This is a genomic window from Peptoniphilus equinus (assembly GCF_027921445.1).
In the GTDB taxonomy this organism is placed as follows: domain Bacteria; phylum Bacillota; class Clostridia; order Tissierellales; family Peptoniphilaceae; genus Peptoniphilus; species Peptoniphilus equinus.
This window is the reverse complement of sequence record NZ_CP115667.1, coordinates 57,672-288,357: the sequence shown is the minus strand read 5'-3', so window position 1 is coordinate 288,357 and position 230,686 is coordinate 57,672. Positions and strand designations below refer to the sequence as shown.

210 protein-coding genes, 19 tRNA genes, 6 rRNA genes, 2 other RNA genes and 4 pseudogenes (1 of these 241 running past the window's edge) are annotated in these 230,686 nt (G+C 47.5%); 85 read left to right on the top strand and 156 right to left on the bottom strand.

The window, feature by feature from the left end:
- The 4 genes from O6R05_RS01500 to O6R05_RS01485 form a co-directional block, all read left to right on the top strand.
- A protein-coding gene (locus O6R05_RS01500; RefSeq protein WP_271191777.1) for an insulinase family protein crosses the window boundary here: on the top strand, nt 1-994 show its 3' end. It extends 1,874 nt beyond the left edge of the window; the window shows 994 of its 2,868 coding nt (coding positions 1,875-2,868); the start codon falls outside the window, past its left edge; its stop codon occupies nt 992-994.
- Nucleotides 995-1,014: 20 nt separating this feature from the next.
- Nucleotides 1,015-1,662 (top strand): YoaK family protein, encoded by a 648-nt coding sequence (locus tag O6R05_RS01495; protein ID WP_271191776.1) that lies wholly within the window; start codon nt 1,015-1,017, stop codon nt 1,660-1,662.
- A gap of 543 nt (nt 1,663-2,205) precedes the next feature.
- Nucleotides 2,206-3,282, top strand: a complete 1,077-nt coding sequence (locus tag O6R05_RS01490; RefSeq protein WP_271191775.1) for a hypothetical protein — start codon at nt 2,206-2,208, stop codon at nt 3,280-3,282.
- Between the two features lie 44 nt (nt 3,283-3,326).
- On the top strand, nt 3,327-4,253 hold the full coding sequence (locus tag O6R05_RS01485; protein WP_271191774.1) for a hypothetical protein: 927 nt from the start codon (nt 3,327-3,329) through the stop codon (nt 4,251-4,253).
- Nucleotides 4,254-4,487: 234 nt separating this feature from the next.
- Here the strand turns inward: O6R05_RS01485 and typA are convergent, their stop codons facing one another.
- Both typA and O6R05_RS01475 read right to left on the bottom strand, forming a co-directional pair.
- Nucleotides 4,488-6,311, bottom strand: a complete 1,824-nt coding sequence (typA, locus tag O6R05_RS01480; protein WP_271191773.1) for a translational GTPase TypA — start codon at nt 6,309-6,311, stop codon at nt 4,488-4,490.
- 97 nt (nt 6,312-6,408) lie between these two features.
- Complete coding sequence (locus O6R05_RS01475) at nt 6,409-6,801, bottom strand: ATP-binding protein (protein WP_271191772.1); 393 nt, start codon at nt 6,799-6,801, stop codon at nt 6,409-6,411.
- 195 nt (nt 6,802-6,996) lie between these two features.
- Between O6R05_RS01475 and rd the strand changes: the two genes are divergently transcribed.
- Nucleotides 6,997-7,161 carry a rubredoxin gene (rd, locus tag O6R05_RS01470; RefSeq protein ID WP_271191770.1) on the top strand — a complete coding sequence of 55 codons (165 nt, stop codon included), beginning with the start codon at nt 6,997-6,999 and terminating at the stop codon, nt 7,159-7,161.
- Between the two features lie 140 nt (nt 7,162-7,301).
- Here the strand turns inward: rd and rpsR are convergent, their stop codons facing one another.
- From rpsR to O6R05_RS01410, 12 genes are all read right to left on the bottom strand, one after another.
- Nucleotides 7,302-7,526, bottom strand: a complete 225-nt coding sequence (gene rpsR / locus O6R05_RS01465) for a 30S ribosomal protein S18 (protein WP_271191769.1) — start codon at nt 7,524-7,526, stop codon at nt 7,302-7,304.
- An 11-nt stretch (nt 7,527-7,537) separates the two neighbouring features.
- Nucleotides 7,538-8,041 (bottom strand): single-stranded DNA-binding protein, encoded by a 504-nt coding sequence (locus O6R05_RS01460; RefSeq protein WP_271191768.1) that lies wholly within the window; start codon nt 8,039-8,041, stop codon nt 7,538-7,540.
- Between the two features lie 9 nt (nt 8,042-8,050).
- Entirely contained in the window at nt 8,051-8,335 is a 285-nt protein-coding gene (rpsF, locus tag O6R05_RS01455; RefSeq protein ID WP_271191767.1) for a 30S ribosomal protein S6, read from the bottom strand.
- Between the two features lie 73 nt (nt 8,336-8,408).
- Nucleotides 8,409-9,041: an epoxyqueuosine reductase QueH gene (locus O6R05_RS01450; RefSeq protein ID WP_271191766.1), complete on the bottom strand. Its 633-nt coding sequence runs from the start codon at nt 9,039-9,041 to the stop codon at nt 8,409-8,411.
- Nucleotides 9,038-9,877, bottom strand: a complete 840-nt coding sequence (locus O6R05_RS01445) for a DnaJ domain-containing protein (RefSeq protein ID WP_271191765.1) — start codon at nt 9,875-9,877, stop codon at nt 9,038-9,040. The genes O6R05_RS01450 and O6R05_RS01445 overlap by 4 nt, the downstream gene beginning before the upstream one ends.
- Nucleotides 9,870-10,235: a hypothetical protein gene (locus O6R05_RS01440; protein WP_271191764.1), complete on the bottom strand. Its 366-nt coding sequence runs from the start codon at nt 10,233-10,235 to the stop codon at nt 9,870-9,872. Before O6R05_RS01440 ends, O6R05_RS01445 begins: the two co-directional genes overlap by 8 nt.
- Nucleotides 10,225-10,896 (bottom strand): hypothetical protein, encoded by a 672-nt coding sequence (locus O6R05_RS01435; protein WP_271191763.1) that lies wholly within the window; start codon nt 10,894-10,896, stop codon nt 10,225-10,227. Before O6R05_RS01435 ends, O6R05_RS01440 begins: the two co-directional genes overlap by 11 nt.
- On the bottom strand, nt 10,893-11,699 hold the full coding sequence (gene ispE, locus O6R05_RS01430) for a 4-(cytidine 5'-diphospho)-2-C-methyl-D-erythritol kinase (protein ID WP_271191762.1): 807 nt from the start codon (nt 11,697-11,699) through the stop codon (nt 10,893-10,895). The genes O6R05_RS01435 and ispE overlap by 4 nt, the downstream gene beginning before the upstream one ends.
- Nucleotides 11,700-11,845: 146 nt before the next feature.
- Nucleotides 11,846-12,124, bottom strand: a complete 279-nt coding sequence (locus O6R05_RS01425; protein WP_271191761.1) for a Veg family protein — start codon at nt 12,122-12,124, stop codon at nt 11,846-11,848.
- Between the two features lie 139 nt (nt 12,125-12,263).
- Nucleotides 12,264-13,103: a DegV family protein gene (locus tag O6R05_RS01420; protein WP_271191760.1), complete on the bottom strand. Its 840-nt coding sequence runs from the start codon at nt 13,101-13,103 to the stop codon at nt 12,264-12,266.
- An 8-nt stretch (nt 13,104-13,111) separates the two neighbouring features.
- Entirely contained in the window at nt 13,112-14,455 is a 1,344-nt protein-coding gene (gene glmM, locus O6R05_RS01415) for a phosphoglucosamine mutase (protein ID WP_271191759.1), read from the bottom strand.
- Nucleotides 14,456-14,457: 2 nt separating this feature from the next.
- A complete protein-coding gene (locus O6R05_RS01410) occupies nt 14,458-15,768 on the bottom strand; it encodes a CCA tRNA nucleotidyltransferase (RefSeq protein ID WP_271191758.1) in 1,311 nt (436 codons plus the stop codon).
- Nucleotides 15,769-15,853: 85 nt separating this feature from the next.
- Here O6R05_RS01410 and O6R05_RS01405 point away from each other — a divergent pair, with 85 nt between their 5' ends.
- The 4 genes from O6R05_RS01405 to O6R05_RS01390 all read left to right on the top strand — a co-directional run bounded on the left by O6R05_RS01405 (nt 15,854) and on the right by O6R05_RS01390 (nt 19,989).
- Nucleotides 15,854-16,477, top strand: coding sequence for a hypothetical protein (locus O6R05_RS01405; protein WP_271191757.1), 624 nt, complete (start codon nt 15,854-15,856; stop codon nt 16,475-16,477).
- A 533-nt stretch (nt 16,478-17,010) separates the two neighbouring features.
- Nucleotides 17,011-17,442, top strand: a complete 432-nt coding sequence (locus O6R05_RS01400) for a MarR family winged helix-turn-helix transcriptional regulator (RefSeq protein ID WP_271191756.1) — start codon at nt 17,011-17,013, stop codon at nt 17,440-17,442.
- Nucleotides 17,432-18,832 (top strand): MATE family efflux transporter, encoded by a 1,401-nt coding sequence (locus O6R05_RS01395; protein WP_271191755.1) that lies wholly within the window; start codon nt 17,432-17,434, stop codon nt 18,830-18,832. Before O6R05_RS01400 ends, O6R05_RS01395 begins: the two co-directional genes overlap by 11 nt.
- Before the next feature lie 305 nt (nt 18,833-19,137).
- Nucleotides 19,138-19,989, top strand: coding sequence for a MerR family transcriptional regulator (locus O6R05_RS01390; protein ID WP_271191754.1), 852 nt, complete (start codon nt 19,138-19,140; stop codon nt 19,987-19,989).
- Nucleotides 19,990-20,574: 585 nt separating this feature from the next.
- On the opposite strand, the gene O6R05_RS01385 is transcribed toward O6R05_RS01390, so the two are convergent.
- Nucleotides 20,575-20,663: transfer RNA gene (locus O6R05_RS01385), tRNA-Ser, on the bottom strand.
- A 115-nt stretch (nt 20,664-20,778) separates the two neighbouring features.
- Between O6R05_RS01385 and O6R05_RS01380 the strand changes: the two genes are divergently transcribed.
- Nucleotides 20,779-21,075, top strand: coding sequence for a hypothetical protein (locus O6R05_RS01380; RefSeq protein ID WP_271191753.1), 297 nt, complete (start codon nt 20,779-20,781; stop codon nt 21,073-21,075).
- Nucleotides 21,076-21,281: 206 nt separating this feature from the next.
- On the opposite strand, the gene O6R05_RS01375 is transcribed toward O6R05_RS01380, so the two are convergent.
- From O6R05_RS01375 to O6R05_RS01265, 23 genes are all read right to left on the bottom strand, one after another.
- Nucleotides 21,282-21,370 (bottom strand) — tRNA-Ser (locus O6R05_RS01375).
- A 5-nt stretch (nt 21,371-21,375) separates the two neighbouring features.
- Nucleotides 21,376-21,451: transfer RNA gene (locus O6R05_RS01370), tRNA-Lys, on the bottom strand.
- A gap of 4 nt (nt 21,452-21,455) precedes the next feature.
- Nucleotides 21,456-21,531: transfer RNA gene (locus O6R05_RS01365), tRNA-Gln, on the bottom strand.
- A gap of 6 nt (nt 21,532-21,537) precedes the next feature.
- Nucleotides 21,538-21,614 (bottom strand) — tRNA-Arg (locus O6R05_RS01360).
- 4 nt (nt 21,615-21,618) lie between these two features.
- Nucleotides 21,619-21,692: transfer RNA gene (locus O6R05_RS01355), tRNA-Gly, on the bottom strand.
- Between the two features lie 46 nt (nt 21,693-21,738).
- A tRNA-Thr gene (locus O6R05_RS01350) sits at nt 21,739-21,814 on the bottom strand.
- 4 nt (nt 21,815-21,818) lie between these two features.
- Nucleotides 21,819-21,904: transfer RNA gene (locus O6R05_RS01345), tRNA-Tyr, on the bottom strand.
- An 18-nt stretch (nt 21,905-21,922) separates the two neighbouring features.
- Nucleotides 21,923-21,999: transfer RNA gene (locus O6R05_RS01340), tRNA-Asp, on the bottom strand.
- 11 nt (nt 22,000-22,010) lie between these two features.
- Nucleotides 22,011-22,086, bottom strand: a tRNA-Val gene (locus O6R05_RS01335).
- Between the two features lie 15 nt (nt 22,087-22,101).
- Nucleotides 22,102-22,176: transfer RNA gene (locus O6R05_RS01330), tRNA-Glu, on the bottom strand.
- 26 nt (nt 22,177-22,202) lie between these two features.
- A tRNA-Met gene (locus tag O6R05_RS01325) sits at nt 22,203-22,279 on the bottom strand.
- Between the two features lie 8 nt (nt 22,280-22,287).
- Nucleotides 22,288-22,376, bottom strand: a tRNA-Leu gene (locus tag O6R05_RS01320).
- Nucleotides 22,377-22,380: 4 nt separating this feature from the next.
- A tRNA-Asn gene (locus O6R05_RS01315) sits at nt 22,381-22,455 on the bottom strand.
- A gap of 11 nt (nt 22,456-22,466) precedes the next feature.
- A 5S ribosomal RNA gene (gene rrf, locus O6R05_RS01310) occupies nt 22,467-22,582 on the bottom strand.
- Nucleotides 22,583-22,602: 20 nt separating this feature from the next.
- A 23S ribosomal RNA gene (locus tag O6R05_RS01305) occupies nt 22,603-25,450 on the bottom strand.
- A 173-nt stretch (nt 25,451-25,623) separates the two neighbouring features.
- A tRNA-Ala gene (locus tag O6R05_RS01300) sits at nt 25,624-25,699 on the bottom strand.
- A 139-nt stretch (nt 25,700-25,838) separates the two neighbouring features.
- A 16S ribosomal RNA gene (locus O6R05_RS01295) occupies nt 25,839-27,364 on the bottom strand.
- The 16S, 23S and 5S rRNA genes sit together here with 14 tRNA genes alongside, the layout of an rRNA operon.
- Nucleotides 27,365-27,672: 308 nt before the next feature.
- Entirely contained in the window at nt 27,673-28,191 is a 519-nt protein-coding gene (locus O6R05_RS01290) for a helix-turn-helix transcriptional regulator (RefSeq protein WP_271191752.1), read from the bottom strand.
- Between the two features lies 1 nt (nt 28,192).
- Entirely contained in the window at nt 28,193-29,200 is a 1,008-nt protein-coding gene (locus O6R05_RS01285; RefSeq protein WP_271191751.1) for a LacI family DNA-binding transcriptional regulator, read from the bottom strand.
- A 475-nt stretch (nt 29,201-29,675) separates the two neighbouring features.
- The gene (locus tag O6R05_RS01280; RefSeq protein WP_271191750.1) at nt 29,676-30,170 is read right to left on the bottom strand and encodes a hypothetical protein; all 495 of its coding nucleotides are present in this window, start codon (nt 30,168-30,170) and stop codon (nt 29,676-29,678) included.
- 13 nt (nt 30,171-30,183) lie between these two features.
- A complete protein-coding gene (locus O6R05_RS01275; protein ID WP_271191749.1) occupies nt 30,184-30,741 on the bottom strand; it encodes a YtxH domain-containing protein in 558 nt (185 codons plus the stop codon).
- A gap of 153 nt (nt 30,742-30,894) precedes the next feature.
- A non-coding RNA gene (gene ssrS, locus O6R05_RS01270) (6S RNA) lies at nt 30,895-31,071 on the bottom strand.
- A gap of 28 nt (nt 31,072-31,099) precedes the next feature.
- Nucleotides 31,100-31,945 (bottom strand): RluA family pseudouridine synthase, encoded by an 846-nt coding sequence (locus tag O6R05_RS01265; protein WP_271191748.1) that lies wholly within the window; start codon nt 31,943-31,945, stop codon nt 31,100-31,102.
- An 82-nt stretch (nt 31,946-32,027) separates the two neighbouring features.
- On the opposite strand from O6R05_RS01265, the gene O6R05_RS01260 reads away from it, so the two are divergent.
- From O6R05_RS01260 to O6R05_RS01250, 3 genes are all read left to right on the top strand, one after another.
- Nucleotides 32,028-32,831 (top strand): NAD(+)/NADH kinase, encoded by an 804-nt coding sequence (locus tag O6R05_RS01260; RefSeq protein WP_271191747.1) that lies wholly within the window; start codon nt 32,028-32,030, stop codon nt 32,829-32,831.
- A gap of 50 nt (nt 32,832-32,881) precedes the next feature.
- A complete protein-coding gene (locus O6R05_RS01255) occupies nt 32,882-34,297 on the top strand; it encodes a helicase HerA-like domain-containing protein (RefSeq protein ID WP_271191746.1) in 1,416 nt (471 codons plus the stop codon).
- Nucleotides 34,298-34,421: 124 nt separating this feature from the next.
- Entirely contained in the window at nt 34,422-34,586 is a 165-nt protein-coding gene (locus tag O6R05_RS01250; protein ID WP_271191745.1) for an IS3 family transposase, read from the top strand.
- A gap of 524 nt (nt 34,587-35,110) precedes the next feature.
- Here O6R05_RS01250 and O6R05_RS01245 read toward each other — a convergent pair.
- From O6R05_RS01245 to O6R05_RS01220, 6 genes are all read right to left on the bottom strand, one after another.
- On the bottom strand, nt 35,111-35,575 hold the full coding sequence (locus O6R05_RS01245) for a tRNA (cytidine(34)-2'-O)-methyltransferase (RefSeq protein ID WP_271191744.1): 465 nt from the start codon (nt 35,573-35,575) through the stop codon (nt 35,111-35,113).
- Nucleotides 35,568-37,106, bottom strand: coding sequence for an NAD(P)/FAD-dependent oxidoreductase (locus O6R05_RS01240; protein WP_271191743.1), 1,539 nt, complete (start codon nt 37,104-37,106; stop codon nt 35,568-35,570). Before O6R05_RS01240 ends, O6R05_RS01245 begins: the two co-directional genes overlap by 8 nt.
- Before the next feature lie 67 nt (nt 37,107-37,173).
- On the bottom strand, nt 37,174-38,346 hold the full coding sequence (locus O6R05_RS01235; protein ID WP_271191742.1) for an iron-containing alcohol dehydrogenase: 1,173 nt from the start codon (nt 38,344-38,346) through the stop codon (nt 37,174-37,176).
- 60 nt (nt 38,347-38,406) lie between these two features.
- Entirely contained in the window at nt 38,407-38,700 is a 294-nt protein-coding gene (locus tag O6R05_RS01230; RefSeq protein WP_271192278.1) for a mannonate dehydratase, read from the bottom strand.
- Nucleotides 38,701-38,805: 105 nt separating this feature from the next.
- Nucleotides 38,806-39,828, bottom strand: coding sequence for a sugar kinase (locus O6R05_RS01225; RefSeq protein ID WP_271191741.1), 1,023 nt, complete (start codon nt 39,826-39,828; stop codon nt 38,806-38,808).
- Entirely contained in the window at nt 39,825-40,448 is a 624-nt protein-coding gene (locus O6R05_RS01220; RefSeq protein ID WP_271191740.1) for a bifunctional 2-keto-4-hydroxyglutarate aldolase/2-keto-3-deoxy-6-phosphogluconate aldolase, read from the bottom strand. The genes O6R05_RS01225 and O6R05_RS01220 overlap by 4 nt, the downstream gene beginning before the upstream one ends.
- A gap of 380 nt (nt 40,449-40,828) precedes the next feature.
- Between O6R05_RS01220 and O6R05_RS01215 the strand changes: the two genes are divergently transcribed.
- Nucleotides 40,829-41,593, top strand: a complete 765-nt coding sequence (locus O6R05_RS01215; RefSeq protein WP_271191739.1) for an IclR family transcriptional regulator — start codon at nt 40,829-40,831, stop codon at nt 41,591-41,593.
- Between the two features lie 6 nt (nt 41,594-41,599).
- Here the strand turns inward: O6R05_RS01215 and O6R05_RS01210 are convergent, their stop codons facing one another.
- From O6R05_RS01210 to O6R05_RS01185, 6 genes are read right to left on the bottom strand one after another with little or no spacing between them, the layout of a single operon-like run.
- On the bottom strand, nt 41,600-42,112 hold the full coding sequence (locus tag O6R05_RS01210; RefSeq protein WP_271191738.1) for an ECF transporter S component: 513 nt from the start codon (nt 42,110-42,112) through the stop codon (nt 41,600-41,602).
- A 10-nt stretch (nt 42,113-42,122) separates the two neighbouring features.
- Nucleotides 42,123-43,121: a tRNA (adenosine(37)-N6)-threonylcarbamoyltransferase complex transferase subunit TsaD gene (tsaD, locus tag O6R05_RS01205; RefSeq protein ID WP_271191737.1), complete on the bottom strand. Its 999-nt coding sequence runs from the start codon at nt 43,119-43,121 to the stop codon at nt 42,123-42,125.
- Entirely contained in the window at nt 43,102-43,521 is a 420-nt protein-coding gene (locus O6R05_RS01200; RefSeq protein WP_271191736.1) for a GNAT family N-acetyltransferase, read from the bottom strand. Before O6R05_RS01200 ends, tsaD begins: the two co-directional genes overlap by 20 nt.
- Complete coding sequence (gene tsaB, locus O6R05_RS01195; RefSeq protein WP_271191735.1) at nt 43,502-44,137, bottom strand: tRNA (adenosine(37)-N6)-threonylcarbamoyltransferase complex dimerization subunit type 1 TsaB; 636 nt, start codon at nt 44,135-44,137, stop codon at nt 43,502-43,504. Before tsaB ends, O6R05_RS01200 begins: the two co-directional genes overlap by 20 nt.
- The gene (gene tsaE, locus O6R05_RS01190) at nt 44,131-44,577 is read right to left on the bottom strand and encodes a tRNA (adenosine(37)-N6)-threonylcarbamoyltransferase complex ATPase subunit type 1 TsaE (RefSeq protein ID WP_271191734.1); all 447 of its coding nucleotides are present in this window, start codon (nt 44,575-44,577) and stop codon (nt 44,131-44,133) included. Before tsaE ends, tsaB begins: the two co-directional genes overlap by 7 nt.
- Entirely contained in the window at nt 44,555-45,076 is a 522-nt protein-coding gene (locus O6R05_RS01185) for a nitroreductase family protein (RefSeq protein WP_271191733.1), read from the bottom strand. Before O6R05_RS01185 ends, tsaE begins: the two co-directional genes overlap by 23 nt.
- Before the next feature lie 99 nt (nt 45,077-45,175).
- Between O6R05_RS01185 and O6R05_RS01180 the strand changes: the two genes are divergently transcribed.
- A complete protein-coding gene (locus O6R05_RS01180) occupies nt 45,176-45,754 on the top strand; it encodes a xanthine phosphoribosyltransferase (RefSeq protein ID WP_271191732.1) in 579 nt (192 codons plus the stop codon).
- 91 nt (nt 45,755-45,845) lie between these two features.
- Here the strand turns inward: O6R05_RS01180 and glmL are convergent, their stop codons facing one another.
- The 5 genes from glmL to hutI all read right to left on the bottom strand — a co-directional run bounded on the left by glmL (nt 45,846) and on the right by hutI (nt 51,860).
- A complete protein-coding gene (glmL, locus tag O6R05_RS01175; RefSeq protein WP_271191731.1) occupies nt 45,846-47,195 on the bottom strand; it encodes a methylaspartate mutase accessory protein GlmL in 1,350 nt (449 codons plus the stop codon).
- A gap of 51 nt (nt 47,196-47,246) precedes the next feature.
- Nucleotides 47,247-47,876 (bottom strand): cyclodeaminase/cyclohydrolase family protein, encoded by a 630-nt coding sequence (locus tag O6R05_RS01170; RefSeq protein WP_271191730.1) that lies wholly within the window; start codon nt 47,874-47,876, stop codon nt 47,247-47,249.
- Between the two features lie 9 nt (nt 47,877-47,885).
- Nucleotides 47,886-49,562 carry a formate--tetrahydrofolate ligase gene (locus O6R05_RS01165; protein ID WP_271191729.1) on the bottom strand — a complete coding sequence of 559 codons (1,677 nt, stop codon included), beginning with the start codon at nt 49,560-49,562 and terminating at the stop codon, nt 47,886-47,888.
- Nucleotides 49,563-49,565: 3 nt separating this feature from the next.
- On the bottom strand, nt 49,566-50,459 hold the full coding sequence (gene ftcD, locus O6R05_RS01160) for a glutamate formimidoyltransferase (RefSeq protein WP_271191728.1): 894 nt from the start codon (nt 50,457-50,459) through the stop codon (nt 49,566-49,568).
- Between the two features lie 132 nt (nt 50,460-50,591).
- Nucleotides 50,592-51,860, bottom strand: coding sequence for an imidazolonepropionase (gene hutI, locus O6R05_RS01155; protein ID WP_271191727.1), 1,269 nt, complete (start codon nt 51,858-51,860; stop codon nt 50,592-50,594).
- A gap of 224 nt (nt 51,861-52,084) precedes the next feature.
- Between hutI and O6R05_RS01150 the strand changes: the two genes are divergently transcribed.
- Nucleotides 52,085-54,178, top strand: coding sequence for a urocanate hydratase (locus O6R05_RS01150; protein ID WP_271191726.1), 2,094 nt, complete (start codon nt 52,085-52,087; stop codon nt 54,176-54,178).
- Between the two features lie 98 nt (nt 54,179-54,276).
- On the opposite strand, the gene gltS (O6R05_RS01145) is transcribed toward O6R05_RS01150, so the two are convergent.
- Together gltS (O6R05_RS01145) and O6R05_RS01140 are read right to left on the bottom strand one after the other, a co-directional pair.
- On the bottom strand, nt 54,277-55,518 hold the full coding sequence (gltS, locus tag O6R05_RS01145) for a sodium/glutamate symporter (protein WP_271191725.1): 1,242 nt from the start codon (nt 55,516-55,518) through the stop codon (nt 54,277-54,279).
- A gap of 152 nt (nt 55,519-55,670) precedes the next feature.
- Nucleotides 55,671-57,266 carry an ABC-F family ATP-binding cassette domain-containing protein gene (locus O6R05_RS01140; RefSeq protein WP_271191724.1) on the bottom strand — a complete coding sequence of 532 codons (1,596 nt, stop codon included), beginning with the start codon at nt 57,264-57,266 and terminating at the stop codon, nt 55,671-55,673.
- 103 nt (nt 57,267-57,369) lie between these two features.
- Here O6R05_RS01140 and O6R05_RS01135 point away from each other — a divergent pair, with 103 nt between their 5' ends.
- Complete coding sequence (locus O6R05_RS01135; protein ID WP_271191723.1) at nt 57,370-59,334, top strand: YcdB/YcdC domain-containing protein; 1,965 nt, start codon at nt 57,370-57,372, stop codon at nt 59,332-59,334.
- A gap of 140 nt (nt 59,335-59,474) precedes the next feature.
- The gene (locus tag O6R05_RS01130) at nt 59,475-60,500 is read left to right on the top strand and encodes a polysaccharide deacetylase family protein (protein ID WP_271191722.1); all 1,026 of its coding nucleotides are present in this window, start codon (nt 59,475-59,477) and stop codon (nt 60,498-60,500) included.
- 230 nt (nt 60,501-60,730) lie between these two features.
- On the opposite strand, the gene O6R05_RS01125 is transcribed toward O6R05_RS01130, so the two are convergent.
- Genes O6R05_RS01125 through O6R05_RS01085 form a run of 9 tightly spaced genes read right to left on the bottom strand, consistent with a single transcriptional unit; the run spans nt 60,731 to nt 68,175 of the window.
- Complete coding sequence (locus O6R05_RS01125) at nt 60,731-60,961, bottom strand: glutaredoxin family protein (RefSeq protein ID WP_271191721.1); 231 nt, start codon at nt 60,959-60,961, stop codon at nt 60,731-60,733.
- Between the two features lie 59 nt (nt 60,962-61,020).
- Entirely contained in the window at nt 61,021-61,344 is a 324-nt protein-coding gene (locus O6R05_RS01120; RefSeq protein WP_271191720.1) for an ArsR/SmtB family transcription factor, read from the bottom strand.
- Entirely contained in the window at nt 61,344-62,186 is an 843-nt protein-coding gene (gene rsmA, locus O6R05_RS01115; RefSeq protein WP_271191719.1) for a 16S rRNA (adenine(1518)-N(6)/adenine(1519)-N(6))-dimethyltransferase RsmA, read from the bottom strand. The genes O6R05_RS01120 and rsmA overlap by 1 nt, the downstream gene beginning before the upstream one ends.
- Nucleotides 62,170-62,721: a ribonuclease M5 gene (gene rnmV, locus O6R05_RS01110; RefSeq protein WP_271191718.1), complete on the bottom strand. Its 552-nt coding sequence runs from the start codon at nt 62,719-62,721 to the stop codon at nt 62,170-62,172. Before rnmV ends, rsmA begins: the two co-directional genes overlap by 17 nt.
- Complete coding sequence (locus tag O6R05_RS01105; RefSeq protein WP_271192277.1) at nt 62,714-63,481, bottom strand: TatD family hydrolase; 768 nt, start codon at nt 63,479-63,481, stop codon at nt 62,714-62,716. The genes rnmV and O6R05_RS01105 overlap by 8 nt, the downstream gene beginning before the upstream one ends.
- 5 nt (nt 63,482-63,486) lie before the next feature.
- Nucleotides 63,487-65,499, bottom strand: a complete 2,013-nt coding sequence (metG, locus tag O6R05_RS01100; protein ID WP_271191717.1) for a methionine--tRNA ligase — start codon at nt 65,497-65,499, stop codon at nt 63,487-63,489.
- Nucleotides 65,500-65,549: 50 nt separating this feature from the next.
- Nucleotides 65,550-66,005 (bottom strand): universal stress protein, encoded by a 456-nt coding sequence (locus O6R05_RS01095; protein WP_271191716.1) that lies wholly within the window; start codon nt 66,003-66,005, stop codon nt 65,550-65,552.
- 41 nt (nt 66,006-66,046) lie between these two features.
- On the bottom strand, nt 66,047-67,513 hold the full coding sequence (gene glpK, locus O6R05_RS01090; protein ID WP_271191715.1) for a glycerol kinase GlpK: 1,467 nt from the start codon (nt 67,511-67,513) through the stop codon (nt 66,047-66,049).
- An 11-nt stretch (nt 67,514-67,524) separates the two neighbouring features.
- Entirely contained in the window at nt 67,525-68,175 is a 651-nt protein-coding gene (locus O6R05_RS01085; RefSeq protein WP_271191714.1) for an MgtC/SapB family protein, read from the bottom strand.
- A gap of 243 nt (nt 68,176-68,418) precedes the next feature.
- On the opposite strand from O6R05_RS01085, the gene O6R05_RS01080 reads away from it, so the two are divergent.
- Nucleotides 68,419-69,336, top strand: a complete 918-nt coding sequence (locus O6R05_RS01080) for a diacylglycerol/lipid kinase family protein (protein WP_271191713.1) — start codon at nt 68,419-68,421, stop codon at nt 69,334-69,336.
- A gap of 154 nt (nt 69,337-69,490) precedes the next feature.
- Here the strand turns inward: O6R05_RS01080 and O6R05_RS01075 are convergent, their stop codons facing one another.
- Nucleotides 69,491-70,381: a YitT family protein gene (locus tag O6R05_RS01075; RefSeq protein ID WP_271191712.1), complete on the bottom strand. Its 891-nt coding sequence runs from the start codon at nt 70,379-70,381 to the stop codon at nt 69,491-69,493.
- 89 nt (nt 70,382-70,470) lie between these two features.
- Between O6R05_RS01075 and thiT the strand changes: the two genes are divergently transcribed.
- From thiT to O6R05_RS01055, 4 genes are all read left to right on the top strand, one after another.
- On the top strand, nt 70,471-70,989 hold the full coding sequence (thiT, locus tag O6R05_RS01070) for an energy-coupled thiamine transporter ThiT (RefSeq protein ID WP_271191711.1): 519 nt from the start codon (nt 70,471-70,473) through the stop codon (nt 70,987-70,989).
- Between the two features lie 10 nt (nt 70,990-70,999).
- On the top strand, nt 71,000-71,587 hold the full coding sequence (locus O6R05_RS01065) for a hypothetical protein (protein WP_271191710.1): 588 nt from the start codon (nt 71,000-71,002) through the stop codon (nt 71,585-71,587).
- Between the two features lie 596 nt (nt 71,588-72,183).
- Nucleotides 72,184-73,611, top strand: a complete 1,428-nt coding sequence (locus tag O6R05_RS01060) for an aminoacyl-histidine dipeptidase (protein WP_271191709.1) — start codon at nt 72,184-72,186, stop codon at nt 73,609-73,611.
- Nucleotides 73,612-73,621: 10 nt separating this feature from the next.
- Nucleotides 73,622-75,559 carry an OPT/YSL family transporter gene (locus tag O6R05_RS01055; protein ID WP_271191708.1) on the top strand — a complete coding sequence of 646 codons (1,938 nt, stop codon included), beginning with the start codon at nt 73,622-73,624 and terminating at the stop codon, nt 75,557-75,559.
- A 63-nt stretch (nt 75,560-75,622) separates the two neighbouring features.
- Here O6R05_RS01055 and O6R05_RS01050 read toward each other — a convergent pair whose 3' ends face one another.
- Together O6R05_RS01050 and O6R05_RS01045 are read right to left on the bottom strand one after the other, a co-directional pair.
- Nucleotides 75,623-75,832 carry a heavy-metal-associated domain-containing protein gene (locus O6R05_RS01050; protein WP_271191707.1) on the bottom strand — a complete coding sequence of 70 codons (210 nt, stop codon included), beginning with the start codon at nt 75,830-75,832 and terminating at the stop codon, nt 75,623-75,625.
- Entirely contained in the window at nt 75,829-78,102 is a 2,274-nt protein-coding gene (locus tag O6R05_RS01045; protein ID WP_271191706.1) for a heavy metal translocating P-type ATPase, read from the bottom strand. The genes O6R05_RS01050 and O6R05_RS01045 overlap by 4 nt, the downstream gene beginning before the upstream one ends.
- A gap of 131 nt (nt 78,103-78,233) precedes the next feature.
- Here O6R05_RS01045 and O6R05_RS08285 point away from each other — a divergent pair.
- Nucleotides 78,234-78,589 (top strand): annotated as a pseudogene (locus O6R05_RS08285) (winged helix-turn-helix transcriptional regulator).
- An 82-nt stretch (nt 78,590-78,671) separates the two neighbouring features.
- Here the strand turns inward: O6R05_RS08285 and O6R05_RS01030 are convergent.
- From O6R05_RS01030 to pta, 8 genes are all read right to left on the bottom strand, one after another.
- Nucleotides 78,672-79,334 (bottom strand): GntR family transcriptional regulator, encoded by a 663-nt coding sequence (locus O6R05_RS01030; RefSeq protein ID WP_271191705.1) that lies wholly within the window; start codon nt 79,332-79,334, stop codon nt 78,672-78,674.
- An 18-nt stretch (nt 79,335-79,352) separates the two neighbouring features.
- Entirely contained in the window at nt 79,353-80,324 is a 972-nt protein-coding gene (locus O6R05_RS01025; RefSeq protein WP_271191704.1) for a C-terminal binding protein, read from the bottom strand.
- Between the two features lies 1 nt (nt 80,325).
- Nucleotides 80,326-81,600: a TRAP transporter large permease gene (locus O6R05_RS01020; RefSeq protein ID WP_271191703.1), complete on the bottom strand. Its 1,275-nt coding sequence runs from the start codon at nt 81,598-81,600 to the stop codon at nt 80,326-80,328.
- Nucleotides 81,597-82,124, bottom strand: a complete 528-nt coding sequence (locus tag O6R05_RS01015) for a TRAP transporter small permease (protein ID WP_271191702.1) — start codon at nt 82,122-82,124, stop codon at nt 81,597-81,599. Before O6R05_RS01015 ends, O6R05_RS01020 begins: the two co-directional genes overlap by 4 nt.
- A 62-nt stretch (nt 82,125-82,186) precedes the next feature.
- Nucleotides 82,187-83,230, bottom strand: a complete 1,044-nt coding sequence (locus O6R05_RS01010) for a TRAP transporter substrate-binding protein (protein WP_271191701.1) — start codon at nt 83,228-83,230, stop codon at nt 82,187-82,189.
- A gap of 10 nt (nt 83,231-83,240) precedes the next feature.
- Entirely contained in the window at nt 83,241-83,648 is a 408-nt protein-coding gene (locus O6R05_RS01005) for an aconitase X swivel domain-containing protein (protein ID WP_271191700.1), read from the bottom strand.
- Complete coding sequence (locus O6R05_RS01000) at nt 83,645-84,850, bottom strand: aconitase X catalytic domain-containing protein (protein ID WP_271191699.1); 1,206 nt, start codon at nt 84,848-84,850, stop codon at nt 83,645-83,647. The genes O6R05_RS01005 and O6R05_RS01000 overlap by 4 nt, the downstream gene beginning before the upstream one ends.
- Before the next feature lie 464 nt (nt 84,851-85,314).
- The gene (gene pta / locus O6R05_RS00995; protein ID WP_313791022.1) at nt 85,315-86,286 is read right to left on the bottom strand and encodes a phosphate acetyltransferase; all 972 of its coding nucleotides are present in this window, start codon (nt 86,284-86,286) and stop codon (nt 85,315-85,317) included.
- A 140-nt stretch (nt 86,287-86,426) separates the two neighbouring features.
- On the opposite strand from pta, the gene O6R05_RS00990 reads away from it, so the two are divergent.
- Nucleotides 86,427-87,725 (top strand): S-layer homology domain-containing protein, encoded by a 1,299-nt coding sequence (locus O6R05_RS00990; protein WP_271191698.1) that lies wholly within the window; start codon nt 86,427-86,429, stop codon nt 87,723-87,725.
- 9 nt (nt 87,726-87,734) lie between these two features.
- Here the strand turns inward: O6R05_RS00990 and O6R05_RS00985 are convergent, their stop codons facing one another.
- The 8 genes from O6R05_RS00985 to O6R05_RS00950 are packed head-to-tail and all read right to left on the bottom strand — an operon-like array spanning nt 87,735 to nt 97,172.
- The gene (locus O6R05_RS00985; RefSeq protein ID WP_271191697.1) at nt 87,735-89,084 is read right to left on the bottom strand and encodes an MATE family efflux transporter; all 1,350 of its coding nucleotides are present in this window, start codon (nt 89,082-89,084) and stop codon (nt 87,735-87,737) included.
- Nucleotides 89,068-89,670: a ribosome biogenesis GTP-binding protein YihA/YsxC gene (yihA, locus tag O6R05_RS00980; RefSeq protein WP_271191696.1), complete on the bottom strand. Its 603-nt coding sequence runs from the start codon at nt 89,668-89,670 to the stop codon at nt 89,068-89,070. The genes O6R05_RS00985 and yihA overlap by 17 nt, the downstream gene beginning before the upstream one ends.
- On the bottom strand, nt 89,657-91,966 hold the full coding sequence (lon, locus tag O6R05_RS00975) for an endopeptidase La (protein WP_271191695.1): 2,310 nt from the start codon (nt 91,964-91,966) through the stop codon (nt 89,657-89,659). Before lon ends, yihA begins: the two co-directional genes overlap by 14 nt.
- A 47-nt stretch (nt 91,967-92,013) precedes the next feature.
- The gene (clpX, locus tag O6R05_RS00970) at nt 92,014-93,231 is read right to left on the bottom strand and encodes an ATP-dependent Clp protease ATP-binding subunit ClpX (RefSeq protein ID WP_271191694.1); all 1,218 of its coding nucleotides are present in this window, start codon (nt 93,229-93,231) and stop codon (nt 92,014-92,016) included.
- Nucleotides 93,232-93,233: 2 nt separating this feature from the next.
- Nucleotides 93,234-93,818 (bottom strand): ATP-dependent Clp endopeptidase proteolytic subunit ClpP, encoded by a 585-nt coding sequence (clpP, locus tag O6R05_RS00965; RefSeq protein WP_271191693.1) that lies wholly within the window; start codon nt 93,816-93,818, stop codon nt 93,234-93,236.
- 24 nt (nt 93,819-93,842) lie between these two features.
- Entirely contained in the window at nt 93,843-95,204 is a 1,362-nt protein-coding gene (gene tig, locus O6R05_RS00960) for a trigger factor (RefSeq protein WP_271191692.1), read from the bottom strand.
- Between the two features lie 53 nt (nt 95,205-95,257).
- On the bottom strand, nt 95,258-95,482 hold the full coding sequence (locus O6R05_RS00955) for a YdbC family protein (RefSeq protein WP_271191691.1): 225 nt from the start codon (nt 95,480-95,482) through the stop codon (nt 95,258-95,260).
- Nucleotides 95,475-97,172: a proline--tRNA ligase gene (locus O6R05_RS00950; RefSeq protein ID WP_271191690.1), complete on the bottom strand. Its 1,698-nt coding sequence runs from the start codon at nt 97,170-97,172 to the stop codon at nt 95,475-95,477. Before O6R05_RS00950 ends, O6R05_RS00955 begins: the two co-directional genes overlap by 8 nt.
- 298 nt (nt 97,173-97,470) lie before the next feature.
- Between O6R05_RS00950 and O6R05_RS00945 the strand changes: the two genes are divergently transcribed.
- The 10 genes and pseudogenes from O6R05_RS00945 to O6R05_RS00900 all read left to right on the top strand — a co-directional run bounded on the left by O6R05_RS00945 (nt 97,471) and on the right by O6R05_RS00900 (nt 104,099).
- Nucleotides 97,471-97,547, top strand: a tRNA-Pro gene (locus O6R05_RS00945).
- A 99-nt stretch (nt 97,548-97,646) separates the two neighbouring features.
- The gene (locus O6R05_RS00940) at nt 97,647-98,294 is read left to right on the top strand and encodes an HAD family hydrolase (RefSeq protein ID WP_271191689.1); all 648 of its coding nucleotides are present in this window, start codon (nt 97,647-97,649) and stop codon (nt 98,292-98,294) included.
- Nucleotides 98,285-98,830: a VanZ family protein gene (locus tag O6R05_RS00935; RefSeq protein ID WP_271191688.1), complete on the top strand. Its 546-nt coding sequence runs from the start codon at nt 98,285-98,287 to the stop codon at nt 98,828-98,830. The genes O6R05_RS00940 and O6R05_RS00935 overlap by 10 nt, the downstream gene beginning before the upstream one ends.
- Before the next feature lie 22 nt (nt 98,831-98,852).
- Nucleotides 98,853-99,196: a transfer-messenger RNA gene (ssrA, locus tag O6R05_RS00930) on the top strand.
- A gap of 541 nt (nt 99,197-99,737) precedes the next feature.
- Nucleotides 99,738-100,322, top strand: a complete 585-nt coding sequence (locus O6R05_RS00925) for a ParA family protein (RefSeq protein WP_271191687.1) — start codon at nt 99,738-99,740, stop codon at nt 100,320-100,322.
- 45 nt (nt 100,323-100,367) lie between these two features.
- Nucleotides 100,368-100,616, top strand: a complete 249-nt coding sequence (locus tag O6R05_RS00920; RefSeq protein ID WP_271191686.1) for a ribbon-helix-helix protein, CopG family — start codon at nt 100,368-100,370, stop codon at nt 100,614-100,616.
- 25 nt (nt 100,617-100,641) lie between these two features.
- Nucleotides 100,642-101,574, top strand: a complete 933-nt coding sequence (locus O6R05_RS00915; RefSeq protein ID WP_271191685.1) for a DNA cytosine methyltransferase — start codon at nt 100,642-100,644, stop codon at nt 101,572-101,574.
- 16 nt (nt 101,575-101,590) lie between these two features.
- Nucleotides 101,591-102,580, top strand: a complete 990-nt coding sequence (locus O6R05_RS00910; protein WP_271191684.1) for a HaeIII family restriction endonuclease — start codon at nt 101,591-101,593, stop codon at nt 102,578-102,580.
- A gap of 68 nt (nt 102,581-102,648) precedes the next feature.
- Nucleotides 102,649-103,029: pseudogene (locus O6R05_RS08280) on the top strand (recombinase family protein); the annotation flags it as partial.
- Nucleotides 103,030-103,091: 62 nt separating this feature from the next.
- Nucleotides 103,092-104,099 carry a recombinase family protein gene (locus O6R05_RS00900; protein WP_271191682.1) on the top strand — a complete coding sequence of 336 codons (1,008 nt, stop codon included), beginning with the start codon at nt 103,092-103,094 and terminating at the stop codon, nt 104,097-104,099.
- A 519-nt stretch (nt 104,100-104,618) separates the two neighbouring features.
- Here O6R05_RS00900 and hpf read toward each other — a convergent pair.
- Nucleotides 104,619-105,152: a ribosome hibernation-promoting factor, HPF/YfiA family gene (hpf, locus tag O6R05_RS00895; protein WP_271191681.1), complete on the bottom strand. Its 534-nt coding sequence runs from the start codon at nt 105,150-105,152 to the stop codon at nt 104,619-104,621.
- 270 nt (nt 105,153-105,422) lie between these two features.
- Here hpf and O6R05_RS00890 point away from each other — a divergent pair, with 270 nt between their 5' ends.
- Nucleotides 105,423-106,301, top strand: a complete 879-nt coding sequence (locus O6R05_RS00890; RefSeq protein WP_271191680.1) for an FUSC family protein — start codon at nt 105,423-105,425, stop codon at nt 106,299-106,301.
- Entirely contained in the window at nt 106,294-107,784 is a 1,491-nt protein-coding gene (locus tag O6R05_RS00885) for a hypothetical protein (RefSeq protein ID WP_271191679.1), read from the top strand. The genes O6R05_RS00890 and O6R05_RS00885 overlap by 8 nt, the downstream gene beginning before the upstream one ends.
- Before the next feature lie 36 nt (nt 107,785-107,820).
- On the opposite strand, the gene O6R05_RS00880 is transcribed toward O6R05_RS00885, so the two are convergent.
- Both O6R05_RS00880 and O6R05_RS00875 read right to left on the bottom strand, forming a co-directional pair.
- Complete coding sequence (locus tag O6R05_RS00880; RefSeq protein ID WP_271191678.1) at nt 107,821-109,011, bottom strand: sensor histidine kinase; 1,191 nt, start codon at nt 109,009-109,011, stop codon at nt 107,821-107,823.
- The gene (locus O6R05_RS00875; protein WP_271191677.1) at nt 109,008-109,703 is read right to left on the bottom strand and encodes a response regulator transcription factor; all 696 of its coding nucleotides are present in this window, start codon (nt 109,701-109,703) and stop codon (nt 109,008-109,010) included. Before O6R05_RS00875 ends, O6R05_RS00880 begins: the two co-directional genes overlap by 4 nt.
- 53 nt (nt 109,704-109,756) lie before the next feature.
- Here O6R05_RS00875 and O6R05_RS00870 point away from each other — a divergent pair, with 53 nt between their 5' ends.
- Nucleotides 109,757-110,710, top strand: coding sequence for a YihY/virulence factor BrkB family protein (locus O6R05_RS00870; RefSeq protein WP_271191676.1), 954 nt, complete (start codon nt 109,757-109,759; stop codon nt 110,708-110,710).
- A gap of 5 nt (nt 110,711-110,715) precedes the next feature.
- Here O6R05_RS00870 and O6R05_RS00865 read toward each other — a convergent pair whose 3' ends face one another.
- The 10 genes from O6R05_RS00865 to O6R05_RS00820 all read right to left on the bottom strand — a co-directional run bounded on the left by O6R05_RS00865 (nt 110,716) and on the right by O6R05_RS00820 (nt 122,219).
- A complete protein-coding gene (locus tag O6R05_RS00865) occupies nt 110,716-111,315 on the bottom strand; it encodes a ComF family protein (RefSeq protein WP_271191675.1) in 600 nt (199 codons plus the stop codon).
- Complete coding sequence (recD2, locus tag O6R05_RS00860) at nt 111,305-113,491, bottom strand: SF1B family DNA helicase RecD2 (protein ID WP_271191674.1); 2,187 nt, start codon at nt 113,489-113,491, stop codon at nt 111,305-111,307. The genes O6R05_RS00865 and recD2 overlap by 11 nt, the downstream gene beginning before the upstream one ends.
- Before the next feature lie 44 nt (nt 113,492-113,535).
- Nucleotides 113,536-114,714, bottom strand: coding sequence for a methionine adenosyltransferase (gene metK, locus O6R05_RS00855; RefSeq protein ID WP_271191673.1), 1,179 nt, complete (start codon nt 114,712-114,714; stop codon nt 113,536-113,538).
- A gap of 35 nt (nt 114,715-114,749) precedes the next feature.
- Nucleotides 114,750-115,688, bottom strand: a complete 939-nt coding sequence (locus O6R05_RS00850) for an AEC family transporter (protein ID WP_271191672.1) — start codon at nt 115,686-115,688, stop codon at nt 114,750-114,752.
- Between the two features lie 116 nt (nt 115,689-115,804).
- Nucleotides 115,805-117,244 (bottom strand): amino acid permease, encoded by a 1,440-nt coding sequence (locus tag O6R05_RS00845; RefSeq protein ID WP_271191671.1) that lies wholly within the window; start codon nt 117,242-117,244, stop codon nt 115,805-115,807.
- Between the two features lie 212 nt (nt 117,245-117,456).
- Nucleotides 117,457-118,287 (bottom strand): MetQ/NlpA family ABC transporter substrate-binding protein, encoded by an 831-nt coding sequence (locus tag O6R05_RS00840; RefSeq protein WP_271191670.1) that lies wholly within the window; start codon nt 118,285-118,287, stop codon nt 117,457-117,459.
- A gap of 50 nt (nt 118,288-118,337) precedes the next feature.
- Nucleotides 118,338-118,997, bottom strand: coding sequence for a methionine ABC transporter permease (locus O6R05_RS00835; RefSeq protein ID WP_271191669.1), 660 nt, complete (start codon nt 118,995-118,997; stop codon nt 118,338-118,340).
- Nucleotides 118,994-119,992 carry a methionine ABC transporter ATP-binding protein gene (locus O6R05_RS00830; protein WP_271191668.1) on the bottom strand — a complete coding sequence of 333 codons (999 nt, stop codon included), beginning with the start codon at nt 119,990-119,992 and terminating at the stop codon, nt 118,994-118,996. The genes O6R05_RS00835 and O6R05_RS00830 overlap by 4 nt, the downstream gene beginning before the upstream one ends.
- 151 nt (nt 119,993-120,143) lie before the next feature.
- Nucleotides 120,144-120,851: a PepSY domain-containing protein gene (locus O6R05_RS00825; protein ID WP_271191667.1), complete on the bottom strand. Its 708-nt coding sequence runs from the start codon at nt 120,849-120,851 to the stop codon at nt 120,144-120,146.
- A 63-nt stretch (nt 120,852-120,914) separates the two neighbouring features.
- Nucleotides 120,915-122,219 (bottom strand): aspartate kinase, encoded by a 1,305-nt coding sequence (locus O6R05_RS00820; RefSeq protein ID WP_271191666.1) that lies wholly within the window; start codon nt 122,217-122,219, stop codon nt 120,915-120,917.
- Nucleotides 122,220-122,342: 123 nt separating this feature from the next.
- On the opposite strand from O6R05_RS00820, the gene O6R05_RS00815 reads away from it, so the two are divergent.
- The gene (locus O6R05_RS00815; RefSeq protein WP_271191665.1) at nt 122,343-122,903 is read left to right on the top strand and encodes a guanylate kinase; all 561 of its coding nucleotides are present in this window, start codon (nt 122,343-122,345) and stop codon (nt 122,901-122,903) included.
- A gap of 7 nt (nt 122,904-122,910) precedes the next feature.
- Here O6R05_RS00815 and O6R05_RS00810 read toward each other — a convergent pair whose 3' ends face one another.
- From O6R05_RS00810 to trkA, 5 genes are read right to left on the bottom strand one after another with little or no spacing between them, the layout of a single operon-like run.
- Entirely contained in the window at nt 122,911-123,663 is a 753-nt protein-coding gene (locus tag O6R05_RS00810) for a prolyl oligopeptidase family serine peptidase (protein WP_271191664.1), read from the bottom strand.
- The gene (locus O6R05_RS00805; protein ID WP_271191663.1) at nt 123,650-124,327 is read right to left on the bottom strand and encodes a uracil-DNA glycosylase; all 678 of its coding nucleotides are present in this window, start codon (nt 124,325-124,327) and stop codon (nt 123,650-123,652) included. Before O6R05_RS00805 ends, O6R05_RS00810 begins: the two co-directional genes overlap by 14 nt.
- Nucleotides 124,324-125,655, bottom strand: a complete 1,332-nt coding sequence (locus O6R05_RS00800; RefSeq protein WP_271191662.1) for a TrkA C-terminal domain-containing protein — start codon at nt 125,653-125,655, stop codon at nt 124,324-124,326. The genes O6R05_RS00805 and O6R05_RS00800 overlap by 4 nt, the downstream gene beginning before the upstream one ends.
- A 1-nt stretch (nt 125,656) precedes the next feature.
- A complete protein-coding gene (locus O6R05_RS00795; RefSeq protein WP_271191661.1) occupies nt 125,657-127,102 on the bottom strand; it encodes a TrkH family potassium uptake protein in 1,446 nt (481 codons plus the stop codon).
- On the bottom strand, nt 127,099-128,460 hold the full coding sequence (gene trkA, locus O6R05_RS00790; protein ID WP_271191660.1) for a Trk system potassium transporter TrkA: 1,362 nt from the start codon (nt 128,458-128,460) through the stop codon (nt 127,099-127,101). The genes O6R05_RS00795 and trkA overlap by 4 nt, the downstream gene beginning before the upstream one ends.
- A 175-nt stretch (nt 128,461-128,635) precedes the next feature.
- Between trkA and O6R05_RS00785 the strand changes: the two genes are divergently transcribed.
- Genes O6R05_RS00785 through O6R05_RS00775 form a run of 3 tightly spaced genes read left to right on the top strand, consistent with a single transcriptional unit; the run spans nt 128,636 to nt 130,962 of the window.
- Nucleotides 128,636-129,154 carry an LURP-one-related/scramblase family protein gene (locus O6R05_RS00785; protein ID WP_271191659.1) on the top strand — a complete coding sequence of 173 codons (519 nt, stop codon included), beginning with the start codon at nt 128,636-128,638 and terminating at the stop codon, nt 129,152-129,154.
- Between the two features lie 36 nt (nt 129,155-129,190).
- On the top strand, nt 129,191-130,456 hold the full coding sequence (locus O6R05_RS00780; RefSeq protein WP_271191658.1) for an AI-2E family transporter: 1,266 nt from the start codon (nt 129,191-129,193) through the stop codon (nt 130,454-130,456).
- Nucleotides 130,457-130,491: 35 nt separating this feature from the next.
- Complete coding sequence (locus O6R05_RS00775) at nt 130,492-130,962, top strand: methylated-DNA--[protein]-cysteine S-methyltransferase (RefSeq protein WP_271191657.1); 471 nt, start codon at nt 130,492-130,494, stop codon at nt 130,960-130,962.
- A 105-nt stretch (nt 130,963-131,067) separates the two neighbouring features.
- Here O6R05_RS00775 and O6R05_RS00770 read toward each other — a convergent pair whose 3' ends face one another.
- Together O6R05_RS00770 and O6R05_RS00765 are read right to left on the bottom strand one after the other, a co-directional pair.
- Nucleotides 131,068-131,946, bottom strand: coding sequence for a DMT family transporter (locus O6R05_RS00770; protein ID WP_271191656.1), 879 nt, complete (start codon nt 131,944-131,946; stop codon nt 131,068-131,070).
- A gap of 2 nt (nt 131,947-131,948) precedes the next feature.
- Entirely contained in the window at nt 131,949-133,358 is a 1,410-nt protein-coding gene (locus O6R05_RS00765; RefSeq protein WP_271191655.1) for a YfcC family protein, read from the bottom strand.
- A gap of 84 nt (nt 133,359-133,442) precedes the next feature.
- On the opposite strand from O6R05_RS00765, the gene O6R05_RS00760 reads away from it, so the two are divergent.
- The 3 genes and pseudogenes from O6R05_RS00760 to tnpA (O6R05_RS00750) all read left to right on the top strand — a co-directional run.
- Nucleotides 133,443-134,096: a TetR/AcrR family transcriptional regulator gene (locus O6R05_RS00760; protein ID WP_271191654.1), complete on the top strand. Its 654-nt coding sequence runs from the start codon at nt 133,443-133,445 to the stop codon at nt 134,094-134,096.
- Between the two features lie 3 nt (nt 134,097-134,099).
- Nucleotides 134,100-135,524: a beta-Ala-His dipeptidase gene (gene pepD / locus O6R05_RS00755; RefSeq protein ID WP_271191653.1), complete on the top strand. Its 1,425-nt coding sequence runs from the start codon at nt 134,100-134,102 to the stop codon at nt 135,522-135,524.
- 188 nt (nt 135,525-135,712) lie between these two features.
- Nucleotides 135,713-136,128, top strand: a pseudogene (gene tnpA, locus O6R05_RS00750) (IS200/IS605 family transposase); the annotation flags it as partial.
- 134 nt (nt 136,129-136,262) lie between these two features.
- On the opposite strand, the gene O6R05_RS00745 reads toward tnpA (O6R05_RS00750), so the two are convergent.
- The 7 genes from O6R05_RS00745 to O6R05_RS00715 form a co-directional block, all read right to left on the bottom strand.
- Nucleotides 136,263-137,642: an aminopeptidase gene (locus O6R05_RS00745; RefSeq protein ID WP_271191652.1), complete on the bottom strand. Its 1,380-nt coding sequence runs from the start codon at nt 137,640-137,642 to the stop codon at nt 136,263-136,265.
- 24 nt (nt 137,643-137,666) lie between these two features.
- Nucleotides 137,667-138,542, bottom strand: coding sequence for a hypothetical protein (locus O6R05_RS00740; RefSeq protein WP_271191651.1), 876 nt, complete (start codon nt 138,540-138,542; stop codon nt 137,667-137,669).
- A 99-nt stretch (nt 138,543-138,641) separates the two neighbouring features.
- Nucleotides 138,642-139,958, bottom strand: a complete 1,317-nt coding sequence (locus O6R05_RS00735) for a D-alanyl-D-alanine carboxypeptidase family protein (RefSeq protein WP_271191650.1) — start codon at nt 139,956-139,958, stop codon at nt 138,642-138,644.
- A 78-nt stretch (nt 139,959-140,036) separates the two neighbouring features.
- Nucleotides 140,037-140,112 (bottom strand) — tRNA-Lys (locus tag O6R05_RS00730).
- 132 nt (nt 140,113-140,244) lie between these two features.
- Complete coding sequence (gene murA / locus O6R05_RS00725; RefSeq protein WP_271191649.1) at nt 140,245-141,501, bottom strand: UDP-N-acetylglucosamine 1-carboxyvinyltransferase; 1,257 nt, start codon at nt 141,499-141,501, stop codon at nt 140,245-140,247.
- 31 nt (nt 141,502-141,532) lie between these two features.
- Nucleotides 141,533-145,546, bottom strand: coding sequence for an FtsX-like permease family protein (locus O6R05_RS00720; protein WP_271191648.1), 4,014 nt, complete (start codon nt 145,544-145,546; stop codon nt 141,533-141,535).
- Nucleotides 145,547-145,569: 23 nt separating this feature from the next.
- A complete protein-coding gene (locus O6R05_RS00715) occupies nt 145,570-146,268 on the bottom strand; it encodes an ABC transporter ATP-binding protein (protein WP_271191647.1) in 699 nt (232 codons plus the stop codon).
- A gap of 172 nt (nt 146,269-146,440) precedes the next feature.
- Here O6R05_RS00715 and O6R05_RS00710 point away from each other — a divergent pair, with 172 nt between their 5' ends.
- From O6R05_RS00710 to O6R05_RS00675, 8 genes are all read left to right on the top strand, one after another.
- Nucleotides 146,441-147,652, top strand: coding sequence for an ABC transporter ATP-binding protein (locus O6R05_RS00710; protein ID WP_271191646.1), 1,212 nt, complete (start codon nt 146,441-146,443; stop codon nt 147,650-147,652).
- On the top strand, nt 147,645-148,280 hold the full coding sequence (locus O6R05_RS00705; RefSeq protein WP_271191645.1) for an ABC transporter permease: 636 nt from the start codon (nt 147,645-147,647) through the stop codon (nt 148,278-148,280). The genes O6R05_RS00710 and O6R05_RS00705 overlap by 8 nt, the downstream gene beginning before the upstream one ends.
- The gene (locus tag O6R05_RS00700) at nt 148,277-149,218 is read left to right on the top strand and encodes an osmoprotectant ABC transporter substrate-binding protein (RefSeq protein ID WP_271191644.1); all 942 of its coding nucleotides are present in this window, start codon (nt 148,277-148,279) and stop codon (nt 149,216-149,218) included. The genes O6R05_RS00705 and O6R05_RS00700 overlap by 4 nt, the downstream gene beginning before the upstream one ends.
- Nucleotides 149,215-149,865, top strand: a complete 651-nt coding sequence (locus tag O6R05_RS00695; protein ID WP_271191643.1) for an ABC transporter permease — start codon at nt 149,215-149,217, stop codon at nt 149,863-149,865. The genes O6R05_RS00700 and O6R05_RS00695 overlap by 4 nt, the downstream gene beginning before the upstream one ends.
- A gap of 74 nt (nt 149,866-149,939) precedes the next feature.
- Nucleotides 149,940-151,064, top strand: a complete 1,125-nt coding sequence (locus O6R05_RS00690; protein ID WP_271191642.1) for a CapA family protein — start codon at nt 149,940-149,942, stop codon at nt 151,062-151,064.
- 99 nt (nt 151,065-151,163) lie between these two features.
- Nucleotides 151,164-151,502 (top strand): encapsulin-associated ferritin-like protein, encoded by a 339-nt coding sequence (locus O6R05_RS00685; RefSeq protein WP_271191641.1) that lies wholly within the window; start codon nt 151,164-151,166, stop codon nt 151,500-151,502.
- A gap of 9 nt (nt 151,503-151,511) precedes the next feature.
- Nucleotides 151,512-152,306, top strand: coding sequence for a family 1 encapsulin nanocompartment shell protein (locus tag O6R05_RS00680; protein ID WP_271191640.1), 795 nt, complete (start codon nt 151,512-151,514; stop codon nt 152,304-152,306).
- Between the two features lie 63 nt (nt 152,307-152,369).
- Nucleotides 152,370-152,549, top strand: a complete 180-nt coding sequence (locus O6R05_RS00675; RefSeq protein ID WP_271191639.1) for a hypothetical protein — start codon at nt 152,370-152,372, stop codon at nt 152,547-152,549.
- Between the two features lie 131 nt (nt 152,550-152,680).
- Here the strand turns inward: O6R05_RS00675 and O6R05_RS00670 are convergent, their stop codons facing one another.
- The 5 genes from O6R05_RS00670 to O6R05_RS00650 all read right to left on the bottom strand — a co-directional run bounded on the left by O6R05_RS00670 (nt 152,681) and on the right by O6R05_RS00650 (nt 157,693).
- Nucleotides 152,681-155,182, bottom strand: coding sequence for an ABC transporter permease (locus O6R05_RS00670; RefSeq protein ID WP_271191638.1), 2,502 nt, complete (start codon nt 155,180-155,182; stop codon nt 152,681-152,683).
- The gene (locus O6R05_RS00665; RefSeq protein ID WP_271191637.1) at nt 155,145-155,822 is read right to left on the bottom strand and encodes an ABC transporter ATP-binding protein; all 678 of its coding nucleotides are present in this window, start codon (nt 155,820-155,822) and stop codon (nt 155,145-155,147) included. Before O6R05_RS00665 ends, O6R05_RS00670 begins: the two co-directional genes overlap by 38 nt.
- An 88-nt stretch (nt 155,823-155,910) precedes the next feature.
- Nucleotides 155,911-156,783 carry a sensor histidine kinase gene (locus tag O6R05_RS00660; RefSeq protein WP_271191636.1) on the bottom strand — a complete coding sequence of 291 codons (873 nt, stop codon included), beginning with the start codon at nt 156,781-156,783 and terminating at the stop codon, nt 155,911-155,913.
- Nucleotides 156,771-157,424 (bottom strand): response regulator transcription factor, encoded by a 654-nt coding sequence (locus O6R05_RS00655; RefSeq protein ID WP_271191635.1) that lies wholly within the window; start codon nt 157,422-157,424, stop codon nt 156,771-156,773. The genes O6R05_RS00660 and O6R05_RS00655 overlap by 13 nt, the downstream gene beginning before the upstream one ends.
- 65 nt (nt 157,425-157,489) lie before the next feature.
- A complete protein-coding gene (locus O6R05_RS00650; protein ID WP_271191634.1) occupies nt 157,490-157,693 on the bottom strand; it encodes a helix-turn-helix domain-containing protein in 204 nt (67 codons plus the stop codon).
- A gap of 550 nt (nt 157,694-158,243) precedes the next feature.
- Between O6R05_RS00650 and O6R05_RS00645 the strand changes: the two genes are divergently transcribed.
- The 5 genes from O6R05_RS00645 to O6R05_RS00625 all read left to right on the top strand — a co-directional run bounded on the left by O6R05_RS00645 (nt 158,244) and on the right by O6R05_RS00625 (nt 164,405).
- Nucleotides 158,244-160,547: a phage/plasmid primase, P4 family gene (locus O6R05_RS00645; RefSeq protein WP_271191633.1), complete on the top strand. Its 2,304-nt coding sequence runs from the start codon at nt 158,244-158,246 to the stop codon at nt 160,545-160,547.
- A gap of 163 nt (nt 160,548-160,710) precedes the next feature.
- The gene (locus O6R05_RS00640) at nt 160,711-161,112 is read left to right on the top strand and encodes a hypothetical protein (RefSeq protein ID WP_271191632.1); all 402 of its coding nucleotides are present in this window, start codon (nt 160,711-160,713) and stop codon (nt 161,110-161,112) included.
- Nucleotides 161,113-161,166: 54 nt separating this feature from the next.
- Nucleotides 161,167-161,436: a hypothetical protein gene (locus tag O6R05_RS00635; RefSeq protein ID WP_271191631.1), complete on the top strand. Its 270-nt coding sequence runs from the start codon at nt 161,167-161,169 to the stop codon at nt 161,434-161,436.
- A 129-nt stretch (nt 161,437-161,565) separates the two neighbouring features.
- The gene (locus O6R05_RS00630) at nt 161,566-162,513 is read left to right on the top strand and encodes a phage major capsid protein (protein WP_271191630.1); all 948 of its coding nucleotides are present in this window, start codon (nt 161,566-161,568) and stop codon (nt 162,511-162,513) included.
- A 254-nt stretch (nt 162,514-162,767) separates the two neighbouring features.
- Nucleotides 162,768-164,405, top strand: coding sequence for a recombinase family protein (locus O6R05_RS00625; protein WP_271191629.1), 1,638 nt, complete (start codon nt 162,768-162,770; stop codon nt 164,403-164,405).
- Nucleotides 164,406-164,791: 386 nt separating this feature from the next.
- Here the strand turns inward: O6R05_RS00625 and O6R05_RS00620 are convergent.
- The 6 genes from O6R05_RS00620 to O6R05_RS00595 form a co-directional block, all read right to left on the bottom strand.
- Nucleotides 164,792-164,867: transfer RNA gene (locus O6R05_RS00620), tRNA-Ala, on the bottom strand.
- Between the two features lie 87 nt (nt 164,868-164,954).
- A tRNA-Leu gene (locus tag O6R05_RS00615) sits at nt 164,955-165,038 on the bottom strand.
- Between the two features lie 101 nt (nt 165,039-165,139).
- Nucleotides 165,140-165,994: a transporter substrate-binding domain-containing protein gene (locus O6R05_RS00610; RefSeq protein ID WP_271191628.1), complete on the bottom strand. Its 855-nt coding sequence runs from the start codon at nt 165,992-165,994 to the stop codon at nt 165,140-165,142.
- Nucleotides 165,995-166,227: 233 nt separating this feature from the next.
- On the bottom strand, nt 166,228-166,950 hold the full coding sequence (locus O6R05_RS00605; RefSeq protein ID WP_271191627.1) for an amino acid ABC transporter ATP-binding protein: 723 nt from the start codon (nt 166,948-166,950) through the stop codon (nt 166,228-166,230).
- Nucleotides 166,943-167,614 carry an amino acid ABC transporter permease gene (locus O6R05_RS00600; RefSeq protein ID WP_271191626.1) on the bottom strand — a complete coding sequence of 224 codons (672 nt, stop codon included), beginning with the start codon at nt 167,612-167,614 and terminating at the stop codon, nt 166,943-166,945. The genes O6R05_RS00605 and O6R05_RS00600 overlap by 8 nt, the downstream gene beginning before the upstream one ends.
- Nucleotide 167,615: 1 nt before the next feature.
- The gene (locus tag O6R05_RS00595) at nt 167,616-168,461 is read right to left on the bottom strand and encodes a transporter substrate-binding domain-containing protein (RefSeq protein WP_271191625.1); all 846 of its coding nucleotides are present in this window, start codon (nt 168,459-168,461) and stop codon (nt 167,616-167,618) included.
- A 209-nt stretch (nt 168,462-168,670) separates the two neighbouring features.
- Between O6R05_RS00595 and O6R05_RS00590 the strand changes: the two genes are divergently transcribed.
- The 3 genes from O6R05_RS00590 to O6R05_RS00580 all read left to right on the top strand — a co-directional run bounded on the left by O6R05_RS00590 (nt 168,671) and on the right by O6R05_RS00580 (nt 172,715).
- Nucleotides 168,671-169,519, top strand: a complete 849-nt coding sequence (locus O6R05_RS00590; protein ID WP_271191624.1) for a diacylglycerol/lipid kinase family protein — start codon at nt 168,671-168,673, stop codon at nt 169,517-169,519.
- Nucleotides 169,506-170,219 (top strand): SDR family NAD(P)-dependent oxidoreductase, encoded by a 714-nt coding sequence (locus O6R05_RS00585; RefSeq protein WP_271191623.1) that lies wholly within the window; start codon nt 169,506-169,508, stop codon nt 170,217-170,219. Before O6R05_RS00590 ends, O6R05_RS00585 begins: the two co-directional genes overlap by 14 nt.
- A gap of 174 nt (nt 170,220-170,393) precedes the next feature.
- Nucleotides 170,394-172,715 carry an S-layer homology domain-containing protein gene (locus tag O6R05_RS00580; protein WP_271191622.1) on the top strand — a complete coding sequence of 774 codons (2,322 nt, stop codon included), beginning with the start codon at nt 170,394-170,396 and terminating at the stop codon, nt 172,713-172,715.
- A 207-nt stretch (nt 172,716-172,922) separates the two neighbouring features.
- Here O6R05_RS00580 and O6R05_RS00575 read toward each other — a convergent pair whose 3' ends face one another.
- Both O6R05_RS00575 and O6R05_RS00570 read right to left on the bottom strand, forming a co-directional pair.
- Nucleotides 172,923-174,179 (bottom strand): M18 family aminopeptidase, encoded by a 1,257-nt coding sequence (locus O6R05_RS00575; protein ID WP_271191621.1) that lies wholly within the window; start codon nt 174,177-174,179, stop codon nt 172,923-172,925.
- Nucleotides 174,166-174,705 (bottom strand): DUF3783 domain-containing protein, encoded by a 540-nt coding sequence (locus O6R05_RS00570; RefSeq protein ID WP_271191620.1) that lies wholly within the window; start codon nt 174,703-174,705, stop codon nt 174,166-174,168. Before O6R05_RS00570 ends, O6R05_RS00575 begins: the two co-directional genes overlap by 14 nt.
- A 53-nt stretch (nt 174,706-174,758) precedes the next feature.
- On the opposite strand from O6R05_RS00570, the gene O6R05_RS00565 reads away from it, so the two are divergent.
- Nucleotides 174,759-175,703 (top strand): DMT family transporter, encoded by a 945-nt coding sequence (locus O6R05_RS00565; protein ID WP_271191619.1) that lies wholly within the window; start codon nt 174,759-174,761, stop codon nt 175,701-175,703.
- A 79-nt stretch (nt 175,704-175,782) separates the two neighbouring features.
- Here the strand turns inward: O6R05_RS00565 and O6R05_RS00560 are convergent, their stop codons facing one another.
- The 4 genes from O6R05_RS00560 to O6R05_RS00545 all read right to left on the bottom strand — a co-directional run bounded on the left by O6R05_RS00560 (nt 175,783) and on the right by O6R05_RS00545 (nt 178,726).
- Nucleotides 175,783-176,784: a 3D domain-containing protein gene (locus O6R05_RS00560; RefSeq protein WP_271191618.1), complete on the bottom strand. Its 1,002-nt coding sequence runs from the start codon at nt 176,782-176,784 to the stop codon at nt 175,783-175,785.
- Nucleotides 176,785-176,922: 138 nt separating this feature from the next.
- Entirely contained in the window at nt 176,923-177,579 is a 657-nt protein-coding gene (locus tag O6R05_RS00555; RefSeq protein ID WP_271191617.1) for an NUDIX hydrolase, read from the bottom strand.
- Between the two features lie 110 nt (nt 177,580-177,689).
- Nucleotides 177,690-178,133, bottom strand: a complete 444-nt coding sequence (locus O6R05_RS00550) for a deoxycytidylate deaminase (protein WP_271191616.1) — start codon at nt 178,131-178,133, stop codon at nt 177,690-177,692.
- Nucleotides 178,130-178,726 carry a ribonuclease H family protein gene (locus O6R05_RS00545; RefSeq protein WP_271191615.1) on the bottom strand — a complete coding sequence of 199 codons (597 nt, stop codon included), beginning with the start codon at nt 178,724-178,726 and terminating at the stop codon, nt 178,130-178,132. Before O6R05_RS00545 ends, O6R05_RS00550 begins: the two co-directional genes overlap by 4 nt.
- A 76-nt stretch (nt 178,727-178,802) precedes the next feature.
- Between O6R05_RS00545 and O6R05_RS00540 the strand changes: the two genes are divergently transcribed.
- Nucleotides 178,803-179,696, top strand: coding sequence for a fructose bisphosphate aldolase (locus tag O6R05_RS00540; protein ID WP_271191614.1), 894 nt, complete (start codon nt 178,803-178,805; stop codon nt 179,694-179,696).
- A gap of 141 nt (nt 179,697-179,837) precedes the next feature.
- The gene (locus tag O6R05_RS00535; RefSeq protein WP_271191613.1) at nt 179,838-180,356 is read left to right on the top strand and encodes a helix-turn-helix domain-containing protein; all 519 of its coding nucleotides are present in this window, start codon (nt 179,838-179,840) and stop codon (nt 180,354-180,356) included.
- A 75-nt stretch (nt 180,357-180,431) separates the two neighbouring features.
- Here the strand turns inward: O6R05_RS00535 and gloB are convergent, their stop codons facing one another.
- Both gloB and O6R05_RS00525 read right to left on the bottom strand, forming a co-directional pair.
- Nucleotides 180,432-181,127 (bottom strand): hydroxyacylglutathione hydrolase, encoded by a 696-nt coding sequence (gloB, locus tag O6R05_RS00530; protein WP_271191612.1) that lies wholly within the window; start codon nt 181,125-181,127, stop codon nt 180,432-180,434.
- Nucleotides 181,124-181,885 (bottom strand): EFR1 family ferrodoxin, encoded by a 762-nt coding sequence (locus tag O6R05_RS00525; protein WP_271191611.1) that lies wholly within the window; start codon nt 181,883-181,885, stop codon nt 181,124-181,126. Before O6R05_RS00525 ends, gloB begins: the two co-directional genes overlap by 4 nt.
- A 108-nt stretch (nt 181,886-181,993) precedes the next feature.
- Here O6R05_RS00525 and O6R05_RS00520 point away from each other — a divergent pair, with 108 nt between their 5' ends.
- Nucleotides 181,994-182,284, top strand: a complete 291-nt coding sequence (locus O6R05_RS00520) for a hypothetical protein (protein ID WP_271191610.1) — start codon at nt 181,994-181,996, stop codon at nt 182,282-182,284.
- A 45-nt stretch (nt 182,285-182,329) separates the two neighbouring features.
- On the opposite strand, the gene O6R05_RS00515 is transcribed toward O6R05_RS00520, so the two are convergent.
- Entirely contained in the window at nt 182,330-182,971 is a 642-nt protein-coding gene (locus tag O6R05_RS00515; protein ID WP_271191609.1) for a YczE/YyaS/YitT family protein, read from the bottom strand.
- 223 nt (nt 182,972-183,194) lie between these two features.
- Here O6R05_RS00515 and O6R05_RS00510 point away from each other — a divergent pair, with 223 nt between their 5' ends.
- The 7 genes from O6R05_RS00510 to O6R05_RS00480 all read left to right on the top strand — a co-directional run bounded on the left by O6R05_RS00510 (nt 183,195) and on the right by O6R05_RS00480 (nt 188,601).
- The gene (locus O6R05_RS00510) at nt 183,195-184,163 is read left to right on the top strand and encodes an RnfABCDGE type electron transport complex subunit D (RefSeq protein WP_271191608.1); all 969 of its coding nucleotides are present in this window, start codon (nt 183,195-183,197) and stop codon (nt 184,161-184,163) included.
- Nucleotides 184,160-184,783, top strand: a complete 624-nt coding sequence (locus O6R05_RS00505; RefSeq protein ID WP_271191607.1) for an FMN-binding protein — start codon at nt 184,160-184,162, stop codon at nt 184,781-184,783. Before O6R05_RS00510 ends, O6R05_RS00505 begins: the two co-directional genes overlap by 4 nt.
- A complete protein-coding gene (locus tag O6R05_RS00500; protein ID WP_271191606.1) occupies nt 184,773-185,408 on the top strand; it encodes an NADH:ubiquinone reductase (Na(+)-transporting) subunit D in 636 nt (211 codons plus the stop codon). The genes O6R05_RS00505 and O6R05_RS00500 overlap by 11 nt, the downstream gene beginning before the upstream one ends.
- Nucleotides 185,408-185,998, top strand: a complete 591-nt coding sequence (locus tag O6R05_RS00495) for an NADH:ubiquinone reductase (Na(+)-transporting) subunit E (protein WP_271191605.1) — start codon at nt 185,408-185,410, stop codon at nt 185,996-185,998. The genes O6R05_RS00500 and O6R05_RS00495 overlap by 1 nt, the downstream gene beginning before the upstream one ends.
- 13 nt (nt 185,999-186,011) lie before the next feature.
- Entirely contained in the window at nt 186,012-187,106 is a 1,095-nt protein-coding gene (locus O6R05_RS00490; RefSeq protein WP_271191604.1) for an NADH:ubiquinone reductase (Na(+)-transporting) subunit F, read from the top strand.
- A 127-nt stretch (nt 187,107-187,233) separates the two neighbouring features.
- Entirely contained in the window at nt 187,234-187,881 is a 648-nt protein-coding gene (locus O6R05_RS00485; RefSeq protein ID WP_271191603.1) for a DUF1361 domain-containing protein, read from the top strand.
- Nucleotides 187,882-187,890: 9 nt separating this feature from the next.
- On the top strand, nt 187,891-188,601 hold the full coding sequence (locus O6R05_RS00480) for a hypothetical protein (RefSeq protein WP_271191602.1): 711 nt from the start codon (nt 187,891-187,893) through the stop codon (nt 188,599-188,601).
- Between the two features lie 37 nt (nt 188,602-188,638).
- Here the strand turns inward: O6R05_RS00480 and O6R05_RS00475 are convergent, their stop codons facing one another.
- The 9 genes from O6R05_RS00475 to O6R05_RS00430 all read right to left on the bottom strand — a co-directional run bounded on the left by O6R05_RS00475 (nt 188,639) and on the right by O6R05_RS00430 (nt 196,376).
- Complete coding sequence (locus O6R05_RS00475) at nt 188,639-189,631, bottom strand: XdhC family protein (RefSeq protein ID WP_271191601.1); 993 nt, start codon at nt 189,629-189,631, stop codon at nt 188,639-188,641.
- A gap of 9 nt (nt 189,632-189,640) precedes the next feature.
- The gene (gene moaC, locus O6R05_RS08265) at nt 189,641-190,546 is read right to left on the bottom strand and encodes a cyclic pyranopterin monophosphate synthase MoaC (protein ID WP_313791021.1); all 906 of its coding nucleotides are present in this window, start codon (nt 190,544-190,546) and stop codon (nt 189,641-189,643) included.
- Nucleotides 190,547-191,494 carry a GTP 3',8-cyclase MoaA gene (moaA, locus tag O6R05_RS00460; protein ID WP_271191600.1) on the bottom strand — a complete coding sequence of 316 codons (948 nt, stop codon included), beginning with the start codon at nt 191,492-191,494 and terminating at the stop codon, nt 190,547-190,549.
- Nucleotides 191,491-192,024, bottom strand: coding sequence for a MogA/MoaB family molybdenum cofactor biosynthesis protein (locus O6R05_RS00455; RefSeq protein WP_271191599.1), 534 nt, complete (start codon nt 192,022-192,024; stop codon nt 191,491-191,493). The genes moaA and O6R05_RS00455 overlap by 4 nt, the downstream gene beginning before the upstream one ends.
- Nucleotides 192,021-192,995 carry a molybdopterin-binding protein gene (locus O6R05_RS00450; protein WP_271191598.1) on the bottom strand — a complete coding sequence of 325 codons (975 nt, stop codon included), beginning with the start codon at nt 192,993-192,995 and terminating at the stop codon, nt 192,021-192,023. Before O6R05_RS00450 ends, O6R05_RS00455 begins: the two co-directional genes overlap by 4 nt.
- Nucleotides 192,992-193,999: a sulfate/molybdate ABC transporter ATP-binding protein gene (locus tag O6R05_RS00445; protein WP_271191597.1), complete on the bottom strand. Its 1,008-nt coding sequence runs from the start codon at nt 193,997-193,999 to the stop codon at nt 192,992-192,994. The genes O6R05_RS00450 and O6R05_RS00445 overlap by 4 nt, the downstream gene beginning before the upstream one ends.
- Nucleotides 193,977-194,651 (bottom strand): molybdate ABC transporter permease subunit, encoded by a 675-nt coding sequence (gene modB / locus O6R05_RS00440; protein ID WP_271191596.1) that lies wholly within the window; start codon nt 194,649-194,651, stop codon nt 193,977-193,979. Before modB ends, O6R05_RS00445 begins: the two co-directional genes overlap by 23 nt.
- A gap of 9 nt (nt 194,652-194,660) precedes the next feature.
- Nucleotides 194,661-195,476, bottom strand: coding sequence for a molybdate ABC transporter substrate-binding protein (gene modA / locus O6R05_RS00435; RefSeq protein ID WP_271191595.1), 816 nt, complete (start codon nt 195,474-195,476; stop codon nt 194,661-194,663).
- A gap of 147 nt (nt 195,477-195,623) precedes the next feature.
- Nucleotides 195,624-196,376, bottom strand: coding sequence for a nitroreductase family protein (locus O6R05_RS00430; protein ID WP_271191594.1), 753 nt, complete (start codon nt 196,374-196,376; stop codon nt 195,624-195,626).
- Nucleotides 196,377-196,525: 149 nt separating this feature from the next.
- On the opposite strand from O6R05_RS00430, the gene O6R05_RS00425 reads away from it, so the two are divergent.
- Nucleotides 196,526-197,821, top strand: coding sequence for an SLC13 family permease (locus O6R05_RS00425; RefSeq protein WP_271191593.1), 1,296 nt, complete (start codon nt 196,526-196,528; stop codon nt 197,819-197,821).
- 538 nt (nt 197,822-198,359) lie between these two features.
- Here the strand turns inward: O6R05_RS00425 and gltS (O6R05_RS00420) are convergent.
- From gltS (O6R05_RS00420) to O6R05_RS00390, 7 genes are all read right to left on the bottom strand, one after another.
- A complete protein-coding gene (gene gltS, locus O6R05_RS00420; protein WP_271191592.1) occupies nt 198,360-199,580 on the bottom strand; it encodes a sodium/glutamate symporter in 1,221 nt (406 codons plus the stop codon).
- A 574-nt stretch (nt 199,581-200,154) separates the two neighbouring features.
- The gene (gene murI, locus O6R05_RS00415) at nt 200,155-200,964 is read right to left on the bottom strand and encodes a glutamate racemase (protein WP_271191591.1); all 810 of its coding nucleotides are present in this window, start codon (nt 200,962-200,964) and stop codon (nt 200,155-200,157) included.
- Nucleotides 200,965-201,125: 161 nt separating this feature from the next.
- Nucleotides 201,126-201,241 (bottom strand): 5S ribosomal RNA (gene rrf / locus O6R05_RS00410).
- 20 nt (nt 201,242-201,261) lie between these two features.
- A 23S ribosomal RNA gene (locus O6R05_RS00405) occupies nt 201,262-204,109 on the bottom strand.
- 288 nt (nt 204,110-204,397) lie between these two features.
- Nucleotides 204,398-205,923, bottom strand: a 16S ribosomal RNA gene (locus tag O6R05_RS00400).
- 372 nt (nt 205,924-206,295) lie between these two features.
- A complete protein-coding gene (locus O6R05_RS00395) occupies nt 206,296-207,054 on the bottom strand; it encodes a heparan-alpha-glucosaminide N-acetyltransferase (protein WP_271191590.1) in 759 nt (252 codons plus the stop codon).
- Nucleotides 207,008-207,835 (bottom strand): deoxyribonuclease IV, encoded by an 828-nt coding sequence (locus O6R05_RS00390; protein WP_271191589.1) that lies wholly within the window; start codon nt 207,833-207,835, stop codon nt 207,008-207,010. Before O6R05_RS00390 ends, O6R05_RS00395 begins: the two co-directional genes overlap by 47 nt.
- A gap of 83 nt (nt 207,836-207,918) precedes the next feature.
- On the opposite strand from O6R05_RS00390, the gene O6R05_RS00385 reads away from it, so the two are divergent.
- The 12 genes and pseudogenes from O6R05_RS00385 (at nt 207,919) to O6R05_RS00330 (ending at nt 221,449) form a co-directional block, all read left to right on the top strand.
- The gene (locus O6R05_RS00385) at nt 207,919-208,599 is read left to right on the top strand and encodes a response regulator (protein ID WP_271191588.1); all 681 of its coding nucleotides are present in this window, start codon (nt 207,919-207,921) and stop codon (nt 208,597-208,599) included.
- A gap of 1 nt (nt 208,600) precedes the next feature.
- Nucleotides 208,601-210,379 (top strand): sensor histidine kinase, encoded by a 1,779-nt coding sequence (locus O6R05_RS00380; protein WP_271191587.1) that lies wholly within the window; start codon nt 208,601-208,603, stop codon nt 210,377-210,379.
- On the top strand, nt 210,366-211,676 hold the full coding sequence (locus O6R05_RS00375; protein ID WP_271191586.1) for a hypothetical protein: 1,311 nt from the start codon (nt 210,366-210,368) through the stop codon (nt 211,674-211,676). The genes O6R05_RS00380 and O6R05_RS00375 overlap by 14 nt, the downstream gene beginning before the upstream one ends.
- 1 nt (nt 211,677) lies before the next feature.
- Nucleotides 211,678-212,517 carry a two-component system regulatory protein YycI gene (locus O6R05_RS00370; RefSeq protein WP_271191585.1) on the top strand — a complete coding sequence of 280 codons (840 nt, stop codon included), beginning with the start codon at nt 211,678-211,680 and terminating at the stop codon, nt 212,515-212,517.
- 285 nt (nt 212,518-212,802) lie between these two features.
- Nucleotides 212,803-214,281 carry an Lsa family ABC-F type ribosomal protection protein gene (locus tag O6R05_RS00365; protein WP_271191584.1) on the top strand — a complete coding sequence of 493 codons (1,479 nt, stop codon included), beginning with the start codon at nt 212,803-212,805 and terminating at the stop codon, nt 214,279-214,281.
- Between the two features lie 264 nt (nt 214,282-214,545).
- Nucleotides 214,546-216,282 (top strand): putative basic amino acid antiporter YfcC, encoded by a 1,737-nt coding sequence (gene yfcC / locus O6R05_RS00360; protein ID WP_271191583.1) that lies wholly within the window; start codon nt 214,546-214,548, stop codon nt 216,280-216,282.
- 19 nt (nt 216,283-216,301) lie between these two features.
- Nucleotides 216,302-217,477, top strand: coding sequence for a beta-aspartyl-peptidase (iadA, locus tag O6R05_RS00355; RefSeq protein WP_271191582.1), 1,176 nt, complete (start codon nt 216,302-216,304; stop codon nt 217,475-217,477).
- A gap of 172 nt (nt 217,478-217,649) precedes the next feature.
- Nucleotides 217,650-218,018: pseudogene (gene tnpA, locus O6R05_RS00350) on the top strand (IS200/IS605 family transposase); the annotation flags it as partial.
- A 276-nt stretch (nt 218,019-218,294) separates the two neighbouring features.
- On the top strand, nt 218,295-218,654 hold the full coding sequence (locus O6R05_RS00345) for a GntR family transcriptional regulator (protein WP_271191581.1): 360 nt from the start codon (nt 218,295-218,297) through the stop codon (nt 218,652-218,654).
- The gene (locus tag O6R05_RS00340) at nt 218,647-219,495 is read left to right on the top strand and encodes an ATP-binding cassette domain-containing protein (RefSeq protein ID WP_271191580.1); all 849 of its coding nucleotides are present in this window, start codon (nt 218,647-218,649) and stop codon (nt 219,493-219,495) included. The genes O6R05_RS00345 and O6R05_RS00340 overlap by 8 nt, the downstream gene beginning before the upstream one ends.
- A complete protein-coding gene (locus O6R05_RS00335; RefSeq protein WP_271191579.1) occupies nt 219,482-220,177 on the top strand; it encodes a hypothetical protein in 696 nt (231 codons plus the stop codon). The genes O6R05_RS00340 and O6R05_RS00335 overlap by 14 nt, the downstream gene beginning before the upstream one ends.
- 6 nt (nt 220,178-220,183) lie before the next feature.
- Complete coding sequence (locus O6R05_RS00330; RefSeq protein ID WP_271191578.1) at nt 220,184-221,449, top strand: erythromycin esterase family protein; 1,266 nt, start codon at nt 220,184-220,186, stop codon at nt 221,447-221,449.
- Nucleotides 221,450-221,691: 242 nt separating this feature from the next.
- Here O6R05_RS00330 and O6R05_RS00325 read toward each other — a convergent pair whose 3' ends face one another.
- From O6R05_RS00325 to O6R05_RS00290, 8 genes are all read right to left on the bottom strand, one after another.
- Entirely contained in the window at nt 221,692-222,627 is a 936-nt protein-coding gene (locus O6R05_RS00325) for a hydroxymethylglutaryl-CoA lyase (RefSeq protein ID WP_271191577.1), read from the bottom strand.
- On the bottom strand, nt 222,611-223,456 hold the full coding sequence (locus tag O6R05_RS00320) for a sugar phosphate isomerase/epimerase family protein (protein WP_271191576.1): 846 nt from the start codon (nt 223,454-223,456) through the stop codon (nt 222,611-222,613). Before O6R05_RS00320 ends, O6R05_RS00325 begins: the two co-directional genes overlap by 17 nt.
- Nucleotides 223,457-223,468: 12 nt before the next feature.
- Nucleotides 223,469-224,353 carry a shikimate dehydrogenase gene (aroE, locus tag O6R05_RS00315; protein ID WP_271191575.1) on the bottom strand — a complete coding sequence of 295 codons (885 nt, stop codon included), beginning with the start codon at nt 224,351-224,353 and terminating at the stop codon, nt 223,469-223,471.
- Between the two features lie 8 nt (nt 224,354-224,361).
- Complete coding sequence (locus O6R05_RS00310) at nt 224,362-225,408, bottom strand: TRAP transporter substrate-binding protein (protein WP_271191574.1); 1,047 nt, start codon at nt 225,406-225,408, stop codon at nt 224,362-224,364.
- A gap of 9 nt (nt 225,409-225,417) precedes the next feature.
- Complete coding sequence (locus O6R05_RS00305; RefSeq protein ID WP_271191573.1) at nt 225,418-226,707, bottom strand: TRAP transporter large permease; 1,290 nt, start codon at nt 226,705-226,707, stop codon at nt 225,418-225,420.
- A 9-nt stretch (nt 226,708-226,716) separates the two neighbouring features.
- The gene (locus O6R05_RS00300; protein WP_271191572.1) at nt 226,717-227,208 is read right to left on the bottom strand and encodes a TRAP transporter small permease; all 492 of its coding nucleotides are present in this window, start codon (nt 227,206-227,208) and stop codon (nt 226,717-226,719) included.
- A 55-nt stretch (nt 227,209-227,263) separates the two neighbouring features.
- On the bottom strand, nt 227,264-229,066 hold the full coding sequence (locus tag O6R05_RS00295; protein ID WP_271191571.1) for a thiamine pyrophosphate-binding protein: 1,803 nt from the start codon (nt 229,064-229,066) through the stop codon (nt 227,264-227,266).
- Between the two features lie 100 nt (nt 229,067-229,166).
- A complete protein-coding gene (locus O6R05_RS00290; RefSeq protein ID WP_271191570.1) occupies nt 229,167-230,603 on the bottom strand; it encodes an aldehyde dehydrogenase family protein in 1,437 nt (478 codons plus the stop codon).
- Nucleotides 230,604-230,686: the final 83 nt, after the last annotated feature.

The window sequence follows — 230,686 nt, the reverse complement described above, 5'->3', positions numbered from 1 at the left end:
GGAAGCTCTGGAAACCACCTTTGAAGTGATCAACGACACCATCTTCTCCGAAAAGACGAAGATTAAAGAGCTGCTCATCTTACAAAAGTCATACTTTGAAGACTCGCTTCTCGGAAGCGGTCATCAGATCGCAGCAAGTCTGGTTAAAAGCTACTACTCTCCGATGAACGCCTACACCCAAGCCGCCGGCGGTCTGGGATACTACGACTATATCGTCAATCTCTTAGACGACTTTGAAAGCAAGTTCACCGCCTTGCAAGCTGGCCTTGAGCATCTGAAAACCGTCCTCTTCAGAGGCGTGGACGTCCATGTCAGCTACACCGCCGACACGCCAAAGGACGCATCCACCATCGCCTCCTATCTGAACGCTCTGGCACAGGATCACTACGAAATCGCACCGATCGACTTCACCCCTGAGGCAAAAAATATCGCCATTGCCGTACCGGCAGAAGTCAACTATGTCTCCAAAGGCTATACCCTGGATGACCTGCAAGGTTACACCGGCTCTATGTCCGTGCTCAGTAACCTCCTTTCCAACACCTATCTGCACACCCAAATCCGGGCGAAAGGCGGCGCATACGGTGCCGGAGTAAATTTCTCAATGCAGAACGACGTCCTCACCTACTCCTACCGCGATCCCCATCTGACACAGACTCTGGAGGTCTATGACGGGATGGGTGCCTACGTGGCAGGCTTGAAGCTCGATGACGCCGCACTGAAAAACTTTATCATCGCCTCAGTGAGCGCCTTTGATCCGCTCCTTGATCCGGCAGGCAAAGGCTCCGCCAACAAGACACGCTTTCTCTCTCATTTGACGGAAGAAGCCATCGCCGCGTACAAAACCGAGGCTCTCGCCACCACCTTGGACACCTTGCACCGCATGGCACCTGCCATTGACCATGCCATGGCTCACAACTATATCGCCGCCATCGGCTCCAAGGCGATGTTGGAATCCTCCGGCCTCTTTAACCGCATTGTAGAAATCCGTCGCTAATATTTCACCAAAGGAGTACCATGCAACCATCTGATTCCTTTACCAACAGCGCACTGCTCGCCTTATCCGGCGGTCTCCAAGATGCCTACACCTACAACATTCGAGGCCACGTTTTTGCCAACGCACAAACCGGCAACGTGGTCCTTATGAGTCAAAGTTTAATGACAGGGGATGTGACAACGGCCCTCCACTTTCTCCTCCCCCTCGTGTCCTTCGGACTGGGCATCCTTGTCGCCGAACAAGTTCAAAATACGTTTCAAACCCACAGAGGGATCCACTGGCGACAGCGGATTCTGGTTTTGGAAATCCTCATCCTCGCCTCGGTAGCCTTTATGCCGTCGAGCTACGATGTCGTGGCCAATGCACTGGTCTCGTTCAGCTGTGCCCTTCAAGTCCAAAGCTTTAGAAAAGTTCACGGCTACGGTTATGCCAGCACCATGTGCATCGGCAACCTCCGAAGCGGCACCGAAGCGTTGTCCATGTATCTGCGAACCAAAGACACGGAAGCCTTAACCCGAACCTTCCACTACTACGGCATTATCGCCATCTTTGCCCTCGGCGCAGGACTCGGCGGTGTGCTGTCTGCGATCTTTGCCGAAAAAACCATTTTACTCTCGCCGATGATCTTATTGATTTCATTTTTCCTGATGCACAATTTCAAACGCTGATCGTCGGCGTATCACTAAAAAGGCTGTGAGCTCATTCACAGCCTTTTTTATATGCAAGCTCCTCCCCCATTAAACCCTCCATCACTCATCGTCTCGCGCCATCACACGCAACCGCCCCCTCGACCTCGATCGAAAACCAAAGCGAGCTTGACTTCTCGGTGAGTCTCTCAAGTCTACTGATGCTATGATACTGTGAGAACGTGTTGACAGCATTTCCCGCCCAGTATACAATGAAACAAAATATACAGACTGTATATTTTGCCATAGCATCGTCGTTCATATCGCCACAAAGACACATAAACCGTTGTTCCTCAGCGTGTTTCAAGCCAGTGACGATATGTCACGGACCATATGACACTTTAAACGCAACTCGATAGTACAACGAAGGCCGGATAAATAGAAAAAAGTGATTTCATGAGAGTACATGGCTCTGTATAGTAAAACTCATGAATCGAACATATAAAACTTTCGTGCAACAACGCTGTGATTTCAACGTGCTCATCTCAACAATGAGCATCCCTAAGAAAAAGAAGGCGCAAAATCATGAAAAAGAATCAATTATTATCAATGCTGGCACTGTTCGGGTTGTTATTGTGCTTCAGCGCTTATCGGGCTTATGCTATAGATATGGCAGACTTTCCGGGCAGCGCCCAAGTATCGGAACAACAGTTGGAGCAAATGAAAAATGTAGGCATTCCGGACGAAGATATTTCATCGTTATACCAACAGATTGAAGTATACCATCTCACACCGCTACAGATAGACAACTACGTGAAAGGTTTAATTGCCAATGCCACGAATCCTACGCCTAAACAGAGATCCAAATCCTATGAACACTTGCCAAATGGCGACACCATCACACCATACGGAATTATTCCTTATCAAGATATCGCTCAAAAGTGGACACACTCTTCCGACTTCTCTTTAAGATCTGTCTCCGGACTGGAAGATCGTGTAAATTCAGCTGATCAATCCGGCGTCTATTATCTTGTAAACAGCACCGCCGGACACAACCAGTTAACATCCTATGTAACCCTGCCAAGTCTCTCCAATGTCAACGACATTGACAGACCGTATCAATTTTTTGGTATAAGTTCCAGCAATGCCGGGCATTCTATGTATGGCGATATCGGATTGGTCTATTTTCCATCCCTGGGTCAATGGAAAGCTTTTTATAACATTGTAGAAGATGGTGATCGAAAACAAGAGTATGAAATTAATTTCACCGGAGGAAACAACGTCTATTTCCATGTGCAGATGTACACTGACAAAGTTGAGTTAATTATCCGAGATAAAGCTTCTTGGGCTGAAGTGGGAAGAGTTGTATATAATTTTAGAACCAACTGTGTGCCATCTAATTTTTCCACGACCAAGTTTTCGAAACAAATTAATCTGGCGCAAACTTTAAATGGTTCACCTCTGAATATTCATACAGGTACGATCATGGTTGCTGCACAATACGACCAAAGTTGGTTGTATACACCTAGTGCCAATTATGCCTTTACCCCTCAATATTGTTCAGAAGCCTATAGACAAGGGCCTACTACGGAAGCTTATACTAAAGTTACAGCTAATTTTTCACCGTGGACTTCCGATACCGTCAACATTTCATTTAATTAAATGGCATGCCTTGAGTCCCCCGAATATAGAAAGGAAGATTTACAATGATAAAAAAATGTATAGCTGTCCTGGTGATGGCCTTGTTGTTCCTGGCGTCGCCTCTCGCCGTGTTTGCCGCAGACGTCAGTGTGAGCGCAACTATCCCCGACTTCCCTGTCAATTTAAACGGCATTGAATTTAAGCCGAATGTACCAACCAACTTTAACGGACTGGAATTTAATCCGGATGAAGATGCGCAATATCCCTTACTAGTCTATAAGGATATCACCTATTTCCCCATGACAACATTTCATTCGACGATTTTAAATGTCAATACTAACTGGACCTCTTCGGACGGACTGGTCATCGACAAGGGTCAGTGGGACGTGCCGAAACAATTTGCCTACGACAAGCCGCGTCCTTCAAAAAATAAAAAGAATCAGCGCGCAAAAATTGTCACCGAAAAAGTCACCGTGAATGGCAAAGTTTTCGACACAGAAAACGAGCCTTACCCGCTGCTCTTTTTCCGAGATATCACCTACTTTCCGCTCACATGGCGTTTTGCCGTCGACGAATTCGGATGGGACTACACCTTTGATGCCAAAAAGGGTTTAAACATTAGAGCGGATAATTATTTTTATACCGCAAAAGGTGATTCCGGCAGAGCGGCAGATGGAGGTTATCTCACCGTGCCGAACGAGACTCACTATATCCACGGCGATTTGGAAATACACCTCGTAAAACAGTTTTCACGCCTTCTCGGGCCGATGTCGAGAAATTTATCCATTGTCAAAGATACTACGGAGATAAAACCTGAAGCTTACTTCGCCTATTACCAAAAAAACGGACCGCTGTTTACCCTGGACGGCAACTTCATCCACACCACCTACTACACGGATCCGGATAAGCGGGATGCGAGACTTTGCAAGGTCAATATCAAGACAGGAGAGATCATTCGTGAGAGTGACGAGATAAGTATGCCGCGCGTATAACGTTGCTATCCTTTCCTGAATTGAGATGGATAGATTCCAAAAATAACCCCTCTATTACTAAAAGGCTGTATCAACCCCTGTGAGTCGATACAGCCTTTTTCTTGGAATTTTATTTTATTGCGACGATACGTACCATCGCCATGTCCTATTCGGTGTGGACAGCCTCGTTACAAGATGTGTCACGCCAAGCCGTTAAGTACTTGGACAGCGTGGCGCCCTTTTCTGTTACAGCGCTTATTTTTTATTTTTCTTGGATTTATAACGGGTTTGTGTATCGAGGATTTGTTTTCGGATTCTAAAGGTGTTCGGTGTCACTTCAATCAGCTCGTCATCTTCAATAAACTCCAACGCCTCTTCCAGCGACATATCCACGATGGGAGAGAGCTTCAGGGCATCGTCGGATCCGGAAGCTCGAATGTTGGTTTGCTTTTTGGTCTTGGTGATGGATACTTCAAGCTCTACGCCCTTCGGTGACGAGCCGACCACCTGACCTTCATACACCGCTTCTCCGGGTTCAATGAACAGGGAGCCTCGGGACTGAGCGTTGTTCAGGCCGTAAGCGGAGGCTGTCCCCGTATCGAAGGACACAATGGATGCGTCGTTGCGGCGAGGGATGTCTCCTTTGTACGGTTCGTAATCCAGGAAGAGGGAGTTCAAGATGCCGTTGCCCTTGGTATCGGACATAAACTCGGAGCGATATCCGATAAGACCCCGCGCCGGCATTTTAAACTCCAGCTTGGCATAGCCGCCGGTTGGCTCCTGCATACTTACAAGTTCCGCCTTCCGTCGCCCTAACTTTTCAATGACACTGCCCACGTGTTCATTGGACACGTCGACAGTGACCTGTTCCATCGGCTCGTAGGTCTTGCCGTCGATCTGTTTAAAGAGTACCACAGGCTTCGACACTTGGAATTCATAGCCTTCACGACGCATAGTTTCAATGAGGACACTTAAGTGGAGCTCCCCGCGTCCGGAGACTTTGAAGGCATCTGTGGACCCGGTGTCTTCTACCCGAAGGCCCACATCCGTTTGGAGTTCGCGCATCAGTCGTCCGCGAATTTGACGCGACGTGACAAACTTGCCGTCTCGCCCTGCAAAGGGTGAATCGTTCACAGAAAAATTCATCGCAAGGGTCGGTTCGGAGATTTTCACAAACTCAAGGGGTGTCGGATCGTCCGTAGAGGTGACGGTATCACCGATATTGATGTCTTCAATGCCGGAGATGGCGACAATTGCCCCTGCCTTAGCTTCCTCGACCGGCACACGGTTGAGTCCTTCAAATTCGTAGATGTTAGTAATCTTGACCGTCTGTTTATAGTCCGGCTTTTGTTTGTTCACAATGATCGCCTGGGAGTTGGCGGCAATCTTCCCACGCTCCACTTTACCGATGCCGATACGTCCTACATACTCATTGTAGTCGATGGTGGAAATTAACACTTGAAACGGTGCGTCCATATCCGCTTGGGGTGCGGGAATATAGTCCAAAATGGTATCAAAGAGCGCCGACATATCCGTGGCCTCATCGTTTAAGTTTAGCTTGGCAATCCCCGCCTTTGCCGAAGTATAGACGTGGGGTGCATCCAGGGCGTCATCACCGGCGCCCAAGTCGATGAACAAATCCAACACCTCGTCCACCACTTCGTCCGGACGGGCACCGGGCCGATCAATCTTGTTAATGTCTACGATCACCGGCAAGTTCAATTCAAAAGCCTTTTTCAACACAAACTTGGTCTGAGGCATCGGACCTTCATAGGCGTCCACCAACAGCACGACGCCGTTGACCATCTTGAGAACCCGTTCCACTTCGCCACCGAAATCTGCGTGCCCCGGTGTGTCGATGATGTTAATCTTCACACCGTTGTGCATGACTGCCGTATTTTTGGATAAAATCGTGATTCCTCGTTCCCGTTCAATGGCGTTGGAATCCATCACACGTTCTTCCACCACTTGGTTGTCCCTAAAGACCCCGGACTGTCTGAGCAGCGCGTCAACCAGCGTCGTCTTGCCGTGGTCGACGTGTGCAATAATTGCAATATTTCTAATATCTTCACGTTGCATCTTTTATCTCACTCCAATCTTACAAATTATATCACAAAGGCTGATGACTACATAGGCGCACATAAAAAAAGAGCACTCTCGTGCTCTGTAACGTCTGCTACAAACTCTTGTATACTGTAATCGTATTTTTATTTAAAATGCACCGATCCGTTAACGCCTCAACCAACATCAACCCTCGACCCGACGGCGTCAGGGAATTATAGAAATAATTTTTTACATCGCAACAAAATCCTTCGCCTTCATCGGCAACGGTAATGGCAATTTCGTTCTCATCCATGGCCACACACAGCTTCACCGACTTGGACGGATCCAGTGCGTTGCCATGTTTCGCACCGTTGACGATAAGCTCGTCCAGAATCAGACGAATGTCAAATATGGTGTCTTCGTCGTCGATGAACCCGGTGAGTCCGTGCAGAACTTCCATCACCATCGGTTTAATGGCGCTGATATCACTTTGTATTGCCCCGCTATATGTATAACGTGTCGTCACGGTCCTCACCTCTTTCTTATCTGTGTCGGTATATTAGTACCCCAAAGCTCCCCGTTCCACACTGCTCTAAAGCAATTCCTATAAAAAACTCCGCCTGTCTTTCATCCCAAAGGACAAGCAAATCTCTAAGGGTGTAGACTTTTAAACGAAAATTGGGTATAACAGAATTAAATCAAAGAAAGGAGAATTCATTCCATGCAAAAATATGAATGCACACTCTGCGGTTACATCTATGACCCGGCAGTAGGTGATCCGGACAGCGATGTACAAGCAGGTACTGCTTTTGATGCACTTCCGGCTGATTGGGTTTGCCCACTTTGTGGCGCTGAAAAATCTGATTTCGAAGTTGTAGAAGGCTAAGAAACTCGGTTTAGGTAGGGATGTCCCCTACCTTTTTTATTGCTACGCTTTATCCTGAGCTGTTGTCTCGTGTATCGCAACGATAAAACAACCCCCTAAGACCGGACGGATCCGATCCCAGGGGGTTGTTGTCGTTAAACTTAGTCTGCGGAATATGGAATTAATGCAATTTGACGTGCGCGCTTAATAGCTGCTGTCATTTGACGTTGGTGTTTTGCATTAAGACCTGTGACGCGACGTGGTAAAATCTTGCCTTTTTCAGAAATATAATTTTTCAGCATGGCAACATCTTTATAGTCAATTTTCTTGGTCTTATCCTTTTCAAACGGATCGACCTTTTTTCTTGGTCTGAATCTTCTATTCATGCCACTCCTCCTCAAAACGGAATATCTTCATTATTGATATGGTAAAATCCCTCGTTGTCTTCTGAGTCGGATCCGAAGTTTCTAAAGCTGCCTTCCCGGCTTGCCTGTGTCTGAGCCTGATCATAGGCGGAGTTCACTGGTGGACGCTGCATAGCGCTTTGCCCCTGGCTGCTGCTGTTTGCCGTTTCTACAAAATCGATGGTTTCCGCAATGACATCGGTAGTATAGACTGTCTTGCCGTCCTTGTCTTCGTAGCGACCGGTTTGAATGCGACCGGTGAGTGCGATACGATCACCTTTGTGAAAGTAGTTGGCAATGAGTTCAGCAGTTTTGTTCCAAGCGGTACAACTAATGAAATCAGCTGTCGGTTGGTTGTTGCGCTCCGCATCTTGACGACGCTCTTTGGAAAGGCGTCGGTCAACAGCTACATTGAAGCGGCACACTGCAGCACCGTTTGGCGTGTAACGGAGTTCCGGATCTCGTGTAAGTCTTCCCATCAAACTAACATTGTTCATAATTTCACCTTAGTCCTCTAATCTTACAACCATGTGTCGCATAACTGGTTCTAAAATACCTGAAACACGATCAAATTCTTTAATGATTTCCGGTTGTGCTTCAAATTCTACTAGGTAATAGTATGCTTCTTTGTAGTATTCGATTTCGTAAGCGAGCTTTCTCATGCCCCAATCGTCGATGTTTTTAACGGAACCGGCGCTGTTGATGATGTTTTGAAGTCTATCAAAAGCTTTCGTGCGCTTTTCTTCCTCTACATCCGGATAGAACATTACGATAACTTCATATTTGTTCATAATTCACCTCCCTGTGGTCTGATGGCCCATTCTGTTGAATGAGCAAGGATTTAACTTGTGTAGTATATGTTATTCAGCGCTGTTTGTCAAGAGATTCAGCGCGTTTTCTTGCCTCTTCTTTAGAAAATTCACAGCCGCAGTAGTCTTGTCGGTAGAGCGCATAGGCCTTGGAGAGCTCCGTGGAGCGCTTGAAGCCGCCTTGTTTTTTGAAGTCGGCATGCAGAAACGGCACGCCGACTTTGTTGCCAATGGCTTCCCCCATGCGATTCAAGACAGCACTGTCTTTGTGAGGACTGATGGTGAGCGTGGTGGTGAAAAAGTCATAGCCGTGAGCTTTGGCGAAGATGGCCGTCTCCATCAAGCGATCGTGATAGCACCGCATACACCGCTTCCCGCCTTCTCGCTCTTCTTCCAGGCCTCGGACACGATTTAAAAAGCGCTCGTGGTCATACTCCTGCTTTTCAATGGTGACGGGCCATCCTGTAGTTGCCGCCAGACGTTCCAGCTCGCCGTAGCGAGTGTGAAACTCACGTTCCGAGTCCAGATTGTCATTGAAAAAATAACACGTGATGTCGCCATAGTCCAAAAGTCTTTCGATAGATGCCGTGCTGCACGGCGCACAACACACGTGCAGCACGATTTTGGGTCGACCTTCAAAGTCCTCCAAGGTGTGAATCATCGTTTCGTTGTAATTCGGTTTTCTCATGCTAAATGCCGATACCTTTCTATTGCCTCGTCACTTAAAAATTCGTAGGCATTATTGATTGCTTTAAATGTCTCCGCCGCTTTGGGATCGTGGTTGAGGTCAGGATGGTACATCTTGGCAAGCTTTCTGTAGGCGAGTTTGATCTCATACTTATCTGCCGAGGTTTTCACCCCAAGGACGTCACAGGCTTTTTCATACTGCGCTTTAAAGCCGCCGCCAAAGGTTGCACCTTGATTTTGGTAGCCCTGATTCTGATAGCTTTGACCTTGATAACCCTGACCGTAACCACTGTTAAAGCCACCGAAGTCAAAGCCGCCGTCTCTGAAGAAATCCTCAAAGGACCCGTAGTAAAAACCGCCGCCGAAACCCTCTTCAAACTTCCGGCGAAATGCGTCTTCCTGAGCCTTACGACGAGCATCTTCCCGCTTCAGTCGCTCCGCTTCCACGTCGGCACGGTACTTGGCGCCATAGTCTTCCATGCGCTTGTAGGCTTCTTTGCGTCCAAGGATGTAATAGTCCGCTTTGTCATAGAAGTACTCCGTCGCCATATAGTGAATGTACTTGAGATAACTCACGGCAATATTGCCTGCAAGCGGGATGATCAGAGACAGCGCCGCAATCCAAAAGAGAGGGCTGCGAAGCAGAGCCACCAGGACAAAGGGATTAAAGATAAAGAGCAAGATCAAACATCCGCTGGCGGACAACAGCACGGCAAACAGCTGCTTAATGGAATCGAAGATGTTCACAAGCAGTGTCACCAAAAATATCACGGCACTGAGCACGCCGTCGATGACTGTGCCCGCACCCTTGTAGAGATAGCCTAAAAATTTATTCATTAAGACTCCTGTTCCTAAATTCTTCCAATTCGTGTATATCTTGGACAGCCAAGTCGTCAGCGCCGCCCAGGTACTCCAGATGGTGGGTGAACTCGTGGTAGAGCGTAGCTTTCATTTCCGCTTTATACAATAGTTCGGGAGCGCCGCCAAGTTTTCCGGTAAATGAGCCGTAGTAGAGACGAATACAGCCGCCGAGAATCGTACGCTCGTACACCCCGAGCACCAACAGATCCGCCGCTTCAGGATGAACTTTCAACTCCTCTTCCACAATAATGCCGCCGTTTAAATCTTGAAAGATGGCCTCCGGCAGATCGTCAACCAGCTCTTCCAATAGGTCTGTAAAACGATCAATGGTCATGATAGGACCTCCATAGTGCCGTCACCCGATGCCACTGTCGGGACAGCGTCTCACCCTCCAATGCCACATGTCGCACATCACCCGTCTGTCCCAGTACACTGCGCATTTGATCCCGAAACTGACGCGGACTGCCGGTGACATAAATCCTCCGGCGCCCTGTTCTCGTCTCACGACACGTCTCGCCGATAAAATCGAAAAGATAGTGAAAGACGGTCTTTGGATATCTCGTTGTAAAATACTCTCTATAGTAATGGAGCACCGAGTCCATAATGTAGACGTGAGACGCCGTAATCAGACTGTCACAGATATTGTTGACAATATAGGGGACACTCTTGCCGTCAAGGACGGTATTGCGAAGCAGCTCTGAAGCCACACCGCCATAAGTTTCGGCAAAGGGCTTCGGTGCGATGACAAGACCGGGTTCTGACGCGTAAGCTCGGTTAAAAGCGTCCAGACCGTTAATGCTGTCGATGTAGCCGCCTAATACGGGATTGGTGACAATCGGCGTCGTGACGGAAAACTCCCCGAGAACTTTCGCCCGATGGGCCGCCGTCACCGGCCTAAGGCTTAGCGGTGCCAATGCCGTATCAATGAGGACGCTATCGTCTCCCTGTGTCCAATTTAAAAATAGAAGTGCCCCAAGGCTATCATCTATAATCATAAAAATTTCACCTTAAATGTACAGACTCGATCCGCAAAGTAACGATAGGCGCCCTCCGCCGCCCCCTCATCGACAAAGAGACCGTAAACGCTGGCCCCCGATCCGCTCATCAAACAGGCGGGCGTAAAACGCCCCATGGTGTCTTTAAGTGCTTTCACCTGCGGATAGCGGGAAAAGACATAAGGCTCCATATCGTTTCGCAAAGCGGTGCTCACGGCGTCCAAGTCGCGCTTTTGAATGACTTCGATAAGTCTTTCCATAGAAAGGGGCTGAGGATTGAGCGACATGTGCTCATACACGTCTTTAGAGCTCACTTCAAATCCGGGATTCACGATAACGCCGATATAATCACCCAAGCTCAACGGACGAACCCGCTCTCCGATCCCCTCGCAGATACCGGCGTGAGATTCCAACATAAAAGGAACATCCGCACCGACCTCCACGGCAATACGCCGCTTCTCTTCCATGGTCATGCCGAGGTGATACAGTGCATCGACAGCGTGAATAAGATCCGCAGCATTGGCCGAACCGCCGGCAAGGCCACTTCCCATGGGAATCACTTTGTTTAACCGAACTGCCACCGGAAGCTGTCCGTAGACGGCTGTGATGGCGTCGTAAGCTTTGGTAAGAGTATTCACCTCAGGCAAGGGCCTGTCACAAAGAATCGTAAAGGTATCTGAAAGCGTGACCGCCATCTCATCGGCCAGATCGACTTTTTGCATCAAACTCTCAATATTATGATAGCCGTCCGGGCGGGGACTTTTCACATGAAGGGATAAGTTGATTTTAGCGTAGGATTTCATAGTCACCTCTTTACAGATTATACCATAGCTCCCGCAGAAGTGGCGGCGCTGTCCCGAGATGTGACTAAGATTTGTCGAAAGCTTTCTTTCCGGACTTCTAAAAATCGGCAACAAAAAAGAGAGCTTCCGCCCTCTTACTTGTCTCTTTACGAAATTTTTTGAGTCCTTTTCGTCACGTCGCTGAATTCCACATCATCTTCTAAAATAGTGACACGGACGGTACCGGTGAGCACATCAGAGTAAGTAAAGGTGGCTGTGGTAATGTCGTTACCATTTTCTACACTTACTGAAAAGAGGCTGGGATAGACGGAGTCCAGACGCCCGCGTCGCGTCACAAATTTCTTGCGCCCCTTATTGGCTCTAATAATAACTTTCTTCCCGAGATTTGCTTGCAGTTCGTTTTTGATGGAATTCATTTGATTCATTGATGACCACCCTTCTAAACACCAGTTATACTATCCACTTTATTATATCAAACAGGCATCAAAAAATCAAATTTTAAATTATACGAAATAATTCTTCCATTGTCAATAATTTTTACAACTTTTTTGCAGGGGATCCCTTTTAGACGCCAATAACAATACCGCCTAAATCTGCATAGCCGGTCGCCAAGGCTTTAGTCCTGACAATAATCACATCTTTAAATTTGGCAACTTCTTCCAACTTTTTCTTTAAGAACTCAGCCTTCTCCAAGCCTTCCGCATGGGCAATGACCACCACCCGATCCTCGACATGATCCACCAACGTACCGAGTTCCTGTCCCAGTTTCAAGAGGGACTTTTTAAACCCTCGGTTAATTTCATGTAAAGCAATTTCTCCGTTGTCATCTTTCATAATCGGACGAATGTTAAGTGCGGAGGCCACCAGACCGGTAGTCTTTTTCATACGGCCGTTTTTAATGAGATTGTCGAAGCTTTCCAGGATGAAAAAGGTGCGTGTGTCCTCCACCGCCTCGCGAATCCGTGCCACATGCTCATCAAAAGTACCTTCTTCGCTCAAAATCGCCTGCATCTTTAAGATGACGGCCAGTTGTCCGGCACTGGCGGCTTTGGAGTCGATAAGGGCAACTTTCTTCTCGGGGTGTGCTCTGAGAAAGGCGTCAATGGCACTGTGTGCCGCGTTGTGAGACCCACTGAGCTTCGAAGAGATCGTCACCACAAAAATTTCCTCTTCCTCGACAGTCTCCAGTACCGATTGATAGTCATAGGGTGACGGACAGGAGGTGACGATGGCGTTGTTGGTCTTTGTCATCGCATCAACAAAGGCGCCCATGTCCAAATCATTGTCGTCGATGTATTCCACACCGTCAATGGTTATTTTAAAGGGTACGTTGATAATCCCGTCCCGTTGTTGCTGTGCTATGGACACATCAGATGAGGTATCCGTAATAATTTTATAGCTCATCGCTCCTCCTAATTCAGTGTGGTTTCTATGAGTTCTTTGAGTTCACGTGCCCGTTGTGTGAGAAGCGTCTCATCTTCACCTTCAATCATGACCCGAACCATGGGCTCGGTGCCTGACGGACGAATGACCACCCGGCCGGTGCCGTTAAACTCCGCTTCAATGGCTTCAATGCGCTCTTTAATCTGAGGAAAATCCATGTAGTTGTGCTTTAAATCCGGTCGCACGTGTGCATTTTCCAACACTTGAGGATAAGAGGTCATCAGCTGATTCAGCTCGCTTAACGTCTTACCTGAGCGGCTTGCGATCTCAAGCAGATGCAGTCCCGTGGCCAGTCCGTCGCCGGTGGTGTTGTAATCCAAAAAGACCACGTGGCCGGATTGCTCCGCCCCCATGATATAGTCGTGAGCTCGCATTTCTTCCAAAATGTACCGATCACCGACCTTGGTCTGTACGAGATTAATCCCGCATTCATCCAAAAAGCGCTTCAAACCGATATTGGACATGATAGTGCCCACGGCAGTATTGTTTTTAAGTTTGCCTTCCTGTTTCAGACTCATGGCGCAAATGGCGAGAATATGATCCCCGTCGATGACCTCGCCGGTTTCGTCTACGGCAATGATACGGTCGGCATCACCGTCGAAGCTCATCCCCATAAAAGCGCCCTTGTCCTTGACCAACTGTTGAATCAATTCGGGGTTGGTGGAGCCGCAGTTGCGATTGATGTTCGTGCCGTCTGGTGTATCATTGATGGCATAGACGGTGGCCCCTAAGGCGCTCAGCACCTTGTCTGCAATGTTGTAGAGCGCACCGTTGCCTACATCGATGGCGATGGTCTTCCCTGAAAGATCCACATCCACAAGACTCGTTAAATAACGCTCATAATCACCTACCAGCTCAGGCCGGTAAACCATCGTGCCCACATCCTCGTGGGTTGCATTTTTATAAATTTTCGTATCATCAAAAATATAGGACTCGATTTGATCCTCCACTTCATCGGGGAGTTTGAATCCGTCATGAGAGAAGAACTTAATGCCGTTGTGTTCAAACGGATTGTGGGACGCACTGATGACGACGCCAGCAAGATAGTCCTGTGTGCGCGTCAGATACGCTACGCCCGGCGTCGGAATCACGCCCACGGTCTCTACATTCAAACCGATCGACATCAGTCCGCTCACCAGCGCCGCTTTTAGAAGCTCGCCGCTTCGTCGGGTATCCTGTCCCACAAGGACGGTGCCTTGTCTGTCTTTTGCCAGCACATAACCCGCAGCACGCCCTACTTTATAGGCCAGACTCGGGGTCAGCTCCAGATTCGCAATGCCGCGAATGCCGTCTGTTCCAAATAGTTTTCCCATATTTACCTCTTAGTATATTTTTTAATGCAATCAATCAACGTGTCCCGCTGATTGAGCTTAGGATTTTCCAAGACCAACTCCTCCATGTGGTGGAGGATGATACCGATTTCTTTTCCTTCTTCATACCCTAAAGCTTTAATATCATCGCCATTAATAGCAAGAAATCTGTCGGATGTGATCGGCTCGTCTTTAAGCTGCTGTATCCGCCTATAGTTCGCCTCGATATCACTGATGTCGGCGTCCCGCGCGGTGGCGAGACGATCGGCCCGAAAGAGGGCATAGAGATCATCAACCCGCCCTATCCCGACACGGCGAATCTGTTTTCTTAACGCCTTATCCGACATTACCGGCTGTAGCTTCATATGCTCGCCGATGAGCACAAGGACGGTCTCCACCGTCTTTTTATCAAAGCCAAAAGCTTTCATCGACTGCTTTGCAATCGCCTGAGAGACCGCTTCATGATGAAAGTAGCGTGCTTTTTCGCCGTCAAAGGTCCATGTAGCCACCTTCCCCGTATCGTGATACAGCGCGGCGAGGCGAAGCGCAAGCCGGCGAGGTACCTGTTCGGTGGCACGTAAGATGTGCTCGAAAAGCGAATACGCATGATGGGCATTCCCCTGATCGTAGCCGACGGTTCGCGCCAATGCCGGCTCAATGTAGCGCAGCAGTCCCGTCTCTTCGAACAGTTCAAACCCGCGCTTTACGCGAGGACTGAGAAGAATCTTCTCAAGCTCCCCGCGAAGCCGCTCCCGAGCTACGTGTTCAATCAGTTCGGCGCATTTTCGGATCGCCGCTATCACCGTGGAATCCAGTATAAAGTCCAATACCGTGGCAAAGCGTACGGCGCGCACCATGCGCAGGGCGTCCTCTTCAAAACGGCGTACGGGATTACCCACTGTGCGAAGGCGTCGTGCTTTGAGATCCTCCTGACCGCCAAACAGATCCACGACAGTGTCCCCGTAGGCCATGGCGTTGATGGTAAAGTCACGACGACTCAAATCCGATTCCAAAGTGTCCGCAAACTGTACGACAGGATGGCGATGATCCGTATAGTCCAGATCCGCTCTAAAGGTGGTAATCTCATAGACCTGTCCCTGAACCACCACGCCGATGGTGCCGTACTGTGCGCCGAGCTCAATGCAGCGGTACTCTGAAAACACAGCCTTGATATCCTCCGGCCGGGCAAGGGTCGTTAAATCGTAATCATGCGGCGTCACTCCAAGGAGATAGTCCCGGACGCACCCGCCTACAAAGTAAGTCGGATAGCCTTGGTTAATCAGTCGTGTACGAAGTTCATTTGCCGCTTGATCCATAGTTTTCACCCTTTCTATTATACCATATCTTAAGGCGTGAACTGATGGCGATATATGGTATAATAAGCTTAACTAAGGAGGCTTTATGAAAAAAAATATTGTTGCATTACTTATGTGCGCCTTACTCCTAAGTGCCTGCGGTAAAGGTGACAAGGCGACAAACGATACGGAAATTAAATCCACCGACTCGTCGAATGTGGAAGTTCTCACCAAAAACGAAGGGAACGCCGCCGCTGCCAATGCCAAGAACAGCGACCGGTCTGACGAAAAAACGACAGCGACCGACGCGGATGAGACAAAGGTGGACGCGGATGAGCTCTCTTCCCTTGCGGAGCACGCCGACTACATCTCCCACGTTCGCATCACAGCCGCTGCCGATGCGCAGGACATCACCTATTTGGAAGACTACAAAGGGGATCTGTCCAATATCGCTATGGAGCTTCCTAAAGGCGTAAAAAGCGACAGAGAATATCTTCTCTTCTATATTGACGGTGCCGATGGTAAAATTCAGCCCGTGGCGGAAGACAGTGCGTTTATTGAACTTGAAGGCAGCGACGATGAGCGTTTAGCTTACATTAAAAAGACCTTTAAGAAAGAGACGCCAAGTGTGGAACGTAAAACGACGACGGACTTGACCGATAACGCCAAAGCCGATGCTACAAAAGACGCCGAAGAATCCACACGAACCCTCACCACAAAATCCAAATAAAGACACGAACCGCACTGACTGTCAGTGCGGTTTTCTTTTGTCACTCACTCCTTCAATGCCTCTTTTTTGTAAACGTCGTAACCTCTCGCTCATCCTTTTCCCGTCATAGTAGACTCAGGTTCTGCCGCAGATGCTGCCACAGCGTCGTCGTCCTCACCGGTATCCCAGCCTGTATGACTGCAGTTCTACAGACATGCCCTGTCAAGTCAGATGTATCGCTGAAACAAGTGAATAAAGACAGCCTGCGTCACTATCCGGCCGCCCCCTAGTATGCCGGGCTTTTGCCTCCTTTCACACGTCACAATCTCGACAATCCGCCGCCTCCTTCACCGAATGTATGAACCACCAAGGTACCGTAGACCGTCCGCCAACAGTGCACAATGCTTATATGTACTGCTTTATGCTTTGCTGTCTGATTCTATCTGTGAGTGTATAAATCGGTGTATTTTATCTGCACTTTTCAACAAATACCTTGCAAAAATAATATGTATACTGTATTGTGTATAACAATGATTATATGTGAGGTGTATTAATTGAATTTTGAACACACGATCAACTATCAGATGAGGGTGCTGCGAGGTCGTTTCTTAGAATCACTCAAAGATGTCTTTGCCCATACCGGCATTACCTACGACAACTACATCACACTGATCCTGATTGAAAAATATCCCGGCCGAACACAGGCAGAACTGGCTGATCTCAACCACAAGGACCGCAACGTCATCGGTCAGACCTTAAACAAATTGGAAGACAAAGGTTTTGCCAAGCGGTGCAAAATACCATCAGATAAGCGCGCCTATGCGCTCTACATCACCGAGGCAGGTACGGCTTTTATCGAGTCGCTGCGCCCTCAAATTTTAGATGCAGATCGTCAGCTGCTCTCGTCATTCACGGACGATGAAGCCGCATTGTTCTTAAAACTGTTGGAAAAAGCTTGTGTAGGAGGTGAGTCCGATGTCAAGTAAGACCAAGGCTCAAAACGCATCCAATGATATCGATATGCGCAACCCTTTAGGGTATGAATCCATTTCTAAACTTCTGGTTTCTCTGGCCATTCCGGCTATCATCGCCAACTTGGTGAACGCCCTTTACAACGTCGTGGACCAAATCTTTATCGGCCACTGGGTTGGCTACATGGGCAACGCCGCAACCAGCGTCGCGTTTCCTCTCACAACGCTCTGCCTTGCCATAGGTCTTACCACCGGCATTGGGGCGGCATCAAACTTCAACCTGGAACTGGGTCGCGGTCATCCTCACGTGGCACGTGAAACCGTCGGTACCGCTGTGACCATGTTACTTGGCGGCGGATTGATTATCACTGTCTTTATCCTGATCTTTTTAGAACCTCTTCTGACGCTTTTCGGTGCCACAGGACAAACCATGACCTATGCATCACAGTATGCCGGCATCACATCCTTCGGCATTCCGTTTCTCATGTTCTCCATCGGCATGAATCCTTTAGTCCGGGCCGACCGCAGTCCCGTCTACTCCATGGCAACCATTGTCACCGGTGCACTGTTAAATACGATCCTAGATCCCATCTTTATCGGTGTCTTCGGTTGGGGCATTGCCGGAGCCGCCATCGCCACCGTCATTGGACAGTGCGTTTCCTCCATCCTCTTGGTGCTTTATCTACCACGATTTAAAAGCATTAAACTGCACCGTGAGGACTTTCGTCCGAAGCTTCACGTGATGACCACAGTATTCTCTCTGGGTTTGACGTCCTTCGTCTTTCAGTTCTCCAACTTGATCATTCAGGTCACCACCAACAATCTTCTCAAAGCCTACGGCGCTATGTCCAAATACGGCAGTGACATCCCTATTGCCGCGGCAGGTATCGGCATGAAGATTAACGTGGTTTATCTGGCCATTCTCTTAGGTCTGGTTCAAGGCTCGCAACCTATCTTCAGTTACAATTACGGCGCCGATCACTTCCATAGGGTCAAGTCCGCCTTAAAGCTCTTGCTCAGCTGTGCCTTTGCGATTTCTTTTGTCGCCTTTCTGGTCTTTCAATTTGCACCGGAAGTGCTTATCAGCATCTTCGGAACCGGTGATCCGCTCTATATTGAATTTGCCACACGATTCCTGCGTATCTTCCTCTTCTTTGTCTTCATCAACGGTTTTCAAATTTCCATTGCCACCTACTTCCCCGGCATTGGTAAGCCAAAATTGGGGGCGATGGCATCTCTTGCAAAGCAAATCATCTATCTTTTGCCTCTACTACTGATACTGCCGCGATTTATGGGCATTGAAGGCATTCTCTATGCCGGTCCTATCGCCGACTTCCTCGCCTTTATCACCTCGGCGGTTTTACTTGCCGTCCATCTAAAGGCGGAAGAAAAAGCAAGATCCTAACACAAAAGCGTGACGTCATTGACATCACGCTTTTTTCACATCCTCACGAATCGAATCCAACAAACCGTCTTCCCTCCGAATCTCAATAAACACCGCCGCCGTTTCCGGATGCAGCACGGTTTCTCAGCACTTTAACCCCACCTTTACAATAGACTAAAGGCAAGAACACCTATCGCCCCGCGTCCTGACAATGATAACGGACGTCGTAACAGCTACCATTGTACTGTAGAAAATAAACGATACACTATCTATTGACCTGTCCGTTGGGGACCGTGCTATCTTGTCATTAAAGGAGGTCATTGACCATGTTGAGACATGAAATTCAGAATAAAACCGGTTTAACCCGAAAAGCTATCGAATACTATGAGCAAAAGGGACTTCTACAGCCTCAAAAATCAGCAAATGGCTATAGGAATTACAGCGAGAAAGATGTGGCCATTTTAACTAAAGTTGCCCTACTTAGAAAAGTTGGACTGAGCGTCACTGAGATAGAAGCCTATCTTTCGTCTGCAAAAAATTCCCTATCGTCCATTTTAAGAACACAACAACATCACTTAGCTATGGAAGAAAAACGACACACCATCCTTAAACTCATCGTACAGGGAGAACGTAAAGCAAGTATTGACGATAAACTCCGGCAGATTGAAGCAGAAGAATCAATTTATGAACGATTGACGCAGTCGTTTCCCGGATATTTCGGACAAATGCTGTTTGCCGCCTATCAGCCGTTTTTAAACGCTCCCTTAGACACAGCAGGAAACGAGGCCTATGAACAATTGGTAACTTATTTAGATAACCTACCGTCGTTTGAATTGACTCAGGAGGAGCAAAATTATCTGGATGCCGTCAGCTCAACCTTTGATATGCCGACACTGCAACAATTGAATAAAGATAAAGTCCAGGCCGTTGAAACTATTGACGACTGGCTAAAAGCAAATAGGAGCAGTCTGTCACAGTATGAGGCCTATAAACATAGCAACGCCTATCAACATAGCACTATGAAACACATTCAAGATAAGCTCCACAAGTTTATGAAAGACAACAACTATTATGCCATTGTAATCCCACTGCTTAGACAATTAAGTCCAAGCTACAACGACTTCTATGAAAAATTGTTACAAGCCAATGAGGTGTATCAGAGCACACGACCTGATTAACAGCTTCCAGCTATAAAAAAGACAGTCATTCTAAGACATGACTGTCTTTTTAAGACCCTAAAAGCAAGACGTCGAGCACTTCCCGAATAGAATCTCCACGGCATCAACAAATTTTAGCACTACCACACCACAAACAACATCTGTTTCTTAGGGGATATAGTCCTGAAAACTCGCCTAATTTTGAAGGATGATCATTAAACATCTTTTGCCCAATGCAGCAGCTGACCAGGTCTTGTATCTATTAACCCTTGCCCCGAATAACCAAGGCACCATCTCTCAAAAATCTAAAAAGCTTAGCGAAACAAAATGAAAAGAAAGGCCAAAGGCTCTATTCTGTTATAAAAAGATTAGCACGCCCCTAGCCTCTAATGAAAAACGGTACTGCTACAAACAAAAAGCCAACGTGAAACTCTATACTGCGCCGCACAACCGGCTCACACAAAACTGATGACTCTGCACAATTCGACTTCCATCCAAGTCATCCAAACACTTTACCAAGCTTAGGATGTAAATAGATAATCTCGACGTCGTGAGAGAAGCCTATTGATTCGCAATAAAAAAACTCCGACCGAAGTCCGAGTTCTTTGGCGGAGAGAGAGGGATTCGAACCCTCGTGGGCTTGCACCCGAACGGTTTTCGAGACCGCCCCGTTATGACCACTTCGGTATCCCTCCAAGTATAGAAGTTATCATATCACAAATAAAAACCTCTGTCACTATCTGAAATTAACCTTCTTCACCGGACTCTCTGAAGCATGTAAAATTGGGTAAAAATAAGCAAGGTGATTGTATGGCTCTTATTTTAACGCAAAAAGCAATAGATTATATTCATTCAAAGAATCAAAGTGAACTCACTATTGCGCCGTCTCTTAACGGATGCGGTTGCAATATTAGCGTCGATACTCCCAAAGTACACTTTGGCCGTCCTACACGAAACGGCCACATCTACAACACGTATCATCAAGCTGACTTGATCTTTTACATACCGGGTTTCTATCACATTGAGACACATGACCTCATAATGGATGCCGAAAAATTTCTGTTCATGACGATATTGACACTGGATACATCACAACTCCCCAATTGATTCACAAGCTGCTCAGCTCATAGGTTTCATGCTAATCAACATCCACCGTTTACTTCGGTGGTTTTTCTTATTTACCTAAACCTCTTTATAGAAGAAATCTTACTCATAACGCACTTTCCTCGGCTTGTCTTCATGAATTCATGACTCGCTTAAACGCCAAAAAAGCATGAAACCATATCAACTATGATTCCATGCTTAAATTCGACTGGCGGAGAAGGTGGGATTCGAACCCACGTGGGCTTGCACCCTAACGGTTTTCAAGACCGCCCCGTTATGACCACTTCGGTACCTCTCCATTTATGGTGACCCATGCGCGACTCGAACGCGCGACACCTTGATTAAAAGTCAAGTGCTCTACCGGCTGAGCTAATGGGTCATATTGGCTGGGGCGGCAGGACTCGAACCTACGCATGTCAGAGTCAAAGTCTGATGCCTTACCGACTTGGCTACGCCCCAATATTTTGGTGCACCCAGGAGGATTCGAACCCCCGGCACACGGATTAGAAGTCCGTTGCTCTATCCAACTGAGCTATGGGTGCATAGTGGAGCGGGTGAAGGGAATCGAACCCTCGCAACCAGCTTGGAAGGCTGGGGCTCTACCACTGAGCTACACCCGCAGATCAGTTACTGATCAATTTCAACCTTAATACTTATGAAAAATAATGGAGCTGGTGAGAGGACTTGAACCCCCAACCTACTGATTACAAGTCAGTTGCTCTACCAATTGAGCTACACCAGCATATTGGTGGAGGAGAGTGGATTTGAACCACTGAAAGCGAAGCTAACGGATTTACAGTCCGTCCCCTTTGGCCAACTCGGGAACTCCTCCATGCTATTAAAAATAAATTGGCGACCTGGATCGGGCTCGAACCGACGACCTCCAGCGTGACAGGCTGGCATTCTAACCAACTGAACTACCAGGCCGCAAAATAATATGGTGGGCACTATAGGGCTCGAACCTATGACCCCCTGCTTGTAAGGCAGATGCTCTCCCAACTGAGCTAAGCGCCCATATCAGTGAAGTAATGGTGACCCTGCCGGGAATCGAACCCGGGATACCACCGTGAAAGGGTGGTGTCTTAACCGCTTGACCACAGGGCCTTAAAGCACCAAATAACTATTTATAATGGTAGCGGGAGCAGGATTCGAACCTACGACCTTCGGGTTATGAGCCCGACGAGCTACCGGACTGCTCCATCCCGCGTCAATATTTGGTGCCGAGGACCGGAATCGAACCGGTACGGTGTGTTACCACCGCAGGATTTTAAGTCCTGTGCGTCTGCCAGTTCCGCCACCCCGGCATTCTGGCTCTCAGGGTGGGACTCGAACCCACAACCTACCGGTTAACAGCCGGTTGCTCCACCTTTGAGCTACCTAAGATTATTAATATAATCCGGCAAAACCTACTCTCCCAGGCCGTCTCCAGCCAAGTACCATCGGCGTATTAAAGCTTAACTTCTGTGTTCGGAATGGGTACAGGTGTGTCCTTCATACTATGGATACCGGATAAACTCACAATCATATGCTTTGGTCAAGTCTTCGACCGATTAGTACTCATTAGCTCCACACATTACTGCGCTTCCACCTTGAGCCTATCTACCTCATTTTCTTCAAGGGGTCTTATCTATGGGGAAATCTCATCTCGAGGGGGGCTTCGTGCTTAGATGCCTTCAGCTCTTATCCCTTCCAAACTTAGCTACTCAGCCGTGCCATTGGCATGACAACTGATGCACCAGCGGTTTGTCCATCCCGGTCCTCTCGTACTAAGGATAGCTCCTCTCAAATTTCCTACGCCCACGACGGATAGGGACCGAACTGTCTCACGACGTTCTGAACCCAGCTCGCGTGCCTCTTTAATGGGCGAACAGCCCAACCCTTGGGACCTACTTCAGCCCCAGGATGAGACGAGCCGACATCGAGGTGCCAAACCTCCCCGTCGATGTGGACTCTTGGGGGAGATAAGCCTGTTATCCCCGGGGTAGCTTTTATCCGTTGAGCGATGGCCCTTCCACGCGGTACCACCGGATCACTAAGTCCTGCTTTTGCACCTGCTCGACTTGTTGGTCTCGCAGTCAAGCTCCCTTTTGCCTTTATACTCTTCGCACGATTTCCGTCCGTGCTGAGGGAACCTTTGAACGCCTCCGTTACTCTTTCGGAGGCGACCGCCCCAGTCAAACTGCCCGACTGACAGTGTCCCTTCCCCTGATTCAAGGGGTTAGGTTAGAATTCTAAGTTTAAAAGAGTGGTATCCCAACGGTGACTCCCTAAACACTGGCGTGCTTAGTTCTCTGTCTCCCACCTATCCTGTACATTCAAACTCAAAATCCAATGTCAACCTACAGTAAAGCTCCACGGGGTCTTTCCGTCCTGTCGTGGGTAAGCGGCATCTTTACCGCTACTACAATTTCACCGGATCCTTTGTTGAGACAGTGCCCAAATCGTTACACCTTTCGTGCGGGTCGGAACTTACCCGACAAGGAATTTCGCTACCTTAGGACCGTTATAGTTACGGCCGCCGTTTACTGGGGCTTCAGTTCTAAGCTTCGCTTGCGCTAACTCTTCCCCTTAACCTTCCAGCACCGGGCAGGTGTCAGCTCCTATACGTCGTCTTTCGACTTGGCAGAAACTTGTGTTTTTGGTAAACAGTCGCTTGGGCCTTTTCACTGCGACCCTATTGCTAGGGCTCCCCTTCTCCCGAAGTTACGGGGTCATTTTGCCGAGTTCCTTAACAAAGGTTCTTCCGCGCGTCTTAGGATTCTCTCCTCACCTACCTGTGTCGGTTTGCGGTACGGGCGATAGGTTACTCGATAGTGGCTTTTCTTGGCAGTGTGGATTCATAGACTTCTCTACTTGTTTTCGATCCGCATCACACTTCAGTGTTACTAGACACGGGATTTGCCTCGTGTCCCACCTTTGTGCTTGCACGCCGCACCAACTGGGCGCTTCTATTATCCTCCTGCGTCCCCACTTACGTGAACGCTTCCTATCGGTACAGGAATCTCAACCTGTTTGCCATCGACTACGCTTTTCAGCCTCGCCTTAGGTCCCGACTTACCCTGAGTGGACGAGCCTTGCTCAGGAATCCTTAGGTTTTCGACGGGTGAGATTCTCACTCACCTCTCGCTACTCATGCCAGCATTCTCTCTTCTGTAAAATCCACAGTGGCTTACGCCTTCTGCTTCGTCTCTTACACATTGCTCCTCTACCATCCTTACGGATCCACAGCTTCGGTATATAGTTTAGCCCCGGTTATCTTCGGCGCAGAGTCACTTGACCAGTGAGCTATTACGCACTCTTTAAATGTATGGCTGCTTCTAAGCCAACATCCTGGTTGTCTGAGTAACTCCACATCCTTTCCCACTTAACTATTATTTTGGGACCTTAGCTGGTGGTCTGGGCTGTTTCCCTTTCGACTATGAAGCTCATCCCACATAGTCTGACTCCTTAGTGCTTGATTTGGTATTCGGAGTTTGATAGGTCGCGGTAAGCTATTGCCCCCTAGACCAGTCAGTGCTCTACCCCCTCATCATTGTTCACTAAAGGCTAGCCCTAAAGCTATTTCGAGGAGAACCAGCTATCTCCGTGTTCGTTTGGCTTTTCACCCCTATCCACAGGTCATCCGATAACTTTTAAACGTTACCCGGTTCGAGCCTCCATCAGATTTTACTCCGACTTCACTCTGCCCATGGATAGATCACACGGTTTCGGGTCTATGACACCAAACTCTCGCCCTATTAAGACTCGGTTTCCCTACGGCTCCGAAGCTTTACTTCTTAACCTTGCTTAGTATCATAACTCGCTGGCCCGTTCTACAAAAAGTACACGATCCTGGCTTGTGCCAGTTTCGCTGCTTGTAAACATTAGGTTTCAGTTTCTATTTCACTCCCCTCTCGGGGTTCTTTTCACCTTTCCCTCACGGTACTGGTTCGCTATCGGTCACCAAGTAGTATTTAGCCTTGGGGGGTGGTCCCCCCGTCTTCCCACCGGGTTTCTCGTGTCCTGTGGTACTCTCTTGTGCTGATAGTGTCCGGTTTTCGCTGACAGGGCTGTTACCTTCTTTGGCTTACCTTCCCAGGTAATTGGACTAACCGTATCTATCGTCTGCACGCTTGGGCTCTATCCCGTTCGCTCGCCGCTACTGAGAATATCGATGTTTCTTTCTTTTCCTCGGGTTACTTAGATGTTTCAGTTCACCCGGTTCGCTTCCTTAAGTTATGGATTCACTTAAGGATACCTCGTACGAGGTGGGTTGCCCCATTCGGACATCTACGGATTGATGGCTATTTGCGCCTCCCCGTAGCTTATCGCAGCTTGTCACGTCCTTCGTCGCCTCTTGGTGCCTAGGCATTCACCTAATGCTCTTTTTTACTTGACCTTTGCTAATCAATTCTGTATTGACTGCATTTTATCCAGTGAAGATTGTCAATTGTTCTTATATTAGAAATTTTGACTTGTCTTCTCTTGTGTTTTCATATGATTGTGTAGTTTTCATGGTTCAATGCTCATAACGAGCTTCCACCGAAGTGGTGTCAAGTCTTAACTTGACAATGGTGGAGATGAGGAGATTCGAACTCCTGACCCCCTGCTTGCAAGGCAGGTGCTCTCCCAACTGAGCTACACCCCCACGGTAGATTGGTTATTTAATTGATAAGTCTCTGCATCAAGATATATAATTTCATAGTGTAGAACGAAAGTCATAAGACTTGATTGTAACCCGAACCTGACGTGTCCTTAGACACATAAGGTTCTTCGGTTTTCCTTAGAAAGGAGGTGATCCAGCCGCACCTTCCGATACGGCTACCTTGTTACGACTTCACCCCAGTCACTTATCCTACCTTCGACGGCTGCTTCTTTCGTTAGCTCACCGGCTTCGGGTATTACAAGCTCCCATGGTGTGACGGGCGGTGTGTACAAGACCCGGGAACGCATTCACCGCAGCATTCTGATCTGCGATTACTAGCAACTCCGACTTCATGTTCTCGAGTTGCAGAGAACAATCCGAACTGAGATCGGCTTTTTGAGATTTGCTTGGCATCACTGACTTGCTCGCTCTTTGTTCCGACCATTGTAGCACGTGTGTAGCCCAGGACATAAAGGGCATGATGATTTGACGTCATCCCCACCTTCCTCCGATTTATCATCGGCAGTCCCTCTAGAGTTCCCATCGTTACATGCTGGCAACTAAAGGTAAGGGTTGCGCTCGTTGCGGGACTTAACCCAACATCTCACGACACGAGCTGACGACAACCATGCACCACCTGTATTAGTGTCTCCGAAGAGAAGGGTGTATCTCTACACCGGTCACTAGTATGTCAAGCCCTGGTAAGGTTCTTCGCGTTGCTTCGAATTAAACCACATGCTCCGCTGCTTGTGCGGGTCCCCGTCAATTCCTTTGAGTTTCATGCTTGCGCACGTACTCCCCAGGCGGAGTGCTTAATGTGTTAACTGCGGCACCGAAATTCTCCGACACCTAGCACTCATCGTTTACGGCATGGACTACCAGGGTATCTAATCCTGTTTGCTACCCATGCTTTCGTTCCTCAGCGTCAGTTTGTGACCAGTAAGTCGCCTTCGCCACCGGTATTCCTCCTAATATCTACGCATTTCACCGCTACACTAGGAATTCCACTTACCTCTTCACTACTCAAGTCATACAGTTTCTAATGCTTACAGAGGTTGAGCCTCTGCCTTTCACATCGGACTTGCATGACCGCCTGCGAACCCTTTACGCCCAGTGATTCCGGACAACGCTCGCCCCCTACGTATTACCGCGGCTGCTGGCACGTAGTTAGCCGGGGCTTCCTCCTATGGTACCGTCATTATCTTCCCATAGGACAGAGCTTTACGAATCGAAATCCTTCTTCGCTCACGCGGCGTCGCTGCATCAGGGTTTCCCCCATTGTGCAATATTCCCCACTGCTGCCTCCCGTAGGAGTTTGGACCGTGTCTCAGTTCCAATGTGACCGTTCACCCTCTCAGGCCGGTTACTGATCGCTATCTTGGTGAGCCGTTACCTCACCAACTAATTAATCAGCCGCGAGCCCATCTTTGACCGCTAGGCACTTTGATCGATTCGACAGGTGTCAATTCGATGTTATCGGGTATTAATCACCGTTTCCGGTGGCTATCCCCGTGTCAAAGGCAGGTTGCTCACGTGTTACTCACCCGTCCGCCGCTAATCCTCGCTCACGTCACCCCGAAGGGTTCTGTGTGTGATTCATCGCTCGACTTGCATGTGTTAGGCGCGCCGCCAGCGTTCGTCCTGAGCCAGGATCAAACTCTCGATAAAAAGTTTTTGTCCTTAGCTTTCAGTTGTTTCACTGACTTTTCCGCTAAGCTTGCTTGCTTATGATTTTTCGTTTTCTACACTATGTAATTATCTTGGTTCAGTGCTACCTCTTTCGAGACAGCTTGTTTATTATATCGCGGCCGTTTCTCTCTGTCAAGAACTTTTTTCATTTCTTTTCAGCTCGATTGCCGCTGCCGTGTCAACACAGCTTTTATATAATAGGTCTTCTGAAGTGGTTTGTCAAGTTGTTTTTTTCTTTTTCTTTTCAAACCGAATCACCAGTTGACTTTTACTATGATATCATCGTGCTATTCATCTGTCAATAAGTTTTTACACTTTTTTATCAGTTCACCGCGGTTTTTTACAGCGAGTTTGCAATAGAGGGCTGTAAGGTTGTTCTTCACTGTTTTCTCGCTGAGATAGAGTGCTTTCGCAATCACTTTGTTGCTGGCACCTTCTCTAATGTAGGTAATAAAAGCGCGTTCTCTGGGACTCAATGTGTATAAAAGCTCTCTCGCCGCTTTCCGGCTCACCTCTTCGTTTCTGATGTCTTCAGCGGTGTATGATGCGCCTTTGACAACAGCGTTTAAAGCAAGTTCAATGTCCGCCTCGCTGCTCATGAGACTGAGTCGAACGGGACTTGGTGAAGTCAAGGCTTCTATAGTATGTGAAAAGACCACCACGGTTTTCGGCCGAGGGGTGGTCTTTGTGGTTATCAATATCGTGGATGGTAAAGGTTGCGCCGCGGCAGTGTGCCCCAACGCTTCAAATATTGCCTCATAACCTCGCTTTACTACAGGCCATGGCAGATCCACATAGTAGTCCATATTATTTTGCCTTACCTGCACTGTCCCGTTTGAGAAGCTGTACAGGGAGCAGGACAGGTTCATGATTGTCGTCACTTTTTTCGATGATCTTCAAGATGCTACGAATGGCAATGGCGCCGATATCATAATATGAAATCTTCACCGTGGTGAGTTTCGGACGGTAGATGGATCCGATGGCCGTGCCCCCGAAGCCTGTGACAGAGACATCTTCCGGAACTTTGATGCCGTGGTCGACCAGATAGTTGATGGTGTGGATGGCAATTTCATCTTGCGTGGTGAAAAATGCGGTGACACCGTCTTTGACGGCCCCGTCGATCTGCAGCGCCACAGCTTCAATATCAGCTTCGCCAATACCTGCAGTATAGATGACACGACTGCTGCCACCGATGTCTTTCATCGCTTTTTCATAGCCGCGAATTTTGTGACGTTCCTGCGTGCGGTCGATGTCTTTTTGAATGGCCACGGCTGCGATCTTCTTGTGTCCTTCTTCAGCCAGGTAATGAATCATCGCTTCGCTGACGGTTTCGTAATCGATTTGAATACCCAGACCTTCGGAGAAGTCGTAGTATTTATTAACGTTGATAAACGGTATGCGTGAATCTTCTAATTTGTAGATGAGTTTTTGATTGTACGTGGTGGAAATCACGATGATCCCTTCCACTTGTTTTTGGGTGAGCAGTTTGACAAATTTCAGTTCTGCTTCAGCGTCACCAAACGAACTGGAAATTAAAAGGTCATAGTTGTACATACGCCCCACTTCTTCAACGCCGCGCAAGATTCGAGATACGTAGGGGGAACCGATGTCATCGACGATGACTCCGATAACGTTGGATTTTTTCGTGACTAAGCTTCGAGCAATCTCATTAGGGCGATAATCCAACACCTCAATGGCGTGAAGTACGCGGCGACGCGCCTCCGGACTAACAGGTTTTGAATCATTTATCACGCGCGATACGGTAGAGATGGATACATCGGCCATTTTGGCTACATCTTTAATGGTTGAAGTCAAAACAATCCTCCTTTAAATTTCATAAACATGGTCTGTGGCATCGAGCTAATAGTTTTCCTTCACATGGTTGGCAGGTTGCGCATCAAATGAAGGTGTGTCGTCAAAGGCGTGTCGTCTTTCGACTACCGGACGTCATTCACACTGCCACAAAGAGGCCGCCTACAAACCGTAACAGTCTCTTGCCGACCATCAACCGACCCCGGTCCACACCTCGTCTGAGGCAAACGGCGGTGACACGTTCCTATGTAAAGCGCTCGCCCCAACCGCAGTCCCCGAGATGTCATTTAACTGCCCTGACGACACAAGTGACTCGAGTTCTAAGCTCTTTTCAGCTTGCTCATCGCCGAATTAAAGATCGGCAACGATAGTTTATACTCTTATTATAACAAGGTTTTCCCTTTTGGGGAAAATTTTTCACACAGACGCAAAAAAAGCGAAACTCTTTTCGAATTTCGCTTTCATGTTTCCGTGCGTCTTAACTTCTAAGGAAGACATCGCGCAGAGCTTCTAAAACTTCTCTGAGGATATAGAAGTAGTCTACGACGTTGTTAGCATTTAAGGACACAACCTTCGCCGTATCGGACACGGAATCCGTCACATTAGAGATCGTGCTGGTGAGTTTTAATGCCGTATGATCTACCGAACGGGAAATGTCGTCCACAGTATTGGTGATGGTGCCTACTGTGCCTACGAGTTTTTCCACTTCCGGACGAGCTACTACGACAAGCTCGGTAGCTTCACCACTGATCAGATTGATGTTGTCAGTGATTTCCACAGCGTTGGTGGTTAGGGATGGAATTTTCTTCATGGTATCGTCGATGACTTCTTGATTGTTTTCTATCGTGTCGTTGATTTTCTTAACGATACCCAGTACATTTTTTAAAACGAGTATGAGGTAGATTAAAACACCAGCTCCCGCCAAATAGAGTACAATTCTGAGTAAATCATGAAGTGTAATGGTCGCTTGCATGTTAACCTCCTAATTACTTATTCTTTTTATCTTCAACTTTCTTTTGTGTCTTGTCGACATCTTTTTTAATTTCTTTAGCGGCGTCTTTGACGTCTTCAGCCACTTTGCTCACACCATATTTCAGGTCGTTCTTCACATCGTTGGCACCGTCTTTAACAACTTCAGCGACATCTTCGTTTTCGTATTTGACTTTTTTCGCATCTTCACGAACGATTTCGCCAATGGCACGGCCTTTTGCCTTTGCTACTTCAATGTCGTCGGCGAGTTCAGCAGACTTTTGTTCTGCTTTTTCTTTCAAGTCACTGTAAGTTTGTTTAATTTTTTCTTGAGCTTGGAAAGCTTTGAATTGGAGTGAATCTGCAGCATCTTGGCCGGCAGCTTCCAAATATTCTTTGGTTTCCATAGCTTTTTCGCCAATTTGTTCACGAGTTTTTTCACCGGATTGCGGTGCAAAGAGAATGCCCAGGATAGCACCTACGGATGCTCCGGCAACGACTTTACCTAAATCTCTGGCTTGGCGTTTCAGTTGTGCTTCACGACGTCTGTCTTCTAAATAATCAAATAAACTCATCTTTATCTCTCCTTTTTTCGATGAAATTCAGTTTCTTTGTTGATCATTATATACCCGAAAAGCAATAGCTCAATCATATTTTTTTCACAGTGTGACTATATTGACATCAAAAAAACACCGGAAGCCTGCCGGTGTCTGTCAAATACTGTATAAAAAAGCTCCACAGGGGCGTGACCCATTAATTCAGACCCGCCCCATCGTTAGGTGGGTGGACTGATAGATGATTGCTAACTTCCTGCCAGGCAGGCCTGTTATCCTCACCTACGCTGTCCCCCGGATCTTCTTTGTCGGTTGAATTAAATGAGCTGAATGCGCTTCCCGTAGAGTATCTTTATTATACCTCACCGCACTGAGATTTTCAATTCTTTAAGAGTGCCCGCATATCGGCCGGTAATGTCGCCTTGACCATCACCCATCCCGAACGAGGTGTCTTGAGCTTCAAACTGAAGGAGTGCAAGGCCTGACGGGGCAATCTGTCGTCTGTGCCGTAAAGTGTATCGCCAAGAATCGGATGGCCCGCATGTGCCATATGCACCCGAATTTGATGTGTACGTCCGGTGTAGAGACGCAGCTGCACCAAGCTGTAATCGTCAAAAGATTTCAATACTTTCACCCCAGTTTGAGACGGCTTGCCGTCAGGATGGACAATGCGCCGCACGCCGTCCTCAGCACGCAATATCGGTGCATCGATGAGACCGTCCTCCGGTGTACCGAGAACCAACGCCAGGTAGTCTTTTTCCACATGCGTACGAAACTGTTTGGCTATCAGACTGTGGGCATAAGGATTTTTCGCCACAATGACCAGTCCTGACGTGTCCCGATCCAAGCGATTGACGAAGCGTGCTTTGCGCTTGAGATGAATACGTTCGAAGTAACCCAACGTCGCATTGAGCAGCGTCCCTTCCAGATCGTCACGGGAGGTGTGCGTCACCATAAACGGCGGTTTATTGATGACCAAGACATCCTGATCTTCATAGACAATGTCAATGGGCACATGCTCGACACTGCCGTTTGGTGCTTCATCTTTGAAGTCCACTCGCAGTTCATCGCCGGGGACAAGTGACACGTTGGTGGTGGTCTGAACACCGTTTTTATAAATCTGTCCGTGTTCAATGGCGCTTTTTAAAAAGCGGGACGAAATATGTGTTTTTAAAAAAGCTTTCTGTTTTGTCTCACGATCCGCAATGAAATATAAGCTGTCCATGATTCCTCTTTCTCTTTATCTTTTATAATTTTTATTATATCATTGTTTTATATGAAATTACGGAAAATACATGGAGGCTACTTTGAGCGAAAAAATTATCAATATTGTTTCCAACTCGAATTATGATTCACGGCGAACCACCTCCAAACTGATTCAGCTGCTTTTGGATGCCGGCTACACACCGACAACCAAGTTTTCCGATGAGGCTGAACTCACGGTGTGCATTGGTGGCGATGGCTCTTTTATCAAGGCCGTCCACAAAAATAATTTTTCAGATATTCCCTTTGTCGGTGTCAATACAGGGCACTTGGGTTTTTTTCAGGAAATCAGCCCGGATCATCTGCCCGAGTTTGTCGACAGCTATAAAAACGGTCATTACGAGGTCGAAGAAATCAAAGCCTTAGGTGCGGAAGTCTTCACTCAGAAAAAAAGTTTCATTTTAAATGCGATTAATGAAGTCGTACTCCGAGCCGACCACTCAAAGATTATTCACTGCAACGTCTTTATCAACCGCGCGCATTTGGAAAAATTTTCCGGCGACGGTCTGTTGGTCTCCACACCCGCAGGCTCCACAGCCTATAACTTTTCCAATAACGGCGCCATCATTCACCCTTCCATCAACGTCCTGGAGCTCACGCCTATCGCACCGGTACACAGCATTGCCTACCGTTCATTGAAGAGTTCGGTGGTCGTGCCGGGTAACTACGTCATCTCATTGGTGCCGGAGCGCCGCTATGCTTCATCAAATCTGCTCCTCGTCGACGGCGAAGAGTTCAGCTTCAAAGGACTGAAACGAGTGAATCTGCGCATGAGCGGTAAGACCATCAAAAAACTCACCTTTGCCAACGAGTCCTATTGGGATAATGTAAAGAGCAAATTTCTTTAAGAAGCCCTCGGCTTCTTTTCTTTTTATCACGACCACATAAGGAGGTTACTATGGAGGCACTGTTTTTCGGCAAAGGCCATGAGCCTGCCACGATAGCACTCAATCAACTGAACAAACACGCACTGATAGCCGGCGCAACAGGCACAGGAAAGACTGTGAGCTTGAAAGTTTTAGCAGAACAGCTCAGTGCCCAAGGCGTCCCTGTGATTCTCTCCGACGTGAAAGGAGATCTCAGCGGACTGACACGCCCCGGCACGACGAACCCCGACATCGACGAACGACTCAAGACCGTCGGCACATCAGACTTTGTCTTTCAAGGTTATCCCACACGATTTTGGGATACAGCCGGCCTCAAAGGTCTCCACTTAAAAGTCACCGTATCAGATATGGGCCCGCTGCTGCTCGGTCAAATTCTGGAGCTGAACGAATCCCAGTTAGCGCACCTGATTACCGTCTTTAACATCGCAGATGACGCTGGACTGTTGCTTTTAGATTTCAAGGACTTAAAAGCCATGCTTCAATTTGTCATCACACACCGCAAGGACTTGGAAGCGAACTACGGCGCGCTGACCACCGCCAGTTTAAACGCCATTGACCGACGCCTGATCGTAGTGGAACACGACGGCGCCGATGCCTTTTTCGGTGAACCGCCAGTAGATATTGGGCACTTTTTTGAAACCCGTGAGGGTTTGGGCACCATCAACATCATCCAAAGTCAAACCCTTATCGCACATCCGACCCTCTATAGTATGTTCATGCTCTATATGTTATCCGAACTTTTTGAACAGCTCCCTGAAGTGGGCAATCCTGACAAGCCGAAGCTCGTCTTTTTCTTTGACGAGGCACACCTGCTTTTTGACAATGCCCCGAAAGCTCTGCTCCAAAAAATCGAACAAGTTGTCCGTCTCATTCGCTCCAAAGGTGTGGGAATTGTCTTTGTGACACAAAACCCTCTCGATGTGCCGGACGCCGTGTCATCACAGCTCGCCACACGGATTATTCACAACCTTCGCGCCTATTCTCCCAAAGAACAGAAAGCGGTGCGTGCCGTGGCAAAAACCTTTCGCCCTCGCGACGGTTTGAACACTGAAGATGCCTTGTCCCGGCTCGGCACCGGCGTCGCCCTCTTCTCCACCCTAGATTCAGACGGCGCACCTAGTCCTGTCGATGTCGTGACCGTAGCGCCGCCTCATTCATCCTTTGAGCCTCTCACCGACACGGCATTGGAACAAACCGTAAAGAATGACCCGCTCTTCCATCACTACGCCGAGAGCGTTGACAGAGAGTCAGCTTACGAATATTTAAAAGCACGTGCACAACGGACCTCCAACTCGGCGAAAAAAACACCACAGCGAGGCGGCGCCTCCATCCTCGACAGTGTGGCCTCCTCCTTTACCCGAAGTATTGCCCGCTCCATCGGCTCATCCCTCGCACGAGGACTTATGGGATCCCTGCGCAAACGCTAAATGGTGATAAACACACCCCGCATGAACTGACCCCCTAAAGTTGGATCAAGAATTCCATCTTTAGGGGGTTTTATATCCTTATCTAAGCCTTGGCATTCAAAATGAAAATAGTCGCAGCGCGTTTTTGAAACTTCTTTGCCATGATGAGACAAGAAATTCCCCTAGCCAAATCGACGACAGCTACGAAAAATTAGAAACAACCGTTACAGACTACATCCGCTCCTACCACAAAGAACGAAGTAAAAAACCCTTGGATAGGTTAAGTCCTGTTGTCCATCATCAGCCGTAAAAAGCCTCAGTCCAGCCCTTAGATAAACAAAAAGAGAGATACGTACCAGTGTACGTATCTCTCTAGGCCGACTGTTTAGTTCCACACTAATGGCTTCATTTTTAGAACCAAAAACTCCACGCAAAGACGTCTTTATGAACGAAGTATCCCCTGCTTCCATTGATAAGAGCGCAGTATAGTACAATAATACTCTTGTCAGGTTTCATGCCCCTGCTGGAGCTGTCGGACTAACGTTCAATGTCTCCGAACTAAAAAACACAGTTTACAGTATTTTTCTTAATTCATTTCGAAAAATTTTTAAAAATGAACGACAAAATAATACTAAACCCAAATAACATCTAAAGAACCGCAGCCACTTTAGCTAAATACATATTTTCATAATATGTTGGATACTATGATTAAAACAGCTCCTATAAGATAAATGATGACACGTAAAGAACGCTAAGAATTTATTATTCATAAAATAAATCTCCTCATCCAACTGAGAACTTTACTATTTTAATTCTAAGCACGGTGTGTTTTCATTATCCCAAGTCAGGAAAATCCAGTTGCCGTAAAGCTTCAAATAAAATAATATTCGCAGCGTTGGCTAAGTTTAAACTCCTGCGAAGCGACGTGACCATCGGGATCTTCACGCAGTGTTCCGGATGGTTAAACAAGATTGATTCCGGAATCCCCCGTGTCTCTGGACCAAACATAATATAGTCACCGTCATGATACGTGACGTCGGTATAGTTGTTGGGCACTTTGGTCGTGGCATAGTAGATGGTTGCATCCTGATTTTGTTCGCAAAAATCGGCGTAGGAATCATAGACGGCGAGATTTAAATACGGCCAGTAATCCAGACCGGATCGCTTGAGATATTTGTCATCAATGGAAAACCCCAGCGGCTTAATTAAATGAAGTTTCGTATCGGTCAGTACACAACTGCGAGCAATAGCTCCGGTATTGTGTGGAATTTCCGGCTCATAGAGCACAATGTTAAGCATGGTTGCCTCCTAAAATAGTTTCAGCTGCTTTGATACCGTCCACCGCTGAGGATACGATGCCCCCGGCGTAGCCGCTTCCCTCTCCACAAACGTAAAGATTGGCTACGCCCACAGCACGTCCGAACCCATCGCGCACCATGCGCACAGGACTTGAGGAGCGTGTCTCCACACCACTTAAGACAGCGTCAGGATCATCAAAGCCGTGTAACTGCCGTCCCATGGCAGTCACACTTTTAATAATCATCTCATCAATAACCGGCGGATAAATACCTCTGAGGTTCGTAGCGACCCATCGTTGTGCCGTAGGCTCTACACCGGCAAAACGTGTCGTCGGAACATTGTCGATAAAATCGCCAAGGCGCTGTACCGGCACTTTGCCGCCCCCAAGGGCGTAAGCCTTTCGCTCCATCTCCCGTTGGAAATCCATTCCGGCCAAAACACCCTCACCAAAAATCTCACTGTCCACCGTGACAATAAGGGCGCTGTTGGCATTGTCGCCGCTGCGCTTGTGATAGCTCATCCCGTTGACACACAGATGTCCGGCCTCACTGGAGCTGTCAATGACATACCCGCCCGGACACATACAAAACGTATAGGCCCCATGATTCAACACCTTATCATTATAAGTTAGGGCGTAGCTTGCCGGAGGCAGAGACCGGCGACTCTCCACGTGATATTGAGCGCGGTCCACCATTGTCTGGCGATGTTCAATGCGAAATCCCACGGCAAAAGGCTTACTCTCCATGGCGATTTTGTCCTTAAGCCAGGCGAATGTCGCCCGAGCGCCATTGCCCAATGCAAGCACTACCTCATGAGCGGGATAGGCCGTATCATTAATCGTGTAACGGGTCACCTGTCCGCTTTCCAGAGTCAAATCCGTAAGCTTAGCGTGATAGTGAATAGCGCCGCCGTGATCACGAATATAGTCTCCCATGGACATAATGATACCTCGCAGAAGATCCGTGCCGATATGGGGTTTCGCCTCATAACTTATAGCTTCCGGCGCCCCGTGTTCCCTGAAAATCTCAAGCACCTCCCGAACCCTCGGATCCTTCGACCGGGCAGTGAGCTTCCCATCGGAAAATGTACCGGCGCCCCCTTCTCCAAAGGCCACATTGGAATCCTCGTTCAGGCCACGGCCTGCCAGGAGTGCGTCCACATCCTTAGTTCGTGTCAAGATGTCGGCACCTTGTTCATAAAGATCCACCGCCACCCCGTAAGTAGTGAGAATATACGCCGCAAAAAGGCCGGCGGGTCCGGCACCGACAACGGCTACATGCTTCGGGCGACGTGTCACATCAATAGTGAAGTCGTCCTCCTCATAGATCTGTATATCTTTATTTTTTAAAAGCGCCGCCGTGGCATCCCGATCCACCACGACAGCGGTGTTGTAGACGATACCTTTTCTGGCATCAAGGCTCTGCCGATAGATGTGAAACGGGACGTGTTGCTCACGCAGCAGCCGATCAACCTTTTTTTGAATGGCCTCCCGAGTGCCTGAAGCCGTTCGAATGTTATTAATTTTAATCACTGTGCTCTCCTGATTTTGAAAAAAATAGTAGCTTCACAGCTACTATTTTTCGATGTCTTATTCTATTTTATAGGCACGCCTTGTAAATCTCAAGCACATCTTCTTCATTCATATCGACAAAGCCGTGAATAGTGCCCTTAGTGTGAACCAGGCACGCTGCCGCCATCGCTTCAAGCTGCGTATCATCAATACCCACATCCTTCAAGTGCATTGGGATCCCGATACTTTCAAAGAAGTGGTAGAGCGCATCGATGGCGGCGTCGGCCGCTTTCATCGTGTCGGATTCAACAAGGCCGAAGACTTGCCGACCCATGCGTGCAATTTTCGGCGCTGTCGTCTCATCCAGGACGTGACGCAACCACCGCGGAGTTAAGATGGCAAGGCCGACACCATGAGTGATGTCATAAAATGCGGACAGCTCGTGTTCCATAGGATGCACACTCCAAGCTGTCGGTTTGCCGGTGTCGATCAGACCGTTAATTGCCCACGTGCCAGCCCACATAATATTGGAACGCGCCTCATAGTTATCCGGCTCCTGTAATGCCACAGGGCCGTAATGCACACAAGTTTTCAAAATGCCTTCAGCAAACGAGTCCTGCATAAATGCATCGTCATAGACAGTAAAGTAGTTTTCCATGGTATGGCTCATAATGTCGGCAAGCCCTGCCGCAGTATGCCACGGATTGACACTATTGGTATAGGCCGGATTTAACAATGAAAATTTCGGTTGCACCAAAGGCGTTCCCCAACCCAATTTTTCTTGGGTATCAGGATTGGTAATCACAGAACCTGAGTCCATTTCAGATCCGGTAGCGGATAACGTCAGAACGGACCCGAGCGGCAGGGCACGTTCCACTTTCGCACCATGTCCCTTTGTGACGATATTCCAGGGATCGCCGTCATAATAGAAACCTGCACAGATAAGCTTGGCACAATCAATCACTGAACCGCCCCCTACAGCAAGGACAAAGTCCACCTGGTTGTCACGCGCAAGACGAATGCCTTCTCTTGCCGATGCCACACGCGGATTCGGCTGTACTCCGGAGAGCTCCGTCACAGTTAAGCCGCCGTCAAGAAGCGCCCCTTTAATGTCATCATACACACCGTTGGTCTTAATACTGCCGCCTCCGTAAACCATAAGCACACTGTCGCCATACGTTTTAATTTCTTCAGCGATACGATGAGCATGATCCGTGCCGAAAAATATTTTCGTGGGATTATGATAGATAAAGTCCTTCATGTTAACCTCCGTAATTCCTTGCACATTGTGCTGTATTGAATAGTCTATTCTTACCCAATCTTATTTCGATTGTCGTTCCAACGCCTCCCAAATACCATTCAAATACGTCAACCCCAACGCTCTATCATATAACCCGTATCCAGGACGACCTGTCTCTGCCCAAATCATACGCCCATGATCGGGCCGAATATAGCCGTCAAATCCGCCATCAAACAAAGCCTTCATGATGGCATACATGTCCAAACTGCCTTCTGAAGTCAAGTGCGCCGATTCATAAAATTTGTGTTCCCCCTCAAATTTAATATTGCGCCCATGTGCACACGCCACACGATCTTTTTTTACAAACTCTGTAATAATGGCAGGTAAATCATTATTCTGATCCGAGCCTAACGACCATCACTCAGATTTTGAAGCCCTTAACGAAGTTGATTATCCAACGATGTTACACTTATCAATTCGCTAACGTTGTACACGTCCGGACGCGTCACCCTGCACTAAATTTTCCACTTCATTTCTAGAGACCAAATTAAAATCACCTTTAATAGTATGCTTCAAAGCCGATGCCGCCACACCAAATTCAAGTGCCTCTTCCGCAGTCTTCCCATCTAACAAGCCGCAAATTAATCCCGCCGCAAAAGAATCGCCGCCGCCAACACGGTCAACAATACGCAAATCATATTTTTTAGATTGATAGAACGTATTACCGTCATAAATGATAGCTGACCATCCATTATCCGATGCACTGTAAGATTCCCGCAAAGAACTTACCACGTGGGTAAAATTAAATTCTTCCCTCATCTGTTTAAAAATAATTTCATACGCCGCACTATCCACTTGCCCTTGCGTCACATCCAGTCCTTGAGGAGTAAAACCTAAACATAGCGAGGCATCTTCTTCATTGCCTATGCATACATCCACATATTCCATTAACTCTCGCATGACTTGCTGGGCTTGTTGCGGCGTCCATAATTTCTTTCGATAGTTAAGATCAATACTGACTGTAGCTCCAGCTTTTTTGGCAGCTACCATTGCAGCTTTAGTAATTTCAGCGCCCTGTTTTGAAATGGCGGGCGTAATGCCTGAGGTATGAAACCAATCCGTTCCTTCAAAAATGTGGTCAAAATCAAAATCTTTGACCTCGGCCATAGCAATGGCACTGTTCGCACGATCATAAATAATTTTTGAAGGCCGCGCTGAAGCACCGGTTTCTGAGAAATAAATGCCAATCCGTTCTCCCCCGCGAATAATCTCGGACGTATTGACGCCATATCGCCGCAATGCGTTGACGGCCGCTTGTCCAATCTCATTCTCAGGCAGCTTGGTGACATAACAAGAATCAAATCCATAATTTGCAAGGGACACCGCCACATTGGCTTCACCTCCGCCATAGATAGCATCAAATTGATCAGCTTGCACAAACCGTTCATAACCTGGGGTGGATAATCTCAACATAATCTCCCCTAATGTGACCACTTTTTTCATTTCCGCACCTCTCTTATAGCTTCAAGATAAGCCTCCGCCTTACCTGCAATGTCCTCTTTGGAACCGCTGACAAGATTAGATCCCACACCTACTGCAAACACCCCTCTTCTGAACCATTCATCAATATTTTCAAGGCTTACTCCTCCGGTGGGCATGAGATTGACGTGAGGCAATGGCCCGTGTACTGCTTTGATATAATCCGGACCTACTGCCGAGCCCGGGAATACTTTAATAACATCCACCCCATATTCCAAGGCCTTCAGTATTTCATTCACCGACAAACACCCCGGCATATACGGAACTTGATAGCGATTACAAAGTTTAGCTACGTCCTCATCAAAGGCCGGTGACACAATAAATTGAGCGCCCGCCATAATAGCCAAACGAGCTGTGACAGCATCCAAAACTGTCCCAGCACCGATAGTGGCCCCTTGTAATGACGATTGTAATGTTTTTAAAACCTCTATAGCATTGGGAATCGTAAATGTAATTTCAATGATATCTATGCCGCCGTCAATACACCCCTCGGCATATTCAAGGGCTTCTTCTGCACTGTTACCTCGAACAACAGCGACAATTCCTAAGTTTTTTATTTTTAACAAAGTATCTAATTTCGACATGATTGACTCCTTAAAATTTAAATTGATACTAAACTTTTAAACACTATCTGTCTTTAACTGCAAGCCTTTCTAATTTCACGACCGTTTCATTTTTACTTATCTTCTCCCAAATCGACTCAAAGCGAAGCAGGCTGATAAAACAGTTTAAAATGGTTTTTATACTAACCCCTTCTTCATAGACTACCTAAACCGAGTCAGTATCATTGAACTTTATTTCATATTTTGAAACTATATATCATTTTCTAAAACTTAGCTTTAGTGTAAATGAAATCCTTTTCTTTGTCAAGAATATTTGATAACTATCTATCGTACTAAATTCACATGGCTGAATCCTATCTCGCTATTGTTTCAATATATGATACAATAGCTGTGGTGATAAAATGGAAGTACAAAATCAATCTATTGAACGTGTTTTTTTAATTTTAGAAGCTTTTCAAAAATTCCCTAACGGCGCAGGTCTCACTGAGCTTTCAAACGCTGTCGGACTGCACAAATCTACGGTACATCGTTTTTTAATGACTCTTGTCAGTCTGGGTTATGTAACCAAAAAAGATAATAAGTATTCTTTGACGTACAAGTTATACACGTTGGCTTCAACGCAGTTTAAAGGTACTGACTTGGTTGAAGTTTCGGAACAGGAAATGAATCGTCTGGCGCTTAAAGTGAATGAAGTGGTTCACTTGGTCATTAGGGACGGTATTTATGGCGTCTATATCAACAAAATTGAAGCTAACAATGCGATAACTATGGGATCACGGATCGGTGCTCGCATGCCACTTTTACGAACCTCAGTAGGCAAAGCAATGTTAGCGTTTGAACCGGATGAGATCATTCAAACGATTTATACTCAGTCTGTAAAAGAAGGGATCATTGACGCCAAGACTAAACCTTATGAAACTATCCTTGCCGACATTGAACGAACTCGTAGGACCGGCGTGGGCATTGACGACGAAGACAATGAGCCGGGGATCTATTGTGTCGGTGCAGCGATTTTAGATTTTAATCATCAGGTCTTAGGTGCCATTTCCATTACCGGACCCAAAAATCGTATGCTTGAAAAAATAAAAAATGACGATCTGAAAGATGATGTCTTTCAGACCGCCAAAATCATTTCTAACAGTCTAGGTTATAATTCCTTTAAGTAATCCTTGCTATCGTCGTGTGCTTAACAGTGCCTGTCGCAACGGTTTTATAATCAAAAGTACAATCACCGACGACACGACGATCTGCACGGCATTGCCCGGAATACTGGCAATAGGTACAAGGAGCGAACCATACATAATAGCTTCTCCAATGTAGTAACCGACGATTTTTATGATCAGAGCAGCCACGCACGCTGCGGTGATGCGCCCTATAGTAGGTTTGTCATGAGCGATATCGGCGATGACATGACCCATGATAAAACTTGTGACGAGGGTTATTGGGGCCCATGCCGCCCAACCGCTGGTCACGTCAAAGAGTCCCATGCCGATGGCGCCGCTCAGTGCGCCAACCCGTTTCCCGTAGACAATGGCCGCGACAAAAAAGGGAATATTACCCAGGTGTATGAGACCGCCTTGTGCACCGATGGGAAGTTGTATCTTCACCATCCAGGTGAAGACATAGACCAGCGCAATCGCAAGAGCGGTGATGACCAGCTCACGTGTCGTTATTTCTTTTTTCATTGCACGCCTCCTACTTCAATCCTAAATTCGGTGTGGCATAGGCTTTGGCGGTACTCTGTCCGCTTTGATAGAGATAATAACCCGCCGAAGCAATCATGGCGGCATTGTCCGTACAGAGCTTCAAATCCGGATAGAATATGCGAATGGACGCTTCGTCACCTCGCTCTTCCAACGCACGGCGAAGATGTGAATTGGCCGCCACACCGCCAGAGAGCACAATAGTGTCCCGACCCCTCTCACGCGCGAGACGAAAAGCCTTTTCTACCAAGACGTCCGTGACGGCATCCTGAAAGGACCGTGCCACATCTTCATGTTTCAGTGTATCACCTCGCTGTTCAGCACTGTGCAAGGTGTTGATGACCGCTGTTTTCAAACCGCTGAACGAGAAGTCATAGCTGTCCTCTTCCAACATGACACGAGGAAAATGGAGATTATCTTCGCCCTCATAGGCCAGCTTGTCGATAATGGGACCGCCCGGATAGCCGATGCCCATCTTGCGTGCGACTTTATCAAAGACTTCCCCGGCTGCATCGTCTCTGGTTTGTCCCACCAGTTCAAAATGAACGAAGTCATCGACATCGATGAGATATGTGTGACCGCCGGATACAATCAGACCGGTAAAAGGCGGCTTCAACTCTGCATGTGAAATGTAGTTCGCCGCCACATGCCCATAAATGTGATTGACGCCAAGAAACGGTTTGTTCAGCGCAAGAGCTGTGGCCTTTGCCGCCGATAAGCCGATGAGCAGCGCCCCTACAAGTCCGGGCCCCATAGTGCCTACCACAAGATCAATGTCCTGAGGCTTAAGATCCGCGTCATTAAAAGCCTGTCTCATGACAGCATTAATTTGCTCCACGTGCATACGTGATGCAATTTCCGGTACGACGCCGCCGAACTTCACATGGGTTGATATTTGTGATGCAATGACATTGGAAAGAACCTCCCGGCCGTCGCGAACGATAGCAACGGAGGTTTCATCACAAGAACTTTCAAAAGCTAATACGTTCATAATTCCTCCATAAGATGTAGGCGTCGTCGCCGTCGCCGTAATAGTTCTTTCGTACACCTTCTCGAGTAAACCCGAAGGCATGGTAAAGCTTCAAAGCCGCTGTGTTGTGGGCACTCACCTCCAGCGTCACCGCCACCTCATCCGGCAGTGCCTGCATCAGCACACTCCCGATGCCGCGTTCTCGCGCAGCTTTAAAAACGGCAATGCGCTCTAAGGTCACATCCCACGTGTAATCCACAAGGATATAGCCGAGGACGCTCCCCTCTTCAGCAACCACGCAGTGCCGCTTGGGATCCCTGATCAAGTCGCGGAGCATCTCGTGAGAGTAGGACTCCGAAAAAGCTTCCGCTTCCAAAGCGGTGAGCTGATCAAGATCTGCTTCAGTTGCCTTTCTTAGCATCAAACTGCACCTCTGCTTGAGACTTGCCAAGGTAGTTGGGTACGACATCCTCAATGGCCATAGCTCCGTCGGCGGCGTAGACATGCTCACCTAAAAGAGCCACTTCCGCCCCTCGAAGATTGCGAAGTTCCGGCGTGCCGAAAATGTCGGTAAAAGGCTCGACGGCCATGACGTGCACATCGCCAAGGCGCTCACGAAGTACCGCTGCATCAATTAACACATCATCCAGCACCACCGTTTTGCCGTAGTCTTCATACACCCCGGCATAGACACGCCCCCTCTTGGCATCCCGAATGGACAATGTACGTGCCGCTTTATAAGCATGGGCCCGCAACGATGAGACACCGACCAGCGGTTTATCCAATAGATCCGCAAGAATCCGTGCCACGGTCACGGCAATGCGCGTTCCGGTAAAGGAACCCGGCCCAATGCCTACCGCGATGAGCTCCACATCCTCCAGATTTTTATTGACATGGGAAAACATCTCCTGAATCATGGCAGTGAGCTCCTCGGAGTTGTGACGTCCGCCGGTGATATCATAAGAGACAATTTCCCGACCGTCACTCAGTCCCACGGTGGTTGTCATCGTTGATGTATCAATTCCTAAAGTTAACATAATCTCTCCACTAAATCGCCATAGTGACCACTGCCCTTTATGGTAAAGGTGTGGTCTCCATCAATCTCAATGTCCAAATAGGCCTCCGGCAAAAAATCGCGAATGGTCTCGGCCCACTCCACGACGCACACGCCATCGCCGTAAAAGTATTCGTCAAATCCCATATATGCCATGGCCTCGACATTGTCCAACCGGTACGTGTCGAAGTGATAGAGCGGCACGTCACCGTCATATTCATTGATTAAACTAAACGTGGCACTGGTGACCACATCGTCAATGCCCATACCTTTAGCTATCGCTTGCGTCAAGGTGGTTTTGCCGGCCCCCAGCTCACCGTTAAGCGCCACGACATCGCCCTTGTTAAGCAGTGCTCCTATCTGCTCGCCCAAAGCACGGGTGTCGGAAAGCTTCGGACACTTAAAAACTTTCGCTATGGACAAAGTCGCTCACCTGTCTTCCTCTTTTCTCCCCGGGTATCTGATTCTTCTCTCCAACAGCAATCACGCACTCGGCGCTGTAGTCATCCGGCACGCCCAGCGTTCGACGCACCGCCGCCTCGGCAGGTGCACCATCTTTATCCTTAAGGCCTCTGAAATTCACCCAGCATGCGCCAAGGTTTAGGTCCTCCGCTTGCAGGAGGATGTAGGTGGCGGCAATAGCTGTGTCCTGTATAAATTGATCCGGTGCCAGCGCCGTATTTCCTAAGACGAGAATGCCAAGATCTGCATCTTTTAAAAAGACGCCGCCTTGCGCTTTGATATCGGCAAGCTCTGCCAGCTTGGCCTTATCCCGAATAGTGATAAGCTCCACGGACGCTCTGTTTTTAGCTGTGGGTGCAAGGAGGGCAGCCTCCACCAACAGTCTCTCTTCCTCGTCCGACACCGGCGTCATGCCGTAGGCGCGAATGGACCGACGCTTTCTAATTAAATCTCTAAACATGCCTACCTCCTTTTAAAATTATTATAACACAGATTACTTCTTTGCTTTAAATTCTCGCCCTCATCTCTTATACTATAAGAAGTACTAACAGGAGGGACTATGAAAGAATTAGAACAACGTATACTCTTAGACGGCCGCGTACTTCCCGGCGAAGTAGTGAAAGTCGACTCATTTTTAAATCATCAGCTGGACGTCGCTTTTCTCTCAAAGATGGGTCAGGCCATCTACGATCGTTTCAAAGATCAGCACGTCACTAAAATTTTAACCATCGAGGCATCAGGCATTGCCATTGCGGTTCTTGCCAGCACTTACTTCGGCAATGTCCCTGTGGTCTTTGCCAAAAAGGGCGCTTCATCCAACATCGGCACGGACTTCTACACCGCACCGGTGCATTCCTATACAAAAAACAAGGACTATAATGTTATCGTCTCCAAACGCTACTTATCCGAAGAGGACCGCGTCCTCATCATCGATGACTTCCTCGCTGAAGGTCAAGCCATGACCGGGATGATGTCACTCTGTGATCAGGCAAACGCCACCATCGTCGGCCTGTCCGTCGCCATCGAAAAGGGATTCCAAAGCGGCGGCAAAAAACTGCGCGAAGCCGGCTACAACTTAGACAGTTTAGCCATCATTGAATCCATCGAGGACGAGGTCATCACCTTCCGCCCTCAATAACAGACCGAAAAAAGACTGCACATTGGATACTCACTCGTTACCGAATAAACCGGTAAGGAGCCACTGATCCGATGGCAGTCTTTTTTTACCCTTATTTCAAAAGGCGTATGTGTGTCTTTAACAAGTTTAAGGCCACATCCGGCACTTCTGTGGCAAGCAGTCCCATTTGAGAGAGAAGGTAATCCCCATCGATGTAGTATGCCGCCGCATCCGGCAGGAGTTCCCCTTCAGGCAACGCTAAAATAAACTTCGGATCCTTCGCGTGGACCAGCACACCGCCGGTGCCGATAACCGCTTTAAACGACGAGAGATCTTTGCCCCGTTGGTACTTGATATTTTGTGAGCCGTCGTGCTCGATTTTAATCGCCCCGACATGGCGTGCCATACTGTGGCGCACGGCAGCTTTAGCCATAGCCACATCCACGTTAAGCTCGTCATCGTTGTGCGGCACGAACCTAATATTGTGAGTTCTATCTAGGGTCGCTCTATCAAAGTTGGCGACGTAGTAGCTGTTAAGTTCCGCATCTCCGACGGTTTCATAGAGACTTCTCGCAGAATAACGCATACCCAGATCGCCTTCCACCGTCCGTTTATCGAAAGGTTCTTTCAGGCCGTAAAATCTAACGCCCCACTTGGGCAAACCATATCCGATGGAATGCACATCCGTCGTCGCACCGCCAATATCCACCACCAAAAGATCCCCCAAGCCGTCTTCCCCTTCGTAGCCTTCTGAGAGGAGTCTCGCCCCTTGCAACGCCGCATCAGGCGTGGCCATGAGGACAGGTCCGACGTCTTTGACGTAGGTTTCAAGACCTTTGGCCAAGGTGATATGCTCCATGAAAATTTTACGAATAATGCGGCGCACCGGATCCGGATTAATTTCATTCACCGCCGGCATGACATTTTCGGTAACATAGGTCGTAAAGTGCGGCGATAAAATGGCATCCACGTCCTTGGCAATGGCCTCATTGCACGCAATTACCACCGGTGCTTTAGCGGTGCAGGTGCTGAGCATCCGCGCATTGTTTAAGGTGTTGAGTTTATCGCCGTTGTTGCTGCCTCCGGAGAAAAGAATGATGTCAGGATTTAAGGCGTCCAGTTCTGCTTTGTGCTTGTCCTTAAACTCCATGGAAAAAGTTTTGAGCACACGAGCTCCCGCCCCGAGGGCCGCACGTTTTGACGCTTCCGCAGTGAGGTTGGGTCCGAGTCCGATAGCCACCATTTTCAGTCCGCCAGCAGCGGAACTGCACGTGAGGACTTTGTCCGGCTTCACTCCGCCCACCTTAGCTTTAAGGGCCGCCAAGGCCTCATGGTATCCATCCATGACCGAAGTGTCAATGGTTGTGATGGCCAGAGATGAGCCTACCACCTTCTGTTGCTCCGTATCCACTAAACTCATTTTGGTATAGGTGGAGCCAATGTCCACCAGTAAAACGTTCATCGTGTCACCTCAACAAAAAAAGAGGAGCCGAAGCTCCTCGAGAGTTAACTGTTATTGAATGGCCTCTTCAACTTTGTCCAGAAGTGGGAGTACCGCTTGATCCACATCGTCAAGAGCTTTCGCCATTGTCTTTTTAGTTTCTTCTACATAAGCTTCATCCTTAATGGATCCAAGGTTGATCTTGACATTATAGAACGCACCGCGCATAGCCAGACGCAAGTTAAGCAGACCTACGCCCACGTCGGTAATGGCATTTTGATTTCCTTTTTCCACAAGTACCTTGGCATACTCCAAGAGCTTCATCGTCTTAAGTCCGACTTGAAGCGGTACATTGGCGGCATTTTTATACTCTTCCTGAATGCGTTCGGAACGAATCTTCTTTTCTTCGTCAGTCTCTTTAGGAAGCTTAAATGCTTTCATGACGCCGTTAAATGAGTTGGAGTCGCGGTCAATATCTTCCACAAAATCCAATTCAATAGCTTTAAGCTCATCGGCATACTTTTGCATTTCTTCGTGTACGTCTTCGTACTTTTTGCTTTTTACGGTGAGATTGGCCACCATACCAAGCAGCGCGGCAGCTTGAGCCGCTGCCAGAGCGGATACAGATCCGCCGCCGGGTGCCGGAGAATCTGAAGAAGTTTCAGCAACAAATTCTGCTACGGTTAAATTTTTAAGTTCCATGCGTCCTCCTTAGAACAGACCTTCCATCTTACCGGATTCATCGACGTCCATCTTGTTGGCGGCAGGTACTTTAGGAAGTCCCGGCATAACCATGATGTCACCGGTTTCGCATACGATAAAGCCTGCACCGGCAGATACTCTTACAGTTTGCACCGTGATGTCAAAATCTGTAGGTGCGCCGACGGCGTTTTTGTCATCGGAGAAGGAGAATTGCGTCTTCGCCATACAAATCGGCATCTTGTCTAGACCAAGGCCTTCCAGAGTCTTGATTTGTTTTTTCGCAGCTGCGGTAAAGACAGCTTGTCGACCGCGGTAAATCTTTTGTACAATGGCGTTGACTTTTTCAGGAATGCTGGCTTCAACGTCGTAGAGGAAGTGGAAGTCGTTAGGTTGTTCACACATTGCTACAACTTTTTGTGCAAGATCGGTCACACCGTCGCCGCCTTTGCCCCAACCTTCGCAGAGGGAGACTTCAACGCCGTATTCTTCACATTTTTCGATAAGTTTTGCAATTTCAGCATCGGTATCTTGTACGAAACGGTTAACCGCTACGACAACAGGCAGACCGAAGCTCTTGATATTTTCAAGGTGACGTCCCAAGTTGGCAAAACCTTTTTCAAGGGCGTCCACATTTTCTTCTTTAAGGTTTTTCTTGTCGACACCGCCGTGCATTTTGAGCGCTTTGATGGTGGCAACGATGACAACGGCATTTGGTTTCAAGCCGCCGAGACGACATTTGATGTCAAAGAATTTTTCAGCCCCGAGGTCCGCACCGAATCCGGCTTCTGTAACGAGGTAATCGGCAAGTTTCAAACCAAGTTTCGTTGCGATGAGTGAGTTACATCCGTGTGCGATGTTGGCAAACGGTCCGCCGTGAATGAGGGCCGGTGTGTGCTCGAGAGTTTGAACAATGTTCGGTTTGATGGCATCTTTAAGAAGCATAGCCATAGCGCCTTGAGCTTCCAGATCGCCTGCAGTAACAGGTTCGCCGTCTAAGTTGTAAGCGACGATCATCTTCGCCAGACGTCCTTTCAGGTCTTCAAGACCGCTTGCAAGACAGAGCGCTGCCATGATTTCCGATGCGACAGTGATCATGAAGTGATCTTCGCGCACGAAGCCGGAAGCTTTGCCGCCGAGGGCAATAACGATATTGCGAAGGGCACGGTCATTCATATCGAGAACGCGCTTCCATGTGATTTGACGTGCGTCAATTCTCAGGGCGTTGCCTTGGTGAATGTGGTTGTCGATAAGCGCTGAGAGCAGGTTGTTCGCTGCAGTCATGGCATGAAGGTCCCCGGTGAAGTGCAGGTTGATGTCTTCCATCGGTACGACTTGGGAATATCCGCCGCCTGCTGCGCCACCTTTAACGCCGAAAACCGGTCCGAGGGATGGTTCACGAAGGGCAACGACAGAGTTCTTGCCGATTTTATTAAGTCCTTGGCTGAGTCCGATGGAGACGGTAGACTTACCTTCCCCTGCTGGAGTTGGGGTGATGGCAGTCACGAGGACAAGCTTGCCGTCGTCGTTGTTGTCGAGTTCTTTAATCCCTTCCAGAGAGATCTTTGCCTTGTAGTTGCCATAGAGTTCGAGAAAATCTTTGTTGAGACCAGCGCGTTCTGCTACCTCAACGATGGGTTCCATCTCTACGGAATCTGCGATTTCAATATCTGTTAAAAATTCTGCCATGGTTTACTCCTCAATTAATAATGTTTCGATAACTTGTTCAGTGCTGAACTCTTCAACTTGCATGTAGTAAGCTAAGGAATCCACAAGCGCTTGCAGCGGTACCATCCCGATAATTTCAGTGCCGTATACGCTCACGCCGTAACGACGCGCTTCAGATTTGACCATTTCAAGAGCTTGGTAAATACGAGTTTTTTCAAAGTTGACAAGGTTCATAGAAACTTGAACTTGTCCGCGTTCCTCAAGTGGCAGACCGATAGCTTTTACAAAGCGAAGACCGCCGCCAATGTGGCGAATTTTCTTAGCAATGGCATCGGCAATTTCAACTTTGTCTGTGTTGAGGTTAACGTTGAAAGCGACAAGGTGGAAACGTGCACCGACTGCAGTAGCCCCGCTCTTTGCGTTCATTTCTTGCGGACCGAAATCAGGTTTCCATTCATCTTCTTTAATTTTTTCGAAGAAGCCTTCGTATTGACCCTTACGTACTTTAGCAAGGTTGGTGCGTGCAGGCGTTGACGCTGCATCTTCATAAAGATATACAGGAATACCCAACTCACCAATAGCCTTACCGACTTCCTTTGCGTATTCCACGCAATCTTCAGTCGTCACTTCACTGATTGGTACAAAAGGTACGACGTCAACTGCACCCATTCTTGGGTGAGCCCCTTCATGCTTGGTCATGTCGATAACTTCTTGAGCAACTTTTACAGATTCGATGACAGCGTTGATAACCGCTTCCGGTTCACCGATGACTTCGACAACCGTTCTGTTGTGATCCTTATCCGGTTGGTAATCAACCAGTTTCACATTTTCTTTGGCTCTGAAGCATTCTACAATTTTGTCGACTTTTTCCAGGTCTCTCCCTTCAGAATAGTTAGGGATACACATAACTCTTTTCATACATTTTACCTCCTCAGGTTATCTTGGGCTCAGTGTAACATTTTCCTATCAAATAAACGTCTAAAGAAAAAGGTAAAAGCAAATTATTTTTGACCGCTTTTACCCTTTTGTCTATCGCCGATTATAGCGACATTATTCAGTTACGATTTGGCGATTTTCTACAATCAACTTGCCGTCTTTATACACGCGGCTTGCCAAATTGGTGGCGAAAAAATACATCGTGTAATCTAAATTTTTGGCATCAAATACCGTGATGTCCGCACGCTTGCCTTCATCAAACGATCCGATGGTCTTGGCGCGGTCCACGGAGTAAGCCGCATTAATGGTCACCGCATTGTAAACTTCCACCGGTGTGAGGCGCATGTACAGACAGCCCAGCTGCATGGCAAACTGAAGGTTTGCCGTCGGGCAGGAACCCGGATTGCTGTCGGTTGTCAACGTAATCGCCATCCCGGCATCAAGCATTTTACGAGCTGGTGCATAGGTGTCTTCAATTAAAGAGAAGGTCGTCGCAGGTAAGAGGTTGCCAATAACGTGAGCTTCGGCAAGGCCTTTAATGTCCTCATCAGTAATCATCATAAGGTGCTCCGCACTGACGGTCCCCACCTCAGCTGCTACTTTGGAACCGCCGATGGATTCGATTTCGTCGGCGTGGATCCGCGTTTTAAAGCCCATATCTTTGGCAGCTCGAAGCAATTTTTCAGATTGTTTTGCGGTAAATACACCTTTTTCACAGAAAATATCGACAAACTCGGCCAGATTCTCTGCTTTGACCTGAGGGAGCATGCCGATAACCTCATCGATAAAGTCGTCCGGATTGTCTTTGTTTTCCTCCGGAATGGCATGCGCCGCCATAAACGTAGAAATCAAATCCACAGGCAGATCCTTGTCCAATGCCTTAACCACTTCCATCTGACGCTTTTCAGTATCCCAGTATAATCCGTAGCCGGATTTGGCTTCCACTGTCGTGACCCCATGAACCATCATGTGTTCCAACAGATTTTTAGTCTTGTCATATAGGGTATCAAAGTCCGCTTCACGCGTCGCCTTTTGCGTTGATAAGATGCCGCCGCCTTCAGCAAGGATATCCAGATAGCTCATGCCGTTGAGTTTCTTAGAAAACTCGTGCTCACGGCTGCCGCCATAGACCAAGTGAGTGTGACAATCAATCAGACCCGGTGTGGCTACCTTACCGGTAAGGTCTTCCATCACGGTATATTCATCAATAAGCTCGGCCGGCACGTCACCCTCTCCGACTTTTAAAATTTTTCCATCTTTAATGGCAATGTAGGCATCTTTCAAAATTGTAGTCTGATTCATTTCTTCCCCGCGAAGCGGACGTCCTTTATCCTTGGGACTGAAAACTTCGTTCAAGTGATACAAAATACGATCTGCTGCCATAAATCCTCCTTTAATATATTTTGTCATCGTGTACCTTCACTTCACTATGCTGTAGTAAGGGTAGTCTATAAAAATCTAATAAGTGTCAAATAAAAAGACTCATACGGTACCTTTATACCCATTGTCCGACGTTTTCCCATTTGCCTTGCGTCTAATCAATGGACACTTAAAAGACGGAAAGCGTTTAAGATGGAGACAAGTTAAATTTATTAAGGAGGCAATCTATGATTGACAATACTGCCGTAAAGAATGCAATGAAAGTTTCATTAGATTTTGATGAACTTCCGGAAATGCCGAAATTTGAAGAAGGCATTCGCCGCGCACCGGACAGAGGATTCCGACTCACTCAAGCGCAAACCGAAACCGCACTGAAAAATGCTCTGCGTTACATCCCTGAAAAATTTCACGAAGAACTCATCCCTGAATTTTTGGAAGAACTTCACACTCGCGGACGTATCTATGCGTATCGTTTCCGCCCACAAGGCAGAATCTACGGACGTCCAATCGATGAGTACAAAGGTAACTGCCTTGAAGGTCAAGCATTCCAAGTCATGATCGACAACAATTTGGACTTCGAAGTGGCCCTCTACCCTTACGAACTGGTCACTTACGGCGAAACCGGATCCGTGTGCCATGACTGGCTGCAATACAACCTCATTAAAAAATACCTGGAAGTCATGACTGATGAACAAACCCTCGTTATGGAATCCGGTCACCCTCTCGGACTTTTCCCTTCCCGCAAAAATTCCCCACGTGTTATCATCACCAACGGTATGCTCGTCGGTCTGTATGACAACCTAAATGACTGGGAAGTTGCTGAAGAAATGGGCGTAACCAACTACGGTCAAATGACCGCTGGCGGTTGGATGTACATCGGACCGCAAGGTATCGTTCACGGTACGTTCAACACCATCTTAAACGCCGGTCGTTTAAAACTCGGTGTGCCTGAGGACGGCAACCTTGCCGGTAAACTGTTTGTCACTTCCGGACTTGGCGGCATGAGCGGCGCTCAAGGTAAAGCAGCTGAAATTGCTCACGCTGTCGGTATCGTTGCCGAAGTCGACATGAGCCGTATTGAAACACGTCTGGAACAAGGCTGGATCTCCAAGGTTGCCGAAACCCCTGAAGAAGCCTGTGCCATTGCCGCGGAATACCTTGAAAAGAAAGAACCGATGAGCATTGCTTTCCACGGCAATATCGTTGATCTTTTGGAATACATGAATGACAATGACATTCACATCGACCTGCTCTCCGACCAAACATCTTGCCACAACGTCTATGACGGCGGTTATTGCCCTGTGGGCATCAGCTTCGAAGAAAGAACTCGCATGCTGGGTGAAGAGCACGAAAAATTCCAAGAAATGGTTGATGAAACCCTGAGAAAACACTACAACGTCATCAAAGCCCTCACCGCAAAAGGCACCTACTTCTTCGACTACGGCAACTCCTTCATGAAAGCCATCTTCGATGCCGGTGTCAAAGAAATTTCCAAGAACGGCAAAGACGATAAAGACGGATTTATCTGGCCATCTTACGTTGAAGATATCATGGGACCTCTTCTGTTCGACTACGGCTACGGTCCATTCCGTTGGGTCTGCCTGAGCGGTAAACATGAAGACCTTATCGCTACCGACAGAGCAGCTATGGAATCCATCGATCCAACCCGTCGTTATCAAGACCGTGATAACTACAACTGGATCCGCGATGCTGAAAAGAATCAATTGGTTGTCGGTACGGAAGCACGTATCCTCTATCAAGATGAAGAAGGCCGTATGAACATTGCCCTTGCCTTCAACAAGTTGGTACGCGAAGGTAAAATCGGTCCTGTTATGATGGGTCGTGACCACCACGACGTATCCGGTACCGACTCACCGTTCCGTGAAACCTCCAACATCAAAGACGGTTCCAACGTCTGTGCCGACATGGCAGTACAATGCTATGCAGGTAATGCAGCTCGCGGCATGAGCCTTATCGCCATCCACAACGGCGGCGGCGTCGGCATCGGTAAATCCATCAACGGCGGTTTCGGCCTTGTGCTGGACGGTTCTGAACGCGTTGACGAAATCATTCGCCTGTCCCTTTCTTGGGACGTTATCGGCGGCGTAGCACGTCGTAACTGGGCACGTAATGAACACGCTATGGAAGTGTCTGTGGAATGGAACAAGAAGCACACGGACGGATGCATCACCATTCCTTACATGGCTGATGAAAACCTGATCAAAAAATCCGTTGCTGAAGTGTTTGAAAAACACAATTTAGCTGCAAAAACCGAAGCTAAACTTGCTGAAATTAAAAACGAACAAGCTAAGAGAAAATAAAGTGTCTTGTCAAAGGCCGGTCGAAAGACCGGCTTTTTTATTGCCAACCTGTAGCGGGCATAAAAAAAGGCCACCCTCAGGTGACCTCATCCTCGCTGTCAGTTCACAGCGCCAACAAAAGTTTTGATAAACCAAATCGTCTGCGGTTGATAGAGAATATCTACCAAAAATGCACCGACAATAGGTACAATCATCATCGCCTTGCGACTCATGCCATACTTATCGTTGACAGCAGTAAGATTGACAATAGCTGTCGGCGTAGCTCCGAGTCCGTGACCCAAAAGCCCTGCACACATCACTGCCGCATCGTAATCCTTGCCCAAGATGCGGAATACCACAAAATAAGCAAAGAGTACCAGAAACGCCACTTGACAGATGAGTACGACCAGCATCGGCCCTGCCAAATCCGCCAGTTCCCACATCTTCAGTGCCATCATAGCCATGGACAAATAGAGTCCCAGCGCCACATCGCCGATCCCGTCGACAAGACGGAAATTAAAGTTATAGAATCGGTGGGAATCGTTCAGGTTTCGAGCAATGACAGCCACGAACATGGCGCCGACATAAGTCGGAAAACTCATGCCGATCAACGATCCGATCCACCCTGCAATAATGGAACCGAAAGCCATGCAGATCAAGATGACAGTAACATTTTTGGTAGCATCCATATTCGTCAGAAGAATGGACGTGTCCGTGGCGTTAATACCGGAGACATCCACCACATCACTTTGATCTTCTCTCGGACGAAGATTGTGCTTTTCAATGAGTCGACGTGCTGTCGGTCCGCCGACAAGCACCGAAGATATCAATCCGAAGGTTGCAGCCGCCGCCCCGACCAACGGTCCTTGGGCATAGCCCATTTCAGCAAAGGTCGTGCCGTACGACAAACCTGCTCCGTGACCGCCAATCATCGTGATGGCACTGGAGAGCAGCGCATAGGCCGGTTCCAGTCCGGTAACTTTAGAGACGACAATCCCGATGGTGTTTTCAATCACAGATACGAAGCCTGCAATCAACCAGTACACAATGAGAAGTTTCCCGCCCTGCTTTAACAGCTCGACGCTGGCGCCCAGACCGACAGTGGTAAAAAAGGCCAACATAAAGAAGTCCTGAAGGACCGTATCAAAAGCCACGGTGAAACTGCCTGTCACATGGCCTGCCCAGGTGATGAGCATAAAAAGAAAACCGCCGATAACCGGCGCCGGGATGCAATACTTTGTCAAAAATTTTGAACGATCTTTAATATAATAGCCGACAATGAGAAGTATTGCAGCAAGTGCCACGGAGATAATCATATCCGCTTGGATGGTAAAGAGACCATCGATAGTTTCAAATTTCATAGGCATCTCCTTTCAATATCCTAGTAATAGCGTTCTAAATTTATTGTATCTTATATAGAGAACGTTCGCAATTTGTTTTCCACTGTTTAAAGCGCTAATTTTCATGTGCCTATGACATAAAAAGACCGAGTTCCCCCGGCCTTGATTTGTCTTTATTTTTGGTCTGCAACGAACTTTTCAATATATTCGTCGTAGGTGAGACTCACGTCACGATAACTGCCGTCATCAAAAATTTCCACAATGCGGTTTGCCACAGAGGATACAAATTGGTGATCCAGTGAGCTGAACAAAATGTTGGACTTGAAATTAATCAGACCGTTATTGACCGCTTCAATAGATTCCAAATCCAAATGGTTTGTCGGTTGATCGAAGATCAGCACGTTGGCAGGGCGAATCATCATGCGACTGAACATCATCCGCACCCGCTCACCCCCGGAGAGGACATTGGCAGATTTTAACACTTCGTCACCGCTAAATAACATCTTCCCGAGAAAGCCTCTCAAATAAATCTCCGACTGCTCTTCAGAATATTGGCGCATCCAGTCAATCAGATTCATCGTCGCGCCCTCAAAGAAAGCAGTGTTGTCCTTTGGAAAATAGGTGTGAGTGATGGTCTGTCCCCAGGTAATATCGCCTTCATAATCCGCTTTGCCTTCAATGGCATCAAAGAATTTGGAGATGGCAAGTTCGTTGCCGATAAAGCCGATCTTGTCCCCTTTGTTCACTCTGAAAGAGAAATCCTTTAAAAGTACCTTGTCCTCCTCTTTCAGTGTGAGCCCTTCCACATTTAGGATTTCATTGCCCACTTCACGAGTGAGGTCGAAGCCGACAAAAGGATAGCGACGGCTGGACGGTTTGATATCATCCAAGGTGATTTTATCCAACAATTTCTTTCGTGACGTCGCCTGACGGGACTTGGACTTGTTCGCCGAGAAACGTTGAATAAATTCCTGCAGTTCTTTAATCTTATCTTCTTTTTTCTTATTCTGTTCCTTGAGCATCCGTTGAGCCAGTTGGGACGCTTCATACCAAAAATCATAGTTGCCCACTGTCACTTGAATGCGCCCGTAGTCGATGTCCACCATATGGGTACAAACGTTGTTTAAGAAATAGCGATCGTGGGAAACGACAATGACAATGCCGTTAAAGTTCATGAGAAAATCTTCCAGCCACATCACCGCACGGATGTCGATACCGTTCGTCGGCTCGTCCAAAAGGAGAATGTCCGGCTGTCCGAAAAGAGCCTGAGCAAGAAGCACCTTCACCTTGTCCGCTTCAATAAGCTCGCTCATCTTCAAGTTGTGCTTGTCCGTGGTGATCCCCAGACCTTGAAGCAGGGTCGCCGCTTCCGACTCCGCTTCATAGCCGCCCATTTCAGCAAACTCCGCTTCCAGTTCCCCTGCGCGAATGCCGTCCTCATCGGTAAAGTCCGGTTTCATATAGATGGCGTCTTTTTCCTTGCCGATATCATAGAGACGGCGATTGCCCATGATTACGGTATCCAAAACCACCTCCTCTTCAAAGGCGTAGTGGTCCTGATTCAATTTACTCATCCGCGCTTCTTTATCCATGGTCACAGACCCGGTAGACGGTTCTTTTTCCCCGGAAAGAATTTTTAAAAAGGTGGATTTGCCGGCGCCGTTGGCCCCGATAATCCCGTAACAATTGCCCGGTGTAAATTGCAGATTGACATCATCAAAAAGTTTTTTGTCAGGAAAAATCACACTGACATTGGTGACAGATAACATGGCACGTCCTCTCTTTATATTCACTTCATCTATTACTACATTAAGCCTTCCGTATTATAGCACATAAGCCGTGAGTGGGTATAGATGGACTGAGGTGATAGCTATGAAAAAAATGCTACTGTTCACATTGCTCGCGGTGCTGTTGTTCCAGGCTGCACCCGACTACGCCGCAAGTAAAGACGCCGACACTTTTGCGCCGCCGGAGTCCCAAATCCTTCGCATCAAAACACTGTTCGATATTAAAAATCCCACAGCCTTTAAAGTGGAGGGCGGTGAAACCAAGTACGCCGATGGTGGCAAACTGGTTTACTACGACTATAGTTGGACCGTAGACGGGAAGGACCTGTACCTGACCACCGACGACCAGGGTAATATTTTTACCTACTCCGCCTATGATGAAAACGTTAACGATCCCGCACCAGTATTAAGCGCCGCCGCCATTGAAAAGATCGCCACCGACTTTTTAAACAAGGTGGATCCGAAACTTGCCACGCAGTACCGCAAGGACAATTTGTCCATTCACACACGGGAAAATTCGGCGGAGCTCACCTACGTCCGCTACGTCAACGACCTGCCCGTCGTGACAGATCTCATCAATCTGTCCGTCAGTTTCGCCAAGTCATCCGTAGTACAGTTCACACGGACCAACTCCTCGGCCCACTATTCGGACAGCGTCTTTCCAAATCCGAAAGATGCCATGGACAAAACGGCTGCCTTTAAACTCCTGACCGAGATCAATCCTTTTGCGCGCCACACTCTTATCCTTAAAAGTGACACACTGACCACCTTGCCGATTTATACGCACATCACCGACAAGACAGCCATCGACGCCACTACAGGACAACTCGTGGACAGCACCAAAATTCTCAATGCCAAGGCGCTGGGCTACGATAGAGGCGGTTCTGACGGCCTCGGTGCCTCAGCTTTAGATCCCGTGGAAGTCGACAATTTAGATGTCGTCAAACAACTAAAATCCAAAAAAGATATTGAAGCTTGGGTCAAACAGCACTTTGATGTGAAAGATATGACCGTCGAGAGCGGCCACTATCGTCAAAATGCGGACAAAAATTATGTCTACGCCATGAGCTGGTCCTCAGACGACCACTATATGTCCATAGACGTGGATGCCAAAGATCTCACCCTCCTCTCACTGTACAACGAGGGCGATACCGACAAGGCGCCACTGTCGGAAGCTGAGGCCATTAAAGCGGCTGAAGCTTTTATGGCACAATTCCCGTCCAAGCTTAACCTGGCAAACCCGTTGGTGGAAACCCAGGACACACACACCATCGTCCGCTATCCTCGCCTTGAAGGCGACGCCTATGTCAAAGACGAAGGCCTGGAGCTTTCCATTCAAAATGCATCGAAGACGGTAAGCGTCTATCGACTGGAAGCCACCCGCACCGCCTTTACTACGCCGACAGCAAAACTGTCTCAGGACGACGCCACGGCAAAGGCCTTGGAACAATGGCATCTCATGTACGCCTATGTGGGCGCCAAACCTGTACTTCTTTACAACTACGACGGCGACTATCTCTTCCACGGCGACACCGGCACGCTCCTTGACAACGCCGGCAATGCGCTCACCGATCGCACCATCGCTTATGACAATCTTGATGCCTCGCCGTACAAAGACGACATTAAAGCACTCAATGACGTATCCATCGGATTTTATTCCATTAGGGATTTAAAACAGATGCTGACAGTCGGTGACTTTTTCGAATTGATACAGACCATCGAAGGCGACCACTCACGTCCTGTCAAATTGGATGATTATAAGTATCGCTTTAACATCCCTGATGTGACCGAAGACTCTCCGCTGACAGAATCGAAAGCCGTGGAACTGTTGATGAACTATCAGGGCTTTAGCGATTTGAAAAATAAAGCCGACGTGTGGCAGTCGTCGACATTCAAAAATGGTACAACGATTCCCAAAGCCGCCGTCCCATACTACTATCTCGCAAAGTCCCAAGGTTATTTGCGATCCGATACCGTCAACCCAACGACAAACCTCACTGCTGAGATGCTCCTCCATCTCACCTACGGCTTTGTCTTTATAGAACAATAAGTACATGAAGACAGCTTCGGCTGTCTTTTTTTATCCACCGCTACGTAATTAAATTGCGATGAATGGGGAGTGGGTCTTGAAAAGAGACAGGAAATACTATATCCTAAAACTAAAGAACCAAAACCTTTTAGGAGGCAACATTGACTGAAACAAATGAACGGAGACAGCGTTTAGCTCGAAGAAAAAAAAGACAAGCCCGTATGCGACGTCGCCGCATCCTTTTTTTTGCCCTGGTGGCCTTGATCTTGTTTGCTTTGATTTCGCTGATCAGCCGAGTAATACATCGCATGAACACCCCTGACGAGCCCGCACCCTTTAACTGGTTTGTGGACAAGGCTTATCGTGATCAAAAAGGTATTGTCCGTACGGTCAAACCCACCTACAGTACCTTCCCCGATTCTCTGAACAGTATCTATGACGACTTAGAATTTATGAAAAAAGAAATTATGCCCGGAGAAAACCACTTGATCCAGGCCAATAGCTACGCCTACGATACCAAAACCATTCGCCAGTACATTCGCGGCGAAGCGGAATACACCGCAGATAAGAAACTCGTCTTTCTCACCTTTGACGACGGCCCGAACACGACCATCACACCTCAAGTCCTGGATATTCTAGCAAAAAATGACGTCCATGCCACCTTCTTTGTCGTGGGCAATCGCATTAAAGATCAGACGACCAATGTACTGCGCCGCACGGTGTACGAGGGCAACGCCATTGCCACTCACTCATTCAGTCACGATTACGAGACACTTTATCCGGAGAAGACTGCCAATGCCGCAAAGCTCAAGGAAGAATCGCTTCTCACCCAAGGGCGTTTGCAAAAAATCTTCGGCGACGACTTCAAGTCCAATGTCATGCGCTACCCCGGCGGTCATATGTCCTGGCAAAACACCCAATCTTCCGATAAAGCTCTTGCTGATGCCGGCATTGAGTGGATCGACTGGAATGCCATCATCGGCGACGCCTCAACGAAAAGCTCACGACCGACAACCACCGAGGGCTTTATAGAGACCTTGGATCGAAGCTTAAATCAAAACCTGCACACCGATATTGCCGTGGTGCTCATGCACGATGCCACGAACAAGCAGCAATCCGTCGATGCGCTGCAAAGTATCATTGACTACTTCAAGTCTCACAACTATGAATTCGGCATTCTAAAATAGCATGCCCATGATACAAAGCCAGAAACTTTAAAGACGTGTTCCGACACGTCTTTTTCTATGCCTGAAAAGCTGCTTTGGTCATCCTCGCCACGTCCCGGTCACTCGGACATCACCGCCTCAGCTCGCCCAATATTTCGGCATATTATGACGCATCTTCGAGAAGTGCTGTTTGCAAAATACGCATAAAAAAAATAAGGGGTTTCCCCCTTATTAACCGACTCACCCGGTTTTTATTTGCCTAATGCACTGTCCAGTTTGTGTTTGTCAAATCCGACGATTTCTTCATCGCCAACCACAATAACCGGTACGCCGGTATAGCCCTTCTCCAAAAGTTCAGAGCGAGCTTCAGCGTCATTTTGAACGTTCTTTTCGACAAATTCCACGCCTCTGTCGTTGAGGTAGTCCTTCGCCATGGTGCAATAAGGGCACGTATTTGAAGTATACACAGTAACTTTATCCATAAATAACCCTCCTTAGGTTGTTCACTTGAATATGCTTTCTTATACCCAATGCCGAGGATTTAAAACGTATGATGCTTGACGTGGGTAATGCCATCTGAAAAAATGCTGCGCACATGATCATCGTCCAAAGAATAGATAGCTTGACGCGCTACCCGCTGCACTTTGATAATGTTGTGGGTGCGCAATATGGCAAGTTGATGAGAAATGGAAGACTGACTCATCCCCAGTGTGTTGGCAATCCCCGTCACATTCATTTCCCCCTGGCTCAGCACATAGAGAATCTTCACCCGAGTGGGATCGCTCATGCTCTTAAACAGCGCCGCTGTCCGTTCCACTAAGTTATCATCAGCTATAAATGTTGCGATGGTATCATTCTTATTCATCAAGTCACCTTCATATTAATTGATAGTACGATATACTCTTCCGGAGTCAAGGTTTCAGCACGCCGCTTCGGATCGATATTGGACGCTTCCAGCGCCTGTTCAATCTCCGCCTTGCTCAGATCAAAACCGTAGGTGGAAAGTGCGTTCAGTAAAGTCTTTCGCCGCTTGGAAAATGCACCGCGAACAATTTTAAACAAGTTCTCCCGATCCACATCGGCCACCCGATCTCGCAATTCAAACTTCACCACGGCGGAGTCGACGTTGGGATTGGGAATAAAAACTGTCTTGGGCACATCAAAGCCGTAGCTGACGTGAGCATAGAACTGGACAAACACCGACAGCGATCCATAATCTTTCGTCGAAGGCTTGGCCGAAAACCGTCGCGCCACTTCCTTTTGCACCATGACCACGATACGCTTCGCCTTGGTCTGCTCGATGACTTTGGTAAGAATCGCCGTGGTGACATAGTAGGGCAAGTTGGACACCACGACGAAAGGTTCCCCGTCAAAGGCCTCGTCAATCAATACGGGATCCATCTTTAAAAAGTCGTCATAGTGCACTCGGAGATTATCATAGGCCAACGTTTCTTCATGTACCGGCTGAAGGCGCTTGTCAATTTCCACTGCGAGTACACGCTTCGCACGAGCGGCTATTTCCTCGGTCAAGGTCCCTAAACCCGGTCCGATTTCCAAGACATTTTCGCCGTCCACTTCCGCCAAATCCACAATTTTTCTTACTATATTGCCATCGATAAGAAAATTTTGCCCCAAACTTTTGGACATATGAAAGCCATAAGCCTTTAAGAGCTCGATGACGCGATGGGGTTTATAAAGTCGTTCCATGGTTATGTGTCACCTTTTCTACAGCCCGATACAGATCCTTCGGATCGATGCCGTAACCGTTCAGTTGATTGAGAAAAGCTTTGGCATTGCCGTAGCCGATAGCGAGTTCCGCCGCCACAGCAAGACGTCGCTCTTTGGATCCGGGACCGGTAAGTCCCAAATCATGAAGGTCCTTTTCCGTAAATGTCGCGCTGAGCGTCTGAAACGAAGGGCGAGCTTTGTCAATGGCCTCAATAATATCTTTGGCCTTGGCGTTTTCAATGCCGATGTTGTCATGCTTCATCGCCTTATCCTGAGCCAAGTAGGCATGCTTCACACCCGGAACCTTGCCCGCAATGTCGGCACGGATTTTTTTGCCCATGTAATCCGGGTCGGTAAAGATGATGAGCCCCCGTTTTTTCTGTACATTTTGAAGCTCCTGAATGAGCTGATAGCCATATCCGAAGCCGTGGGTGGCGATGACATCACACTCCAGAGCGCCTTTTACAGCGGCTATATCGTCTTTACCTTCCACTACAATTACTTCTTTAATCATTGAAAAAGTCCTTTGCATTTTTCGCAGTTATATCGATGAGCTCTGAGGTTTTCATTCCTCGAAGGCCTGCAATCTCACGGGCAGTATGCTTGATAAACATGGGCTCGTTGCGTTTGCCTCGCATAGGTACCGGAGCAAGATATGGCGCATCCGTCTCCAACAGAAGGCGATCCAAGGGTACGATTTTTGCCACTTCCTTAGGATGACGAGCATTTTTAAAAGTCACCGCCCCGCCTAAGGCGATATATGCGCCGAGCTCCACGTAGCGTGCCATCATTTCCACCGGTTGGGTGAAACAGTGAATGAGAAACTTCATCTGCGGGTACGTTGCCACGGCCTCTGCAATAATATCAAACGTCTCCTGCACCGCCTCCCTGGTGTGAATCACAACGGGAAGCTCTACATGGTGAGCCAGCTCAATTTGCCGCTTGAAAACCTCCCGCTGGACGTCTCTGGGCGACAAATCATAATAGTAATCCAGTCCGATTTCACCAATGGCCTTGACATGTTCATCCTCGGCAAGCTCCATCAATCTGGCTTCCACAGCATCGTCATAGGTGGAGGCTTCATGAGGATGCACGCCGATGACGGCGCGAATATTGTCATAAATTTTGGCAAGCTCCACAGACGTCTCAGAACTTGGCAGATCACTGCCCACGTTATAGACTCGGTCCACCCCGTTTGCAGCTAAATTGCAAATGAGCATATCTCTGTCGTAGTCAAATTTCTCATCATCCAAGTGGGCGTGGGAGTCAATAATTCCCATCAGCACACCACACTTCCGTCTGCCATCTCTTCCAGCGTGGATGCGATGGAGATCTTGCCGTTGTCATCTTCAGCGGCAAGGAGCATCCCTTGAGATTCCACCCCACGGAAATTGTGAGGCTGCAAGTTGGTCAGTACCAAAATCTTCTTGCCGGTAAGCTGTTCTTTACTGTACTTGGACTTCAAATTGGTGACAATGGTCCGCTTGGTATCGCCGATCTTCAAACGAAGGACGTAAAGTCGATCCGCATTAGGATGATCTTCCACAGCTTCCACCAGTGCCAACTTAATTTCCATCTTTTCAAAATCTTCTAAGGTGATTGGTGCCTTGCCTTGCGTCGCTTGCTCTTCATCTTGCCCGTCGCCGCTCCACAGTTTCTTTTCAGCTTGACGTGCCGCAATCAGAGCAGCATTGGCCTCTTCCAGACGTTTCAGTTCTTCCTGCACATCGAGACGTGGGAAGAGCACATCCGGCTTCTTGGTCTTTTCTCCCGCAAGTAATAGACCCCAACGTTGTGCTTCATCCCAAGTCGGCGCCGTCTTCAGATTCAAAGCTTTGCGAATGCTCTTCGATGTGTTGACCAAAAACGGTGAAATGAGGACGGATACAATGCGAAGGGACTCAGCCAAGTTGTAGAGGACGGTGTCCAGACGTGCTCTATTGCTGTCGTCTTTGGCAAGAATCCACGGTGTGGTTTCATCCACATATTTATTGGAACGTCGGATGAGGTTCCAAATACTTTCAAGAGCCACGCTGAACTGGAAGTGCTCCATAGCCGCATCCACATCCCGATACGTAGTTGTGGCGAGCTCAATGAGCGAGCTGTCCACCGCCTCATCCACCGTCGGTTCAGGCAAATAGCCGTCGTTGTACTTATCCAACATGGACAGGGTTCGGGAAACCAGATTCCCTAAATCGTTTGCCAAATCAGAATTCAGACGACGCATAAATTTTTCCCTGTTGAATGAACCGTCAGCGCCGAAGCTGAACTCTCTGAGAAGAAAATATTTCAAGGCATCAATGCCGTAAAGATCAATAATCGGTTCCGGATAGATGACGTTGCCCTTGGACTTACTCATCTTGTCGTTGTCAAAGAGAATCCATCCGTGGCCAAAGACTTTCTTAGGCAACGGCAAATCCAATGCCATGAGAATGGCCGGCCAGATAATGGTATGGAAACGGGTGATCTCTTTGCCCACCAAGTGCACATCTGCAGGCCAGTACTTATTGAATTGCGCTTCATCGGTACCGTATCCGACTGCGGACAGATAACAGGAGAGTGCATCAATCCACACATAGATGACGTGTTTGTCATCAAACGGTACTTTGACACCCCAGTCAAAGGTGGAACGAGACACCGAGAGATCTTGGAGCTCATCTTTTAAGAAGTTATTGACCATTTCCCGCTTTCTGGATTCTGGTTCAATAAACTCCGCATGATCTTCATAGTATTTCAGCAGCTTCTCACGATACTTGGACAGTCTGAAAAAATAGGACTCTTCTTTCTGAAGCTGCGTCGGACGACCGCAGTCAGGACAGGTGTGATCGTGTCCCAGTTGGGATTCCGTCCAAAAAGCTTCACATGGTGTGCAATAATAGCCTTCGTATTCGCCTTTATAAATTTCACCCTTGTCATAGAGCTTTTGGAAAATATTTTGTACGTTCTTTTCATGTGCAGGATCGGTGGAACGAATAAAGGCGTCATAGTCAATGTCCAGCTTTTTCCAAAGTTCTTTAATCGACACATTGATCTTATCCACAAATTCCTTTGGTGCAATACCGGCTTCTGTAGCTTTTTCTTCAATTTTTTGACCGTGCTCGTCAGTACCTGTGGTAAAAAAGACATCATAGCCTTGCAGTTCTTTATAGCGTTTGATACTGTCCGCCGCCACTGTGCAATATGTGTGCCCAATGTGCAGGTTGTCCGACGGATAGTAAATTGGCGTAGTTATATAATAATGCTTTTTCGTTTCCAATAATATTGCCCCCTTTGGTTTCCTACTTTTGTTCATTATATTATATCTCAAAAGGTCAAGCAAACGCCGCCATATAAAAAAGGAGCTTATGCTCCCTTTTTGACGTCTTTGCCGTCGCCTTTAACCACTAACACGGATACGTTGGATGAGTTGATCACTTTATTGGAGACCGAACCGAGCAGCGTCCGTGAAAATGCCCCGAGCCCTCGATTGCCCATGACGATGAGGCTGACGTGATGTTCCTCTGCAAACTTGACAATTTGGTGTGCGGGGTTGCCCTTCACGTAGTACGTTGCCACGGGATACGGATAGTCAGACATCGCCGTCTTCACATCCTCCAAGACCTTTTGAGCTCTATCATTATTGGCTCGTTCCAACTCTAAATTATAGGGGAAATTCGTGGGATATTGTTCGAAAACACTGGTTTCAGGCACTACTGTAATCACCGCAATCTCCGCTTCGAATTGACGCCCCACTTCTTTTGCGACATTCACACTGCGCCGAGACGCTTCAGATCCGTCTATAGGTACTAATATTTTCATAGAATCCCTCCTTACTAGCCTTTTACCCGATTCTTAATTTTTTAGTCCGCCCAATGCCCACTTCGTCCGACTGCCTTGTGCCACAGCGCAAGCTTTTCTTGACGTACGTCATTCGCCATCGCAGGCATAAAGGTGCGATCCGGGACCATCTCATGTAACACATCCTCAAGTTCCATCTTCCCCGCGCCAATGGCGGCAAGATAGGCCGCCCCTTTGACCGTTGTCTCCACATCTTTGCCTCGGAGCACAGGTCGGCCGATAATATCCGCTTGGAACTGCATGAGAAAGTTGTTCGCCGATGCGCCCCCGTCAACTTTGAGCTCAGTCAAGCCTCCCAAATCTTCCTCCATGGCGTGGAGCACATCATAGGACAGGTAGGCGACCGATTCCAGTGTCGCCCGAACAAAATGTGCTTTGGTGACACTTCGCGTCAGTCCACAGACTGTGCCCCGTGCACTGCCGTCCCAATACGGTGCGCCAAGACCTGTAAAGGCAGGGACAATGACACAACCCGCCGTATCTGAAACTTTGGCGGCAAGATATTCCGAATCCTCGGCGGAATCAATGAGCTTCATCTCATCCCGCAGCCACTGCACACCCGCCCCTGCGATGAAAATAGAGCCTTCCAACGCATAGGTGACCTCCCCCTTAAGGCGCCATGCCACCGTACTCACCAGCCCGTTTTGGGAACGAACGACCTCGTCGCCGGTGTTCATAAGAAGAAAGGCCCCGGTGCCGTAGGTGTTTTTTGCATCCCCTCGATGCAACGCGCCGCTTCCGAAAAGAGCACTTTGCTGATCGCCGATAGCCGCCGTAATTGGGATGTCCGCGCCGAAGTAGTGAGTTGCCACCGTGCCGAACAGGCCGGCGGAATCTTTCACCTCAGGGAGCATACTGCGAGGCACACCCATAAGGGTTAAAAGCTCGTCATCCCAGTCCATCCTATGAATGTTATAGAGCATCGTGCGCGACGCATTGGAAACATCCGTGACGTGCTCCCCGCTCAGACGCCAGATGACATAGGTGTCCACCGTCCCGAAGGCGAGCTCTCCCGCTTCAGCCCGCAGTCTTGCGCCCGCTACATGATCAAGAATCCATGCAATCTTGGTGGCGGAAAAGTAGGCATCAAGTTCCAACCCCGTTTTGTTGTAGATCATATCCCGATACGGTTTTAACCGCGCCACGGTCTCAACGGTACGGCGACACTGCCACACAATGGCATTGTAGATCACCTCGCCTGTCGCCTTGTCCCAAACCACCGTAGTTTCCCGCTGATTGGTCAGACCGATAGCAGTGATATCCGAGGCCGTAAGTCCCACCTTGGCCATGGCTTCCGTGGCGGTCCCTAACTGCGTGGAAAAAATTTCCGCCGGATCCTCTTCCACCCATCCGGGTTGAGGAAAGTATTGACGGATTTCTTTTTGCGCTTTGGCCACCACATGAAACTTGTCGTCATAAATAAGCGTCCGGGCACTGGTTGTGCCGCAGTCAAATGCCATTATATACATGGTATCCCTCCTCAGTCGATGTAAAAGCCGTCAATGGCAGTGTGACTTTCCAAATAGCTGACCACTGCCACCCACTCATCATCATCCAACGCGGTGTCTTTTAAAAGCACGTCATAGACTTGGTCATTATGTCCGATAGCCACGCCGCGCCAAGTAATCGCTCTCGCTTTTAAAAAATCTTCCACGTCCTGCACCGTGTCCTTTGTCGCCGTGGTGAACTTTAAACTGTAGCTCTCCTTGTCAAAGTGGTGATGTTCCTGTTGAAAAAGATAGGTTTGGATCATAAGAATGATAGCCGTGGCCGCAGTGCCCACCACATACAGCCCCGCACCGAAACACATGGCGATCACCGCCGTCGTCCAAACACCTGCCGCCGTGGTCAGTCCGCTGACTTCATTGTGCCGCACAAAGATCAGTCCGGCGCCGAGAAAGCCGACCCCACTCACCACTTGAGATGCGATACGGGCCGGGTCGTAGGCCTCGGCGCCCGAAAATCCATACTTGGAGAGCAACATCGCCGCGCAGGCTCCAAGGGCCACGATAATATGGGTGCGCAACCCCGCCTTCTTATTTTTATGTTCCCGTTCATAACCGATAATTGCACCTGCACTGCTGGCAAGAAGAATCCGTGCAATGAACATCATCGTCAATTCAAAATCCATCACATCACCTCTGTAAATTCTATTTTACGTTGAAACCGTGTCTATGGCAATGGATAGGATTTGTCATGTGCAGAAAACGAACAGTGGCTTCAATGAATTTAAAGCGTCCCATGACAAGCACGCCGCCTCAACGACAAGCTTCAAGGTGCTCCAACCTCTGAGTGAGTTTTATAAATGAAGTTCTGCGCCGTGGTATTAAAAATGCCTCTCTACTGGGTATACAGGGAAAAAAGGAGTGATTTTATGACAAAAGCTTTGATTGTATATAACCCCAACGCCGGCAAAGAAGAAGGCGAGGCTATAGCAAATCGTTTTAAAGGCACCCTCCAGTCCCATTTCGAGACGGTGGAACTTAAGGGCACACAAAAGGCACATGATGCCACAGACTTTGCCGCCGCAAGTTACGACGACGGTTTTGAGGCAGTCTTTGCCATCGGCGGTGACGGTACCGTCAACGAAGTCGTCCAAGGCTTACTGGAGATTGCGCCGGAGCATCGCCCTACGCTGGGTGTCATCCCGGGCGGCACATTTAATGCCGTCACGCGCGTCCTTGATACTGTCCAGGACACAGACGCTGCCATTGACGCCTATACCTTGGACTTCCCTGAAGCCATGGACATAGGCCGTGCCAATGACAATATCTTCTGCCTTATTTTCAGTATTGGCAACATTCCCGAAGGGATTCATAACTCATCCTCTGAAGAAAAAACCAAGTTTGCTTTCCTTGCCTATGCTAAAAATATCTTGACCAACATGACCAAACAGGACACCTATAACCTGACCATTACCGCCGACGGCAAGGACTATTCCGGGACGTACTCCCACGTCGTAGTGCTTCTCTCCGGCGAATTGGAAAATCAGGAATTCACTAAGGCGAATATTCAAAAGGATGACGGTTACCTTCACATGATGCTCTTAAATCAAGTGTCGTTCCTCGAAGGATTAAACCTCATTCCCGACATCGCCGCCGGTGTCATGGACGACAATGAGAACGTCCACTACATCAAAGCCAAGTCCATCACCATTGACAGTGCCGACGGCACCGAAATTGAAACCGATTTAGACGGTGATAAAGGCGATCATTTGCCTGTAAATCTGTCTGTCGATCCCCTCGCTATTACAGCCTTCACCCAAAAGGCTCATGACGACACTGTCCAATAAACATCCTCCCCCGCTAAGCAGGGGGATTTTTTTGTCGTGAGACACCCTTCACCAAGCGACCCCGTCGCGTCACAAAAAATCTCCCTATCAAAGGAGCAAAATAGCCATAAAAAGACGCTTAAGCTTTAGCTTAAGCGTCTTGCTTCGAATACGTTTAAATTTCAATGGCTTCAAACCCGCGTCCTTGAATTTCCGCAGTGTTACTGACCGCCATAAAAGCATTCGGATCAATGTGGGCAACGATGCTTTTCACCGTAACCACTTGTCTCGGCGTACAAATCATGTAGATGATATTAAAGTTTGCATGGGAATAGGCACCTTCACCTTTGATATACGTCATGCCTCTGCGCATTTGAGAATAGACGGTAGCAACAATCTCTTCGTGCTTCGCGCTGATAATAAAGAGCTGTTTTTGTTGTCCCACGCCAAGGTGAATGCGATCGACCACTTGATAGGAGATAAAGAGCGCCACCAAAGTATAGAGTGCGCGATCAACGGAATAGATAAAGGCTGATGTACCGATGACAAAGGTATTGATCACCATCAGCGCATTCCCGACGGTGATGTTGTACTTGCTTTTTAGAATCGCCCCGACGATATCAAAGCCCCCGGTGGAGCAGCCGTTTCGAAAACAGATTCCCATGCCCATACCGTTTAAGACCCCGCCGAAGATACAGGCAAGAATGGTATCGTGAGTCACCGACCAGGTGCTCGGCATGATCCCGTCCAAGATCCCGGTATATATGGAAAGGACCACGGCAGAAATCATCGTCACCACCATAAACGACCGCTTTAAAAATATAAATCCCAAAATTAAAAGGGGTGCGTTCAGTAAGAAGAGAATCAGTCCCATGTTAATGTGCGTCAGATGATTGAGAATGACGGTAATCCCTGAGACCCCGCCGGAGATCATCTGATTCGGACGCAAAATGAGCACAATGGCCACTGCCACCAAAAAATCGCCCACTAAAAGCGCAATCAATTTGCGGATAAAATTGTGCCACGACAGCCCTATAAGTTGATTAAAGTCTTTTCCTGATTGCATAACTACCTCCCCTTGGATTATATGCCCCACAATCCTATTAGTAAAGACCAAGCGTCAGTGCTATAATAAAAGGCAAGAAAGGAGTCGTTATGAAACCTCGTACACTAGCTTACGCCGGGGTGGCCATTGCCCTTAGTCAAATCCTCAGCTATATAAAATTTTTAGAAATGCCTCAAGGCGGCAGCGTGACCTTGGGTTCTATGGTGCCTTTGACACTCTTTGCCCTGATGGCAACTCCGGGGGAAGCTTTCCTCGCAGGCGGGGTCTACGGTATTTTGCAGCTGGTGCTGAGCGGTGCGCCGCTCTACCATCCCCTCAGTCTGCTTTTGGACTATATTTTACCGTTCGGATCCATTGCCGTGGTCAGTTGCTTTACGACATCCAAATCCAAAGCCGTCATGGGCCTTGTTATCGCTTTTCTCCTTCGTTACCTGTCCCACTTCCTCTCAGGATGGCTGCTCTTCGGATCCTACGCACCGGAAGGTCAGGCCCCTTGGTTGTACTCTGCCGTCTATAACGCTTCCGTCTTAGTTGAAATGCTGCTTACTGTTGTCATTGTCTACATCGTTTACGATCGTGTTGTGCCGCGACTGCGTCGCAACGCCTAGGAGGTACTTTATGAAAAAACTGATCACACTGTCTCTGCTCTGTCTCGCTCTTGCAGGCTGCAACAAAGCCAATGCCCCTGCAAACTCCGACGACGCACCGACCAATGCCCCCGTAACCAATGAGAACGCCAATGCTCCGGCAACTGAGGCTGTGCTCAACAACGAGGCGGACATCATTGCATCCTACTTCGGTTCTTCCGATGCCTTTGAAGTGCGGGAGGTCTACTATCCTGCCACGGAAGCCGACGTGGAAGCCGACACCACCCTGACAGAGACAGAAAAATCGGAACTGTTGGCTACAAAGCCGACAATAAAAGCTGAGCTGTACGTCATCTATACCGGCGAACCTGTGGACTTTCAAGACATCGTGGAAGTCAACTTCGATTACACCGCCGCGCCGCTCTACTCTGCCGGCACCGGCGACTTAAAAAAAGAGGATGTCATCAGAAAGCTTTCCGGCGGCGAACCTCTTATGGTCACTTATTTGCCCGATGACGCAGAGTCTGAACTCAAGGACGTCGGATCGACAACCCTCACTATCAGCTCTGCGGCGTATCCTGTCTTTAACGCCACGATCGAACTCACCAATGCAAAATAACAATACCCGGCGCAGCATCTCGCTGCGCTTTTTTTATGCCCTTGTCCACCACCAAACCGCTGTCATGTACCCAAATGAAAGGACACATTCTCCAAAAGGACTGTCTTTAGATAAAGAGCCACCTAATCAAAGGTGCCGACTCATCATAAAACAGCGTGTCATCACTTAGTTGTGTCTCACCGGTGTTAGTATCACCGCCAGCCGAAATAATCCACATCAGGTATAGTATTGTTTTACCTCTATGAATAAAATAGCTTAATGCCGTGACTTGCGTTGATGCGTCGATTTTCACCTTTTTTTCACATTGTATCACCAATGTTTTAAAGATTTTTGGTGGGATTTTTTAAAACACCACGCTCTCTCAGGTAGTTTTCCTAGATCCCACTCTTCCATTCCATCATGTGAAACCTTGTATTTGCCTTGTTAATCTCTTTTACGTCTCTATTTAAAGTAATAAATCTATATATTTTTGTAAAATTTTTGTCAATTTGGAAAATTTTTATCTATTGACAAGCGTTTTCTTTCTGCCTATACTGTCCCTTGCACCTGAGTTCCAGTATCGTGCTCAGTGAAGACTTATTTGATAGGAGGTTACTATGTCACTTAACATTGAACCGAAAAATGTATTTCACTGGTTCTATGAACTGAACCAAATTCCTCGCTGCTCCGGCAATGAGAAAGCTGTTTCCGACTTTCTCACGGCATTCGCGAAAGAGCGTCATTTAGACGTCACTCAGGATGAGGCTTACAACGTCATCATTCGCAAACCTGCCAGCGCCGGTTACGAGAATGCCACACCCGTGATTCTCCAAGGCCACATGGATATGGTCTGCGTGAAAAATGACGATGTGGATCACAACTTCGATACGGATCCTATCGAGATGATCGTAGAAGGCGACTTTATTCGTGCCAACGGCACGTCTCTCGGTGGTGACAACGGGATTGCCGTAGCCTATGCGATGGCTATTTTAGACGGTGACTATGAACATCCGGCTTTGGAAGTATTAATCACAACCAACGAAGAAACCGGTATGGACGGCGCTGCCGCACTTAAAGAAGGCATGCTCCAAGGCAAGCGCCTCATCAATATGGACTCGGAAGAAGAAGGGGTCTTTTTGGTCAGCTGTGCCGGCGGTGCGACCATTGAAATCCGCTTTGCCAAAGAGACCGAATCGGTCACAGGCTCCGCCCTTACTGTTGCCGTGTCCGGACTCAAAGGCGGTCACTCCGGCCAGGAAATCGGCAAAGGCCGCGGCAACGCCAACAAGATTCTCTTCCGTCTCATTCATGCCGTCCAACAGGCGATGGATGTACAACTGGCCACTGTCAAAGGCGGCATGAAACACAACGCCATTCCTGATGCGGCCACCGCAACGATTGTGGTTGACGACACAGAAAAGGCAGAAAGCCTGATTCAAACGATGGCAGAGCTGATCACGTTGGAATACACCGTGGAAGAACCGGGACTCACCATCACTTGTGAATCCTCCGCTGCTGACACTGCACTGACCAAAGCGGCCACCGAAAACATTGTCGACTTCTTTATCATGGCGCCGAACGGCGTGATCTCTATGTCCAAAGACATTGAAGGTCTGGTTCAAACGTCACTGAATAATGCCGTGGTTACTGATGAAGACAACATGATCGTACTGGAAACGTCCATCCGCTCTTCTTCCGAATCCGAACTGGACAGTGTCATTGAAACCTTAGCGACCGCCGCCAAACGCGTCGGTGCAACTACAGAACTGACTAACCGTTACCCTGCATGGCAATTTGAACAAGACAGTCCCCTTCGCGATATATCCCTTTCCACCTATAAGGCCCTCTTCGGAAAAGAAGCTCGCTACGATGCCATCCATGCCGGCCTGGAATGCGGTTTGTTAAAGAAGGTTCTGCCTGATTGCGACATGATCAGTTACGGACCGGATATGTTCGACATTCACTCCCCAAAAGAACACCTCAGTATTTCCTCATCTCAACGAATGTGGGACTTTACTGTCGCTCTTTTGAAAAATTTAAAGTAAAGGATATTCTATGGAAAAAACTGAAAACAAAGACGTTCAAAAGCTGTCAAAAGACGCTTATGGCGGCGTGGCCGGTAAGGACTATGTCCCTTATGTCAAGAGCGCCAACCGCTCTGGGATGAACCTTGCGGTCATCCTCATCGGCGCTATTATTGCCGCTATCTTCGCAGCCTCTACCGCCTATTCCGGTATGAAAGCCGGTCTGACCGTTGCAGCCGGTATTCCTGGTTCCATCATCGGTTCGGCTCTCGTTCTGACTTTTGCAAAGAGCAAAGGTATTTTAGGTAAAGACTTGGTTCAAGGGATGGCCAGCGGCGGCGAATCGGTAGCCAGCGGTACCATTTTCGTGCTCCCTGCCGTTATTCTTATCGGCGCACAATACAACTATTTGGAAGCTATTATTGTTGGTATCGGCGGCGTCCTTTTCGGTGTCGGCGTCTCCACACTGGTTTATGATTATCTCATCGTGGAAGAACACGGTAACCTGATGTACCCTGAATCCATGGCGATTTCCGAAACCCTGGTTGCATCTGAAGGTAAGGGGGAATCCCTGAAGTTTATGCTTCAAGGCTTCGGCATCGGCGGTCTTATTACCGTCTTCACCGGCTCTTTCCTGAACAAAGTCAACAGCGTCTTTAGCATTGTCGGCGAGAAATTCTATAAGTTCCACTTCACCATGGAAGCCAATCCGCTTCTTATGGGTATCGGCTTTATTGTCGGCACGGAAGTCTCCCTGATGATGTTTGCCGGCTCGGTACTTGCCAACTTCGCTGTCGTGCCTCTCGTCGGTTTCTTCGCTGAAATGGCCACAGACTCCGCTGTCGTGTGGAACGACTCTGCAACCTTTATCAACCAAATGGGTGCTGATGCCATCTCCGGTAACTATGTCAAATACATCGGTGCCGGTATGATGATCTGCGGCGGCATCATCGGTGCTATCCGTCTGATCCCTACCATTATCACCTCACTGAAAGCCACTATGGGCGCAAAAGCCGCCTCCTCTTCTAAAACATCCCGCAGCAACCTGAATATGGTATTGCTCGCTGCCGGCGTTGTATTTGGTGTTGTAGGCGCATTTATGATCTCTTCAAACCCTGTGATGGCTATCCTTGGCATTGTCATTACGCTGCTGCTGTCTGCTGTCTTTGTCATCGTATCTGCAAAGCTCACCGGTACCATCGGGACATCCAACCTCCCTGTATCCGGTATGACCATTGCATCGGTTGTTGTAGCTACCTTGATCTTCGTCATCATGGGCTGGACCGGCAATGCTGACAACCACGCACTGTTGATGTTCTCAACCTTTATCGTTGTCGCTATCGCCATGGCCGGCGGTTACTTCCAATCTCAAAAAGTTGCCTTCGTCATCGGCGGCGACAAAGACGAAATGACCAAGTCATTCTCCCTCTCCGGCGTTATCGGTGTCGTGATCACGATGGGCGTTATCTTACTCTTAAAAGATCAACTTGCCATCACCTCTTCCAACCCGCCGTTCGCCCTTCCGCAAGCTAACTTGATGTCCACATTGACCAGCGGTATCTTCTCCGGAGAAATTCCTTGGATTATGATTATCGTCGGTATCGTCATGGCACTGTTCTTCTTCTTTGCGAACTTGCCAATTATGACCGTAGCCATCGGTTTCTATCTGCCAATCTCAACCACCTCCATCATTCTCATCGGAGCTATTTTGAGATACTTCATTGAAAAAACCACCAAAGATAAAGAACTTGCCGATGCTAAAGTTGCCAACGGCATCAGCCTTTCTTCCGGTCTTGTGGCCGGCGGTTCCATTGTCGGACTCATCGGTATCGTGCTTCAAGTGACCGGTGTGGTGCAACCCGGCGAGATCACAGGCTTTGCCGCAAGCAACGGCGCACCGCTTCTAATGATAGCATTTATGGTGATCGCAACCTACATTGCCATCAGCGCTACGAAAAAGCACAGTTAAACCCCCAATAAAAAAGGACCGTTCACTCCCCTGAGGTGTGAATAGGTCCTCTTTTTTTGTGTCTTAACTTTCCGTCACATCGGTTATGGTGTAGCCTTCGTCTTCTACCGCCGCTTTGGCCGCATTCACATCAAAGTTGCCAACCACCACAGCTTTTTTCTCTTCCAGGCTCACATCCACACCCTCGACGCCGCTCACGCTTTTGATGGCTTCATCTACTGCACGGACGCAGTGTGCGCAACTCATACCTTCAATAGAAAAAACAGTTTTCATAACTCCTCCTTTGTCACTATCCCGTCATTTAATCTCGGTGTAAAAAATTTCAGTCGCAGTGCATTGGTGACCACAGACACGGAACTGAAGCTCATGGCCGTCGCCGCCACCATGGGGTTTAACAGGAGACCGAAGCTGTGATATAAAGCTCCGGCTGCAATGGGAATGCCAATGACATTGTAAATAAACGCCCAAAAGAGATTCTCTTTAATCGTTCTCATGACGGCTTTGGAGAGCTTAATCGCCAGCGGCACATCACTTAGGCGACTTGTCATCAGCACTACATCCGCCGACTCAATCGCCACTTCCGTCCCAGCCCCAATGGCTATGCCCACATCAGCCTGTACGAGAGCCGGTGCATCGTTGATCCCGTCACCGACCATGGCAACCTTGCCCGTCTCGCCAAGCTCCCTCACATAACGGGCTTTGTCCTGTGGGTGGACATCAGCGATAACATGGGTAATGCCTACCTGACTTGCGATAGCATCCGCCGTACGGGCATTATCCCCTGTGATCATCACTACATCTATACCCATGTGCCGCATCGTGGCTACCGCCGCTTTGGAATCCGCTTTGATCACATCCGCCACAGCAATCACACCGAGGACGCCGCGGTCGGAGGCAAAATACATTGGCGTCTTGCCCTCTTCGGTAAAGCGGGCCACCTCAGTCTCGAAGTCCGTCACGGCAAACCCCTGATCCGCCATCAGCTGTCCGTTCCCGGCATAAATCGTCGTGCCGTCCACCACACCGGTGATCCCTCGCCCTTCAAGAAGGGTATAGTCCGTCGCCTCAGGAAGGGTCAGGCCCTGCGCCTCAGCATGGCTTATCATTGCCTCAGCCAAAGGATGCGACGAGAGCTTTTCCACCGCAGCAGCAACGGCAATCAGTCGCTCTTTATCGCACAACACGCTCACCACATCCGTCACGACAGGTTTGCCTTCCGTAATCGTGCCGGTCTTATCCAGAACCACCGTCGTAATCCCATGAAGCACTTCCAAGGACTCCGCCGACTTAATTAACACGCCGTGCTCGGCGCCTTTTCCCGTGCCCACCATAATCGCTGTCGGGGTGGCCAGGCCTAATGCACACGGACACGAAATAACCAGCACCGAAATGCCGATACTGAGGGCAAATTCAAAGTCACCGGTACCTAGCCACCACACCACAAACGCGGCGGCTGCAATAGTCATCACCGTCGGCACAAAAATGCCGCTGATCTTATCGGCAAGCTTCGCAATCGGCGCTTTGGAACTCGTCGCTTCCTCCACCAATTGAATCATTTGTGCCAGGGTGGTGTCACTGCCCACCCGCTCTGCCTCCATCACCAAGTATCCCGTCTTGTTCAAACCCCCGGATGTCACACGGTCTCCCACCGTCTTTTCCACCGGCATACTCTCTCCGGTAATGGCCGATTCGTCCACCGATCCATGGCCGCTCACCACCACACCGTCCACTGGTATGGCGCTGCCTGCTCGAAGGACCACGTGATCGCCCACAACCAGATCTTGGGTTAAAACCTCCACTTCCACACCCTGTCGCAAGACCTTAACCGTCTTCGGTGTGAGATCCATGAGCTTGGTAATGGCTTCCGTCGTTCGCCCCTTGGCTCGGGCTTCAAGATACTTTCCAAAAGTGATCAGCGTCACAATCATCGCGGCAGACTCAAAATACAGATGCATCATAAAGTAGTGCGCCACATCCATGTCTGCGTGCCCCAACGCATAATTGATTCGAAAGAGGGCATAGATCCCATAGAGCACCGCCGCACCGCCGCCCACAGCAATAAGAGAATCCATATTCGGCGCTCGCTGCACCAAATTTTTAAATCCGCGGCTAAAATAGTCCCTTGTCACATAGAGCACGGGAAGCAGGAGCATAAATTGCGTGAGGGCATAGATCCCGGCATTTTCCAAGCCCGTAAGAAAGTGCGGCATGATAAACCCCCACATGTCGCCCATGGCGATGTAAAAAATAGGTAGTGTCAGCGTACCGGCAATCATCAACCGGCGCCGTATCGTCGCCACCTCATCCACTCTCGGCGCCGGTGTCTCGTCCATCTTGTCAGCTTTGATGCTGGCGCCGTAGCCGGCCTTTTCCACCGTGGCAATAATATCCGCTGCTGTGGGGCCGTCATAGTCCACCACCATCGATCCGGTAAGAAGATTGACCCCCACCGTATTGACGCCGTCCATGTTGGAGACCTTCCGCTCTACACGTGCCGAACAGGCGGCACACGTCATCCCGGTTACATTAAATTGCTGTTTCATCGTATCATCCTTCCACTCGCTCATAGCAGCTCGACATTTAATTCCTACCACTATACTATGATATTGGCTTCAAAATATCAAGAACGCACTAAAAAGTATATAAGTTACCAAAAAGGTACTAAGGAGATGCCATGAACGACCTTGTCACACGGTGTCCCGTATCCGCTACCATCGCTTTGATCAGCGGCAAGGATAAACCGTTGATTCTTTGGCACCTGAGCGACAAAACCCTGCGGTTCTCAGACCTCAAAACTGTGGTGGAAGGTGCTACATCAAAAATGCTCACACAACAGCTTAGAGAATTGGAATCCGACGGCCTCGTTCACAGACACGTCTATCCCGTCGTCCCCCAAAAGTTGAATACTCCCTCACACCCCTCGGCAAAAGCCTTTTTCCCATCTTAGACGCCATGTACACCTGGGGTGAAGCCTACATGAAAGAGGACGGACTCAGCCCTCACTGCAGTATGAAACTCTCGCCGCAGTAACTGTCGACCTTAGTATGAATGATTTATACACTTATGTAAAGAGACGCCCTTTATCCCCGGGCGTCTCTTCCTATTTCTTAATTTAATTGACATCAATGCCATACAGTGTTTTAATCAACTGCTTCAACGACCATGCAATGTGCTCCTTCAAGGCGGCCTGTGCCGTCTCCAGGTCGTCATCGATCATGGCGTTTAAAATCGTAATATGCCACGCCGTGGACTCCACAGTGGTATTAGTTATGGCGTTGGCCTTAAATCGATAGCGTTCAACTTGAGAACTGATTTGATTTAACAGTAATTTATAATAATTGTTGGACGACTTTTCCACAATGAGCTCATGTATGACAGAGTCCAGTTTGGAAATGTACTTCAAGGCATTTTTATAACCTTTTTGATACTCGTCAAGATAAGTTTGCAACTGATCGCGAAGCTTAATCAGCTCTTTTTTGTGGATCCGCTCAATGGAGGTCTTAAGTGCATTGACTTCTAAAATACTGCGAATCTCGTAGATGTCCGACAAATCTTTAATGGAGAGACCTTTAACTAAAGTACCGACACCGTCAAAGCTCTTCAAATAATTCTCCGATTCCAGTTGTATAAAGGCCTGACGCACCGGCGTCCGACTCATATTGAGTTCTTCACCAATACTGCTTTCAGTGAGCAGATCACCTTCATCAAATTCACCTTCGATAATTTTAGTCCGAATATAATGGTATGCTTTTTCCGATAAAGTTTGTCGTTTCAAGTCATCCTCCTAGATGGATCAGCAGACAGGATTTCTTGGCTCCTTATTACTTAACATGGCCAAAAGGTTGCCTAAGGCATACTCTTTCAGGGCTCTCATCGATTCATAAGACATATAGGAGACGTGGGGTGTCACTAAAATACCGTCTGTTGAGAGTATGGGGTCATTCTCTGCCGGAGGTTCATTTTTTATCACATCGAGAATAGCTCCGGCAATATCCTTCTGCGTCACGGCATCAATAAGATCCTGTTCTTTAACAATCTTTCCTCGTGCCGTATTGATAAGATAGGCGGAATTTTTCATGAGTTTAAACTCATTGGCACCGATTTTATCGGCATTACTGTCTACACCTCGAAGGTGTATCGACACATAGTCCGCCTCTTTAAAACCTTCTTCCCAAGATACCGGACGTACACCGGCGGCTTTAATGGAAGCACTATCAGTATACTCATCATACGCCATGATTTCAATACCCAATGGTAACAATCGCTTCGCCACTACACGTCCGATGCCTCCAAATCCCACAAGCAGAATTTTTTGATTCTCAATGCGGTGGGTTTGGTAAGCTCCTGCTAAAGCCCCCCACTTCCCAGCTTTAACATTGTCTAAACAGGATTCGGCATAATCGGTGACGTGTTTATTGCCGTGGTAGATAGCTGCTATCACATAATCGGCCAAGTCTTCTGAACAGTAGTCCTGAATGTTTGTGACTTTGATTCCTTTGTCTTTACATGCGTCGATATCAATGCGGTCAAATCCGCCGCCGTATACGGCAATACCCTTGCACTGCTCCAACTGTTCAATCGTCTCACGAGGTATATCAGCATAGACTTGTGCGAGAATCCCGTCGGCTTGATATCCGAAAGCTTTCAAATCCGCTTCATAGTCATAGGTTGAATGCCGAATCTCCACGCCGGGTAACTCTTTTTCTAAAATTTCATGCTCCAAATCATAGTCGGACCACTCTTCATCAATAATCCAAATTAACATATCAACCTCCTAGAAACATCGTTGTGATAGGTTTTATAAACGTAACCATCATAAGGACAACAAGCAGTGCGAAAATAAACTTCAAAATAGCTTGAGAGACCTCTTCCATTTTCAACTTCGATATCGCTGAAGCCACAAATAGATTGATACCGTATGGCGGTGTACAAAATCCTATAGCAAGGTTCATGGTGAGCATAATCCCAAACGTCACAGGACTCATTCCGAACTTCATACAGATTGGCAATAAAATCGGACTGAGAATAATTGTGGCAGGAATATTATCGATGAACATCCCGATAATAATTAAAAAGATATTAATCAGCACGAGGATGACTACCCCATTGTCACTGAGGGATGTAATGGCAAGAGCAATTTTGTTCGGGATTTGCTCCATGGTTAAGAGCGCTGCAAAGGCCGTAGACAATCCAATCATAAAAGTAGTGGCGCCATTGACGACAATGGCATCTCTCACCGAGTTATACGCGCCTTTTAAATCCAATTCTTTATAGACGAAAACGCCCACAATAAAGGAATAGACCACAGATACTACAGCCGCTTCCGTCGGGGTGAAAATCCCCAGATAAATGCCGCCCAAGATAATAACCGGTGAGAGAATGGCAAAGAATGCCGACTTAAACGTACTCCAAATTTCAGACAGTGTTTTTCGATGGGTATTGCCCTTATAACCCTTCTTTTTAGACACAATGTAGCAGACGAGCATCAATGCAACGCCCATAAGAATTCCCGGCAAGAACCCTGCCGTAAACAAATCGGTAATGGACGTCCCGGAGACAACACCATAGATAACAAAAGGCACCGACGGCGGAATGATGACACCGATTGTCCCTGCAGCCGCAGTGAGCGCCACAGAGAAAGATTTGCCGTAGCCGTGCGCCACCATTTGAGGAATCATGAAAGCGCCGACGGCAGACACCGTCGCCACTGCAGAACCGGAAATCGCCGCAAAAAACATACACACCACAACGGTAACCATACCGAGCCCTCCGGTGATGTGTCCGATAAAGGCCTCAAAAAAATCTACCAAACGCTTGGCAATACCGCCACTGCTCATCAGATTGCCCGCTAACATAAAAAACGGAATAGCCATCAACGGAAATGAGTCTACACCGGCCACAGCATTTTGAACAATAAGAACTGGCGGCATAGTGGTATGTAACAATATTGTCGTTAACGTTGCAATTCCAATTGCATAACCTATCGGCATGCTTAAGATCAGAAGTGCAAAAAATACGCCAAATAAGGTTAAGGCATTCATTGTTCCCCTCCCTTCTCCATGTACGTTGCAGTCTTTTCACCTTGTCCTGTGGATGCGGTGCGGTTCATCCCGATCATGTCCAAAAAAATACGCAGTGCCAAGATAACAGAGCTCACAGGCAGCGACGCGTAGACATAAATTAACGGCAGCCTCATTCCTGCAGACAGAGCATGGCGTGCATTCATGGACTGTAAGAGTTTAAAGCCTTCATAAGCAAGAAATAGGTTAAATCCCAGCCAGATAAGCTGAATAATCACATCGATAACTTTTTTAAAGCCCGCAGATTTAAACAGTGTAAAAATCAAATCTACTTTAATATGCTCATGGTAATGAAAAGCAATACTCACACCTAACCACGTCTGCCAGATGAAAAGATAGCGTGCAAGTTCTTCCGACCAAGATACCGAAGCATTGAAGATATAGCGCATGATGATTTGAAATGAAATCAGTACAACACTGAATACCAAACTGAACACCAACAGTTTTTCTTCCAGTTCATCATATAATTTAAAAAACTTTTTCATAGGCTACTCCTTGAATGTAAGGAAAACGAGGTGGCGGAAACCACCTCATTCTTCGGATCCCATCATTGGTTAAAGCTTTCTGCCAAATCAAAGAGTTCTGCACCAAACTGCTCACGATATTTATCGTACATCGGTTTGAGTGCATCTTTAAATGCTTGTTTTTGTTCATCACTTAATACATTCGTCGTTAAATTACCTTCCGTTTTCAGCTTTTCAATGGCTGCATCGTTATCGGCTAATTCCATTTGACGTTGATTTTCTACAAAAGCTTTCACTTCCGTTCTCAACAATTCTTGTTGTTCCGATGTCAGTCCATCAAATTTAGTTTGATTCATCAAAAATGGAAGAAAATTGTGAATATGCTCATCCACGGTGAGGAATTTTTGTACCTCGTAAAATTTATTCGCATAAGTCAGTGACGGCGGATTTTCCTGAGCATCCACGGTGCCTTGTTGCAAGCCGGTGTAGAGCTCAGTAAAACTGATTGGCGTAGGGTTGGCTCCTAAGGTTTTATAAAAGTCAATAAAGATCGGTGACTCCATAACACGCATTTTCACACCTTGAAGATCTGCAGGTCTCTCAATGGCGCCGGTGTTGGTCGTTGTACTGCGAATCCCGTTATAAGCGTATCCCAAGTTAATCAGGCCATTGCCTTCAAGCTTAGCATTAAGTTGTTGACCCAGTTCCCCATCAAGGGCTGTAAAGGCCGATTCAGAATTTTTGAACAGATATGGCATATCCAAGATGCCGAACTCATCCGAGTAGGTTGTCAGAACCGAGGTTGACGGCAGAGCGACATCTAATGTCCCCATGGCCGTAGACTCCGTAAGTTGTACGTCACCGCCCAGAGCTCCGTTAGGATAAATTTCAATGACAAGACTTCCGTTGGATTTTTCTTCAACATTCTTTTTAAATTCAAGCAGAGCTCTATGTGTTGAACGATTTTCCGGCTCAACATGACCGATTTTAATAGTCACGGCGTCCGCTGAAGCTTCTGTTGCGGCAGGTTCATTGCCTTGTGCCGATGAGTCAGCAGCTTGATTGCCACCACATGCGGTAACGAATACCATCATCAGGGCCAGGATTGCAAATAATGATTTTTTCATAGCTTACTCCTTATAAAATAGTAATTTCTTCGTTCACTGCATCTAAACGAATATGATCGCCTTCCTGCACAGTCTCATAAAACGCCGGATCCACTTTGTCCACCATGGGAATTTCAAAGATGATGGCACTGGTGACAAGGACTGTTTCAGCACGTTCTACAATCATCCCCGCAGGCTGATTGTCTTTTTTCATCAATTGAAAGAGCCCGTCAGCCTGAACAACAGAGCTACCCTTACCTGAGGGAAAAGCTAAAATTTTCTTCGCCATAGAGCGTCCTTCCATATCGTGGCCTGTTTCAATCATCACCCCATCTTCAGGACGAATAAGGTAAAACATGATGTCATCTTTGGACAAGGTAATATCCGCTTCCACACATCCCTCGACAATTTTGTGACATTTAAATACTTGAGACATCATTGCACCTCCCCTGTTATGGCCCCTTCAATGCACGTATCCAAATCACGAATGACAAAATCGATGCCGCGACGTTTTGGATAGTAGGCACACTTCGGTGACTCGGTAAGTCCCACTTTATTCTTTAAGAACTTCCATGACGGTTGATCCGGACAGGTTGCAGGTACGATGTGTGCACCCTTGTCTTCCAAAGCTTCATCCAATCCCATAAGCTTAGCTGTGGTCTTAGTATGCTCCGAGGTCAAAATATACATCGGTACTTTCAGTCGTCGCTTTCCTATCTGCTCACGAATGTGAAGGCACTCATCCAACGTGAAATGCGGACAACCAAACATCACAAAGTCGATAGAACGATTTCCCACAATCGAAATCTCATCTCTTGCAGTGAGTAAATCGTCATCTGTGATAATCACCTTCCGTTCAGGCTCCTTACCGCCAAAAGCCACCTCTATAGTTGGCGCTTCCGGTGTCACTCCTACAATATGGTACATGTCATAAGCTCCCGAAGTATTTAATTCGGCACCTAAATTTCTCAAAGCTTCTTTACTGATATGCTTCGGTAATCCTACAAATACCGGAATACCATGTCCGATTTTCTTACCGCACATACCCAGCATATGATACTTATAATCGTTATCCATATGAGCTTGAACTTCGACCAATATCGTACCTTTACGGTTTTCATCCAAAAGCAGACCATATTCCGGTACATAGCCGGTAATTGAAGCAAATAAGGCAGAGTTAGCACCTTCTCGATTCGTCCTTGCACCCCACACTGCATTGGCATATGGCGTAGCGGAAGATTCGGAAAATGCAATGACTTCTCCATAATTCGGCACATTGGTATCTATGTACGGGGTACAATTATAAGTCAGTTTGGCCCCTAAGGCTCTATAAGCATCGTGCGTCGCCTTCATAAAAGCATAGTCCTCATCGTCAACCAAAGCCCTGTCCTTAAACCAGCAGAGACTGAAGCCCGGGTTCACCGTTGGAGGGACTTTGCATTTGGCACCCATAGACACCATTTTTTTTGCCAACCATTGATCAGCATCCTGATTACTTAGTGCAACGTGAGCTCGTGTAATGGGTACGAGGCGCTCGGCATTGAAGGACTCGCCAATGGCAACTTGTACCTTCATAGCAAGCTGCACACCTGGACCCATTCTCCCATCGAGCATATCTTGTTGCTCTTTGTTTAGATTCATCGTTAACTCCTTTCTAAAACCCACCAAGATACAATCTTTCGTATGCCAGAAGTATACACCTACTTAAGTTGCCGTGTCAATAGTTTTTTTTGATACCTTATTAAAACTTTTCCATTTCAGTCTTTTATCTGTTTATTTTACTTGATTTTAATGTATACTTCTTATATTCTTTTGTCAAAGCACTTAGCTTTATATATCTGTATACTTTTATCTGTACATTTTCCCTTTATCATGAACAAACACTAGGCGCCTCTCTTGTCCCGACGGTACCACCCTCGCCAACAGATGTCGAACGACTTATATTGTGATAACTTTTTAATCACCTATCAGTGAAAATGAGGCATAACCGTGTTCCGTCATTATTCCATTGGGTCATACTTCATCTGCATAAGGGTGGTTATCATCCCGGGAGCATTTTCCCTTTCCATTAAAAAAAGAGACCCGAAGGTCTCTTTTGCTACGACTTACATTAAAGATTGTGCAGCTGTGATAATGGCGAGGGAATACACTTCATCTTCCACGCATCCCCGGGACAGATCGTTTACCGGTGCGTTCAGACCCATAAGGATCGGACCTACCGCTTCAAAACCGCCAAAGCGTTGTGCCAATTTATAGCCAATATTACCCGCCTCAAGGGATGGGAAGATAAAGACGTTGGCTTGACCTGCTACGTCGGAGTCCGGTGCTTTTTTCTTTGCAACTTCAGGCACAAAGGCTGCATCAAATTGCAGTTCACCGTCCAGTTTCAGTTCAGGCGCCATGGCTTTAGCAAGTTTGGTCGCTTCTACAACACGGTCTACCGTCTCGTGAGATGCAGAACCTTTCGTAGAGAAAGAGAGCATGGCAATCTTTGGATCCATGTCGAAAGTCTTGGCAGTTTCTCCGGCGAGGACAGCTGTTTCTGCCAAAGATTCCGGTGTGTGCTCGATATTGATGGCACAATCCGCCATCAGGTACATCTCATCGCCTCTGAGCATGATGAAAGCGCCTGCGGTGCGTTTAAATCCTTCTTTGGTCTTAATGATTTGCAGTGCAGGTTTGACCGTTTCCCCGGTGGTATGGACTGCACCGGAGACCAATCCTTCAGCTTTGCCGGTATACACCAGCATGGTTCCGAAGTAGTTGACATCACGAATGAGTTTATCCGCACCGGCTTCATCCAGCTTCCCTTTTCTGCGCTCTAAAAGAGCTGCTTTTAACTCATTCAATGCTTCGGATGTCTCTGGATCGATGAAGTTGAGCTCACTGAGGTCAATGTTCAGATCCTTCGCCGTTTTTTCTACAGCTTCCGTGGCGCCGAGAACGATCGGCTTAATTACCTTGTCGTCTTGAAGACGCTTTACTGCTCCGAGAATACGTGGGTCTTCCCCTTCAGGAAATACAATCGTTGGGCATTTCTCTTGTACTTTGTTTTTTAAGATGTCAATTAAATCCATAATTTCCCCCTTTGATATCCATTCTACTATATCACAAATGCTTGACTGTTGCACATCCGTGACTTTGCCTATTTACGTAAAACTTTGTATAATAGACTTACCGATGTACTTTTACCCTAAACTACGTGACGAGGTACACTATGAAAAAATTTCTTATCTTGATTGCTGCATTGTCTTGTGTCGTAGGTTTCACGTCAAAAACGTTCACCGATACGTCAGAACACTGGGCCAAAGACTACATAGCGGCCATGGCACAAGAGGAATTACTTCTGGGCTATAGCGACGGTTCCTTCCAACCTGACCGTGCCATTTCCATGTCCGAAACGTACTCGATTATCAATCGCATGTTCAACTTCAACAGTTTTCAACCTCAAGATGTGGAAGGCTTCCGTCAATACAAGGATAAGTGGTTCTATAACGATTTGCTTGCGGCGTACACCGCCGGTTATCTTCGTGACGACGAGTTTGCCGATCGCAGCATCACGCGCCTGGAAGTAGCTCGGATTCTTTCCCGACTCTACACCCTTGAAGATGAAGGCGGCGATTTCGTGGAGTCAAGCGAATTGAATACGTCCGATCGCTTGATTTTGCGTCGTCTTGAAGGAGCGAAGATTTTTAACGGGTATGCCGATCATACTTTCAAGCCTCATGCGCCGATTACCCGGGCAGAGTTTTCCAAGGTGATCACCTTGGCGCAACGCACGCTCCAACCCCGCTCCGCAGAGTCGGCCTATGCCGAACTGAAAAGTCTTCTGGAGAATCTCAATACCATTGATGTGAATGGGTTAAGTCCGGAGACTATTGAGCGATTAAACACCATCATCACCCGAACGTACAGCAACGAACTGCCTACAGAATCGGAAATGCGCGGCTGGATCGCCGACTTAAAGATCATTTTTGCAAGTAACACCGCCTCGAGTGATCCCCTATCCCCTGAGGCGCCGCTTGCACCGCCAACCGATGTGGAAGACCCTTCCCCGATCACGCCTGCGCCATCTTCAGCTGAGCACTACTTGCGCATTCTCACAAAAGATACTGCCGGCGTTGCTGTACCTGCCACCATCACGTTAAACCATGCCACCTTTGTCCCTGGTCTCTATCCCGAAGGCAAATACCTGTTAGAAGTGCAGGCGCTGAATAAAAAGCCTTATACCACCTTCATCGACTTAAGCAGTGATACCGAACTGGATATTACTCTTGAAGATATGCCAAAAGCCTATTTGCGTCTGACATTAAATTCCCCTTATCTTCACGCCGCAAGCGGTTTGGAGTACAAGGATGGTGCTCGGGTGACGGTGACGATTGACGTGCCTGAGGGTATGAAAGTGGACCGGCTGATTGTGAACGGTAATACAAAAGGTGTCCTCAGCGACGAGTACAGCTTCATCATCACTGAAGACACCACTATTGATGTAGAATTTACGGCTCAAACATCTTGAGCCGTTTTTTTATGAGTGTTTTTCATACGGCACACCTCGCCGCAAACTGTCGATTAACGGTTTGGTCATCACCACCGCAATAGCTGTGGATAAGAGATCACTCACCGGCTGTGCAATCTGAATGCCTAAGATCCCAAGCTTTGCCGAGAGGAAAAAGACCAGAGGAATGAGAAACCCGCCGGTGCGCATAAAGGATAAAAATGACGATTCTTTAGCCAGACGAATGGTCTGCATCAACATGGTACAGAGCATGAAGAGCGACGAGAAGGCCATGACAGCTGCACTGAAGCGGAGGGTTTTGGCTCCGATCTCAATAACTTGCGGATCATCGATAAAGATGTCGATGACTTGCGGTGAAAAGACGAAGAGGAGCACCGATACCAGCGCAAAATAGACGACGGCTCGTTTGACAATGTACGTAAAGCCCTGGAGCACACGTTGGTAGTTCCCGGCGCCGTAATTATAGCCGCATATCGGCTGAAATGCATGGCCCATACCGATGATAACGGCGTTGGCAAGCAGGGTAATACGCCCCACAATACTCACCGCCGCAATGGCCGCATCCCCATACACACCCGCCGCATGGTTCATGGCAAGGACGCCGACAGCGTTGACCGACTGACGGACGAGCGACGGCAGTCCCCCGCCGACGATTTCATTGAAATTCTCACTGTTCACTTTCAGACGCTTGATCGACAGATGAACATCAAACTTCTTGTGGTTGTGAAAGAGAATCGTGAAACTCACCAACTGGCTGAGAATGGTGGCCAGTGCCGCTCCGGCAATGCCCATATCAAACGTATAGATAAAAAGGGGATCCAAAAAGATGTTAAGCACACCGCCGGTCATAAGCCCCACCATGGCATAAAAGGCTTTGCCTTGAGAGCGTAGCTGATTGTTAAGCACCAAGGTGGCACACTGATACGGCGCGCCGAAAAAGATAATGCTTAAATAAGCTGTGGCATAGGGCAGCACTGTCGGCGTGGATCCGAGGGCATAGGCCAGCTCGGTCACAAAGATATTGCCGAGAAGCAAAATCAGAAGTCCGGAGAAAACCGCCGCAAAAAATCCGAAAGAGGCGATTCTTGATGCCGCTTTCAAATCCCGATGCCCCAGGTGAAGGGAGATGGAGTTAGCCGAACCTTGCCCGAAGAAAAACCCCACCGCCTGCATAATGGCCATGGCGGACATGGCGACCCCGACAGCTGCCGAGGCCTGTGTATTGATAGACCCTATGAAATAGGTGTCCACTGCATTGTAAATGTGTGTGATAAGCATGGCGGGAATGGTTGAGAGTGCAAACTTGTCTATGAGCTTACCAACCGGTTCCGTTTCCAATTCATTATAGTTCGTTGTCATGATAGAACCTTACTATATCTTCCAAAATGGCCCACATGTCCTCCACATTCTGCTTTTCTGAGGTGGAGAAGGTGAGAATATTGGAGCGTTCCTTAACTCCCAGAGTATCCGCAATGACCTTAAGATGCCTTGCCCGCTGTCCCTTGGCTACTTTGTCCGCTTTCGTTGCAATAACCAGACCGCTGTAGCCGGATTGGACAATGTAGTCGTACATGGCGACATCCAGCTCACTCGGCTTGTGGCGGATGTCTACGAGCAAAAGGACTTCCAAGAGGTTCTCCCTCGCTTCCAGGTAGGTATTAATAATCCCCGCCCAACTATTGCGTTCGGATTTCGAAACCTTGGCATAGCCATAGCCCGGTAAATCCACCAGACGCAAATCCGCTACCCGATAGAAGTTGATGGTGCGGGTCTTGCCCGGTGCCGACGACGTCCGTGCCAGGTTCTTTCGTCGAACCATGGCATTAATAAATGAGGATTTCCCCACGTTGGATCTTCCAGCAAAGGCAAATTCCCCACAAGGCTCCGTCGGATAGCCTTTGGGATCCACGGCGACTTTTTCTAAATAGACTTTATCCGTTTTCATGTTGTCCCCACACGGTTTTTAAGGCGTCCTGCGCCCGTTCTATAGGAAGAATGCAGAGATTCGATTTGACCTCAGCTTCAATTTTTTCCAAGTCTCTCAAGTTCTCTTTGGGAATTAGCACCGTTTTTATACCCATACGCTCGGCCGCCAGGAGTTTTTCCTTGAGTCCACCGATAGGAAGGACGCGGCCTGTCAACGTGATCTCGCCTGTCATGGCCACATCTCTTGCAACAGGACGCTCCAACAAAGCGGAGAGCATCGCTGTAAACATGGCCACACCGGCAGACGGACCATCTTTCGGCACGGCGCCTTCCGGCACATGGATGTGCAGATCCGTCGTTTTCATCCGCTCATAATCCACGCCGAATGCGTCAGCCTGAGATGCAATAAAAGAGTGGGCAGTCTTGGCAGACTCTTTCATCACATCGCCGAGGTTGCCGGTGAGTTGGAGCTTGCCTGTGCCTTTCATCCCGCTGCACTCAATTTCCAACGTCTCGCCCCCCACTTCTGTCCAGGCGAGACCGTTCACCACGCCGACGGCATCCGTATCTTTAAGTGTATCGTAGAGGAACTTGTACTCGCCTAAATACTCGGTCAAGTTCTTCGCCGTCACCGAGAGCGACTTTTTGTCCTGTTCCACAATTTTAAGCGCCGCCTTGCGCACACACTTGGCAATTTCCTTTTCCAAGCCTCGGACGCCGGCCTCTTTGGTATAGTAGTTGATCATATCGACCAAAGCCTCATCGGTAAACTTCAGCTGCCGTTTCTTAAGACCTGCCTCGTCAAGCTGCTTTGGCACGAGATAAGTTTTAGCGATGTTAAACTTCTCCCTTGGTGTGTAGCCGGCCAGACGAATGACTTCCATACGGTCGAGCAACGGCCGAGGAATGGTGTCGGTGGTGTTTGCCGTGGCAATAAAGAACACCTTGGATAAATCGAAAGGCAGTTCCAAATAGCGATCGGTAAAACTGTGATTCTGCTCCGGATCCAAGACTTCGAGGAGTGCACTCGCCGGATCGCCGCGAAAGTCGGTCCCGACTTTGTCTACTTCATCAAAAAGAAACACCGGATTATTCTCAGCGGCTTTTTTCATCAGCGTGATGACCCGGCCGGGCAGTGCACCCACGTAGGTCCTGCGGTGCCCTCGAATTTCCGACTCATCCGTCATTCCGCCAAGACTCATATGGACAAACTCTTTGTTCAGCGCATGGGCGATACTTGATGCAATGCTGGTCTTGCCCACGCCAGGAGGGCCGACGAGACAGATAATGGGTCCTTTGCCTTCCGCTCGGAAACTGCGCAGGGCGATAAACTCTAAAATCCGTTCTTTGACATCATTGAGCCCGTAGTGTTCCTTCTCTAATACTGCCCTGGCTTGGGCAAGAGTGCCTTCTTCCTGACTGCTCTCACACCACGGCAGTGCCAAAATCCAATCCAGATAGGTGAGAATGAGAGAGTATTCCGGACTTGCGGAGGTCAGCTTGGACAGACGGCTCACTTCTTTTAAGGCTTTTTCACGCACGTCATCGGGAAGATTTGCCTGTTCAATTTGACTTTCATAGTTTAAGAGCACATCTTCTTCCCGCTCGTCGCCAAGTTCCTTGTGAATGGCTTTCAGCTGCTCTTTAAGGTAATATTCCCGCTGCACCTTGTTCATATTGGTCTTGACTTCTTTGTCAATCTTGCGCTCCAAGGTGAGCAGTTCAATCTCTTCTTTTAGAAGCTCATGAAACTTGATTAGGCGCTCATAAGGATCCAAAACTTCCAGGAGTTCTTGAGATTTGTCGGTATCCATGGCAATGTACGCTGCCGATGTGTCCACCAAGGACTCGGCACTGGCGCCATCCACCACCGATTGCAATAATCCCGGAACCAAATTTTGATCCAACTGCGTGTAGGTTTGAAGATCCTCTTCCACAAGGCGCTTTGCCGCTTGCCACTCCGGTCCGTCGCCGTCGTTCTGAGCGTCAAACACCTCCACTTCCGCCTGAAAGAATTCACCGTCTTCGAGGTTGGTGATCCTGGCCCTTTGATTGCCTTCTATCAACACGCGAACCACACCGTTAGGAAGTTTTAAAATCTGTTTGATGGTACTCAGAGTACCATAGGCATACAAGTCCTCGGCTTTAGGGTCAACAACGCCGATATCTCGCTGGGTCACCAAGAGCACATCACTACCTGTAAGTTCAGCTTGTTCCACAGCAAGCGTGCTTTTAATCCGGGCACAGTCAAAATGGGTTACCATACGTGGAAACACCACCAAGCCTCTCAGTGCTATTACCGGTACTTTTGTCATATCATCACCTTCTATATTAAAAAGGCTCACACGTCGTGAGCCCATAGTTATACAATCATCTTGGGAGCGTTAATCTTATTTACAGCATCCTCAGTGATGACCACTTTCTTGATGTCGTCCCGTGACGGAATTTCATACATGACATCCATCATGGTGCTTTCAATAATGCTGCGCAGCCCCCTCGCCCCGGCCTTTTTCGCCATAGCCTTTTTAGCAATGCACAGAAGTGCGTCATCTTCAAACTCCAACTCCACATTGTCCAATTTTAAAAGCTCGCGATACTGTTTAACCAATGCATTTTTCGGCTGGGTTAAAATTTCCACAAGGGCTTCTTCATCCAGTTCTTCCAGGGTTACGGTAATTGGCAGACGCCCAATAAGCTCAGGAATCAATCCGAACTTGAGGAAGTCTTCCGTCTCCACTTTTTGCAAAATATTAGCTCGGCGCTTAGTCGTATCCATCAGTTCGTTGCCAAAACCCATGGAGGTTGTCTGCGTACGAGACTGGATAATGGATTCCATACCGTCAAAAGCGCCACCCACAATAAAGAGAATGTTGGTAGTGTCCACCTGTATAAACTGTTGGTTCGGATGCTTACGTCCTCCTTCAGGTGGTACGTTGGCCACCGTTCCTTCAATAATTTTCAAAAGCGCCTGCTGTACACCTTCGCCGCTGACATCCCGGGTAATGGAGACATTTTCGCCTTTGCGTGCAATCTTGTCGATTTCATCGATGTAGATGATGCCTTTTTCCGCCCACGCCACGTCATAATCCGCCGCCTGAACGAGTTTTAAGATAATGTTCTCCACATCCTCGCCCACGTAACCGGCCTCGGTTAAGGTCGTGGCATCGGCAATGGCAAAAGGTACGTTAAGCACCCGCGCCAAGGTTTGAGCGAGCAAAGTCTTACCGCTTCCTGTCGGCCCCACCATCAGAATATTGGATTTTTGCAGCTCCACATCCGTCTTTTGTCCGGAGTGAATGCGCTTATAGTGATTGTAGACCGCTACAGCCAGTGACCGCTTAGCCACATCCTGTTTGATGACGTACTGATCCAGAACGCTCTTAATCTCTGCCGGCGTCTTTAATTCAAACTCCTCGGTCTCATTTAAGACCTCTTCCTGAGCTAAAATCTGATCGCACAAATCAATGCACTCGTTACAGATGTAGACATTAGGACCTGCAATGAGCCGTTCCACTTGAGATGCTTTTTTCCCGCAAAACGAACAGCGCTGTTCTTTCTCATCGTGAGTGTCTTTTGTCATGCTCATCCTCGTTTCTCAATCACATCATCAATCAGACCGTAGGCTTTCGCCTCTTCGGCTGTGAGGTAGTAATCCCGATCCGTATCCCGCTCTACTTTTTCAAGAGGTTGACCGGTACGCTCAGCTAAGATGTGGTTAAGCTTTTCACGAACTTTCAAAATCTTTTCTGCATGAATCTTAATATCCGCCGCCTGCCCTTGTGCGCCGCCGAGCGGTTGATGAATCATCACGTCGGCATTGGGCAGTGCATAGCGCTTGCCCTTAGCGCCGGCCGCTAAGAGGAATGCCCCCATAGAGGCCGCCATGCCCATACAAATGGTGCTCACATCACACTTGATATATTGCATGGTATCATAAATGGCAAAGCCCGCACTCACCGAGCCGCCGGGGGAATTGATATAAATTTGAATGTCTTTGGTGTTGTCTTCAGCTTCCAAGAATAATAGTTGCGCCACAATGAGGTCCGCCATTTGGTCATGAATCTCCCCGGTAATAAAAATAATGCGTTCTTTCAACAGCCGGGAATAGATATCATAGGAGCGTTCGCCCCGGTTGGTCTGCTCAACTACCATTGGCACTAATGCCATTATATCACCTTTTTCTTTAGTTCATTAGTTATCTGACGCGTCGTCAGTTTGTTCTTCGTTCTCTTCCGTATCCGTTTCTTTAGGTTCTACAAATGTTGCGTTGTCGTAGAGGAAATCGACAACGGTTTTGTTTTGAAGCTCAGCTTTAATGTTGTCGCGATTGGATTCTTTCATAAAATCCATCATCTTTTGTTTTTGTTCCGCATCATCGGCAAAATATTTATCTGCAATGGATTCAATTTCTTTGTCGACGTCCTCATCAGTTGGCGCAAGACCTTCAAGTTCCCCAATTTTTTCAAGGGCAAGGAAACTCTTGACCTTAAGCAGGGCGTCCCCACGGAGATTTTCAGCAAAGTCTTTTGCATCAATGCCGATCATCTTCAGATATTCGTCCAGACCCATGCCTTGTTGACGAAGGCTTTGATCGAAGTTTTGCATTTGTTGGTTGATTTGAGAATTGACCATACCTTCCGGTACGTCCACTTCAACTAAATCGGCGAGCTTCTTCATGATGGCTTCTTTCTTCTCAGCCATAGCCCGTTCGTTAAACTCGGCGGACTTCTTCTCACGAAGGTCGTTTTTATAGTCTTCCACTGTATCGAAATCAGAGATGTCTTTGATAAATTCATCGTCCAGTTCCGGTTTTTCTTCTACCGTGATGGCGTTGAGTTTAACAGAGAATACAGCGTCCTTGCCTTTGAGCTCCTCTTGGAAGTAGTCTTCAGGGAAGGTGACGTTCACGTCGAATTCATCGCCAATTTCCTTACCTACGATCTGTGCTTCAAAGCCGTCAATAAACGTGCCGGAACCTAATGTCAGGTCTTGATTTTCGCCTTTGCCGCCGTCAAAAGCCACGCCGTCCACTTTGCCTTCAAAGTCAATATTAACCTTGTCGCCATCTTTAGCAGGGCGATCGTCAACGTTGATCACACGGGCATTCATGGAACGTTCACGATCCAATTCACTGTCGAGGAATTCATCGGTGACTTCATACTTAACGTCTTCCACTTCCATGCCTTTGTAATTTTCAATCTTAGCTTCAGGTTTAACATCAACTTTGACTTCTACCGGTACATCTTCGCCGCTGTGTGCATCTTCAATATCGATGTGCGGTTGATCCACCACTTCAAGACCCAGCTCTTCCACACGTTCTTCGTATTTCTCTGGGAGCAGGTTGTTAATGGCGTCTTCTAAGAAGACTTCTTTGCCATAGACGGTTTCAATGATTTTTCTAGGTACTTTACCCTTTCTGAATCCCGGTACTTGGAAGTACTTTCTATTCTTTTTATAGACCTCATCCTCAGCCTTTTTAAGATCTTCAGCTTTCAGTGTTAAAGTAAAAGTTACAGTGTTATTGTCTCGTTGAAATTCGTTTTTATCAGTCATATTTCCTCCATTGTGTCATGAGTATACCATAAAGGTAAAAGAACATCAAATTTTTAAAGTTGGCTCATGCTATTTAATGCGTCTTTTAACGCTGTGATTTCGTCGTCGTTGAGTCCAATGCCTTTGGACATTTTCCCGTGGTCAGGATCCCAATCCCGAATGTCGTACTTTGGCGGACGATCATTCCACGAGACCTTATTCAGCTCTTTGGTCCAGCCGTTTGCCTTTTCTGAAAGGGTGGCAATGTGCTCGGTGATTTCAAATTTAAACTCACTCATCGTAGTGCTCCAGATCCGTTTTGATGCGAGCCATCAGCTCATCGGCGTGAAGCTCGACCGTGTCCATCGCCTTTCGTGTAGAATATTCCACACGATGTTCAGCTGCGCCCTTGCCTACGGTAATCCGAAGGGGAATCCCGATGAGATCACGGTCTTTAAACTTCACGCCGGGACGCTCGGCTCTGTCGTCTAACAACACGTCATACCCGGCATCGAGCAGTTGGTTATAGAGGCTTTCACCCAGCGCCATTTGCGCCTCGTCCTTGTTTTTCACCACCGTGATAATAACGTGGTACGGCGTCACGGATACCGGCCATATGATGCCGTCCTCATCGTGACACTGTTCCACCACGGCGCTGACCGTGCGCGTAATACCCACACCATAGGAGCCCATCCAAATCACTTGAGCTTTACCATTTTCATCCAGCACCGTAGCCTCCAAGGCATCCGAATACTTGGTTCCCAATTGGAAAATATTACCTACTTCAATGCCTCGACGGAATGCATAGGCGATATCGCTGTTCGGTACGGTGTCCCCTTCTTCAACTACCAAAAGATCACCGCCGTCTTCCCCTTCAAAGTCGCGCCCGTAACTTGCACCTTGTAGATGCGTATCTTTCTTGTTGGCTCCGACGATGACATTCTTCATCGCCGTCACGCTGCGATCCACAATAATGCGTGCATCAATGCCCATCGGTCCTGTGAATCCTTCGACAGAGCCCATGGCTTCAATTTGCTCAGTGGTCATAGGCAGGATGTCATGCTCCGGCACACCGAGATAGCCTTCGAGCTTTGCCATGTTCAGTGTGCGGTCGCCCGGAATGAAAACCACAACAGGCTCACCTGCCACCATCAGATCCACAGCTTTCAAACAGTCCTTCGCCGTGACGGATAAAAACGCCGCCAGTTCTTCGATAGTCGTGACCCCCGGCGTCGTGACCTCGGTGAGATCTACCCGGGCTTTGTCCTGAACCGTGTAGGTGACCTCCGCTTTTTCTTCGGTTGCAGCATAGTCGCCGCCAAAAGCTATAACGCCTTCACCGGTGTCGGACAGTGCGATAAATTCGTGGGACATATTGCCGCCCATGGCGCCGTTGTCCCCCTGAACGATGACGTAATCCAAACCGATGCGATTAAAAATCTTTTCATAGGCCTCGTACATGGTATGATAGGACACTTCCATACCCTCGCGGTCCAGGTCAAAGGAGTAACCGTCCTTCATGGTAAATTCCCGTGCACGGTTGATGCCGAAACGAGGACGCTTTTCGTCCCGATATTTCGTTTGTATTTGATAGAGATTGAGAGGAAGTTGTTTATAGGACTTGACCTCGTCTTTGATCAAGGTCGTAAAATACTCTTCGGCTGTAGGGCCAAGGCAAAATTCGCGGTCATGACGATCGGTGAGCTTAAACATCTCCGGCCCGAACCGATCCCATCTTCCGGAAGCTTCCCAGATTTCTTTAGGTTGGATGGCCGACATTAAAATTTCCTGAGCGCCGGCGCGATCCATTTCCTCTCGTACAATTTGTTCAATCTTTCTCACCACGCGGTAGCCGAGGGGTAAATACGTGTAGACCCCGCTGGCCGATTTGCGTATAAATGCCCCCCTTAAGAGAAACTTGTGGGATGCAATTTCTGCATCCTGAGGCGCCTCTCTCAACGTTGGCATATAGAAACGCGAAAGTTTCATAATTTCCTCCAATCATCAAATTATCTTATTCATTATATTATTAAAACCACACCACTTCAAGCTTTTCAAGCGCGGAATGGGGATTTTCTCACGCCTCCCTCCGCCGTGCACCGTGAATCATAACGAGCCGTATCCGTCGTGGTGCCGCCCTTTGTCAATAAAATTTTAAAAACCTCTTGTCAAATACCCTGCCGTCCATTATAATGTGTTTTGTTGTTTTGCAACACTAAAAATGTTCTTTTAAAAAAAGACTTGTAAATTTTTGATAAAGGCATTATAATACATTAGTAATCAACTTCGGGGTGTAGCGCAGTTTGGTAGCGCACGTGGTTTGGGACCATGGGGCCGGGGGTTCAAATCCTCTCACCCCGACCATTAAGTGTAAGGAACTTTCCTTACACTTTTTTTGTTGCCGATGTATTCCGGCACATTTACATCCTATCCCCAATCATAGATAATAGATACGGTGACCTTATGAAAATACATACAATACTGTTTGACCTGGACGGCGTCCTCGTGAACTCCATGCCCATGTGGCGAAATCTCTCTAAAAACTTTTTAGCTCGCCGGCACTTAACCATCACGCCGGATGTCATTGCCCAAATGAATACGATGAGCTTATATACCGCTTGCGGTTTTATTAAAGATACCTTCCGCCTGGAAGAGACGATCGATGCCATTTACGACGATATGCAAGCCACCGTCCTTTACTACTATTTAAACGAAGTCGTGCCGAAGCCCGGCGCTTTCGAAACCGTACATACCTACAAAGATCTCGGTGCAAAAGTCCTTTTGACTACCGCTACCGACGAAGCTTTTGTCGCACCGCTGCTGGAACGCTTTGAGATGAGTCAGGTCTTTGACGGTATTTACACCTCCGAGGGTGTGGGCATTGCCAAAGATCTTGCTGCCTACTATTTGAAAGTTGCGGAGCTTGAGGCCTTTGACCCGAAGGAAGCTCTGGTCTTCGACGACTCGGAGTTTGCTTTAAAAGCGGCTCACTGCGCCGGTATGCACACCTGCTGTGTCAAAGATCCTATGAATTATTCCAACTATGCCGCCGTAGGTGAATTTGTCGATGCGATGATCACAAGCTTCGAGGAGTGGACGCCATGCCGTTGACACTGCTCTATCTTCTGCGAGCTCTGGTGCTCTTTGTGGTGGTGTTCTGTGCCTTTAGCATAATTCGCACTCGCTACTTCCGCCATCTCAAACGCGGTTCCAGTGTGCGGCGGGAAGTGACCATGAGTCTCTTCTACGGTTACTTCATTATGCTGCTTATCTTTCTGTTCATGTCCAACTCCACGTTGGCAGGTCCCAGTGTGATCACTCACGAGCTTCCCATTGCCCAGCGGATGAACTTGGAACCCTTTCACACCATCCGTACCTTTATGGCGTACGGCGACATCGAGTTTGCCCTGATTAATATTCTGGGTAATGTGCTCATCACCATTCCCCTTGGCATCTTACTGCCGATGGTCTACCCCTACTTCAAAAAATTCCATCGCTTTTTTATCACTCTGTGCTTGGGTGTCATTGCCATTGAACTCATTCAGCTCATCATCGGCCGCACACTGGACGTGGACGATGTGATTTTAAACACACTCGGCGGTCTGCTCGGCTACATTGCCTATCAATTGACCCCGCGTCAATTTTAATTTATAATGTGTGTAATCCCACGGGGGCGAAAATGGCTTCGACGGGGGTTTGGAGCACTGAATAGCGAGTCGCTTGAGACAGCGTTAAAGCTCACAAAAAAACAAACGACAAAAACGAAAATTTAGCATTCGCAGCCTAACGGCTCGGATCATCCACACCGGAAGGCCAGCGAGCCGGTCTGGGTGTCAAATTCAGCTGGACACAAAGCTAAGTTAGTTGACATAACTTAGGGGGTAACCATGTCAATAGCTGCCGCAACTTTGACTGTCGAGGTGTTGCAGTGAAATAAAAAGACAGCTCTGCACTCGGAGAAGTTCACTGTAAAGAGCTTTCGGACGCGGGTTCGACTCCCGCCGCCTCCACCAAAAGAGGAAGCGTCGAACTCTTCTTTTACAAGAATGAGTTTGCGCTTGTGTATAGATTTGGGGACGCCTGATGGCGTCCCCTTTTCGTTCCCATTGCTGTGAAACGCCGTATTTTGCGTTTTAAGCCCGTTTTAAGCCCGTTGGGGTACTCGTTACCCCTCGGGCTTTTTTCGTGCCTTAAAACGCCTCTGAAGCGGCCTTAGGGTATTCGAGCGCCCTTGCGCATCTCGCGTTCGCTCGCTGCAAGGGTGGTCGCCCTGCGGGCGGCGGTTGGATGCGGGTGGACGTACGCGCAAGGGGCGGAAAATCGGGGTTTTCGTCGTCCGCTCGTTTATGAGCCGGATTCGGAAAACGCGGCGGAACGGACGGGGCGAGGCGAGGGCGCGAAGCCCGTTTGGAGACCAGCAAAAGCCCTGATGAAGACCCTGCTCTGGTCTGCAAAAGGACGTGCTCCGATAGCTACTGCGTATTGATTTTTATTTATTCAGTAGCTATAATTTAGATATTGAGTATATATATTTGATAGGATGGAGGTGCTGATATGAAGACAATCGCAGTCGTTTGCGAGAAAGGCGGCACCGGTAAGTCGGTGATAGCCAACGAGCTTTACGAGAGCTATGTGCGACAGGGCGTGCCCGCGTCACTCTACTCTCTGGACGGTCAGTATAAGGACGCATCGTCTTCGAAGAAGGTCGAGGATGCCGAGGTTGCCATCGTCGATACGCCGGGCGTGCTGACGGACAATCTGAGCGACCTTGTTTCCGGTGCGGACGTCATCGTCATCCCCGTTCGACCGACGCCGAACGACATCGAGCCGTTCACGCGAACGGTCTCTATCGTGACGAAGAACACGAATGCCCCGCTGGTTATCGTGGTGAACGGGACGAACCGTTTTCGCATGTGCGCGTCGTTCATGGCGTGGCTTGAGAAGAAGCCATGGGCGAAAAACGTCGTCAAGGTTCCGCAGTCCGAGGCAATCGTGCAGGCGCAGGGCATGCAGAAATCCGTCGTGAACGTGGACAGGCACGATGCCGCCGCCGAGGCGGTCCGCGCGATGTGCCGCAAGGTTAGCATTCTGGCGGGCCTGCCGTTCGAGAAGCAGCAGTTGAAAAGGATAGATACTTAATAGATACTGATTATCTAAATAGTATCTATTGCGAGGAGGTAGAGCATGACGAGGAAACAAGATATGGCGGCATTGCTTGATAAGTTCGAAGCAGACGCCGCGAAGGAACACGATAAGAAGGAGGCCAAGGCGAGCGTTTCCGCCGATGCATCGGAGGAGCGCGCCACGTCATTGGTCTCTATGACGAAAAGTGATAAGGCGCGCCTGACGGCGATTGCGAAGGCTCACGGGTTGAGCCTGTCCGCGTTTTTCCGTCTGGCTGCCGACGAGTACATCGCGAATCATGAGTGGTAACAAAATAAGAAAAGGAGATGGCAAAATGAAACAAATGACACAGGCGAGTCTTTTTTGCGGAGCAGGCGGATTGGATATTGGATTCGAGCGTGCCGGTTTCAAGACGGTTTGGGCGAATGATTTTAACAAGGATGCATGCGATACGTTCCGTCGTTGGAGCGATGCAACCGTAGTATGTGGCGATATTGGACAGATTTCTGAGGACGATATTCCCGATACCGATATTATTCTCGGTGGGTTCCCGTGCCAAGGGTTTTCCTTGTCTGGTCCGCGTAAGTTGGACGATAGCCGCAATTCTCTGTACAAGCATTATGTGCGCATTGTCAAGGCGAAGCGTCCGTTGGCTTTTGTCGGAGAAAACGTGAAAGGTCTGCTCACGATGGGCGGCGGACAGATTATCGAGGCGATTGTTGAGGCATTCTCAGACTGCGGTTATGACGTACGGTATAAGTTGCTGAACGCAAAGCATTACGGCGTGCCCGAAGACAGGGAGCGAGTGATTATCGTCGGTCTTCGTAAGGATTTGGGCATTGACGAGTTCGTATATCCTGAATCGAGCGATAACCTTGTTACGCTTCGGGAGGCGTTGAAGAATGTTCCTGCTCCGGGCGATGGGGACGTCTGCATGGCTCCGTACAGCAGTCGGTATATGTCTCGGAATCGCAAACGTGGCTGGGATGAAGTGAGTTACACCATTCCTGCTATGGCAAAGCAGGTGACGCTGTGGCCGGGTTCGCCGGATATGGTTAAGATTGATAAAGATGTTTGGCAATTCGGAGATGGTGAGACTCGTCGTTTGAGCTGGCAGGAAGCAGCTGCGATTCAGACGTTTCCTGCTGATATGAAGTTCTGCGGTGATTTGACCAGCGTATACAAGCAGATTGGTAATGCGGTGCCATGTAACTTGGCGGAAGCGGTTGCTGTGCGTGTACGGGAGACGTTGGAAAAGGTTTATTGAGAAGGGAGGAATGTGCGTGGCTAAGTCAGGTAGCCAGACAAAGCTGGGCAAAGCGTTTGAATATGCCTGCGTTATTGCACTTTATGACAAATACAAAGATACGCAGGATGTAATTGTGGAAGATACTGCGCAGATGCGCACTGCTAAAAATTGTTTCGAAACCGCAGGTGAGAAACAGAATGATTTTATGGATGCGGCGAATGCAGCTGTCAGGGTTATTACCCGTTTGGAGCCTCGTTTGGAATATGCAGATAATGACACGCCGCTTGTGTTGTCCGTTCAGGCAGATGCCTCAGGTATTGCCGGAGATGTTCGAGATGTTTTATGCATCCGTAGGGGTCATCGTTGGGAGATTGGACTTTCCTGCAAGCATAACCATCATGCGGTTAAGCACAGTCGTCTTTCAGATATGATTGATTTTGGTGCTGAATGGTTTGACCATCCGTGTTCGCGAACATATTTCTCGGAAGTGGTTCCGAAATTCACACGACTTAGGCAGTTGCGTGACGATAGTAAAGAATCGGGAACGCCTGCTTTATGGTCGGATTTGCCAGATAAAGCTGGTGACTACTATGAACCGATTTTACAGTCGTTTATGGATGAATTGAGGCGATTGAGTGAGACTTATGACAATGTGCCTGAAAGGCTCATTCGATATTTGATAGGACGTTATGACTTTTACAAAGTCATAACTGATGATGCGCGTAGAACAACTCGTGTTGAAGCTGTCAACGTGACGGGCACGTTGAATGAGGCGTCTGAGGGGCATAAATCAATTACCACAGTGCCTATTTTGAAGGTGCCGACGAGGTTCTATCACATTGGTTTCAAGGAAACTAATGGTGTGAGGTCGCAAAATACAATTCATGTCGTATGTGATAACGGATGGGAAATCTCAATGAGACTACATAACGCAAGTTCAAGGGTTGAACCGTCTTTGAAGTTTGATGTTCAGTTGATTTCTTTCCCATCTACGTTATTTGCGCAGGTTGAACCTTGGGATTAGCGAGATAAACATTGAAATGCCCGCCGTTCCGTGAGGGCGGCGGGCTATCTATCAGAGGAAGAATAGACGTGAAAGCCTATAAGCAGAAAAAACGGGAGGGGGTAAACCTATGGCGTAAGAAGAAATTCGCGCCGAACGACAACAACCTTGCGATAGCGTACTATCGCTTCTCGTCCCACTCGCAAAACGACGCGAGCATCGACCAGCAGCGTGAGCTTGCCCATGAATGGGCGGATGCGCACGGCTTCAAAATCGTGCAGGAGTATGAGGACGCGGCAATATCCGGCACCACGGACGCACGACCGGGGTTCCAGCAGATGCTGTCGGAAGTCGCAAAAATTCGTCCTCATACCCTCATCATGTGGAAGACCGACCGTCTGGGACGCGACAAATACGTTCTGGCGATGGCGAAGAAGAAAATCCGCGACGCGGGATGCGAGATTCACCTGTTGGCCGGGCACATCCCGACGGAGGGACCCGAAGGCGTCCTCATCGAGGGATTGATGAGGCCATGGCGGAGTATTACAGCCGCCAGCTGTCGCAGAACATCCAGCGCGGCATGGACTACAACGCGCAGCACGCCCTGTACAACGGTCACAAGCTGTTCGGCTATGACGTGGACAGGTCCACGAAGAAGTACATCCCAGACCCGAACACGGCGCCGTTCGTGCAGTGGGCGTTCGGGGAATACGCGTCGGGCAAGCCGCTGAAGATCATTGCCGAGGAGATGAACGCGCAGGGCCTGCGCACGCCGAGGAACGCGAAGTTCAGCGTGAACATGCTGAACAAGATGCTCAAGAACCGCGCCTACATCGGCGAGTATCACCACGGCGACATCGTGGTCGAGGGCGGAATGCCCGTCCTTGTCGACAAGGCGACTTTCGACAGGGCGCAAAGGCGGTTCGCCGAGAACAAGCGCAAGGGTTCCCAGCGGGCGCACGGCATGGACGCGAACGACGCTCCGCGCTATTGGCTCACGGGCAAGCTCTATTGCGGTGAGTGCGGGAGCACCATGCAGGGCGTGTCAGGTACGAGCGCGACGGGACGGACGTATTACTACTACTATTGCTCCGCCCAGCGCAGGAAAGAGTGCCACCTGCACAAGGCCCGCAAGCAGGACTTGGAGGACATGGTGCTGTTCGCCTTGCACAACATCGTTGACGACGAGGAGAACGTGACGGCGCTCGCTCTGGATGCGGCGGAGTATTACGAGAAGAACCACGACGACACCGCGTATCTCGAAGCGCAGGGAAGTGGAGAAAAGCCTTGCGAACCTCGTGAAGGTCATCGAGAGGGGCGTGGTCAGCGATACGGTGACGGAACGTCTCACGCAGCTCGAAGAGCAAAAGCGCGCCCTGAACGATGCCATAGGGACGGAAAACGTCCGCGTGTCGTTGTGCGAGGACAAGCACAGCATTCAGGCATACTTCGACAGGTTCCTGCATGCCGACGTGAACGACCCGGAGATTCGAGACCAAGTCTTCGAGTATTTCGTGGACAAGGTCTATCTGTACGATGACAAGCTCGTCGTGAGCATGTGGTTCTCCGAGGACGACAAGCAGGAAATCACGTGGCGGGACTGGTTCTCGCTAGATGAGTATTGGACCGACGAATCCCCTTTTGTTAAAGGGGGAGGCGTTGAGTTCGACTGCTTCCCCGCCGCCTCCACCATTTCTATCATGAGTAACGCTACATATTTGCACTAAATCTTTTTGTTTACTCATTCTTGAAAAACCTATGCATTCATTTTTTAAGTACACACCCGTAAATGGGTGTGTATTTTGTTAAAACCCCGAACGGCCTCCATCAAACTTGGTGATACATCGCTCTTCTCGACATATTCAAAATATTTTTTCTCCTCCATCATATGGTTATAAGTCCCGTCATCAGTCACCCTATGCCTTTCTGAAGCGACAAGCATCCGAGACAAAATGCGACATCATTCTCATTTCCTGCCACGCGTCACCACCGATTGAGACAGCGAGTTACAATTGACGGCACAAAAAAACAGCGGGCGTACCCGCTGTTAAAAATGTATTTAATTTTGAACCTCCACTTCAATCAAGCCCAAGTCGCCATCGTCCCGACGATACATCAGATCAATCTCATTGGTATCAGCATTCAGATAGATAAAGAAGTTGTGGTTGAGTAAGTCCATTTGAAGCACCGCCTCTTCTTCCATCATCGGCCGCAAGGTGAAGTGTTTGCGTTTGACAATCTGAGGTCCGTCATCGTCCTCCTCGTTGCCTGTAATCTGATCGAAGCGAATGGTTTCCGGTCCTTGATAGCGCTTTTTGAGTTTCGTTTTATGTTTGCGTATTTGACGTTCCAACAGATCGATGGCCTCATCGATGGAAGCATACATATCGTCCGAACTATGCTCCGCCCGCAAGATGGTGCCCGGTAAGAACACGGTGAGTTCCACCGTTCTCAGTCCTTTTTTCGAGGACAGCACGCAACGGACTTCCACGTCCTCATCAAAGTATCGATCCAGCTTGGACAGTTTCTTTTCACTTTGTGCTTTTAAGCTGGGAGTTAAATCTAAATTTTTACCTACAAGCTTTAATTTCATAATGTCACTCCTTCGCTGCGTAGTAAGCTTTTAGCTTGTTAAATCTATACCCCATTTTTACCAATCCCTTACTTCAATTATATTTTTGTGGACAAGACCTTGTACATAGTGTGGATAACATTGTTGAAAAGTGAATTTCACAAGCATTGTCCGGGTTTAATCCTGTGGATGAGCAGGGCTCGGTCAATCGTCTTTGACATAAAAAGTCAATTTATCCAAAATTGCTGAATGGGTATACAGATATAAATATAAATTTTGAAGGAGACTGTTATGACCTTGCCTCATGTTTTGGGCATGCGAACGATAAAGACCGCTCTCGCTGTAACGGTGGGGCTATATGTGGCGCAGCTCATCCATTTGCAGACGCCGATATTTCTTGCCATCACTTGCATCACAGGCATGAAGGCCACGTTTGCGGAAAGTTTTAAAGAGATTCGCACCCGAATGATCACCACCTTTTTTGGCGTGGTGCTGGGTTATCTATTGGGCGCTTTGCCCGCACCGCCACTATTCAGACCGCTTCTTGGCGGACTGGGCATTCTCATCGTCATCAGCATCCTGGTCTACCATAAACACAACGACATGGTGATCTTGTCCTGTATTGTCTATGTGGCGTCCTTCGTCTACCCCGCCTCCCGGCTCATCTATGGTGCACAGCGAATTTTCGGGACGCTTCTCGGTCTTGTCATCAGTCTTGTGATCAACTACCTACTTAAGTCTCCCGATGTCCACGAGACGTTCACTGACACTGCTCAGCATACCTATGCCACTGCCCGCCGCCGTATGTGTGAGCATCTTTTTATGACCCATGTGACTACGAACTATGAATCTGCACATACAGCTCAAACAAATGCCTATAAGCTTCTCCTGGAAGAACTTCACACGCCCTTGCCCCCGAACATTGAGCTGAATAAGGCAAAACGGCTGATGGTGCTCTTTGATGATCTCCACCTGCGCTTTCTCCTGCTTAGCTCCATCGAGGCTCAGCCTCATCTAAAGGCAGAGGCTCTCGCCATGGTGGAGGCGGAGTACCGGTGTACGCCGTATATCGCAGGTACGCTCACCGGCGATGTGAACGACTTATTTAACCTTCACGTAAAAAAAATTCTCAGTGATTTAAAAAAAGTGAGTGATTTGCTACATGAATAAAACTACATCGACCCGAAATGTGGCCGTGTTGCTGCAATTTTTTGATGCCTTGCCGGATCTGATTCGCATGGAGGAAGACCATGCCTATCAAGAGCTTTTATCCTACTTTTCAGAGACACTGTTAAAGACTACGGTCGTCTTGGATAATCCAAGCTACCATGACGCTATCCGCCGCTACTTTGAAATCTATCTCCGACGCCAAGGCATCCCTCATGACGATTTGAGTGTCGAGCCTTTACTCCAAAGCAGGCTTCTCCTCGTGGAACAGGAACGCTCAGGTCTTGTGGATATGCTGCGCCACACCCCTGTCGAGCTGGAGCCTGTCGCCATGCACCTCGGCGAATGCGCCCTGGTTAGGGTGATGTCTCAGGACGGTACACTGCATCACTTAGGCACGCCACGGCCGCTCACCTTTATCAACGCCAAGGGACTTGCAGAGGAATTTGTGCGCATTGCACAGCTCGGCAATGTGGCGGCTGAGAACTATCACGCTCACAGTATGGATTTGTTGACGCTCTATCAACTCATTGCCTTTAACAGCAACTTCAATCCCGAGGACACGGAGCTCTTTGACGACGGTGCATTGCTCTCTCTCATGTTCAATCCTCCAGAACTGGATGTGTTTATGGGACAGCACCCCTACCATACAAAGTCCTTCGCTGCCGATGTGGCGCTTCTGGAACAACTCTACTTTCTTTCTGTGTATGCCGAGGACATGAACTTCTCGTCCTATCTTCACTTTGACTACGAAGCACTCTTCGCCTACGCCGTCAAGGAGGGCTTCTTCACCTCGACCGATGCCTTTTTGGAAACTGTCCGCATTCTCTACAACCTCTATGACCGACTGTCTTTGGTGGAGCCTACGGCGAAAAAACCGGCAAAGGAACTCAAACAGGTTGCAGACCGCACCTTTGACTACATGAGTCAACTCACCACCTCCACAGCAGGCTTTTTCCTCGAGCACTTCCCCCACTTAAGCTATGAGCTCTCTGAGATTGCCGATCACTTTCTCCAGGGCGTCACTGCACTGAGTCTTCGTATGAACAGCAGCCGCAGCGCCCTTACGGGAAGTTCCCTTGCTGAGGCAGTAACCTTTTTAGACGTGCCGCGGCTGAATCGCAAGACGTTGCTTCAGTCCCACGTACCGACCCTGGACTTTATTCTCCGTCTCTTTCTCATTAAAGATATTGTCACCTTTGAAGGGGACGGCACCCTCCTCTTTGGCGACAGCTATATGAGATATCGCACTCTGTCTTCAGACGAGAAGAGCCGCTTCTTCCTCACCGCCCTTCACCAACCGTCCGTATTGGCACTGATGTATCCGTCAAAGGACGTCCACAGAATAAATGGATTAAAAGCTCGGTATTTAGACAGCGATCCGACATTAGATCCGGTTTATTGCGACTTCTTTCGTGCCATCGGCCTTCGAGAGACGACTCCGCCAAATCCCATTCTCCACTTAAATGATTTTCGAAAAGCATAATATAAAAACGACCTTAAGACTCGCTCAAGGTCGTTTTTATTCTTCTCGGGGCAAGGTCAGCTTAGCTTCAAATCGGCCGCCGCGAAAGACAATGTGAAATGCACCGCCTAGCAGATCTGCCAAATTTCTCGTAATATACAGTCCCAGCCCGGACCCTTCCGTGTTCCGTGATTTTTCCGACTTCACCAGCTCATTGATAAGATCGTCTTCATTGCCGTCAAAAGCCATGGACGTCTCATTGCTCAACGTAAAGAGAATGTGTGTCTCAAAGGTCGTGACCTTGGCGTGAATGGTGGTATGAGGTGTGGCGTACTTATAGCAGTTGGAAATTAAATTGGAAATAATCCGCGACACAATGCCGGGATCGGTATAGAGATTGATATCGTCATTATCATAGACGAAATCAAAGTCCAGACCCCGCTCATTGAAAAGCTCGTCAAAGTCGCCATAGATTTGACTCACAAGCTCATTAAAATCGATGAAGAGTTTCTCCACCTGAATGGCGCCAGAGCCGGTCTTGGATGCGTAAATCAAATCCACAATAAGCGCCTTCAACCGTTCGCTGTTGCGGCCCAACACGGCAATGTATTCTTTCGCCTCATCGTCCATGACGTCTTTTTTGGATAAAATATCCGAATAGCTGATGATGGAGGTGAGCGGCGTCTTCAAGTCGTGGGAAATATTGGTGATAAGCTCGGTCTTCAGCCGCTCCGTCTCCATGGACTGAACCACCGACTTCTGCACTTCGTCCCGAATGCCGGCAAGCCGCCTCAAGGTCAGCTCCGTCTGTTCACTTGCCAAAGGATCAATGGCAACGTCCTCTTGAAACTCGTACAGTTCTTCGACGGCGCTATGGAGCAAGAAGTTCTGCACATAGAGCTCCTGAAGTTTTAAGACGCTTCGAAACGCAATGAGAGTTAGGTAGGCACTGAAAAAATGGTAGTCGCTGAAAATGACCACGGTAAACATAAAGATATTAACGACACCGAAGACACTGTACATTCGGTTGTCATTTTGCCCCATAAAGAGCTTCGCCGTAAAGAGACTCTCCAAAAGATTCCCTTGAACCAGTTTATAGAGGACAATCCCGACAAAGATCAGCGTCGCAAGACGATACCCATAGATAGAGAGAAACGTCCCAAAGACAATCATCAGATTGAGGAATAGTCCCTCCAAGGCACGATGGTGTTTGATGTAGCTGAGAACCCGTTTCAGTCGCCTTTTCATCCATTGTCCTTAATCTTGTAGCCCATGCCGTAGACCGACTTAATCAGGTCCGGTTTTCTCGGATTGATTTCAATTTTGTCCCGGAGGTGAGAGATGTGCACAGAGATGACTTTTTTCACATCATGCGCCTCTTCTTCCCACACTTCCCTATAGATTTCATCCGACGAAAAGACTCTGGATTTATTCTTCATGAGCAGGAGTAAGATTTTATATTCATACGGCGTGAGGTTCACCTTTTCATTGTCTACATAGACTTCTTTGGAGACATCGTTGACCAGCACACGTCCCACCTGGTAGGTTTCGGATTCAATCGGCGCAGCACCGAGACTCATAAAGCGACGTATGGTGGAGTTGACCCGAGCCACCAGTTCAATGGCGTTAAACGGTTTGGTGATGTAGTCATCCGCACCTACGTTAAAGCCGATAATCTTGTCGGTGATTTCACTTTTTGCCGTGAGAATGATAATGGGTATATTATACTTTTCTCTGATTTTTAAAATGGCGGAGATACCGTCCATCTCCGGCATCATCAGATCCATCAGCACCAGTTGCACATCGTTGTTCTCCAATAGATCCAGTGCCGTCGCACCGTCATGAGCTTTTAGGATGTCATAACCTTCCGCTGAAAGATAGATTTCAATGGCTCGAACGATATCTTTCTCATCATCGCATACGAGAACTTTATAATTCATAAGTCTCCTTTCCAATCCATACTTAAATGGGTATACATTCACAGAGGTGAATTATGGTTTCTAAACTTAAACAGTGGCTCTATGCCCATCGCAATCATCGGTCTCTAACCTTTACCGATAAATTGATCTACCGTCTCGGTGATCACAATCTTGCGGAAATGAGCGGTTCCTTAGTGTATTTTATGCTACTAAGTATATTCCCATTTCTTATCGCCCTACTCAACACATTAAAATTTACTAATGTCTTTAACCCTGAAGTGATTTTGGAATACATCAGCATGCTCCCTGACGAATTGGGTACCATCGTCTATGACTTTGTCTATGATCTGATCAACTCCAGTTCCGGCGGATTACTTATTGTCTCTATTATAGCAGGGCTTTGGACCGCTTCAAACGGTATTAATCAAGTGATCAACAACATCAATCGTGCTTACGGCATTCACGAAAAGCGTTCTTTTCTGATCGCAAAGCTGCTTTCGATCCTTTTCGCTATCGCACTGATTGTACTGATCATCTTATTGGTGGTCAGCCAAGTTTTCGGCCAGTTGATTTTGGATGCCGTCTCCAACTATATTGCCTTGGACGCCGCAGTGGAACTGCTCATTCAAGTGGCACGCTATGCCATTCCGTTCATTTTTATGGTGATTATCTTCACTCTGCTCTATAAATTTGCGCCAAAAAGTGAGGTCCGCGAGCTTCTCACACTAAAACTTATTCTTCCGGGCGCACTCTTTGCCACCATCGGCATCGGCCTGATGACCTTCAGCTTCGGCTTTTATGTATCCAACTTTTCCAACTACTCGGTGACCTACGGTTCCCTTGGAGGGATTATCGTCATGCTCATCTGGATGTACCTTGTGAGCCTGATGCTCTTGCTCGGCGGCGAAATCAATGCGACGCTCTACTCCATGACCTACTTCCCGGATTTGAACAAGTGGCCTAGAAGTGACAGCATCATTAAAAACTTTATCGGCACGTTCACTTCACCGGTGACGACGGACAATTAAATTAACTACACATGAGGGGTGGCCGCCAACAGGGCGGTCACTTTTTTTGTGCCCTGGGCTTTTAAGGTCTTCGCCACTTCTTCAATCGTCGCACCGGTAGTGAGCACATCGTCCACAAGCAGCAGCTTTTTCGGCGGCAGCGCTGCACGAAATGCACCGTGAAGATTGCCTTGTCGCTCTGCGGCGCTCAGGTCCACTTGCGCTTTCGTCGGTACTGCTTTGGTCAGACCGTGATAGAGAGGAAGGCCTGTGAGCTCACTGATCGCCTCGGCTAAAAGCCGGGACTGGTTGTAGCCTCGTTGCCTTTCATCCCGAGCGGTCATCGGTACATAGGTTATCGCCTGCCAATCACGCTTCAATCCGCTTTGAAACAAAGTAAAGACCATTAAATCCGCGAGGGGCTCTTTGTAATACGTCTTGTCCTTAAATTTAAATGCAAGAACCATCTCCTTCAACAGACCCGTATAGGTCCCCATAATCACCACCTCATCAACAAAGTCCATGGTCGAGATAAAGCCGTGGTCATGAGAGATGGCACTGCGGCAAGCCTCACAAAGGCTATCTCGGACAGGTGCGCCGCAGACAACACAACGCTTAGTGCCCATAAGCCGCCTGCACTTTCTCTTTTAAGGTGGAGTAGCGCCGGGCAATCGTATTGTTCCCGATCATTTGCGCCACATACTTATAATTGCCCACGAGAACCACCAACTTCTTAGCACGGGTGATGGCCGTATAGAGAAGATTTCGCGTCAAAAGCATGGGCGGCGCAAAGTGCAGCGGCATAATCACCACATCGAACTCGGAGCCCTGAGACTTATGAATGGTGCAGGCATAAGCTAAGGTGAGCTCTTCCATGTCCCCATAGTCATAGGTGACCTTCTTATAGTCATCAAACGTGACCTCCATCGTCTTGTCGTCATCGTCTATATCAGTAATCACCCCAATGTCGCCATTAAAGACACCTTGACCCGTCTCCGTATAAAACTCCGAGTCCATCCTATACTCCAACTGGTAGTTGTTCCTGGTCTGCATCACCCGGTCCCCTTTTTTGAAATCCACACCCCCTACCGTCAAGTGACTTTGACTGTGGTTAATGGCTTCCTGCAGGGCGGCATTTAAACTATTGACACCGCAAATGCCCTTTTTCATCGGCGCCAGGACCTGAATATTTTTAGACTCAATATTGTAGTAGTCCGGAATGCGCCTGGTCACCAGATCCACAATGGTCTGACGCGTTTCTCGCTCACTTGGCGACGCAATGGTAAAGAAGTCGGCGGAGTTATCTACCGGCGGCACCACGCCGCCGTTAATGAGGTGGGCATTTTTAATAATGTGAGACGCCCCTGCCTGGCGAAAGACCTCATCCAAATTGACCACCGGCATACACTCCGACTCAATCAGGTCTCTCAGGACATTTCCGGCGCCAACGGAAGGCAACTGGTCTTTGTCTCCCACCAGGATAAGCTTTGTTCCCACCTTAAGACTGTGCATCACCGTATCCATAAGCGGCAAGTCCACCATACTCACTTCGTCGATAATAAGCACATCCGCCTCAAGCTCCGTATCCTGCTCATAGCCATAGTGAACTTGCTCGCTGTTGCTCACTCCGATCTCCAGAAGACGATGCAGGGTCTGGGCGAGACGCCCTGTAGCTTCCTGCATCCGTTTTGCCGCACGGCCGGTGGGGGCGGCCAGTGCCACAGACTTATCCATCAGTTCAAAGAGCTCAATAATAACTTTCAGCGTGGTGGTCTTGCCTGTGCCCGGACCTCCGGTGATAATGAGCACATTGTCGTGTAACGCATGAACCACCGCATCTCGTTGTTTCGCTGCAAGCTCAATGTTCAGCCGTGCGCTCACGGTGTCGATACCGCTTTCATCTACCGCCTCCCCATCCTTGGCCACAAGGTCACGAAGCTTGCCGGCAATATAGTTCTCCGCCCGCAAGTACGGTGCAAAGTAACACCGGTCCTGCGCACAGGTGCTTGACGCGCGCTCGATATAGAAGCGTTCGTCCAGGCTCAGGTTCAAAAGATGCGGTCGAATACTGTCTTCCGACATGGATAAAAAGCTCGCCGCTTTGGCAAGCAGTTCGTCCAACGGCAAAAAGCTGTGCCCTTCCATAGCCGCCATGGCCATGCAGTACTTCACCGCCGCCAAAGTTCGCAGGGGGGTACCGTAAAACCCGCCCAGCTCCCTTGCAATGGCATCGGCTTTTTGAAAGCCGATCCCTCGAATATCTTCCGCCAGACGGTAGGGATTCTCTCGAATGATGCGACCTGCGTCCTGGCCATATTCTCTGTAAATCTTCATCCCCAGTGCCGGCGTGATACCCAGTTGAATCAGCTCCACCATGCAGGTTCTGAGCCCTTTGTCCTCCTCCAACTTTGCCATAATTTTTGAAAGCTTGGCACTGCCGATGCCTTCGACTGCAATCAGCCTCTCAGGATGGTGCTCAAGGATCTCCAGCGTCTCATCGCCAAAGGCATCATAGATCCGCTTGGCAAGACGCTCTTTTACATACGGAATGGCGCCGCTGGACAGATAGGCGATAATACCTTTTTTCGAGGTGGGCAAAATTTCTTCAAATGCACTGAAGTGAAACTGCTCCCCATACCTTTTGTGAAAGGTCAGCTCGCCCGTAAGTTCGTACTCCATGCCTTCTCTGAGCAGACCGTTGCCTGTGATCGTGATGTCGTCATCCGAGCTGAATCGAGCCACCACATAGCCGGTATCGGCGCTCGCATATACAATTTTTTCAACAATGCCTCGAATCTCCATATCTCACCTACAAGAAAAGGACTGTTACCAGTCCCTTCTCTTTCTTAGTGCTTTTGATTGACATAACTTTTAAGTGCGTCCACTTTGTCCAACCGCTCCCAAGGCAAATCCAAGTCGTGGCGTCCGAAGTGACCGTAAGCCGCCACTTGCCGATAAATAGGGCGAAGCAGCTCCAAATTCTTAATAATGGCAGCCGGTCTCGGATCGAACGTGTCAAAGATAATCTTTTCGAGTTCGGCGCCGCTAAAGTCCGACGTGCCGAAGGTATCGACATAAATGGAAATCGGCTTCGCCACACCAATGGCATAAGACAGTCCAATTTCACATTTCTTTGCGAGTCCTGCGGCCACAATATTTTTCGCAATATAGCGCGCGTAGTAAGTCGCTGAACGGTCCACCTTCGTCGGATCCTTCCCGGAGAAAGCGCCGCCGCCGTGACGTGCCGCACCGCCATAGGTGTCCACAATGATTTTGCGACCGGTAAGGCCCACATCACCCATCGGACCGCCGATGACAAAGCGCCCGGTAGGGTTGACGAAAATTCGCGTGGCCTCATCCATCATGTCGCCATCTACCACAGCATCAATCACATGCTCCTTCAAACCGGCACGAATGGTCTCAAGATCCACCTCCGGTGCGTGCTGTGTGGAGATGACAATAGTGTCCACACGCTGAGGGATCCCGTCCACATATTCAATGCTCACCTGAGTTTTGCCGTCCGGTCTCAAGTACGGGAGCGTGCCGTCCTTTCTAACTTCCGCAAGACGTCTGGCAAGATGGTGAGCCATTTGAATCGGCATCGGCATGTACTCCGGCGTCTCATCGCAGGCGTAGCCGAACATAATGCCCTGGTCTCCCGCACCGAAAGCATCCAGCTCGTCAGCGCCTTCTTTAAAACGATCCACGCCCATGGCAATGTCCGGACTTTGCTCCTTAATGGCACTTAACACCGAACACGTCTCGGCATCAAACCCGAACTTACCTCTGTCGTAGCCAATTTCTTTTAAGGTTTGGCGCACCACACTGGTAAAATCAACATAAGTTTGTGTGGTAATCTCGCCGGAGATCATCACCATCCCGGTCGTGGCTAAAGTTTCACACGCCACACGCGCCCCGGTATCGTATCGTAAAATTTCATCTAAAATCGCATCGGAAATCTGATCGCACACTTTGTCCGGGTGCCCTTCAGTGACAGACTCCGACGTAAAAATCCATCGTTCCATGTTACCTCCATTGTGTAAGTATATCATGCCATTGATTAGTGGACTATACCAAAATTACTTAAAATCGCAATGCCTAAGGCAAAGGTCACAAGGCTTATCACATAAGAGAGTGTGATAATCTGTGAGGTCATCAGCTCATCGGCGCCAAGTTTTTTACCCATGACAAAGCAGTTGATGGCACACGGTGTGGTGTAGAGCAAGTACGCCACCACAATCTCTGAGTGCGAAAAGCCGAGCATCACCGCAATCGGTGTCAATACAGCCGCACCCACCACATTTTTAAAGACGGCGCTCACCCCCACCGCCAACTTGTCGGTACTGTGCCGCGTGAACGTCAGACTGCCGCCAATCATGACCAGAGACAACGGCGTATTAATCCGAGTAAGCAGCTGTCCGCCATCTAACACCGCACTTGGCAACTGTACTCCGACCAGCTTGAAGACGACGCCGATGGCGATCCCGATAATAAGAGGATTCTTGACAATCTTAAGCATCATCTCCGAAAAGCTCAGGTGATGTTCGGAATAGTAAGTGAGAATAAAAATACCCAAGATATTAAAGAGCGTAATGCCGAAGATCATGGCAATGAGCACCGGTTCCATATCATAATCCGGCATCACCGCCTCTAAAATCGGCAGGCCGATGTAGAGAAAATTTGAACGGTACGCGCAGTGAACAAACGTGGAAAGCTTGCGTTTATCCCTGATAAAACTCTTTCCCACGAGCCAACTGGCAAAAAACATAAAGAGTACGCCTAAGAGCAGATAGATGACATAGGTGACATTAAAATTTCGAATCTGTGCCGTCGACACGTCAATGACCAATTTTATCGGCAACGTCACATAAAAGATAAGATTCGTCGCCTGAGAAATAAAATGGCTGTCAATAATATGAATTTGTCTAAAGAAAAATCCCATCATCAACACAAAAAAGATGGGGAAAATGACATGAAAGCCCAGTAAAAAATGATCCATGAGAACACCTCATATTTATGATACCAGTTTTAAGTCCGGCTGGAAAGCTTCTAACCCTTTAAAACGCCAAAAAGACACGAAAAAAGACCGCCCGAGAGCAGTCTTGGATGTTGTGTTTAAACAATGTCGTTATGCTTACCTTCTTTAGCGGCAAGAGCCGGCATCACGAAGCCAAGTCCCACAAGAATGAGCGGGGTGATGATGTTCATAGCAATTTCAAACGGGTTGCCTTTAAACATCCCCAGCACGCAGCAGAACAGTGTGACGAAGAAGCACCATCCGCCGAAGAATTTCGCGATACCTTGACTTTGCACAAAGACATAGTCGCTTTGGAACTTGCCGAAGTGCTTACGCAGCGCAAGATAAGCGGCAAATACCCAAAGGTAGCGCAGCGGCATACATACCGAGTTCAGCTGTGTGAGAAACCGAAGGAAGCCCGTAACGGAATCAATGCCCAGCATCGGGATGATAATGAGCGGTGTCACAATAGCCACAACCATTTTAATACCGTTGCCGAAAGCACCGTAGCGGTTCTTCACGAGAAGCTTGGACGGTACGAATTGACGTGCGGTATCAGATTCCAAAAGAATTCTAAGCGGTGCGTCAATAGACACAACCAATGTGGAGAACTGACCGACCATATTGCAAATGGCGTAGACAACCAAAAATGTATTGCCAATGCCATAGTATGTGCCGAGCTTTTGGAAGGCCCAGTAGGCCCCGTTGGCCACGTAGGAATCAAAGTTGGCATTCACTTCATCGACATTAAACATCATGCCCATGGCAATCGTACCGAGAATGGCGCAGACGATAACCATCACAGCAAGGGCGATCATACCTTTAGGGAAGCCTTTCGACGGATTTTCCATCTTGTTAACATACGGCGAAATCTTTTCGCATCCGCCCACAGCAAAGACCAGAATCGACAACGACGTGAAGTATTCCATTCTGAAGTTTGGAATCAAATTTTTCAAGCTCCAGTCAATATTGACATAGCCTGCATTAGGATTGAGGGTCGGTGCCGCCATCATGAGGATGATAAAGAGAATACTCATGATAAACATGGACGAGCCTGCCAGCGTGGCAAGAGCCTTGAGCGGATTAATCCCCCGAGAGGCCACCCAGGCAAAGAATATAAAGACGATCAGTGTGATAATCTGAACCAGACGGATATCCAAAGCGTCGTAGAGGCTGGAGTCTTGAAAGATCACCCAACTGAGGGCCTTAAGGCCGCCGGATGCTTTGGACGCTATGTATGGCATATGCACAACCCAATAAGTCCACCCTGCAAAATACGCCAGCTTTGAACCCATGGTTTCCATAACCCACGAGCTGACGCCGCCGCCGGCTTCTTTAAAGGTTGAACCCATTTCCCCTACCATCAGTGAATATGGGACAAAGTAGAGTGCGAACATAAGTATCCAGCTAAAGATAACTTGGACACCATTGAAGTACACAAAGCCGTTGGCTACATTACCAAATCCCCACACTGTAGAGAAGGCCATGAAAGCTAAGTTGTACCACAAGATTTTTTTAGCTTGTTGTTCTTGTGTCATAATTCCTCCTAAGTATATATATTATCCTATAAGATCACTGGTATTATATGTGATTCCCTATTAAATAACAAGATTGGTTTATCTGTTTACAGCAATGTATAGACGAAGAACCGTTGCACTTAGAGGCTTACAGAACTATAGAAAAGAACAATAGTAAGTATTTGCAGACTCAGTCGCGGACATAAAAAACCCGGCTTAAGCCGGGTTTAATTTTAGAACGCAGGGAAGATCGCGCCTTCAAACTGCTCTTCGATCACTTTCTTTGCCGCATCGGAGTTCAGGACTTCCATCAACTTCTTGAATTTTTCCTGACCTTCTTCGCCGGTGCGTACTGCGACGAGGTTAGCATATGGCGAGTCACCGCTTTCAATGATAAGCGCATCGGTTTGAGGGTTGAGGCCTGCGCCGAGAGCGTAGTTGGAATTGATAACTGCAAGAGCGGCATCCTTGTAGGTGTTTGGAATGTTTTGCGCTTCCATAGCTACGACCTTAAGGTTCTTCGGATTTTCCACAATATCCGCTTCCGTCGCAGAGAGGTTGGTCTTGTCATTCAGTTTAATAAGACCGGCTTCTTCCAAGAGGATGAGTGCACGTGCGCCGTTGGTTGCATCGTTTGGAATGATAACATCGCTGCCGTCTTCCACATCTTCAATGGCTTGTACCTTGTCGGAGTAGATGGCCATCGGCTCAATATGGACATTACCGATAGCGGTTAAGTCCAAATTGTTTTCAGCGATAAATTCATCAAAGTACGGTTTGTGTTGGAAGTAATTGGCATCCAAGTCGCCCGCTGCCAATTGCTCATTCGGTTGGATATAGTCATCAAAGATAACCGGCTCAACTTGAATCCCTGCCGCTTCAAACTCACTTTGGAGGGCGTTGATAATTTCGCCGTGAGGCGTTGGGGATACCCCGATTTTAATCACGTTGTTTTCTTCAGCCGCAGGTGTCGCATTGCCGTTTGCCGCCGCGTTGTCTGCAGGTTGTTGTCCGCATCCCACAAGGGCGAAGGCCAAAATCAATAGTGTTGCAAGTTTTTTCATATCTTCCTCCTAAAAATAATAATATTGCTGCAAGTGAAATTATATCAAAGCTACTTTTTATCTACATTTTTTTCCAGACGTGTACCAAGCCACTGCACCAGTTGCACCAGAATGACGATAAGAATCACCGCCACCCATAAAATTTCATAGCGCTTATAGCTGTATCCGTATCTGACCGCAACTTCGCCGAGTCCGCCGCCACCAATGGCTCCTGCCATGGCCGAATAGCCTACCAGATTGATAATCACAAGCGTCACGGCATTGATAATCTGAGGCAGGGCTTCAGGAATGAGTACCCGCCGCACCATCGTCCCAACCGGTGTTCCCATGGCTCGCGCCGCTTCAATAATCCCTCGATCCACATTGTTTAATGCGTTTTCAAGAAGCCGCGCAAAGAAAGGTAACGCCGCCGCTGTGAGGGGAATGATCGTCGCCGCCGTGCCATAAGCCTTGCCGGTCACCAGTCGCATGACCGGAATGAGTATGAGCATAAGAATGATAAACGGCACCGATCGCACAAAGTTGGTCAACGAGTCTAAGAGGGAATAGACCTTCGGATTTTCTTTCAGGCCGCCGGAGCGGGTCAACGTCAGCACCACCCCGACAGGCAGTCCGAGGAGCACCGCAAAGGCCGAAGAGACAAAGACCAGAATCAAGGTCTGACCGATGGCCGGCACCACAATAGGCACAACTTCATTAAGAAAATTCATTGGATCACCTCCACCGCAATATGGTTGTCGCGAAGGTAAGCCACAACAGCATCAAACTGCCCTTTATCGCCAGTGAGTTCAATAGTCAGATAACCCATGGCATCGGAGGTGGCCTTGTTCACATTGGCGGAAATGATGTTAAAATCTACATCAAACCGTTTGATCACACGCCCGAGAATCGGTTCACGCACGGAATGCACATCATAGACCAGACGCAAAATCGTTCCCTTGAAATCCGAAGCCACGATCTCTTCCGGCACACTTAAGTGAGAGATGAACGACCTTGTCAGTGCTGTCTTCGGATTTTTGAAGAGCGTCTCCGTATTGTTCATCTCCACAATCTTGCCTCGATCCATCACGGCAATGCGGTCACAAATGTCCTTTGCGACTTCCATTTGATGGGTGATCATCACCACCGTCATGCCGTAAGTCGCCACAATCTTTTTTAAGAGATCCAGAATCACCTTAGTATTGGCAGGATCCAGTGCCGAAGTCCCCTCATCTGAAAGCAAAATTTTCGGCTGCGTCGCAATGCTTCTCGCAATGGCTACCCGCTGCTTTTGCCCTCCGGAAAGCTCTCTGGGATAGGCTCGTTCTTTGTCTTTGAGATCAATGAAATCCAAAAGCTCCATCACACGATCATGAATGAGCTCCTTGTCCATGCCGGCAAGTTCTAACGGATATGCGATGTTATCATACACCGTCTTTTGATTAAAAAGATTGAAGGCTTGAAAAATCATCCCGATGTCCCGTCGCTCATGTAACAGCTCCGTCTCATTGAGACTCAAAAGGTCCAAGCCATCAATGACCACAGATCCTGAATCGGGTACCTCCAGTCGGTTCAGACAGCGAACCAGTGTACTCTTTCCTGCTCCTGACAATCCGATGATGCCGAATATTTCCCCTTTCTCCACGTGAAAGGATACATCGTCCACAGCCTGAAACGTATCTTTCCCCGTTCCAAAGGACTTGGATAAATTGCAAACGTCAATCATAATTTCTCCTTTACAATGGTATTAGTATAATCAAAAGATTCATAATAAACAATTTGCTATTATATATGTCTAGTGATATATAAAAACTATAGTACCTTTGCGGTACAAAAAAAGAACCCGGGTTTACCGAGTTCTTTGGTACCTATTGCCATTAAGCGTCTTTTTCAAGCAGGTCTCCGGTAGAAGCGTTGTAGCGATATTCCAATTCCGGTACGTTGTGACCGTTCAGTTCCAATTCAAGTTCGTTCATACCGTCATCGTAGGAAAGATCCCAAGACGTGACATAGTAAGTGTCACGACCTGCATCGTCTGCGGCCTTTTGTGCCAGGTCCATAATCTTTGCAACTAAAGCTTCGTCTACAGGTACGTCGTTGTTGTGTTTATCTTGTTCCACTTTGTCGCGGGAGACTTCTCCGGTAACCGGATCAATTTCAACTTCGTATTCTTCGCTGTCAGTATAGCCTTGAACTTCGTAGTAATAGCCCCTTCCGTCATCATTGTCCAAAGAGATGCTTTCAAGAGCTGCATTTGGATGAAGTTCTTTAAATGTTGCCAGAGCTTGCTCCGGTGTCACTTGAATCTTTTCACCGGTTGCTGCTGTCACGGCGTCGGTTTCCTGACTTGCTGTGCCGGATGTTGCGGACTGCACAGCGTCCTTAGCGTCGCTTACAGCATCTTTCGCACCGTCTACAGCGTCCCCGGCTGCATTTTGCACACTGTTCACTGCATCTTTGACTTCTTCAGATGCCGTGGTGTTGGTTGTAGTTGTGGTGGTTGTGGTCGTCTCTGTAGTTTTGGTTTGGCCGCAGCCTACGAGTAAAAGTGACAGAGTTGCAATAGATAATACTTTAGTATTCATTCAATTCCTCCTAAATAATAGTTATATTGTTTGTTATTTTACTTTTACCCCAAAAAAAGTTTGTCAAACCCTTTTTACACATGCATGATAAATTGCTGCCACCGCCTTGTCATAATTGGACTCGTCCACGCCGACAATGATGTTGAGCTCACTGGCTCCTTGGATGATCATCCGAATGTTAATGCCGGCATGGGCAAGGGCGGTAAAGACTTTTGCCGAGCAGCCTACCTGTTCCTTCATGCCCTGACCCACCACAGTAATAAGGGCGATACCATAGTTCACCGAGATCCCGTCAGGATTGACAAAGGTCTTGAGTTCGCTGATGACGGTATCCATCTTCCCTGCAATATTATTCTCTTTAACAATCAGCGAGATGGAGTCGATAGAAGAGGGCATGTGCAGAATGTTGATGTCGTTGACTTCCAAGATGGACATAAGCTTTCGATGAAAGCCTTTAAAGCTGTTTAATTTCAGTTTTTCCACGTTGATAACGGCAAAGCCTTTTTCGCCGCTGACTCCTGTGATTTCCTCCGCGTCGTCGCGGTGAGGCAGAATAAGCGTCCCTTCATCTTCAGGCATAAAGGTGTTCTTAATTTGAATGGGAATCCGAGCTTCCTGCGCCGGCAGTATCGCCTCGGCGTGAATGACATTGGCTCCGGCATAGCTCAGCTCCCGTAACTCTTTATAGGTAAGACGACGCACTTCTCTCGGGCACTTGACAATTCTCGGATCCGCCGAGAGAAAACCGCTCACATCGGTCCAATTCTCATACAATTCAGCTCCCACACCTCTTGCCACCACAGCACCGGTCAAATCGCCGCCGCCACGGCTGAAGGTGGCGATGGTGCCGTCGGGTTGCTGTCCGTAAAAGCCGGGAATCACAGCCTTCGGATGGGCCTTTTTCATGGCCTCAAGAGCCTTGTAGGACTTGGCGGCATCGAAGTTGCCGTTATCATCAAAAAAGATGACGTCTTTCGCATCCACCATGGGATAATCAATGAGCCGAGACAGGATACAGGCGTTAAAGTACTCGCCTCGAGAGGCGACGTAATCTTTGGTGCTGGTCTTGATGCCAGCCATCACGGCGTCAAAGGCCGCATCAAAATCCCAGTCCACTCCCGTAACTGCCAGGATAGCATGGTATTTATCCCGGATCTTTTGTTCAATATCCGACGAACCGATGTTGTTGGTTTCCAAATCATAAAGGAGATAGAGCAGGTCGGTGATTTTCGTATCCGAACGATGGACTTTGCCCGGCGCGGAGCAGACAATGTAACGCCGCTTGTTGTCACTTTCAATAATATCTTTTACAGCGAGAAACGTATCCCCTCCTGCGAGCGAGCTTCCGCCAAATTTTGCCACTTTCATATTTTCCTCCAAGCTTTTTCACTAGTTTACTGCAAGGGGTTTTACTTGTCTATCTCTTTTCCTATTTCTGTATTTGACAAGGTCTATCTCCTTCTCTATACTCTTTAAAAAAGGGAGGCACTTATGATTTTTGTACTGGCGGGCCCCTCCGGCTCAGGAAAAACAACACAAGCAGAACGCTTGAGTCAACGGGATGACTTTAAGCGCATCATCACCTGTACCACACGCCCTATGCGTCAAGGTGAGAGCCATGGCGTGGACTATTTCTTTTTGGATAAAGATCAATTTCAAACCTTACAGGATGCCGGGGAGCTGCTCGCCGTGACGACTTACTCCAACAACCATTACGGTGTGCCGAAACAAAATCTCCTTCCCTTTATTGACAGTACCGATGAACACCTTGTGATGGTGCTGGATCTCGAAGGTGTGAAGGTGCTCACCAATATGGGAGCGGTCTGCATCCGACTCACATTGGACCGGGATACCTTAAAGCAGCGCATGGAAGAACGCGGCGACGAGACCGCAAACATTGAAGCCAGATTGAACGACGGCAAAGGCATTGCGCCTTACGCCAGCTTTACCGTAGACTCCCGTGATCCCATTGACGCCAACGCCGAGAAGATTTCCAAGTATGTAGACGCCTGTGTCCATAAAAAAAAGGAGCAGCGCTCCTTATCTTTGTAGTGTCAATTTAGTTGTTGAAAATTTCAGACCATTGCGACAGGGCTGTCTCCAACATCTGTGTGGTCAGTTGGTGGGTCGTGTCGTCCCAGAGGGTGCACGTTATGCGCTCTTTTTTTGTGTAGTCTTCGACCATCATATCATAAAAGGCTTGCTGCGCCTTGGCACTGATCACAGGATCTTCGGCCCCGTTATGCATAAAGAGATAGCGATCGACGAGCTTCTCTTTGTTTTTGACGGGATTCACAGCGGCGAGAAACTCGGCCATGCGCTGAGATTCATAGTCGTCTGCCATAGCTTCAATGACGTCGGTCCAATCGCACAACCCGTTAAAGAGGGTGGCTGCAAACAGATCTTCTTTAAAGGTAAAGAGGGCCGAGGCTGTCAAAGCGCCCATGGAGTGACCGCTGATGACGGTGCGCTCCGCCCTCACCCCAAAATTTGCTTCACAGTAGCGCAAAAGACTGGGGAACTCTTCAATGTTATGCATGATGATGCGAGGGAGGTGGCGACGCATCACCTCATCATCGTCATAGTCCATCGTACCTCGTTTGCCATGATCTCTCGCACAGGGCAGAATGACCCGGTAGCCGTACGTAGCAAAGATCGTCCCGCGAAAGTACTGCTTCTCGTGGTCACTTCCCCATCCGTGATAGAAGAAGATCGTCCCCTTGGGCTCCACGCCGTGACTTGGCTCCACGACGGAAAAGACCATCGTATCCAGGCGATGTTCAGTAATATCAACAAAACTATTGGTTATCATAAATCCTCCAGTCTATAGGTGCTTGGCCGCTTTGGACCAAGAAATCGTTAGTTCTTGAAAAAGGCTTGGAACCGAAAAATCCCCGGTGTGCCGAAAGAGGGCTGGGATGGGGACTCTTGATAATCAAGTGCTTCGGATTTTTGATAAGAGCCGCTTTGGTCCCGGCATGGGCACCCCAGAGAATAAACACCACCGGATCCGCCTTGCGATCAATAAGGCGAATCACCGCATCCGTAAAGAGCTCCCAACCAATCTTGGCATGGCTCATGGGTTCGTGGGCGCGCACGCTTAACGTGGTATTTAAAAGCAGCACGCCGGACTTCGCCCAGTCAATGAGACTGCCGTGATGCGGCGGCGTAATCCCCAGATCAGCTTCCAGCTCTTTATAAATATTTTGCAGCGACGGCGGCACACGCACGCCTTGTTTCACCGAAAAAGCCAGTCCCTCGGCCTGACCGATATTGTGGTAAGGGTCCTGACCTAAGATAACACACCGCACGTCTTCGTAAGGCGTGAGATCAAACGCGTAGAAAAGCTGCCGGGCCGGAGGAAAGATGGTGTAATGGCGATACTCATCCACCAAAAGCTCACGCAGATTCTTGTAGTAATCCTTTTGAAATTCTTCTTTTAACAAGTCGTCCCAGCTGTTGTGGAATACTTTCATGACTGCCCCTTCCCTGTAATAAAGTCGTGTAAGGTTTGCTGCGCCTCGACGGAATAGAACACAATAAGAGTATCCTTCGCTTCAAACCCGGTGCCCCCTCGAGGAATCACCGCCGTCTTGTCACGGCGAATGATACCGCCGATAAGAATCCCTTCCGGCACACCCACATCTTTCAGCCTGCGCCCTTCCAACCATGAATGGTCCGGCAGTTGGAACTCCATCACTTGAGCCTGTCCGTTAAATGCCATGTAGACCGAGACATTGCGCTCGGCATGAATGCTTTGAACCAGTCTTTTGGCGATGATATCCTCAGCGTTCACCACCGAGGTAAACTGCATACCGTCCACAATGGTGTAATAGCTCTCGTCAGAAACTTTGACGATCACCTTTTTATACCCTAAGGTCTTTGCCACAAGGCCGAGAAGAATATTCTGCTCATCCAAAGGCGTAAGGAGGAGCACCGTGTCTTTAGGATAACTTTTTAAAAATTCGCCGCCTTTTAACAGCGTCTTTTTGGCAAAGACATGGTCGTAGCGGTGTCTGAGCTCCAAAACACCCTCACCGTCATCAACAACATTGACATGATAGTTCTCAAAAAAGGTCGCCATCCGTGTCGCCAGATGATCCGAGCCCACGATGAGCAGATCCTCAGGCCCTTTGCTGCTCAGGTGAAAGTGGTTGTTTTTAAAGCTTAAAATATCCCGCTTCAACCCCATAAGATATAAGTAATCTCCCGCGTGAACCACATGGTCGCCGCCGGGAATAACCAACTCGCCACCTTGAGTCACTCCGACGACGAGAAGCGTCTTCAACTCATCAATGGTCTGAATGGCTTTGCCGTCAAAGCCGTCTCGAGCCAGCACTCGGTGTCCGGTCACTTCAATCTTGCCCAGTCCGAAGGTCTCCGACTGGTAGTTTAAATTGTCCGATACCAGGTGACACACCGCCTGAGCCACATCGTTGAGACTCCCGACCATCTTGTCAATACCCATCTCCTGATGGAGCGTGCGAAGCGCCTGATAGGTGTCCATGTCGTGGACGAGGGCTACCGTGGTCGTCGCCGCCGTCTTTAATGCTTTACACAAGAGCATATTGGTGCGATCGGAGTCCGTGAGGGCAAGAATGTAGTCATAGCTGCCATCCTTGATCTCTCGGATCACATCCTCGTGTAAGATATTGCCGGATACGGCGTGCAGGCGGGAGGAGATCATCACTGTGTTCAGTTTTCGTTCACTGCGATCAAGAACGGTCACATCCCCGTCCACCACAAGCTCAGGTATAACTTTCGCCGCAACGGCACTGTACCCTACAATTAAATACCGCTTCATGTTATGCTCCTTTGATAATGCTCTTCGGCGCCAGCAGCGCAATCATGGTGAAAAACTCCAATCGCCCTAAGAGCATAAGCGCGGAGAACATGACCTTATAGCCCGGGGCAAAAAACGCAAAGTTATCCGTCGGCCCCACCAAATTAAACCCCGGCCCCACATTGGACAGCATGGTGACCACAGAGGAGAAAGACGAGAGAATATCCAACCCCGTAAATGTCACAGCCAAGGTGGCCAAAAACGCAATGGCAAAATACATCCCGAAAAATGCCGCTACCCCTAAGGTGACTTCGTCATTGATAATTTTGCCGTTGACCTTGATGGGAATCATGGCCTTCGGGTGAATGACTTTTTTCACTTCCCGATTCATAATTTTTCCCATGATAAGCACACGAATAATCTTCAGTCCTCCGGCTGTAGAGCCGGCGCAGGATCCGAACAGGAAGAGCATCAACAGAATAAATTTCGAAAAATTGGGCCACAAATCGTAGTCCACAGTCGCAAAGCCGGAGGTGGAGGCGATGGAAGTGACCTGAAAGAGTGCGTCGACAAAGCTCTTAAACGGTGTGACGCCGCTTCGAAAAAGATCTATGGCAATCAGTCCCACAGCAGCAAAGATAATCCCATAAAAAAGCCGCAGCTCTTCGTCTTTAATGATCTGACGGAACTTCCCTTTGTAAAAATAGTAGTGCATGGTAAAGTTCGTCCCGCAAATAATCATAAAAATACTCATGACAATGGGAATGTAACTGCCGCTGAAGTGACCCGCCGACGCAACCTTGGACGAAAAGCCGCCTGTTCCCACCACCCCTAAGGTGTGGATGATGGAATCAAAGACACTCATGCCGCCAAGGCACAACAGACCAAAGAGCACCAAAGTGATAACAATATAAATGGAGTACAGACGCTTCGCCGTGTCACTCATCTTCGGATCGATTTTCCCAACGACCGGTCCGGGCGACTCAGCCTTAAACATTTGAAAACCGCCCACTCCGAGCCGAGGCAATAGGGAAAGTGTAAAGACCAAAATTCCCATTCCGCCAATCCAGTGCGTCATGGATCGCCAAAGCACCACACTTTTTGCAACTTCCTCAATGTTAGGAATCACCGAAGCGCCGGTGGTGGTAAAGCCGGAGACGATTTCGAAAAAAGCATCAATGTAGGTAGGCACCCACTCGGACAGATACAGCGGCAGTGCACCGATGGCCGAGGCAAGGACCCATCCGAAGGTCACCACTGCCATGCCGTCTTTCGGACTGATGTGCTCCCGTCCCTCAAAGATTAAATTTAAAGCGCAGCCTATCCCAAAGGCAAGCGCCTCGGTGATGACAAAGGCCTTGAAGGCCCCATCGTCCATCACATAGGCATAGATGGTGGGTGGAAGGAGAAACACACCTTCAATGATCGCAATGATCCCCAAGATCTTTAATACGAACTTTATATTCATCGAAACCACCTTCTGGCTCGAGGGAAGAAATACTCTTTCAAACTGTTCACCTTCTTATAGGTGGTGAGGACGACAATGCGGTCGTTCTCACGCAGCGTGTCGCCGCCGCCAGGTATAATGACACCGCCGTCTCTGACAATGGAGGTGATCAGCATCCCCTCAGGCAAATTGAGCTCACTGATCTTTTGTCCGATGGCTACGGCACCCCGCTTCAGCTGGATCTCAGAAAACTCCGTCTCACCGTCGTTCATCAGGCTGACAGTAATGGATCCGGATCCGCGAATCAGCTTGATAATTTCCTTTGCCGTGGTATAGGAAGTGTTAAATGCCGCGTCCACTTCCAGGCGATCGAGAATTTTTTTATAGTTTTGACGACTGGTTTTCGCCACGGACTTATAGATACCGAACTGTTTCACAGCGAGCGCCATCAACAGATTCGTCTCGTCAATACCTGTGGCGCAGACAAAGGCATCGTACGTTTTAAGCATCTCTTCTTCCAACACATTAAAATCCGTGCCGTCAGCATTGATAATCATGCTGTCCGGCAGTCTTTCCATCAACTGCTCGCACCGCGCCCGATTGATTTCGACAATGGTCGTCTCCACATTGGCCTCGTCCAGCAGAAGCCCCAAATAAAGACCCAGCTTACCGCCGCCGATAATCATCACCCGGCGCAATTGCTGGTGCTTGTTGATACCGGAATAACGGGCATCAAAGGCATCAATCTGAGAGCTTTCTCCCACGAGCATAATGACATCTTTTTCACGAAGCACCGTGGAGCCGTTAGGCACAATGCTCTTTCCGTTTCGGGAAATGGCTGCGATGAGCATATTCTTAAAACCTGTGAGCTCCATAATTTTCTTGCCCACAAACTCCGGATCCTGACCGATGTTAAAATCCACCAGCTTCACCCGACCTCCGGCAAACTCGTCACTCATCAGAAGGTAGCGTTTTAAAAGATACTTCTCTATCGCCTCCGCCGTAGCATAGTCTGGATTGATGACATGGTCAATGCCCAACTCCTCTTTAATGAGCTGCAGCTGGGAATGATACTCCGGATTGCGCACCCGAGCGATGACTTCATTGACCCCGAGCTTCTTTGCAATGGTGGAGACCAACACATTAGCTTCATCACTGGTCGTCGTAGCCAGAAGCAAGTCGTAGGTTTCAATGTCCAGTTCTTTAAGCACTTCAAAGTTCAGGGCATTTTCGTTGACAGTCAGCACATCCAAGGTATTGTTCACATAGTCTATGACATTTTCATCACTGTCCAGGACAGTGACATCGCAGTCCTCGGCAAGAAGCGCCTGAGCCAACTTCATGCCCAACTTTCCTGCCCCGGCAATTAAAACTTTCATCGATTTCTCGTCTCCATAGATTCCTAAAATAAAAAGCCAAAAAACTTTGGCCTGTACTTAGGATCATTATAACCTACAGGTTTTTTTTATGAAAGTCTTTCTCTATTTATTAGAGATTGAAAGTCCTGTTAAACTTATGTACAATATTCCTATACTTAATAATGAAGGTACACCCATGAAAACTCTAAAAATCAAATGCGATCATTCTATCATTGATGACTTTAAATATGAAGTGTTTGACGGCAACACCTTGGTTTACGAAGGCTATGTGGACATCTTTTCCCCCATCATCAACTTTCTCAAAGCCGAGGGGATCTACCAGTCCAAAATTCGCGTCTTCGACATGGACAACAAGCAAGTTCTGAAAATCTATAAACATGTCAGAAACTTCTTAAACGACGTCCTCTTTACCATGTTTATCGACGATCGTACTATCGCCGTGCGCGAAGGGAAGAACTTCCGCGTGCCGGACCTCTACTTCCGCTCGTCCTTCGGCCGTCTCACCGTCTTCGGCGAGGTGAAAGCCCAAAGTTATCGCGTCCTTCTTGGCGACGATGTGGTGCTGACCATTCAAGGCACCACGGAAAAGATGCGCAAAACCTATATCTTGAGCTGGGACGAATCCTATGACAAAGACTGCCTGGAATTTGTGGGCATCGCTTTGATTTTAGATTCCCTGTACCACGACTATTAAGGTTCGCTTACAACTTGATAACCTTAAGGAAATGATATGTCTAACGAAAACAAAGATAAAACTTTTGATTTAACTCGCCTGGTCGACGAGGATAAAAAAAAGCCCGATACCAACTATAAAGCCAATGTCAATTATTCCTTGAAGAAGCTTGCCCAAATTGTCTTTGGCGGCATTCTTCTCTACTTCTTCTTCTTAAAATTCTCCACGGTGCAAAAAGCCACGGCGTATATAATGGGCGTTTTGTCACCGTTTTTTATCGGCGCGGCCATTGCCTTTGTGCTGAAGCTGCCGATGAATTTCTTTGAGAAAAAAGTTTTTGATAAGGCGCCAATACCTTTTGTCCGAAAGGCCTCTCGCCTTTTTGCTCTGCTGCTGTCCATCATTCTCTTTATTATCATCGTGGTGATCATGACCTCCATGATCATTCCGCAGCTGATCACCTCCTTTACGTCATTGCAGGAGCAAGTGCCGATCTTCGTCGCCTACGTGGCGGACGTCTTAAAGCGCTACAGCTTGACGAAAAACATGGGGATCGCCCTGGAAGACTACTACAGCACCCTCTCCTGGGATGCCGTCTTCGAACAAATTAAGGCCTTCTTCGTCAGCGGCAACGCCGACATCGAAAGCTTCTCTACCGGCGCCATCGCAACCGCAGGCGGCATCGCAGGCTCACTCTTCTCCGGGCTGACCAACGGCGCACTGTCCTTGGTCTTTGCCATCTACATTCTCCTCGATAAAGAGCGCCTGTCTCAACAGTCCAAGCGTATGGCTTATGCCCTTGCAGGAAAAGAAAAGGGTCAATATCTGATTCACATTGCCGATCTGATGAACTTTCACTTCTATAACTTCATCAAAGGTCAACTTTTGGATGCGCTCATCATCGGTGCCATGACCTTTGCCGGCATGACGGTTCTACAAATGCCGTATGCCGCCATGATTTCATTGTTGGTTGGCTTCTCGGATCTCATCCCTATTGTGGGACCGATTATCGGCGCTGCCATGGGCTTTGTCTTCATCCTCATAGAGTCGCCGGTACAGGCCTTGGGTTTTCTTATCATGATGCTGATCTTCCAGCAAATTCAGGGCAATATTATCTATCCGAAAATTGTCGGGGACAAACTGGGCATCCCGCCAATGTGGTCTCTGTTCGCCACCATTGTGGGCGGTTCCCTCGGCGGTGTCGTCGGTATGTGGATCTTTATCCCCCTCGTCGCCACCATCTATGTCGTCCTGGGTGACTTTACGACCTTTAAGCTGAATACGCTGTATACTAAATCTACAGAAAAAAACGCCTCTGAATGAGGCGCTTTTTTATATCACTATCCTTTGGAGGCATCATGATCTATCGTCGCACCATAGCAAGTCCCATCGGCTTTTTAACTTTAACAGCGAGCGACAATGTCCTCACCGGCTTAACCTACGCTGCATCCGATGCGGACGATGTGAGTCCGGTACTCTTACACGCCGAAAACGAGCTTGCTGCATATTTTAAGGGTGAACTCACCCGCTTTACCGTACCCATTGCACTCACCGGCACACCCTTTCAACAGGACGTCTACCGAGCGCTCCTATCCATCCCCTACGGCGAGACCCGCTCGTATAAGGACATCGCTGTAATGATCCGCCGTCCAAAAGCCGTCCGTGCAGTCGGAGGCGCCAATCACAACAACCCCATCGCCATTATTGTCCCTTGCCACCGCGTCATCGGCATCAATGGACACCTTGTTGGCTATGGCGGCGGTGTGGAGAAAAAACGCGCACTCCTCACCTTGGAACAGACGCACCTTTCAATACTGCCAAGTCTGTAAAGGCCTTCGTCGAAAGCCGAAACACAAAAGGCCTTGTACATGATCCTTGCCATGTACAGGGCCTTTACTATGCCTACATTCTAAACTAGGTACCTAGTGACGGCGTCACTTTCTTATAATAAGTTTTGTCGTCGCTGTCAACACGAGCACCGCCCCTACAATTTGGCGCAACACCATCGGTTCATGAAGGATCACGCCGCCGACGATAAGACTGGTAATGGGCTCTACGGTACTCAAGATGGCCGTCTTCGTCGCACCAATTTTCATAATGGCACTTTGGTAGAGATAACTGGCTCCAAAGGTAATGATACAGGAATACGCGACAGGCATCAGCCACTGCACACCGTCAAACCCTAAAAAAATCGGCGCATTGATCACCCTGCTATAGACCAGAATGATGACTACAGAAAAGGCATTGATATAAAATAACAGCTTCATCGGATGAAGGCTCTTTAAGTTTTTTACTTCCAATAAGATGGAGTATGCCGAATAGGTAAAAGCCGAAAGCACAGCAAAGGCAATGCCTTGAGTGTTCATCCCTCCGTCGCCTCGCATATCCATAATAAAGACAATCCCCAAAGCCACCAACGTGATATAAAAAATATCCGTCTTCTTCGGCATATACCGGCGCAGCCAGTTCATGGCAATAAAAATGACAATGGGGTAGGCAAAATGTATGGTCGTCGCCATGCCGGAGCTGATGTATTGATACGATGAATAGAGGGTCACACTGGTCATGGAAAATCCCAATGCGGTCAATGCCAAGCCTGCCACTTCTTCCCGACTCACTTTTAAATCGATGTGATAGTAAAAGCGTAAGAGGAAAAATAAGATAATCACCGACGGCAGCATTCTATAGACGGCAGAGCTCACGGAATTAGCCCCCCATCTATAGAACACTTGCGTGGCTAAAGGCATAAGCCCAAATACAATCGCGGACAACACGGCATGTACAATGCCCTGGTTATTTCTGTTCGTGCTCAATCTTAAACGTATCCTATCATCGTAGCCACTACCAGTACAAGGCTACAGATTACATACCATGCCAAAAGCAACTTCCACAGCCATTTCATCCACTTTCCGTAAGAAATGCCGCCAATGGCAAGGGCTGCCATTAAATCCCCGGCTGTCGGTGTGACCAGGTTGGTAATCCCGTCACCGAATTGGAATGCCAAAACCGCTGTTTGACGGGTGAGACCGATGACATCAGCTAAAGGTGTCATGATCGGCATACTGACAACAGCCTGCCCGGTGCCTGACGGAATAAAGATATTGATGATGGACTGAAGAATAAACATCCCGATAGCGCTGAGCTGCAGCGGCAACCCAATGACGAGACTGGACATATAATAGACAATGACATCCAGGATATTACCATCCTGCATAATGACGGTAATAGCTCGAGCAAAGCCGACACACAATGCCGGATACAGAAGATTCTCAGCCCCTTTGACAAAATTATCCACAATGCCGTTGACACTCAGGCCGCCTGCAAGACCGCAAAGGACGGTAACCGCCATGAATACCCCGGCTATCTCTGTCAAATAAAAACCGTATTCAATAACGCCATAGACCAAAAAGACAATCCCTAAAATAAAAGTGGCAATCGCAAGCTTATGTCGTCCCGTAAACTCCACTTCCTGATTTAGCAAATCGGATTCTCGATACGGACTCAGTTTGTCACTCTCATAAACCAAACTCTTGGTTGGGTCTTTCAAAATTTTTCCGGCGTAGACATAGACGTATGCAATCGTCGTAATAAGTAAAATACTGAATGCAATGACACGCATATACATCCCGCTGAACATTTCAATATCAGCTATCTTTTGTGCAGTCGCCACTGTAAACGGATTGAGAATTGCACCGATATAACCGACACCGACACCGAGCATCCCCAGCGCCACACCGGTAATCGAGTCAAAGCCCAAAGCTAAACAGAGGGTAATCTGCAGCGGCAAAAAGGCCAGACACTCTTCAAAGTTTCCTATGATAGCACCGCCAAGTCCCCAGAATAACAACACGACCGGAATGACCAACCGCTCTCTGCCTTTAAGTTTGACCAAGGCAAATTTTAAAAGTGCATCCAACGCGCCGGTGCCCTTTAAGACACCGAACGTACCGCCAATGATAAATAGAAAATTGATGATTTCTGCCGATTCATTCAACCCTCGTGGTATCGATTGCAGCACTCCTGCAAGGGACACCGGACTGCGTTCAATAGCATGAAAACTGTTAGGGTCTACGATCTCACTCTCCGTGACAGGATCCATAATACGGTCATACGCTCCTGTCGGTAAAATGTAAGTTGAGATAGCTGCAATCACCACTAAAATAGCAATCAATGCTAAAGCATCCGGTGCTTTTAACTTAAATTTCCTTTGCTTTTTACTTTCCATAGCTGCCTCCTTGTTTTCTAATCATGATTATATTATAATTATGATTAGAAAGTTTGTCTTTGTCAAGTATCAGCGAGGTGAATTGTGAAATTTTCAATCCGTGAAAAAAGAGTAATGGATGTCTTTATTTCATCGGCTAAAGAGCTTATTGATGACTATGGACTAGATAATATTACCATTCGTAAAATTGCAGAGATCTCAGGCTATAACAGCGCAACCCTGTACAATTATTTTCAAAATTTAGACGAGCTGTTAATCTACGCCTCGGTAGATTATCTCAACGAGTACATGGTGGAATTAAAAGAAAAGACCAAAGACATCAAAGATCCTGTTTTGCGCTACATTAAAGTATATGAGGTCTTCAACAAGTATGCTTTTTCAAAGCCTGATGTCTATTTCAATATTTTTTACGGCGTCTACTCAAAAAACCTGCCCTCTATTTTGGCGAACTACTATGAGATTTATCCAGAAGCCCTGGATGGCTTTGATGACCTGGACGTGTTGAATATGCTCAAAACCGGCGCCATCATCAATCGAGACTATGAAGTCACCAAAGTGTTTTGTGAGAAATACCATCTGAGCAGCAAACAACTCAACTTTTTAATTCACACGGTGATCCGTGTGCACTCCAGCTATCTCTATGACGTCGTCATGAATAAGAATATCGATACCGACGCCCACTGCACGCAGTTTTTAGATTTTCTGAAAAATCTGCTGAATCTTGTTATAAAGGAGTAACAGATGCATTTTTTTAAGGAATTTGATGAGATTACTAAAATCCCTCGTCCAAGTCATCACGAAGAATGTATTGCAGACTACTTATTGAATTGGGCTAAAGCTCACGATCTGTCTGCACTAAAAGATGACTTTAACAATGTGATTATCACCAAACCGGCTTCCATCGGTTACGAAAATTTTGCCCCAATTGCACTTCAGGCTCATACGGATATGGTCTGCGAAAAAGCCGAAGGCATTGATCATGATTTTTTCAACGACCCCATCACCTATTTTGTCGATGACGATATCGTATCGACCCACGGACGGACGACCTTAGGCGCTGACGACGGGTTGGGTATGGCCATGATCTTGGCAATTCTCTCTGACGACACGCTCTGCCATCCGAAATTGGAAGCACTGTTTACGACAGCGGAAGAAGAGGATTTCCGAGGTGTTGAAAATTTAGACGCCACACCGCTGACGGCGAAGCACTTGATCAACATCGACCACTGTGACGATACCTCCATTCTCTGTGCATCCGCCGGAGGTATCACCTTTACCGCCACTCACCCTTACACCCTCAAGAGCGATCTCACCTTAAAGCCTTTACACATCACCTTAAGCGGTCTGATGGGCGGTCATTCCGGCGAAGATATCGGAAACGGCCGGGGCAATGCAAATATTTTGCTGTGTCGCTTATTGCAGCGCCTCCTTCCATTCGGCGTACAGTTAAACTATCTGTGCGGCGGGACATTCCGTCTGGCCATCCCCCGCAGTGCCTCGTGTACCCTTCTCATACCGCCCGAGCAGTACGATACGGTCTGTCGGGAGATTGATGCCTTCAAAGCTGTCATTCAAAACGAATACGTTCAGTTTCCTACGGTTACCATCGACTATGAAGGCTGCGACTGCGACGGGACCTATGTGGACGAGACGACACTGCGGGAGTTTATCCACTACGGCTTAACGATTCCCAACGGCGTATTTGAAATGAGTGCGACATTTAAAAACATTGTCGATACATCTTCAAATTTCGGCGAAGTCTATATGCAGGATCATGCCATCGTGACCGTCGTGGATATTCGCTCAAATTACGATTCAAAACTCACCCGCTTAACTGATATGCTGAGTATTCTCGCCACACAATTCGGACTGGACTACACGATTTGGGGCCGCTATACGCCGTGGAAATATCAAGCCCATTCACCTCTTAGAGATCTGATGTATGCCGTCTACTCTGAGCTGAGCGGACAGCCTCCGCGCATTGAAGCCGTCCACGCCGGATTGGAATGTGGATTTTTATCCGACAAAGGCTTTACCGATATCATCTCCATCGGTGCCAATGCCGAAAATTTTCACTCACCTGCGGAACATTTCAGCCTCACTTCAGCGGATTACGTCTATCGTGCCCTTGTAAAAGTATTGAACGATGCCAAATTTACATCGTAATGGCAAAAATCCCCCAATGACATTTCATGTCATTGGGGGATTTTTATTGTACGATTTATCATGACAAAACCACCAGATGTGCTAGGGGCAGGAATAAAAAGCTTTAGCTCCAGGCAATAAAAACCTCCAATGATAAAAGAGTTGAGTTATTGGCAACAAACTATCAAGGAGGTATACAGCATGGGTAGTGTAAGTACCCTGTAGTATTTGCACCAAAATTATAGAAGGCAAATACTATATGGAAAAATATTACGAGAATTATGTGAAAGGAAAGAAATAAAAATAATAGAAGCAGAATGTTGTCCGGACCCTATTCACATGTTAATAGAAGTACCTCCCAAATATAGCGTATCACCAATAATGGGATACTTGAAAGGAAAAAGTAGCTTAATATTATTTGATCGATATGCTAACCTAAAATACAAATATGGTAATAGACACTTTTGGTATAGAGGATACTATGTCGATACAGCAGGGAAAAATGCGAAGAAAATACAAGAATATATAAAACTCCACCTGGAAGAAGATTATTTAGCAGACCGTAAGTATAAGAGAGTTTGTAGACCCGTTTACGAGTCAGCAAGTAAAACAAAGTAAAAAATAAGGTGCTTCAGCACCAACTGGGACAATGGTGCACGAGTAAGAAAATTCAAAGCTCGATACGTGCTACAGGTAACAGCCCCCTTATAGGAGCAGAACAAACCACCAGCTTAGCTGGTGGTTTTGATTTCTGCGTAATTACTTCATGTGCTGCATAAACGCACTGTAGCCTTTGTACGTCATATAGGCATCGGCGATGGAGACCAGTTCCACGGGAGCATGCATGGAGAGCATTCCTGTGCCCATATCCACCACTTGTGCGCCGGTCTGTGCCAAAATATAGGCAATGGTACCGCCGCCACCGGCGTCCACTTTGCCAAGTTCCCCGGTTTGCCAAATCACCTCGGCATCGTTCAACACGGTGCGAAGCTCATGGAGAAACTCGGCATTGGCATCATTGGAGCCGCTTTTGCCGCGAGAGCCGGTATACTTTGAAATAGTGACCCCGCCTCCCATCACGGCGGCATTTTTGTCATCCATCACATCGGCATAGTCCGGATCTATCGCGGCAGTGACATCTGCAGACAGGACTTTAGAGTTCGCCATAGCACGACGAAGTTTCAAGTCGTTGTACTCTCCTGTTGCGGCAATGAGCTCGGCAACAGCATTCTCAAAGAAGTTCGCCGACATCCCGGTGTTGCCCACCGACCCGATTTCTTCTTTATCGGCAAAGAGCGCCACCGTAGTCTTCTCAGGTGCGTCCACATCAAAAATAGCTTTTAAATTGGCATAGGAACAGACTCTGTCGTCATGACCATGAGCCGCAATCAGCGCTCTGTCAAAGCCGACATCCCGAGCATGGGTGGCCGGCACAATTTCGAGCTCCGCCACGGCAAAGTCTTCTTCTTCCATCCCATAGTTGGTCTTGAGATAGTTGAGCACCAGACTTTTGACTTTACCCTCGTCATCCGCAGCACCGAAGCTGGAGTGTCCCACGAGGACGTTGAGCTTTTCGCCTTCAATGGCTTCGTCTAACTTTTTCGCCCGCTGTTTTCCACCAAGGTGTGGTAGAAGGTCGTTGATAAAGAACACGGGATCGTCGTCCTTTTCACCAATGACAAGGTTGATGTGTTCACCTTCCTTGGTGATGACCAGACCATGGATCGCCAATGGAATGGTCGGCCATTGATACTTGTTGACGCCGCCGTAGTAGTGTGTCTTTAAATAGGCCATATTACCGGCCTCATAGAGAGGTTGTTGCTTGACATCTAAACGTGGTGAGTCAATATGAGAGCCTACAATATTCATTCCGGACTCTATGTCCTTACCTACGACAAAGAGCACCACAGACTTATTATGGTTGTTGAGATAGATTTTATCTCCCGGTTTCACACCATCTGCCACGGCGCACTCAAGGGACTTAAAACCTTTGGTCTTGGCGGCGTCGATGATAAAAGCCGTCGCTTCACGTTCCGTCTTTGCACGGTCTAAAAACTGCTTATATTCTGTTGCATAATCATAGATGCGGTTCAACTCCGTGCTGTCGATTTGCTCCCACACCGTCTTTTTATTCTTCATGATAATCTCCTTAGTACGCTGATATCATTTTTCGTCCGCAGCGGAAGCTTCTTGCTCTTCCAGCGCTTCCAATTCCTTTTTGTGTTCCAGACGTACACGATCGACTTCTTCTTTTGAAATGGTGATGGTGACGGTTTCCGTCTCGCCCAAGGTCACCAGACCGCCGATAATATAGCCTTTGGTCTCGGTGTCATCGGCATAGACTTCCAAGTCGCCGCGAGGATTGTGAATAACGACCTCAAAATCCGGGTCATCCTTGTCATTTAAAATGACAGCCGCCGCGACCGACCCGGAAGCGCATGAACCCTCCAGCACTTTTGTCTCCGCTGCAGGGACGTGAATATATGGCACGATAGCAGTCGACTCACGATTCAAAAAGATAATGCCGTATGCCGACGCATCGAATGCACCTACAAGCTTCTCCAGAGCCTGGTTAACGAACGCTTCGTCCTCATTCGACTCAACAATCATGTGAGTAATGCCGGGCATCACGACGACCGGATAGGACGCACCGGCCACCTCCAGGGACTCAACCTGAAACGGTCCTTCCACTTTCACATAGGCGGTCTGTTCCTCTTGATTGACGATAACATCCACGGGATGATCAACCCCGGAGACATACACAGCAAGTTTCACGTCGCCTTTCGTGTCATAAAATCCGGCAGAATAGAGGCCATAGGCACGCGTCGCATTGGCACAGAATTCCGAACCCATCATCTCCATGCGAAGGGGTGCGCTATCGTAACTTGGACTGATGAAACCCACCTGTTCTATAGTTGGATCCTTGGCCATAATCGCCTTGGCATACGCTCTGCGATAGCCGGGATAGACGGGACTGATAACAAATCCGGTCCCGTTGCCCGCAGGATCGGCTTTGAAATATTCAAACGATTTTTTCATAATACACCTTTCTTTCCTACCTTAGTTTATCTCTCTATGTAATACCCAAGGGAGAATTTTTTACACTAAAAAACAACGCCAATTCCTTGGCGTTGTACTTTATGCAGCCCGTTCAATATTTTTAATAATGTCGCTATACAGGTCTTGAATTTTATAGATAAAACCCTGTTGAAGCACCCGATCCTTCACGATAAGGTCCTGTTTATAGACTTCTTCATTATTCATGCTGTAGCTGATGGTCCCAACGACCGCTCCGGCAGGAATCGGCGCCGTCAAATTCTTTTTCAAGTGCAAGGTCTTGGTCACTTTACTCTTGGAATCCCAGAGCACATTGGAGGTACTCGTTTCATAGACATCCACTTTCTCATCAATCGCATTCTCTACCGTGACTTGTCCCACCGCCTGATCCGGTGTCCCGATGACGGTGTATTGATACGTGTCGAGAGCGTGTTCCATGAGTTTACGTGCCGCCACATACCGTGTGAAGTCATTGGGTGATCCGGTAGTGATGACGATGAGGCGAGTATCCAACGCCTCCCCTTCGCCCGGCTTCAAGGCTGTCGCCACAAGGCACCGTCCCGCCGCATTGGTATAGCCGGTCTTTAATCCGTCCACACCTTTGACAATGCCCAAAAGCGGATTGGTATTGTATTCTTCAACACTGCGCTCCGGTTCAATCAAACTCTTGATCTGCGTATAGTCTAAAATTTCAGGATAGGTGTTAATCATTGAACGCACCAAGGTAAAGAGTTCCCGAGTGCTCATCTCGTTGTAGGTAGTATCCGCATAGTCGGTCAGACCGGTGGCATTGACCATATGGGCACCGGTGAGTCCAAGAGCTTCACATTTTGCATTCATGGCGGCGACAAATGCTTCCGACGAGCCGCTTACGTGTTTACCCAATGCTGTGATGGCATCGTTGCCTGAGATGACAAAGGCTGCGGTAATCAGCTGCTTGACGCTCATCACCTCACCTTCTTTTAATTTATAGCTGGATCCGGTCATGCTCGCCGCCTCGTGATCGATGGTCACCATCTCATCAAGCCGCGTGTTCCCGGCTTTGATATCGTCTAAAATGACATACAGTCCCACCAATTTGCTCATGGAGGCAATGGCGTGCACCTCGTCGATATTATAGGCTTCAAGCACTTTCCCGGAGCGGTAGTCTCCTACGATATAGGAACTGGTCATGGCCTCCAGATCTTTTCCCATAAGGGTTTCATAGCGTTCCGCTTCACTTTGCGTGGCCTGCTGCACCCCTTTTGCCGTGGGGACGAGCAGTTTTTGATCCCGAATGGCTTCGGTTTGCTCCGGGGTCGGAACAGGATCGGTCCCACGCTTAGCTGTATTCTCTGCATATGCCGCCGGAGACAGTAAAAGCACTGCGGCTAAGAAAACTATACTGAGTCGTTTCATCGTTCACCTCATCTGTATTGTACCAAATGGCGTGCAACTTACAAAATTAATAAAAAAGCCTCGCTAAAGCGAGGCAACTGGTGCATCTTCACGGACTCGAACCGTGGGCCCACTGATTAAGAGTCAGTTGCTCTACCAACTGAGCTAAAGATGCATATCTTAAGGACAAAGACCATTCTATATAACTTTGTCTTGTTCGTCAAGAGTTTTTTACAATGTTGAGCGAAGAATTTTAAATGCCGTTCACGATTAAAGTAAAAGACAGACCGAAGTCTGTCCCTTCAACTCAATCCTCGTCCACTCGCTCAATGTGAGCGCCCAGGCTGCGGAACTTAGCTTCAATGTCCTCATAGCCTCGGTCGATGTGGTAGATGTCATAGATTTCCGTCTTGCCTTCAGCAACCAGACCTGCAAGAATGAGCGCCGCACCGGCTCGAAGATCCGTCGCCTTCACTTTCGCGCCCCGCAACTTGGCCGGCCCGATCACGGTGGCTTCTCGGTCTTCAATCGTAATCTCCGCACCCATCTTCATGAGCTCGTCAGCGTGCATAAAGCGATTTTCAAATACGGTCTCCTTCACGGAACTCTTGCCGTTTAAAACCGTCGTCAGCGCCATAAACTGAGCCTGCATATCTGTCGGAAACCCGGGATATGGCAGGGTTTTAATCTTGAGGTTCTTGACGCCGCGGCCGGTGACCCGCACACTGTCATCCCCTTCCGTCACATCGCATCCTGCTTCTTCCAACTTTGCAATGACCGGTTTGATGTGAGAGACGATGACATTATCAATCGTCACATCGCCGCCAGTGATGGCCGCCGCCACCATAAACGTCCCCGCTTCAATGCGGTCCGGAATAATCTGGTGAGTACACCCTCCAAGACGTTCCACGCCGCGAATCCGAATGGTGGAGGTCCCAGCCCCGACAACTTTTGCGCCCATCTTTCTTAAAAAGTTGGCCAGATCGACAATTTCCGGTTCCTGAGCGGCATTTTCAAGGACAGTCTCCCCGTCAGCAAGAACTGCCGCCATAATAATATTTTCCGTTGCACCCACAGACGGAAAGTCCAAGTAGATCGTCGTGCCTTTTAACTTGTCGCAACTTGCTGTGATATCACCCACATTGTCTTCAATGACAGCGCCCAGCGCTTCAAAACCTTTGAGATGAAGGTCGATGGGACGTGCACCGATGTTGCAGCCTCCGGGCAGGGAATTGACGGTCTTGCCCATACGGGCGAGAAGCGGCCCCATAACCAAAAACGAAGCTCGCATTTTGCCCATCAGGTCGTAACTGGTTGTGTAACCGTTCAGTCCCTTGGAATTTATTTTTAAACGATTTTTCCCCAAACGCTCTACAACACTGCCAAGAGACTCCAGCACTTCGATCATAATATCCACATCACGAAGGCCCGGCACATCTTCGAGCACAATGTCTTCCGTCCCGAGGAGTGTGGCGGCAAGTATAGGCAGAGCCGCATTTTTGGCACCGCTGGTGCGCACACGTCCGCTGAGCGGTTGGGATTTTTTAACAACTATTTTTTCCAAATCTATCCTCCATTGTCATTATACCCTAAGTTTACTCGTTGGACTTTAAGGATTCGACCATGTCGATGGCCTTAATTTTAAAGTGGAAGAGCACCATAATGACAGCATTCACTAAGATGGTAATTATAACAGCTAGACCGTAAGAGCGCAATGATAACACCGGATCGAGCATTGCATCGTGGGGCACGACAATGCGCAGCACTAAGCTGTGCAGGAGAAAACCGCCCACGCACCCGAGCACAATACCAAGCAGAGTGAGCAACCAAGTCTCTCTGTAGACATAGGCCGTCACTTCCTTTGGATAGAATCCAAGAACTTTAATACTCGACAGCTCCCGACGTCGTTCTTCGATGTTGATGTTGGTCAGGTTGTAGAGCACAACGAGGCCGAGAAGCGACGAGGCCACGGTGATGACGACCTGTACCATGTTGATGGAATTCAGGTATTGATCCAACGTGTCTCGCAAATCATTATTGTCCACAATATTGACGACAGCTTTGAGCCCCTCAACCTTGGTTTTGATATCGGCGCCATCTTGATAGAGATCGGTATTTGGCTCGTACGTCGCCCCGAAGACTTTTTCATAGTAATCTTTCGAGATGACTATAAAGTTTCCTAAATAAAGCTCAAAGTCCCCTGCCACTTCAAACCCGTAGACTTCCCGCTCACTGTTTTTCACTTCCAGGATGTCATTGGTCTGTAACTTCAGCAGCGTCTTCAGTTTCTCATTGACTAGAGCACCGTTTTGCGGCACGGCAACAGGCGCTTTAGTCTTTCGATTCTGCAGCATGAATACATCGCTGAGGCCATCGTCAGTAACAAGAAGTGTCAAGGTCTCATCCATGCCCTCTACCGTGTACTCCAACGGTTCCATATAGACCGAGGTATAGGCTTTGCCCTGGCGAATCGTCGTGTAAGCGTCGTAAGAAGCCTCATCGTAATCGGCATTGGTGGTGACCATGAGGTCATAACCCAAAATGCGGTCAAACTGTTTGGTCTCAATTTCCCGAACCGAGTCTTTGATACCGAATCCAAGTATGAGTAAGGCGGTGCAGCCCATAATGCCGAAAATTGTCATGATCATACGCTTCTTATATCGAAAGATGTTTCGTGCGGTAACTTTTCTAAGAAAGCTCATGTGCCGCCACAGCGGTGTCCTTTCCAAGAAGATACGACTGCCCCCTTGAACTCTGCGAACGCGAAGCAGACTTGCCGTGTTCTCTTTTAGAATATGCCGGACGGACAACCATGCACTCACCCCTCCGAAGATAAGTCCCAGCGCCACAGCACCGAGGATGATCCCGGGATAGTACCTGTAGTCCAGATGGTTTTCAAAGATGGTGGTGGTCGCATAGGCGTTGCCTACAATACGCGGCAGAATAAAACTGCCTAAGCTCGCCCCCAGTACGCCGCCGGCCAGCGCCCCGAGACCTCCATAGCCCACATACTTTTTCCCGATGGTGTTATTGCTGTAACCGAGGGCTTTATAAGTTCCAATCTGAATGCGTCCGTCGTCCACCATTCGACGCATCGTTGTGGTCGTGACTAACATCGCCACGAGAAAGAAGAATCCGGGGAAGACTTTGGCGAGCAAATCCACCCGGGAAGCGTCGGAAAGATAACCGTTTAACGCTCCATTGTGATGCCGTCCCTGTATCGTAAGACGAGGAATCTTCATCAGCTCCAGATACTTCCTCCCATCGGCAAGATCGGCTTCGCCCTGTGCAATATCCGCTTCAGCGTCAGATTTTTCTTCTATGAAATCTACTCTTGCTTGAGCCAAGTCCGCCGAATTTTTGTAGAGTTCATCGCGCGCCTCAGCCAGCTCTTCGGCGCCTTGTTTGATCTCATCATCAAAGGTGGCCTTGGACGTCTCATAAGTGCTAAGTCCGTCCTCATAGTCCCGAACACCATCTTCATAACGTGCCACACCGTTCTCATAGTCGCGTCTTGCACGCTCCAACTCTACTTTGCCCTCACCTAAAGCGTCTTTTCCTTCCTCATAGGCATTTTCCGCTTCCCGAAGCTTGGCGCTTTGTACCTCCAGTTCCATCCGACCGCTGTCCAGCTTTTCTTTGGCAGCGTTAAGCTCCTCGACACCACGGTTGTACTCTGCTTTTCCATCGGCAAATTTTTTGAGGTTCTCCAGATACTCCTGTTCCCCTTCCTGCAACTGTGCCTCACCGGCTTCCAGCTGCGTCTTGCCCGCGTCCAATTGCTCCTTGGAACTGTCCAAGGTCACCTTTGCCGTATCCAGTTCCGTGCGAGCGGCTCGAAGGGCTTTCAGTGCCGCTTCCCCTTGGGCAAGCTCACCTTTTAACGCCGCGACATTCAACCCTCCCACCGTCTTTTCAAGAGTCGTGATGGAACCGTCTATCGTGGCAAGACCGGCCTCCAGTTGGATAAGCTGAGTGTTGAGCAAGGACGCTTCGTCTTGAAGCGCCGCTTTCTTTTGAAGCAGTGCCTCCCGCGCCGCGCCGTCTGAAAGACCCTGAAGAGCAGCGTCGATCTCCGCTAATCCGGCTGTGATTTGGTCAAGTCCGCCTTGTGCCCGGGACTGTTGTGACGTGAGCTCGTCTCGCTTCGCCTTCAGACCGTCGAGCTCAAGGACAGCACTCTCAAGGCGTGCAAGCTGCACCTGTTTTTCTCCCAGTGCAGTCTGCACGGCATCGAGATTCGCCGCCGCGCCAAGACCGCCAGCCAAGGCTTGAAGCCCCGCCTCATAGTCGGCCTCACCGTCACGGTAGGCTTGAAGCCCCACCTCGTAGTCGGCTACCCCGTCCTGATACTTGTCACGGGCGGCCTCCACATCCTTGCGTCCCTGCTCCAACGTCTCTTTCCCCTGGCGGAGCTGGGCTTCTGCACTGTCGAGAGTCTTTTTTGAACCCGACAGCTCACCCAGACCTTCCCGATACTTACCCTCGCCTTCTCGAAGTTCATCCTCGCCCTCTTGGAGCTGTCGTTTGCCGTCTTGAATTTGCGCGGCGGCATCCTTCAGCTGCGCTTCACTATCTCGGAGTTCTCTGTCACCGTCCGCCAAGTCCCGTTTGCCCTCATCCAGTTCCTGCTTTGAGTCCGCAAGTTTCGTCTTCGCATCGTCCAGCTCCTTCTTGGCATCGTCCAACTGCGTCGCACCCTCTTGGCGCTGTGCGTTAAAGTCGGCTTCACCTTTATAAAGGGCCTCGCGCCCCTCGGCCAGCTTGGCTTCACCGTCTTCAAGCTGTGCTTGCCCATCCTTCAGCGCCTCTTTTGCCTCCTCAATGTCCTGCGCTCCGTCACGAATGTCCGCTTCCACATCGGCTCGCAGTGCATTGTAACGACGGGTCGGCACAAGGCGAAAATCAATGTCAAGCCGATTCAGATGCGGCGTCAGATGTTCGCTGTAGGCCTTGGATGAGGTCGGATACGCTGTATCGTCAAAGATCAGTCGCGCGCTTGAGATATCCCCTTGGAAGTGAGATGGATCCACATAAGCAAAACCCTGAATCGACCCGCCGCCTTCAAAGGACGTGCCTCGCGTGCGCTCCGACACAAACTCAACAGACTGAGCAAAGCCAACCACGGTATAGCTGTACGTATCGAGGGCGGGATCCGCCTCAGGATCCGGGCGTTCTTCCTCATTAAACGCAAGGGTATCCCCGATGCGATACCGATCTTCAAACAGCTGATCAAGAAGCAGTTCACCACGCCCCTCAGGCAGTCTGCCGGAGACGAGGAGCGGCTTTGAAATATGCTCAGGAAGACTACGAAGAGTAAATAAATCCCCGGCCACGGTTTTCAAGGTCACCTCATAGCCGTACTCCAGCTCTTTTAAGCCCTCCTGAGATTCAATGAGCTGTCGATCCTTCGCCGTAAGATCCAATGCCGTATCAATGAGCACATCATGCATATGAGCGGCGTCGATCTTCGCCTCGGCACTTTGCCGCATAATCGGCGCTGTAGACATAAGACCGACAAGGACAAAGACCCCGAGGAGGACCATAAGCAGTATGGACAGGAACCGCGGCCATGTCTTTTTTATTTCACGGAATAAATCCTTATTCATTCAACCACTTCTCTATAAGCAGCTCACCATTCGATGGCGTCAATGTCCATCGGGTGAGGATTGATCGTCACAGCTTTCACTTTTGCATCCATAATCTCAATGACCTTATCCGCAACAGGAGCCACCAGGGCGTTATGCGTAATGACAAGCACCGTAGTGCCTGTCGTGCGGGACGTCTCTTTTAGGAGTTTGAGCACTTGTTTGCCGGTCTTGTAGTCCAGAGCGCCGGTCGGCTCGTCACACAGCAAAAGCTTCGGCCGCTTCGCCAGTGCTCTGGCAATAGAGACCCGCTGCTGTTCACCGCCGGAGAGCTGTGACGGAAAATTATGCAGCCGTTCGCCTAAACCCAACTCCGTGAGAACCGTCGTCGGATCCAGGGGATCACTCACAATTTGAGCAGCCAGTTCCACATTTTCTCTCGCCGTAAGATTTTCAATCAGATTGTAAAACTGAAACACAAACCCCATGTCAAACCGACGGTATTGCGTAAGACCGCGCTCTGAAAGCCGGGTGATGTCCTTGCCGTCCACAAGGACTTCACCTTTCGTCGCGCTCTCCATGCCACCAAGTATATTTAACAGCGTGGACTTACCGGCGCCTGAGGGTCCGATAATCAGGACAAATTCTCCGGCCTCCACGGTGAAATTGATATCGTCGTTAGCCCGCACCGATCCGGCTCCGGGATAGACTTTTGAAAGATGCTTAACTTCAATAAAGGACATAGTTCACCTCCTTTGTATTATATCATGATTGCTCACAGCTATATGCTGCCGCGTGGGATTTTCCTTAAGTGCCATTTTATTATATGTTATGATAGTTATAGAACCGTTCCGGTGTGAAGACCCGGCCCTCGGTTTTGTACATCGTAACCCCCGTACATTAGGAAGGTACGTTATGATTGAATTTAAAAATGTAGCCAAAATTTATCCCGGTCATAAAGTGGCTGTGGAAGATGTCAACATCACTATTGAAGACAACGAGTTCGTGTGCTTTATCGGCACCTCCGGCTCCGGAAAGACAACCTGTATGCGGATGATAAACCGCATGAACGAGCCTACCCGAGGTGAAATCCTCATTGACGGCACCAACATCAAAGACGACGATCCGGTGAATCTACGCCGAAAAATCGGCTATGTCATCCAACAGATCGGGCTGATGCCCCACATGACTATTTATGAGAACATCGTCATGGTGCCCAAACTCCTCGGATGGGACGAGTCGAAACTTCGCCCCATTGCCGAGAACCTCATCAAACGGGTGGATCTTCCGGTAGAGTACTTAGATCGCTATCCGTCGGAACTCTCCGGCGGTCAGCAGCAGCGTATCGGCGTCATCCGCGCCCTCGCCGCAGACCAGGATATCATCCTCATGGACGAGCCTTTCGGTGCGCTGGATCCCATCACGCGAAACTCACTCCAATCTCTGATTAAATCCCTCCAACGGGAGCTTGGCAAGACCGTCGTTTTTGTCACGCACGACATGGACGAAGCTCTGCAGCTCTCCGACCGCATCGTCATCATGGACAAGGGCCATGTGATTCAGGAGGATACTCCAGAAAATATTTTAAAGAACCCTGCCACCGACTATGTCAGAGAACTTCTCGGCGAAGAAAAACTCAATGAAGCCAAGACGTCCTACAACACCATCGAAACCATCATGCTAAAAGAGCCGGTGCACTGCACGACCCAAACGTCCACCTTCGACGCCATCAAGCTCATGCGCGAGCGCCGCGTGGATATGCTCTATGTCACCGAAGAATCCGGAAAACTTTTAGGGTATCTGGACATTTTTGACTTGGGCCGAAGCGGACGGCGCGCCTTGCCCATCGAGGCGATTATGCGCCCGGTGCAGCCTATTTTAAACACCACTCGAGTCATTGAAGCCATTCACCAAATCTATAAACTCAAGAGCAAAAATCTCCCTGTGGTGGACGATGCCGGCAACCTCGTGGGCATTGTCACACGGGCAAGCATCGTCGATACCATCTATGAAAACCTCTGGGACGATACCGCAAGTACCTCAGAGGACGCCATCGTGACCGATACCGCATCGTCTGAAGAGCTTAAAAAACTCACGGAGGAAGCGAAGGTGACCGGCAATGATTGAATTTTTGCAGCAAAATTTCAGCGATATTTTACTGAAGTGCGGGGAGCATCTGACCATCGCCATGGCGGCGTTGGCCCTCGGCGTGATTGTGGCGGTGCCGGTGGGCATACTCATCTCAAAAAATCCCGTGGCATCGAAGTGTGTCATGGCCGTTGCCTCCGTCCTCCAGACCATTCCGTCCTTTGCACTGCTGTCTCTGATCACGCTCATCGGCGTGGGCAAAGGCCCTGCCATTATCGCCCTGTTCATCTACTCCCTTCTGCCTATTTTACGCAATACCTATCTCGGGATTGTCGGCGTTGAGGCCAACATTGTCGATGCGGCCAAAGGCATGGGGATGCGTGAGTCTCAAATTCTTTTTAAGGTGAAGATTCCCTTGGCACTGCCGGTCATTATGTCGGGGATTCGTTTGAGCGCCGTCTATGTCATTGCCTGGGCCACCTTGGCAAGCTACATCGGGGCCGGCGGTCTCGGCGACTACATCTTCAACGGCCTGAACAACTACGTGCCGCCGATGATTGTCTGGGGCACCATCCCTGTAAGTATCATGGCGCTTCTTGCCGACTTCATCTTAGCTCAAGTGGAAAAGGTGCTCTCACCCTACAAACGCTCAGGAGGTGCCAAGTGAAACATACTGTGCCCACTTTATCGTTAGCGGTCGTACTGCTTGTCGCGCTCACCGGATGCAGCTTTCCGGGTCTTGGCGGCAACACTGACACTCAAGTCGTCATCGCCGCCGGCAACACGACGGAACGGCAAATTCTCGCCCACATGATCGTAGAGATGATTCATCATCACACCGATTTAAAAACCAATATCGTCAACAACTTAGGCTCGACGATCCTCGTCCACACCGCCATGACCAAGGGCGATGTGAACATGAGCAGTGCCATGTACACCGGCACGTCGTTGACCGGGGAGCTTGGGATGGAACCGGTGAAAGATCCCGACGAAGCTTTAAAGCTGGTGCAAGACGCCTATCTTGACCGCTTCGACCGCGTGTGGTATCCATCTTACGGCTTCGCAAACACCTACGCCTTTATGGTGAAAGACGATTTTGCCAAAGCTCACAATCTCACCAAAGTCTCCGACTTGGAGGCGCTGAAAGACACGTTAAAAGTCGGCGTCGACACGTCGTGGATACAGCGCCCCGGCGACGGTTATGAAGGTTTCCAAGAGCTTTACGGCTTCGCTTTTAAAAATATCTATCCGATGGAAATCGCTTTGGTCTACTCCGCCATTAATAACGGCGAAATGGACGTCGTCCTGGGCTATTCCACCGACGGACGAATCAACTCCTACGGTCTCACACTGCTTGAGGACGATCGACAACTCTTTCCCCCATACGACGCTTCGCCGGTGGCATCGCGAGCCATTGTGGAGAAATACCCTGAGTTGGATGTCATTTTAAACGCCCTGGCCGGCAGTATTTCCAGCGACGATATGCAGCGAATGAACAAAACCAGCGACGAAGATCTGGTGGAGCCTCAAGTCGTAGCCCAAGATTTCCTTAAGGCTCACAAGTATTTTGAGGCGCGTGTAAACGAACTGGGAGGCGTACAATGATTCAGGATATTCTTTACTACTACTCCATTAACGCCGGCTATGTGCTGGAACAATTTCTACGCCACTTTCTCATTTCTGTCTATGGCGTACTCTTTGCCTGTCTGGTGGGAATTCCCCTCGGGTTTTTTATCGCCAATAAAGGCAAACTGTCCGGCGTAGTCATCGGCTTTGCCAACGTGCTCCAGACCATACCGTCCCTGGCTATGCTCGCCATTTTAATGCTCGGCCTCGGCATCGGCGCCAACATTGTCATTGTGGCGGTGTTCCTCTACTCCCTCCTGCCGGTGATCAAAAACACCGTCACCGGCATTCAGTCCATTGAACCCAACATCTTAGATGCGGCCAGGGGCATGGGGATGACTCGGATGCAGTCCATCTTTAAGGTGGAGATTCCGCTGTCCATCGCCGTCATCATGGGCGGCATTCGTAACGCTCTGGTCGTGGCCATCGGCGTCACCGCCATCGGCACCTTTATCGGCGCCGGCGGACTGGGCGATATCATCACCCGAGGCATCAACGTTGCGAACGGCCAAGCCATCATTGTAGCAGGTGCGTTGCCGACAGCTCTGATGGCCATCCTCGCCGACGTACTTCTCGGGATGGTGGAGAAAAAATTGCAGCCGCGCTCTGCGACAAAACATCCTTAAAATACGTACCATCAACCGGAGATTGCTCCGGTTTTTCTTTTGTTTTCCTCTCATTGGTCCTCTATAATGAAACTATGAAAACTCGATCTCTATATCTCACCCTATTATGCATACTGATCCTTACGAGCTGCACCGGCAGGGTCGCAGACGCACCGTCAAAAGGCGAGCCGACCTTACAGAAAAGCACCGATGCTCCCACCTACCATGCCAAAGTCTGGGCCACTGGCGACATTATGTACCATGAGCCAACCTACAGAGGTGGTGATTTCAATCAGTTTGAATTCGTCAAAGAGTACATTCAGGGGGCGGATCTTGCTATCGGCAATTTGGAAACCACCATCAATCCCCATCGTTCTCCCGCCGGTCACCCGCTCTTCAACACGCCGCAAGAAGCCTTGGAGGGCTTGAAAGATGCCGGCTTCGATGCCCTATCCACTTCCAACAACCACTGTTTGGACACCGGCATGGAAGGTGTCTTCACGACTCAGGATGCCATCAAAGACTACGGTCTCACCTACTTCGGCACTAAAAAGCCGCAAGAGCCGCCGAAAATTCTCACAGTAAACGGCATTGCCATCGGTCTGATGGCCACCACCGATCTTTTAAACGGTCTAGACGGCCAACTCTCCCCTGAAGAGCGTCTGCTGCTCACGCCTTCGGAACACGACGTCCTCATCGGTGAAATTCAAAATTTGAGAAGTCTCGGTGCCGATGTGATCCTGGCCTATACCCACGGTGGTATAGAATACGCCGAAGAACCCACACCGCGGCAAGTGGCCATCGAATCCTTGCTGTTAGATTACGGCGTGGATGTGGTGCTCGGCTCTCATCCTCACGTACTTCAAAGAGCACATGCCGTCCCCGGCAAGACGCCTCGCTTTGCCATCTACTCCATGGGCAACGCCGTCTCCAATCAACGCTTCGAATGGCTGCCTCATCGAGGCGTTGAGTCCGGTGTCTTTGTGGAGCTAAATTTCGAAAAAAAGGATCAACACACTGTCCTCACCTCCTTTATCCTTCATCCTACCTTCGTAGATAAAAAGGATGGCACCACCCGTGTGTATCTCTACAGTGACATCGCTGAAGGCGGCAAATATCGTGATCAAATTCGGGACATCAAAAAAGCCGATGCCGACTACCCATGGGTAGTCAATCGACTGGAGACTTTGAATAGTTGGACGCCGAACGGAACCCTTTAACCACTCTTATCTGTTGTTTTCTTCGCCGACCTCGTTGAGATCATGCTGGCTTGGGTATACAGACCATGTAAGCTATTTGTTCGAAAAAAGGAGATTATTATGCCTAATGATTATCATGAAGTCGCAACTGAACTATCCGATAAAGATCGAGATATTATTCGCGCACTGAACAGTTTTAAAGAAGAAGTGGAAGCAGTGGACTGGTACGCACAACGCGTAGCCGTCGCATCAGATCCGGAGCTCAAAGACATCATGTGGCACAACGCAAAAGAAGAAATGGAACATGCCATGATGACCCTGGAATGGCTTCGCCGTAACCAGGAAGGATGGGATGAGCATATGCGCACCTATCTCTTTGTAGAAGGCTCCATTATGGACGCTGAAACGCATGCCGAAGACGAGTCAGAAGACGGCTCGCTGAATATTGGACAACTTTAAGGAGCTCCTATGGATTTTTTAAAACGCACAGCAGCTCCGATTTCCAAAGCCGCTTGGTCTGAAATTGACGAGGCAGCCACGTCGGTATTTAAAAATATATTATCCGGCCGCCGCGTCCTCAAGGTGAACGGACCGAAAGGTCTGGACTACACGGTCGTCGATGAAGGTCGACTGGAAGAGATCAGCCCCGTCAAAGAAAACGAAGTCTGCGCCGGACTGTATCAAGTACAGCGCCTGGTCGAAGCACGGATCAACTTCAAACTAAATGAATGGGAACTGGACAACCTTCACCGCGGTGCCAAAGACATCGACTTGGCTCCGCTGGAAGAAGCTTGTGAAAAACTGGCGCTCTACGAAGAAGAGTCCATTTATAACGGCAACAAAGCCGCCGGCATTGCCGGTCTCATTCCTTCAGCCGGTCACAAAATCAAACTCGGCAAAGACGCCAACGGCCTTTTAAAAGCTATAGGCGACGCCAAGTATGCCCTGATGAATGCCTATGTAGCCATGCCTTACGATCTGGTCGTCTCCAAAGACGTTTACGACAGGCTGAATACCGTCTATGAAGGCGCTCACTTGATGGATACCGTGCAAAAACTCATCGGCGGGCAAATCATTCGCTCCAAAGTCGTCACCGGTGCCGTTATGTTCCCATCCAAAGATGAGGATCTGGAATTTACCGTAGGCCAAGACTTCGCCATCGGCTATGACAATGAAAACGGCACGGAACTCACCCTTTTTGCAACCGAGTCGTTTACCCTCCGTGTGTTAGATCCGGATAAGATTGTCGCATTTACGAAGTAACAAACAATGAAACACAAAAAGGAAGTTCAATGGTGAACTTCCTTTTTTATTTAAAATCATTGCTTGATTGACGGCTATAAACGCATTGGCGTTTTAGTTCCGGTGCTACTGCTCCGGGAAAACAATTATAAGATAGCGTGGAACAATGAGGATTTTGTAAACATAGGCCTTGACATTGCCGCCACGACGATGGACAAAGATGAATTGACACCATTTATACCACGAAAATTAAACAAGAACTAAAAGTCCGCCTTAAGGCTCGTTGAATTAGGGATTTTAGAAAAACTGATTTAGAGAGTCTTTAGGTGGCAAGATAAAAGGCTATGAGTTTCAATACTCACAGCCTTTTTTATTTCTGGTTAACATAAAAAATGTTATTCTAAACTTCTTATTCTATCTACAAGACTATTTTGGCTGTGCTTTTCATAAAACTTTCCAGTAAATATTACTCCAATGATTATATTTACAAAGTTTACAAGAATAAGTGGCGTGATTACAAATTTATAAGAAGTCCACTTAGTTTGTTCCATAAAATCCATCAAGATATATTTATCTACAAGAAGCATAATAATGAAAGAAAATACTAATCCACAGAAAGAATAAATCAAATTCTTTTTCACCAAATATTTTTTAATATTTTTCTTTGTCATTCCAATTGCTTCAAGGATTGATAAGTTCACCATATTTCTCAAAATTTCAGTAGCAATAACATTTATAAAATTCAGTACAGATATTAAGAATAATACTATAGATAAACTATAACCCACAAATTCTATAAGATTTTTGAAATCTTTAAAAGACTTTATTTGAAGATCTCTTGAGTCATAGGAAAATCCTGGTTCATTTTCAAAAGATTTTAATAACTTATCAAAATTTTCCTTTTCACTATCTTCTACATCAAATCCATAGGACATTATACTATTATCGCCTGTGAGTTCTTTGTACAAATTAGGATTTAAATAAAAATATTCTAAATCTAACTCAGGGCTAGACTCATCAAATTGATTTTCCTGGATAATAGGATAATATCTCAATCCATCGGAAAAATTATAATTAATATTTCCCATAATTTGGACTTCTTTAATGCTATTTTTTACTTTGATCTTTATTTTATCGCCAGCTTTAAATGAAGATTTCTTATCGCTATCTTCACCTACAATGACATAATTTCCAGTTTGCCATTTATCTTTATCAAAATCTCCATCTATAAATTTTTGTTTGTTTATTAAATAGTCATCTATTCCCAATAATATTGGAGCAACTTTATTGTCTTCTATTTTTATATCCGGATATGTGTACTCATAACCGTATGAATATAAGGCACCTCCACTTTTAAATCCTTTATGGTTTTCTATTTCACCGATATACTTTTCATTAATACCGTCTTCACTTCCTGAGTACATATACCTAAAATATTTTGGGCTTGCTATATTATAGTCCGTTGCAATTACATCAGAAATCCCCTTTTCTAGATCAATATTGTCTGTATAAGTTAAGACACTGTTCAAAATAACAGCAGATAAACTCATAGAAAGAACAATTGAAACAAATCTAAATTTATTGGAAAATACTTGTCTTTTTGCAAGTTTTCCTAGTGAAATAGAATTACTTTTGTATTTCTTTTTTACTTGAGTTTCATTATATTTACTAGCATCTATTGGAGAAACTTTTGCCGCATACCTTGCTGGACTCATAACGGATAGAAAAACAGTTAATAAAGTAAATATGGTAGAGAAAAGTATAACTAATAATATTAAGGCTAATGATAGATTTATATTCGCTAGCATTACATTAGTAGAAAATATTTTATTTAAAATTATTTTACCAATAGAAATACCTATGGCGTTTCCTATTATTATAGATGGGATTGAAACTATAAAAGATTCTAAATGAACAAGCTTTTTAACTTGAACTTTTGTCATACCAATTGTTTTAAGTAGTCCAATTAAATTTATATCTTCATTTACAGATATTTTAAATATATTATTGATAATTAAAAATCCTGCAATCATTACTAAAATTAATAAAAGTAATGCGTGTAAAAATATCAAAAAGTCTGCGTTATCACCTCTAGATAAAATATAAGCAAAATTAACACCAATTCTTATTTCTTTATCAGATAAATTTCCAGGGCTATCTGCTACTTTATATCCATTCCTCTCTGCTATTTTTAAGAGTTTATCTTTTATCATAAAAGAGTTTTTTAGCATTACTTCCATATCGTTATTCGTATCTGGTAGTAATAATTTATCCACATAGGATTTCGATAAGTAAATTTGTCCTACACCAACATTGGAGTCAATAGGACTTTGAAAAGTTCCAGATATAATAAATTTATCACTTTTCTTTTCAATAATCTCTCCTGTGTAAGGTTTTTCAATACTGTATGGAATTTCTATCTCTTCTCCAATTTCACCCTTATAACCTAACTTTTTTGCAGTTGCTAAATCTATAAATACGTCGTTTTCTTTTTCAGGAAATTTCCCTTTAACTTTTTCTATTAGCGACCATTCAAATCCATTGTTATCTATATAGGATAGTTCTGCACTTATTTTTTCATCATCAAGAATACCAACTTTCTCTCTTATTGAAAATTCCTTTATGTCTTTATCCTTGGATAAAATACTTATGTCTTTGTCAGAAAGTTCTTTAAAAGAGCCATGGCTGATTGACCCCACAGTTTTCATCGTTTGGGTTTCCATGCTTTTTCCTAAACCTAAGGCTACGGAAAATAGACTTGTAAATAGTATAGAAGTCAAAGCAATTGCTAATAAGAGAATATTTCTCCTACTTTTATTTGCATTTAAAATACTTTTTGCAAGACGCCTTATATAAGCTCTATTTTTGACTTTCATTTTTTTCCACCAGCTTTCCATCTTCTATCCTTAGAGTTTTTTCTGCAGCTTGAGCGACGGCATCATCGTGAGTAATCATAAGAATAGTATTTCCAAGCTCTTTATTAATCTTTTTTAGTAAGTAAACAACTTGGGAAGAAGATTTTGAATCCAAATTTCCTGTAGGTTCGTCAGCTAGAATTAAAGATGGTTTGGTAACCAAGGCTCTTGCTATGGCAACTCTTTGTTGCTGTCCACCAGATAATTCGTTTGGCATTTTATTTTTTTGATCACTTATCTCAAGTATATCTATTACAGAATCAACATATTTTTTATCTACCGCATCCCCATCTAGACCAAAGGGAATAATTATATTCTCATACACATTTAACATTGGCAAAAGGTTATATGCTTGAAAGACAAAACCAATATTTCTTCTCCTAAAAATAGTTCTCTCATCATCTTTTAAAGCATAAATGTCTGTACCATCAATCAATACTTTTCCGCTTGTAGGATAATCAAGTCCACCTAGTAAATGTAATAGGGTTGATTTCCCAGATCCACTTGCTCCAATTATAGAAATAAATTCTCCCTTGTTTACTTCGAAAGATACTCCATCAAGAGCTCTTACTTCCACGTCATTTGTTTTATAATATCTTTTTAAATTTTCTACTTTTAACATATATGTCACCTCTTTACATTTAATATAACATTCATATCTTACAAAGTACTTACAAGACTTCTTACAGTTTTGTAAGAAAAAAGACTTCTCACAAGGGGAAGTCTACTGAAAATTTTATTCTATTTTCGTCTAAAGACGCTCTTATATTTCCACCATGCTTTTCTATAATTTCTCTGGCTATAAATAGACCTAAACCCAAACCGTCCTTGGAAACTGAATTTTTTCCTCTATAAAATCTTTCAAATATCTTTGGCAAAGTTTCTTCTGATAAGTCTTTGCACTCATTTTCTATGTCTAGATTGTAGTTTAGGTAAGATTTATAAACTGAAATGTTAATAGTAGAACCATTGGGCGAGTATTTTATAGCATTATCTACAAGATTGTGGATAGCTTCTTTAAGCCATCTTTCGTCCAAATTGAAAATTAAGTCTTCGGCTTTTAAATCTATGATTATACATTTTTCATCCAATATTACTTTAAATTCTCTCAAAACATCTTCTACTATATCTTTTAAATTTGCTTGATGTTTTTGTAAGGAAATAATATCGGATTCTAGCCTAGAAGATTTTACTAGGTTTTGAATTAAAAATTCTAGTTTATTAAGTTCATACTTTATAATTTCAAGATACTCATCTTTCGGCTCATCTTCTAAAAGACTAATGTATAAAGAAAGATTGGTAATGGGTGTCTTAGTTTGGTGTGATATATCTGCTATTAAATCTTTTGTTTTACTTTTTTCTGTATTTATTTTTGTTTCTTTTACTTGGCTGGCATATAAGAATTTAATGAGTTTTGATTTTATTTTAGATAATTCCTTTTCATCAAATTCTGTAGTTTCTAAATTTCCATCCAAAGCCTTATCAATGTAGTCTGAAAGTTCACCCAGTTCATTTCTCAAGACAATGTATTTATATAAAATAATTCCAATTATAAGAGCTAAAAAACCTATTAAAACTGCCATTTATAACCAACTCCAAATACCGTTTCTATTGGGTCATAAGGTTTTAATTTATTTCTTATCCTAGAAATATTGACGCTCAGTGTATTTTGATCAATAAATTCATCATCTATTCCCCAAACAAAATCAAATAGTAATTCCTTAGTAATAACCTGAGACTTGTTTTTTATCAGGTAGTACAAAATTTTTGTCTCTGTTCTTGTGAGATCTATATTTTTATTATCTACATAGAAATTACTTTCATTGAAATTAAAGTCTAAACCCTCTTTCTTGTAAAGATTTAAATCACTAGACACTATTTTTTCAAAGGCTCTTTTTATCTTTGCTTCTAGGATTCCTAAAGAAAAAGGCTTGGTTAAATAGTCGTCTGCCCCTAAATTTATAGCTGAAATGATATATGCTTCAAGATCTATGGCAGATAAAACTATAATGGGAATTGATGAAGTTTCTCTGATATATTTTATTATTTCAAGACCATCTCCATCTGGTAAGTTCATATCGAGTAAAATCAAATCCGCATCATCAATAAAATTTTTAGCTTCACTAATTGTGTTTACAGAAAAAATTTCATATTCTTTATTTAAGGCTATGGAAAGTCCTTTATTTAAATTTTTATCATCTTCAATTATTAATATCTTTTTCATAGTTTCTGACACCATCAATTAAAGTCCGTAATTACAAATATAATACAGAATTCTTATATAAACTGTCACTTATTTCTATACTCCAATATTTCTGATATATCACACTTAAAATATTTACAAATTCTACCAAGTATCTCCATACTAACATTTTCATCTCGTCCCATTTTAGCTATGGTATGAGGAGTTGTGTTTATGGCTTTTTGTAAGTCTAGTTTATTCATCTTTTCATCTATTAATTTTTTCCATAATTTATCATAGGAAAATCCCATAACTCACCTCAAATTAATCTTCTACTTTGTACAGTTTTTCTATAATATTATACCACATTCTACAACTTAATCTTTACATATTTCTTAAGACGGATTTATTTCCGTCTTTTTTTAATTAATAGAATTAAATTTTCTAAATAGCTAATCAAAACCACCATTTTTGTCTTAGGGCTAGTGAAGGGAGAAATATTTTTTTAATAACCGGAAAATTCATCCTAATTCCTACTTATACAGATAGATGAAGAAATAATTACTCAAAACCTTTGAAAATGTCCTGAGTCTTTTAGGAGAGAAAAATTTTTAGCACAGGTTGAAAAAACTATGTTTTTCTTCGCCTGTGATATGAGAGGAAAAATAAAACCTAACAAAACCATCAAAAATGTCCTAGGGCTAGTAGAGGGAGAAAAATATTTTTAAAATAACCGGAAAATTATTTCTCAACTTTACTTATATAGGTAGAGGATAAAAAGATTACTCAAAACTCTTCTAACTGTCCTAAGGAATATGAGGGGATATTTCTTCTTCAAAAAAATATGAAAGGAGTAGATATGTGAATTTAGAAAATATACCAAAGTATTTAAAAGAAAATGCAAGCTGGTGCTTATGGAAATATGAAACAAGAAATAATAAGGAGACAAAGATACCTTTTAATCCAACTACAGAAGGCTATGCATCCGTTAATAATCCAAAGACTTTTACATCCTTTGATAAAGCATCTGAAAAACTTAGTTCCTATGATGGACTTGGGATAAGAGTTGATGGAAAACTCGTAGCTATTGATGTGGATGACTGTGTAATCAACGGAGTTTTAAATGATTTAGCAAAGGAAATAATTAGCCATTTTCCACAGTCATACATTGAATTTAGTCCAAGTGGTAAGGGACTTAGAATCTTTACTTTTCTACCAAACTCAATAACTTACAACAAGGACATCTACAAGATGAAAACTAAAAAAGTTGAAGTCTATGTTGCTGGCTTTACGAATCGCTTTGTAACTGTGACAGGTCATGTCTATCAAGAAGGTGAGATTGTCGAAGAATCCAATGGATTACTCTGGCTTTTAGAAAAATATCTGAAAAGAGAAAAACAAAGTAAATCTACTAAACAAAATTTTAAAAGCTATTTAAATGATGAGGAAGTTATTGAAAAAGCATCTAATGCAATTAATAAAGAGAAATTTTTAAATCTATGGGCTGGAAACATTAAAGACTATCCCTCTTACAGTGAAGCAGACCTAGCTTTAACTTCAATCCTTGCATTTTATGCAGGTGGAAATGCTGACCAGATAGATAGGCTCTTTAGACAATCGGAACTTTTTAGGGATAAGTGGGATGAAAATCGAGGAGGAAAAACCTACGGAGAAATAACCATTGAAAAAGCAATCTCCTCTTTAAAAGAAGTCTATAAGCCTATTGCAAGAATAGACCCAAGTATCGAGTTTGACTTATCTATTGAAAAGTTAAAAGAAATGGGACTTCCTTTATCTTCAAAGTATTCATGGACAGATATAGGTGCAGGAAAAATTTTTGCAGACTTTCATAAGGATTCTCTTCGCTATGTTCCAGAAAGGAAAGCCTGGTATTTCTACGAAGACGGAATCTGGATAGCTGATACTGGAAGTTTAAAAGCTATGAAATTATGTATGAAACTTGCAAACCTACTTCATATCCTTGCCCTTGATATTGAAGATGAACATAAAAGAAAAGCTTATATCAAATTCTCAAACAGATGGCAAGCAAGAGGTTATAGGGTCAGCGTATTAAAAGATGCAGAGGTTCATCATCCATTAAATGTATCTGACTTCGATAAAGACTCCTACCTTCTAAACTGTACAAATGGGACTTTAAATCTAAGAACAATGGAATTTTACGAGCACAGAAGTTCTGACTATTTAAGCAAAATGGCTGATGTTATCTATGATCCTCACTCATTAAATGAGAGATGGAACATCTACATTGATGAAATTATGAGTGGAGATAAAGAAAAAGCTAATTTCCTACAAAAGATATTAGGTTATGGGCTTACAGGAGATACAAGGCATGAGTGCATGGCAATTCTTTATGGAATGACCACGAGAAATGGCAAAGGAACTCTTTGTGAATCCATATTAAAAGTCCTCGGAACTTATGCCTGTTCATCAAGACCTGAAACACTAGCTCTAAAAAACAAAGTAAATAGTTCTGGACCCAGTGAAGAGATAGCGAGACTTGCAGGAGTACGCTTTGTAAATATTCCAGAGCCAGGCAAGGGACTACCCTTAAATGTTGCACAAGTTAAAAGTCTTACTGGTAATGACACTATTAATGCAAGATTTCTACATGAGAATTCCTTTGACTTTAAACCTCAATTTAAAATCTACATCAACACCAACTACCTACCCATAGTTAATGATGTGACTGTATTTACCAGTGGAAGAATGCTCATCATTCCCTTTGACAGGCATTTTACTGAAGAGGAACAAGATAAAACATTAAAGACAGAATTTGCAAAAGAAGAAGTAAAGTCTGCAATCTTAAACTGGCTTATTGAAGGCTACAAACTTTTACAAAAAGAAGGATTAACTATTCCTGATTCAGTAAAAGATGCAACTCTTAAATACCAAAAGGAATCAGATAAGATTGCTATCTTTATGGAAGATTGCTTAGAAGAAGGGAAAGACTATGAAGTTAGAACCTCTGAAGTTTACGAAAGGTATAGGTCTTGGTCTTTAGAAAATGGCTACTATCTTGAAAGCATGAAGACCTTTAAGCAATCTCTGGAATCTAAAGCAACCATCAAAAGAAAAAGACCTAAGGATGGAAAACACAAGACCACAGTCCTAACAGGCTATAGGTTAATTTCTGAATTTCTATAAAGTCTGTGGCAATGTGGCAGATGAAAAATTTAATTTAGAAATTTTGTATCTATATGGATAATACTTTTTTACCTGCCACACCTGCCCTCATTTAAGGAGGTGGTGCTTATGATTGTGTGTAATTAGAAGTTTAAGCAAAGTTAAAAAATTAGGAGGAATATAAATGATTACAAAAGAAGATTTAGAAAGAAAGTTTACTTTAAAAAATAAGATTGTGGTGACTTCCCCAAAGGGAATATCTACAGAATTAAAAAGAAAAAAAGATGATAGGTATGTCATTAAAAAAGATGAAAGCGAAATCAAGCTAAATGACTTAAAAGACTTAACTGAATATTGTAAGGTTATGTGCATTTACAGAAACAATGAAAAAGTCACTGAAGACTTATTGGAGAATGCCTTTAAGCTACGAGATACGATTATTCTTCATAAGTCCGACAAGTCACCTGTAAAAGTTGTCAAAGAAAAAATATACAACTACACACTGGATAATCAAGATACAGTTATTCCATTCAAAGGAACAGAAAGTATCGTAGCCTTTCTAAAGCAAAATAATTTTAGTCTATAAATAAAGGTGGCAATGTGGCAGGTAAATATATAGGACTTAAAACTTCTATTCTCTATGGGAAGTTTAATTTTCACCTGCCACACTGCCCCAGATATTTTGAAAGGAGCAGAAATGATTATTGGAGATATTTTTGAAAAAGATAGACTCACAGCTGTGGACTTAAAGGACACTAAGTATGAAATTCTAAATGTAATTAACAAAGATAAGTATAAAATTATCCTCGCTAAAGGAGACAAGTCTTATCTTGTAATTGATGGAAGATTTAAGAATATGTTTTTCCCTTCTTTAGAAGAAGCCGAAGAATATATTGAGAGTAAAAAATAATTTGTAACCCAGGGGGCATCCTAATCTCCAGGAGACTTTTTCCTATCAACGGTGCCGCCCTCTTACGCACAAAAAAACAAGTTCAAAGGGGGTATTAACCCCAAATTTAAAAATATAAAGGAGAAATTTATGTTAATTAAAGAAAAATCAAAAAGAAACGAAATATTGTCTGCTAATTCCTATAAAACTAATTTATGGAATTATTTAAGAAACAAGGATGAATCATCTTATTCAGATTTTAAGGGTCTTGGTCTTATCCAAGATGGCTCACCTTTTATGGATGCAGAAAGCACAGAATACTTTATAGCTAAACTTACAGAAAAGAGCGTAGTTAGAAAAGAAGCTACAGTTTTAAAAAATGATATAGATTCATCTTCTATTGTAACTTTCCCAAGTAAATCTATGGCGACTTGGACAAAAGCAGGAGAACATGACCTATTTGCAGATGCCTTAGAAATGAAAGATATGGATGTGAATTTAGAATACAACACATTATCTAACTTAATTACAATTCACGAAGATTTTCTAAATGATCCTCAAACTAAGATTGAGAAAATAATCCTAGATACCTTTGCTCATAATTTTGCTAAGGCAGAAGATAAAGCCTTTGTAGAAGGTAGTGGTCAAAATGAGCCATTGGGGATTTTAGAAGATGACAAAATTAAAAGCCTATCTGCTACAAAAGAACTAAAGCTTGATGACTTGAAAAAACTATTCTTCTCTTTAGATAGTGAATACAGGGAAAATGCAAAATGGATAATGAATGATAAAACTGCTCTTTATCTTCAAAGCTTAAAAGATGGTCAAGGTAACTTCTTGTGGAATCAATATGATGTCACTTTCATGGGAAAAGAAATTCTAATCTCAAACTTTATGCCAGATATCGATACAGGTAAAAAACCAGTAGCTTTAGGTGACTTTTCAAATTATTGGATTATTGAAAGACAAAATCCTACCATAAAAAGATTGTCCGAGATGTTTATTCTTAAACAACATCAAGGCTTCATTATGCGAGAATATTTAGATGCAAAGCTAATGTATAAGGATTCAGTCCTTACTTTATCCATTGAAGAATAATGCCAATGGTAGAAACTAAAAAGAATGAGATTAAAAAGTCGGAGAATATCGAAGTATCTGGCACAATCTTTACAGTTCACTCTATGAAAAGTGAAAATGCAAAAAAGAGTGTCGAACAAATCATAAGAAAGCTCATATTAAACAATGTGGATACTTTGAATAGATCCAATTTATCAGCTTAATTAACTTGATATAGTCTGAAAAGTACGGGAATATGTAATTGCCACTTGAAGGCTGTCCGAAAGGAGGAGAATATGGAACAATTAAATAGACAGTCTTCTTACTTTTCAGCTAATGAAAAGATTACAGCATTATACTGTAGGCTTTCAAGAGATGATGAACTTCAAGGCGAAAGTAACTCCATAAGAAATCAAAAGGACATATTAGAAAAATATGCTCTGGATATGGGATTTGAAAACCTAGAGTTCTTTGTGGATGATGGTTATTCAGGAACGAACTTTGATAGACCCTCTTGGAATAAACTAAATGCCTTAATTGAAGATGGAAAAGTTGAAAATATTATTGTAAAAGATATGAGTAGACTTGGTAGGGATTATCTAAAGGTAGGATTTTACACAGAAGTCTTATTTCCAGATAATGATATACGATTCATCGCTATAAATAATGGTGTGGATTCAAATAACCAAGTAGAAAACGACCTTACACCCTTTATCAATATCTTCAACGAGTTCTATGCTAAGGATACAAGTAAAAAGATAAAGGCTGTTTTTAAGGCTAAGGGTCAAAGTGGAAAACCACTAACAACTAATCCGCCTTATGGTTATTTAAAGGATAAGGAAGATAAAAACAAGTGGATCGTTGATGAAGTTGCAGCTGAAACTGTAAAGCTAATTTTTAACCTTTGTATTAAGGGTTTTGGTCCAAGTCAAATTGCCTGTGAACTAAAGAGTAGAAAAATCCCAACCCCTGCCGAGCATTTTAAGTCTATAGGACTCAATTTCCCTGTTGACACTCCAGAAGAGGAATGTAATTGGAATCCTGCTACAATAGCTACTATTTTAGATAGAGAAGAATATCTTGGGAAAGTTATAAATTTTAGAACTAAGAGAAAATCTTACAAAACCAAGAAAAGTGTAGACAATCCAAAATCTGAATGGGCTATCTTCGATAATGTTCATGAGCCGATTATTGATGAAGAAACCTTTGATATTGTAAAAAGGATAAGAAAAACAAGACGAGTTCGTAACAGCTTAGGAGAAATGCCTGCCCTATCTGGTATGCTCTATTGTGCAGACTGTGGAGCAAAATTGTATCAAGTAAGAGGTAAAGGCTGGTCTCGTGATAAAGAATACTTCGTTTGTGCATCCTATAGAAAGCAAAAAGGCAAATGTACCTCACATCAAATTAAGAACATTCAAGTTGAAGAAATTCTTTTGAGGGAGATTAGGAAAGTTACAGCCTTTGCAAAAGACCATGAGGAAGAATTTGTAGATTTAGTTTTGAAGAAGAAAACCAGCGAGTTAAATCAGGTATTAAGAAGTCATAAAAAGGAACTAGACGATTCTAAAGATAGAATTGCAAAACTTGACTCTATTGTCCAAAACCTCTATGAAGACAACTTGGAAGGTAAAATATCTGACCAAAGGTTTGAAAAAATGGCTAAAGCTTATGATGAAGAAGAAATTTCACTTCAAAAAAGAGTAGCTGAACTTGAAGAAACCATTACAAAATCGAAGGAAGAAGAGCTTAATGTGGAATCATTCCTAAAGCTTGTGAGGAAGTACACCGATATTAAAGAACTTGATCCAGAAATGATAAGAATATTTGTAGACAAGATTTATGTAGAACAATCAGAAAAAGTTCCAGGTACAAATTTAAAGAAACAGACCATTTGGATTTATTGGAACTTCATAGGGAAAATTGACATATAAAAATCGGCACAAAGGTTAATACCTTCATGCCGATTAAATTTTAAGGAAATAAATCCCTAATTAAGAGCCCCTTAAAGCTTGCTTTTTTATTGGACAACCAAAGTGTCTACGGACTATGAAAAAATCGTGGCATTACGTGGAGAAAGACCTCAAGTATTGCCCTTTCTCTTCTTATGGTCTACTGCATAGGACAGATAATTAAAAATGTGTCGGAAAGTGCAAAGGATCACAAGATTTGAGGGTGGTCATTCGAGGACTCGTTCAAGGTTATAACAAAAAACACACCCCTGCGGGTGTGTGACTTAAAAAATAAATGTATAGGGTTTCCAAGAATGAGTTAATAACTCGGCTTAAGCGTAACTATGTAGAGTGGCTCATGATAAAAATGGTGGAGACGGCGGGAATCGAACCCGCTGCCTCTTGAATGCCATTCAAGCGCTCTCCCAAGTGAGCTACGCCCCCCAACAATCTATTTCATTGTAAGGGTTTCTCATTCTCTTGTCAATTCCTTTTTACTAAAAATAAAAAGGACACCGAAGTGTCCTTAAATGGTGCGGATGAGAGGAGTCGAACCTCCACGAATTGCTTCACACGGACCTGAACCGTGCGCGTCTGCCATTCCGCCACATCCGCAAATGTAGTTATATTATAACGCTATGCACGATATTTTTCAATTGAATTTTACAAAAAAAGACCTCGGTTTCCCGAGATCTTTGACTATATATTCTCCCACTTTATTCTCCGGCGTAATCCGAGAACTCTTGGATCCAGGTTTTAACTTGATCTTTGCTCTTCAAGTCCGCCACGACGGCGTCAATTTCTTTAAGCAGTTCGGTGTTGCCTTTTTTAACGGCGACGGACGTGCCTTCATCCCCTTCCGCTCCGATATCGATAACAGCAAGACCTTCTTGCAGGGATGCAAATTTTTCACAGACATCCATATCCATAAACACGGCATCAAAAGTTTTATTTTGTAACTCCATAACTATGTTGTTATTGTCTTGAAGTGCTTTGATGTCCGCATTGAAGTGCTCATTGGCATAAGTTTCCGGATACGTGCCCAATTGTACGCCGATAGTTAACCCGGCCAAGTCGTCTTGCGTTTTATACTTGTCTTTATCTTCTTCCCGTACGAGCAAAGCTTCTTTCCCGGAGTAATATGGCTGTGAAAAGTCCACGGATTTTGCCCGCTCTTCCGTTGCCGCTAGACCGGCGATAACCATATCCATCTCGCCCACGTTCAGTCCCGCAAGCAGACCGTCAAAGGACATGTCCTTGATTTCCAATTCGACACCAAGGTGCTCAGCAATAGCTTTGCCGATTTCGATGTCCACACCGATGATTTCATCCTTGCCACCTTCGATGTTGTGCCATTCGTAAGGTGGAAATTCTGCGCTGGTGCCAAGGACGATTTTGCCTTTTTCTTTAATTGCATCAAGTCCGGTTTGTGCTTCTGCCGGCGCCTCACTGCCGCCGGTGCTGTTTGATGTGCTAGCTGTGTTAGCTGTATTAGTTGTGTTCTGCGTGCCGCAGGCCACAAGACCAAATGCCAAAATAATAAGTGCGATAAATTGTAGTGTTTTTTTCATTGTATATTCCTCCCATGATCGTTATGTGCCGGCGTCCTACTCAGCACCTCTCATGGATTTGGAAAGGCGAGCTTCCCAAAGGCTCTTAAAGTTTTTACAACTCAAGATTAAGGCCTCCTTTTTGAAAAAATTTCTCTCATTGTACTAAATGCTGAAAATCATGTCAATAAAAAAAGAGTTCAATTTTCCCATTAAACTCTTTTTTCGCAATGCAAATTTTCTATGCCGCGTGATTATAAAATTTTACTGAAAAAGTCCTGAGTTCGTGCTTCCTGAGGATTGCTAAAAATTTCCTGAGGCGTGTTTTCTTCGACGATAACGCCGCCGTCCATGAAGATGACTTTGTCTGCCACTTCCCGCGCGAAGCCCATTTCATGAGTGACGATGACCATGGTCATGCCTTCCTCTGCCAGGGTTTTCATGACATCTAACACTTCCCCCACCATCTCCGGATCCAGCGCCGAGGTCGGCTCGTCAAAAAGCATCATCTCCGGCTCCATGGCCAGGGCTCGGACAATGGCAATACGCTGTTGCTGTCCGCCGGATAGGGATTTAGGATAGCTGTCTTTTTTATCCGCCAGGCCGAAACGATGCAAAAGTTCCATCGCTTTGCCTTCCGCTTTTTCCTTCGTCCAACCTTTCACTTCCATAGGTGCCAAGGTGATATTCTCCAAGATGGTCTTGTGCGCAAACAGATTAAACTGCTGGAACACCATGCCCATCTTTTCACGGACTTTGTCGATGTTCACGCCGGGCTGATTGATCTTTTGTCCGTCAAAGATCACCTCACCACCGTCAGGCGTTTCTAAGAGATTCAGACAACGCAGGTAGGTGGACTTTCCGGAGCCGGACGGCCCGATAACGACCAGCACTTCCCCTTTGGCAATGTCCTGGTCAATACCTTTTAATACCTCCAAGTCGCCAAAACTTTTTTTAAGTCCCACAGTCTTAATCATTAGCCATACTCCTTTCCACACGCTTCATCACTTTCGACAAAGTAAAGGTCAGCACAAAATAACAGACGGCAGCATAGATCATGGGCCGTATTGGCTGATAAGTGGCCGCTTTAATCGCATTGGCCTTATAGATGATATCCGGTATACCTACCATAACTACAATCGCAGTTTCTTTGATAAGGGCGACAAATTCATTGCCTAAAGACGGCAGGATAGTTTTAACGGCTTGCGGTAAGACGATATAACGCATGGTCTGTTTTTGCGTAAGACCGAGGCAGCGTGCTGCTTCGGTTTGACCTCGAGGTACAGAGAGAATGCCGCCGCGAATGAGCTCGGCATTGTATGCCGCTTCATTTACAATGATGGCCAGCGAACAAAGAAAAATAGAATTGGTCAAAAAGGCATTGGTATCTTGCAAATAAGCTTTCAGACCAAAGTAAATGAGGAGCAACTGCACCATGAGCGGCGTGCCCCGAATAATTTCCACATAGACATTGCCGAAGGTGCGGAACACTTTCTTCTTTGAGAGCTTCAGTCCGGTAATAAAAAGACCGAGCAGGGTCCCCCCTACAATCCCTATTAAAGAGAGGAGTAGGGTGGTTCCCATGCCGGCCAAGTAGGACTGATAATATTTTGAAATAAAATCCAGTTCCGTTTGCAGCATCTTATTCTCCCAGCTTCATGTACTGATCAAGCCATTGTTCCACTTGCCCGTTGGCATTTAACTCGGCAATGACCGTATTGATTTCTTGAAGCAGGGCAGTGTCGCCTTTCTTTACTGCCACAGAGAAACCGGGTTCATTTGGTACACCGATATCGACGACAACGAGACCATCTTGCATAGCCGCAAATTTCTCAGCCGCCGTCTTTGAGAAAAAGATGACATCCAGACTCTTGTTCTTCAACTCCATGACCAAATTGTTGTTGTCTTGAAGGGCGGTGACTTCTGCATCAAAGTTTTCATTGGCATAAGCATCCTGCGTGGTGCCAAGCTGCACACCGATCTTCAGCCCGTTCAGTTGATCAGCTGAAGTGTACTTATCTTTATCTTCTTCACGTACGAGAAGGACTTGCTCGGTTTCGTTATAGGCGTCAGAAAAGTCTACCACTTTTGCCCGTTCTTCATCAGCGGCCATACCGGCGAGCACCATGTCCATGTCACCGACATTTAATGCTGCAATCAGACCGTCAAAGGACATATCTTTGATTTCCAGTGCCACCCCGAGGTGTTCAGCAATGGCCTTTGCAATTTCAATATCCACGCCGACAATCTCGTCGTTGGCGCCGTCAATTTGGTGCCATTCATACGGCGGATAATCTGCGCTGGTACCGAGAACGAGTTTGCCGTCAGCTTTGATTTTTTCAAGCGCAGAACCTGTAGCCGCATCAGCGGTCTCTGTGGTTTCCGTAGTTGTTTCAGTCGTAGTTTCCGTTGTGGTAGTGCTTGATCCGCAGGCAACAAGGCCCAATGCAAGGATCATGAGCAGTAATACTTTTAATGATTTTTTCATAAATTCCTCCCAAGTTATATGTTAGTGACGATCCGCCTTGAGGATCGATCTCATGGGTTGGGAAAGACGTGCTTTCCACGTGCTCTTCAGATTGTTATAACCCAAGATTAAGGCCTCCTTTTAAAAACATTGGAACTATTATAATAAATCCACTATTTATTTTCAATAACTTTATGGATATTACGTTGAGGTTCGACTATGATAGTTTTATGACTACTTATTTTATCACAAGCCTCGGCGCAGGCCGCACCTCTCCCGAGGCCACAAGACAACTTCAAGACGCCTTTCCTGACGCCGTCTTTTATACAACCACCCATCCTCACCACTTGGAAGAACTCGTCGCACGCCACGCCGACGAACCGTGCCGCATCTTCGTGCTCGGCGGTGACGGCAGTCTCAGCGAGGCCGCAAGACAACTTAAAGACAAACCCGCTGCTCTGGGCGTCATCCCCATGGGCACTGCCAACGACTTTCACAAAAGCCTCGCCGTGCCGTTTTCGATTGACGCTGTCAAACACGCCACAGTAAAACCTGTGGATCTCTACGAAGTCAACGGCCGCATCGGTCTAAATGTCATGAGTTTCGGTTTGGACACGGAAGTGCTCGCCGACACCTATGCAATCCTACAGCGACGGCCATGGCTAAAAGCTCGGGCTTATCTTTTCGGTGTGATGTCCGCTTTAAAACGACGCCGCGTACTCCATGCCCACATCACATTAGACGGCGTGTCCTATTTTGACGGCCCGCTGCTTCTGGGCACCGTGTGCAACGGCGGCTACTACGGCGGCGGCTTTCACCCCGGCTCCTGCAATATTGCCGACGGAAAGCTCGATGTGGTTCTGGCCAAAGACGTCCCGTGGCAGCTGTTGCCTCGCCTCGTTTTTCAATACAAAAAGGGGACGTACCACAAGTCGCCTTACATCAGTTTCACCACAGCCGACTCCGGCACCTTTCTTTTTGATACGCCCACTCTGGCTAACGTGGACGGCGATATCTTCGAGACGGACCGGCTGGACTTCAAAGTCCACAAAGGAGGGTTAAATCTTGTCACCTACTAAATCCGTCCTCATCACCGGCGGTGCGCGGGGCATCGGGCGCAGTCTTGCCCTGGCCTTTCTAGCGCGCGGTTATAACACCCATATTTTCTATCACCGGAGTGAGGCCGCGGCAAAGACGCTTGCCGCACAAGGCATGCACACCTACGCCGTCGACCTCCGCGACCACGACGCCATCTGCCGCGCCGTCGCACACATCTTGGAAACCGGACCGATTGATGTCCTCATCAATAACGCCGGCATCAGTGAAACCACACTCTTCCAGCACACGGAGCCCATCACCTTTGAGAATCTCTTTGCCGTCAATGTCACCGGTGCCTTTTATGTCACGCAGGCAGTGCTGCCTTCTATGATTGAGAGAAAATCCGGCGCTATTATCAATATCTCAAGTATCTGGGGCGCTCGGGGCGCATCCTGCGAAGTGGCGTATGCCATGACCAAAGGCGCCATCGATGCCATGACCCGTTCCCTTGCCTTGGAAGTTGCTCCCAGCGGCATCATAGTGAACGCCATTGCCCCCGGCTGTGTAGAGACCGACATGATGGATCGCTACACAGACACGGACATGGCCGCCATACTGGAGAACATTCCTCTAGGGCGTATGGCAGGCCCCGATGAAATTGCGAGCTTTGCCCTGTATCTCGCTGAACAAACCTATGCCACCGGTCAAATTTTCACCTTGGACGGCGGCATGGGTGTCTAACAGCAAAGACCCGCTTGTAAAATTTCAGCTTTTATCCCTATAAAAACATTATTTGATAAGTATCTAAAGTAAAAATGTGCTACTATACAACTATAAATAAATGAGAGGTGTAAAATGAAGAAGTTTTTAGCACTATGCCTGGCTTGTGTGTGCCTATTGCAGTTGGCCTTGCCTATGTCTGCACACGCAGCCGTTTCGGAGGATCCGGTTCCGATCAGTACGACGTTTTCGAAACAATTTTTGTATGAGAAAACTTTAGATCTCAGTGCTTTGCACACCACGGAAATCCCCCAAACAGCTTTTGACTTCGTGGTAGAGACCATGGACGCCGAAGAACTGGACAGCTATCTGCCTGCAACGCCCTATAGCAATCCTACAGGGACGGTAGTGATTCGCCCCGGCGCATTTGTCGATCCCAATCAAAAGACGGTGCCTTTTAGTCACGTGGAGTTCGGAACACAGCATCCTTTAAGCGCCGAGCCGACCCGCTACCATCAAGCACTGACCGAAGTGATGGATGCCTATAACGCCGATACCAAGCCGGTATTGGATGCTGACGACGACTTCGACGAATATTGGGCCAGACTGCAGCTCTACAAAGCGCAACACAAAGAAAAAGAAAGGTTTATTCAAAACTACGCATTTTCTTACCTTTGGGGTGAAGGCGAAAACGGCAACGGTAAACTTTTAAGCCGTCCTCGCCGCGCCTATGAGGACGCCTATTTACAAAATGTGGAAAATTCCCTTACCTGGCCAAAAGATACTATTGCCTTTAATGATGCCTTCTACATGATGCCGCCTTTTGACTTCGCTGCATTTTCGCCGCAGGATCCTGAAGATTATCCGTGGAATGACACCCATCCCGACTACGGTTTACTGAAGAATGTGGATAACAACCAACTTTTCTTATTGAATAACGAACCTTTCTTCTCTGTTGACGACGACGGCAACACCGTGAATCCAGGGTTCGGGCACGATTTCGTAGAAAACTGGCTTGCGGAATTGTATAAAGTACATCGACCTTTTTATACTCATGAAGCGAAAAATCCGGACGGCACCTATCAATCCATCGCCATGCCTTTATTCAGCGAGCACGACCTCGTCCCTTTAAAAGCTCAAATCTCAGCGGTAAATGATCAATTTAATCAAGAGACCAGCCAATATACTTATTCCGTCAGTCGTTTCCTTTTAAGAGAAGCCCCGGCGGGCGAAGATTTTGAAGCCAACAACGACACCAAAATTTTGGATATTTACTTCACCGGCGCCGGCTCTGCCTTTGAAGTATTTGAATTCATGATTTTCAACACCGTGGACGAAGCCGCTGCCTATTATGCTAATTTGAATCAAGAGCAACGAATCGGTTCGATTGCAAATTTGACCCCTGTCACCTTTACCAATGTCGCCAAAGGCGCAACACCTGTAGAGCCTGAGCTCACCACTATTCATGCAGAAAAAGTATGGCTGGGACAAAATCCCGACCACTTTGCCGTGATGCTGAATTTATATCGCCACACGGCGCAGGGCGATCGGGAGTTGGTGGCACAGAATCCTGAGATTACAGAACGCATCGACAACGGCCGTTACACTTATGACTATCTCTGGAAAGACCTGCCTGTAAAAGACGCTAACGACAACCTGTATCGCTACTCAGTGCAAGAAGTTGGTGAAACCGACGGTAAATTCCATGCTTCAGGCCATGACTACAAAGTAACATACAGCGGCAGTGCTCTTGACGGCTTTACCGTGACCAACACCAAAGATGACGATGTCCCGAACCCTTGGGTTCCTATCGTGACATCAAAACCGAATGACGTGTCCCATTTAAATACACAGGATCATTATCAATACCTCTTCGGCTATCCGGAACATACTTTTGAAGCCGACGCCTCAATGACGCGCGGTGAAGTCACCATGATGTTTGCACGGCTGATGAAAAATAAACCGTCGCGCACCGACACGTTTGATGCACCTTTTAGTGACGTCGCCAATGCGGATTGGTACCACGATGCCATCGCCATTATGAACGACAAGAAGATCATCACGGGCTATCCCGACGGTAACTTTGGACCGAATGCACCTATTACCAGAGCGGAGTTCGCAGCTATGGCATCACGATTCACCGGCATGAAAGCAGCAGATATGACCTTTAGTGATGTGGATGAGAGTCACTGGGCGTACAAATATATTCAATCCGCCGTCGCCTTAGGCTGGGTCAACGGCTTCCCTGACGGCACCTTTAAACCGGAACAGCCGATCACAAGAGCTGAAGTCGCAACGATCACCGATAAAATGCTAAGCCGCGCTGCCGATAAAGCCTATGTGGACACACATCAAGACCGCTTAGATGTCTTTACTGATTTGGATCACACCCATTGGGCCTATTACAACATCATGGAAGCGGTGCACGGCCATGAATATGAACGCGCCGCCAACACCGCCACGATGGAAGAAACGTGGACTGAGTTGACCAACAAGGCATTTGATATTTACAACTAACGCTAAACCCGGGTTCAACACCGGGCAAATAAAAAAGGACTGCAAGAAATACCTTGCAGTCCTTTTTTATTGTCGTTATGCACCCGATACCAGTGCCTCGTTGTGAGCATTCAATACCTTGCGGCGAAGCACAACGCCTTTTTGTCTCACGTCCGTCACGCCGGATCTTATGCCTGTGTGGACGCTGTGTCCGCCTTGTTTGCTTTCTTAGTTTTCTTCGTAGAACACTTTGAACACATCGATAAAGTAATCCACGTCCTTCGCGCCGGTCAGTTCACGGCATGCGTGCATGCCCAGGGTGCTCATCCCGATATCTACAGAGTGAATGGCGATTTGAGATGTGGATATCGGCCCAATGGTGGAACCGCCCTTCTTGTCGCTGCGGTTGTGATAGGTTTGATACGGTACATTCGCCAAGTTACAGTAGTGGATAAAACGGCCGGCACTGTACGCATCTGACGTATAGGCACGGTTCGCCGCATACTTGATGACAGGACCTGCCCCGAGCCTCGGACGGTTGGTCGGATCCGCCGCTTCCGGATAGCTTGGATGCACAGCGTGAGCCGCATCGGCCGAGATGAGGAAGGAGCGTTCGATCATGGCAAGATACTCATCACGGTCTTTGCCGAGGGCAAGTGCCAAGCGCTCCAACAGACGCCCGAGCACCGGAGAATCGGCGCCGGCATAGGATGTGGAGCCCACTTCTTCATTGTCCGTGGCCAAAAAGACATTGATGGCCGTGTGATCGCCGGCTTCCAAAAAGGCGATCAGTGATGTGTATGCCATAAAGAGGTTGTCCTGACGGCCACATTGAATCAATTCTTCATTGAAGCCGATACGATCCGCCGGCTGAGTGTCATAAAGGTAGAGATCATAGTCTAAAATCTCACCGCCGACTAACGCCGCCACTTGCTCAAGCAAAACGGTTTCGGTCATGCCTTCATGATCCATCCCCACAAGGGGTAACAGGTGGGTCTGTGGATTGAGTTCAAACCCCTTGTTCACGTCACGGTTCATGTGAATGGCCAGAGACGGAATGGTGCAGACCGGTTTTTCAAAGTCCACATGCTTCATGACTACATGGCCCTCCTCCAAGACGCTCACACGGCCTGCGATGCTCAGCGGTCGATCCAGCCAGGTGGAATAGATCGGTCCGCCGTACACTTCTGTGTTCAGCAAGACGCAGCCTTCTTTTTTCATCACCGGGTTGGCCTTAATACGAAATGCCGGAGAGTCGGTGTGAGAGCCCACGATGTTAAAACGGTCGGCGTCGGCTCCGATGTTAACGGCGAGGATCCCGGTATCGTCCAAGCGAAGGAAAAATTTTTCGCCGTCCAAAGTGAACGCTTCGGTGCTTTTCAGCTCTTTATAGCCTTGCGCCACCAGAAGTGCTTCCAAATTCTTGGCGGCAAAGTATTGGTTTTTAGATGCGTTTAAAAAATCGATAAAATTATTTGTGTGCACGGAGTACCTCCTCCAATTTATTGTAACGAACGGTAATATCGTCTTTATCCAAATCTGTCAGTTCCCGAATGGACAGGGCATAGCCGATGGCGTGGTACAGCGCCTCGTCATAGTTTTGATCCAGTGCCCCTTGCGCCTGTTTGATAAGCTTGGACAAGTCATTGTACATGAGCACGGTCTCGTGTTCGTCGGCCACATGGGCCATGAGATACGACAGCGTCCACGCGGCATTTGTCTCGGTCAGCACGCACTTAAACGGAATGACGATGCCTTCTTCTTTCAGCGCCATGAGAAACTGGCCCATTTCATTTCTGTCAAAGGAACTGAAGATGACAAACTCCGCACTGTGTGCCTCGCCGTCGCCTTCAGTGCGTTCGAAGCCTTCCATGCCGAAGATATAACCCACTTTTTGGTTCGTGTCCTCATCGTCTATCGCCATGGCATCGATGTCAAAGGATGCCGCAATCGCCTGCAGCACAGCTTCCCGTTCAGGACTGAATCCATAGTAGAAAAATTGTTTATTCATGTGCTCTCCTTCCATAAAGCATCTCCTATAGTATAATACAGACAGGAGGAAAAATGAAATCACTACACCGTATCCCCAATGAAAAAATGAAAGGATATAGCCTGTCCGTCATCGGATGCATCAGTTGGGCCTTCTCCGGCATCTGCGGCGAAGTCCTTATGAACGCCGGCATACCGCCGCGTCTGATCGTCTCTGTGCGCCTTTTATTATCCGGCGTTGTCCTTTTATTTATATCCTCTTTTCAATCAAACGACGCCGTAAATCTCTTAAAAAATAAAAAGGATTTGCTTCGGGTGTTAGCGTTCGGTCTTGGCGGCGTCTTTACGTCTCAGTTCGGCTACATTCACGCCATCTATTATACCAATGCTCCCACTGCCACCATCCTTCAGTTTCTCTCCAGTGCCATGCTGGTCGCCGTGGTGTGTCTGTTGGAAAAACGCCTGCCGAAATTTATCGAAGTAAGTGCCGTGATCCTTGCTATCTTTGGCATCACCGTCCTCACCACCCACCTCAACCTGCACACGCTGATCATCGACCCTTCAGGCCTCTTTTGGGGCTTCTTCTCCGCCTTCGGTGTGGTGGGCTATGTCATGCTGCCTTCTCAGCTTTTTTTGTCCTACAACAAACTGAGTGTCATTGGTCTTGCGATGCTCCTCGCAGGCCTGCTAAGCCTGCCCATCCTTCGCCCATGGAAGCTGTCGTTCACAACAACGCCGTCGCTCTTGCCGGCTTGGATCGGCATTGTCCTCATCGGGACCATCGTGGCCTACACCTTCTTTATCATCGGTGCCGCCATCCTCGGCCCCACCACCAGCGGTCTCATCTCCGGACTGGAAGCCGTGGCATCGGTTCTTTTTTCCGTCCTGCTCCTAGGCGCTTCCTTCCACCCCTTGGATCTTGCCGGCATGGGTTTGGTGTTGGTGAGTATTCTCCTCTTAAGTCTGCGTGATCGCCCGCCCTACCGTTTTAAGCGTCCCCGTCGTTACAAATCCTCCTGACTTCTCTCGGACGTCTTCCCTGTCATCCCACGCCATCCCCGCAAAAAAAGAGAGCCCGAAGGCTCTTTTTTTACGAAAACTATTCTAATACATAAACTTTGACGTTGCGGCGTCCGAAGCGGATTGCTTCAGCGTGAGACCCGTAAAACAGATCAATACGGTTCCCCTTGATGGCCCCGCCGGTGTCTTCCGCCACGGCATAGCCGTAAGTTGGAAATCCGTCCATGCTCTCAATGTAGAGCTTAGTCCCGAGAGGAATCACCCGAGGGTCCACCGCTACAGCTCCGACACGAGCGCGAGTGCCCATAGCGGTTTTTGAGCCGGCGCTCGGATCATAAGCCGTTGCCTGCATCACGATGACACGCTTCGCGTTCACACCGTTAGGTGCTACCGTCTTCGGCTTTTCTTTCGTCCCATTTTCCACAACGTGAGTTACCGGTTCCTGCTCCACTGCGGAAGCCAACACATCAATGGATACCAACACATTATTCACATAGGTATTTTGAACTTGCTCCCGACGTACACCCTCTTGACCTTGTTGGATCACTTTGGACTCGCCTTGATACATCTCAGGATTGTCCCGTGACTGTGTCTCATAGGCAATGGCAACGGTCTGCTCGAAAGCTTCTTTGCGAACCCGCTCAATCACGATAGGCTGGTTGGGTTTGGCCGGCGCCGTCACTTTAGGTGTGACCACGTCGTAAGGATTTAAGTGAATGCCGATGTTTGCAATCACCTCGCCCACCGTATCACCAATGGCGGACGCTATGTACTGACTCGTACCGTCGGTAATTTTATAGCTCTTTGGCGCTTTGATAATAATGTCCATGTCATCTGTGATCAGGGTATCCAGTGACGGTTCCACCACGTCCTGATCATCCAGAACAATACCTTCATTGTCTAAAAAGTCTGCGACGGTCTCTGTATACGTGACCACCTTTTGGGCTTTCCCGTCTACTATCAAGCTCACTTCCTTACTCATAACGGTGTTAAAACCCATCGTGAGCATCGAGGAAAGAATCACACCGCCAAGTGCAAAACTCACGGCTTTCTTTCTCCAGTGATTTGAGTTTAAATTCATTGCAGCCTCCTATACTTAAGTTACAAATTTGTCTATTTTGTAACTAATTTGTCATTTCTGTCTTGTACAGTATACTAGAGGCTGTAAAATTTGTCAACATTTTGTAACTATTTGCCCGGAGTGTCTCGCTTACAGGACTTAGCCGTCGATCCTAGGGCGATAACCGTCCAAGCGCCGCTTCAACGCCACGGCAAACGCGTAAGTAATCTGAGCGGTAAAACCCCAGATAACGTGATCGTTATAGGTATAAAAGTGAATGTCATCCGTCGCTTTCATAAAGTTGTAGTCCTTGCCATTGGGGATAAGCTCGTAGGGAAAGTCCGACGGATTTTCCATGTGCATCGCCACGTGGTAAATCTTCGGCTCATGTTCCAGAAAGTAACGCACCGGCACCCAAAAAATCTCTTTCACTTCGTCGGTGGAAAAGTCAATCGTCCTCGGATCTCGTTTCAACTCGCCGCAAAAAGAGTAGACTACCGTGCGGGCTCGTGTGACAAGAAAATCACTTTCCATAACAATCGCCACATCCTCAGGTGCAACCAACAGTTCTTCAACCGTCTCCCGCACTGCCGCATCCCGCGGCGTCTCCCCCGCTTCAATACGCCCGCCGGGAAAGCTCACTTCCCCCGGCTGACTGCGCAGTGTATCGCTTCGCACTTCATAGAGCAGGCACACCTCACCGTCCACCTCCACCATCGGAATGAGGACACTGTAGCGCCGATTGACTCCGACGGGCAAACTAATAAAGCCCTCCAAAGCCGTTTTGATTGTTGACATCGATAAGTTGTGCTCCATAGTATCCTCCTGTTGGTATCCCACCCGATGTGATGAAAAAAGAGCCCGAAGGCTCTCATCCCGAATATAATGCCCTTCAATATAGATGGCAAATACCTCGTATCTCTGTCTTAAGCGTCTTTTCCATCGCCGGGATCAATTTGCTTCAATTCAATATGGTTGTCCGTCAACAGCTTCATCGCATAGTCATCTATGCGGTACGCCTCTTGGTAGACAATGCGTTTGATGCCGGCCTGTATCAACGCTTTGGTGCAGTTTAAGCACGGAAAATGCGTCACATAACAACTGCATCCTCGCACGCTGGTGCCTTCCTTGGCGCAGTATAGCAGTGCATTCATCTCCGCATGGATCGTGGCGATACAATGTCCATCCCGCATGGTGTGGCCGATTTCATCACAGGAGGGATTGCCTGCGACAGAACCGTTGTATCCCGTAGAGACGATACGGTGCTCGTCATTGACAATGACGCAGCCCACAAACGCACGATCACAGGTCGATCGCGTCGCCACCATCTGTGCTATAGTCATAAAATAATCATCCCATGGTTTTCTCATTGCGCTTCCTTTGCCAACACATCGGCTCGCTCGTTGAGTGCAACACCGGTGTGTGCTTCCACTTTAATAAATTCAACGACCAGACGTCCCTTTAAAGCCTGATAACTATCCCGATAAGCCTTCGTTGCCGTCTTATTGGCTCGCCAGTCTCCGGTGGCCCAGGCTTCAATGCCTTTGTAATCGTAGTGTAAGTAGAGCTTGCGATAGCCGAGCTCTATGGCTCGCTCCATGGCTCGCATCGCACCGCGAATTTCGCCGGCAACATTCCTCAGACTCGCATCCGCATCGGAAAATCGCTTGGATCCTTCCTCGATGATGATCGTGCCGTCAGTCAGCACATACCCGTAAGAGAATGTACTATCGCTCAAGCGATAGGAGCCGTCCACATAGGCGATCAGCTCGCCCTCGCCGGTCTCAGACACCTGATCTTTTACTTTCTTTGCATCTATACCCTGAACGTAGGCCTGCGCCTCAGCTTCCGAGGTAAACTTTTTGTACTCCGCCCCTTTGTATCCATGGACAGCAGCTTTGCATGCCTCCCAGGTGGGAAGCACGCCGGTTGTGCGACCAACCCGCACGGCGTAATAATTCATAACGACCTCCGTCTCCATTATACCAAAGCATTTCCCCGCTACATATGATATACTGAAATTAAAAAAGGGGGATCACATGAATCAACAACAACTTGAAAAAATGCAAACCGGCAAGGGTTTCATCGCCGCCCTGGATCAAAGCGGCGGATCCACACCGAAAGCGCTGCGTCTCTACGGCGTGGACGAATCTGCTTACCAATCTGAAGAAGAAATGTTCGAGCTCGTGCACACCATGCGCACCCGCATTATCAAAAGCCCGGCTTTTAACGGCGACAGCATTCTCGCCGCCATTCTCTTTAAACGCACCATGAATTCCAAGATCGACGGCAAGTACACTGCCGACTACCTTTGGGAAGATCTTGGCATCGTGCCGCTTCTCAAAGTGGACGAAGGCCTCGCTGAAGAAAAAGACGGCGTGCAGCTGATGAAAGAGATGAAAAACTTGGACGAACTCCTCGTACAAGCCAAAGAACGGCGCATATTCGGCACCAAAATGCGCTCCGTGATTAAAGAAAACAACCCCGAGGGCATTAAAGCCAATATTCACCAACAATTTGACTATGCGAAGAAAATTATTGCAGCAGGTCTCGTGCCGATTGTAGAACCGGAAGTGGATATCCACGCCGAAGATAAAGCTGCCATTGAAGCAGCGGTCCACGATGCACTGAAAGCGGAATTGGAACAACTGGACAGTGATGCCAAACTCATGTTCAAACTCACATTGCCGGAAGAAAAAGACCGCTATTTAGACCTGTTGGCGTTCGACCAAGTCGTTCGCATCGTTGTGCTCTCCGGCGGCTACTCTCGCGAGGAGGCCAACCGCCGTCTGAAAGACAACAAAGAACTTATTGCGTCCTTCTCCCGCGCCCTTTCTGAAGGCCTGAACGTGAACCAAACCGATGACGAATTTGACGCCATGTTAAAAGACACCATCGCCGCCATTTACGACGCGTCCGTGAATAAAAACTAACATGCCCGCAACCCTCTGTCCTATGCAGAGGGTTGTCGCGCTTTCTGCCATTCATGCCACGACAAACATCTCGATGTTACTTTCTGTTGCTAGCAGCAACGCCCCGAGTCGGTGTACGTTGGTTGTGAAAGGAGAACACTTATGTTACACGAAAATATTAAAGCCCTGAGAACATCGAAAGGCCTTTCACAAGACGAACTGGCTGTGAAACTCAACGTCGTGCGCCAGACGGTATCCAAGTGGGAGCGAGGTTTATCCGTCCCGGATTCAGAGATGTTACTGGTGTTATCTCAAGTCTTTGACACGCCGGTCAGCGCACTCCTCGGCGAGACCGTCGCCGAGACGACGCCTGACGATGTGAAGGTCATCGCTGAAAAACTGGAAGTCATCAATACACAACTGGCACGGCACACGGCGGCAAAAGCCAAATGGTGGCGCCGACTGTTTATAGCCGCATGGGCGGTGCTCGCGCTGACACTCCTTACACTGTACCTCATGGGCAGTCCCTATTTGTCATGGGACTATAGCAACCCTGAGACAGCCGTAATGGGCACACTCTTCCACGCCTTTGAATGGCTTGCCGCACGCATCGTGCCTCTGATCCTTGCAGGTCTTGCGGCGGCCATAGCCATCAAGCGACTCAAAGGTAAACATTTATAAGACATAACAAAAGGAGACCCATGACGGTCTCCTTTGTCTTTGTCTTTGTCTATTCTCAACCTAATACCTGGTCGATTAGTAGGTGTCCCGTTTTTTTCGGTACGCGATAAAGGTCGCCTCATCCTCGGCAATGAAAAACGGATTGATGGCGCGTTCTCTCTCAATGGTGCTCGGCAAGGTCCGCCGACCCTGTGCACGCATGGCTTTTACTTCGTTATATGCCGATTCAATGTCCCGATTCTCGGGCAGTACGTCCCTTGCAAAGGTGAGGTTGGTCAAAGTGTACTCGTGAGCGGCATAGACTTCTGTCCCAGGCGGCAAAGCTTTAAACGCCGCCATGGTCTGAAACTGTGCATGGAAGTCTCCGGTGAAAACTCGACCGCAGCCTGCAGAGAACATCGCATCACCACAAAACAGCTTACCGTCAGTGAGGTAGCTGATATGCGTCTCGGTGTGTCCCGGTGTGCTGAGCACGTGAAACACCCGACCGTCCAGCGTCACCGTGTCCCCTTCAGCGACAACCGCCGTCGCAAGCTGTCCTACCTCCCGGGGTCCGTAGACGGATACATCGGGATAAGCTCTAACCAGCTCCGCCACACCACCGGTGTGATCACCATGCTTGTGCGTAGTGAGTATCCCTTGAAGTGTCAGGCCTCTATCCTTTAAAAAAGCAAGCACCGGTGCCGCTTCACCGGGATCGACCACCACAGCACCCTCTGTTACAATGACCCAAATATAATTATCGTTTAATGCGGGAATCCCATATATCATAGCTGTCTCCTTTCCGGTACGTGATAGCGTGCCTTGCCGACGGTCTTCGTACCGTATTCAATTGCCGCCACCGGGCACTTGCTCAGGCAAGCCATACAGTGGGTACAGTGCCCCAACCACGTGGGTTTATCATCCTCTTTACACTCAATGTTTTTCAGCACACAGACCTTTTGGCACAGACCACAGTGAATACACGCATCCGTAGCATAAAACTTTTTATCCTTGACGATAAACTGATAGAAAAGCCGATTCACCGGCCCGGACTTAATACGATCCAGCGCTGTTATATGCCCTTTGGCCACAGGCTTATGGCCTTTGACAAGTTCGGCAAAGTCATCAATGGCCGCAAGACCCTTTTCAATAATGCGTCGGCTTTCTTCATCGTTCGGCACAGAAAATAGCGCGAGATAGTTTTCCGGCATCACAACGGTATACAGACCTTTAAAGGTGAGTCCCCTGCTGGTGAGCTCTTCCTGAGCATAGTCCCACGCCGCCCCGGTGTCTGTCCCGCAGTTTAAGACCACATAGACGTCTTTGTTGCCATAGAAAGTACTTTGCTTTAAAAATTCTGAAATAAATCGCGGTATTCGCCAACTGTACGTGGGCAGCACCAAAACGTACGGCGTGTCCGATTCAAAGGCAGGGTACTCGCCCTTTCGAATGTAGGGGAATAAATCCTCGCAGCTGTCATTCAATGTATCGCTAAGCCGTTTGGCCAACAGCGCAGAGTTCCCCGTCCCTGAAAAATATAAAATCATAATGCCTCCTGGGTTTTCTATCCCCATACTTACCCAATCCGCAAAGAATCTAAGGACATGAGCCGTGTTTTGGGTATGAGTTATACAGAAATTTTTAAGGAGGCTATTATGAAAAAACTCAATGTCCTGGCACTGAGCGCCCTGCTTCTTCTCGTAGCGTGCGGCGACGACTATGGCAGCCAGTTTAAAGGTAAGACTTATCAAAGCGACAACGGTCAAGTGGTGGTAGAATTTAACCGCTCAGATGTTAAAATCACCACGCCTCAAGGCGAAACGGAATACGACGATCCGAAGTTCGATCGCAAGACCATGACCATTAACGCCAACGGTATGGATCCTATTCAAGTCAATGACGACGACAACCTCACAGTCGGCGGCGTAGCTGTAGAAAAGAAATAGATAATAAAAACTCGCCGAGATCACTCGGCGAGTTTTATTATCCGCTTATAACTTGTGCTCGTGCAGCTTACCAAGAGACTCCGTCAAACTCTCATGGTGCACCGTGCGAGCGTCAAAATGAAAAAGCTTAAACGCCAGTTGCACAAAGAGACCGCCGCTCAGTGCGCCGATGATTGTCCCGATCCCGAAACTGCCGCCGAGAAAAATCCCGAGGATGACCACAACGGTTTCCGCAATAATTTTCGCATAGCCCATTTGAAGCCCGGTACGCTTGCAAATCGCCACATAAAAGCTGTCTCGCGGTCCGGCCCCGAGCTGAGGTGCCATATAAAAGTACGTGGCAAAGCCTACAATCGTTAAGCCGATAACCAGAAACGCACCACTGCCAAGGGGTGTCGTCATGGTCGTAAAAATTCCCAAATTCATGTGAAACTGCATAAAGACCCCGATGAGCACGGCATTGCCCAACGTGCCGATGCCGATCGGCTCCCCCAACAAGAGGGCGATGACCATAAAGATGACCGATGTCACGACATAGGCACTTCCGAGGCTGATACCAAAGCGCGCCGCCATGCCGCCGTGAAACACGTTCCATGCGTCCACCCCAAGTCCGTTGTACACCAAGAACGTAAGTCCCAATCCATAGAGATAGAGTCCAAATACTAAACTGATTATCCGTCTTGCCATGGCAGCCTCCCAGTATGCCTTTAAAGTATTATCTTATTATATCCTATTTGAATCTTTTTTTGCAGAATTTGGGGCAGTATTTTTATGTTGCCCGCCGACATCCTCACGTTATTCCGGTACCACAGCATGGAATTTTTCGTTCTCATCGTAGTTTTACGCAAAAGCTCAACGAAATTACCTAAATATAGTATATAATGGTAATAAACTAGCTAGGAGGTATACCATGTCAAAATATTTTCTCAAGCAGAAGATGATGCGCACCGTGCTCATTGCCCTGGTGCCCATACTTCTTGCCGCCATCTATTTGCAGGGCTGGCGCGTGTTATTTTTGACGCTGATCAACCTCGCCGGGGCTCTTGCTACAGAGTACTTGTGCGAACGATATATTTTTAAGCGCAAAAAAATCTCAGAAGCCGTGTTAGTCACTGCCGTACTATATACCATGACACTGCCCGTGTCACTGCCTGTGTGGATTTCTCTTGTGGGCATCATATTTGGAGTCTTCTTCGGGAAGATGGTTTTCGGCGGTTTTGGAAAGAACATTTTTAACCCTGCCATTGTCGGTCGTTGTTTTATTTATATCAACTTTCCCGAACCCCTCACTATCCAATGGAACGGCGTCACACAACTGGGTGATTTCCCGGGCGGCTTTGCACAATGGATCCTGCCCCACATCGACGATGTCACCGGCGCAACGCCAATGCTCGCATTTCGAAACCATAACATGACGACGGCGGTGACCGACCTTCTCTTCGGTCAAGTCTCAGGTGTCATGGGAGAAACGGTTAAAGTTCTGATTCTCCTTGCTGCCATCTACCTCATCGCCAAAAAAGTGGCGTCATGGGAAATTATGGCAGGCTGTGCTGTCGGCTTTGTCGGTCTCAGCCTTATCCTGACTGCCATGGGTTTTGAGAATGTCAATGCACCGCTTGCCGGCATCCTCTCCGGCGGTTTTCTCTTCGGCGCCGTCTTTATGGCAACAGATCCCATCTCATCAGCCAAAACGACTCCGGGCAAGTGGATTTTCGGGATTATTATCGGTGTTGTCACGGTGATTATTCGAAGCTTTGCCCTCTTCTCCGGCGGCATGATGTTTGCCATTCTCATTGCCAACACCTTTGCGCCGATTATTGATTACGGTTTTACCCGTGCCAAGAAAGCAAAGGCAGCGAAAAAGGAGGCAGTGTCATGAAAAAAGAAAAACAATCCATTGCTTATCCTGTCATCTTTCTTTCCGTGCTGACCTTAGTGTATATTTTCGTCCTGGCCGGACTGGATTTTATGACCAAAGACGTGGTGGCACAAAACCAGGCTCTGGAACTGGAAAAGAAAATTCTCTATGTCTTCAACTTACAGGATGATTACACCACCGACGATGAAGCTCGGGCCCTCTTTAGCGAACGTGTGACAACGGTTAGCGAGACTGTGGACGGCGAAGCCAAAACTTACGCCCTCCTTGACGGCGATAAAGAAATCGCCTATGCCGTACCGTTTGCCGGTCCCGGCCTTTGGGGCAGCATCACCGGCTACTTAGGTGTCAACAGCGACTTTACCACCCTAACCGGTATCGAATTTATCACCCAGTCGGAAACCCCGGGTCTTGGCGGCCGTATTGCCGAAGAAGCGTACAAAGCGCAGTACCGTGGCCTCGATATCTCCGCCGCGTCCGACAAACTTTTCGTAATCAATCGTCCGGCTCCCGGAGGCAATATTGATGCCATCACCGGTGCCACTCAGACATCCAAATTTGTCGTCAATATGGTCAATGACGATCTGGACACATTCTTAAAGGAGGTCCGCCATGGCGAATAAAAAATTAAATGTCAAAGCCATTTTCAAAAATGGTCTCTTCGCCGACAATCCGGTTATTTTCCAAATCATCGGCATTTGCTCCGCACTGGCGGTCACGAATCTGATGATGAACTCCTTGATCATGGGCCTTGCCCTGGTCTTTGTCACAGGGTTGTCTTCATTTACCGTCTCTCTTCTAAAGGATCGCACCCCCGCCCACATTCGCATGTTGGTTCAAGTGCTCATCATCTCAGCCTATGTGATTATCGTCAATATCTTCCTGCAAGCTTATATGCCTGCCATGTCCAAAGCTTTGGGACCTTATGTCGGGCTCATTATCACCAACTGTATCATCATGGGGCGTGCGGAGGCCTATGCTATTTCCAATCCGCCTGTAGCGTCTCTTCTCGACGGTATGGCGGCAGGTTTAGGCTACACCGCCGTGCTCCTTGCCATTGCTTTTGTCCGTGAACTGCTCGGCTTTGGCACCCTGTTCGGCATTCCCGTCTTACCTGAAAGTGCCACGGCCTGGACGCTGATGATTATGCCTCCCGGCGCATTCTTCGTCCTATCAATCTACATTTGGATTGCCCGAAGCAAGCGCATCAAACAGGAAGCAGCTCAAGAGAAAGGAGGTCAGCGCTAATGCCAAACATTCATCCACTGGTTATATTTTTCGCATCGATCTTCACATCCAACATGGTCTTCTCCAACTTCCTCGGGATGTGCTCCTTCATCTCCGTATCCAAGGAAATTCCCACAGCAGCCGGGCTCGGTATTGCCGTGACCTTTGTTCTCTCCATCACCACCGTATTAAACTATCTGGTCTACCACTACATCATGGTGCCTTTCGGTCTGGAGTACCTGCAGTACATCGTCTTTATTCTGGTCATTGCCGCCTTTGTCCAGCTCCTTGAAATGATTATGGAACGCTATATGGAACAACTGTACTATGCCTTGGGGATCTTTCTGCCGCTAATCACAGTAAACTGCGCCATCCTCGGCGTCTCCCTGTTTATGGTCATTCGAAACTACACCTTTATGCAAAGTTTGTTTTTCGGTGTGGGTTCCGGACTCGGGTGGCTGCTCGCCATTCTCTCCATGGCGGGGATCCGCTCCCGAATTAAAGAAGCCAACCTTCCTGCAGGCCTTCGCGGCCCCGGCATCACCTTAATTATCACCGGCATTATGGCCATGGCCTTTATCGGATTCTCCGGTATTGTTCAAATCTCGTAGAAAGGAGCACACGATGGAAACTATATTGATTACCGTTGCAGTCATCACAGTGATTGCAGCTATCCTTGCACTGCTCCTCTCTCTGGCGGATAAGTACATTGCCGACTACGGTGACGTAGAACTCACCATTAATGCCAACGAACCGCTCACCGTCAGTGCCGGCAACTCCCTCTTAAGCACCCTCCGCGATGAAAAAATCTTTATTCCTTCCGCCTGCGGGGGCAAAGGGACTTGCGGTTACTGCAAAGTGAAAGTCCTGGAAGGCGGCGGCCCCATCCTCGCCACGGAAAAAAGTTTGGTCACTGCGGAAGAGGCAGCCAACGGCGTGCGTCTGTCCTGCCAGCTCAAAGTGAAAAACAACATTCACATTGAAATCCCTGAAGAGCTTTTCAATGTGCGTGAATTTGAAGCGGAAGTCATCGGCGACGACCACGTCACGAAAACCATCAAGCGTATGCGTTTTAAACTGCCGGCAGATTTGGACTTCAACTTCAAACCTGGTCAATATGTACAGCTTAAAGCGCCGCCTTATGAAGGCAGTGACGAAGAAGTCTACCGTGCTTACTCCATCGCTTCCTCAGCAGGCGACCACGGTCATTTGGAGCTGCTTATCGGCTACACCGGCGGGATCGCCACGACCTATGTCCACCAGCACCTAAAGCAGGGAGACACTGTCGACATCAACGGCCCTTACGGTGACTTCTACTATCAGGACGGCGACTCCGATATTCTTTTGGTGGCCGCAGGTACCGGTATGGCGCCGATCATCTCTATTCTGCACCATATGCGGGACAACAATATTCAGCGTAAGGCACGTTTCTTCTTCGGTGCCAAAACGCCGGACGACCTCTTTATGACCGACGAGCTCAAACAGTTTGAAAAAGATCTTTACGATTTCAAATACTTGCCAACTCTCTCTCGTGTCACCGACGACATGGCTTGGGACGGCGACCGAGGCCGCGTTAACGTCTCCATTGAAAAATACGTGGAGGATGGCGGCAACTACACTGCCTACCTCTGCGGCAGTCCTCAAATGATCGACTCCATTGTCGAATCCCTCCATCAAAAACATATCCCTGATGAGGCCATCTTCTTCGATAAGTTCTAACACAAACACCTAGCCGCCGGCTGTACCTGTGGCCAGGTGTTTTTTCATCTGCACGTCGACTCACGGATTTTTATAACCTCTGCCTCATTCCCTTTCCCTATAGGATAAAATTCGATATAATATCTTCATGAACGTGAAAACAACACAAATCCTCAAAAAGCTCACAGGGTACGTGCTCATCTACGGGCTTTTCGCCGCTGTGATTCTCTATTTTAATATGAACAAGCGCTATCTGATTTTCAATACGGCGCTCAGCTTTATCCCTTTGGTGATCACATCCTTTCTCTTGACGCGAAAAGGAGATATTCTGACTTTTTTCGGCTTTATCGCAAGCGCCATTTTCTATCCCAACGCCCTGTATATGTTCACGGACTTCATTCACATTAAAACCTCGGACTTTTATAACATCTATGGCGGTGAGGTGGTCTATGTGACCGACGCGCTTCAGTGGATTGAACTAGCGGCGGAAGTTGGTTTGATTGTATTGTCCCTGGTGGTGGGTTATGAAACCTTTGTGAATTTTCTAAAGCTTTTAAAGTGTTACGAACACAAAGTGGCGGCCTTTATTCTCTTGATCTTCACGTCGGGTGCCACCGCTGTAGGTATTTATGTCGGACGCTTCTTGCGCCTGAATTCGTGGGAAGTTTTGCAGCTGCCATCCATTGTACAAAAGCTCATCACAAGCTACAGTGACAATGATCTCATGCTCTTATTAACATTTGCATCCCTTCACTTTGTCATCATTCTTTTATTTGCCAACTTGAAGCGGGATTAAGGAGGAACTATGAACAACAATAAAACTCTGGGCATTACTATATTCCTTGCCCTTTTACCGCCACTGGCGGCCATGATGGCACATCGTGGCGGTCAGGATGCGTCGTTATTGGTGACGATGTTGTGGGTGATGGCAAATTTTCTATTTGTCTCTACCATTTGGGAGCTTTTTACCAAGTACCACAAACTCACCGTACTGCCGGGACTGAAGCTCAATCACTTAAATTACATCACACAGCTCGGCGTCTATCTGGTATTTTTAATTTTTATTAACCTCTATCTCTATGCCAGTACGTATGCACCGACTGATCCGAAGTTCCAATTTTTAGCCAACCCTCTCATCCTCGGGGCGATTCTCCTCGTATTTTTTGTCAATCTCCTCTCGGGAATTTTTGAGGACAAAACGGAAGGCCCGAAAGATACGGACATTTATAAATTCAGCAATCAAAATTCCTTACGCACCGGTCGAGATACCTTGAATATCGCCGGCGGCATCTATGACAACGGCATGATTATGGGAAGCTTGATCGTCCCTTTTGATTCTATTAAAAGCGCCTACACAGACAAAGCACAGACGTTAAACATTCGCGGCAAGCTGGATGGACGCAGCTACCTCATCGCCATGGATGCTCCGAAGACACGAGATCGCTTTATAGGTTACTTAAAAGATGCTATATCGCAAGGCAAATTGGATGCCGACAAACTGCAGCTAAAAAAATAAGCCAGGTCGTAAGACTTGGCTTATTTTATTGGATATGTTATCTGTAGATCTCACCAGTGGCTCTAAAGTGAATCAGCTGTGCGGTGATACTGATGCCCAATTCGTTCGGTGTTTGTGCCGCAATAGCGACGCCGATAGGCGATGTAATGCGTTCAAGCTCCTGTGGCGTAAAGCCGTTGTCCATATGACGCCGGTTGACAGCATGGCGCTTTTTGCGACTGCCCATCGTCCCGATATATCTCGGATTCCGACGCATCGCATGGGCCTCTGCAAGCTCATCATACTTGTGAGATCGAGTGACAATGACCACATAGTCCTCCGGTTGAATCGCAATAGTTGCATCAATGTGCTCGAAATCGATCAGATAACGTGCCGATGCCGTGGGAAATTGCACCGTCGTAATAAGATCCGCCCTGTCATCACAAACCACCACATCAAACCCTGCATAACTTAACAGCGGCGCCGCCGCACGGGCAACGTGCCCTGCACCGAATAAAATCACCCGTCCCGGACGCTCTATCCCTTCAACAAATACACCGTCCCGATACACAAAGTTTTTGTCGCGATCGAAAGCTACCACAACTTCCGCCATCCGCGCCGATGTCAATGTGCCCCACGTCACTTCTCCGACACTAAAGCCGTAGCCTTCAGCGGACTGCACCATCATAAGACGCTCCGATGCCATGGCCTCCAGCGCCCTCTCAAAATCAGGTCGATCCTCAGTCTGCAAGACGAGAAAATTTAAAGTCGCTTCACCGCCACAAACCATGCCGATGTCCTCCGTGGCATTCGGCGCCAGGATAAAAGTGTGTTGTGCGTGGGTACCACGCTCCAGACAGGTCTTCGCAGTTTCAATGGCGTTAAATTCCAAGCTGCCGCCGCCAATGCTCTCAAAAATGGTGCCGTCCTCAAAAACAATCATCTTGGCGCCTTCCGATCGAGGGGTGGAACCGAAGCTCTGCACCACCGTAACAAGGACCAGATTCTCACGTTGCAGTGTAGCGACGACCTGTTCAAATATGCTGTGCATATGACCTCCTTATAGGCTGCGAATGACATCGCCGGGATAGATCATTCCCCCGATCAGCACCCGCGCGAAGATCCCTTCTCGAGGCATAATGCAGTCGTGAATCTTTTGCTTGATGGCACAGTCGGCGTGGCATTCTTTGCCGATTTGCGTAATTTCAATGACAGCACAATCCCCGATGCGAAGTCGGGTACCGATTGGCAGTCGCTTCAACTCGATGCCTTCTGTGGTGAGATTTTCCGCAAAGTCGCCAAACTTGAGTTCCATTTTTGCCGTCCGTCGCATATACTCGATGGATTCCTCCCCCAAAAGACTCACCTGACGGTGCCATGCTCCGGCGTGAGCATCGTGTTCAATGCCGTGTTCTCGAACGAGACACGCCTTATCTACCGGCAATTTGATTTCTCCTTTTCGCTCTGAGATATTAATTCCTTTAAGTCGGCCGTAAACTGCCTCTCGTTGAAATGTGCCGGACTTGCCTCCGGACTTTGCCTCCAGTTGCATTTGTTCAATGACGATGCCGCGATCCACCGCTTTGCACATATCGTAAATAGTCAGCGCCGTCACACTTGCTGCCGTGAGGGCTTCCATTTCCACACCTGTGGGTGCATTGCAGCAGACGGTGGCGGTAATGTGCACTTCAGTACGATAGATCTCAAAGTCGATGTCCACACCCTCTAAAAAGATGGCGTGACACATGGGAATGAGCTCTTGGCACTTCTTGGCCGCCATAATTCCCGCAATTTTAGCTGTAGTGAGCACGTCGCCTTTTTTCATCCGATTCTCTGTGATCCCGACGATTGTTTCCGGCTGCATGACCACCACGGCATGTGCCGTAGCCTGACGTTTGGTGGCCGGTTTATCCCCCACATTCACCATTCTCGGACGTCCCTGTGCATCAAGATGTGTAAATTCCATTTATCCTCCTATTCTATTCATAGGTTTATCAGTTAAGGCGCCTTCATCCAGGTGATGTGTCTGCGGTTTGATCATAGCGCTTTGCACCATCAGTGCTTTCAGTTTGTCTCTGTCTCCAAGGGCCTCGCTAAGACTGAGTCGCAAATCACTGTGCAGACATGGAATAAGATGACCCGTCGCATCCACTCTCAGACGGTTACAGGAACTGCAAAACTTACAGCTCATCGGACTGATAAAGCCGATACGCCCCCGTTTGCCCGGACACCTGTAATAGGTCGCCGGACCGTTATCTAAAGATGGGACAGCTTCAAGTTCGGGATGGGAAGCTAAAATCCTTTGATTCGATACAATGAGGTCTTTAAAGTCTCTGCCTGTACCAATGGGCATCAGCTCAATAAAGCGTACGTCCACATCGTCCCGATGAGCCAGGTCGAAAAAGTCCGTCACTTCATCATCATTAAATCCTGACATCAAAACGACATTGAGCTTAATAGGCGTAAATCCAACACGCCGCGCTGCCTCAATCCCTTGGTATACATCCTCCAAGTGCCCCCATCGAGTGATGGCGTGATACTTGTTGGGATCCAGCGTATCGAGGGAAATATTGACTCGGTTGAGTCCGGCGGCTTGTAAGTCGTCAGCCATGCTCTCAAGAAGTATGCCGTTAGTGGTGAGACTGATGTCACGAAAGCCTATCTGACTTGCCTTTTGAATCAGCGCCACAATACCTTTTTTCACCAGAGGCTCGCCGCCGGTGAAGCGCACTTTATCAATGCCCAATTCTTTCGCCGCCGCCAAAATTTCACAGTAGTCTTCGATAGTAAGAAGCTTATCATGATTGATATACGGCACACCAGTCTCCGGCATACAGTATCGGCACCGGAGGTTGCACTTATCCGTGACGGAAATTCTCAAATAGTCAATCTGTCGTCCAAATGCATCGTTCACGTACTCACCTTATCTTCTGTGGTCCTAGTGGTGTGGTCACCGTGAAAGGTATGATCTTCCGGTGCTCCCAAAATTAAATCAATCCCGTGGCTGAGGAGGGGAAGTACCACGTCTAAATTCTCCTCAATGGCTTTCACGCTCCCCGGTAAATTGATGATGATACTGTCTTTGGCAATGCCGCACACCTGGCGTGAGAGCATGGCATGAGGCGTAATTTTATAACTTTCATAGCGCATAAGCTCAGCAAGACCTGGCGCCTCTTTATCAATGACCGCCCGCGTAGCTTCCGGAGTGACATCCCGCTTGGCAAACCCTGTGCCGCCTGTGGTGATGATCACATTGGCTCCTTCATCGACCATGGCGCGAAGATGCGCCTCAATCTTGGCCTTATCATCTTCCACCACATGATAGCTGAGTCGCGTGTAGCCGTGACGCGCCATCACTGCCATCACCTTCTGACCGCCCAAGTCTTCCAAACCGTCTAAGGCTCGACGGTCACTGGCCGTGAGCACACTGTAGGTATAACTCATAGTAAACCTCCCACACCCCAGGTTGCAATCTCCTCTGAGGTGATCGGATCGTCTGCAAAAATTCGCGGCAACACCACATCCAGACTGGTAAACGGTGCGTGCATGGATGCTCCCGGTACCCCGACAAGTATCGTGTGATCATACCTCGCCAAGGTCAGCATATTGCCGGGCTGCATGGGCACACCCTTGGTGATGAGTACCGTGCTCACCCCTTCAATAGCATCCATGGTCACATCGTCTGGATCGACTGACATCCCTCCTGTAAGCAGGATCAATGCTACACCGTCTTCAACAGCCCTGTGTATTTGCGCTTCAATAAACGCCCTGTCGTCCGGACAATAGACGACCTTATCCACCTCTGCCCCATAGTTCCGAAGTTTAGGACGCAGCACCCCTTCAAAACGATCCTGAATGCGTCCGGAGTAAATCTCTTCCCCGGTAATAAGGAGCCGCGTGACTTTCGCCATAAACGGCTTCACATGGAGTACCGGCGAACTAGCCCTGGCCAACTCGACCGCCTGTGCCACGTTCGCTTTTAAGGTGACCAGAGGGATAATTCGAAGCCCGGCTACCGTCTCCCCCGCCTTGACTGCCTTTTTGTCCGCCACGGTAACGAGGGTGTAATCGCCGACACTGTTGATGGCCTGAACTGCCTTGGCATCGACCACAAAGAGACCGTCGCACGCTGCTTTTATCGTAAACTTGCCTTCTTTAGGGCCTTCGTAGATTAAGGTGTCGCTGCCTATAACTTCCACGACAGCACGGGCAGCGTCCTCTTCATGAACTTCTTCGACACCGGGTTCCCAAATATAGATGTGGTTCTTACCCATGTCCCGAAGCACGTCCAGATCCTCCGGCGCAATAACATGCCCCCGGGAGAAACGCACACCTTTAAATCCGCTGTCCGTAATGCCGGTCAGATCATGACACAGCACCTCACCGACAGCTTCTTCTATTTTGACTTTTTTCATGCGTGTTCCTCCCAAAAATAACATTGACGGCGGTAGATATAAATGACCTCCCGACCGGTTAACGGCACGTCCGCAACCACGTACAACTTCACGCCGTTTTCCAATACAAAGACACTCTCAAAGCCTTTTGCCGTCTCCATTTCCCTTGCCACGTGACCGTGAAATGCAATCTCACCCTCAGTGTAGACTCTGCCGTTGAAGCCAACTTTGCCGGCATCCCCGTTAAACGCCGCCGCACCAAGATTCACCTGCCAACCCGTGGCATACAGACCTGTCCCTTTGCTGATCACATCACTGATGTTGATGTAGCCAACCATTTGGGCCTCCAAGGTGGATTGCGGTGCGCCGCAGAAAGCTTCCACCGATCGCACCGGCGATGTCCGCCCCTGATCCATCACACTCACAACTTCGGAGAAATACTTCACTTCCTCAAAGTTGTGGGTGACCAAAATTTGCATATCAAATTGATCCTCAATGAGACCTTGTATGCCCTCCATGATCTGTCCTTTAACATAGCCGTCCAATGCCGAGAACGGCTCATCTAACAGGAGGGTCTTCGGCCTGTTCACCAAAATTCGTCCGAGGGCCACACGTTGCTGCTGACCGCCGGATAATGTCTTCACCTTTTGCCCGAGTACGCCTTCAAGACCCAAAAGCTTCACCACGTGCGTCACGTGGGCCGCCTCACACCCTCGCCCTGCCATGTGTAAGTTTGCCGCGACCGTTTTGGTAGGAAAAAGGGCGTAGTTTTGAAAGAGGTAACCGATACGTCGCGCCTGAGGCGGAAGATTAATATGCGCTTCGGAATCAAAAAGGGTTTGTCCATTTAGAATAATCTGTCCCTTGTCCGGTGTCAAGATGCCCGCAATGCATTTTAACGTCACGCTTTTACCGCATCCTGAAGGGCCGAGCAGCGCCAGTTTATTTGCCGCCGTGTCAAGCTCCACATTCAGTTGAAACGGCCCCAGCTGCTTTTGAATATTAATGTAGGTGTGCTTCGCCATGACTGCGCTCCTCAAAAAAATTGATGGCCGTAAGCACCACAGCAGAAATGAGAAGATTCACCACAACCCATACCATCGCGGCCTCGTCGTTACCCGTGCGCCAAAGCTGATAGACCGCTGTGGAAATAGTTGCGGTTTTACCGGGCATATACCCTGCTACCATACTGGTGGCGCCATATTCTCCAAGAGCTCGTGCAAAGGCAAGAATGGAGCCTGCAATAATGCCTTTTTTACACGTAGGAAGTTTCACGCGCCAAAAGATAGCTGTGTCGGAAAGCCCCAAGGTCTGAGCCGCATAGGTGTAATCCAAATTGTAGCTTTCAAAGGCCCCCCGCGTGGTGCGATACATCAGAGGCAGCGCCACCACAGCCGTGGCGATCACACCTGCAACCCACGTCATGGTCACATTGGTGTGAAACAATGCATAAATGCCTCGTCCTATCAGCGCTTTCGGCCCCACAACTTTCAGTATAAAAAAACCAATAACCGTTGGCGGCAACACCAACGGCATAGTAATGATGACATCGCAAAGACCCTTTATGCCTCGGGAACATGCTGTCACCTTCTCAGCTAAAAACAGGCCGAGACCTACGACGATCACCGTGGCAAAAGCAGCAATACGAAGGGAATTAAAAAGCGGAAACCAATCCATGGTTCCTCCTTAATTATCAAGCGTTGTAAATCCGAACTGTTCAAACACAGCTCGGGATTGCGATTCGAAGAGATAGTCGACAAAAGCTTGAGCCACATCCGCTTGTGTGGAAGTTTTCACAACAGCCACCGGATAGACTATCGGCTCGGTAAGATCCGCGCTGCCGGCCGTATCCACCACAGTCAGATCCTCCACGTTGGCATCTGTGTGGTAAAGTACGGCTGCATCCACCGTGCCCTCTTTGACCCACTGTGTGATTTCCTTAGCATTGGAACCCCAACTGACCTTATCCTGAAGCCGGTCGTATATACCAAGGTGATTTAAAAGATCTATCGCGTAACGACCGACCGGAACGTCACTGTTGCCAAGGCCGATGCGCTTCACGTCAGGATGTAGCAGATCTTCAAAGTGCCGCACCCCTTTCAGGTCGGAACGCACCGCCAACACCACCTCATTACTCAACATATTTTTAATGGTGTCGGTGGCAATAAGTCCCTCGTCATTCAGCCCGTCCATGTGTGCCCTGCTCGCCGAAACAAAGACATCAAAGTCCGCGCCCGATTCCAGTTGTGTGCGCAGTGTTCCGGACGAATCAAAGTTGTAAACAATGTTCACCTCAGGATGCGCCGCCTCATAGGATGCCTTGACGGCCTCCATGGATTCCGTCAGACTGGCCGCCGCCGCCACAGTCAGTGTCCTCTGTTCCGTCATCAGACCGGTCGCTTCCCCCTCAGTAGAAGTACTCCCTGAAGGCATACCTTGGCACGCCGCTAGAAAGAAAACGCACCCGAGCACAGTGATGTGCCACACCCTAGACCACGCCATACCCTATCCTTTCAGTTACATCGTATAGCACCGCTCTACTATACTAAGCATCGTGTTTACTTCTTCCATCATACAGAACTGAAAACAATTTTGTCAAGGCACCATCCATACCCGTGAAGATACCAATAGTCTACGTTGCCATAGGAGTTATTTCGGTTCGATATCAAAACCCTGCTTGGCAATGGACGCCATCACATTACGCCGCTTCGCATTGATCCCTTGGAATCTCGCGACCACTTGTCGGGTGAAGGAGTCACTGCGCCGTCCCTTGTCTCTCGTGTCATAGTAGGTCGTCATCGTCGTATCATAGCCTTGAATCGCTTCCATGATGTTGTCCGTTAGGCTGTAGCGGTTTTCAAACAACTTCAACACTTTGGGCATCCTCGGCTTCAAGTCCGGATTGTCGTCAATGACCCCAAAGCCCATGCCGATGACCGGAAAAGTCAATGCCGGCAAATCCAACAATTCAACCATTCGGTCATAGTCATTTAAAATAGATCCGAAGTAGACCCCTCCAAGACCCAAGGATTCCAGTGCCACCATAACATTTTGTGCCCCGATCACCGCATCGGTAAAGCCTTGAAAAAAACGATCCATGTCGCGGTAACTGCCACCCGTATAGCCCATCGCTCGTGCAATCTCAGCATTGCGGTGAATATCTGCAACAAAAATCCACAACTCCGGACACTTGGCAAGGTAATCCTGCGTCGCGACTTTACGAATTTCCTCCCGAATTTCAGGATCCGTCACACGAATAATAGACGCCTGCTGCATACCTGTCGAGCTGGCGGCGTGGTTGAATACGTCAAAGAGCACATCCACTATCTCTTTAGCTACGGGCTCATCTTTAAAAAAGCGAATCGTTCTATGTTTCAATTGTTGTTGTATCGTCTCATTCATCGTAGCACCTCATCACATTTACCGAATTCTCCTAATTTTTCTACCCCATTTGCCTCACGTTCTCTACGATACAGTGTCATAAATATTTCACAAAATTTTTATGACATTTTCACACCGGTTCTTCTATGATAGACAAAAAGGAGCGTGAAATGAACACTTTAATTATCTTAGCCATTATCACCACCATTTTTATTGGCTACAAGTATCGCTACAACGTCGGCATCATTGCCATTTTGTTTGCCTACCTCTTCGGCGCATTCGGTCTCGATCTTTCGCCTCAGGACATCCTCGGTCTCTGGCCAATGAAGATTTTCTTCGTGATCTTCGCCGTCAGTTTATTCTACAACTTTGCGGTGGTCAACGGCACCATGGATCGACTGGCCGGCCACCTGCTCTATCGCTTTCGGCATTTTCCCAATGCCATCTACCTCATTATCTATGCCGTGTCGGTAATCCTCTCCGCTATGGGCGCCGGATTTTTTACCGTCATGGCCGTATTCTGTCCCATTGCCATGCGCATTTGCAAGCGCAGCAACAAAAATATTCTCATCGGTGCACAGGCGGTGAACTGGGGCGCGTCCGGGGGAGCTAACCTAATGACCTCCGGAAGCGGGATCGTCTTTCAAGGTCTCTTAGTCGAGCAAGGCTTTGAACATCCCTTCTCCATGGGCATTCCCATCTTTCTCTTCACCATTATCTATCCCTTCATTTTACTCCTCGGCTATCTCGTGTATGAACGCCTCACAGGCCGTAGCACCACCGATTCCATCGCCGTCACCAAGCCTGAACCCTATACGTCCAAACAAAAAATCAATATCGTACTTATTATTTTTACCATTTTGCTTGCTCTCGTCTTTCCATTCCTTACACTCTATACATCAAACCCCTTGATTCACACCATTAATGGCAAAATCGACATTGGTCTGGTCTGTGCAGGCATGTCCGTCGTCGCACTTCTCCTCGGCCTTGGGGATCAAAAAGAAGTGCTCACCCGCGTCCCATGGAACACCATTGTCATGCTTTGCGGTATGGGCATGCTGATCGAGGTTGCCATTGCAGCGGGACTCAGCGATCAAATCGGCCACTTCATGAACGCCAACGTCCCACCACTGCTCTTACCTGTGAGCTTCTGTCTCGTCGCAGGAGCCATGAGTTTCTTCAGCTCCACCTTGTCTGTGGTCACGCCGGCCCTCTTCCCTGTGGTCGGTGCCATGGTCGCCTTAAACCCGAGCTTAAATCCTGAACTTTTATTCACCGCTGTCGTCGCCGGATCCCTCTGCACCAACATCTCACCATTCAGCTCCGCAGGCTCTTTAATGCAAATGTCCGCCCCAACGGAAGCAGACCGGGAAGTGCTTTTCGATAAACAGCTCCTGGTCGGTATGCCTTTAAGCTACGCAGTCTGCACCGCCTTCGTTTTTATCCTAACCTTTATTATGGGATGAGCTATGTGGCATCCTACTTAAGGCTTCTCACCGGTAACGGCTCTGCACCGCGGTCTGTGAGAAGCCTTTTTATATTTGACTTTGATTCCCATAACCCAAGAGCACACAGCACATGTAGCTACACCTACACTCATCACACCTAGGTACCATGTCGCACAACATAAAAACCCTATGTCCTTACCTCACCTCCAACCGACTTGCGCATCGCACAGCTCACTCACAATGATCCGCTGTTCATCTCGAAGAAGGACACATAGCCATCTCCTCACACCGGATCTGATACTAACCCTGAGCGCCACTCATCGCGATATCAAAGCAAGACTAGGACGTCAAAATGCCTCCTTGGTAACAATCTTTATCACAACATAATTTAACCCTAAGAGGTGTATTTTCATCCCTTACATTGCTTATCATTTATGGGATATGTTTCATCATTACTATGACAACCTGGAATCACAAACTGCATAACTTAGATGCTCTTTTCAAATACACTATACAAAAAAAGCGACCCGAAGGCCGCTTTTTTATCTACTGAGATTTAGAATTTAATTTGAGCAAATCCAGTAATAATCAGCACGTTAATAATATCGATTGCAAATGCTCCTACCATTGGTAGAATGAAGTAAGCTTTTGGAGCCGGACCATATTTCTCAGTGATAGAGTCCATGTTTGCAAGTGCATTGTAAGTAGCGCCCATACCGAATCCACACATACCACCAGCAAGAACTGCCGCATCGTAGTTTTTGCCCATGATGGTGAAGGTCACAAGGTAGGTGAAGATAATCATAAAGACGGTTTGAGCGAAGAGTACAATAAGCATTGGGCCCGCTACCGCTTTTAATTGCATCAAGTCAAGGCTGATCAATGCAATAACTAAAAATACATTTAATCCGACATCGCCGACAATGCTGTTAGCTCGAAGATCGACGCCAAAAGTTTTGCCGCGACCCAGTGTGTTAATGTAAATAGCTGCAAAAATCATCGCTGCAACATATTCAGGAAGATTCAAAGGTGTACCCGCAATGCTGACGTGATCAGCAAGGAATTTTTTCAAAATAACGCCTAAACCGATGGAAACAAAAACAACCCCAAGCACTTTTAAGAAATCATAAGCTGTGAGTTCATCTTTTGGAGCTACTTCAATATTACCGGCTTCATCAAAGTGTTGTAAGCTGCTTTCGTCCGGTGTGAGATTATACCTGCGAATAAGTGCAGAACCTACAGGACCACCAATAAGAGATCCCATAATAACCCCAAATGTTGCTGCTGCCAACGCTATAACTTCCCCGGATTGCAAACCCATTTCTTCGAGGGTAGGTCCCCAAGCACCTGCCGTACCGTGACCACCAACCATAGTGATAGAACCGCATGCTAAACCTAGTAACGAATTTTGTCCAAGTAGCTTGGAAAGACCCATACCGATAGTATTTTGGAATACAACTAACGCGGTTGAAATAAGAGTGAAGATAATAAATCCTTTTCCTCCCTTTTTCAGCGTTTCCAAGTTAGCTCCCAAACCGATAGTAGTGAAGAATACCATCATGAACGGATTTTTAAGAGTTTCATCCATTTCAAAAGTTGCAATGTTACCGACTTTTAACAGCAAATGAATAATAGCAAATAAAAAGCCGCCGATAACCGGTGCAGGAATACAGAAACGTTCAAAGAATGCTACTTTCCCACGTAAGTACTTACCAACAAATAAGACGATAATCGCAATCGCTACGGTTTGCATCATGTCTGTTTGAATAGTAAACATATTTTTCCTCCTATGTATAATATTACGCTTTTGCGTAAGACAAGTATAACATAAAAAGATTAATATGAAAACCTTTATTAAGTTAAAAAATAACCACCTTATCATTACGAAGTTGTTTCTCAAGGAACTGTAAACTCTTTCATGTTAAGCTGATTATAAGATGATAAACCGCATAGCTCCAGTCTATAAAAACAATTTCCCCGATAATCGTTTTCATATTTTATCTCTGTAAATGAGAAAATAGCCTTTACGACATCATTCGTCAGGTAAATAAGGTGAAGACCATCGCAAATCTCGCCCTAGTTTCTGACAGAATAAGGCAACGCGTCATAAAGCACCATAGGGCCAGTAGTCCCGAATAACGCATAGCGATTATATTACCCACTTCCTGATTATGATCTGGCTTATGACACCTATGTCGTTATGCCGGCTTCTTTTGGCGCTATACATCCCTATTATGTGTGTAAAACTTATCCCTAATTCATCACCCTGTCTAACACATGATACTTCTCACTATTCTATTGAATATGAATAATCGTATTGACCCCATAAAAAAAGAGCCTTAGAGGCTCCATTACTTATACTGTTTCGGAAGTTCGTTAATAGTACAGTGTCCAAAAGAAGTTTGGACCGACGACGTATCAATGACACGCTTGACTAAAACTTCAAACGGCTCTACATCCCCAGTAGTGTAAAAATCAATAGCCGGTGTTTTTCCTGCTTCAACATCTAGCAGCGTCATCAATTTATTAATAGTAAAGACAGCCGGGTCAATAATAGTGACCTGACGGCCTTGTTCTGTAAATACTGTTTCAAAAGCCTGACGTGCTAAAGGAAAATGGGTGCAGGCCAAAATCAAGGTATCATAATCATAGTCTTCAAATTTATTCAAATAGCGTCGTACTGTAGATAACGCTTCCTCATCATCTAAATGACCCTCTTCAATACTTAGCACCAGATCTGGCGCTCCAATACCCCTCAACTCAATCTCTGGATGTATAGGAGTTAAAGTATCTTCATAAACACGACTCTTCACAGCACCTTCTGTAGCGATATAGGCAATCTTATTATTCTTGGTCACAGTCGCAGCATACTCACAAGCCGGACTCACTACGCCAATAACCGGAAAAGGAAATTTTTCCTGAGCGTTTTTTAACCCATAAGCAGTTGCCGTATTACAGGCAATCACACAAGCTTCAATATCTTTTCCAAAGCTTCGAATACTTTGCTCGGTATAATATTCAACTTCCCAGCCCGGACGCTCACCATAGGGCATATGAAAGCTGTCGCCTAAATAGCATAAGGGCATCTTTAATCTATCAATACCTGCCTTTAAAATAGACAGACCACCTATTCCGCTATCAAAAAAAGCTATTTTTTTCACGGACAAATCCTTCCTTCTATAAAATAAAATGATTTTATTTCTATTTTAAATACTAGTCTATTAATTCAACCGCGTTTAATTATTATATCATATTTAAGGTTATACATCATAAAGCCTCATAAAAAAACACGTGACGTCAATTGATCGTCACGCGTTCTTAAAACCGGCAAAACCTACTCTCCCAGGCCGTCTCCAGCCAAGTACCATCGGCGTATTAAAGCTTAACTTCTGTGTTCGGAATGGGTACAGGTGTGTCCTTCATACTATGGATACCGGATAAACTCACAATCATATGCTTTGGTCAAGTCTTCGACCGATTAGTACTCATTAGCTCCACACATTACTGCGCTTCCACCTTGAGCCTATCTACCTCATTTTCTTCAAGGGGTCTTATCTATGGGGAAATCTCATCTCGAGGGGGGCTTCGTGCTTAGATGCCTTCAGCTCTTATCCCTTCCAAACTTAGCTACTCAGCCGTGCCATTGGCATGACAACTGATGCACCAGCGGTTTGTCCATCCCGGTCCTCTCGTACTAAGGATAGCTCCTCTCAAATTTCCTACGCCCACGACGGATAGGGACCGAACTGTCTCACGACGTTCTGAACCCAGCTCGCGTGCCTCTTTAATGGGCGAACAGCCCAACCCTTGGGACCTACTTCAGCCCCAGGATGAGACGAGCCGACATCGAGGTGCCAAACCTCCCCGTCGATGTGGACTCTTGGGGGAGATAAGCCTGTTATCCCCGGGGTAGCTTTTATCCGTTGAGCGATGGCCCTTCCACGCGGTACCACCGGATCACTAAGTCCTGCTTTTGCACCTGCTCGACTTGTTGGTCTCGCAGTCAAGCTCCCTTTTGCCTTTATACTCTTCGCACGATTTCCGTCCGTGCTGAGGGAACCTTTGAACGCCTCCGTTACTCTTTCGGAGGCGACCGCCCCAGTCAAACTGCCCGACTGACAGTGTCCCTTCCCCTGATTCAAGGGGTTAGGTTAGAATTCTAAGTTTAAAAGAGTGGTATCCCAACGGTGACTCCCTAAACACTGGCGTGCTTAGTTCTCTGTCTCCCACCTATCCTGTACATTCAAACTCAAAATCCAATGTCAACCTACAGTAAAGCTCCACGGGGTCTTTCCGTCCTGTCGTGGGTAAGCGGCATCTTTACCGCTACTACAATTTCACCGGATCCTTTGTTGAGACAGTGCCCAAATCGTTACACCTTTCGTGCGGGTCGGAACTTACCCGACAAGGAATTTCGCTACCTTAGGACCGTTATAGTTACGGCCGCCGTTTACTGGGGCTTCAGTTCTAAGCTTCGCTTGCGCTAACTCTTCCCCTTAACCTTCCAGCACCGGGCAGGTGTCAGCTCCTATACGTCGTCTTTCGACTTGGCAGAAACTTGTGTTTTTGGTAAACAGTCGCTTGGGCCTTTTCACTGCGACCCTATTGCTAGGGCTCCCCTTCTCCCGAAGTTACGGGGTCATTTTGCCGAGTTCCTTAACAAAGGTTCTTCCGCGCGTCTTAGGATTCTCTCCTCACCTACCTGTGTCGGTTTGCGGTACGGGCGATAGGTTACTCGATAGTGGCTTTTCTTGGCAGTGTGGATTCATAGACTTCTCTACTTGTTTTCGATCCGCATCACACTTCAGTGTTACTAGACACGGGATTTGCCTCGTGTCCCACCTTTGTGCTTGCACGCCGCACCAACTGGGCGCTTCTATTATCCTCCTGCGTCCCCACTTACGTGAACGCTTCCTATCGGTACAGGAATCTCAACCTGTTTGCCATCGACTACGCTTTTCAGCCTCGCCTTAGGTCCCGACTTACCCTGAGTGGACGAGCCTTGCTCAGGAATCCTTAGGTTTTCGACGGGTGAGATTCTCACTCACCTCTCGCTACTCATGCCAGCATTCTCTCTTCTGTAAAATCCACAGTGGCTTACGCCTTCTGCTTCGTCTCTTACACATTGCTCCTCTACCATCCTTACGGATCCACAGCTTCGGTATATAGTTTAGCCCCGGTTATCTTCGGCGCAGAGTCACTTGACCAGTGAGCTATTACGCACTCTTTAAATGTATGGCTGCTTCTAAGCCAACATCCTGGTTGTCTGAGTAACTCCACATCCTTTCCCACTTAACTATTATTTTGGGACCTTAGCTGGTGGTCTGGGCTGTTTCCCTTTCGACTATGAAGCTCATCCCACATAGTCTGACTCCTTAGTGCTTGATTTGGTATTCGGAGTTTGATAGGTCGCGGTAAGCTATTGCCCCCTAGACCAGTCAGTGCTCTACCCCCTCATCATTGTTCACTAAAGGCTAGCCCTAAAGCTATTTCGAGGAGAACCAGCTATCTCCGTGTTCGTTTGGCTTTTCACCCCTATCCACAGGTCATCCGATAACTTTTAAACGTTACCCGGTTCGAGCCTCCATCAGATTTTACTCCGACTTCACTCTGCCCATGGATAGATCACACGGTTTCGGGTCTATGACACCAAACTCTCGCCCTATTAAGACTCGGTTTCCCTACGGCTCCGAAGCTTTACTTCTTAACCTTGCTTAGTATCATAACTCGCTGGCCCGTTCTACAAAAAGTACACGATCCTGGCTTGTGCCAGTTTCGCTGCTTGTAAACATTAGGTTTCAGTTTCTATTTCACTCCCCTCTCGGGGTTCTTTTCACCTTTCCCTCACGGTACTGGTTCGCTATCGGTCACCAAGTAGTATTTAGCCTTGGGGGGTGGTCCCCCCGTCTTCCCACCGGGTTTCTCGTGTCCTGTGGTACTCTCTTGTGCTGATAGTGTCCGGTTTTCGCTGACAGGGCTGTTACCTTCTTTGGCTTACCTTCCCAGGTAATTGGACTAACCGTATCTATCGTCTGCACGCTTGGGCTCTATCCCGTTCGCTCGCCGCTACTGAGAATATCGATGTTTCTTTCTTTTCCTCGGGTTACTTAGATGTTTCAGTTCACCCGGTTCGCTTCCTTAAGTTATGGATTCGCTTAAGGATACCTCGTACGAGGTGGGTTGCCCCATTCGGACATCTACGGATTGATGGCTATTTGCGCCTCCCCGTAGCTTATCGCAGCTTGTCACGTCCTTCGTCGCCTCTTGGTGCCTAGGCATTCACCTAATGCTCTTTTTTACTTGACCTTTGCTAATCAATTCTGTATTGACTGCATTTTTATCCAGTGAAGATTGTCAATTGTTCTTATGTTAGAAATTTTGACTTGTCTTCTCTTGTGTTTTTCATATGATTGTGTAGTTTTCATGGTTCGTGGTCTGCATCGCAGACATTTGACCCTTGTGGAATTGCACCACAACACGCTCTCTAGAGAGGTCCATATATAATTTCATAGTGTAGAACGAAAGTCATAAGACTTGATTGTAACCCGAACCTGACGTGTCCTTAGACACATAAGGTTCTTCGGTTTTCCTTAGAAAGGAGGTGATCCAGCCGCACCTTCCGATACGGCTACCTTGTTACGACTTCACCCCAGTCACTTATCCTACCTTCGACGGCTGCTTCTTTCGTTAGCTCACCGGCTTCGGGTATTACAAGCTCCCATGGTGTGACGGGCGGTGTGTACAAGACCCGGGAACGCATTCACCGCAGCATTCTGATCTGCGATTACTAGCAACTCCGACTTCATGTTCTCGAGTTGCAGAGAACAATCCGAACTGAGATCGGCTTTTTGAGATTCGCTTGGCATCACTGACTTGCTCGCTCTTTGTTCCGACCATTGTAGCACGTGTGTAGCCCAGGACATAAAGGGCATGATGATTTGACGTCATCCCCACCTTCCTCCGATTTATCATCGGCAGTCCCTCTAGAGTTCCCATCGTTACATGCTGGCAACTAAAGGTAAGGGTTGCGCTCGTTGCGGGACTTAACCCAACATCTCACGACACGAGCTGACGACAACCATGCACCACCTGTATTAGTGTCTCCGAAGAGAAGGGTGTATCTCTACACCGGTCACTAGTATGTCAAGCCCTGGTAAGGTTCTTCGCGTTGCTTCGAATTAAACCACATGCTCCGCTGCTTGTGCGGGTCCCCGTCAATTCCTTTGAGTTTCATGCTTGCGCACGTACTCCCCAGGCGGAGTGCTTAATGTGTTAACTGCGGCACCGAAATTCTCCGACACCTAGCACTCATCGTTTACGGCATGGACTACCAGGGTATCTAATCCTGTTTGCTACCCATGCTTTCGTTCCTCAGCGTCAGTTTGTGACCAGTAAGTCGCCTTCGCCACCGGTATTCCTCCTAATATCTACGCATTTCACCGCTACACTAGGAATTCCACTTACCTCTTCACTACTCAAGTCATACAGTTTCTAATGCTTACAGAGGTTGAGCCTCTGCCTTTCACATCGGACTTGCATGACCGCCTGCGAACCCTTTACGCCCAGTGATTCCGGACAACGCTCGCCCCCTACGTATTACCGCGGCTGCTGGCACGTAGTTAGCCGGGGCTTCCTCCTATGGTACCGTCATTATCTTCCCATAGGACAGAGCTTTACGAATCGAAATCCTTCTTCGCTCACGCGGCGTCGCTGCATCAGGGTTTCCCCCATTGTGCAATATTCCCCACTGCTGCCTCCCGTAGGAGTTTGGACCGTGTCTCAGTTCCAATGTGACCGTTCACCCTCTCAGGCCGGTTACTGATCGCTATCTTGGTGAGCCGTTACCTCACCAACTAATTAATCAGCCGCGAGCCCATCTTTGACCGCTAGGCACTTTGATCGATTCGACAGGTGTCAATTCGATGTTATCGGGTATTAATCACCGTTTCCGGTGGCTATCCCCGTGTCAAAGGCAGGTTGCTCACGTGTTACTCACCCGTCCGCCGCTAATCCTCGCTCACGTCACCTCGAAAGGTTCTGTGTGTGATTCATCGCTCGACTTGCATGTGTTAGGCGCGCCGCCAGCGTTCGTCCTGAGCCAGGATCAAACTCTCGATAAAAAGTTTTTGTCCTTAGCTTTCAGTTGTTTCACTGACTTTTCCGCTAAGCTTGCTTGCTTATGATTTTTCGTTTTCTACACTATGTAATTATCTTGGTTCAGCGCTATCTCTTTCGAGACAGCTTATACATTATATTTCTCAAGCTCAACTTTGTCAAGAAGTTTTTACAATTCTTTTAAAGTTTTTTTCGAGCTCAAGCGCTCCTCTTTTGAAGTAGCTTATATATTGTATTCCCCCGGAAAAGATTTGTCAAGAACTTTTTATAATTTTTCTTGAACATTTTATTTTCGAGGACCACCTCTTGAAGCAGCTCATATATGATATGACGTTCAGCCTTCAGTGTCAAGTACTTTTTTCTTTGATAATCCTTCCTTAAACCGGTTTAAATATCAGCACCAATAGCTCGGTGAGTCCATAGAGCACCACTTGGTGGGTCACGTAGATGAGCAGGCTTTTGCGACCGATCTGGCTAATGAGATTGGGACGCCCATAGTGCCCGAAGTAGTCTTTTCCTTTTATCCAGTCTCCGAAAATGAAGCCTGCCGTTAAAAGCAGTACCCACGGCAACAACGGAAAATAGTCGGTCGAGGTAAACGTACTGTTTGGAAAGCCTAAAGGATACAGGTTCAAAGCGTAGAGTCTCTGAGGCAGTTCCCTACCGAAGGCAACCCCGGACGGAATCGTATAGGTGCCTATGTACAAGCATGCAAAAAAGACGGCAAAAGTCGCCGGCAGACGCCGCAAATGTTGCTGCAACAGTCCCACGACGACAAGACTTGCGCCCAAGCCGTTTAATACGCCGAAATATATGGACAGATCCGGCGTGATCCATGTCGTGACAAGAGTGATGAGAACCCCTAATACTGTAAGCTTCAATCCTCGTTTAATGTTCTTTTCTCCGGTAAGAAAGCTCGCCGTCATCCCCGAGATCCAAAAGAAGCTCACAGCTATACTGCGCTGCCACCAGGTGGTAAAGGTCGTACCGTCGTACCACGACAGCTGCCAGTATAAATTGATGTCATAGGCAAAGTGAAAGAGAACCATGGCGATCACTGTCAATCCTCGCCATGTGTCTAAAAGATGGTTACGCTTCATGGCGCAGTCCTCTGAGCAGTGCAATTTCTTTGGCATGGCCGTCGTTATCCAGCGGCGTTTCTAAATAGAAGGGCAGATCTCGCAGTGCCGGATGGTTGATGATGTCCTCTATCGCCTGAAGTCCAATATGGCCTTTGCCGATTTCCTCGTGACGATCTTTGTGGGCGCCTCTTGGATTTTTCGAGTCGTTGAGATGCACGGCTTTGAGGCGATGCAGGCCGACAGTTTCATCAAAGTGGCGCAAGACACCGTCCAGATCATGGACGATATCATAGCCGCCTTCGTGCAGATGGCAGGTATCCAGACAGACGCCCACCTTGTCCTGAAGGCGCACGCCGTCGATAATGGCAGCGAGTTCTTCAAAGGTCCGTCCCAATTCCGTCCCCTTACCTGCCATGGTCTCAAGGAGTACGGTGGTGGCCATATCGTCCCAAAGAATCGCGTTAAGACATGACTGCACCAACTGAATACCTTTCTCCACTCCCTGTCCGACGTGAGAACCGGGATGAAAGTTGTAGAGTTGCGGCCCAAAGAACTCCAGACGTTCAATGTCTTCTCGCATGGCCGCATGAGCAAACTCCAGCACATAGTCCTTATCGGACGCCGGGTTCAAGGTGTAGGGCGCGTGAACGAGGATGTCGACATGCCTTTCTTTTAGAAATCGCGCGTCAGCTTCATCCCAAGATTTCATTTTCGAACCTCTGGGGTTGCGTATAAAAAATTGTAGTGTGTTGCCGCCTTGGGCCACCATGCTCTCATACAGTCCACGGTAACCTTTTGCGAAAGATTGATGGGATCCGATTTTTAAAGTAGTCATATAGGTATTATACCTCATCTGAAGGCGTCGTGTTTTTAAAGCTTGTTTTCTTCTGATATAATGGAGGGCAAAGGAGGTCAGCTATGCCTGAAAAAATTCTCGTTGTGGACGACGAACAGTCCATTGCAGATATTATCCAATACAACTTAGCCAAAGAAGGTTATGAGTCCCAAGCCGCCTACGACGGCAAGGCCTGCCTGGATAGCCTGAGTCAGAGTCATTTTGACCTTGTCATTTTAGATATTATGATGCCGGTCATGGACGGTTTCTCCGTGTTAAAAGAGCTTAGAAAAACCAAGAACACCCCGGTGATTATTCTCACCGCCAAAGACGACGAAGTCGATAAGATTCTAGGCTTGGAGTTGGGGGCCGATGACTATGTGGTGAAGCCTTTCTCCATGCGCGAACTCATGGCTCGTGTCAAGGCGATTCTGCGTCGTCGAAACCTCGCCCCTTCCGCCGATGATGTCACATTTAAATGGGCAGACTTGGAAGTGGACTTGAACAAATATGAAGTCCGCAAGAAAGGTGTGCTGATTGAGCTCACCCTTCGGGAGTTCGAGCTTCTCAAATTCCTTGTCAAAACGCCCGGCCAAGTTTACTCTCGGGAAGAACTTCTGGATAAGGTATGGGACTACGACTACTACGGCGACATCCGCACCGTGGATGTGACGGTGCGTCGACTGCGCGAAAAAATTGAAGACTCCAAAGACTACAAATACATTCTCACCAAACGCGGCGTAGGCTATTACTTCGGAGGCTGATATGTTCTCAAGTATCAAGTACCGATTCATCACCCTCTACCTTATTCTCATGTTACTGTGTATGGCCATTGTCGGTACCTTTATTATCAATCGTCTGGAATCTGTCCAGGTGGATAACGCTACGGAAAATATGCATGCCACGATGAACTCCATTATCAGCACCTCGAACTATTTAAACACAGACAACTGGCTGGAGAATAACGACAAGATTATCGACACCTTTGTCAGTTGGCGTCTGATGCCCTCCCAGGTGCTCTACGCCATCACCTCAGATAAAGGTGATCCTCTGATTATTGCCGCTTCACGCAATTCCAACAACCCGGTGGCATTGTCCAATGACGCTCTGGAACCGGATATGGTCTTGCAGGCCCTGGCCGGCAACGAGGAAGAGCGCACGGTGCACGCCGGCACCGAAGACGTCCACGAAAAACATATTGCCAAGCCGGTCTTTGCTCCCGGCGGACAGGTGATGGGTGTGCTGTACATGACCGAATCGTTAACCGCGATCTATAACGTTGTGGATAACGCCCGGGTCATCCTGACCTATGCCACGGGTATTGCCGTTTTTATCACGGCGATTCTCGGGTATTTTCTTGCCAATTCCATCACCACGCCCATTCGTGCCGTCACCAAAAAGGCAAGAAAAATGGCCAACGGCGATTTTCATCAACACGTGGATGTGAAGAGTAATGATGAAATCGGCAAGCTCGGCTCCATGTTCAACCTGCTTACCGAAAAGCTCAACGCCACGATCGCCGATATGGAACTGGAGCGAGGGAAGCTTGACTCCATCTTTACTTATATGCAGGAAGGCTTGGTGGCGGTGGATCGGAACGGTACCCTCGTCCACGTCAATCCCACGGCGAAGCGCATTTTGAAAAAACCAGACGCCGCAGAGCTGGATTTGTCACCGCTGCCGCTAAACAAAGTGGACTATAACGACTTCACCACCCTGGTCGGTGAAGAAGAGCTATTGTTAAAGGGAAAGTATTACAAGATTAAGTACGGTCCGTTTCGTCGGGAGCGCTCCATTCAGGGTCTCATCGTGGTCTTTCAGGACGTCACACGGGAGCACAACTTGGATGCTCTGCGCAAAGAATTTGTCGCCAATGTTTCTCACGAGCTGAAAACTCCCATCACCACAGTACAAACCTATTCGGAGACCCTCCTGGACTCGGATTTGCTTGAGGGGCCTCAGAAGCATTTTATTGCCACCATCAACCATGAAGCGCAGCGAATGGGACAGCTGGTGACCGATCTGCTTGCCCTTTCTAACATTGACTACGGAACCCATGCGATGACCTTGGCGCCGATATCTCTACGCTCTGTCATCGATGAAACGCTGAGCAATCTGAAAGTGATGATTGCACAGAAAAACCACCGCATCACCCTTCATCTGCCGGAGGACACACCGGCAGTCCTTGCGGATCGCAGTGCTCTTGAGCGAATTTTAAACAACATCATCTCCAACGCGGTGAAGTATACCGATCCCAACGGTCATATTGATATCTGCGCTGAAAGCGCAGTGCCAGACAGCGTCACACTGCGCGTCCAAGACAACGGCATCGGCATCCCGAAAGAGGACCTGGGACGTATTTTTGAACGCTTTTACCGAGTGGAAAAGAGCCGCAGCCGTGCCATGGGCGGCACGGGGCTCGGCCTTTCCATTGCCAAAGAAATGACCGATCGGATGCACGGCAAGCTTACCATCGATTCGGAGCTGGGGGTGGGCACCACCGTTCACCTCACCTTAAGGAGCCCTCACAATGAAGGACAATAAAGAACGGTTTCTCGACAGTATACTGGTGTTGTTGGTGGCACTACTCCTCGTCCAGTCCGGCCTCTTGTGGATGGACTCCGGACGGCAAAAGAGCACCTCAACCCTTGCCGCTGTAGATACCTCACGTCTGGAACGCAACTTGATACGTCCGTCACAAATGATTGTCAACATCGGCAACCACCACTACAAAACACCTTTTTTTGACATGGTCTACGGTCAGTTGGAAACAGAGATTTTACAGCGTCTTGACACCGTGGATCTCAAATCGTTGGAGACGGTGGATCGGGACACCTACATGAACTATCAGTACTACCCGTCTCTGGTCTTTCGCTATGCATCACGAGTGCCGATGGGCACGTTGTTGAATCTCCTCGGCACACACCAGAACGAACCCTTTGCTTTAGATGAAATCTACCTCGCAGAGAATCAGATGATTATAACCAGTGCCGGCACCCACTACGTTGTGGCGAATCCACCGAAACTGAGTTCTGATCTACTTAGCGCAAACACCATGACATACAAAAATTTTAACGAACGCTACCAGGTCAAGAAGAATCTCTACGTGCCCGACTCCGTGACCTACCCCATCCCTGAAATCACCTATGCGACAGATATGAGCGGCCTCATGCGTGACGATGCCTTTGTCGGGAATCTCTCCACCCAATTCTTTCAAAAAGATATTGAGCACATTCGGGATTTGGAAGAAGACACCCAACGCACACTGGTCTACGAAAATCAATTCCTCTACATCAACGACCGAGGCACCATTGAATTTGAAGACGCCAGCCGCTTTTCTTCCCCTCAAGTCAACCTCCACACATCCTTTACCACCGCCCTCGAATTTGTCGCGGACAAAGTAGCCAACAGCGGTCTCTACCTGTCTGCCATCGAACCCGTGACCTTTGAAGGCAACCAGGGCTATCGCTTTACCTTCGATCGCCTGGAGCGCAACATCCCTGTCGTTATGATGGAAGATGATGCCCACTACGTGGAGCTTGAAGTCTATAACACCCATATCCGTCGTTTTCGTCAAAACCACCGGGTGGTGGCGCCCGCTCCGAAAGAAACCTCACGAAGCCTCATTCCTCTTTCTCTGGATACGATTTTAAGCCGCAACAGCTCAACCTTCGGTCCGTCTGTCGCCGCAGCTATGACAAGTATCGCCAATGTCGGCATCAGCTATCTGGATGACACATTAAGCGGCGATCCGGATTTACGCCCCGCCATCTACATTGACTACAACAACCGCCGTCTCTACTTCAATCCTTTGAGCGGCCGCCTGATTATGGAGCGATAGTATGGATTGGTCTCAAGCTAAAAAAATCTTAATACTTGCCCTGCTCGTCACCAATCTCATCCTCGGCGGCACACTGCTATGGCACCACATTCGCGACAAAGATCCCACCCTGTCCGACGATTTTATCCAAGAAGTCACCACGCGCCTTGCGGCCAAGGGTATTGAAGTCCGTGCAGACATTCCTCACCGGGAGATTGAATTGCCTTCCCTGAAAGTAGAACTGCAAAACTACAATCCTCAAACCTTAAACGCCGAATTCTTTGACGGCAAAGGGACGGTGGACCGACCGAATTCATCGTTTACACAAATCAGTCACGGCGATGACATCCTCTCGTTAGTCAATCGCCGCCGGGTGATCTACGAACACATCGGCACACTCACACCATCAGAAGGGGATCCAGAAGCAGTTGCCAAGGCCTTTTTACTGGATCACAACTTCACCACTCAGGATATGATGCTCACCTACACCTCGGAAAATGACGGTATCACTACACTGCACTATGCCAAGGTCTACAACGGCATTCTCTTAGAACGCAGCTTCACTAACTTAACCGTCCAAGACGGCCATGTGATTGCCATGGATCGACTGTGGCTGGACGTCTTAAACGAGTCCCAAAGCGCCGTGACTTTGAAGTCCGCAACGCGAGCGCTGCTGGAACTCATGGGCAGTGATGATCCGCCGGTCGGAGCCATTGTGCGCATTGATCCGTGCTACTACTTCGACCCGGAAGAGCAAGGCTACATTGAAGACATCACTAAAACCAGCGAAGGCCGTGCCACACCATATTGGCGGTTTCAGCTGGAAAACGGCGACACCGTAACCATTCAGTCCACCCGATAAGGCAGATGACCTAAGACCGACCTATGGGAATAAGAGGTCGGTCTTTTCATCGTGCCCGTCACCACTATATCGTCATACCTATCTCTCGATGTGCTGAGGGCAGCGAGTCACTGCATGCACCAAAGATATGCGCCACGACACGGTCTATACCTTGTCCCCCAAAAGACGAAAATACACAGGATACCCAGCGTGATACGTGACTTTTACCTGGAGCTTTTCCGTCCACAGAAAGCTGGGAGCAAAATAATATAATTATAAAATAAACCGTGAATCCAGGAGGTGTTTATGTCACTCATTAAAATTGAAAATCTCACGTTCTCCTACTATGGCTATGTGAAACCTGTATTTGAAAATGTATCCTTCTCCTTTGATACCAACTGGAAAACAGGATTGATCGGAAGAAACGGCATCGGTAAATCCACACTGTTCAAACTACTTTTAAAGCAAGAGGTCTATCAAGGCAAAATCAGCTCAAGTGTTGACTTTGTTAAATTCCCGCCGGACATAAGAAACCCGTCACAATTAGTGATTGCATTGTATCAAGAACTGCTGCCTGATGAAGCAGACTGGAAATTATGTCGAGAACTGAATTTGCTCCACCTGGATGAGAATCTGATTTACCGAGCGTTTGACACGCTGTCTAAAGGCGAACAAACCAAAATCCTTTTAGCTATGTTATTTACCAAAGACGACGGGTTTTTGCTGATTGATGAACCCACCAACCATTTAGATCTGGAGGGCAGACAAGTTGTCAGTGACTATCTGAAAAGCAAAAAAGGTTTTTTGCTTATATCGCATGACAGAAATTTTTTAGACGGCTGCATTAACCATGTGATTGCCCTGAACAGAAACTCTATTGATGTTCAATCAGGAAATTTTACATCATGGTATGACAACAAAACCCTCAAAGACCGGTTTGAACTCGGTCAAAATGAGAAATTACAAAAAGATATTAAACGATTAAAAGACGCTGCACGACAAAGTCAAATGTGGTCCGATAAAATTGAAACGACTAAAAATGGTATGAAAGTGTCCGGGGTAAAACCGGACAAGGGGCGTATCGGTCACCGGTCAGCCAAGATGATGAAGAAGTCCAAAAATTTAGAACATCGCCAACATAAGGCCATAGAGGAAAAACAGCGTCTATTAAAAGATATCGACGCCAAGGAAAGTCTCTTGCTCCATCCGTTAGCCCATCACAAAAATCCGCTGCTGTCCGTCCGCGATGTAGCCGCATACTATGGCGACGTGCAGCTATTCAGTCACCTAAGCTTTGAGATAAATCAAGGTGATATCGCGGCTATATATGGTGGTAACGGGAGCGGAAAATCCACCCTGATTAAAATTTTATTAGGTTTACATCACGACTATACCGGCGAGCTGCACTTGGCAAGCGGGCTGAAAATATCGTATATTCCTCAAGCTGCATCGGATTTAACAGGGCGCTTAAATGAGTATATTCATCAGCACAATGTAGATGACACATTGTGTAAAACGATCCTCAGTAAATTAGATTTTTCCAAAGCATTGTTTGACATGGATATGCAGCATTACAGCGACGGCCAGAAAAAGAAAGTGTTACTTGCTGTCAGTTTGTCAAAGCCGGCCCATGTATTTATTTGGGATGAACCGCTAAATTACATTGATGTCATCTCAAGAATCCAGATTGAGGAGATGATCAAAGCCGCAACGCCCACGCTGATATTTGTGGAACACGACAAGCGATTTGCAGACGAGCTGGCCAATAAAATCATTCAGGTATAAACAAACTCCTCATCACGCGCGAAAATAGAACGCCTGCAACAGTAAATCCACCAGGGTTTACTGTTTTTCTTTGCCTAAATCGAAAAGGTGTCTTAATAAAAAAGAGCCTGAGCAGCGAAGCATCTCTTAGCATCACAAAAGGTCTCTCACAGCCGCTTGTATAGGACCGTACCTTCGTCGTCCCAAGTGAGCGAGCCTTTATTCTAAGGTCACTTCACCGGATGTAAAAAACTATTCCCAACAAGCGAATCGTGGGTGGTATAATTGAAAAAAACCAACGGAGGAAATGATGATATGAAAAAAGATTTCACCAAAATGCGTACACCGCATACTTATGCCATTATTTTTTGTGTTGTCATCGTGTGTTGGCTTCTCACCTTTCTAATTCCGGCAGGGAAGTTCACCACGCAGGACATCACCTACACCAACGCTCAAGGCGAAGAAACGACCAAAACCGTCCTGGACGCTGCGACGTTTCGCTATGCCTACAATCTCAATTCGGACTTTTTAAAAGCAGAACTGCCGACGCTCATGGCGGATGAAGCTGCCATGATGGAGCTGGAAGTGGATGGGGATCTGCTCTCAGCTGCCCTGACAGAAGAGACCCTCACCCAGGACATCTTGGATGAAGCGGGCCTTTCCGATGACGAACTGTACGCACGCTACGGTCTCGACTTCTACGATACGTCTGAGAAACTGCACAAGACCGCCGGTCTTTGGGGTACGGACGATACCGGCGGATTCGGCGTCTTAAACTACCTCTTTGAAGGTCTGGTCAGCGGTGACAAATACGGCACGGCTGTCGGGATTGTTGCCATGATTCTGGTTGTCGGCGGCGCTTTCGGGGTCATCCTTGCTACCGGCTCCATAGATGCCGGCATCTACGCTTTCATTCACAAGGCCAAGGGCATGGAAAAGTTGGCTCTGCCGCTGCTCTTCTTCCTCTTTTCTCTCGGCGGTGCGACCTTCGGTATGTCGGAAGAAGTCATTCCGTTTTCTATGATTATGGTGCCTTTTGTCATTGCCTTAGGCTATGACTCCATTGTCGCCGTGACCGTATCCTTTGTCGCATCCCAAGTCGGCAACGCCGCATCGTGGATGAGTCCTTTCAGTGTGGCCGTGGCTCAAGGTATTGCCGGCGTGCCGATTCTCTCCGGCGCCACCTTCCGTCTGGTGATGTGGTTTATTGTTACCGGACTCAGTGCCGCCTATATGATGCGCTACGCAGAAAAAATCCGCAAAAATCCAACGTTATCCGTAGCCTATGAAACCGACGCACATTTCAGAGACCAACTTCAAAACACCTCCGGCGAAGTCCAAGCCTTCACCTTAGGTCACAAACTGGTTCTCTTTGAAGTGCTCCTCGGTCTGGTGTGGATTATCTGGGGGGTTACGGTCCACGCCTACTACATTCCTGAAATTGCATCCCAATTCTTTGTCATCGGTTTTGTCTGCGGCATCACCGGTATCATCTTTAAACTCAACGGCATGACTGTCAACTCCATGGCCGGCGCATTCCAACAAGGCGCTGCGGACCTGGCGGGGACGGCTGTGGTCGTCGGGATGGCAAAAGGCATTCTTCTCACCCTCGGCGGATCTGACGCCAGCGTACCGTCCACATTAAACACCATTCTCTACACAGTGGGCAACCTCTTAAACGGCGTACACCAATCTGTCGCCGCCGTCGGGATGTATTTCTTCCAAAGCGCCTTCAACATGGTCGTCACGTCCAACTCCGGCCAAGCGGCGCTGACCATGCCGATTATGGCGCCGCTCTCTGATATTGTCGGCGTCAACCGCCAAATCGCCGTCCTTGCCTACCAACTGGGTGCCGGCTTTGTCGATGCCTTCTCACCGGTCTCGGCAAGTCTGATCGGGATTCTTGGTGTGGCCGGCTTGGATTGGAGCAAGTGGGCGAAGTTCCAAGTTAAAATGCAAGGCTTCTTCCTGCTTATGGGTACAGTCATTGTTGTCTTCGCCGTGATTATCGGCTTTAATTAAACACGTCACAGGAGACACTATGATTACTCTTATCAAACGCGCCGACATCTATGGCCCGGAACCTCTCGGCATTCACGATGTGCTTCTTGTCGGCGACAAAATTGCGGCGATCGGCGATAATCTGGAGGTAGAGCTACCCGTTGAGCTCACTGTCATCGACGCCAACGAACTCAAGCTCACCCCCGGCTTTATCGATAGCCATGTCCACATCTTGGGTGGTGGCGGCGAAGGCGGCTTTAAAACGCGGACTCCGGAAGCCACATTGACGACCTTCACCCAAAACGGCGTCACCACAGTTGTCGGTACGCTCGGCACTGACGGCATCACCCGCTCACTAAAGAGTCTTCTGGCCAAAGCCCGTGCCCTCACTGAAGAAGGGATAACCTGTTTTATCTACACCGGATCTTACCGACTTCCCCTCACTACCCTGACCGGCTCAATCATGGAGGACATCATTCTCATTGATAAAGTCATCGGCATCGGAGAAGTCGCGCTAAGCGACCACCGCTCCTCACAACCCACCTTTGACGAATTCATTCGTGCGGTGGCGGATGCTCGTGTCGGCGGTATGCTCTCGGGCAAAGTCGGCATAGTCAACGTCCACATGGGCGATGGCAAGACCAACCTAGACTATCTTATCCGTGCTGTCACAGACACGGAACTGCCCATCACCCAGTTCGTGCCCACCCACATCAATCGCAATCCGGAGCTGTTTGAAGCCGGCATTGAGTTTGCCCAGCTGGGCGGTGTCATCGACTTTACCGGAAACACCGACCCGGAAGCTGCGGAACGCGACTACGGCGAAGTCCCTTTCTATAAAGGCCTGAGCCGCTTACAAAAAGCCGGATGCAGTCCTCACAGCTACACCCTCACGTCCGACGGACAGGGTAGTCTTCCGGTCTTTGACGAGGCAGGCAACCTCACCGGTCTGGGGGTCGGCACAAGCTCTGTCCTTTTAGAGGAAGTCAAACGTGCCGTGGCCTACGGTCACCCTCTGGATGTACCGCTGCGTGCTGTGACGGAAAATCCCGCCCGCATTTTAAAACTGGCAAACAAGGGCCGAATCGACGTCGGTCGGGACGCCGATTTGCTTCTCTTGGATAAGGATCTGAATCTGAACACTGTCATTGCCCGAGGACAAATCATGGTGCGTGACGGCAACACTCTGGTTCACGGCACATTTGAAAACAACTAATATCATGGAAAAACACCACAAATTTGTGGTGTTTTTTCTTGTACGATTTATCACAACAAAACCACCAGCTGTGCTGGTAGAAAGCTTTAGCTTCAGGCAATAAAAAACCTCCAATGATAAAATAGTTGAGTCATCGGCAACAAACTATCAAGGAGGTATCCAGTATGGGTAGTGTAAGTACTATGTAGTACTCACCAAAATATAGAAGGCAAATACTATATGCAAAAATAAAACAAGCCCTAGAAAAAATATTACGAGAATTATGTGAAAGGAAAGAAATAAAAACAATAGAAGCAGAATGTTGTCCGGACCCTATTCACATGTTAGTAGAAGTATCGCCCAAATATAGCATGTTCCAAATAATGGGATACTTGAAAAGAAAAAGTAGTTTAATACTATTTAATCGACATGCTAACCTAAAATACAAATATGGTAATAGACACTTTTGGTTAGAGGATATTATGTCGATACAGCTTCAAAATCGGTGGTCTCACACCACGAGCCCTCCGCTCAGCAGGGTAAACCAACAGGCAGCAAGTAACAGTGTGAGCTCGATCATGGATTCCATCCGTCAAGCTTTTATCCTTGTTCGTCTCAGTCACTTGATTCCACATTGACCCTTGCCATCTGTAAGCGCGTCCTTGTCGAGGCTCTCCGTCAACCTTTGGTCCGTGAGGATACGAGCGCTTCAATAGCAGTTTTATGGTGTGCCGGAAGATAAATTGAAAAAAGTTTTTAAAATCCTATTGACAGGATCCGACGACCCTGATATTATTCACTTAGTTACTTAAGCAACTAACCACTTAAGGAGAATATTATGTTTAACCCTACAAAACCCATCTTCATTCAAGTGGCAGAGATTATTGAAAATCAAATTCTTGACGGCAGTCTTCAACCTCATGACCAGACGCCGTCGACCAACGAATTCCAACAAATTTATGCCATCAATCCCGCCACGGCACGCAAAGGACTGAATCTGCTCATTGAAGACAACGTCCTGTACAAAAAACGGGGTCTGGGAATGTTTGTCAGCGACGATGCCAAAGCCATCATCGTAAAGAAACGACAAGACATCTTTTTTAACGAGAAAATCCCTGCCCTGCTCAACGAAATGGCTCGTCTCAACATCGCAGTTGAAACGTTCATTGAAAAACTCAGCGAGGTGAATCATGCTTAACGCACAACATATCAACAAATCTTACCAACACGATGTACTCACAGATGTGAATGTCACGCTGAAGCCGGGTACCATTTACGGTCTCTTCGGCCGCAACGGCATCGGTAAGACCACATTGCTTAAAATTTTATCCAATCACATTGTCCACTACCAAGGTGAGGTGCACCTTGACGGTAAGGTGCTCAAAGAAAACGATCCGCTCACATCTCAAGTCTACTTGAGCTTGGACTACACCGATCCGACCTTGGAACATCAAAAACTGAACAATCTCATCAGTTTCGCCGCAGCAAGTTTGCCGCACTTTGACGCCTCCTATCTCGAACAACTGATGGGCACCTTTAATTTGAATCCCAAGGCCAAGTTAAAGTCCCTGTCCAAGGGCACACGCATTCTGTTTTTCACCCTTTTAGGTCTTGCGAGCGGCGCACCGTACACCTTCTTTGACGAACCCACAGCAGGCCTTGATCCGGCGAACAAGGAGCTTCTCTTTAAACAAATTCAAGCCATTCGCGACGACGGTCGGTGTGTGGTCATCGCCACCCACGACATCGGCGAGATGGAACGCCTTGTCGATCACGTCCTCATACTGAACGCCGACGTAGTTTTGGATGCGTCCATGGAAGAGATCGCTGACAAAGCGTTTCGCGTCTTTGGCGATCAGGCTACCCTCGACGCACACCTCGCCGGAAAAAATATTCTGGGTCGCGATACCTTCGGCGGCAAATCCATTGTCTATATTTACGATACCTTGGCACCGACCGCCCAACTGGACATCGCGCCGCTGTCACTCAAAGATCTCTTTATCTACCTAACAGGAGGAAATGCTCATGTTGAATCATAACACCATACTGCACCAACTGCGTACCATCGGTCGCACATTTATCAACTACTGTCTCGGCATCAGTGTGGTGCTCGCTATCATCATCGCCTTTTTGGCTACAGCCAATACCTACGCACCATCCCTCGGCGATGTAACACCGAATGAAATAGCCATTGTACTCTTATGTATTGCAATTGGAGTTTGCGGACTCGCATCGGTCTTTACCGCATTTAGCGCCGCATCCAACAGCATACACCTCTATTATCTAAATGGGATTCACATGGGCCGCTCCCGGAAAAGCCTGCTTCTCGAAAACTTCCTCGTCTATACTGTCGCCGTATTCCTGATGAGCCTCCTCGTTTACCTTTTGATGCTGTTGACGAGGTATATGCCCAATGATATCGTCTTCTATGATTTTATGCTGGCCCACGAACCTTTCGTCGGCTTACTCGCCATCGGACTGTCGGGCAGTGCCCTTGCGATGTTCATCAGCTTTCTGGAATACCGATTCAATATGATAATCAGTCTGGTGATATTTTTCGCACTGCAATTCTTTGCGCCATACTTGCTCGCCATGATCGGCCTTCCTGATATGAACTATGCCGACTTCAGTTTTCTCTCCACCGACATCGCCTATGCCTTGCCGCTGTACCTGATTGTCTATGCCCTTGCCGTCGCACTGCTCGTCAGAAAGGATGTTTAAGCGGCCATGAGACTGGGCAAAATCATACTCAAAGGTCTCGGCATCCTCATCCTGATCGCCATCCTTACCATGATGGGATTTCTGATCTACGCCAACCGCAAGGCGCTTGCGATCGACATGCCCCACACCGCTAAAACAGTGGCGACAATGCAGGAGGAAGGGCAGCACCTAAGTGCTATCGCCGATCACCCTGGCGTCCGTCTTTTCGGTCTCGGCGAGATGACCCACGGCAATCACAGAGCTCAGACCCTTCGTCTGGATATGATTCAGACCTTGGCGGAGCACGGGGTGCGCTATATTTTTCTTGAGACCCCCTATAAAGACGGCTACGCCATTGAGCGCTATATTCAAGGCGATGACACCACCCCGCTAAAGGATATCGTCGACGCCCAAGATTTCTGGCTGTATCATACCGAAGAAATGGTCACGCTGTACCGCTGGATGCGCACCTATAATGATACACACAGCGACAAACTCCACGTTTATGGCGTGGATATGCAGGAATTTGACAGCGCTGCCGCCATCTTGGTACACAAGCTCAAAGCCATGGCCGTGGACACCGGCGCCATTCAATCCGCTCTGGAAAAAGGCGATAAAGCCGCGGCGGTAGAAGCCATGACGTCGGCCCTCACCACTGCTGACGTGACGACGCAAAGCCGTTTCGATTCTACGGATCTCAAGCTGAACCTGGCCGTACTGAAACAATACGTCACCAACGAGACACTGACAGCACAGACACAACCCGGCCAAGTCTATTCCGAAGACGCCTACACCTTCAGAGACAAAAGCATGGCAGAGAACACATTGCTCGTTCTCAGTCACGGACGCGGCCTCATCTTGGCTCACGATATGCACATCGCCAAACTCAGTAACCTCAATCCCACTATGGGTAAGATCCTGACCCAAAGCCTGGGGGACGGCTACTACGCCGTTGGCACCTTCGCAAGAGACCTCCGCTTCTATGCCATGGACGCCTTTATCCACACCGGTTCCCCGAAAGTGTGGCACATTATCGACCACAGTGACATGATGAGCGCCTTTCATGACACCGCACTGAGCGAAGCCTATTATGACTTTGACGCCCTCAGTCACCCCCTCAAGCAGTACTTCAACGCCGTCCATCCCCTTCTCACAGCAGGCGCCACCTACCACACCGTCTTGCGTTTTTTGCCTCAAAGTAACTACATCTCCCTCAACCCTACCGACGCCTTTGACGGTCTGATCCTCTTACAAACTGACACACCCTTTTATTATCTTGACTCAGAAAAGTAAAAACCTCGGACAAGTTCCGAGGTTTTTTGCTGTCATGTCGCTCGTCATACACCCCACCGTCGTCCCTGTCCGCAGACTCAACAGAGGCTACAATCCGCGCCGACCTTTAAACGGTCGCTAACAATGCAAGAAAAACTGAGCACATTAAAAAGCTGCCCACCAAGGCGACGCTTTGGTGGGCAGCTCAAACTATATTTTCTAAGGAACAGGGCGATATCGAGACAACGCATGGCATCACGCTGCTATTTGACTTTCTTTTGAGGCAATTCCAATTTTAATCCAACCGATTTGCCGGCTTTTAATACATAGCTGTGTACATCGTGCTGCACACGATCCCGGATAAAGCGGCCAATCTCGATCACTTTGTCAAGATCAATACCTGTGTCGATATGCATTTGATTCATAAGATTTAAAACATCTTCAGATGATACATTGCCCGCAGCTCCCGGCACGAAAGGACAGCCCCCTAATCCGGCAAAGGATGTATCGAAAGTATCCACGCCGGCTTCCATACCGGCAACAATATTGGCAATGCCTAAACCTCGTGTATTGTGGAAATGCAGTATCCATTTCACCTCAGGGAATTGCGCTTTCATAGCCGTTACGATCTCCTTGACTTGACTTGGATAGGCAAGGCCGGATGCATCGGACAAGGATAGTTCCTTGACGTCTAAATTTAAATAAGCTTGGACAATAGTCTCAATATCGGTTAAAGGAATCTCATCTTCCCACGGTGACCCGAAGGGCATGGATATTGAGCCTGAAACTTCAATGTGATGGTCATGTGCCAAATCGACACATGCCTTGAAACCTGCCACAGACTCTTGCGGCGTCATATTGAGATTGGCGATATTGTGCGCTTTGGATGCCGAGACATTGAGTTTCACCTTTTTGCATCCGCAATCAATGGCACGCTGAACGCCTCTCAGATTGGCAATGAGGGCGCGATATTCCACCCCGTCACGTAATCGAGCCTGTTTATACACCGCATCGGTGTCTGCCATTTGCGGCACAGCCTTGGGGCTCATAAATGAACCGACTTCAATAATAGGGTATCCCGCATCCGTCAGCATGTCCAGAATAGTAATCTTATCTTCTGTAGAAAAAATCTGCTGTTCATTTTGAAATCCGTCACGTAACCCGACTTCACACAAGGTAACCTTATCGATATTCATCATGTGCACTCCTTCCCACAACATGAGCTTCACAATAAGCTTTGGCTGTCTCTAAGCATCGTTTGGCATGAATGCCATAACCGAATCGACTCACCTGCTTAGTATTTGGTAATTCAATAGAATACGGAACGCTCGGCATGGCGTTTAAAATACCTTGGATATCAATGCCACCTTCGCCGACATAATCTCGCTCCTCTCGCATAATGCGAACTAATTCTTCTTCCGACGCCGGAGTTTCCGCCACGGCATCACACAAATGGGCAAAGTGGAACCAGTCTTTTGGAATTTTTTTGAGTGCGTCAATGTGATCCCCTGCACGCTGAAAATGATGCATATCAACCATCAGCCCTGCGTTGGATCGCTGCACCGAGTTTAACACATCGACAGCACCCGCTAAATTTTTTACGCCTGCAATAGGCACATACTCAAGCTCTACTGTCAAATGATATTGCTTCGCCAAATCACAAAGTTTGGCAAACTCTTCGGTGTAATAGGCTTTATCATCTGTCCAAATGCTGCACAAAATATGCTGTCCGCCTAACTCCCTTGCCGTCACCATAGCATTCTCATATTGAAGAATATCCACACCGTCATAAATCCGCGCCAATTCCACGTCCAGTAATTGTAAGCCCGTTTCTTGAAAGATCGCCTTTGTCTCTTTCATCAATTCTTTATTTTTTTGTAAATCGTAATTCGGCTCGCCCGGCAAATTCATATAAATTTGTCTAAAGCTCACATAGTCATAACCACACTTTGCTGCTATCGTGGCTATTTCAACCGGCGAGGTGTTCAGTACCGTGAGCTGTGCCAGCGAAAATTTAAAATCCATCATGACTACCTTTCTTTAGTTGACCTCCCCAGTTTTAAATAGTTCGTTTCGTACGTACTCCTGAGGCATATCTTTATCGAGCCAAATTTTATAAGCTAAAGCCCCTTGCCAAATCATCATATTGATACCGTTGCAGGTTTGACACCCGGCTTCTTTGGCATAGGTCATCAACAACGTCTCTTCCGGCTCATAGACAATATCATAGACAAAGACATGGTTGTTATCGCGCAAAACCGAACTGCCGCTAATAGCACATTTCGTCTCGTTGCCCTTCATCCCCAGCGGCGTGGCATTCACAAGCAACACGGCATCTGCCAAAGCTTTCTTTAGCGCCTCTTCATCGTCCTCTAAAATAGTCACACGACAACTGTCAATGTTATCTTCGATGGTACGCTGCACTTCTTTAGCTAAATCTTTATTAAACTCTTTAATTGCAATCTCGGCAACACCCTCGTAAGCCAGTTGAATGGCTATGGCTCTACCTGCACCGCCCACGCCCATAATGACAACTTTTTTGCCCTTATAGACAATCCCTTTTTCTTCAATGGATGCGACAAAGCCTCTACCGTCCGTATTATAGCCCGTAACTTGTTTCGACACCGGATCGATTTTAATGGTATTGACTGAACCGATGAGCTTGGCATCTTCGGAAATGCTGTCTACATAGTGTAACACTTCCTGTTTGTTAGGATATGTGACATTGGATCCTAACGCGCCCAATACCTTCAGCGCTTCTATCGCATCATGCAGCTTTTCCTGACCGACTTCAAAACAAAGATAGACATAATCTTCGCCTGAAACGTCAAATGCCGAATTATGCATGTGCGGTGATCGAGAATGCTTAATTGGGTTGCCTAGTAACCCAATTAAGCCTGTTGTGCCTTGAATTCTATTTGTCATTACTTACCTCATTGTAACCCTAGTTCTTTTTCCGCCTTATCAATTTCTGAGCGTAACAGATCGACCAATTCACTGCCGATTTGTGATTCCAGTGTGTCCCACACGCCGGCTGATGCGGCCTTCATTTCATTAAACAACGCTTCATTAAACGGTGAGACGGTCGTCCCTGAATCCACAACGATTTGAACCCTGCCGGCAGCACGTTCATCCGTCGCGTTTCTGGCGATGACTTTCGCCTCATCAGCTGCATCATACACACTTTGCTGCAGGTCTTCTGGAAGGTCATCAATGACAGCCGGTGATCCGATCAGCGATAAGGTGTGTAGAATATGATTGGTGTTAATCAAATAATCCTGTTGCTCATAGACTTTGGCAGCTACAATCGTTTCAACCGGATTTTCCTGAGCATCAATAGCTTTTTGTTGCAATCCGATATACACTTCCGACCATGCCATTGGCGTAGGGTTAGACCCGACGTCTTTCCACAGTTGAATATGGTTGGAATTTTCCATGGTTCTGATCTTAATACCCTTTAAATCAGCCAAGCTTTGAATGTCTTGATTCGCAGTCATGACACGAAAACCCTGATCGGCATAGCCCAATAGACGCAAATTTTTCGCTTCGTAATAGCCCTTGAGCTTTTCACTTAACGGACCGTCCAAGACTTTGCGTGCAACATCTAAATTTTTAAAAGCCATCGGTGCATCGAAAATCGCTGCTTCAGGCACAAAGGCGACTTGCGGCGCCGTGGTTTGCACAACAAAGGTGATATTGCCGTTTTGTACAGCTTCTGTAATTTCCGCGTCACTACCTAACTGTGAGTTGGGATATCTGTTAACTTTAATGCGGCCATTGGATTTTTCTTCCAACAGTCTTGCATATTCATTCATAAAAATACCGGTAACTGTATCTTCCTGTGAATCGCAGGCAATATACAATTCATAGACATCCTGTTCGCCTGCGTCCTTTCTTCGCGCTTCACTGCTAAGGCAGCCCGTAAGCAGCATAGAGAAAAGCATTACCATCAAAAGTGATGCGATTCGATTTCGTTTCATAGTTTCCTCCTATAACAGTGCCAAAGATATTTGCGGAATAAAAGTAATCAACAACAGTGCAAATATAAACGCAACGATGAACGGTATTGCTTTTTTCACAATATCCTCAATTTTCACATTTGTTATAGAACTTGCAACAAAGAGGTTGACACCCAGCGGCGGCGTGACAAACCCAATCGCTAAGTTGACTACCATCATAATCCCGAAGTGAATCGGATCCATGCCGAAACTGGTTGCAATTGGCAGCATGATTGGAGTTAAGATCAAAATCGCCGGTGTGGTATCCATAACCATGCCCACAAAAAGCAATACCAGGTTGATGAGAATTAAGACGGCAACTTTAGAACTTACAGCACCTGTAATCAGATTAGCAATGGCTTCAGGCGCCTTCATAAAGGTCAGAATTCTTGCAAACCCTGTTGCAGCTGCTATAATAAAAAGGATGGTGGTGTAGGTTTTAATCGAATCGATTAAAAGCGGCTTCATGTCTTCCAGTTTCAACGTTTTATACACGAACGCCGAAACGATGAGGGAATAAAATACGGAGATAACAGCTGCTTCTGTGGGAGAAGCTATACCGCTATAAATACTGCCAAGAATAATTACCGGTGAAAGCAGAGCCCAGAAACTATCTAAAAAAAGTTTGCCCAGGCCATTGGCGCGAACTTTTTGCTCATATTCCTTGAGTTTAGCTTTGTCTTCACCGTTTTTCTTGCAGTAATACCATGCATAAAGCATCAGACACAAACCGATTAATAAACCCGGTATGATCCCTGCGATAAAAATATTAGCTACTGATACACCGGCACTTTGACCATAGAAAATAAACGGAATAGATGGTGGAATGATAACCCCGAGTCCGCCCGCTACAGCTACCAACGCCGTACAAAAGACCACATCGTAACCTAAATTTACCATGATCGGGATGGTCATCGCTCCAACTGCCGCTGTTGTGGCCGGCCCTGACCCGGATATCGCGCCATAGAAGAGACAGGTGACAATCGTCGCTATCGGTAAACCCGCCGTCTTATCGGCAATAAAGTAGGAAAAGAAATTAAACAACTTTTCACTGATTTTTCCTTTCGCCATGATGTTACCTGATAGAATAAACATCGGCACCGCCAAAATTGGGAATGAGTTGACACCGGATATCATTGCTCGAATGATATATTGCGGATCCGCTGCAAACCACGGGTCAAGTAAATTTGGCAACACACCGAGAAATGCCAAGATCATTCCAATAGGAATAGAGATCACGATCATGACAAAGAATAATAAAAATAATGCGCCTAAACCCATATTATCCTCCTATAGTCCATGTTTTTGAACGACATCTTTTCGTCCAGACCACACTTTATAAAAATTCTGCGAAATTCTTATGAGTGATAAAAACGATCCCACAACCACGGACGCTTGAACCCAAAACATAGGAATCCGCATAGCTGCTGACGTCGTGCCACTTAAATACGTCGTTTTGACTACATCAAATGAGAAAATCAATAAGATGAAGAACAAGACAAAAATAATAATCTTGTCGATATAGAGCAACGCTTTTTGAATGCCTACAGGCATATTGTTTCTGAATTGATCAACTTTGATTGATGATTCATTTTTAATACAGTATGGCACGCCGATAAATGTGGACCATACAAACAGATAACGGACCAATTCTTCAGACCAGCTCAACGATTGATTGAAGACGTAGCGCGCTACAATTTGTATCCCCAATACTGATGTCATGACAATAAGCAAGATTATCAAAATGACTTCTTCAATATTTTTATTTAACCACTTTAACATATTACACCTCGAATCTTTGGGGGCCGATCACGGCCCCTTTATTTTGTCTATGTGTTTAGTTTGTACTCACGTGTGCTGATTTCTCCGCTTCTCCTGAAACGAGGACGCCTGCGACTACATTGTCTTTTGGTGTATAAATATCGTTAATATTCCAAATACCTTCTGTTGGTACCGGGATATTTTCCATTGGGACATCGATTAAATACGGTTCACCTGAATCCAAAGCTTCCTCTAAAATGCCTTTAAATTCGTCGGCATTGCTGACTTTTTTAGCTTTGATGCCGTAAGCTTTAGCGATCTCAGACCATTCCGGATTGTAAGGTTCATTGTCAATTTTGAAGACCGTCCCGAAGGTGTGGTGATAATGAGACCCTTCAAGACCCGCAATCGTGCCGAAGGCGTAATTATTCATAACGACCCAAACCACAGGAATGTTATATTCCTTAGCTGCGGCCAGTACGGAAGGATTGGTCCCGAAACCGCCGTCACCGATGAGTGTAATAACCTGCTTATCAGGTTTTGCTAATTTTGCTCCCAACAAGGCGGCGGAGCCAAAGCCCATGGTCGCAAATCCGCCCGGATGCATAATAGTCTTCGGTTGCGTAATTTCAAATTGCTGACCGACACCATTTTTATTCCAACCAACATCGGTACAAATAATGGCATCTTCCGGAAGTACCTCGCGCACATCCTTTAAAATACGTTGCGGTGTCATCGGATATCTTGAATCATTGGCAATGTCCGCATAGGATTTTTTAAAGCCTTCTTTATACGCTTTAATCTCTTCTTTAAGCGCATCATTCGTCTTGCCTTGTGGACAGATAGCTTTAACCGCCGTAGTAATTTCTTCCAGTGCGGATTTCAAATCTGCCACGGCACCGATATCCAAGCGATAATTTCGTCCAATTTCAACTGGATCAATATCAATTTGGATAAATTTTGTTTTATCCGGATTGAAAGTCACACCTTTATACCAAGAACTGGAGTCAGCTTCAGCAAAGCGTGTACCTAAAGCTAAAATGACATCTGCATTAGCTGTTTTTTTATTGATGAAGTTTGTGCCCCAAAATCCTGTCATGCCCAACATTAACGGATGATTATCAGGCAGTGCGCCTTGCGCCATAAGGGTTCTGGATATAGGGACATCCAGGAATTCAACCAACTCTTTCAACGCTTCCGATGCCTCGGAGACGATGATGCCGCCGCCAATATGAATCAACGGATTTTTAGCTTCAACCAATTTTTTTGCAATCGCTTTCGCCACATCTCTGTTTAGACTTGGTTTAGCGATCTCGGAAATATTGTGATGGGTTCTTTCAAAGAAGAGCGTATCTACTTTTTCAGAGAACATATCCATCGGTACGGAGATAAGTACCGGACCGGGTCTTCCTGATTCCGCTATTTTAAAAGCTCTGTCCAAAATATCCGCGAACAGTTCTTTCTTATCTACTCGAAAAGCACGTTTTACAAAAGGTTCGTAAATTCTGTATTGTGATGCATCGGAATGCATATTGACTTCCTGGTGCGGATGTTTGCCATAGTAATAACTTGGCACATCGCCGGCAATGACAACCATCGGTACCGAATCCGCACTGGCATTGGCAACACCTGTAGTGGCATTGGTTAAGCCGGGTCCGAGATGGGATAATACGACGCTTGCTCGTCCTGTCATTCTAGCATAACCGTCGGCCGCCGTCGCTGCAATTTGTTCGTGTCTGAAGGACAGATAGTGTAATTTGTCACTTTTATTTAACGCATCCAGCATGGCAATAACGGTATGACCGCATAATCCAAAAACATATTTGGTATCACGTCGTTCTAAATAATCAACCAACAATTCAGAAATGAGTTTTTCCATGATCCCTCCTAAATACTTTGTTATAAAAAAATAGCCCATATGTCATGCTATGGGCTATCGATTTTCAACGTTCAATTATCATCCATGACGACCCTGTGACTTATTCCTGTTCCATGCCTTCGACATAGAATTCTTGGAACAAATCTTCAAGTGACGGCATATCTTCCTTGATCGGTCTTGCCAGCCATGTAATGTTCATGTAATGCTTAAGCGCAATGTTTTCCGAGACGATATTGCCGCCCCAAGTCCCACAGCCCATGGAGGAAGTGGCAGGCATACCGTTTGTTGGAGAGCCTGAATTGCCTTTATTGTTAGGTTGACGAATCATAATTCGAGAAACAGGAGCCGCTTCACCTAAGGCATTAATGTGGTCATCATCGAAGGAATAGAGGCCGCATGAATGACCCTTACCGCCAACTTCAAATATGGCTTGCATCATCTCTAATGCATTGCTGAAGTCGCCTTCATATTTAAAGAGTGTGAGCAGTGTCGTTAATTTTTCCGAGGAGAAGAAATGTTCTCTACCAATGCCTTCTTTTCCGCCACCGCTCACCATTAAAAACTTAGCTTCTTCAGGAATTGTAACGTTTGCCGCTTCGCCTAATTTTTGTGGGCTGATGGCTACAGTTTGAGGTAAGCGATGTCCTTCGTCATCCCACATCACACCTTTAATCTTTTCTGCATCCTCATCGCTCAGTAAATAACCACCTTCTGCTTTAAGCGCTTCAACCATTCTGTCATAAACCGACTCGTGAATGACTAAATTCCCATCGCAAGAGCAACCGGATCCAAAGTCGGCTGTCTTTGAAATTCTTGTGTTCATTGCCGCTTCTTTAATTCTTTCGTCAGTGTTGGCCGTATCATCAATAATGACAGTGGCATTGCCTGCGCCGGAACCATAGGCCGGTGTGCCTGAACTGTATGCGGAGTGAACCATAGCTTTGCCGCCGGTTGCGATGACCAGATCAGCAGCTTCCATTAAATATTGTGTCAATGCGATAGAAGGATTTTTAATGCATTGTACGATATCTGCCGGTGCACCGTTCTCTTCCAATGCTTCTCTGATCAGGTCGACACATTTATTGGTGACATTTTTTGCTCTTGGATGTGGCGAACAGATCATAACGTCACGTGCTTTGACGCAATAGATGGCTTGACCGGCAGGTGTCAAACAAGGATTGGTCGTTGGTACCAGAATGGCTAACAGCCCGGCAGGTTTACCATATTTGGTAATGCCTTTTTCTTCATCAACTTCAATAGCGCCTACACTCTTAGCGCGCATACAATCCCGTAAGATCAGCTTCAGTTTGTTTCTCTTGTTTCGTTTAGTAACTTTATCGCCGAGTCCGGTTTCATCGACAGCTTCATCACTCAGTTCCGCCCAAACTTTGCCATTATACAATTTCGCTGCAATCGCTCTACAAAGTTTATCGACTTCCTCTTGTGTGTAGTTCTCAATGACTTTTTGAGCCGCTCTTGCTCTTTTGACCAGCTCATTGAGTTCATCTAATTGTGCTTGCGTAACTTCTTTTGCCATAATTGCCTCCTAAAATGAATCACGTTTTCATTATCGAAAAGACCTTAACTTACTTTAAAGATAGTGTATGTTGTATTTACTAA

Excerpts from the sequence above, each read along its gene's own strand:
- O6R05_RS01495 (WP_271191776.1), top strand. The coding sequence starts at position 1,015 with ATGCAACCATCTGATTCCTTTACCAACAGCGCACTGCTCGCCTTATCC.
- O6R05_RS01490 (WP_271191775.1), top strand. The coding sequence starts at position 2,206 with ATGAAAAAGAATCAATTATTATCAATGCTGGCACTGTTCGGGTTGTTA.
- O6R05_RS01485 (WP_271191774.1), top strand. The coding sequence starts at position 3,327 with ATGATAAAAAAATGTATAGCTGTCCTGGTGATGGCCTTGTTGTTCCTG.
- typA (WP_271191773.1), bottom strand. The coding sequence starts at position 6,311 with ATGCAACGTGAAGATATTAGAAATATTGCAATTATTGCACACGTCGAC.
- rd (WP_271191770.1), top strand. The coding sequence starts at position 6,997 with ATGCAAAAATATGAATGCACACTCTGCGGTTACATCTATGACCCGGCA.
- rpsR (WP_271191769.1), bottom strand. The coding sequence starts at position 7,526 with ATGAATAGAAGATTCAGACCAAGAAAAAAGGTCGATCCGTTTGAAAAG.
- O6R05_RS01460 (WP_271191768.1), bottom strand. The coding sequence starts at position 8,041 with ATGAACAATGTTAGTTTGATGGGAAGACTTACACGAGATCCGGAACTC.
- rpsF (WP_271191767.1), bottom strand. The coding sequence starts at position 8,335 with ATGAACAAATATGAAGTTATCGTAATGTTCTATCCGGATGTAGAGGAA.
- O6R05_RS01450 (WP_271191766.1), bottom strand. The coding sequence starts at position 9,041 with ATGAGAAAACCGAATTACAACGAAACGATGATTCACACCTTGGAGGAC.
- O6R05_RS01445 (WP_271191765.1), bottom strand. The coding sequence starts at position 9,877 with ATGAATAAATTTTTAGGCTATCTCTACAAGGGTGCGGGCACAGTCATC.
- O6R05_RS01440 (WP_271191764.1), bottom strand. The coding sequence starts at position 10,235 with ATGACCATTGATCGTTTTACAGACCTATTGGAAGAGCTGGTTGACGAT.
- O6R05_RS01435 (WP_271191763.1), bottom strand. The coding sequence starts at position 10,896 with ATGATTATAGATGATAGCCTTGGGGCACTTCTATTTTTAAATTGGACA.
- ispE (WP_271191762.1), bottom strand. The coding sequence starts at position 11,699 with ATGAAATCCTACGCTAAAATCAACTTATCCCTTCATGTGAAAAGTCCC.
- O6R05_RS01425 (WP_271191761.1), bottom strand. The coding sequence starts at position 12,124 with ATGAATCAAATGAATTCCATCAAAAACGAACTGCAAGCAAATCTCGGG.
- O6R05_RS01420 (WP_271191760.1), bottom strand. The coding sequence starts at position 13,103 with ATGAGCTATAAAATTATTACGGATACCTCATCTGATGTGTCCATAGCA.
- glmM (WP_271191759.1), bottom strand. The coding sequence starts at position 14,455 with ATGGGAAAACTATTTGGAACAGACGGCATTCGCGGCATTGCGAATCTG.
- O6R05_RS01410 (WP_271191758.1), bottom strand. The coding sequence starts at position 15,768 with ATGGATCAAGCGGCAAATGAACTTCGTACACGACTGATTAACCAAGGC.
- O6R05_RS01405 (WP_271191757.1), top strand. The coding sequence starts at position 15,854 with ATGAAAAAAAATATTGTTGCATTACTTATGTGCGCCTTACTCCTAAGT.
- O6R05_RS01395 (WP_271191755.1), top strand. The coding sequence starts at position 17,432 with ATGTCAAGTAAGACCAAGGCTCAAAACGCATCCAATGATATCGATATG.
- O6R05_RS01390 (WP_271191754.1), top strand. The coding sequence starts at position 19,138 with ATGTTGAGACATGAAATTCAGAATAAAACCGGTTTAACCCGAAAAGCT.
- O6R05_RS01380 (WP_271191753.1), top strand. The coding sequence starts at position 20,779 with ATGGCTCTTATTTTAACGCAAAAAGCAATAGATTATATTCATTCAAAG.
- O6R05_RS01290 (WP_271191752.1), bottom strand. The coding sequence starts at position 28,191 with ATGGACTACTATGTGGATCTGCCATGGCCTGTAGTAAAGCGAGGTTAT.
- O6R05_RS01280 (WP_271191750.1), bottom strand. The coding sequence starts at position 30,170 with ATGCAAGCGACCATTACACTTCATGATTTACTCAGAATTGTACTCTAT.
- O6R05_RS01275 (WP_271191749.1), bottom strand. The coding sequence starts at position 30,741 with ATGAGTTTATTTGATTATTTAGAAGACAGACGTCGTGAAGCACAACTG.
- O6R05_RS01265 (WP_271191748.1), bottom strand. The coding sequence starts at position 31,945 with ATGGACAGCTTATATTTCATTGCGGATCGTGAGACAAAACAGAAAGCT.
- O6R05_RS01255 (WP_271191746.1), top strand. The coding sequence starts at position 32,882 with ATGGAGGCACTGTTTTTCGGCAAAGGCCATGAGCCTGCCACGATAGCA.
- O6R05_RS01245 (WP_271191744.1), bottom strand. The coding sequence starts at position 35,575 with ATGCTTAACATTGTGCTCTATGAGCCGGAAATTCCACACAATACCGGA.
- O6R05_RS01235 (WP_271191742.1), bottom strand. The coding sequence starts at position 38,346 with ATGAAGGACTTTATCTATCATAATCCCACGAAAATATTTTTCGGCACG.
- O6R05_RS01225 (WP_271191741.1), bottom strand. The coding sequence starts at position 39,828 with ATGAAAAAAGTGGTCACATTAGGGGAGATTATGTTGAGATTATCCACC.
- O6R05_RS01220 (WP_271191740.1), bottom strand. The coding sequence starts at position 40,448 with ATGTCGAAATTAGATACTTTGTTAAAAATAAAAAACTTAGGAATTGTC.
- O6R05_RS01215 (WP_271191739.1), top strand. The coding sequence starts at position 40,829 with ATGGAAGTACAAAATCAATCTATTGAACGTGTTTTTTTAATTTTAGAA.
- O6R05_RS01210 (WP_271191738.1), bottom strand. The coding sequence starts at position 42,112 with ATGAAAAAAGAAATAACGACACGTGAGCTGGTCATCACCGCTCTTGCG.
- tsaD (WP_271191737.1), bottom strand. The coding sequence starts at position 43,121 with ATGAACGTATTAGCTTTTGAAAGTTCTTGTGATGAAACCTCCGTTGCT.
- O6R05_RS01200 (WP_271191736.1), bottom strand. The coding sequence starts at position 43,521 with ATGCTAAGAAAGGCAACTGAAGCAGATCTTGATCAGCTCACCGCTTTG.
- tsaB (WP_271191735.1), bottom strand. The coding sequence starts at position 44,137 with ATGTTAACTTTAGGAATTGATACATCAACGATGACAACCACCGTGGGA.
- O6R05_RS01185 (WP_271191733.1), bottom strand. The coding sequence starts at position 45,076 with ATGTTTAGAGATTTAATTAGAAAGCGTCGGTCCATTCGCGCCTACGGC.
- O6R05_RS01180 (WP_271191732.1), top strand. The coding sequence starts at position 45,176 with ATGAAAGAATTAGAACAACGTATACTCTTAGACGGCCGCGTACTTCCC.
- glmL (WP_271191731.1), bottom strand. The coding sequence starts at position 47,195 with ATGAACGTTTTACTGGTGGACATTGGCTCCACCTATACCAAAATGAGT.
- O6R05_RS01170 (WP_271191730.1), bottom strand. The coding sequence starts at position 47,876 with ATGGAACTTAAAAATTTAACCGTAGCAGAATTTGTTGCTGAAACTTCT.
- O6R05_RS01165 (WP_271191729.1), bottom strand. The coding sequence starts at position 49,562 with ATGGCAGAATTTTTAACAGATATTGAAATCGCAGATTCCGTAGAGATG.
- ftcD (WP_271191728.1), bottom strand. The coding sequence starts at position 50,459 with ATGAAAAGAGTTATGTGTATCCCTAACTATTCTGAAGGGAGAGACCTG.
- hutI (WP_271191727.1), bottom strand. The coding sequence starts at position 51,860 with ATGGCAGCAGATCGTATTTTGTATCACTTGAACGAAGTTTTCAGTCCC.
- O6R05_RS01150 (WP_271191726.1), top strand. The coding sequence starts at position 52,085 with ATGATTGACAATACTGCCGTAAAGAATGCAATGAAAGTTTCATTAGAT.
- gltS (WP_271191725.1), bottom strand. The coding sequence starts at position 55,518 with ATGAAATTTGAAACTATCGATGGTCTCTTTACCATCCAAGCGGATATG.
- O6R05_RS01140 (WP_271191724.1), bottom strand. The coding sequence starts at position 57,266 with ATGTTATCTGTCACCAATGTCAGTGTGATTTTTCCTGACAAAAAACTT.
- O6R05_RS01135 (WP_271191723.1), top strand. The coding sequence starts at position 57,370 with ATGAAAAAAATGCTACTGTTCACATTGCTCGCGGTGCTGTTGTTCCAG.
- O6R05_RS01125 (WP_271191721.1), bottom strand. The coding sequence starts at position 60,961 with ATGGATAAAGTTACTGTGTATACTTCAAATACGTGCCCTTATTGCACC.
- O6R05_RS01120 (WP_271191720.1), bottom strand. The coding sequence starts at position 61,344 with ATGAATAAGAATGATACCATCGCAACATTTATAGCTGATGATAACTTA.
- rsmA (WP_271191719.1), bottom strand. The coding sequence starts at position 62,186 with ATGGAACGACTTTATAAACCCCATCGCGTCATCGAGCTCTTAAAGGCT.
- rnmV (WP_271191718.1), bottom strand. The coding sequence starts at position 62,721 with ATGATTAAAGAAGTAATTGTAGTGGAAGGTAAAGACGATATAGCCGCT.
- metG (WP_271191717.1), bottom strand. The coding sequence starts at position 65,499 with ATGAACAAAAGTAGGAAACCAAAGGGGGCAATATTATTGGAAACGAAA.
- O6R05_RS01095 (WP_271191716.1), bottom strand. The coding sequence starts at position 66,005 with ATGAAAATATTAGTACCTATAGACGGATCTGAAGCGTCTCGGCGCAGT.
- glpK (WP_271191715.1), bottom strand. The coding sequence starts at position 67,513 with ATGTATATAATGGCATTTGACTGCGGCACAACCAGTGCCCGGACGCTT.
- O6R05_RS01085 (WP_271191714.1), bottom strand. The coding sequence starts at position 68,175 with ATGGATTTTGAATTGACGATGATGTTCATTGCACGGATTCTTCTTGCC.
- O6R05_RS01080 (WP_271191713.1), top strand. The coding sequence starts at position 68,419 with ATGACAAAAGCTTTGATTGTATATAACCCCAACGCCGGCAAAGAAGAA.
- O6R05_RS01075 (WP_271191712.1), bottom strand. The coding sequence starts at position 70,381 with ATGCAATCAGGAAAAGACTTTAATCAACTTATAGGGCTGTCGTGGCAC.
- thiT (WP_271191711.1), top strand. The coding sequence starts at position 70,471 with ATGAAACCTCGTACACTAGCTTACGCCGGGGTGGCCATTGCCCTTAGT.
- O6R05_RS01065 (WP_271191710.1), top strand. The coding sequence starts at position 71,000 with ATGAAAAAACTGATCACACTGTCTCTGCTCTGTCTCGCTCTTGCAGGC.
- O6R05_RS01060 (WP_271191709.1), top strand. The coding sequence starts at position 72,184 with ATGTCACTTAACATTGAACCGAAAAATGTATTTCACTGGTTCTATGAA.
- O6R05_RS01055 (WP_271191708.1), top strand. The coding sequence starts at position 73,622 with ATGGAAAAAACTGAAAACAAAGACGTTCAAAAGCTGTCAAAAGACGCT.
- O6R05_RS01050 (WP_271191707.1), bottom strand. The coding sequence starts at position 75,832 with ATGAAAACTGTTTTTTCTATTGAAGGTATGAGTTGCGCACACTGCGTC.
- O6R05_RS01045 (WP_271191706.1), bottom strand. The coding sequence starts at position 78,102 with ATGAAACAGCAATTTAATGTAACCGGGATGACGTGTGCCGCCTGTTCG.
- O6R05_RS01025 (WP_271191704.1), bottom strand. The coding sequence starts at position 80,324 with ATGTTAATTTGGATTATTGATGAAGAGTGGTCCGACTATGATTTGGAG.
- O6R05_RS01020 (WP_271191703.1), bottom strand. The coding sequence starts at position 81,600 with ATGAATGCCTTAACCTTATTTGGCGTATTTTTTGCACTTCTGATCTTA.
- O6R05_RS01015 (WP_271191702.1), bottom strand. The coding sequence starts at position 82,124 with ATGAAAAAGTTTTTTAAATTATATGATGAACTGGAAGAAAAACTGTTG.
- O6R05_RS01010 (WP_271191701.1), bottom strand. The coding sequence starts at position 83,230 with ATGAAAAAATCATTATTTGCAATCCTGGCCCTGATGATGGTATTCGTT.
- O6R05_RS01005 (WP_271191700.1), bottom strand. The coding sequence starts at position 83,648 with ATGATGTCTCAAGTATTTAAATGTCACAAAATTGTCGAGGGATGTGTG.
- O6R05_RS01000 (WP_271191699.1), bottom strand. The coding sequence starts at position 84,850 with ATGAATCTAAACAAAGAGCAACAAGATATGCTCGATGGGAGAATGGGT.
- pta (WP_313791022.1), bottom strand. The coding sequence starts at position 86,286 with ATGGATTTAATTGACATCTTAAAAAACAAAGTACAAGAGAAATGCCCA.
- O6R05_RS00990 (WP_271191698.1), top strand. The coding sequence starts at position 86,427 with ATGAAAAAATTTCTTATCTTGATTGCTGCATTGTCTTGTGTCGTAGGT.
- O6R05_RS00985 (WP_271191697.1), bottom strand. The coding sequence starts at position 89,084 with ATGACAACGAACTATAATGAATTGGAAACGGAACCGGTTGGTAAGCTC.
- yihA (WP_271191696.1), bottom strand. The coding sequence starts at position 89,670 with ATGAAAACGGATAAAGTCTATTTAGAAAAAGTCGCCGTGGATCCCAAA.
- lon (WP_271191695.1), bottom strand. The coding sequence starts at position 91,966 with ATGACAAAAGTACCGGTAATAGCACTGAGAGGCTTGGTGGTGTTTCCA.
- clpX (WP_271191694.1), bottom strand. The coding sequence starts at position 93,231 with ATGACAAAAGACACTCACGATGAGAAAGAACAGCGCTGTTCGTTTTGC.
- clpP (WP_271191693.1), bottom strand. The coding sequence starts at position 93,818 with ATGGCATTAGTGCCAATGGTAGTTGAGCAGACCAACCGGGGCGAACGC.
- tig (WP_271191692.1), bottom strand. The coding sequence starts at position 95,204 with ATGACTGATAAAAACGAATTTCAACGAGACAATAACACTGTAACTTTT.
- O6R05_RS00955 (WP_271191691.1), bottom strand. The coding sequence starts at position 95,482 with ATGAGTGAGTTTAAATTTGAAATCACCGAGCACATTGCCACCCTTTCA.
- O6R05_RS00950 (WP_271191690.1), bottom strand. The coding sequence starts at position 97,172 with ATGAAACTTTCGCGTTTCTATATGCCAACGTTGAGAGAGGCGCCTCAG.
- O6R05_RS00940 (WP_271191689.1), top strand. The coding sequence starts at position 97,647 with ATGAAAATACATACAATACTGTTTGACCTGGACGGCGTCCTCGTGAAC.
- O6R05_RS00935 (WP_271191688.1), top strand. The coding sequence starts at position 98,285 with ATGCCGTTGACACTGCTCTATCTTCTGCGAGCTCTGGTGCTCTTTGTG.
- O6R05_RS00925 (WP_271191687.1), top strand. The coding sequence starts at position 99,738 with ATGAAGACAATCGCAGTCGTTTGCGAGAAAGGCGGCACCGGTAAGTCG.
- O6R05_RS00920 (WP_271191686.1), top strand. The coding sequence starts at position 100,368 with ATGACGAGGAAACAAGATATGGCGGCATTGCTTGATAAGTTCGAAGCA.
- O6R05_RS00915 (WP_271191685.1), top strand. The coding sequence starts at position 100,642 with ATGAAACAAATGACACAGGCGAGTCTTTTTTGCGGAGCAGGCGGATTG.
- O6R05_RS00900 (WP_271191682.1), top strand. The coding sequence starts at position 103,092 with ATGGCGGAGTATTACAGCCGCCAGCTGTCGCAGAACATCCAGCGCGGC.
- hpf (WP_271191681.1), bottom strand. The coding sequence starts at position 105,152 with ATGAAATTAAAGCTTGTAGGTAAAAATTTAGATTTAACTCCCAGCTTA.
- O6R05_RS00890 (WP_271191680.1), top strand. The coding sequence starts at position 105,423 with ATGACCTTGCCTCATGTTTTGGGCATGCGAACGATAAAGACCGCTCTC.
- O6R05_RS00885 (WP_271191679.1), top strand. The coding sequence starts at position 106,294 with ATGAATAAAACTACATCGACCCGAAATGTGGCCGTGTTGCTGCAATTT.
- O6R05_RS00880 (WP_271191678.1), bottom strand. The coding sequence starts at position 109,011 with ATGAAAAGGCGACTGAAACGGGTTCTCAGCTACATCAAACACCATCGT.
- O6R05_RS00875 (WP_271191677.1), bottom strand. The coding sequence starts at position 109,703 with ATGAATTATAAAGTTCTCGTATGCGATGATGAGAAAGATATCGTTCGA.
- O6R05_RS00870 (WP_271191676.1), top strand. The coding sequence starts at position 109,757 with ATGGTTTCTAAACTTAAACAGTGGCTCTATGCCCATCGCAATCATCGG.
- O6R05_RS00865 (WP_271191675.1), bottom strand. The coding sequence starts at position 111,315 with ATGGGCACTAAGCGTTGTGTTGTCTGCGGCGCACCTGTCCGAGATAGC.
- recD2 (WP_271191674.1), bottom strand. The coding sequence starts at position 113,491 with ATGGAGATTCGAGGCATTGTTGAAAAAATTGTATATGCGAGCGCCGAT.
- metK (WP_271191673.1), bottom strand. The coding sequence starts at position 114,714 with ATGGAACGATGGATTTTTACGTCGGAGTCTGTCACTGAAGGGCACCCG.
- O6R05_RS00850 (WP_271191672.1), bottom strand. The coding sequence starts at position 115,688 with ATGGATCATTTTTTACTGGGCTTTCATGTCATTTTCCCCATCTTTTTT.
- O6R05_RS00845 (WP_271191671.1), bottom strand. The coding sequence starts at position 117,244 with ATGACACAAGAACAACAAGCTAAAAAAATCTTGTGGTACAACTTAGCT.
- O6R05_RS00840 (WP_271191670.1), bottom strand. The coding sequence starts at position 118,287 with ATGAAAAAACTTGCAACACTATTGATTTTGGCCTTCGCCCTTGTGGGA.
- O6R05_RS00835 (WP_271191669.1), bottom strand. The coding sequence starts at position 118,997 with ATGAATTTTCTTAATGAAGTTGTGCCTATTGTGGTGCCGGCCATCGGT.
- O6R05_RS00830 (WP_271191668.1), bottom strand. The coding sequence starts at position 119,992 with ATGATTGACGTTTGCAATTTATCCAAGTCCTTTGGAACGGGGAAAGAT.
- O6R05_RS00825 (WP_271191667.1), bottom strand. The coding sequence starts at position 120,851 with ATGAATACTAAAGTATTATCTATTGCAACTCTGTCACTTTTACTCGTA.
- O6R05_RS00820 (WP_271191666.1), bottom strand. The coding sequence starts at position 122,219 with ATGAAAGTGGCAAAATTTGGCGGAAGCTCGCTCGCAGGAGGGGATACG.
- O6R05_RS00815 (WP_271191665.1), top strand. The coding sequence starts at position 122,343 with ATGATTTTTGTACTGGCGGGCCCCTCCGGCTCAGGAAAAACAACACAA.
- O6R05_RS00810 (WP_271191664.1), bottom strand. The coding sequence starts at position 123,663 with ATGATAACCAATAGTTTTGTTGATATTACTGAACATCGCCTGGATACG.
- O6R05_RS00805 (WP_271191663.1), bottom strand. The coding sequence starts at position 124,327 with ATGAAAGTATTCCACAACAGCTGGGACGACTTGTTAAAAGAAGAATTT.
- O6R05_RS00800 (WP_271191662.1), bottom strand. The coding sequence starts at position 125,655 with ATGAAGCGGTATTTAATTGTAGGGTACAGTGCCGTTGCGGCGAAAGTT.
- O6R05_RS00795 (WP_271191661.1), bottom strand. The coding sequence starts at position 127,102 with ATGAATATAAAGTTCGTATTAAAGATCTTGGGGATCATTGCGATCATT.
- trkA (WP_271191660.1), bottom strand. The coding sequence starts at position 128,460 with ATGAAAGTTTTAATTGCCGGGGCAGGAAAGTTGGGCATGAAGTTGGCT.
- O6R05_RS00785 (WP_271191659.1), top strand. The coding sequence starts at position 128,636 with ATGAAAACTCTAAAAATCAAATGCGATCATTCTATCATTGATGACTTT.
- O6R05_RS00780 (WP_271191658.1), top strand. The coding sequence starts at position 129,191 with ATGTCTAACGAAAACAAAGATAAAACTTTTGATTTAACTCGCCTGGTC.
- O6R05_RS00775 (WP_271191657.1), top strand. The coding sequence starts at position 130,492 with ATGATCTATCGTCGCACCATAGCAAGTCCCATCGGCTTTTTAACTTTA.
- O6R05_RS00765 (WP_271191655.1), bottom strand. The coding sequence starts at position 133,358 with ATGGAAAGTAAAAAGCAAAGGAAATTTAAGTTAAAAGCACCGGATGCT.
- pepD (WP_271191653.1), top strand. The coding sequence starts at position 134,100 with ATGCATTTTTTTAAGGAATTTGATGAGATTACTAAAATCCCTCGTCCA.
- O6R05_RS00745 (WP_271191652.1), bottom strand. The coding sequence starts at position 137,642 with ATGAAGAATAAAAAGACGGTGTGGGAGCAAATCGACAGCACGGAGTTG.
- O6R05_RS00740 (WP_271191651.1), bottom strand. The coding sequence starts at position 138,542 with ATGAAAAAATCGTTTGAATATTTCAAAGCCGATCCTGCGGGCAACGGG.
- O6R05_RS00735 (WP_271191650.1), bottom strand. The coding sequence starts at position 139,958 with ATGAAACGACTCAGTATAGTTTTCTTAGCCGCAGTGCTTTTACTGTCT.
- O6R05_RS00720 (WP_271191648.1), bottom strand. The coding sequence starts at position 145,546 with ATGAATAAGGATTTATTCCGTGAAATAAAAAAGACATGGCCGCGGTTC.
- O6R05_RS00715 (WP_271191647.1), bottom strand. The coding sequence starts at position 146,268 with ATGTCCTTTATTGAAGTTAAGCATCTTTCAAAAGTCTATCCCGGAGCC.
- O6R05_RS00710 (WP_271191646.1), top strand. The coding sequence starts at position 146,441 with ATGATTGAATTTAAAAATGTAGCCAAAATTTATCCCGGTCATAAAGTG.
- O6R05_RS00705 (WP_271191645.1), top strand. The coding sequence starts at position 147,645 with ATGATTGAATTTTTGCAGCAAAATTTCAGCGATATTTTACTGAAGTGC.
- O6R05_RS00695 (WP_271191643.1), top strand. The coding sequence starts at position 149,215 with ATGATTCAGGATATTCTTTACTACTACTCCATTAACGCCGGCTATGTG.
- O6R05_RS00690 (WP_271191642.1), top strand. The coding sequence starts at position 149,940 with ATGAAAACTCGATCTCTATATCTCACCCTATTATGCATACTGATCCTT.
- O6R05_RS00685 (WP_271191641.1), top strand. The coding sequence starts at position 151,164 with ATGCCTAATGATTATCATGAAGTCGCAACTGAACTATCCGATAAAGAT.
- O6R05_RS00680 (WP_271191640.1), top strand. The coding sequence starts at position 151,512 with ATGGATTTTTTAAAACGCACAGCAGCTCCGATTTCCAAAGCCGCTTGG.
- O6R05_RS00670 (WP_271191638.1), bottom strand. The coding sequence starts at position 155,182 with ATGGAAAGCTGGTGGAAAAAAATGAAAGTCAAAAATAGAGCTTATATA.
- O6R05_RS00665 (WP_271191637.1), bottom strand. The coding sequence starts at position 155,822 with ATGTTAAAAGTAGAAAATTTAAAAAGATATTATAAAACAAATGACGTG.
- O6R05_RS00660 (WP_271191636.1), bottom strand. The coding sequence starts at position 156,783 with ATGGCAGTTTTAATAGGTTTTTTAGCTCTTATAATTGGAATTATTTTA.
- O6R05_RS00655 (WP_271191635.1), bottom strand. The coding sequence starts at position 157,424 with ATGAAAAAGATATTAATAATTGAAGATGATAAAAATTTAAATAAAGGA.
- O6R05_RS00650 (WP_271191634.1), bottom strand. The coding sequence starts at position 157,693 with ATGGGATTTTCCTATGATAAATTATGGAAAAAATTAATAGATGAAAAG.
- O6R05_RS00640 (WP_271191632.1), top strand. The coding sequence starts at position 160,711 with ATGATTACAAAAGAAGATTTAGAAAGAAAGTTTACTTTAAAAAATAAG.
- O6R05_RS00635 (WP_271191631.1), top strand. The coding sequence starts at position 161,167 with ATGGGAAGTTTAATTTTCACCTGCCACACTGCCCCAGATATTTTGAAA.
- O6R05_RS00630 (WP_271191630.1), top strand. The coding sequence starts at position 161,566 with ATGTTAATTAAAGAAAAATCAAAAAGAAACGAAATATTGTCTGCTAAT.
- O6R05_RS00625 (WP_271191629.1), top strand. The coding sequence starts at position 162,768 with ATGGAACAATTAAATAGACAGTCTTCTTACTTTTCAGCTAATGAAAAG.
- O6R05_RS00610 (WP_271191628.1), bottom strand. The coding sequence starts at position 165,994 with ATGAAAAAAACACTACAATTTATCGCACTTATTATTTTGGCATTTGGT.
- O6R05_RS00605 (WP_271191627.1), bottom strand. The coding sequence starts at position 166,950 with ATGATTAAGACTGTGGGACTTAAAAAAAGTTTTGGCGACTTGGAGGTA.
- O6R05_RS00600 (WP_271191626.1), bottom strand. The coding sequence starts at position 167,614 with ATGCTGCAAACGGAACTGGATTTTATTTCAAAATATTATCAGTCCTAC.
- O6R05_RS00595 (WP_271191625.1), bottom strand. The coding sequence starts at position 168,461 with ATGAAAAAATCATTAAAAGTATTACTGCTCATGATCCTTGCATTGGGC.
- O6R05_RS00590 (WP_271191624.1), top strand. The coding sequence starts at position 168,671 with ATGACTACTTATTTTATCACAAGCCTCGGCGCAGGCCGCACCTCTCCC.
- O6R05_RS00580 (WP_271191622.1), top strand. The coding sequence starts at position 170,394 with ATGTCTGCACACGCAGCCGTTTCGGAGGATCCGGTTCCGATCAGTACG.
- O6R05_RS00570 (WP_271191620.1), bottom strand. The coding sequence starts at position 174,705 with ATGAATAAACAATTTTTCTACTATGGATTCAGTCCTGAACGGGAAGCT.
- O6R05_RS00565 (WP_271191619.1), top strand. The coding sequence starts at position 174,759 with ATGAAATCACTACACCGTATCCCCAATGAAAAAATGAAAGGATATAGC.
- O6R05_RS00560 (WP_271191618.1), bottom strand. The coding sequence starts at position 176,784 with ATGAATTTAAACTCAAATCACTGGAGAAAGAAAGCCGTGAGTTTTGCA.
- O6R05_RS00555 (WP_271191617.1), bottom strand. The coding sequence starts at position 177,579 with ATGGAGCACAACTTATCGATGTCAACAATCAAAACGGCTTTGGAGGGC.
- O6R05_RS00550 (WP_271191616.1), bottom strand. The coding sequence starts at position 178,133 with ATGAGAAAACCATGGGATGATTATTTTATGACTATAGCACAGATGGTG.
- O6R05_RS00545 (WP_271191615.1), bottom strand. The coding sequence starts at position 178,726 with ATGAATTATTACGCCGTGCGGGTTGGTCGCACAACCGGCGTGCTTCCC.
- O6R05_RS00540 (WP_271191614.1), top strand. The coding sequence starts at position 178,803 with ATGAATCAACAACAACTTGAAAAAATGCAAACCGGCAAGGGTTTCATC.
- O6R05_RS00535 (WP_271191613.1), top strand. The coding sequence starts at position 179,838 with ATGTTACACGAAAATATTAAAGCCCTGAGAACATCGAAAGGCCTTTCA.
- gloB (WP_271191612.1), bottom strand. The coding sequence starts at position 181,127 with ATGATATATGGGATTCCCGCATTAAACGATAATTATATTTGGGTCATT.
- O6R05_RS00525 (WP_271191611.1), bottom strand. The coding sequence starts at position 181,885 with ATGATTTTATATTTTTCAGGGACGGGGAACTCTGCGCTGTTGGCCAAA.
- O6R05_RS00520 (WP_271191610.1), top strand. The coding sequence starts at position 181,994 with ATGAAAAAACTCAATGTCCTGGCACTGAGCGCCCTGCTTCTTCTCGTA.
- O6R05_RS00515 (WP_271191609.1), bottom strand. The coding sequence starts at position 182,971 with ATGGCAAGACGGATAATCAGTTTAGTATTTGGACTCTATCTCTATGGA.
- O6R05_RS00510 (WP_271191608.1), top strand. The coding sequence starts at position 183,195 with ATGTCAAAATATTTTCTCAAGCAGAAGATGATGCGCACCGTGCTCATT.
- O6R05_RS00505 (WP_271191607.1), top strand. The coding sequence starts at position 184,160 with ATGAAAAAAGAAAAACAATCCATTGCTTATCCTGTCATCTTTCTTTCC.
- O6R05_RS00500 (WP_271191606.1), top strand. The coding sequence starts at position 184,773 with ATGGCGAATAAAAAATTAAATGTCAAAGCCATTTTCAAAAATGGTCTC.
- O6R05_RS00495 (WP_271191605.1), top strand. The coding sequence starts at position 185,408 with ATGCCAAACATTCATCCACTGGTTATATTTTTCGCATCGATCTTCACA.
- O6R05_RS00490 (WP_271191604.1), top strand. The coding sequence starts at position 186,012 with ATGGAAACTATATTGATTACCGTTGCAGTCATCACAGTGATTGCAGCT.
- O6R05_RS00485 (WP_271191603.1), top strand. The coding sequence starts at position 187,234 with ATGAACGTGAAAACAACACAAATCCTCAAAAAGCTCACAGGGTACGTG.
- O6R05_RS00480 (WP_271191602.1), top strand. The coding sequence starts at position 187,891 with ATGAACAACAATAAAACTCTGGGCATTACTATATTCCTTGCCCTTTTA.
- O6R05_RS00475 (WP_271191601.1), bottom strand. The coding sequence starts at position 189,631 with ATGCACAGCATATTTGAACAGGTCGTCGCTACACTGCAACGTGAGAAT.
- moaC (WP_313791021.1), bottom strand. The coding sequence starts at position 190,546 with ATGGAATTTACACATCTTGATGCACAGGGACGTCCGAGAATGGTGAAT.
- O6R05_RS00455 (WP_271191599.1), bottom strand. The coding sequence starts at position 192,024 with ATGAGTTATACCTACAGTGTGCTCACGGCCAGTGACCGTCGAGCCTTA.
- O6R05_RS00450 (WP_271191598.1), bottom strand. The coding sequence starts at position 192,995 with ATGAAAAAAGTCAAAATAGAAGAAGCTGTCGGTGAGGTGCTGTGTCAT.
- O6R05_RS00445 (WP_271191597.1), bottom strand. The coding sequence starts at position 193,999 with ATGGCGAAGCACACCTACATTAATATTCAAAAGCAGCTGGGGCCGTTT.
- modB (WP_271191596.1), bottom strand. The coding sequence starts at position 194,651 with ATGGATTGGTTTCCGCTTTTTAATTCCCTTCGTATTGCTGCTTTTGCC.
- modA (WP_271191595.1), bottom strand. The coding sequence starts at position 195,476 with ATGGCGTGGTCTAGGGTGTGGCACATCACTGTGCTCGGGTGCGTTTTC.
- O6R05_RS00430 (WP_271191594.1), bottom strand. The coding sequence starts at position 196,376 with ATGAATGAGACGATACAACAACAATTGAAACATAGAACGATTCGCTTT.
- O6R05_RS00425 (WP_271191593.1), top strand. The coding sequence starts at position 196,526 with ATGAACACTTTAATTATCTTAGCCATTATCACCACCATTTTTATTGGC.
- gltS (WP_271191592.1), bottom strand. The coding sequence starts at position 199,580 with ATGTTTACTATTCAAACAGACATGATGCAAACCGTAGCGATTGCGATT.
- O6R05_RS00395 (WP_271191590.1), bottom strand. The coding sequence starts at position 207,054 with ATGCCAAAGAAATTGCACTGCTCAGAGGACTGCGCCATGAAGCGTAAC.
- O6R05_RS00390 (WP_271191589.1), bottom strand. The coding sequence starts at position 207,835 with ATGACTACTTTAAAAATCGGATCCCATCAATCTTTCGCAAAAGGTTAC.
- O6R05_RS00385 (WP_271191588.1), top strand. The coding sequence starts at position 207,919 with ATGCCTGAAAAAATTCTCGTTGTGGACGACGAACAGTCCATTGCAGAT.
- O6R05_RS00380 (WP_271191587.1), top strand. The coding sequence starts at position 208,601 with ATGTTCTCAAGTATCAAGTACCGATTCATCACCCTCTACCTTATTCTC.
- O6R05_RS00375 (WP_271191586.1), top strand. The coding sequence starts at position 210,366 with ATGAAGGACAATAAAGAACGGTTTCTCGACAGTATACTGGTGTTGTTG.
- O6R05_RS00370 (WP_271191585.1), top strand. The coding sequence starts at position 211,678 with ATGGATTGGTCTCAAGCTAAAAAAATCTTAATACTTGCCCTGCTCGTC.
- O6R05_RS00365 (WP_271191584.1), top strand. The coding sequence starts at position 212,803 with ATGTCACTCATTAAAATTGAAAATCTCACGTTCTCCTACTATGGCTAT.
- iadA (WP_271191582.1), top strand. The coding sequence starts at position 216,302 with ATGATTACTCTTATCAAACGCGCCGACATCTATGGCCCGGAACCTCTC.
- O6R05_RS00345 (WP_271191581.1), top strand. The coding sequence starts at position 218,295 with ATGTTTAACCCTACAAAACCCATCTTCATTCAAGTGGCAGAGATTATT.
- O6R05_RS00340 (WP_271191580.1), top strand. The coding sequence starts at position 218,647 with ATGCTTAACGCACAACATATCAACAAATCTTACCAACACGATGTACTC.
- O6R05_RS00335 (WP_271191579.1), top strand. The coding sequence starts at position 219,482 with ATGTTGAATCATAACACCATACTGCACCAACTGCGTACCATCGGTCGC.
- O6R05_RS00330 (WP_271191578.1), top strand. The coding sequence starts at position 220,184 with ATGAGACTGGGCAAAATCATACTCAAAGGTCTCGGCATCCTCATCCTG.
- O6R05_RS00325 (WP_271191577.1), bottom strand. The coding sequence starts at position 222,627 with ATGATGAATATCGATAAGGTTACCTTGTGTGAAGTCGGGTTACGTGAC.
- O6R05_RS00320 (WP_271191576.1), bottom strand. The coding sequence starts at position 223,456 with ATGATGGATTTTAAATTTTCGCTGGCACAGCTCACGGTACTGAACACC.
- aroE (WP_271191575.1), bottom strand. The coding sequence starts at position 224,353 with ATGACAAATAGAATTCAAGGCACAACAGGCTTAATTGGGTTACTAGGC.
- O6R05_RS00310 (WP_271191574.1), bottom strand. The coding sequence starts at position 225,408 with ATGAAACGAAATCGAATCGCATCACTTTTGATGGTAATGCTTTTCTCT.
- O6R05_RS00305 (WP_271191573.1), bottom strand. The coding sequence starts at position 226,707 with ATGGGTTTAGGCGCATTATTTTTATTATTCTTTGTCATGATCGTGATC.
- O6R05_RS00300 (WP_271191572.1), bottom strand. The coding sequence starts at position 227,208 with ATGTTAAAGTGGTTAAATAAAAATATTGAAGAAGTCATTTTGATAATC.
- O6R05_RS00295 (WP_271191571.1), bottom strand. The coding sequence starts at position 229,066 with ATGGAAAAACTCATTTCTGAATTGTTGGTTGATTATTTAGAACGACGT.
- O6R05_RS00290 (WP_271191570.1), bottom strand. The coding sequence starts at position 230,603 with ATGGCAAAAGAAGTTACGCAAGCACAATTAGATGAACTCAATGAGCTG.